155 protein-coding genes and 6 pseudogenes (1 of these 161 cut by a window edge) are annotated in these 230,686 nt (G+C 40.9%); 75 read left to right on the forward strand and 86 right to left on the reverse strand.

The window, feature by feature from the left end; all coding sequences use genetic code 11:
* Positions 1-6: 6 nt before the first annotated feature.
* The 3 genes from ACFG4S_RS07035 (at position 7) to hpnH (ending at position 4,820) form a co-directional block, all read left to right on the forward strand.
* Positions 7-2,745: an efflux RND transporter permease subunit gene (locus ACFG4S_RS07035; protein WP_392534110.1), complete on the forward strand. Its 2,739-nt coding sequence runs from the start codon at positions 7-9 to the stop codon at positions 2,743-2,745.
* Positions 2,745-3,737 carry a hopanoid-associated sugar epimerase gene (hpnA, locus tag ACFG4S_RS07040; RefSeq protein WP_392534111.1) on the forward strand — a complete coding sequence of 331 codons (993 nt, stop codon included), beginning with the start codon at positions 2,745-2,747 and terminating at the stop codon, positions 3,735-3,737. The genes ACFG4S_RS07035 and hpnA overlap by 1 nt, the downstream gene beginning before the upstream one ends.
* Positions 3,738-3,800: 63 nt before the next feature.
* Entirely contained in the window at positions 3,801-4,820 is a 1,020-nt protein-coding gene (gene hpnH / locus ACFG4S_RS07045) for an adenosyl-hopene transferase HpnH (RefSeq protein WP_392534112.1), read from the forward strand.
* Between the two features lie 111 nt (positions 4,821-4,931).
* On the opposite strand, the gene ACFG4S_RS07050 is transcribed toward hpnH, so the two are convergent.
* The 6 genes from ACFG4S_RS07050 to ACFG4S_RS07075 all read right to left on the reverse strand — a co-directional run bounded on the left by ACFG4S_RS07050 (position 4,932) and on the right by ACFG4S_RS07075 (position 12,275).
* Complete coding sequence (locus ACFG4S_RS07050) at positions 4,932-6,029, reverse strand: 2-aminoethylphosphonate aminotransferase (protein ID WP_392534113.1); 1,098 nt, start codon at positions 6,027-6,029, stop codon at positions 4,932-4,934.
* 128 nt (positions 6,030-6,157) lie between these two features.
* Positions 6,158-7,375 (reverse strand): phosphonopyruvate decarboxylase, encoded by a 1,218-nt coding sequence (gene aepY / locus ACFG4S_RS07055; protein ID WP_392534114.1) that lies wholly within the window; start codon positions 7,373-7,375, stop codon positions 6,158-6,160.
* Between the two features lie 560 nt (positions 7,376-7,935).
* Positions 7,936-9,591: a phosphoenolpyruvate mutase gene (gene aepX / locus ACFG4S_RS07060; RefSeq protein ID WP_392534115.1), complete on the reverse strand. Its 1,656-nt coding sequence runs from the start codon at positions 9,589-9,591 to the stop codon at positions 7,936-7,938.
* 122 nt (positions 9,592-9,713) lie between these two features.
* Complete coding sequence (locus tag ACFG4S_RS07065; protein WP_392534116.1) at positions 9,714-10,505, reverse strand: NTP transferase domain-containing protein; 792 nt, start codon at positions 10,503-10,505, stop codon at positions 9,714-9,716.
* Between the two features lie 404 nt (positions 10,506-10,909).
* On the reverse strand, positions 10,910-11,752 hold the full coding sequence (locus ACFG4S_RS07070) for a cyanophycinase (protein WP_392534117.1): 843 nt from the start codon (positions 11,750-11,752) through the stop codon (positions 10,910-10,912).
* Positions 11,753-12,077: 325 nt separating this feature from the next.
* Entirely contained in the window at positions 12,078-12,275 is a 198-nt protein-coding gene (locus ACFG4S_RS07075) for a hypothetical protein (protein WP_392534118.1), read from the reverse strand.
* 510 nt (positions 12,276-12,785) lie between these two features.
* Between ACFG4S_RS07075 and ACFG4S_RS07080 the strand changes: the two genes are divergently transcribed.
* Entirely contained in the window at positions 12,786-14,696 is a 1,911-nt protein-coding gene (locus ACFG4S_RS07080; RefSeq protein ID WP_392534119.1) for an acetate--CoA ligase family protein, read from the forward strand.
* Positions 14,697-14,871: 175 nt separating this feature from the next.
* Here the strand turns inward: ACFG4S_RS07080 and mutL are convergent, their stop codons facing one another.
* Complete coding sequence (gene mutL / locus ACFG4S_RS07085; RefSeq protein ID WP_392534120.1) at positions 14,872-16,569, reverse strand: DNA mismatch repair endonuclease MutL; 1,698 nt, start codon at positions 16,567-16,569, stop codon at positions 14,872-14,874.
* A 101-nt stretch (positions 16,570-16,670) separates the two neighbouring features.
* On the opposite strand from mutL, the gene ACFG4S_RS07090 reads away from it, so the two are divergent.
* The 3 genes from ACFG4S_RS07090 (at position 16,671) to ACFG4S_RS07100 (ending at position 18,236) form a co-directional block, all read left to right on the forward strand.
* Entirely contained in the window at positions 16,671-16,973 is a 303-nt protein-coding gene (locus tag ACFG4S_RS07090) for an acylphosphatase (protein WP_392534121.1), read from the forward strand.
* Positions 16,966-17,124 carry a hypothetical protein gene (locus tag ACFG4S_RS07095; protein ID WP_392536160.1) on the forward strand — a complete coding sequence of 53 codons (159 nt, stop codon included), beginning with the start codon at positions 16,966-16,968 and terminating at the stop codon, positions 17,122-17,124. Before ACFG4S_RS07090 ends, ACFG4S_RS07095 begins: the two co-directional genes overlap by 8 nt.
* Positions 17,125-17,288: 164 nt before the next feature.
* Positions 17,289-18,236: a glycosyltransferase family 2 protein gene (locus tag ACFG4S_RS07100; protein WP_392534122.1), complete on the forward strand. Its 948-nt coding sequence runs from the start codon at positions 17,289-17,291 to the stop codon at positions 18,234-18,236.
* A gap of 186 nt (positions 18,237-18,422) precedes the next feature.
* On the opposite strand, the gene ACFG4S_RS07105 is transcribed toward ACFG4S_RS07100, so the two are convergent.
* The 3 genes and pseudogenes from ACFG4S_RS07105 to ACFG4S_RS07115 form a co-directional block, all read right to left on the reverse strand.
* A complete protein-coding gene (locus ACFG4S_RS07105; protein ID WP_392534123.1) occupies positions 18,423-19,601 on the reverse strand; it encodes a zinc-dependent alcohol dehydrogenase in 1,179 nt (392 codons plus the stop codon).
* Positions 19,602-19,804: 203 nt separating this feature from the next.
* A pseudogene (locus ACFG4S_RS07110) lies at positions 19,805-20,299 on the reverse strand (SRPBCC family protein); the annotation flags it as partial.
* 475 nt (positions 20,300-20,774) lie between these two features.
* Complete coding sequence (locus ACFG4S_RS07115; protein WP_392535928.1) at positions 20,775-26,453, reverse strand: alpha-2-macroglobulin; 5,679 nt, start codon at positions 26,451-26,453, stop codon at positions 20,775-20,777.
* A 482-nt stretch (positions 26,454-26,935) separates the two neighbouring features.
* Between ACFG4S_RS07115 and pbpC the strand changes: the two genes are divergently transcribed.
* Positions 26,936-29,287, forward strand: coding sequence for a penicillin-binding protein 1C (pbpC, locus tag ACFG4S_RS07120; protein ID WP_392534124.1), 2,352 nt, complete (start codon positions 26,936-26,938; stop codon positions 29,285-29,287).
* Between the two features lie 35 nt (positions 29,288-29,322).
* Here pbpC and ACFG4S_RS07125 read toward each other — a convergent pair whose 3' ends face one another.
* Together ACFG4S_RS07125 and ACFG4S_RS07130 are read right to left on the reverse strand one after the other, a co-directional pair.
* Positions 29,323-30,927, reverse strand: a complete 1,605-nt coding sequence (locus ACFG4S_RS07125; RefSeq protein ID WP_392534125.1) for a sensor histidine kinase — start codon at positions 30,925-30,927, stop codon at positions 29,323-29,325.
* 57 nt (positions 30,928-30,984) lie between these two features.
* A complete protein-coding gene (locus tag ACFG4S_RS07130; RefSeq protein ID WP_392534126.1) occupies positions 30,985-31,479 on the reverse strand; it encodes a hypothetical protein in 495 nt (164 codons plus the stop codon).
* Positions 31,480-31,859: 380 nt separating this feature from the next.
* Here ACFG4S_RS07130 and ACFG4S_RS07135 point away from each other — a divergent pair, with 380 nt between their 5' ends.
* Together ACFG4S_RS07135 and ACFG4S_RS07140 are read left to right on the forward strand one after the other, a co-directional pair.
* Positions 31,860-32,891, forward strand: coding sequence for a nitrilase-related carbon-nitrogen hydrolase (locus ACFG4S_RS07135; protein ID WP_392534127.1), 1,032 nt, complete (start codon positions 31,860-31,862; stop codon positions 32,889-32,891).
* Between the two features lie 168 nt (positions 32,892-33,059).
* Positions 33,060-34,481 carry an aldehyde dehydrogenase family protein gene (locus tag ACFG4S_RS07140; RefSeq protein WP_392534128.1) on the forward strand — a complete coding sequence of 474 codons (1,422 nt, stop codon included), beginning with the start codon at positions 33,060-33,062 and terminating at the stop codon, positions 34,479-34,481.
* Positions 34,482-34,904: 423 nt separating this feature from the next.
* On the opposite strand, the gene ACFG4S_RS07145 is transcribed toward ACFG4S_RS07140, so the two are convergent.
* The 3 genes from ACFG4S_RS07145 to ACFG4S_RS07155 all read right to left on the reverse strand — a co-directional run bounded on the left by ACFG4S_RS07145 (position 34,905) and on the right by ACFG4S_RS07155 (position 35,905).
* Positions 34,905-35,264, reverse strand: a complete 360-nt coding sequence (locus ACFG4S_RS07145) for a GAF domain-containing protein (RefSeq protein WP_392534129.1) — start codon at positions 35,262-35,264, stop codon at positions 34,905-34,907.
* Between the two features lie 5 nt (positions 35,265-35,269).
* A complete protein-coding gene (locus ACFG4S_RS07150) occupies positions 35,270-35,491 on the reverse strand; it encodes a glycosyltransferase (RefSeq protein WP_392534130.1) in 222 nt (73 codons plus the stop codon).
* A gap of 111 nt (positions 35,492-35,602) precedes the next feature.
* Complete coding sequence (locus tag ACFG4S_RS07155) at positions 35,603-35,905, reverse strand: hypothetical protein (RefSeq protein ID WP_392534131.1); 303 nt, start codon at positions 35,903-35,905, stop codon at positions 35,603-35,605.
* Positions 35,906-36,882: 977 nt separating this feature from the next.
* On the opposite strand from ACFG4S_RS07155, the gene ACFG4S_RS07160 reads away from it, so the two are divergent.
* Positions 36,883-37,680 carry an SDR family NAD(P)-dependent oxidoreductase gene (locus tag ACFG4S_RS07160; protein ID WP_392534132.1) on the forward strand — a complete coding sequence of 266 codons (798 nt, stop codon included), beginning with the start codon at positions 36,883-36,885 and terminating at the stop codon, positions 37,678-37,680.
* A 175-nt stretch (positions 37,681-37,855) separates the two neighbouring features.
* On the opposite strand, the gene ACFG4S_RS07165 is transcribed toward ACFG4S_RS07160, so the two are convergent.
* From ACFG4S_RS07165 to ACFG4S_RS07185, 5 genes are all read right to left on the reverse strand, one after another.
* Complete coding sequence (locus tag ACFG4S_RS07165; RefSeq protein ID WP_392534133.1) at positions 37,856-38,149, reverse strand: hypothetical protein; 294 nt, start codon at positions 38,147-38,149, stop codon at positions 37,856-37,858.
* 403 nt (positions 38,150-38,552) lie between these two features.
* Entirely contained in the window at positions 38,553-38,972 is a 420-nt protein-coding gene (locus ACFG4S_RS07170; RefSeq protein WP_392534134.1) for a response regulator, read from the reverse strand.
* A 114-nt stretch (positions 38,973-39,086) separates the two neighbouring features.
* Positions 39,087-39,464: a response regulator gene (locus tag ACFG4S_RS07175; protein ID WP_392534135.1), complete on the reverse strand. Its 378-nt coding sequence runs from the start codon at positions 39,462-39,464 to the stop codon at positions 39,087-39,089.
* Between the two features lie 52 nt (positions 39,465-39,516).
* The gene (locus ACFG4S_RS07180) at positions 39,517-42,072 is read right to left on the reverse strand and encodes an ATP-binding protein (RefSeq protein ID WP_392534136.1); all 2,556 of its coding nucleotides are present in this window, start codon (positions 42,070-42,072) and stop codon (positions 39,517-39,519) included.
* Positions 42,069-43,922 (reverse strand): response regulator, encoded by a 1,854-nt coding sequence (locus tag ACFG4S_RS07185; protein WP_392534137.1) that lies wholly within the window; start codon positions 43,920-43,922, stop codon positions 42,069-42,071. The genes ACFG4S_RS07180 and ACFG4S_RS07185 overlap by 4 nt, the downstream gene beginning before the upstream one ends.
* 615 nt (positions 43,923-44,537) lie before the next feature.
* On the opposite strand from ACFG4S_RS07185, the gene ACFG4S_RS07190 reads away from it, so the two are divergent.
* The 17 genes and pseudogenes from ACFG4S_RS07190 to ACFG4S_RS07270 all read left to right on the forward strand — a co-directional run bounded on the left by ACFG4S_RS07190 (position 44,538) and on the right by ACFG4S_RS07270 (position 63,019).
* Positions 44,538-44,924 carry a hypothetical protein gene (locus tag ACFG4S_RS07190; RefSeq protein WP_392534138.1) on the forward strand — a complete coding sequence of 129 codons (387 nt, stop codon included), beginning with the start codon at positions 44,538-44,540 and terminating at the stop codon, positions 44,922-44,924.
* A 25-nt stretch (positions 44,925-44,949) separates the two neighbouring features.
* Positions 44,950-46,143: pseudogene (locus ACFG4S_RS07195) on the forward strand (pyruvate:ferredoxin (flavodoxin) oxidoreductase); the annotation flags it as partial.
* A 79-nt stretch (positions 46,144-46,222) separates the two neighbouring features.
* Entirely contained in the window at positions 46,223-47,503 is a 1,281-nt protein-coding gene (gene aroA / locus ACFG4S_RS07200) for a 3-phosphoshikimate 1-carboxyvinyltransferase (protein WP_392534139.1), read from the forward strand.
* A 13-nt stretch (positions 47,504-47,516) separates the two neighbouring features.
* On the forward strand, positions 47,517-47,963 hold the full coding sequence (locus ACFG4S_RS07205; protein WP_392534140.1) for a DUF3598 family protein: 447 nt from the start codon (positions 47,517-47,519) through the stop codon (positions 47,961-47,963).
* Positions 47,964-48,320: 357 nt separating this feature from the next.
* Positions 48,321-49,709 carry a histidine--tRNA ligase gene (gene hisS / locus ACFG4S_RS07210; RefSeq protein WP_392534141.1) on the forward strand — a complete coding sequence of 463 codons (1,389 nt, stop codon included), beginning with the start codon at positions 48,321-48,323 and terminating at the stop codon, positions 49,707-49,709.
* A gap of 154 nt (positions 49,710-49,863) precedes the next feature.
* Complete coding sequence (locus ACFG4S_RS07215) at positions 49,864-49,992, forward strand: hypothetical protein (RefSeq protein ID WP_392534142.1); 129 nt, start codon at positions 49,864-49,866, stop codon at positions 49,990-49,992.
* A 269-nt stretch (positions 49,993-50,261) separates the two neighbouring features.
* A pseudogene (locus ACFG4S_RS07220) lies at positions 50,262-50,444 on the forward strand (hypothetical protein); the annotation flags it as partial.
* Complete coding sequence (locus tag ACFG4S_RS07225) at positions 50,431-51,261, forward strand: MIP/aquaporin family protein (protein ID WP_392534143.1); 831 nt, start codon at positions 50,431-50,433, stop codon at positions 51,259-51,261. The pseudogene ACFG4S_RS07220 and the gene ACFG4S_RS07225, both read left to right, overlap by 14 nt.
* Positions 51,258-52,823: a GMC oxidoreductase gene (locus tag ACFG4S_RS07230; RefSeq protein WP_392534144.1), complete on the forward strand. Its 1,566-nt coding sequence runs from the start codon at positions 51,258-51,260 to the stop codon at positions 52,821-52,823. Before ACFG4S_RS07225 ends, ACFG4S_RS07230 begins: the two co-directional genes overlap by 4 nt.
* 572 nt (positions 52,824-53,395) lie before the next feature.
* Complete coding sequence (locus ACFG4S_RS07235; RefSeq protein ID WP_392534145.1) at positions 53,396-54,052, forward strand: hypothetical protein; 657 nt, start codon at positions 53,396-53,398, stop codon at positions 54,050-54,052.
* 43 nt (positions 54,053-54,095) lie between these two features.
* Positions 54,096-55,304, forward strand: a complete 1,209-nt coding sequence (locus ACFG4S_RS07240) for a hypothetical protein (protein ID WP_392534146.1) — start codon at positions 54,096-54,098, stop codon at positions 55,302-55,304.
* Between the two features lie 83 nt (positions 55,305-55,387).
* On the forward strand, positions 55,388-57,565 hold the full coding sequence (locus tag ACFG4S_RS07245) for a tetratricopeptide repeat protein (protein ID WP_392534147.1): 2,178 nt from the start codon (positions 55,388-55,390) through the stop codon (positions 57,563-57,565).
* A 121-nt stretch (positions 57,566-57,686) separates the two neighbouring features.
* Positions 57,687-58,634 carry a PP2C family serine/threonine-protein phosphatase gene (locus tag ACFG4S_RS07250; RefSeq protein ID WP_392534148.1) on the forward strand — a complete coding sequence of 316 codons (948 nt, stop codon included), beginning with the start codon at positions 57,687-57,689 and terminating at the stop codon, positions 58,632-58,634.
* A gap of 27 nt (positions 58,635-58,661) precedes the next feature.
* On the forward strand, positions 58,662-59,945 hold the full coding sequence (locus tag ACFG4S_RS07255) for a VWA domain-containing protein (RefSeq protein WP_392534149.1): 1,284 nt from the start codon (positions 58,662-58,664) through the stop codon (positions 59,943-59,945).
* A gap of 56 nt (positions 59,946-60,001) precedes the next feature.
* Positions 60,002-60,718: an FHA domain-containing protein gene (locus ACFG4S_RS07260; RefSeq protein ID WP_392534150.1), complete on the forward strand. Its 717-nt coding sequence runs from the start codon at positions 60,002-60,004 to the stop codon at positions 60,716-60,718.
* Between the two features lie 17 nt (positions 60,719-60,735).
* Complete coding sequence (locus tag ACFG4S_RS07265; protein WP_392534151.1) at positions 60,736-62,115, forward strand: hypothetical protein; 1,380 nt, start codon at positions 60,736-60,738, stop codon at positions 62,113-62,115.
* A gap of 250 nt (positions 62,116-62,365) precedes the next feature.
* A complete protein-coding gene (locus ACFG4S_RS07270; protein WP_392534152.1) occupies positions 62,366-63,019 on the forward strand; it encodes a glutathione S-transferase family protein in 654 nt (217 codons plus the stop codon).
* A gap of 78 nt (positions 63,020-63,097) precedes the next feature.
* On the opposite strand, the gene ACFG4S_RS07275 is transcribed toward ACFG4S_RS07270, so the two are convergent.
* The 6 genes from ACFG4S_RS07275 to ACFG4S_RS07300 form a co-directional block, all read right to left on the reverse strand.
* Positions 63,098-63,685: a pyridoxamine 5'-phosphate oxidase family protein gene (locus ACFG4S_RS07275; RefSeq protein WP_392534153.1), complete on the reverse strand. Its 588-nt coding sequence runs from the start codon at positions 63,683-63,685 to the stop codon at positions 63,098-63,100.
* Positions 63,686-63,809: 124 nt separating this feature from the next.
* Entirely contained in the window at positions 63,810-64,334 is a 525-nt protein-coding gene (locus ACFG4S_RS07280; protein WP_392534154.1) for a DUF937 domain-containing protein, read from the reverse strand.
* A 169-nt stretch (positions 64,335-64,503) separates the two neighbouring features.
* The gene (locus tag ACFG4S_RS07285; protein ID WP_392534155.1) at positions 64,504-66,204 is read right to left on the reverse strand and encodes an ATP-binding protein; all 1,701 of its coding nucleotides are present in this window, start codon (positions 66,202-66,204) and stop codon (positions 64,504-64,506) included.
* 475 nt (positions 66,205-66,679) lie between these two features.
* Positions 66,680-67,033, reverse strand: a complete 354-nt coding sequence (locus ACFG4S_RS07290) for a Spx/MgsR family RNA polymerase-binding regulatory protein (protein WP_392534156.1) — start codon at positions 67,031-67,033, stop codon at positions 66,680-66,682.
* Positions 67,034-67,285: 252 nt separating this feature from the next.
* Complete coding sequence (locus tag ACFG4S_RS07295; RefSeq protein WP_392534157.1) at positions 67,286-68,980, reverse strand: ATP-binding protein; 1,695 nt, start codon at positions 68,978-68,980, stop codon at positions 67,286-67,288.
* A gap of 148 nt (positions 68,981-69,128) precedes the next feature.
* Positions 69,129-69,257, reverse strand: coding sequence for a hypothetical protein (locus ACFG4S_RS07300; protein WP_392535929.1), 129 nt, complete (start codon positions 69,255-69,257; stop codon positions 69,129-69,131).
* 239 nt (positions 69,258-69,496) lie between these two features.
* Between ACFG4S_RS07300 and ACFG4S_RS07305 the strand changes: the two genes are divergently transcribed.
* Complete coding sequence (locus ACFG4S_RS07305; RefSeq protein ID WP_392534158.1) at positions 69,497-69,640, forward strand: hypothetical protein; 144 nt, start codon at positions 69,497-69,499, stop codon at positions 69,638-69,640.
* A 161-nt stretch (positions 69,641-69,801) separates the two neighbouring features.
* Here ACFG4S_RS07305 and ACFG4S_RS07310 read toward each other — a convergent pair whose 3' ends face one another.
* The 9 genes from ACFG4S_RS07310 to ACFG4S_RS07350 all read right to left on the reverse strand — a co-directional run bounded on the left by ACFG4S_RS07310 (position 69,802) and on the right by ACFG4S_RS07350 (position 80,861).
* Entirely contained in the window at positions 69,802-71,304 is a 1,503-nt protein-coding gene (locus ACFG4S_RS07310) for an HlyD family secretion protein (RefSeq protein WP_392534159.1), read from the reverse strand.
* 2 nt (positions 71,305-71,306) lie between these two features.
* Positions 71,307-73,466, reverse strand: coding sequence for a peptidase domain-containing ABC transporter (locus tag ACFG4S_RS07315; RefSeq protein WP_392534160.1), 2,160 nt, complete (start codon positions 73,464-73,466; stop codon positions 71,307-71,309).
* A gap of 25 nt (positions 73,467-73,491) precedes the next feature.
* Entirely contained in the window at positions 73,492-76,743 is a 3,252-nt protein-coding gene (locus ACFG4S_RS07320) for a type 2 lanthipeptide synthetase LanM family protein (RefSeq protein ID WP_392534161.1), read from the reverse strand.
* A gap of 131 nt (positions 76,744-76,874) precedes the next feature.
* Positions 76,875-77,072 carry a mersacidin/lichenicidin family type 2 lantibiotic gene (locus ACFG4S_RS07325; RefSeq protein ID WP_392534162.1) on the reverse strand — a complete coding sequence of 66 codons (198 nt, stop codon included), beginning with the start codon at positions 77,070-77,072 and terminating at the stop codon, positions 76,875-76,877.
* A 61-nt stretch (positions 77,073-77,133) separates the two neighbouring features.
* Positions 77,134-77,316: a mersacidin/lichenicidin family type 2 lantibiotic gene (locus ACFG4S_RS07330; protein WP_392534163.1), complete on the reverse strand. Its 183-nt coding sequence runs from the start codon at positions 77,314-77,316 to the stop codon at positions 77,134-77,136.
* Positions 77,317-77,362: 46 nt separating this feature from the next.
* On the reverse strand, positions 77,363-77,599 hold the full coding sequence (locus ACFG4S_RS07335; RefSeq protein ID WP_392534164.1) for a mersacidin/lichenicidin family type 2 lantibiotic: 237 nt from the start codon (positions 77,597-77,599) through the stop codon (positions 77,363-77,365).
* Between the two features lie 56 nt (positions 77,600-77,655).
* Positions 77,656-77,841 (reverse strand): mersacidin/lichenicidin family type 2 lantibiotic, encoded by a 186-nt coding sequence (locus tag ACFG4S_RS07340; RefSeq protein ID WP_392534165.1) that lies wholly within the window; start codon positions 77,839-77,841, stop codon positions 77,656-77,658.
* 230 nt (positions 77,842-78,071) lie between these two features.
* The gene (locus tag ACFG4S_RS07345) at positions 78,072-78,284 is read right to left on the reverse strand and encodes a mersacidin/lichenicidin family type 2 lantibiotic (protein ID WP_392534166.1); all 213 of its coding nucleotides are present in this window, start codon (positions 78,282-78,284) and stop codon (positions 78,072-78,074) included.
* Positions 78,285-78,563: 279 nt separating this feature from the next.
* Positions 78,564-80,861, reverse strand: coding sequence for a CARDB domain-containing protein (locus ACFG4S_RS07350; protein ID WP_392534167.1), 2,298 nt, complete (start codon positions 80,859-80,861; stop codon positions 78,564-78,566).
* A 440-nt stretch (positions 80,862-81,301) separates the two neighbouring features.
* Here ACFG4S_RS07350 and ACFG4S_RS07355 point away from each other — a divergent pair, with 440 nt between their 5' ends.
* From ACFG4S_RS07355 to hppD, 3 genes are all read left to right on the forward strand, one after another.
* On the forward strand, positions 81,302-82,645 hold the full coding sequence (locus ACFG4S_RS07355) for an AAA-like domain-containing protein (protein WP_392534168.1): 1,344 nt from the start codon (positions 81,302-81,304) through the stop codon (positions 82,643-82,645).
* A complete protein-coding gene (locus ACFG4S_RS07360) occupies positions 82,629-86,438 on the forward strand; it encodes an AAA-like domain-containing protein (protein ID WP_392534169.1) in 3,810 nt (1,269 codons plus the stop codon). The genes ACFG4S_RS07355 and ACFG4S_RS07360 overlap by 17 nt, the downstream gene beginning before the upstream one ends.
* A gap of 481 nt (positions 86,439-86,919) precedes the next feature.
* Positions 86,920-88,050 (forward strand): 4-hydroxyphenylpyruvate dioxygenase, encoded by a 1,131-nt coding sequence (gene hppD / locus ACFG4S_RS07365; protein WP_392534170.1) that lies wholly within the window; start codon positions 86,920-86,922, stop codon positions 88,048-88,050.
* Between the two features lie 441 nt (positions 88,051-88,491).
* On the opposite strand, the gene ACFG4S_RS07370 is transcribed toward hppD, so the two are convergent.
* Positions 88,492-89,130, reverse strand: coding sequence for a TetR/AcrR family transcriptional regulator (locus ACFG4S_RS07370; protein WP_392534171.1), 639 nt, complete (start codon positions 89,128-89,130; stop codon positions 88,492-88,494).
* A 122-nt stretch (positions 89,131-89,252) separates the two neighbouring features.
* Between ACFG4S_RS07370 and ACFG4S_RS07375 the strand changes: the two genes are divergently transcribed.
* From ACFG4S_RS07375 to ACFG4S_RS07400, 6 genes and pseudogenes are all read left to right on the forward strand, one after another.
* Positions 89,253-90,620 (forward strand): HlyD family secretion protein, encoded by a 1,368-nt coding sequence (locus ACFG4S_RS07375; RefSeq protein WP_392534172.1) that lies wholly within the window; start codon positions 89,253-89,255, stop codon positions 90,618-90,620.
* Positions 90,621-90,770: 150 nt separating this feature from the next.
* The gene (locus ACFG4S_RS07380) at positions 90,771-92,762 is read left to right on the forward strand and encodes an ATP-binding cassette domain-containing protein (protein ID WP_392534173.1); all 1,992 of its coding nucleotides are present in this window, start codon (positions 90,771-90,773) and stop codon (positions 92,760-92,762) included.
* Between the two features lie 112 nt (positions 92,763-92,874).
* Positions 92,875-93,981, forward strand: coding sequence for an ABC transporter permease (locus ACFG4S_RS07385; RefSeq protein WP_392534174.1), 1,107 nt, complete (start codon positions 92,875-92,877; stop codon positions 93,979-93,981).
* Positions 93,982-94,020: 39 nt separating this feature from the next.
* Positions 94,021-95,142, forward strand: coding sequence for an ABC transporter permease (locus ACFG4S_RS07390; protein WP_392534175.1), 1,122 nt, complete (start codon positions 94,021-94,023; stop codon positions 95,140-95,142).
* Positions 95,143-95,512: 370 nt separating this feature from the next.
* Positions 95,513-95,563: pseudogene (locus tag ACFG4S_RS07395) on the forward strand (hypothetical protein); the annotation flags it as partial.
* A 123-nt stretch (positions 95,564-95,686) separates the two neighbouring features.
* Positions 95,687-96,052: pseudogene (locus tag ACFG4S_RS07400) on the forward strand (transposase); the annotation flags it as partial.
* A 317-nt stretch (positions 96,053-96,369) separates the two neighbouring features.
* Here the strand turns inward: ACFG4S_RS07400 and ACFG4S_RS07405 are convergent.
* Positions 96,370-98,193, reverse strand: a complete 1,824-nt coding sequence (locus ACFG4S_RS07405) for a hypothetical protein (protein WP_392534176.1) — start codon at positions 98,191-98,193, stop codon at positions 96,370-96,372.
* A 741-nt stretch (positions 98,194-98,934) separates the two neighbouring features.
* Between ACFG4S_RS07405 and ACFG4S_RS07410 the strand changes: the two genes are divergently transcribed.
* Positions 98,935-100,065 (forward strand): hypothetical protein, encoded by a 1,131-nt coding sequence (locus tag ACFG4S_RS07410; RefSeq protein ID WP_392534177.1) that lies wholly within the window; start codon positions 98,935-98,937, stop codon positions 100,063-100,065.
* A gap of 225 nt (positions 100,066-100,290) precedes the next feature.
* On the opposite strand, the gene devC is transcribed toward ACFG4S_RS07410, so the two are convergent.
* Both devC and ACFG4S_RS07420 read right to left on the reverse strand, forming a co-directional pair.
* Positions 100,291-101,457 (reverse strand): ABC transporter permease DevC, encoded by a 1,167-nt coding sequence (devC, locus tag ACFG4S_RS07415; protein ID WP_392534178.1) that lies wholly within the window; start codon positions 101,455-101,457, stop codon positions 100,291-100,293.
* 71 nt (positions 101,458-101,528) lie between these two features.
* Positions 101,529-102,704, reverse strand: a complete 1,176-nt coding sequence (locus ACFG4S_RS07420; RefSeq protein ID WP_392534179.1) for an ABC exporter membrane fusion protein — start codon at positions 102,702-102,704, stop codon at positions 101,529-101,531.
* 478 nt (positions 102,705-103,182) lie between these two features.
* Between ACFG4S_RS07420 and ACFG4S_RS07425 the strand changes: the two genes are divergently transcribed.
* Both ACFG4S_RS07425 and ACFG4S_RS07430 read left to right on the forward strand, forming a co-directional pair.
* Complete coding sequence (locus ACFG4S_RS07425) at positions 103,183-104,253, forward strand: SDR family oxidoreductase (RefSeq protein WP_392534180.1); 1,071 nt, start codon at positions 103,183-103,185, stop codon at positions 104,251-104,253.
* Positions 104,254-104,255: 2 nt separating this feature from the next.
* A complete protein-coding gene (locus tag ACFG4S_RS07430; protein ID WP_392534181.1) occupies positions 104,256-105,452 on the forward strand; it encodes a saccharopine dehydrogenase family protein in 1,197 nt (398 codons plus the stop codon).
* Positions 105,453-105,665: 213 nt separating this feature from the next.
* Here ACFG4S_RS07430 and ACFG4S_RS07435 read toward each other — a convergent pair whose 3' ends face one another.
* The 15 genes from ACFG4S_RS07435 to ACFG4S_RS07505 all read right to left on the reverse strand — a co-directional run bounded on the left by ACFG4S_RS07435 (position 105,666) and on the right by ACFG4S_RS07505 (position 137,095).
* A complete protein-coding gene (locus ACFG4S_RS07435; RefSeq protein ID WP_392534182.1) occupies positions 105,666-108,227 on the reverse strand; it encodes an SBBP repeat-containing protein in 2,562 nt (853 codons plus the stop codon).
* 307 nt (positions 108,228-108,534) lie between these two features.
* Positions 108,535-109,488 carry a class I SAM-dependent methyltransferase gene (locus ACFG4S_RS07440; RefSeq protein WP_392534183.1) on the reverse strand — a complete coding sequence of 318 codons (954 nt, stop codon included), beginning with the start codon at positions 109,486-109,488 and terminating at the stop codon, positions 108,535-108,537.
* A gap of 34 nt (positions 109,489-109,522) precedes the next feature.
* Positions 109,523-110,731 (reverse strand): glycosyltransferase, encoded by a 1,209-nt coding sequence (locus ACFG4S_RS07445; protein WP_392534184.1) that lies wholly within the window; start codon positions 110,729-110,731, stop codon positions 109,523-109,525.
* Positions 110,732-110,773: 42 nt separating this feature from the next.
* Positions 110,774-112,456, reverse strand: coding sequence for a GMC oxidoreductase (locus tag ACFG4S_RS07450; RefSeq protein WP_392534185.1), 1,683 nt, complete (start codon positions 112,454-112,456; stop codon positions 110,774-110,776).
* 1 nt (position 112,457) lies between these two features.
* Positions 112,458-113,798 (reverse strand): NAD-dependent epimerase/dehydratase family protein, encoded by a 1,341-nt coding sequence (locus ACFG4S_RS07455; RefSeq protein ID WP_392534186.1) that lies wholly within the window; start codon positions 113,796-113,798, stop codon positions 112,458-112,460.
* A gap of 31 nt (positions 113,799-113,829) precedes the next feature.
* Entirely contained in the window at positions 113,830-114,618 is a 789-nt protein-coding gene (locus tag ACFG4S_RS07460) for an SDR family NAD(P)-dependent oxidoreductase (protein ID WP_392534187.1), read from the reverse strand.
* Positions 114,615-115,952: a D-arabinono-1,4-lactone oxidase gene (locus ACFG4S_RS07465; RefSeq protein ID WP_392534188.1), complete on the reverse strand. Its 1,338-nt coding sequence runs from the start codon at positions 115,950-115,952 to the stop codon at positions 114,615-114,617. The genes ACFG4S_RS07460 and ACFG4S_RS07465 overlap by 4 nt, the downstream gene beginning before the upstream one ends.
* 105 nt (positions 115,953-116,057) lie before the next feature.
* Positions 116,058-116,915 (reverse strand): SDR family NAD(P)-dependent oxidoreductase, encoded by an 858-nt coding sequence (locus tag ACFG4S_RS07470; RefSeq protein ID WP_392534189.1) that lies wholly within the window; start codon positions 116,913-116,915, stop codon positions 116,058-116,060.
* A 65-nt stretch (positions 116,916-116,980) separates the two neighbouring features.
* On the reverse strand, positions 116,981-118,843 hold the full coding sequence (locus ACFG4S_RS07475) for a hypothetical protein (RefSeq protein ID WP_392534190.1): 1,863 nt from the start codon (positions 118,841-118,843) through the stop codon (positions 116,981-116,983).
* Positions 118,844-118,888: 45 nt separating this feature from the next.
* On the reverse strand, positions 118,889-121,210 hold the full coding sequence (locus ACFG4S_RS07480; protein WP_392534191.1) for a beta-ketoacyl synthase N-terminal-like domain-containing protein: 2,322 nt from the start codon (positions 121,208-121,210) through the stop codon (positions 118,889-118,891).
* Positions 121,211-121,258: 48 nt separating this feature from the next.
* Positions 121,259-127,888: an SDR family NAD(P)-dependent oxidoreductase gene (locus tag ACFG4S_RS07485; RefSeq protein ID WP_392534192.1), complete on the reverse strand. Its 6,630-nt coding sequence runs from the start codon at positions 127,886-127,888 to the stop codon at positions 121,259-121,261.
* Between the two features lie 12 nt (positions 127,889-127,900).
* Positions 127,901-132,664 carry a type I polyketide synthase gene (locus tag ACFG4S_RS07490; RefSeq protein WP_392534193.1) on the reverse strand — a complete coding sequence of 1,588 codons (4,764 nt, stop codon included), beginning with the start codon at positions 132,662-132,664 and terminating at the stop codon, positions 127,901-127,903.
* Between the two features lie 159 nt (positions 132,665-132,823).
* Positions 132,824-134,194, reverse strand: coding sequence for a hypothetical protein (locus ACFG4S_RS07495; RefSeq protein ID WP_392534194.1), 1,371 nt, complete (start codon positions 134,192-134,194; stop codon positions 132,824-132,826).
* Between the two features lie 155 nt (positions 134,195-134,349).
* Positions 134,350-134,667: an acyl carrier protein gene (locus ACFG4S_RS07500; RefSeq protein ID WP_392534195.1), complete on the reverse strand. Its 318-nt coding sequence runs from the start codon at positions 134,665-134,667 to the stop codon at positions 134,350-134,352.
* Positions 134,668-135,256: 589 nt separating this feature from the next.
* Positions 135,257-137,095 carry a fatty acyl-AMP ligase gene (locus ACFG4S_RS07505; protein WP_392534196.1) on the reverse strand — a complete coding sequence of 613 codons (1,839 nt, stop codon included), beginning with the start codon at positions 137,093-137,095 and terminating at the stop codon, positions 135,257-135,259.
* A gap of 604 nt (positions 137,096-137,699) precedes the next feature.
* On the opposite strand from ACFG4S_RS07505, the gene ACFG4S_RS07510 reads away from it, so the two are divergent.
* Together ACFG4S_RS07510 and ACFG4S_RS07515 are read left to right on the forward strand one after the other, a co-directional pair.
* Positions 137,700-138,551 carry a thioesterase II family protein gene (locus ACFG4S_RS07510; RefSeq protein ID WP_392534197.1) on the forward strand — a complete coding sequence of 284 codons (852 nt, stop codon included), beginning with the start codon at positions 137,700-137,702 and terminating at the stop codon, positions 138,549-138,551.
* Between the two features lie 1,310 nt (positions 138,552-139,861).
* Entirely contained in the window at positions 139,862-144,934 is a 5,073-nt protein-coding gene (locus ACFG4S_RS07515) for a beta strand repeat-containing protein (RefSeq protein ID WP_392534198.1), read from the forward strand.
* A gap of 1,241 nt (positions 144,935-146,175) precedes the next feature.
* On the opposite strand, the gene ACFG4S_RS07520 is transcribed toward ACFG4S_RS07515, so the two are convergent.
* Complete coding sequence (locus ACFG4S_RS07520) at positions 146,176-146,721, reverse strand: PEP-CTERM sorting domain-containing protein (RefSeq protein WP_392534199.1); 546 nt, start codon at positions 146,719-146,721, stop codon at positions 146,176-146,178.
* Positions 146,722-147,296: 575 nt separating this feature from the next.
* Between ACFG4S_RS07520 and ACFG4S_RS07525 the strand changes: the two genes are divergently transcribed.
* Positions 147,297-147,983 carry an O-methyltransferase gene (locus ACFG4S_RS07525; protein ID WP_392534200.1) on the forward strand — a complete coding sequence of 229 codons (687 nt, stop codon included), beginning with the start codon at positions 147,297-147,299 and terminating at the stop codon, positions 147,981-147,983.
* A gap of 999 nt (positions 147,984-148,982) precedes the next feature.
* On the opposite strand, the gene ACFG4S_RS07530 is transcribed toward ACFG4S_RS07525, so the two are convergent.
* The 4 genes from ACFG4S_RS07530 to ACFG4S_RS07545 all read right to left on the reverse strand — a co-directional run bounded on the left by ACFG4S_RS07530 (position 148,983) and on the right by ACFG4S_RS07545 (position 157,521).
* Positions 148,983-150,341 (reverse strand): cytochrome P450, encoded by a 1,359-nt coding sequence (locus ACFG4S_RS07530; RefSeq protein ID WP_392534201.1) that lies wholly within the window; start codon positions 150,339-150,341, stop codon positions 148,983-148,985.
* A 698-nt stretch (positions 150,342-151,039) separates the two neighbouring features.
* On the reverse strand, positions 151,040-152,491 hold the full coding sequence (locus ACFG4S_RS07535) for an FAD-dependent oxidoreductase (RefSeq protein ID WP_392534202.1): 1,452 nt from the start codon (positions 152,489-152,491) through the stop codon (positions 151,040-151,042).
* A gap of 52 nt (positions 152,492-152,543) precedes the next feature.
* Positions 152,544-155,912, reverse strand: coding sequence for a beta-ketoacyl synthase N-terminal-like domain-containing protein (locus ACFG4S_RS07540; protein ID WP_392534203.1), 3,369 nt, complete (start codon positions 155,910-155,912; stop codon positions 152,544-152,546).
* 49 nt (positions 155,913-155,961) lie between these two features.
* The gene (locus tag ACFG4S_RS07545; protein WP_392534204.1) at positions 155,962-157,521 is read right to left on the reverse strand and encodes a class I adenylate-forming enzyme family protein; all 1,560 of its coding nucleotides are present in this window, start codon (positions 157,519-157,521) and stop codon (positions 155,962-155,964) included.
* A 1,504-nt stretch (positions 157,522-159,025) separates the two neighbouring features.
* On the opposite strand from ACFG4S_RS07545, the gene ACFG4S_RS07550 reads away from it, so the two are divergent.
* From ACFG4S_RS07550 to ACFG4S_RS07560, 3 genes are all read left to right on the forward strand, one after another.
* A complete protein-coding gene (locus ACFG4S_RS07550; protein WP_392534205.1) occupies positions 159,026-161,047 on the forward strand; it encodes a cytochrome-c peroxidase in 2,022 nt (673 codons plus the stop codon).
* Positions 161,048-161,849: 802 nt separating this feature from the next.
* The gene (locus tag ACFG4S_RS07555) at positions 161,850-162,743 is read left to right on the forward strand and encodes a PEP-CTERM sorting domain-containing protein (protein ID WP_392534206.1); all 894 of its coding nucleotides are present in this window, start codon (positions 161,850-161,852) and stop codon (positions 162,741-162,743) included.
* A 311-nt stretch (positions 162,744-163,054) separates the two neighbouring features.
* Positions 163,055-163,924 (forward strand): PEP-CTERM sorting domain-containing protein, encoded by an 870-nt coding sequence (locus tag ACFG4S_RS07560; protein ID WP_392534207.1) that lies wholly within the window; start codon positions 163,055-163,057, stop codon positions 163,922-163,924.
* A gap of 718 nt (positions 163,925-164,642) precedes the next feature.
* On the opposite strand, the gene ACFG4S_RS07565 is transcribed toward ACFG4S_RS07560, so the two are convergent.
* From ACFG4S_RS07565 to ACFG4S_RS07585, 5 genes are all read right to left on the reverse strand, one after another.
* Positions 164,643-165,581, reverse strand: a complete 939-nt coding sequence (locus tag ACFG4S_RS07565) for an ABC transporter permease (protein ID WP_392534208.1) — start codon at positions 165,579-165,581, stop codon at positions 164,643-164,645.
* 136 nt (positions 165,582-165,717) lie between these two features.
* Positions 165,718-166,776 carry an ABC transporter permease gene (locus ACFG4S_RS07570; protein ID WP_392534209.1) on the reverse strand — a complete coding sequence of 353 codons (1,059 nt, stop codon included), beginning with the start codon at positions 166,774-166,776 and terminating at the stop codon, positions 165,718-165,720.
* Positions 166,773-168,242, reverse strand: coding sequence for an ABC transporter ATP-binding protein (locus ACFG4S_RS07575; RefSeq protein WP_392534210.1), 1,470 nt, complete (start codon positions 168,240-168,242; stop codon positions 166,773-166,775). The genes ACFG4S_RS07570 and ACFG4S_RS07575 overlap by 4 nt, the downstream gene beginning before the upstream one ends.
* 175 nt (positions 168,243-168,417) lie before the next feature.
* Positions 168,418-169,476, reverse strand: a complete 1,059-nt coding sequence (locus tag ACFG4S_RS07580; RefSeq protein ID WP_392534211.1) for a BMP family protein — start codon at positions 169,474-169,476, stop codon at positions 168,418-168,420.
* A gap of 814 nt (positions 169,477-170,290) precedes the next feature.
* Positions 170,291-176,650, reverse strand: coding sequence for an amino acid adenylation domain-containing protein (locus tag ACFG4S_RS07585; protein ID WP_392534212.1), 6,360 nt, complete (start codon positions 176,648-176,650; stop codon positions 170,291-170,293).
* A 1,009-nt stretch (positions 176,651-177,659) separates the two neighbouring features.
* Between ACFG4S_RS07585 and ACFG4S_RS07590 the strand changes: the two genes are divergently transcribed.
* From ACFG4S_RS07590 to ACFG4S_RS07600, 3 genes are read left to right on the forward strand one after another with little or no spacing between them, the layout of a single operon-like run.
* Positions 177,660-178,283, forward strand: a complete 624-nt coding sequence (locus tag ACFG4S_RS07590) for a (2Fe-2S)-binding protein (protein WP_392534213.1) — start codon at positions 177,660-177,662, stop codon at positions 178,281-178,283.
* A complete protein-coding gene (locus ACFG4S_RS07595; RefSeq protein ID WP_392534214.1) occupies positions 178,270-178,743 on the forward strand; it encodes an FAD binding domain-containing protein in 474 nt (157 codons plus the stop codon). Before ACFG4S_RS07590 ends, ACFG4S_RS07595 begins: the two co-directional genes overlap by 14 nt.
* Entirely contained in the window at positions 178,688-180,802 is a 2,115-nt protein-coding gene (locus ACFG4S_RS07600) for a xanthine dehydrogenase family protein molybdopterin-binding subunit (protein WP_392534215.1), read from the forward strand. The genes ACFG4S_RS07595 and ACFG4S_RS07600 overlap by 56 nt, the downstream gene beginning before the upstream one ends.
* Positions 180,803-181,069: 267 nt before the next feature.
* Here the strand turns inward: ACFG4S_RS07600 and ACFG4S_RS07605 are convergent, their stop codons facing one another.
* A complete protein-coding gene (locus ACFG4S_RS07605) occupies positions 181,070-181,240 on the reverse strand; it encodes a hypothetical protein (protein ID WP_392534216.1) in 171 nt (56 codons plus the stop codon).
* A gap of 355 nt (positions 181,241-181,595) precedes the next feature.
* On the opposite strand from ACFG4S_RS07605, the gene ACFG4S_RS07610 reads away from it, so the two are divergent.
* The 3 genes from ACFG4S_RS07610 (at position 181,596) to ACFG4S_RS07620 (ending at position 184,224) form a co-directional block, all read left to right on the forward strand.
* Positions 181,596-182,843 (forward strand): ISL3 family transposase, encoded by a 1,248-nt coding sequence (locus tag ACFG4S_RS07610; protein ID WP_392531164.1) that lies wholly within the window; start codon positions 181,596-181,598, stop codon positions 182,841-182,843.
* Between the two features lie 177 nt (positions 182,844-183,020).
* A complete protein-coding gene (locus ACFG4S_RS07615) occupies positions 183,021-183,188 on the forward strand; it encodes a hypothetical protein (protein ID WP_392534217.1) in 168 nt (55 codons plus the stop codon).
* Positions 183,189-183,786: 598 nt separating this feature from the next.
* On the forward strand, positions 183,787-184,224 hold the full coding sequence (locus tag ACFG4S_RS07620) for a transposase (RefSeq protein ID WP_392534218.1): 438 nt from the start codon (positions 183,787-183,789) through the stop codon (positions 184,222-184,224).
* 28 nt (positions 184,225-184,252) lie between these two features.
* On the opposite strand, the gene ACFG4S_RS07625 is transcribed toward ACFG4S_RS07620, so the two are convergent.
* The 5 genes from ACFG4S_RS07625 to ACFG4S_RS07645 all read right to left on the reverse strand — a co-directional run bounded on the left by ACFG4S_RS07625 (position 184,253) and on the right by ACFG4S_RS07645 (position 187,049).
* Entirely contained in the window at positions 184,253-185,071 is an 819-nt protein-coding gene (locus tag ACFG4S_RS07625) for a hypothetical protein (protein WP_392534219.1), read from the reverse strand.
* 136 nt (positions 185,072-185,207) lie between these two features.
* Positions 185,208-185,585, reverse strand: a complete 378-nt coding sequence (locus ACFG4S_RS07630; protein WP_392534220.1) for a hypothetical protein — start codon at positions 185,583-185,585, stop codon at positions 185,208-185,210.
* A 24-nt stretch (positions 185,586-185,609) separates the two neighbouring features.
* Positions 185,610-185,810: a hypothetical protein gene (locus ACFG4S_RS07635; RefSeq protein WP_392534221.1), complete on the reverse strand. Its 201-nt coding sequence runs from the start codon at positions 185,808-185,810 to the stop codon at positions 185,610-185,612.
* Positions 185,803-186,126 carry a hypothetical protein gene (locus ACFG4S_RS07640; protein WP_392534222.1) on the reverse strand — a complete coding sequence of 108 codons (324 nt, stop codon included), beginning with the start codon at positions 186,124-186,126 and terminating at the stop codon, positions 185,803-185,805. The genes ACFG4S_RS07635 and ACFG4S_RS07640 overlap by 8 nt, the downstream gene beginning before the upstream one ends.
* Before the next feature lie 113 nt (positions 186,127-186,239).
* Entirely contained in the window at positions 186,240-187,049 is an 810-nt protein-coding gene (locus ACFG4S_RS07645; RefSeq protein WP_392534223.1) for a hypothetical protein, read from the reverse strand.
* Positions 187,050-187,241: 192 nt separating this feature from the next.
* Here ACFG4S_RS07645 and ACFG4S_RS07650 point away from each other — a divergent pair, with 192 nt between their 5' ends.
* The 6 genes from ACFG4S_RS07650 to ACFG4S_RS07675 all read left to right on the forward strand — a co-directional run bounded on the left by ACFG4S_RS07650 (position 187,242) and on the right by ACFG4S_RS07675 (position 191,356).
* The gene (locus tag ACFG4S_RS07650) at positions 187,242-187,889 is read left to right on the forward strand and encodes a hypothetical protein (protein ID WP_392534224.1); all 648 of its coding nucleotides are present in this window, start codon (positions 187,242-187,244) and stop codon (positions 187,887-187,889) included.
* A 32-nt stretch (positions 187,890-187,921) separates the two neighbouring features.
* Positions 187,922-188,716 carry a peroxiredoxin-like family protein gene (locus ACFG4S_RS07655; protein ID WP_392534225.1) on the forward strand — a complete coding sequence of 265 codons (795 nt, stop codon included), beginning with the start codon at positions 187,922-187,924 and terminating at the stop codon, positions 188,714-188,716.
* A gap of 28 nt (positions 188,717-188,744) precedes the next feature.
* On the forward strand, positions 188,745-188,990 hold the full coding sequence (locus ACFG4S_RS07660; RefSeq protein ID WP_392534226.1) for a hypothetical protein: 246 nt from the start codon (positions 188,745-188,747) through the stop codon (positions 188,988-188,990).
* A gap of 82 nt (positions 188,991-189,072) precedes the next feature.
* Positions 189,073-189,354: an HNH endonuclease signature motif containing protein gene (locus ACFG4S_RS07665; protein WP_392534227.1), complete on the forward strand. Its 282-nt coding sequence runs from the start codon at positions 189,073-189,075 to the stop codon at positions 189,352-189,354.
* A complete protein-coding gene (locus tag ACFG4S_RS07670) occupies positions 189,336-189,626 on the forward strand; it encodes a hypothetical protein (RefSeq protein WP_392534228.1) in 291 nt (96 codons plus the stop codon). Before ACFG4S_RS07665 ends, ACFG4S_RS07670 begins: the two co-directional genes overlap by 19 nt.
* Before the next feature lie 170 nt (positions 189,627-189,796).
* The gene (locus ACFG4S_RS07675) at positions 189,797-191,356 is read left to right on the forward strand and encodes a class I adenylate-forming enzyme family protein (protein ID WP_392534229.1); all 1,560 of its coding nucleotides are present in this window, start codon (positions 189,797-189,799) and stop codon (positions 191,354-191,356) included.
* Between the two features lie 690 nt (positions 191,357-192,046).
* Here ACFG4S_RS07675 and ACFG4S_RS07680 read toward each other — a convergent pair.
* Complete coding sequence (locus ACFG4S_RS07680) at positions 192,047-193,072, reverse strand: amidohydrolase family protein (RefSeq protein ID WP_392534230.1); 1,026 nt, start codon at positions 193,070-193,072, stop codon at positions 192,047-192,049.
* A 259-nt stretch (positions 193,073-193,331) separates the two neighbouring features.
* Between ACFG4S_RS07680 and ACFG4S_RS07685 the strand changes: the two are divergent.
* The 4 genes and pseudogenes from ACFG4S_RS07685 to ACFG4S_RS07700 all read left to right on the forward strand — a co-directional run.
* Positions 193,332-193,623, forward strand: a pseudogene (locus ACFG4S_RS07685) (transposase); the annotation flags it as partial.
* Between the two features lie 52 nt (positions 193,624-193,675).
* Entirely contained in the window at positions 193,676-194,410 is a 735-nt protein-coding gene (locus tag ACFG4S_RS07690) for a hypothetical protein (RefSeq protein WP_392534231.1), read from the forward strand.
* A 203-nt stretch (positions 194,411-194,613) separates the two neighbouring features.
* Positions 194,614-195,966: a cytochrome P450 gene (locus ACFG4S_RS07695; protein WP_392534232.1), complete on the forward strand. Its 1,353-nt coding sequence runs from the start codon at positions 194,614-194,616 to the stop codon at positions 195,964-195,966.
* Positions 195,967-196,170: 204 nt separating this feature from the next.
* On the forward strand, positions 196,171-199,557 hold the full coding sequence (locus ACFG4S_RS07700; protein ID WP_392534233.1) for a beta-ketoacyl synthase N-terminal-like domain-containing protein: 3,387 nt from the start codon (positions 196,171-196,173) through the stop codon (positions 199,555-199,557).
* A gap of 720 nt (positions 199,558-200,277) precedes the next feature.
* Here the strand turns inward: ACFG4S_RS07700 and cydB are convergent.
* The gene (cydB, locus tag ACFG4S_RS07705) at positions 200,278-201,291 is read right to left on the reverse strand and encodes a cytochrome d ubiquinol oxidase subunit II (RefSeq protein ID WP_392534234.1); all 1,014 of its coding nucleotides are present in this window, start codon (positions 201,289-201,291) and stop codon (positions 200,278-200,280) included.
* A gap of 117 nt (positions 201,292-201,408) precedes the next feature.
* Positions 201,409-202,851, reverse strand: coding sequence for a cytochrome ubiquinol oxidase subunit I (locus ACFG4S_RS07710; protein ID WP_392534235.1), 1,443 nt, complete (start codon positions 202,849-202,851; stop codon positions 201,409-201,411).
* A 114-nt stretch (positions 202,852-202,965) separates the two neighbouring features.
* Between ACFG4S_RS07710 and ACFG4S_RS07715 the strand changes: the two genes are divergently transcribed.
* Both ACFG4S_RS07715 and ACFG4S_RS07720 read left to right on the forward strand, forming a co-directional pair.
* The gene (locus ACFG4S_RS07715; protein WP_392534236.1) at positions 202,966-204,012 is read left to right on the forward strand and encodes a hypothetical protein; all 1,047 of its coding nucleotides are present in this window, start codon (positions 202,966-202,968) and stop codon (positions 204,010-204,012) included.
* Positions 204,013-204,094: 82 nt separating this feature from the next.
* Positions 204,095-204,541: a hypothetical protein gene (locus ACFG4S_RS07720; protein WP_392534237.1), complete on the forward strand. Its 447-nt coding sequence runs from the start codon at positions 204,095-204,097 to the stop codon at positions 204,539-204,541.
* Here the strand turns inward: ACFG4S_RS07720 and ACFG4S_RS07725 are convergent.
* Positions 204,507-204,869 (reverse strand): hypothetical protein, encoded by a 363-nt coding sequence (locus ACFG4S_RS07725; protein WP_392534238.1) that lies wholly within the window; start codon positions 204,867-204,869, stop codon positions 204,507-204,509. The two genes, ACFG4S_RS07720 and ACFG4S_RS07725, sit on opposite strands and share 35 nt — an antisense overlap.
* Positions 204,859-205,002, reverse strand: coding sequence for a hypothetical protein (locus ACFG4S_RS07730; RefSeq protein ID WP_392534239.1), 144 nt, complete (start codon positions 205,000-205,002; stop codon positions 204,859-204,861). The genes ACFG4S_RS07725 and ACFG4S_RS07730 overlap by 11 nt, the downstream gene beginning before the upstream one ends.
* Before the next feature lie 395 nt (positions 205,003-205,397).
* On the opposite strand from ACFG4S_RS07730, the gene purD reads away from it, so the two are divergent.
* The 3 genes from purD (at position 205,398) to nblS (ending at position 209,184) form a co-directional block, all read left to right on the forward strand.
* Positions 205,398-206,684 (forward strand): phosphoribosylamine--glycine ligase, encoded by a 1,287-nt coding sequence (gene purD, locus ACFG4S_RS07735; protein ID WP_392534240.1) that lies wholly within the window; start codon positions 205,398-205,400, stop codon positions 206,682-206,684.
* Between the two features lie 47 nt (positions 206,685-206,731).
* Positions 206,732-207,049, forward strand: coding sequence for an element excision factor XisH family protein (locus ACFG4S_RS07740; protein WP_392534241.1), 318 nt, complete (start codon positions 206,732-206,734; stop codon positions 207,047-207,049).
* 188 nt (positions 207,050-207,237) lie between these two features.
* Complete coding sequence (gene nblS / locus ACFG4S_RS07745; protein ID WP_392534242.1) at positions 207,238-209,184, forward strand: two-component system sensor histidine kinase NblS; 1,947 nt, start codon at positions 207,238-207,240, stop codon at positions 209,182-209,184.
* 81 nt (positions 209,185-209,265) lie between these two features.
* Here nblS and ACFG4S_RS07750 read toward each other — a convergent pair whose 3' ends face one another.
* Positions 209,266-209,637, reverse strand: coding sequence for a hypothetical protein (locus tag ACFG4S_RS07750; RefSeq protein WP_392534243.1), 372 nt, complete (start codon positions 209,635-209,637; stop codon positions 209,266-209,268).
* A 505-nt stretch (positions 209,638-210,142) separates the two neighbouring features.
* Between ACFG4S_RS07750 and ACFG4S_RS07755 the strand changes: the two genes are divergently transcribed.
* From ACFG4S_RS07755 to ACFG4S_RS07770, 4 genes are all read left to right on the forward strand, one after another.
* On the forward strand, positions 210,143-210,592 hold the full coding sequence (locus ACFG4S_RS07755) for a DUF6636 domain-containing protein (protein WP_392534244.1): 450 nt from the start codon (positions 210,143-210,145) through the stop codon (positions 210,590-210,592).
* Between the two features lie 481 nt (positions 210,593-211,073).
* Positions 211,074-211,553 (forward strand): hypothetical protein, encoded by a 480-nt coding sequence (locus tag ACFG4S_RS07760; protein ID WP_392534245.1) that lies wholly within the window; start codon positions 211,074-211,076, stop codon positions 211,551-211,553.
* Between the two features lie 252 nt (positions 211,554-211,805).
* Positions 211,806-213,353, forward strand: a complete 1,548-nt coding sequence (locus tag ACFG4S_RS07765; RefSeq protein ID WP_392535930.1) for an AAA family ATPase — start codon at positions 211,806-211,808, stop codon at positions 213,351-213,353.
* A gap of 68 nt (positions 213,354-213,421) precedes the next feature.
* Entirely contained in the window at positions 213,422-213,796 is a 375-nt protein-coding gene (locus ACFG4S_RS07770; RefSeq protein ID WP_392534246.1) for a DUF1257 domain-containing protein, read from the forward strand.
* Here ACFG4S_RS07770 and ACFG4S_RS07775 read toward each other — a convergent pair.
* The 7 genes from ACFG4S_RS07775 to ACFG4S_RS07805 form a co-directional block, all read right to left on the reverse strand.
* Positions 213,793-215,019: a DUF1501 domain-containing protein gene (locus tag ACFG4S_RS07775; protein WP_392534247.1), complete on the reverse strand. Its 1,227-nt coding sequence runs from the start codon at positions 215,017-215,019 to the stop codon at positions 213,793-213,795. The two genes, ACFG4S_RS07770 and ACFG4S_RS07775, sit on opposite strands and share 4 nt — an antisense overlap.
* Before the next feature lie 47 nt (positions 215,020-215,066).
* Positions 215,067-216,575, reverse strand: a complete 1,509-nt coding sequence (locus ACFG4S_RS07780; protein WP_392534248.1) for a DUF1800 domain-containing protein — start codon at positions 216,573-216,575, stop codon at positions 215,067-215,069.
* Positions 216,576-216,585: 10 nt separating this feature from the next.
* Positions 216,586-217,068 (reverse strand): Spy/CpxP family protein refolding chaperone, encoded by a 483-nt coding sequence (locus tag ACFG4S_RS07785; RefSeq protein ID WP_392534249.1) that lies wholly within the window; start codon positions 217,066-217,068, stop codon positions 216,586-216,588.
* Positions 217,069-217,086: 18 nt separating this feature from the next.
* Positions 217,087-217,431, reverse strand: a complete 345-nt coding sequence (locus tag ACFG4S_RS07790) for a hypothetical protein (protein ID WP_392534250.1) — start codon at positions 217,429-217,431, stop codon at positions 217,087-217,089.
* A complete protein-coding gene (locus ACFG4S_RS07795; RefSeq protein WP_392534251.1) occupies positions 217,428-218,012 on the reverse strand; it encodes a sigma-70 family RNA polymerase sigma factor in 585 nt (194 codons plus the stop codon). Before ACFG4S_RS07795 ends, ACFG4S_RS07790 begins: the two co-directional genes overlap by 4 nt.
* Before the next feature lie 539 nt (positions 218,013-218,551).
* The gene (locus ACFG4S_RS07800) at positions 218,552-220,588 is read right to left on the reverse strand and encodes a LysR family transcriptional regulator (protein ID WP_392534252.1); all 2,037 of its coding nucleotides are present in this window, start codon (positions 220,586-220,588) and stop codon (positions 218,552-218,554) included.
* Between the two features lie 23 nt (positions 220,589-220,611).
* Positions 220,612-221,661: an LLM class flavin-dependent oxidoreductase gene (locus tag ACFG4S_RS07805; protein ID WP_392534253.1), complete on the reverse strand. Its 1,050-nt coding sequence runs from the start codon at positions 221,659-221,661 to the stop codon at positions 220,612-220,614.
* A gap of 733 nt (positions 221,662-222,394) precedes the next feature.
* Between ACFG4S_RS07805 and sfnG the strand changes: the two genes are divergently transcribed.
* Both sfnG and ACFG4S_RS07815 read left to right on the forward strand, forming a co-directional pair.
* Entirely contained in the window at positions 222,395-223,492 is a 1,098-nt protein-coding gene (gene sfnG / locus ACFG4S_RS07810) for a dimethylsulfone monooxygenase SfnG (protein WP_392534254.1), read from the forward strand.
* Positions 223,493-223,852: 360 nt separating this feature from the next.
* Positions 223,853-225,061, forward strand: coding sequence for an SfnB family sulfur acquisition oxidoreductase (locus ACFG4S_RS07815; protein WP_392534255.1), 1,209 nt, complete (start codon positions 223,853-223,855; stop codon positions 225,059-225,061).
* A 390-nt stretch (positions 225,062-225,451) separates the two neighbouring features.
* Here the strand turns inward: ACFG4S_RS07815 and ACFG4S_RS07820 are convergent, their stop codons facing one another.
* Entirely contained in the window at positions 225,452-227,086 is a 1,635-nt protein-coding gene (locus ACFG4S_RS07820) for an iron uptake porin (protein WP_392534256.1), read from the reverse strand.
* A gap of 633 nt (positions 227,087-227,719) precedes the next feature.
* On the opposite strand from ACFG4S_RS07820, the gene ACFG4S_RS07825 reads away from it, so the two are divergent.
* On the forward strand, positions 227,720-228,904 hold the full coding sequence (locus ACFG4S_RS07825; RefSeq protein WP_392534257.1) for an acyl-CoA dehydrogenase family protein: 1,185 nt from the start codon (positions 227,720-227,722) through the stop codon (positions 228,902-228,904).
* A gap of 70 nt (positions 228,905-228,974) precedes the next feature.
* On the opposite strand, the gene ACFG4S_RS07830 is transcribed toward ACFG4S_RS07825, so the two are convergent.
* Both ACFG4S_RS07830 and ACFG4S_RS07835 read right to left on the reverse strand, forming a co-directional pair.
* The gene (locus tag ACFG4S_RS07830; protein ID WP_392534258.1) at positions 228,975-230,087 is read right to left on the reverse strand and encodes a phosphatidylserine/phosphatidylglycerophosphate/cardiolipin synthase family protein; all 1,113 of its coding nucleotides are present in this window, start codon (positions 230,085-230,087) and stop codon (positions 228,975-228,977) included.
* A gap of 190 nt (positions 230,088-230,277) precedes the next feature.
* Positions 230,278-230,686 carry the 3' end of a response regulator gene (locus tag ACFG4S_RS07835; protein WP_392534259.1) on the reverse strand. It continues 1,031 nt past the right edge of the window, so the window shows 409 of its 1,440 coding nt (coding positions 1,032-1,440); the start codon falls outside the window, past its right edge; it ends in the stop codon at positions 230,278-230,280.

The raw sequence follows: 230,686 nt of genomic DNA on the forward strand, positions 1-230,686 counted from the left end.
TCCAAGATGGTAAAGCCTCATAGCTCAAAATCCGCACGAGAACTCTTCAATATTTCTAAATTAGCGATTAAATTTTCGTGGCTGACCGTCAGTTTTTGGATTGCCGTCACGGTAGCTGGTATTCTTGCTCTTAGTTCCCTAAAGTATGCATTGTTTCCCGATATTACCTTTCCAGTGGTAGTAGTAAATGCTACAGCCCCCCTAACAAGCGCACTAGATACAGAGGCCAAGCTCACTCAACCAATAGAAGAGCGCCTCCGTTCTTTAGAAGGACTGGAGAATATCCGCTCGTCCAGCTATCCTGGTCAAACTGCTGTTAGCTTATCTTTTGCTGTTGGTACGAATTTAGAAACATCTACCAAAAAAGTTGAAACTGCCCTCAAGCAATTGACTCTGCCTCAGGGAGCAACTTCTAAAATTATTCCCCTGAACTTGAATGAGTCAGCCGCCATTAGTTATGCCATTGAGAGTCCGACGCAGAATCTCAGAGATTTGACTAAGTTGGCAAAAAACGAGATTGTAAGTGCGATCGCTAAATTACCAGGAATTCTCAAAGTCTCACTTCTCGGCGATGCCACTGCAACTCCTCCTCTCACAAGTGCCGCAGCTCTTCCCCAAGGTGGGGGAACATTAGTCCGGTTTAACGGCCAAGACGCTTTGGCATTTCAGGTAATCAAACGCGGTAACGCCAACACCTTAGAAGTGGTGAGTCGAGTTGAAAAAGAAGTCCAAAGGCTACGCTCTAACCTGAAAGATGTCAAACTCACCCTAGCTGCTACTCAGGCAGAATATATCCACCAAGCCACCCAATCAACCATCGATTCTCTACTGGAAGCAGTATTGTTGTCCATTGTGGTGATCTTTCCATTTTTGTGGAATTGGCGAGCTACCTTGATTTCCGCTTTGGCGATTCCTACGTCTATTTTGGCTACGTTTATCGTTATGGCGATTTACGGCTTCAACCTAGAGACAATTACACTGCTGGCATTAGCTTTGGTAATTGGCAGTATCGTTGATGATGCGATCGTTGATGTAGAAAACATCATGCGACACATCGATGATGGAGAAAATCCTCGCCAAGCCGCGCTTTTAGCAACAAATGAGATTGGATTGACAGTTACAGCAGCCACCTTGACAGCAGTAGCCGTTTTTCTGCCTATAGGTTTAATGGGTGGCGTCATCGGTCAGTTCTTCAAGCCCTTCGGCATCACCGTTTCCGCCGCAATGCTGGCTTCGATGCTAGTTGCGCGGACTTTATCGCCTGTTTTGGCTATCTACTGGCTAAAACCAAAACCCTCTGCTTCCCCTCGTCAGGAAGGAAAAATTTGGGTCGCCTTTGCCCAATCTTACAGAAACTTACTAAGTTGGTCTTTAAATCACCGCAAGATAGTTATCGGATTAGCTGTACTCAGTTTCATTGCAGGTATATTACTGATTCCATTAATTCCCAAAGGATTTATTCCTAAATTAGATCGCGGTGAATTCAATATTGCTTATACCGCGGCTTTGCCGAAGATTCCAGATTTGGCAAGTAGGGGAGCAGGAGGAGTTGGGGAAGCAGGGGAAGCAGGGGGGGAAAATTTAACTCCCTCATTCCAATCCCCAGTTCCCAATCCCCAATCCCCAATTCCCAATCCCTTGAACGATTCTCTCGATGTTGCTAAAAAACTCGAAGAGGTGGTGAGAAAATCGCCAGCAGTGGAAACGGTATTTACCACTGTTGGTTCGCGTGAGGGTGAGCCGAACAAAGGCAACTTATATGTGAGGCTCAAAGAAGACCGCAAAATCACAACTGCCCAATTACAAGACCAGTTACGCTCCTCCTTACCAATTCTCCCTGACGTAACTACCAGTGTTGAAGACATTCAATTTGTGGATACTGGCGGTCAAAAACCTCTTCAGTTGTCATTACAGGGTAATAATCTTGCATCTTTAAGCAAAGCTGTCAAGGCAATTAAAGAACGGATTCAGAGAATACCCGGTTTTGTCGATGTGACAGTTACAGGTGAAACGAATTCCCAGGGGACGGTTTTGCAAATTGAGCGGCTGAATAATCAGCGGGTAGCCTATATCAGTGCTAATCTTGGCAAGAATTTATCCTTGGGTGATGCTACTGATAAAGTGGTGGCTGAAGCCAAAGCGGTCTTACCCTCTGATGTTTCCTTAGATTTAGGAGGAGACTCTGCTAAATTGAACGAAGTTTTTGGCAGTTTCGGCAGTACTCTGGCTCTGTCTGCTTTGTGCATTGTCGTGGTACTAATTTTGCTCTTCAAAAGCTGGGTAGATCCTCTAGTTATTGGTATCTCTTTGCCTTTGGCACTGGTAGGGGCAATGTTAGCGTTACTAATCACCAAGAGCGACTTTGGCATGATCTCACTGATTGGCTTCGTGTTTTTGCTGGGGCTAGCAAATAAAAATGCCATTTTACTGGTAGATTACATCAATCAGCTACGCAGTGCTGGCTTAGACCGCACCGCAGCGATCCTCGATACTGGAGTAGTGCGCCTCAGACCAATTATGATGACCACGGCTTCCACTATTTTAGGGATGTTACCGATCGCCTTAGGTTTAGGTGCTGGTTCGGAATTGCGATCGCCAATGGCTGTAGCGATCGCTGGCGGACTAGTAACTTCAACTATCCTCAGCTTGATTGTTGTGCCGGTAGTCTACACCATTTTGGATGATTGGTTTCCCCGCTTCCAGGAGAGGGAGAAAAAAAAACATGAGGCGATGGGGAAAATTTAATGCAGGTTTTTGTCACGGGGGGTACGGGTTTTATTGGCGCTCACTTGGTACGGTTGTTGCTGCAACAAGGATACACAGTCAAAGCGCTAGTACGCTCTAGCAGCAATCTGCAAAATCTACACGGTTTGGAGGTAGAAATTGTCAAAGGCGATTTGAACGATCCAAATCTTTGGCAACAGATGAGCGGTTGTCAATACCTGTTTCATGTGGCAGCTCATTATTCCCTCTGGCAAGCAGACCGAGAGTTACTCCACCGTCATAATGTTTTAGGTACGCGCAATGTATTAGCAGCAGCCCAAAAAGCGGGGATTGAACGCACCGTTTACACCAGTTCGGTGGCGGCCATTGGGGTAGGCTCATCTGGTGAAGTCGTTGATGAAACACATCAGAGTCCCTTAGAAAAGTTGGTGGGTAACTACAAAAAATCAAAATTTTTGGCTGAACAAGAAGCGATACAAGCCGCTGCTAAAGGTCAGGAAGTAGTGATAGTCAATCCCAGCAGTCCCATTGGCTCGTTAGATATTAAACCCACCCCCACAGGTGATATAATTCTGCGATTCTTGCGGCGAGAAATGCCCTTTTATTTAGATACTGGTTTGAATTTTATCGATGTGCGAGATGTTGCCTGGGGGCATTTACTGGGCTTGCAGCGGGGTAAATCTGGCGATCGCTATATCTTAGGTCACCAAAACCTCAGCCTGAAGCAACTACTAGAACAACTCGCCCAAATCACAGGTTTGAGGACACCAGAACGAAGTATACCTGCTTGGATACCCCTGAGTGTTGCTTGGGTTGATGAAAAAATTCTCGCACCACTGGGAAAATTGCCCTCAGTGCCCATTGATGGCGTTCGGATGGCAAAACAACCTATGTATTACAATGCCACAAAGGCAGTACGAGAATTGGGTCTACCCCAATCTTCGCTCAATGGCGCACTCCAAGATGCTGTAGAGTGGTTTGTTTCTCAGGGTTATGTGAATGAGCGCAAGTAGAGGCGCAAATCTATACACCCCAACAGTGGTGTTTTTATCTTTCAAAGAGGAGCGATCGGAATCATGGCAGTTAATTTACAACAAGCGATCGATATTGGCAAGTATTTGGTTACTCAGCGTTTGTTGGGGCGCAAACGCTTTCCTTTGGTATTAATGTTGGAACCACTTTTTCGGTGTAATCTAGCTTGTACTGGTTGTGGTAAAATTCAACATCCAAAGGAAATATTAAAGCAAAACCTCACCCCAGAACAGTGTTTTACCGCAGTGGAAGAATGCGGCGCACCAGTTGTCTCAATTCCTGGAGGAGAACCTCTGCTACATCCCCAAATTGACGAGATTGTGCGGGGATTAGTTGAGCGCAAGAAGTATATTTACTTGTGTACCAATGGTTTGTTGTTAGAAAAGAACCTGGATAAGTTTCAACCTTCCCCTTACCTGACTTTCAGCGTCCATTTAGATGGGATGCGGGAATTGCACGATCGCTGTGTCGATCGCCAAGGCGTTTTTGATATTGCTGTCAAAGCCATTCGCGCTGCTAAAGCTAAAGGTTTTCGTGTCACCACTAACACGACTATCTTTGAAGGTACCCAACCCAAAGATATGCAAGAGTTCTTTGACTTTCTGGAAACCCTCAATACTGACGGGATGATGATTTCTCCTGGTTACAGCTATGAGTGGGCACCAGATCAAGATCATTTTCTCCACCGCGAACAAACCCGCGCTCTTTTTAGAGAAATTCTTGCTCCCTTCAAAGCTGGTGAAAAAAACTGGAACTTCAATCACAATCCCCTGTTCCTAGATTTTCTCACAGGTGAGAAAGATTACGAATGCACGCCTTGGGGTAGCCCAAGTTATAGCGTTCTTGGTTGGCAAAAACCTTGCTATCTCTTGAATGAAGGTTATTATTCTACTTTCAAAGAATTACTAGGAGAAACTGACTGGAGTCAATACGGCCAGAAGAGTGGTAATCCCAAGTGTGCTGATTGCATGGTTCACTGTGGTTACGAACCTACCGCTGCAATGGATGCAATGCAACCGCAAAATATGGCACGTGCCCTTGGTAGTGTGTTTGGGAGGAATTAAAGAACTTGCAAATCAAAAATACAACTGACTAATCTTGATAGTTTAGAAGTCGCAATTAAAGCATTTAAGCTACAGAGTAGCATCAAGCGGAGGAACTCCTACTCCGCTTTTTTAATGTCTTTTGGAAATAATTTGTTTAACAACAGCAATAAATCGTTCCATATCAGCGTGAGTAATAGCTCCCATTGTCGATACTCTAAAAATAGATTGAGCTAAATTTCCTTGTCCAGAATAAATTACATAATCCTCTACTTTGAGTTGGTCGTGAAATTCCTCATAGCTGAAATTATCTGGTAAATAGTAGGCATTCAAAACTACAGATGAACTTCCTTGAGGAAGTAAAGATTTAATTCCCATTGAGGCTAATCCTTCCCTGACTAAGTTTGCAAGTTGGCTGTAATAGCTGTGTCTAGCACGCCATCCTCCTGCTTCTGCCATTTCTTGCAAAGCTTCTGCTAAAGCATAAAATGTCTGTACTGATTGAGTAAAAGGTGTACCGCCTTTATCCTGTTGTTGGCAATAGGTTGCTAAATCTAAATATAAAGTACGGGGGATTGTGTCTAATGATGGCAGCGCATCCCGTCGCAGGATGACAAAGGAGGTTCCTGGGACGCCATGCAGACATTTATTGGCTGTTGCAGCACAAGCAGTAATTCCCCAATCCTCAAAATTCAGTTCCTCGGCACCAAAGCTGCTAACTGTATCTAGTAATAGTTCGATGCGGCGTTCCTGACAAATTGTAGCCAGTTCCACCAAGTTATTTAGACGACCAGTAGTAGTTTCGTGATGGACAACAGCGAGGTGGGTGATATCAGCGTTTTCATCCAGGAGTTTAACTAAACTTTTGATATCTATTTCAGCATCCCAAGGATGGGAAAGTGTGATGTAATCAATGTCGTGGATTTTGGCAATTTTGGATATTCTTTCGCCATAGACGCCGTTTTCAATAACCAGCAGTTTCCCATTCCTAGGTACTAAAGTGCTGACCATCGCTTCCATCGCGGCTGTACCAGAACCGGTGAGTAAAACTGCTGCCCAGCGATCGCCCCGAAGACCATAAACTTGAAGTAATTGTTCGCGTATTTGGGTTTGAAGTTGAGAAAATTCCACTTCCCGATGACACAAATCAGGACGTAACAGCGCATTTCTCACGCGATCGCTCAAATTAACAGGACCAGGATTTAGTAAAATCATTTTGATATTAGTCATTGGGCAGTTGTACTGAGCGACTCGTGCTGAGTTTCGACTACGCTCAAATCGAGCGACTTGCACTGAGCGGCGTCGAAGTGAGTCGAGATTCAACTACGGCGGAGTCGAAGTAGCCGAAGTATTACGAATTACGAATTACCAATATGTTTCACAAAGCGTTGCAAAACTGCTTCCGGCGTAAGGTTGGGTCGAGGTAGGTTTTCTAAGGTTCCGGGACGAATTTTTAGATGAGCGAATTTCGGTCTAGCGTCGGTATCTGCGGTAAATAAGGCATCTAAAAGGGCGGGGTCGTCTCCGGCTAATGTGACGCCGTAACCGCAAGCTTCGGCAATTTTGGCAAAGGAAATACCCGCAGAAACGGTTGCTTGTCCGCCTGTGGAATCGTGCGCTTCATTGTCTAAGAGAATATGGATTAAATTAGCACCGCCATAAGTGCCAATAGTAGCAAAATTCCCCATTCGCATGAGTGCTGCACCGTCGCCATCAATGACTACCACCTTCAGGTCTGGACGTGCTAAGGATAGCCCCAATGCCATTGAGGAAGCACAGCCCATTGAGCCGACCATATAAAGATGATTGGCGCTGTCTTTACTGGCAAACAGTTCGCGCCCGGTGTATCCTGTAGTGGCAATTATTACAGTGTTTTCGATATCGGTGAATTGTAGAATCCTGGCTAGTGCTTCGCTGCGGGAAACTCGTTGTTCTTTGTTTTCCTGAAAAAAGCTTTGCTGAACATGAGGGCGACTACTATCTTCCCGTTTGAGGATAGAAGAACGGGTGAGTGGATGAGGTGCAATTGCTCCTTTACGCATAATTAGAGCATAAGGACAGCGCTCTTGTTGCATGTAGGCTGTGGCTCTTTGCAGGACGGGTTCTATTTGTGCTGCGTCTGTGGGAAAATATTCCCAAGGTATAGTCATAGTTTGCAGCAATTTATCTGTGATTTGCCCCATTAATTGATGTTGTGGTTCATCTTGCAAACTGCGATCGCCTCGCAATGTACAAATAACTAATAATGGAATCCGAAAAATATAAGTGAGCGACGTTAGCGGGTTAACTGCATTTCCCAAACCGGAGTTTTGCATCATCACCACTGCATGTTTGCCAGCAATTGTAGCTCCCGCAGCAGTGGCTACAGCATCTCCCTCGTTGGCTGAGGAAATATAAGTCAGTTGAGCGTCATTAATGACGTAGTTAATAAAAGGCGTCAGAAAAGAACAAGGTACGCCAGTATAAAAATCAAAACCCAAATTTCGAGCAGCTTCTACAAATTCCTCTGCTTGAATCATAAATAATTTATTTGGAGATGGGCATGGGGCATTGGAAGTTATAACAAATGATGCCACTTGTTACTCTACAAGAAGCGGCGTTGCCTCTACAAGTCGGCAATGTTGCCTGAAATATTAGGGTGGGTTAGGGCGTGTTTTCAAACTGCTCGTTTAGCCTCCTAACTTTTTAGATCCCCCTAAATCCCCCTTAAAAAGGGGGACTTTAAGAGACTCTTCGCCCCCCTATGGCGTACACACAAGTCGAATTACCCCCCTTAATCCCCCCTTATAAAGGGGGGAAATCAAAAATTTGGTTCCCTCCCCTTTATAAGGGGAGGGTTAGGGTGGGGTAAAACCGTGATTTCTCAGCTATTTCTGTGTGTACACCGTAGCTTTTTAAGGGGGTTGGGGGTATCTAAGACTTTGAAAACACGCGCTAGTGCAGGGCAATGCAACAAAGATGCAGGGCAATGCAACAAAGATGCAGGGCAATGCAACAAAGATGCAGGGCAATGCAACAAAGATGCAGGTCAATGCAACAAAGATGCAGGTCAATGCAACAAAGGTGCAAGTCCATGCAACAAAGGTGCAAGTCCATGCAACCAAAAAATTATATTCCATGCCCAATACCCAATACCCTATTGCTTCAATTGAAACGCCAAATCCAGGTCATCTAAGGAATTAACATCTAACCAATTACCGCGAATATAAAGCACCTTAATTGGTTTACCTTGCTCGATTAAATAATTGCATAATTCCGGCAAACCCAAACTGTTAAATTCTGGTCGTGTTTGCAACTCATTAAGTGCTTCACTTATCCACTGTCTACCTTCACTTCGTAAGCGCAGCATTCCAATCCAGCGTCCGCAGGAATTCCCCAATTGAGTTTGCGTTGCTTTGGAGATATGCAAAAGGTTAACATCTTGTCCAAAGATGGAAAGGTCATCGGGAATTGAACAATAAGCATAGTCAGGGGAACCGCTAACTGACTTACTGTTAATTACAGAATCAACCACAGCCACAATTTCTCCAGGACATTCTAATAAATCCCGCAGGATATAGCTTCTAAATAGTAAATCGCCGTAAAGTACCAGCATTTCCTCGCCAAAGCTGTCTTGAGCGCAAGCTAAGGATGCTAATTCTCCAGTTGTTTCATAATCTGGGTTGCGGATAACTTTTGTTCCCGCAACATTAATAGTTTCTGCTTTGTAACCAGCGACAACGGTAATATCGTTGATGGCAAGTTTCTTGAATTTGTCCACCAACAGCCTAAGCAGGGGTTTACCTCCAAGGGGTAACATGACTTTTGGTTTATCTTGCGTCAACCCAGCTAACTCTTGTCCTCTGCTAGCAGCTAAAACGATCGCTTGAGTATGGTGGCGTCCGTTGCTGAAGTAGCGTTTTTCGGCTTCTAGGAGTTCATCGGCTCCCTGTAATCGAAAAATTTCTTTGACTGGCGCAATATCATCTTCAATGTTGATTAAAGTTTCGCTGGCTTGAACTTCTCGGGCGATCGCTTGCATACTGGTAACAGCCGCTCGAATTAGATGGTTTGCCCAGATGACCAAATTAACTTCGGCTTTGCGAAACACATCGGTTGCGGTGCTGTAATATTTGGTCGGTATAATCACTAATGGCGATCGACCCGCCCATTCTTTCGCAAAGGCTAGCACTTGGTCAGGACGCGATGATTTACTATGAATCAAAATCGCGTTTGCACCTGCGGTATGATAAGCTTCAGCTCGCCGCAATGCTTCGGAAAGATCCCAACCGGCAATCAAAGCTTCCAGTCGGGCGACGATACAAAAATCTGCATCTGTTTGGCTATCTTTACCTGCCTTAATTTTGCCGCAGAATTCATCAATATCAGCCAGGGATTGGCGACTACCGTTAATGAAACTATTGGTTTTGGGAAAGAGCTTATCTTCAATACAAACTCCAGCAATACCCCGCTGTTCTAACTTTTTCACCAAGCGACGCATATTATTAAAGTTGCCATAACCTGTATCGCCGTCTAATAAAATGGGGATAGTGGTTACATCAGACATGAACTCTAGCATTTCTACAACTTGAGTCCAACTGGCTTCGTTATTATCTCGAACGCCAAATTGAGCCGAAAGAGCTAATCCACTCGCCCAAATTCCTTTAAATCCAGCTTCTTCCACAATGCGGGCGCTAATTCCATTGTGGGCTTCCATGATGAAGTCAAGTTGCGGCGATTCTAATAATACCCGCAGTTGGGAACACTTACTTAAGTTTGTAGTGGTGGCAACGGGTGCAAATATTTGATCCATCTATTGTGATTTTGTTAAACTATGTGATATTTGAATTTTGGTGTTGCTGAGTGAAAATATAAATTTGTATCACGCAGAGGCGCAGAGACGCAGAGAGTAAGAGTTGATTTTTGGGTTATGATTTATGGTTCCGTCTCAAAAGTATCTTCTTTTAGAGAATTTATATTATCTAATACTTCAATTTTGGGCAAAGTTTCATTTTGAGCGCGTTGAATATCCTGGGGAAAATCGATTTCTAGCCAAGGTAAATCGGTGATGTCTTCGTAACCAAATATCTCTGGAGTTTCTAATAGCAAATCCCGAATTACTTCTTCATAAGGTTGATCGTGGAGTCCTTCCGCAATATATTGTTCTGTGCGGCTGGCGAGACGTTGAGCGATCGCATTTTCAAACCGAAAGAATCCCACGGACTCGCCAGCGAAATCATAAGCCAGGTTCAAAGCCACTTGTTTGCGAAACTCCACTAGATAACCATCTTTGACACAAAGCTTCACGGGTTCATCTCCTGCTTCAAAATTCCGATCCAGCAAGAAGCAGTTAGAGATATTGGTCTTGACTAGTCTTTCGATAATTTGGCGATCGTACAAAACATCTGCATCCATTAACAAAAGGCGATCGCTAGCATTGAGATATTGACGTAAACTCCACAAGCTGATAATGCTACCTTTGGTATAGTCAGGATTGTAAACTGTACTAACCCAATTTTCCGCTCCCAATGCTTTGATTTCATCCTGAATTCTTTGTGCCTGGTAACCTATGACAATTACAACTTCGTCTATCTGGTAATGACGGAGATAGTTCAAATGGCGCTCTAGCAGAGATTTACCGTTAAATCTCAACAAGCATTTGGGTTGGATTTGTCCCTCTTTACCCAAACGTTGTCCAACACCAGCAGCTAATATAAATGCCTTCATCGTCAAGTTCTTAACAAAGCTCAAACACCAAGAAGTCTGGAATTAGTTGAATTTTCCCAGTATTTTATAATGACTGAGTTTTGCTCAATTCAAAGAATATTAAGTAATTCTTAATATTCTTTGAAGATGGAACAAACTAACTCTCTATGATCCACACAGAAACAAATCGACTATTTAGGGATTTCCAAGTAAAAAATATTCCATCGTTGTGTATGCAGAGGAAGCAGAGGAGGCAGAGGAAGCAGAGGAGAATGTATGAAAATGGGATAATTTCTTTAATTGGAAGTCCCTTATAAGGGACTTCCAATTAAAGAAATAGACAAGGGAACAAGGAATAATTTACTTCCTCATCTCCCTCATCCCCTCATCTCTATTCCTAAAACTTAACTGTTTGTTGCTTAAACTCAACTCACTCCTACAGAGACATTTGCTACAGACCCATTATTTAAGATCGGCTGGCGGGTCTTCAGGTCAAATTTGAAGCCGTGCGGCAAAATATGAAGCTTGGCTCCGCAAATCGCCAAGGACTCATCCTTCAAAATTTCACCCATATTGTTATATGTAGCCTCTGATTCATCGACAATTGTGACCGCACCTTCACCAATTACTTCAATTTGGTTATCTGTCACAACCATCGCCGTATTCTCATCAATACCGAATCCCAAAACAGCAGGCTCTAATATCAAAGCTGAAATTAAGCGTCCTAAGCGTCCACGCTGCGAAAAATGCTGGTCAATTACCACACCTGGCAAAAATCCCAAACCAGGACCCATTTCCACAGTTTCAATCCGCGGATGGGTTTGAGAATCACCTTCAACAATCATTTTATCGGGCATTACAGCAGCTCCGGCACTGGTACCTGCAATAACTACACCTTCAGAAAAACGTTTGTGAATCGCCGTATCAATTTCAGTATCCTTGAGGATGCTAGTAATACGAGCTTGGTCTCCTCCAGTAAAAAATACCCCAGTTGCTTTATCAATAGCTTGCAATGCCGTAGATGAAGACGCATCATCACGAGTTTCTGTATCAATTATGCGAACATTCTCAGCTCCCAAACGCTCAAACACTCGAATATAATTTTCCCCCACTTCTCTGGGTAGTTCTGTCGCCGCTGTCATGATCACAATGTATGCTTTTGTACCTCCAGCACGGCGCACAAAGTCTCGTAAAATTTGCGAATCTCCTTCCTTGTCTTCAGCTCCGCCAATAATTACCAATTGTCTTTTAGGATTATTTTCCACCATATTGCCCCCTGATTTGATTTAGATAAATCTCAATAAACCATGACAATTAAAATTATAATATCTTCCATTTGATAGATAACTTGAAAATCGGTAGTATTAAAAGTTGCGAGCGCAGTAAAACTACATCAAAAACCATAATCCTTAAAACTCATTATCCATAAGTAAATAAACCCCTGAGCGGCAACTGCCTCTAGAGATATTTTCTAGAGGCATTGTTGAGTATATTGCTAATTGGCTATTGGAGATTTATCCTACAATCGTCAAGTAAATTATATTAACTTTAGCTGCGATATCTAAAGCCATGTATTGAACTAGAAAGCTCTAATTAATCACGTTTGTAAAGCAAATTAGTTAAGAAAAAACGTGCTTGTTCTAGTGGAAAATGCCTGGGTTTGCCTTGATAGACGATTTGATACTCTTCTTTATCTGCCCCATCTCCATGTCCAGAAATCAGTTTGCAGTGAAAAGCCTCCTCAGCGAGTAGTCTAACTTCATCTCTTAGAGCAGCTTGTGTGCTATTCATAGTTTCCTGTTTCCTTAATGTCTCCTTAATACCCTTTATCATTTATATAATTTATTGGTAAAATATCGCACCTTTCAAAGGTTATATCTTTGATTAATCATCAGGATGAATTGACTCATACAAGAGAATTCAGAAGTCAGTCTAGGCTACGCTCCGCTAAGCTAAGGCTTTATAGATATAGTAGCAATCCTAAATCAGTTGTGAAATTACTCGTTGAGGCAAGGAGGAAGTATTCAAAATGTACTTTATTTTTTTCCCAAATGAAATAGGACTGTCATATAACTACGAAACTTAGGCTGTGTATTTTCTCTGCCTTGAAATGTTCTGTATTTATTTTACTCATGAATCGGCATTTAATTATGCCCTGAGATAGTTAAAAATGCTGAATAATATGGTTAGTCTAGGTTCGGTTCAAGTAAATGGCAAAGCCATAACTCTCCAATCAATAAGTCTGAGTAACCATAACTCAGCATCTCAAGTTCAGGGTGTTTAGCCAAAGGTTCGTAATCAATGGTTCAACAAAAAAGCAGTGATTTAGTCCGCATTAATGCCAGAAGAACAGATGTATTCGATATTTTCAACTTCAAGCATTACATCGGATCTAACCCCTATTTAGATAGAGGTGCATTAGTATTTGATTTTGCTCTAGTTGAATTTAGACAGCCTTTGCCTATTGAGGATTATATTTCGAGAATTGGCGATCGCTATCCCCACCTGGGCAACCAAAGCTACGAATCCTATGCTGATTTATTTGCCCAAGTGGTGTCAGAAGTCGGAAAGCTGGATATGGATTTGCACCTCAACCACTGGAGTGTCAAGTCACATCTAAAATATACGCGAATTAGTGTCGAATCCCTACACGAACGCACAACCAGAGAAGTAGCCTACTTTGTTTGGGATTGGTTTGAAACCATTACTCAAGACGAAGATTTTTACTTTGACGATCAGTTAGTGAGGCTGCAAAATAAATTCCGCGCCTCTGTCTATGGTGGTCCCACCGTCTACGCCTTGTTGCGAACAGCCTACGAAAAAGGTATTCCCGCATTTTATTTGTGGGAAGAAGGATTGATGCAATACGGTTTTGGCAAAAAACATGTCCGGGGGATAGCAACAACATTTAATTGTGATAGCCATCTAGATTCGGAATTTACAACCCGTAAAGATGACTGCAAGGCATTTTTGAAAACTTTGGGTTTCCCAGTCCCCGAAGGCGATATTGTCTTTTCTCCAAAGGAAGCTTTGGCGGCAGCTAGAAAAATTGGCTTCCCAGTCGCAGTTAAACCAGTGGTCGGTCACAAAGGAATTGGCGTCACAGCTGATGTCCAAGACTTAAATGAACTGGAGTCTGCTTATAATCGCGCACTGGCAGCCATTCCCGAAGATCAGCTACCCCGAATAATTGTCGAAAAAAGCATTTCTGGATCGGATTTTCGCTTGTTATGTGTCGATGGCAAATTTGTCGCCGCCACCGAACGCCGTCCAGCATCGGTTGTCGGTGATGGATATTTAACTATCGCCGAATTAATCCGCCAAGAGAACCGCAAACCTGCACGTTTAGACTCACCCACCTCACCCATGAGTAAAATTCTCGTGGATGATGCGATGGAACTCTACCTAGAGGAACAACGCTTGTCATTGGACAGTGTGATCGAGAAAGGGCGCACTGTGTATCTGCGTAAAGTTGCCAATCTTTCCGCTGGGGGTATGAGCATCGATGCAACACGGATAGTTCATGATGACAATATTATCTTGGCGCAAGATATTGCCCAACATTTTCAGTTGACTTGCTTGGGTATTGATGTCATTACCAAAAGTCTTTCTGAATCTTGGAAATCCAGTAACTTTGCCATCTTGGAAATTAATGCTGCACCAGGCATTTTAATGCATCTTAAACCTTCCGAGGGTGAAAGCGTTGATGTGCCTTCTCGGATCTTAGAAACGTTTTTTGAGTCCGGTACAGATGCGAGGATACCGATTATTACCTTTAATAAAATCTCAGTTGAAGAACTGCAAACAACGATTGACCATATTCTTTTGCAACATCCAGACTGGATAATCGGCGCTGTTTGTCGTGACGCAGTTTTTGTGAATCGTTCAAAAAAAGTATTAGGCAAAGATTACAACAGCAACGTCCAAACTTTGCTGCGTCATCCAAAAGTTGATTTGCTAATTGCCGAGTATAGCGAAGATATCCTAGAGCAAGAGGGTATGTTTTATCAGCGTAGTAACTTAGTAGTTTTGGATAATCCCACCGAAACTGAGATGATGTTGTCGCGGGATATTTTTGAGGGTTCTACTGTGGTGATTAAAAAAGACAACAACATTTCTATTCGTCGCAAAGGATTTGTTGAAGACTATAATTTAGGTGAAGATGAACCATTTACACGGGTTTATTTGAAGGAAACTGGAATGATTTTGTAAGTTAAGTCGATTTTATTCTGTAGGAATCATATTTGATTTCTGAAAAAATCCCAGTATTTGTAGGGTGTGTTATGGCTTATGCCTAACACACCAACAGTCAAGATTGTGCATTACTATATGTACTTCTACAAATATTTAAAAAATCAAATACTAGTCCTATAAATCACAAAATAATTCAAATTCCATGACTTTTTCCAATGACCCAATTACGCCGGAAAAAGCGAGCTAAAGACGACTCTTCTAGGGATAAATAAATTGGGCGTCCGTGGGGACAGGTGCGGGGGTTACGGGTGCGTTGCCAATCATCTAAAAGTGTCTGCATTTCTTGCAGATTCATTGGTGTACCGTTACGAATTGCACTACGACAGGCAACAGCTACTTGAGCAGTTTGTAAGTCACCTCCCAAACTCAATTCTAAAATTGCTTCCGCACAATCCTCGCGCTGCTGTAATATTGTGGGTAGGTTACGAACTGCCCAAAGTTGTTCGCCAAAGGGTTCTATATCTAAACCGATGCGTTGCAATTGGGATACTTGTGCTGGTGACAATTGATAGAGAATAATTGAAGGTTCGACAGAAACGAGTTGCCAATTATCACATAATTGCTCATACAAAACTCGCTCATGGGCAATGTGCTGTTCTACTAACCACATCCCACCAGAATGTTCGGCAACAATATAAGTATTACTCACTTGTGCCACAGCTTTTAAAGAAAGCTGAGTATTATCTGGTTCCTTTGAGTTTTTCGGATTGAAATTGTAGCCACCTTTGGCTTCTGCGGCTTTGAGTAATTTACTAACTCGTGTTGTGTGGACAGATTCTTTGAGATTGGCAGAAGAGATGCGGAGTGCTTGGTTAATTGCTTGGGTAATTTGTTCTTGCCAATAAGTGATTTCGTTGAGATAAATTTCTGTTTTTGCGGGATTGCGGTTCCAGTTAATTTGATCTGGGGAAATGGCAAGATGTAGGAAACAAATTGGATAGCGATCGCGTGGTAATGTTCTATGAAATGCTGATAAAATTGTTTGCTCTAATTCTGGTGTCTTTACCATCCGTCCATTGATAGCTACACGTACCCAATCTGGACGATGACGATGGCAGCGATCGGGTAATCCTACCACTAAAGTAAGTGCTGAGTTGGGAGAGACAAGAGAGACGCGATTCATCGCGTCTGTACAAGGGTCGGGTATTTCGAGTTTTATTTCTTGCAAATCACCCTGCCGCACTTGTGGTAAAATCTGCGTTAATAGTTGCCCTGTTGTGGCAGATGGAGAGATGGTGAACCATTGACGGTCATTTTGCCAAAGCTGCCAAGTAACCTGGGGATGACAGAGGGCGATTTGGTGAATGGTTGCTTGCACGGCTTTCATTTGCTGTGCGCCTGTGGGCAATCCTTGACGACGTGATGAACAGTCACCAAAAAGATTTGAAACTGTAACTACTGTACCAGGTGCGATCGCAGTTACTTCAACTTGCACAACTTCCCCAGCATCACCATAGACAACTCGCCATCCTAATCTTTCGTCCACAGGACGACTCAAAATTTCCAAATCTGCCAGAGTCGTTAAACTGTGCAAGGCCTCACCACGAAAACCCAAACTGTTAATTTTCCACAAATCGCCACTAGAGCGAATTTTACTGGTGCTGTGGGCTGTGGCGGCTTGTTGCAAATCATCTAGGTTCATTCCACAACCATTATCTGCCACACGAATCCGCCATTGCTGCGGCCATAGGGAAACAACAATTCGCGTTGCTCCTGCGTCTAGGGAATTTTCTACTAATTCCCGCACCACAGAGGCTAAAGAGTCGATGACCTCTCCTGCTGTAATCAGATATACGACTTCTGTTGGTAGAGCTTGAATAGTAGATGCCATAAATTTTATTTTATAGCTTCTGGAGACAGAGTGAGTCGGAGAGTAAAAATAGCATAAATTTTTATTATATTTTAAAGAAATCGTAAAGAATAGACTATTTTATGCAGAACTACACATCACTACCAAAGATTGTCCGTGCCCATGTATTCATTTCTGGCCGAGTCCAAGGAGTGGGTTATCGCTATTCCACTGTGGATACAGCTAGCCAGCTAGGATTAACTGGTTGGGTGCGGAATCTCCCCGATAGTCGAGTAGAGGCAGTTTTTGAAGGGGCGCGAGAGGTTGTAGATGAAATGGTTCGTTGGTGTCACTCTGGTCCACCGGCTGCTGTGGTGCAAGAGGTTTTAGTTCAGTATGAAGAACCGGAAGGCTTGCAGAGATTTCAAGTTAAGCGAGTTGAGTAGGAAATTAGTCAGTGGGTATGAGGCATTTGGTCAAGATAAAACAGGTAACTGTGCTAATGCAGATCCATTTGTCAAAATTAATAATGTTCTTTACAATCAAGACGGCTTAAAACCACGCGAACGGGTTCCCCAACAGGGTAGGTTTGTGTAGCCGCTATTTATAATCGCCTGGTATATTTGCAAAGGTGAGATGCTCCCTATGGGTTGCTTGTGTTGGGATATAATCCCCAGACGCTCGAAAACTCGCTATCACAAAACGTAATTGCGTTAGCGTAGCGGGGCATAGCTCATTGCTAATTGTTTAAAGTATAGAGTATGCCAAAAATTACTGTTTGTATTCCTACTTTTAATCGTGTCAGTCTCTTACCTTATGCGATTGACAGTGTACTTAATCAGTCTGAGCAAGACTTTGAACTAATTGTTTGCGATGACGGTTCTAGCGATCGCACACCTGAGCTAATGTTAGAGTACGCAGACCATCGGATTAAATACATCCGTCATCATCAAAATATTGGTAAAAGTAATAATATGCGCTCTGGTTTTGATGCTGCCAGTGGTGAATATTTCATGAAATTTGATGATGACGATCGCCTAACACCCGATTTTCTCGCAAGTACGGCAGCTATTCTCGCTCAAGATTCTAGCATTGATTTTGTTGGCACAGACCATTGGATAATTGATATTAACAATCTGCGGGATGAGGTAAAAACTCAAGAAAATTCTCATCGCTGGGGAAGGAAGAATTTATCGGCAGGTGTTGTAGATAATTTACTGGAAGTTGTATTTATTCATCAAAGCTTTCAAGTTGGAGCAACATTATTTCGGCGTCAAACATTGCAAGAATTAGGATTTATGTTGCCCAATATGCAAAATTGTGAGGATAATGATTTATTTGTGCGTCTAGCTTTGGCTGGGAAAAAGGGTTATTATTTACCAAAATTATTGATGGAATATCGCTCTCATGCAGAGCAGCAAGGTATTAATCGAGCTATTCCTTATTTGTTTGATAAAATTCGCTATCTAGAAAGTTATAAGTTTGAGTCGGAAAAACTAGAAAAAGTTAGGCTCAATCGTTTAAGTGAAACGCAATTATTATTAGGTTTGCGTTTAATTGAAAAGGGAGAAACGCAAAAAGGCAGAGAGCTAGTTTTAGCAGGACAATCTTTTTCAAATGCTAAAGCTTGGACTGGTTTAGGATTATCCTTGTTACCTATAGGGTTGCGAGGTAAGGCGTTTGATGCACTGCGACAGGTGCGGCGTTAGAGGGAGTTTGAAAAGCAACCAAGGGTAAAAATTTATGCCAAACGCCGCAGCACGATCCGGATTGTAACAAGATACATAAATGTCTCCGAAGTTTGAGGCAATAGCTCGTAGTCTTTATTCAAACACCGACAACCAGCCCAAGGTTCTTTCTACTTATCGATCGCGGTGTTTGATAGAGCGTGGGTTTCAAGCAGCCTGACCGGGCTTAAGCACGACTTTGATGCAGTTATCTTTCTTCTGGTTGAAGATTTCGTAACCGTGGGGAGCTTGCTCTAGCGGTAGACTGTGGGTGATTACAAATGAGGGATCAATATCGCCGTTTTGAACGCGATCGAGTAGCGTCTGTAAATAACGATGTACGTGGGTCTGTCCTGTTTTCATGGTTAAGCCTTTGTTCATAAAAGCACCCATCGGCATCTTGTCTACAAAGCCTGTGTAAACACCGGGAACCGACACTGTACCGCCTTTACGACAGGCAACGATCGCTTGACGTAAGACATTGGGGCGATCGGTTTCCAGTCGCACCGCTTGCATCGCCTTGTCATAGAAGCCTTCCAAACCCATACCGTGAGCTTCCATCCCCACCGCATCCATGACTGAATCGGGACCCAGACCCCCAGTCATTTCTTTGAGGGCTTCACCTACGTCAATTTTTTCATAGTTCAAAATTTCTGCTCCACCGTCTTTTGCCATCTGGAGCCGTTCGGGAACGCGATCGATGGCGATGACGCGCCCAGCACCGAGCATGAAAGCACTTCTGATGGCAAACTGTCCAACTGGGCCGCAACCCCAAATCGCCACTGTATCCCCTGGTTGGATGTCACAGTTTTCGGCTGCCATATAACCTGTAGGGAAAATATCAGTGAAAAATAGGACTTGTTCATCTGCCAGTCCATCAGGAATCTTGAATAACCCGACATCGGCAAAGGGAACGCGGGCATATTCGGCTTGACCTCCTGCGTAACCCCCAGTTAAATGAGAGTAACCAAAAAGACCCGATGGGGAATGACCCATCATTTTTTCTGCCATCCAAGCGTTAGGGTTGGAGTTATCGCACAGCGACCATAAATCCCGATTGCAGAAGAAACATGAGCCGCAGGAAATTGTAAAGGGGACAACGACGCGATCGCCAACTTTTTTATTCTTAACGCCACTGCCTAGTTCAACAATCTCTCCCATGAATTCATGTCCCAAAATGTCGCCTGCTTTCATTGTGGGGTTGTAGCCGTTATATAGATGTAAATCAGAACCGCAGATCGCTGTTGAGGTGATTTTGACGATCGCATCACGTGGATTAATGATTTTGGGATCGGGTACAGTTTCAACTTCTACCTTGTTCTTACCTTGCCAACAAACTGCTTTCATTGCTTGAGTTTCCTAAAGTTAAGTTGTTCGGGAAATGTGAAATCTATTTACTGAACCAATACTGCTCGGTTAAGCATTTTTAACTCGGAATTGGGTTTGGGGTAAAGGTTAAAGGGTAAAGGTTAAAGGTTTTTTCTTTCCCCTTTCCCTTTCCCCTTTTCCCCTTAACCGACAAGTATTGTTTACTGAACTGGTTTGAATATTTATCCTTTGCCCTTTGGTTGACCTTCTGTTGTCGCAATTTCGCCGGTTTCCATCAGCATTTTAAAGCGGTGCAAATCGTCTCCTAGTTGCTGTTCGGGCGATTCACCAAAGAGTTTGGCAATTGCATCTCCAATCGCTCCACCCGGTGGGTTATATTCTGTGACAACTTTGACCTGGGTGCCGCGATCGTTGAGTGTTGGCTGGAAGTGAACAGAACCGGAGTTGGCAATATCTGCGCCTTCAACTGAAGTCCAACTAATCAATTCGTTTTCGCGATCTTCAATAATGTCTGCATCCCATTCAACACTTGTGCCTAACGGTGCGCTAGTTATCCAGTGGGATCGCTTGTCGTTATATACTTTTACGTTTTTGAGATGCTTTGTAAAACTGGGCAAGTTCTCAAAGTTGTGCCAGAAGCGGTAGAGTTCTTCTGCTGGCTTGTTGATGGTTACAGTTTTTTCAATCTTAATGCGTTGATTCATAACAATTGTCTCATTGGGGTGTTATCTTGCTGGCTCATGCTGTTTACTCTCACTCATACTTAGGTGAGAGAGATCAATAGTCATCTGTAAGGAAACTTCAAGAAATAAAAACAACCGTTTGAAGTTGCTGACTGTTGTACGTTAATATCTTTAATTGCAATAAAGGCAATAGTGTTCAAATAGTTGCTATGACTATCTAGGCAAGCTTGAATAAACTACTGCATCTGTGGATTTGCTTGATGCAGTTAAGCCGTCGGTCATGATATTTATTTCCTAAGGATGCTATTTCATCTTAGGAAGACACTTGATTAATCACCTCTAGCCTAAGGGTATTTGTGGCGATCGCCTATTTATGTTAAACGGGTGATTGCATATTAGCTCTAGTTGTGTACTCACCTTACTAGGAAAGTACAACTAGTGCCAAATTTTCAATTGCTTAGACTTGGAAAGATTTTTAGATTTGTTTTAGCCAAATATGGATAAATAATTACTTTCCATCCTCTAGTATTAATGTAGACTCAGCAGTACGCCCAAATTCTTCTGGTGCATATTGCAGATGAACTTGGGCACCAGGCCAAGAAAATGTTCCAGGTGTCACAGAACGGACTAAGTAATGCAGACTATAAACTCCTGGTTCCAGGTGGTCAGCGTAGGCGATAATACGATCGCGGTAGATATTTCTAAAGCCAAGTTCCCAACTATCGGCTTTTGCTTGTAATGCCGCTGTGGCAGTTTGAAAACTCGCATCTACCGCCTCAAAACCTGCTGGTAGCGGGTCTTTAATGATTATATGATCCACGGGGCGATCGGCGATGATTTCTAAACCAATATCAAATACCTGTCCAGAGGCTAAAGTCAAGGGTTTATCGAAAGCGTAAATACCTGTTTTTTGCAGAACTTTCTCTTCATTTAATTTGCTAATTTCTCGTGTTACTCGTAAACCGTTAAATCTCCCTGGTTGATTTCCTTGCAAGCGATAATTATAAGCAACCAGATAGTGTAAAGTGCCATTCCCAGACTTTTGCAGGGTTAAATCATTACGACCGCGAGGTAATTTATTCATCGGCACATTTAGCTGTAAGCTAGGATTTTGATAGCCATTAAACTGATTTTCTCCTAACTTATTTCCAGCTAATTTCACTGTGGCTACAAAATTAGGTGGTGTGGGTTGCAATTGGCTATAATCTACCAAAGCTGTTAAAGCTTGGGCGTTATTATAGTTACTTTGCCATGTACCATCCCGTCGCAGTGCCAAAAGACTTTGGAATAACTTATCTATAACTTCGGGTTTACTTTGTTTGGCAATAAATAAGCGTAAAGCTTGTGCTTGCGTTGTGGTAGATGAACTCATCCATCCCCAACTAGTTGGTAAACTGACAATTGCTGTGCGACCAGTTTCATAGATATTTTGTTGCAGTTTGTTGACTAATTGTTGAGATTCATCTTGCCATTCTGAGAATTGTGATAAGTATCGCGCTAGTTTAATTTGAGTTACGACATCAAAGTTATTGCGCTGTTCATAAATATCGGCAAGGAAAGTGTTACGTTTTTCACCTATTTCTGATAAGGCGATTAAAGCATGAAGTTGCAGTTGCCTTTTACACAGCACTTGTTTACAAAAATCATATTCTCCGGGATTCGCCAGAACTTTTTGCAAATAAGTTTTCAGGCGAGAAAGCATTCCAGAATCGACTAAATTAGGGAACGCCTGATTGGCTTTAGCTAAAGATTCAGCGGTATATGCAGAAACCCAAGGATCGGATTTTTCTTGTCCTGGGAAAGCAGCCAAACCACCATCGGCTATTTGCAGTTTTTGTAATTGTTCAATTGCTTGATTTGCTTGTTGGCTAGGATTAAATCCGGCAAATGCTTGACCATATTTTTGTCCAATTGTTTGCAGATTGGCAGCAATTATTAATTGACTTGCAGCCGGTTCTGTAAATGGTAAATCATCATCTGATAAAACCTGTTTTGCTGGTGCTTGAATCTCTGGTATCAAAGTACTCGCCAACTGAATATCTAAACCTCCTGCGTCAGGGAAGGTATTTTTATCTACATTCAAGGGAATTTTCACCTCTTTTTCAGTGACACCAGATTCAACGACTTGTTCTGTAATTTCAATTGGCTTAATTTCCAAAGGTACTTCAAAAGCATCTGCGGCTGTACCATTTAGCTGAGTCGTAAAGCGAACTTTACCAGTTCCCACACTATCCGCCAATATGGGAAAGCGATAACCATGAGTTGCGGATTCGGCTTTGGTTTGCAAAGCAGTAGTAGTGGGGTTTTTCTCAGCAAACTTCACATTACCGCTAAGTTCGCCATTAATTGAGAGATTTCCCGTATTTCCGGTGTTGTTAGTGACGGATAAACCAGCGAGAATGCGATCGCCTGGACGGGCAAATTGTGGCAAGATGGCATTAGTTAGTAGTGGTTTGGTGCTGATAAATGTTGCATCGCCGTTACCAAAACGCAGATTTCCATCGGTGGCCACAGCCATCACCCGCCATGTAGTTAAGTCATCGGGGAGTTTAAAGGTTATCTGTGCATTACCATTTGCATCAGTAAGGACAGAACCGTTGTAGTAAGCTAAGGCTTGAAAATCAGTCCGGGTACGAGTATTGGCTGCACCAGTTGAGAACCCACCGCCATAACCCCAACCTTTCGGTTTAGCGACATCTTGTGCTTGTAATATGACATCTGGTCGATTATCGCTAAAGCGGGTAGAAATTGTCTGTTCTGCATAAACGGTATCTACTAAATCTGGCGGACGATAACCAGAAAGTTGTAACACCGCTTCATTTACCACCATGACTGTAAATTGTCCTTTGGTGGGGTTTCCTTGATTGTCCTTCAGTTCTAATTGAACTGTTGACTCTGCACCAGGTTCTAGTGATGCTTGTAGTGGCTTAACTTGCAGTTTTAAATACTTATCTTCTAAATTAACTTTAAAAGGTGTAAAACCAATCTTCACCAAGTTATCTAAACTTCCCGCTTCTACTTGATTTATTGGTTTACCTTGTCTGACTAACACAGCTTCAATGGCTGCATTTGGCAGCATTTCTGGCGTGACTTGAAACTGAATTTGTGGTGCGCCCCCCTGAACTTTAATAATTTGCTGATAAAGAGGTTTGTCTTTAATCACAGCAAAGTACAATTCTGCATCTGGATAGGGAGATTGAATTAATGCAGTAGCAGTTTCACCTGGTTTGAACTCTTTTTTATCTAGCTTAACTTCTAAGACATCTTTTTCTCTGGAACCCCAAAATACCGGATTTTCTCCAGTTGCCCAAATTTGTAAATCTGTGGCACTTAATTCGCTTTTAGCATCGCTAAAATTCATTCTAATCCGATATGAAGCAGATTCCGGCGCTGTCAAACTTACCGATTGCGGATTACTAGCAGATGTAATTTCTGCTTGTCCTACTGTTTTATATTCAATTTGATTTTTTGGCGTCCGGCTACCTTCCACTAATTGCGTGACGCTGCTATATTTTATTTGTTGTAATTCCAATCGCACCCGTTGACCTGTGATTGGTTTTCCTGTAGGGTCAGTAACAATCACTTCAATGGGAAAAGCTTTGCCAGCATCAGCAATGAAATTACTTTTTAACCCGATAAGGCGATTACTTGGTAAGGCTGTAAATGTTTTGGAATTCGCTACAGACAAATTAGAAACATCTGCAACTTGCACATCTACTTGGTAAGTCATCGGATATGGTAAATCATTTGCCACATTCACAGTTTGACTACTTTTACCATTAGTATCTAGTTGTGAATTAGTTTGCAATACATCACTAGATATAGTAGGTGTTTCCTCTGGCCAAAACCATTGTCTACCAAATGTAAATTCCTCCCAACCTTTGGGAACAAAATTTGTCTGCTGACGAGTAATAAAATATTTTGCTTCTCCACCTTCTACAGGCGCACCAAACAAATAATTACTTGTAGCATTAATATTAACTTTCTCGTCAATATATGCAAATTCTTTATCTAAGTTAAGTTCGACTTTAAAGTTGGGTGGCTTAAATTCAGCTACCCGAAACTCTCCAGAAAGTTCTTGTCCATTCTTACCCTTACCCTGGATTGTATAGTAGCCTAAGCGTTGAGTAGTCTTGATTGGTAGTTCCAGAGAAAATGTACCAAATTCGTTTGTGGTTTGTGTACCTAAGCTGGTTTTTTGTCCATCAGGATTTACCAAGGTTAATTGGTAAATAGCATTTTTATCTTGCTGAATTACCCCATTTTGTAAGAAATCAGCAAAACCAGTTAACCAAGCTTTTTCACCTGGTTGATATAACTGTCTATCTGAAAAAATTACCCCCCGTGACTCTGGTTTACTATCTTGCCAACCTGCATCAATACCATAGCCATAAACACCGCTATATTCTTCAGTTCTTGCAAATGCCCAATCTTGATTTTCACGGGCAATTACTAATAATTGTGGTGATTTACTAGAGCTTTCATTTCCAGAATAACATTGCTGTAATCCTTCACGAACAATTCGGAAAATTCCATTTTCATCAGTTTTACCTGTTGCACATGGTACTGGTTCCGGGCGAGATTTTGCTTGTAATTTTGATTGATAAATTTCCACAGTGCCATTTTTCACTGGCGAACCATCTGTAAGATGATTGACGCGAATTAAACCTGACTCAGGAAACCACTGAGTAAATACGCCCAAATTCGTCAATTCAACTAAGCCGTAAGTCGTAGGTTCGCGCCACAGTTCCTTACCATTTTCTTGATATTTATTAGTGCGGGCTTGTACTCCATAAGCTAACATTCCTGTAGGGGAATTTATTTTTTCCCGCAGAGGAACAGCAATATCAACTGATTGATTTTTCTTACCCAATACCTGAAAGCTTTGCCAATCTGAAGGTTTGGGTAATAAATCATTACTATTATTAAAATAAACTAAATCTGTCGGTTTAACTACTTGATAAGCTGCTTTGTATTTAGATTCTGGGAGATTTCCTGTAGTAATATTTAGCTGTAAATTTTTATCTGTGGGAAAAATATTCAAATCCGATGGCACCCAGATATCCCCAGCTAAATCTCCAGTATCATATTGAAGTGTGACGGGTTTACCCAAAGTTTGTCCAAACTTATCTTTGAGATTTGCACCGATAGTAATTGTATAAGTCTTAGCTGGTTCTAGTGCATAAGGATTAATACCAACAATTTTATCTTCATCATTTATTTGTAGAATTCTGGAAATTTCTTTTGGCGCTGGATTAATAGTAATATTTTCTTTAGCTGAATCTGCTAATAAGACGTTATTAAATTCTAGCTGTGGACTGCCTTTGACAAATCTGCCAAAAGTTCCACCTGCATCTGGCTGTCCGTAAAAATTAATTTGCCCAAATGCCAAAGGCGAGTAAGTTGCTAATTTACTAGCAAATTCTTTCTCTGTAGGTAGATTGCCATAAGCAGGACGTATTCCGGGAGAAAATACTAAACGATAATGAGTTGCTTTTTCGAGATTTTCCTGTGGGATGAGGTTATAAATCCAATTGCGTGCTGAAGGATCAAATTTTTCTAAAGGGTCTTCTTCATTCTTTAATGGTTTTTCTTCTTTGTTTAATTCGACTTTGAAGCCGACACCCTTGTTTTTTCCTTCAGGAATTAACTGTAAATGTTCTTGTACAGAAGCTAAATCCAATTCTACATTTGAGGTAAACTGTAACTTTGGTTGTAAATCAATTGGTTCAGCGTCAGCTTTCTCAATGGGATTGACGCCGGGTAAATTAGTTAAGTTGATAGATTCGGTGTTAAATGTCCAAGGTAAATCTTTATCTAGGCGATGATTTTTTAAATCGGCTAAACCTGCTTTGAGAGTGACTTGAAATCTTGTCGCTATTGGTAAGGCTTTGTCAGGTTGAAAACCCACCATGCGCGCTGTTAAAAAGCGAAATTGACCGGGTAAAGATGGCGAAAGTTCAAATTTTTGTAATAATTTCTGTTGTTCTGGATTGTCAAGGCTTTCAACTGGAATTAAAGCTTCTTTAAAACGGATGCGAATTTGGTTGAGGGGTTTTGCATCTCCAAGGGGACTAATTTGTTCAATCCAGTTTGGTAGTTTAGGCGGCGTGAGTGGGGATACTGCTACTAGTTGTTCTTTGGTTGAGTTAATACCAAAAAAATTACACCCTGCCATTCCTAGCATAAATGTAAAGAGAAGAAGATATTGTATTTTTTTCTTCTGGCTGGATGAATGACTAATTTTTTTTAACGAACCGCCAAGGACACCAAGGAAGAGACGGAGAATTTTATGCTGGAAACGGAGTAAAACTCTAATAATCATATTCTTAGTAATTCAAAATTAAAAATTCACAATTTATAGCAAAAAAATTTGCTTTACCTCATTGATTGGGCAATGTCAAGGCTGATAAATAACGCAAGATGACTAGTTATTTCTACCCAAACTTTGGATTTAAGTATGTTTATTTATATAGATAACTAATTCAGTGTGATGTTCCAAAAAATAACTACAATTCTTAACTATTAAGAAGTATTCAATTTCGGAAAATATTAATTTACATCTGCTAAGTTAGCATAAATAAATTATTAAGTCTTTGACATATTTACTGATGTAGATGTAATCGCTGCGTCAAAATTAAGGTAGTTTTTTGGGCAGGGGATTCCCTGATGAAACTAATTTTACGATCGCTACTCAAACTTAAGCGCACTAGTAAAGTTATTCTGGCTGTGCTGTTAATCTGTCTGGTGGTGCGCCTGATACCTTATTTTGCGGCCATTCGTGCCGCAGATATTGCCCAAAATCAACTGGCAATGCAATTTAGCGATCGCAATAATTTACCATTAGGAACACTACTCACCCGCGATCAAGAGCATACATCAGTAGTACCTCTAAATCAGGTTTCGCCCCAGTTTATCCATGCCATTTTAGCCGCCGAAGATGGCAGCTTTTACCATCATGGGGCATTGGATATGAAAGCTGTTATCCGCGCCAGCCAAGAAGCCATCCACGCCAAACGAATTGTTTCCGGCGCTTCCACTATTACTATGCAGTTGGCGCGGATGTTAGATCCAGTGCCTCGCAGCTTCTCTGGTAAAATGCAAGAGATTTGGCTATCTTGGCGGTTGGTAGCAGGGATGAACAAAGATGAAATCCTGGCTGCATATATCAATCGGTTGCCAATGGGAGGGAATATATATGGTGTGGAAGCGGCTGCGCGCACTTATTTTTCCATCCCAGCGAGTGATTTGAATCTTGCTCAAGCTAGTTTGTTGGCTGCTATTCCCAATAATCCCACATACTTTAACCCTTACGAACATTCGGAACGACTGAAGCAGCGACAAAAATACGTCCTGAATCGGATGGTACAGGAAAAGTATATCAGTGGAGCGATCGCCCAACGAACATCAGCCGAAAAAGTTGTGTTCCAATCTCGCCAGCGAGGAATTATCGCCGCACCACACTTTTTATTTTGGTTAGCCAATCAAATCACCCCTAGCCTTCCTCACAATAACAAGAATAAAGCCCTTTTTAAGGGGGGTTGGGGGGATCAATCTGTTATCCGCACAACCATAAATCGCCCCTTACAGCAGTTTGTCGAAGCACAGATACAGCAGGTAATTTCTTCTATCGCCGCCAACAATGTCCATGATGCAGCAGCGTTGGTAATTGACAACCACACTGGTGAAGTATTGACTTATGTGGGTTCGCCTGATTACTTTAATGAAGCCAAATTGGGACGCAATGATGGAGTGCAAGCGCTACGTCAACCAGGATCTACCCTGAAGCCTTTTGTCTATGAGTTAGCTTTAGAAAAAGGTTTAATTCGCCCAAGTACCATTTTGGCAGATGTACCTGCCCATTACGCCATTCCCGGCGCGAAACTTTACAGCCCCACAGATTACACCGAACGTTTTCTTGGCCCAGTGCGGGTAAGAATCGCTTTAGCAAATTCTTTAAATGTACCCGCAGTGCGAGTGTTAGAAAAGGTAGGTGTGGAAACTTTCCTAGAACGTCTGCATCAACTGGGATTTGAACATCTCAATCAAACCCCAGAACATTATGGTTTGGGTTTGACTCTTGGTAGTGGCGAAGTCAGTCTTTGGGAATTAGCCAGAGCTTACGTTACTATGGCACGAGAAGGAGACGCTACTCCTTTAGTAAGCACATTTTCTAATTCCTCAATCTCTACAGACGACATGAATCGCGTCTCTACCAACTACCCACTCCCTAACCGCACAATTTGGCAATTAATCACCAACATACTTAGTGACAGTCATGCTCGTGCCACAGCTTTTGGTGTAGACTCGGTGTTAAATTTACCTTTTCCTACGGCTGTTAAAACTGGCACTTCTTCCAATTTTCGGGATACTTGGACGGTTGGCTTCACCACAGATTACACCGTCGCTACTTGGGTAGGTAACTTCAATGGCGAACCGATGCGTCAGGTTTCAGGTGTCACAGGTGCAGCACCCTTATGGAATCGAATTATGTTACATCTGCACGAACATCAAGAACCAGCGGATTTTCCTTCTCCAGAAGGTTTAGTGCAATTACCTGTTTGTGCAATTTCGGGGTTACGACCAACATCAAATTGTACCTCAGTGGTGCAGGAATATTTCTATCCTGAAGATAAAATTGCCTATGAAGGTGACAATCAATTCAATTTGCCATCAGAATATGATGAATGGTTGGTAAAACAACAACAATCGAGTTTTATTTCTAACAAGTTGAGAATTTTATCTCCGCATCGCGGCGATTTATTCTTGGTTTATCCAGGTGAAGAAGGGAAGCAAAAATTGGAATTCAAATTAACGGGAAATAAATCTGCAACCGTGGAATGGTGGTTAAATGGTGAAAAGTTAGAGACAAACTCAGCTAATTCTTTATTTTGGAATTTGCGTCCTGGTAAGTGGACTTTGGAAGCGAGAAGTGGGGAAATGAGCGACAAGGTAAGTTTTCAAGTGGAGTTGGCAAATATTAAACCTACGCGTCGAGGATTTTCTATTAAAAATTCTTAGGAAAATAGCGTAGACAATTATTTTAATATATTTGCTTAAAGTCTCTGCTTGATGGGAATCTCAATCACAAACTCTGTGCCCTTTCCTGGTTCAGAAATACACTGAATTTTTCCTTTATGTTTATCCACTATAATCTGGTAACTAATAGATAATCCTAAACCAGTCCCTTTACCTACAGGTTTAGTAGTAAAAAAAGGGTCAAATAATCTAGTTTTAACTTCCTCATTCATTCCTGAACCATTATCTTTAATAGTAATAATTATGAAGTCTTCATTCTTAACTTTAGTATGGATAATAATAGAACTAGGCTCTTTTTCAATCTCTCCTTGTAAACATTCTATTTCATATTGATATAAAGCATCGATAGCGTTGCTAATGATATTCATAAATACCTGATTTAATCCTCCTGCATAACATTCAACAAGAGGCAAACTACCATAATCTTTAATAATTGCAATTTCCTGATATTTATGTTTTTCTTTGAGACGATACTGTAAAATTAATAGTGCGCTATTAATTCCTTCATGAATATCAACAAGTTTCATTTCTGCTTCATCAAGACGTGAGAAGTTCCGCAAAGTTAGCACAATTTCACGAATGCGATCGGTACCTAGTGCCATTGAAGATAATATTTTAGGCATATCATTAATAACAAACTCTAAATCCATGCGATCGATAAGACTAGTTATTTCTGGATTGTAGTTACAATATTGTTGCTGATATAGGTTAATTAAAGTGAGTAATTGCTGACTATATTCTCTAACATGCATCAGATTACCATAAATAAAATTAACTGGGTTATTGATTTCATGAGCAACACCGGCAACTAACTGACCTAATGATGACATTTTTTCAGTTTGAATAAGTTGTACTTGAGTGTGTTGCAATTCTTGCAGTGTTTTTCGTAGTTGAATATTTTTATGTTTTAATTTTGCCGTTCTCTTTGCAACTTGCATTTCTAATCTAGAATTAGTTTCTTCTAAAGCAGCTTGAGCAATTTTTTTATCTTTTAAGTATTGCCGCAATAAATGCAATACTAAAAGCCATGCTGGAATCAACATCATTAAACTGATAATAGATTCTAAAACTGCCCAAAATATTCTTTTATAATATTCATCAACTTTCTGTTGTAATTCAAGTGAGATATTATGCTTTCTTTTCGTAACTCCATCAGCATAAATTTGCTTCTGAATTTCATATTCACGGTTAAAAAGTAGTAATTGTGCCGTCTCTTTTTGATTTTTTTTAACTAAATCAAAAGATTTATATTCCATTGTTACCAAGCGCTGATTAGCAGCATCAATTTTTTTAGCATCATCGTTTTTATATGTTTGTGGAGCCAGTTGAATTGATTCTTTAATAGCAATGTCCAGTTTAGGTTCAAATTGGCGATACCGTTCTTCCCAAATAGAGTTACCTGTAGCAGCATTCATCCGGGCTGACATCGTTAGTACTTCATCAAGATAAGTAATTTGATCGCTCAGTATTTGTAGTTTGAATTCATTTTTAGTAATACTATTGAAGTTATAATATGCTTGTAAATTAAGCCAAATTTGAGGAATAAACAATAGTAATGTCAGTAGTACAGTTAGAGTTACTAATTGAGATGAAACAAATTTAAGTTTATAAGGTAGTTGCATTTTAATGCTATATTTTTTTAAATAATTGATTATTAAGTAAATTAAATACAAATACTTTTACATCGCTTTTGTTTCATCCTGATTAATACCAAATATATTCCTTAAATATTCTATACTTTCATCTTGATATATTTCAAAATTAACCTCATTTATTTGTTTATATTTAATCTTTCTGCCATAAATAAATCCTAAGGAAAAAATCTTTAAATCTAAACTTGAAAGTTTATAAGGATATGGATATATAAATCTAGAAAAAACTTTATAAATAAACAAATGTAGTTGATTAGTTTTTAAGTCATTACCCATTGTAAATCCTATTACAAAAGCTTCATCTTCAGGAGAAAGACCTCTACCTAAAAGTATGTGAATATAATCATGATGGATTAAACTTATTTTTCCAGGTAAAGCTAATTGGCTATTAGGGTTCTCTAGTAACCAAATTACAAAAGGAATTTTTATCTCTTCATGTAACTTAAATACTAATGAATGTGCTTTTTTCAAACTTATTTGAGCTATATCTAGTTGAAAAGCTTCATCTAAATCGAAAGCCATATATATTTATAATAATAGAACTAATTTATTAGTATTTGTTTTTCGTTTAATTTGTCTATATTTATCAACAAAATTGTTTTGATTTTTACAATTAAGTATAATAAAAAATATTTTACGTAAAGATCGCGTATTTTTACTGAGATATAGACTAATAGCAAAGAGATTTCAATGAGAAATTCTCAACTCATAAGCTGATGCGCGTCTAAAGTATATAAACACTCTTGATGGTCGTTGACTGTTGACTGTTGACTGTTAACAGTCATCAGGTAAATGTACAAAATAAACTTGTACGATCGCTCTGGGGTGGCGATCGCATTCTCGAAATTTGTCCTTTGTTATGACTCCCATCCCAATGCCCTATGCCCCATACCCAATACCCAATGACTAATCCAGAATCATACCGCGCCTTAGCACTGCAAGTTACCTGTCATGCAGTCAATCAAGCAAGCGATCGCCACGAAGCGCGATCGCTCATGAAAAACTCTATCAACCGTCTAGCGCAACAAATTGCAGCCAGTATCGCTTTCATTGGCTTCGATTGTCGTTTAATTGTCTTGCCAGAATATTTCCTCACGGGTTTTCCGATGGGAGATACTTTAGGAGGATGGGCAGAAAAAGCCTGTATAGAAATGGCTGGTGCGGAGTATGAAGCACTGGGGAAAATTGCCCAAAAGCATCAAATCTTTTTGGCTGGTAACGCCTATGAACTCGATCCCAACTTTCCCGGATTATATTTCCAAACCTGCTTTATTCTGGACCCCTCTGGCTCAATCATTCTGCGCTATCGGCGACTAAATTCCTTATTTGCTCCCACCCCCCATGATGTTTGGGATAAATATCTTGATTGCTATGGTTTAGAGGGAGTTTTCCCCGTAGCTAAAACAGCGATCGGTAATTTAGCAGCTTTAGCATCAGAAGAAATTTTGTATCCAGAAGTGGCGCGGTGTCTAGCAATGCGGGGAGCGGAGATTTTTGTCCATTCCACCTCGGAAGTATACAACAAAAACCTCACACCCAAAGATGCCGCAAAAATCACTCGCGCCGTAGAAAATCTGGCATACGTAGTTTCAGCTAACACTGCGGGCATCGCTAATATTTCTATACCCATTGCTTCGGCTGATGGTGGCTCTAAAATTATCGACCATCGAGGAATAGTCATAGCCCAGACAGATACAGGCGAAAGTATGGCAGCATTTGCAGAGATAGACCTAGCAGCATTGCGCCGCGATCGCCGCCGACCAGGGTTAAATAATTTACTCGCACGTCAACGATTTGAACTATACGCCGAAAGTTATCAACAGTCAGACTTTTACCCCGCTAATACTATGCTGGAAACAGAAGTAGACCGCAAACACTTCCTGCAAACACAGCAAGCCACCATTGAACGCCTAGCCAAACTGGGGATAATTTGAATTTGGGCTGGGGGCAGGGGAGCAGAGGAGGCAGAGGAGCAGGGGAAGCAGGGGAGAATAAGAAATAACTGGGGATAATTTGAATTTCGGTATGGGGCAGGGGAGCAGAGGAGGCAGAGGAGCAGGGGAAGCAGGGGAGAATAAGAAATAACTAATAACCAATGACAAATGACAAAACCAATAGAAGTCCGTAATCCTCGAACTGGAAAATTTGATTACGTAATTATTCCGCCGCCTCCCAGGCTCTTGGTACAGCAATGTAAGCGCACGCGTCGGGCACAAGTTTCTTGGCAACAATTGGGTATAGAGGGCAGAATCGAAGCTTTACAACAATGGAAGAAAGCAATATTATCTGAACGCGATCGCTTAACGGAAGCTTTGCTCAATGATACGGGCAGATTGTCAATCTCAATATTAGAAATAGATTCCTTTCTCTCTAGCATTGACCGCTGGTGTCGGTTAGCACCAGATTTACTACAAGAATCGGCAAAAAACACAGCAATTCCCTTTATCGCCTTACAACAAACATCTGTACCTTATCCCCTAGTTGGCATCATTAGCCCGTGGAATTTTCCGCTATTATTATCTACAATTGATACCATTCCGGCATTGTTAGCGGGTTGTGCTGTCATAGTCAAACCCAGCGAAATTGCTCCTCGCTTCGTAGCACCACTGATTACAGCACTCAACGCCGTTCCTAAATTGCGCGATGTTTTAACCTTTGTGGAAGGAGCGGCAGAAACCGGAGCTGCTTTAATTGAAAATGTAGATTTAGTTTGCTTTACAGGGAGTGTAGCCACAGGGCGAAAAGTAGCCGAGGCTGCTGCTAAACGCTTTATTCCAGCTTTTTTGGAATTGGGAGGAAAAGATCCCGCGATCGTTTTAAAATCAGCAAACTTAGAATTAGCAACTTCAGCAATATTGTGGGGTTCCGTCGTCAACACCGGACAGTCATGCTTATCAATTGAACGAATTTACGTTGCTGAATCCATATTTGAAAAATTTTACCATCAACTAATAGCCAAAGCACATCGCCTTGGGCTAGCTTATCCCACAGTTGAAAGCGGAGAAATTGGCCCCATTATTGCCGAAAGACAAGCAGCAATTATTAGCGACCATCTCCTAGATGCAGTAGAAAAGGGAGCAATAATTCACTGCGGCGGTGTCATTGAAGACTTAGGAGGCGGTTGGTGGTGTCGTCCCACAGTTCTCACCCAGGTTAACCATTCTATGAAAGTGATGACGGAAGAGACTTTCGGTCCTATTATGCCCATCATGCCTTTTGCCACAGTAGAGGAAGCAGTATCTTTGGCAAACGACTCCATCTATGGACTTAGTGCTGCGGTCTTTGCCGAGTCAGAAGCAGAAGCCTTAGAAGTTTCCCAGCACATAGATGCAGGTGCTATCAGTATCAACGATGCTGCACTCACCGCCATCATGCATGAAGGAGAGAAAAACGCCTTTAAATTCTCCGGTTTGGGAGGTTCACGTATGGGTGCGGCAGCGTTGAAGCGGTTTATGCGGAAAAAAGCTTTTTTGATTAAAACTAATGTGAGTAATGACCCTTGGTGGTTTGGGAATGGGGAATAGGGGGTGTAAACATAAATAACTAATGAAGATCGATAACTTCACGAGTTAATTTGTCAGTTAACTAATATAAAAACGTGATTTTGACATTTCAAAATGAGGAAAGTGGCTGTTTAACTAACGATCTGCTTGTTCTAGTCAAATTTAAAATACTTCTATTTGTTTCTGAACTCAAGTTGGGCATCTCTTGCCAGCAGTGGCGGCAGAACCAGTAGGTTTCTTGTAAACGAATGTGACGAAGCATTTGGTTTGAACAGCAAGGACAGTTGGTCATACAATTGTTGTTTTATTAAAAAAGTTAAACACAAATAAGTAGTTCGCTCTTGGTTTTACTACCAACAGTTTTAATTTATAAACAGAAAATAAAGAACTAATAAAGAAATAAAATTAGTTAACAAATTTTAAAAAATCTCAACAAGCACTTAATTAATGTAGGCTAGCAAAAACCGCGTCGCATAAAAGTAGTGAGATAAAACCTTGTTCTCGTAAAAGATATTGCCAGACAGAATTAAGCCTAAGATCAAAACATCGGCGATTGGCGATTTGAGTTAATTCATCTACCATCACCATATTTTCAAGTTGCTGGTTGACATGCTGCAATTGTTGATAAAGTTCTGATTGTTGAATAGCGATCGCCAACTGTGTTGCCAATTGCTGAAGCAGTTCGTTTTCCCAAGGTTGCCAGCCACGAGGGGCGCTACAATGATGAGCAACCAAAAGACCCAAAAGGCGATCGCCTTGTAAAATTGGCACAACTAGCTTGGCTCTGACTTGCAACTGTTCCAATAACTCTATATTTTATCTGACACTTTGTTATACGGTATCGGTTGTGGGCTGACTCCCAACCGAGTTAGCTTTTCTCCCCAAACTGGCTGATCTGCAAAAAAAGGTACAGTAATTGATGGTGTCCCCGCACGTAATACTGCTGCCGTTGTACTAGCTCCTCCGTGATGTACTACTGCTGGCACTTGGGGAAATAACCAATCATGCGGAACTTCCTTGATCGCAAACACTCGTAGCGAATCTTTTATATTTACCGTTCTTCCAACGTCTCCCCAGCCTGATCGAACAATTCGCAATTGCAGACGTAATTAGATAATTGAGCTGTTGGAATACAAGCCCCTTTAATTCATTGATGGAAGATGAAGAAATGCACAGCATAAATCTTCAAACCCCTGCCTGAAGACATGGGGTACTAACTGCGAATTGCGAATTGGCAATTGCTCTGATGGGTTTTCTTTAAGGCTTCCACGATGTAGTGTGTGAGATATTCTGGATTGGGCATCGTCATGCTCCCAAATCCAAAACACAAAGGTAATTGCTTTCGCCCAAGAAAATCCTCTAGTTCCAAAGGTCGGGGTATGAGTAGCATTCGCGCAGAAAACCGAGTTAAGAGATATTACATCGACAATATAAGTATAGTTCACAACTAAAGCCCTTACTTCTTTATACCAATTCACAATTCGCAATGGGCTTCGCCCCGCTACGCTAACACAATTAAAAAACTTAGATGCAGCAAAGTTTTCAGGGTTTACATCTGTATCAGATTTTTCATGAAGTGGTATTATTACTACTGAATTGCAAACTTTAAAGGTTACATCATCTCTTCTTAATATCTATCAAATATCTTAATACAGATGTTCAGACTAAGAAGTAAAAAAAGTGGTCAGTTTGCTTGTAGCCAACGAAAAATTCTCTATTTATTTTCTAGCAATCGATAGAACATTGTGAAACTTGGCATATCCAACGTCTGAATTAAAATCGCAGGGCGGCTGCATAATGTCAATAAGATTAGTATATTCTCAATATTCGGTTCAAAAATAATCTCATTAATCCCTATTTATTGACAAAGATTTTAGCGATCGCTTTAATCCTTGGAAAATAAATCAAGCCAGAAATACTGATTTTTCGTTGGGTCTTAATCTTGATCGTAACCCAAATTAATAACCAATGAAAAGATCAGCCCCACAACTCCTCCAACTGCTTCAATAACTTTTCAAACATCCTCTAAATTTTAATTTAGTCTCAACTCCAGTTCTTAAGTTAGGAAAACCAATCTAAAAATTAAAAATTTAGTATAAGAATCCTTTAATAGCAATATTAAATCAAAGTTTCAGAGTTTCACTCCGATTATCAAGAAAGGCAGAGGGCAGTCCCGATGAAACAAGTTTCATAGTCAAGCATGAAAATGCGATGTGAGACTGATCTATATATATACTCATCGAAGGAGCATTTTCCAGTCAGGAGGGAATACTGCCTCCTGCCCTCTGCCCTCAGCATAGCTGCCTTCTTCAATGTTTTCCGTCAGTGACATAAGAGGGTTAGTCTCTTTTTTCATCTTTAGACTCTTTAGAGTTAGTTTAACTAAAACGTAAAATCTTATACCAGCACTTAGGATTTCTATATGAATCTTAATCTCAAAAATAAACTAGTACTTGTTACAGGCTCTACGGCTGGCATTGGCAAATCTGTTGCTAGAGGGTTTTTAGAAGAAGGAGCAGAAGTAGTTATCAATAGTCGCTCACAAGAACAAGTAGAAGTCACTGTCAACGAATTGAAACCTTTTGGTAAGGTATACGGTGTTGCGGCTGATCTATCTAATCCCAATGCAACGGCGCAATTGATTGCACAAGTGAGTCAGATCGGTCATGTTGATATTCTAATTAATAATGTTGGCTATTTTGAGGCTAAACCATTTGAGCAGGTGACAGACGATGAGTGGTTTTACTTGTTCAATTTGAATGTTATGAGTGGAGTCCGTTTAACTCGTGTCCTGCTGCCTAAGATGTTGGAACAAAATTGGGGACGTGTAATTTTTGTTGCTAGCGAAACAGGGGTAAAACCCATGCCTGATATGATCCATTACTCCGTTACTAAAACAGCCATAATTGGACTTTCTCGTGCTTTAGCAGAATTAACCAAGGGAACTAAAGTAACGGTCAACAGTGTCCTTCCCGCATCAACTTGGACTAAAGGTATGGAGATCTACTTGAATAAAATTGCTCATAATACGGGACTTGAAGTGGAGGAATTAACAACTGCATACTTTTCCCAAGGCGATGGCAAAAATTCGTTGTTGCAACGTTTCCTTACACCACAAGAAGTAACAGACGTAATTTTGTTTCTTTGCTCTGTTAAAGCTTCTGCGATTAATGGTGTCGCTCAACGGGTAGAGGGTGGATTACTGCGATCCATCCTTTAAAAAACTTCCAAACAAACCTCTATCGGGAGCAATGCTCTAACAGTGAGGTGCTAAAATCAAGAACGGAAATAGGGTATTTCGGGATGCGTAGGCGCAATCCGCCGTAGGCATCGCAACGAAATAAACCTAGTTTTATTGAGAATACGACGATGTAGTTGATAATTAAACCCCGATCTCACATTTTCGCATTGCTCCCAATTGGTACTACTAAATTAGCTCGAATCTGCAAGTCTGTTAATAGCTTTTTATAACAAGGATCAATGGTTGTAGTATCAATGTCTTCAATGACACCAATGCATCCATCTCGATATCGCTCTACCCATGTCGCTTTGAAGCTTTTTCTCACTTCCTTGACAATAATCTTGAGGATTTCACTCACTTCAAGCGATTGGTGAATTTTATCAGCCAGTATCCTAATTCGATCGAGGATTTGTTTTAAATCAATTTCAGAATCTGATAGACGATTCAACAGTATGGTAATAGTATAAATTTGTGCGTATATTTACTAGTTTTGTATGTAAAAATTAAATTTAGTATTTGATGCTATTCTAAATTACCCAAAACGTTAAGTGAAATTCAACTTTACATTTAATAGTTTGTAATAACTTTAAAATCAAACTAATTGCTGAAAGGCTAAACTTTAATATTCGTACTGTTCTTTATAGAAATTTGAATCAGATACAGGCTAGGGACGCACAGCTAGGTATAAGTCAATACACACTTCTAGAGACGGCGATTTATCGCGTCTCAAAAACCCAAAATTTTTGCCAGCAGCCCTTAACTAAACCGTATTAAACTATAAGTCTCTACAAATTTTTTGTACTATAAGTAATTGTCAACCATGCTATCTATTGGATGTTTGATCTATTTTTTTAATCTATTAGTGAAGTAAAATCCCAACCCAGCAATTGAGCAACTTGAGCAGGGAGGGTAACTGGATTAAAGGGTTTTGGGATGACACCTGCAACTTGATACTGTCGCAAAATTTGCGAATCCAGCCATCGCGCTTTAGCACTGAGCAGCACTACAGGAATAGCTTGAGTTTCTGGATTATTTCTGAGTTTATTCATCAACTCAAAACTAGCGATGTCACGGATTGAGATATCTAATAAAATCGCATCAGGATTCTGGTTTACTGCATTCTGCAATCCTTCTAATGGAGAATCTGCTGTCACCACATTCCAACCAGCTAAATCTTTGAGGCAAAATTCTACTATCTCACGTACATTGAATTCATCATCAATGAGCAATATCGTTTTGCCGATTATATTTACCTCCTTTACCATATTCATTTCATTTCATATACCTTTTCGGTAAGATAAAAGATTGTTATCTTTAACCAAAAAAGATAAATTACAAAAATAAAAAACTAATAAAGATATAGATTTTGTTACAAATCTTAAAAATTAATCCTCCCACTCCAGAATCTGAGTAACTTCGTTGCAAATAGAGGTGGGTTCAAAGGGTTTAGTAATAATCCCAGCAATTCCCATCTGGGCGAAACGGGCGCGATCGCTTCCTTGGACTTTCGCTGTTAACAAAATCACTGGAATTCCTTGGGTGACGGTATTTGCCTGAAGTTTTTCGTAGACTGCAAAGCCGTCCATATCAGGCATAGAGACATCAAGTAGAATGGCATCAATCAGTTCTGTCTGGGCGATTTTTAATCCTTCTGCCCCTGATGCAGCTGTCAAGGTGTCCCATCCTCCCAAGTCTTCTAAACAAGCTTGCACTAATTCGCGGATTCGTTCTTCATCATCCACAATTAATAATCTTTTAGTCATTTGTCATTTGTCATTTGTCATTGGTCATTAATTATTCTCCCCTGCCCCCTGCCTAATTTTCCGGCATTGGCAGAGTGAAGAAAAACGTGCTGCCAACACCAAGAGTACTTTCAGCCCAGATTTGCCCACCGTGCCGATCGATAATACTACGACAGATTGCCAATCCCAAGCCAGTACCGCCTTTGGTGCGAGAATCAGAGGCATCTACTTGCTGAAATCTTCCAAAGATTGCTTCTAACTTATCTGGTGGAATACCTCGTCCTCGATCCGTTATTTGGAATAGTACGCGGTCTGTTTGCTGTTGGACACTGAGAGTAATAGTAGAATCAGCAGGTGAGAATTTAATCGCATTACCTAACAAATTGGTGAGTGTTTGCACAATAGCATCAGCAGCTGCCCAAACTTGAGCATTGGTAGGGTGAATCTGAAAGGTAATATTTTGCTCATTGGCAATCGCTTGCACTACGGCTACTGCTTGTTGAATTAAATCAGCCGCATTGCAGGTGGTTTTTTCTAAGACAGCTCGATCCGATTCTAAGCGTTCCAAATCGAGAATATCGTTAACAAGACGCACTAAGCGATCGCTATCGATGGCTGCAATCTCAATCATCCGCTTAAATTTGTCTGGTTTTTTGTCATAGATACCAGTTTGCAGTAAGCCTAGTGCTGCCCGAATTGCAGTTAAAGGAGTGCGGAGTTCGTGACTAACGATGCCAATAAACTCACTCTTGATCAAATTAATCTGTTCAAGTTCAGTGATATCTTCGGCAATACCAGCAATCCGAACTAACTCGCCGAGTTCATTTTTGATCGGAAATGCGCGATCGCGAATCCAACGGATTGAACCGTCAGCGCGAATAATGCGATATTTGTTATCATAGTGCCCTGTTCTGAACTTTTCAATGAATTCAATTTCGACGCGCTGACGATCTTCTGGGTGAATTGCATCTAACCAATTTGAATGGTTATGATACAAGTCCTCACAACTTCTTTGCCAGATGGTTTGGTATGCATTGCTTACATATAGAACTTGTTGATTGCGAATATCTTTGATCCAAAATATTGCTTGGATGTTTTCTGCCATCTGACGAAACTTTTCTTGGCTCTCGCGTAAAGCTTCTTCGATGCCTTTGCGCTCAGTGATATCTTGGTGAACCGCAACCAGAACCTCGCCGTAGTCGGGATGCCTGAATACAGAAGCCGTCACACTACACCAAAATGGCGTACCATCTTTTTTAAGATTCTGGGCTTCATAGGTGGCTTCTGTATTTTGTAAAACGGTAGATAGAGTGGCTTGATTTACATTTTCATTAGTTACCGATCTGGTGACATAGTTGATAATTGAAACGTGCTGACCGTTGAGTTCACCAGAGTCATAGCCAAACATCTGCTCAAATTTCGGATTGGCATAGATAATGATTGCATTATCAATTCTCACTAAGCAAATGCCTTCCCCCATATTTCGGGTGATTACAGCCTGAAGCTCCAGCATTTGCGACTGTTCTAAAAGTGTGAGTTGAGTTTGTTGTTGCTCTATCACTGTTTTTCGCAGGCGATCGTTCGTCTCTGTCAGTTGTGCAGTGCGTTCTTGCACCCGTTGCTCAAGTTCGGTATTCAGTTGTTGTAGGTCAATTTCTGCCTGTTTGCGCTCTGTTAGTTCTGTCTGCAACTGTTTGAACAAATCTGCTTGCTGAATAGCAATGCTTACCTGCGCTCCTAACTGCCGCAACAGAGCAATTTCTGAAGATTGCCACTCACGAGGAGCTCTACATTGATGAGCTGCTAATAATCCCCACAATTCATCTCCCAAAGAAACGGGAACGACCAGATTTGCCCTCACCTGGAGACTTTCTAAAAATGCAACGTGACAGGGACTAATTCCAGCAGTATAAATATCAGTTTTGGCAGTGACTAAGCCTTGTTTAAAGGGTTCGACGTTCTCTTCACCAATGCAAGGGTCATGAATTTGGAGTGGTAAAAGAGCCATCCATTCCGGTGCAACAGACTCAATAACAATCGTTCCACCCCAACCTGGATAAAATTGGAAGATAGTGACGCGATCGCACTCCAGAAAATGCCGCACTTCATCAACAGTGGTTTGCAATATATCTTGTAAATTCAGCGATCGCCGGATACGCTGGGTCATCTCCATCACTAAGCGCTGTTGCTCAAATTGTTGTTGCAGCGTTTCTTGTGCTTGTTTACGTTCGTCAAGAGTCATTCGCAATTGCTCGGCATTTTCCTGAGACAATTGTTGGTTGAGTTGTTGAATCTTCTGTCTGCTGTACTGAAGATTGCCTGTTACCAGGTTAATTATCAAGGCAACTACTAGAAAAAGACCTAGCCGGAATATATCTCCTGGTTGAGTAGTCCCCAGATGATATCGAGGGGGAATCAAGAAATAATCAATTGCCAGTGTCGAAAGGACAACTGTAACAATCCCTGGCCGAAAGCCACCATACCAAGTACTGGCAATGATAGCTATGTAGAAAAATGCCCCAATGGTTCGAGAAATAAGTGGTTCTAGCCAGAGTGAAAACAGTGTGGCGATCGCAGTTGAGCCAATAGCAATACCGTAGGTCAATAATCGCTGATAATTTCCGATCATGCTTTACTTCTCCCTGCCTGAGATCGCCAATGCCTTCTTTGAATGCGACTCAGCACCCGTGTCACAAGTTCTGGCCCTAGCACTGGCTTGCTAATAAAATCATCGGCTCCAGCAGCAAAAGCTTGCTGGAGGAATTCTGGTTCAGTATGGGCTGTAACTACTAAAATTGGTAAATCTCCCCACTGGGCATCCTGGCGAACGACTTGGCACAACTCTAGGCCATTCACTATTGGCATTTCTAAATCTAGTACTATTAAGTTTGGAGAAGTGGCAATCAGCACCTTCCAAAATTGCTGTGATTGGGAGAGGGTTGTTACTTCCAGCCCCCAAGGAGTTAGTAAGTCCGATAATCCAGCCAGCATTACCGGGTCATCATCTACGATTAAAACTTTAGCTTCTGAAGTTTGAGGTTGAGGTAAGACACGAGCGATCGCCTGAAAAATCTGCTCGGTTGTCGCCGGTTTATGCAAAAATTGTCTAGCTCCTAAACGCGATACTGCCAGTCTGTCTGCCAGGGTATCTCGTCCTGTAAAAACAATCACTGGAAGATTTGGCGATCGCTCTACTATTTCCCTCAATAATATTAATCCGTCTTCCTCTACTCCTGTAAAACTCAAATCCAATAAAACAGCGTCAGGAGTTTTTAAGGAAAAAAGCGATCGGGCTGTTGCTAAATTTGGCGCAACCTTCATCCTGATTCCCCATGAGTCGGCTTCTGCTTGCAACTTCTCTGTCAGCGTCGTATCATCATCGATAACTAACAGACGATAAGTTTGATTTATCGTAGAATTTTGAGTGGTGGAGGTGACAGCCGGCTTGGTTAACTCTTGCTGTAATGCCGTGACCAGTTGGGAAAAATCAGAGATTTTATCTGGAGATAGTGAGGAATCTTGAAGTAGCAAATGCTCTATTTTCCGCGCCAGTCGGGAACCTTCTGGATAACCGAACGACCCCATTGAACCTGCTAGCTTATGGGCTTCATGCAATGCGTGCTGATGTAAGTCTTCATTGAAATTCCCGGCTAAAAGTGCAACTTTTGCTCGATCCAGCACTACAACCTGTCCGGCAAAGGAATTACGAAATCGCTCTAGCACCCGATTTACAGAAGTCATATCTTTGGGGCTGGGTTTTTTCTTGCTATCTTGATTCGTTTCTCCAACAAAGATGGAGCGATGAGGTGCAGGTTTGAGGCGATAGCCCATACCATATACCGTTTCTATAAATTCTTCTGCTATGCCGACTGGTTTCAGTTTCTTTCGCAAGTCTTTAATATGAGTCGAAACTGCATTTTCAGTCGGTGCATCATCAAATCCCCACAGCCGATCTAGAATCACTGCACGACTAAAGATCCGGTCTGGGTTTTGCAAAAACAATTCCAGAAGTTTGTATTCTGTGGCTGTTAAGGGAATTTCCTGCTCATTATAAGTTACTCTACCGGCACTTTGATCTAAACAGAGATTTCCCCAGGTTAACGTGGATGATGAGATCGCCCCATTTCGTCGTAATAAAGAGCGAATTCTTGCTAGTAATGCTTCTGGGTTGAATGGCTTAATGACATAATCATCTGCTCCGGCATCTAACCCCGCCACAATATCTGCATTAGAATTTTTCCCTGTTAACAACAGAATAGATTTACGGTAGCCTTGCAAGCGCAGTTGCTGACACAAGCTAATGCCATCCAACTTCGGAATTAGCCAATCCAGCAAAATCAACTCATATTCGTTCGATAACGCTAGTTCTAATCCCGCTTGTCCATTGCTTGCAATGTCGATAGTATAACGATTTGCACTCAACAACTCGAAGAGTGTTGTACTTAGTAATACGTCATCCTCTACCAACAAAATTTTCATAAGTTGTATCTATAAAGAAGATGCTTATGACATCTTCGCGATCGCAGGGCATACTGTCTGCGTGGTTAAACTTCTGTGTAATTTTAATATATTGTTACAAACTTTACAAGAAGTTAATTTAAATTTTGTAGTCTGATATATTATTTTACAAATCTTGTTGAAGAAGAATTCAGAATACCCTACGAGAAGCAAGAACCGAGAATTATGAATCAAGACGCTCACGGACTCTTGTAGAGAAGAGACTTCTTGCAGAAGTCGGGATAAGGGAAAGGTGGGGTCCCAAGAAGGGGATAAGGGGCGGGGGGAAAGGGGGAAAGGTTTTGTATTTTCCCCTTTCCCTTTAACCTTTTCCCTTTTCCCACCTCTTGCAAAAAGCACTTTTGCAAGAGGTCTAAGCTATGCCGTTCCGGTTCGTGCAGTAACCATCGTAAAGAATTCATGCTGAATTCTGACTCCTAACTCGTGCATTCTGTTTCGATAAATAAAGCAGTATTTCCCTTTACTTTGATTGTGAAAAATTTATTTAATTATTTTTCTGTCAAAACCTAGAATCCTCATAAAATCTTTAGATTTAGAGATTATTTTGTTGAAAGTCTCAATTGTGCTCTAAAAATTATGCAATACCTCTACAATCTGAGCAATGCTAGTCTGACACTGCGTGTTGTTGAATATTTTAGCAGGAATGACTTTTCTATTGACTATATTACTGTAATTAATCAATTTCATGGTTGGATAATCAATGTCAAAATTAAATCTTTTGTTTCAATACAAAAGGATAAAGATATTAGAGCTTTATTGAATGAATTCGGAATTATTTACTCACCATCCGAGGTCATTAGTAAAGTTCTGAGCAGTTTGGAAAGTGGACAATCAGTAATTAATGTTATGGAACGCTATAAGGTTGCGGTAGTTTCTCATGGTAGACCGCAACCTTATGAGATTGAAGTATTCCGACAAAATTATATTCGCGGATTGGGCTACTGTCCACAAAACTTAGCTTAATTTTCACAGGTGCGACAAGATAAACATGAGCAAGAAAAGCTTTGTAAGCATAGACGGCCATGAGGCTGTTGCCGAAGTCGTCTATCGACTGAATGAGGTCATTGTAGTTTACCCAATTACTCCTTCTTTAAAAATGGCTGAGTGGGCAGATGCTTGGGCTAGTGAACGTAAACGCAATATTTGGGGTGATGTTCCCTCGGTTGTACAAATGCAGAATCAAGAAGGTGTAGCTAGTGCTGTAAATGGTGCTTTGCAAACTGGTTCGCTGACAACGACATTTACAGCATCGCAGGAATTATTGTTGATGATTCCAGATATATACAAAATTGCCGGAGAACTTACATCTACAGTTTTTCATATTGCGGGGCGATCGCAAGCCCTCTCAATTTTTGCCGGTCACAGCGATGTTATGGCAGCGCGTGGTACTGGTTTTGCCCTGTTATGTTCTACATCAGTGCAAGAAGCACAAGACTTTGCTTTGATAGCAACACGGGCAACTTTAGAATCACGAATACCATTTCTGCACTTTTTTGATAGCTTTCGTACCTTCCATAAAATTAAAAAACTTGAACTGTTAGCAGAAGATGACTTAAGAGAATTTATTCCAGACGAATTAGTATTTGCCCATCGTTCAGGCGCTTTTACCCCTGACAAACCTGTTTTGTGCAGTACAACAGAAAACAGGTTTGTCTACTTCCAAGCGAGAGAAACTATCAATCCTTACTATCTAGCTTGTGCAGACATCACTCAGAAAGTCATGAATGAATTTGCTGCGATGACTGGTCGACAATATCAACTATTTGAATACCACGGCGACCCAGCAGCTGAACGAGTTATTGTACTGATGGGTTCTGGTTATGAGGCTGTACGTGAAATAGTAGATTACCTCAATGCTCGTGATGAGAAAGTGGGCGTTTTGAAAGTACGACTATATCGCCCATTTGATACCAAGTGCTTTGTTGCTGCTTTACCAGACACTGTTCGTACCATCGCAGTTTTAGACCGCACCAAAGAACCAGGCGCATCTGGTGAATCATTGTATTTGGATGTAGTCGCTGCTATCCATAAAGCATGGGGAGAGAGGAAGACAGGGAAAGCAGGGGGAGCATTCCTAACTCCTAACTCCTCACTCAACACTCCTCAAATTCTGGGTGGTAACTACGGTTTATCTTCTAAAGAATTTACGCCAGCCATGATTAAAGCTGTCTTTGATAACCTTCTCCATTGCCCATTCCCCATGTATTCAAGATATGCGAACATAATTAAGTTGTAGTTGACTGTCTGCACTGAGGTTTAAAGTGGATACCATTGCAATCCCTGCTCTGAATCGCCTAATAGATGCCACGGTAGAGATTCCTGGTTCTAAAAGCATTACCAATCGGGCATTACTTGTCGCGGCTTTAGCACAAGGCGACTCTATTTTAGAAAATGCCTTATTTAGTGAAGACAGCAATTATTTTGCCAAATGTTTAGAGCAATTAGGCATTCCCATCACCCTAAATCCTAATTTGACTCAGATTCAGATAGCAGGAAAGGGAGGCGAAATTCCAGCTAAGCAAGCAGATTTATTCGTTGGCTTAGCAGGTACAGCCGCAAGGTTTATTTCGGCGCTGGTAGCACTGGGTAACGGCGAATATCATCTAGATGGTGTTCCCCGGATGCGAGAACGACCGATGGGTGACTTGCTAAAAGTGCTGCAAGCCAGCGGAATAACTGTTAACTTTCAGGGGAATTCTGGGTTTATGCCCTACACCATCTACGGTGGACAGTTTTCTGGAGGGCATTTTCGCTTACAAGCTAACCAAACAAGTCAGCAACTTTCGGCATTACTAATGATTGCGCCTTATGCTCAACAAGACACAATTATTGAGGTTGAAGGTACACTGGTTTCCCAATCTTATGTCAAAATGACTTGTGGTCTAATGGCCGATTTTGGCGTCGAGGTGATTCAAATTGGGGAGAATCAATTCCAGATTAAAGCAGGTCAACGTTATCAAGCTCGACATTACACGATAGAACCCGATGCGTCAAATGCTTCTTACTTTTTTGCCGCCGCCGCCGTCACAGGCGGACGAGTCCGGGTTAAGCATTTGACCAAACAATCTTGTCAAGGTGATATTCTTTGGCTGAATGTCTTAGAACAGATGGGTTGCCAAATACGTGAGGGTGATGGTTACACCGAAGTGACCGGCCCAGAGCAATTGCAGGGTATCGATATTGACATGAACGATATATCAGATTTAGTGCAAACTTTAGGAGCGATCGCCCCCTTTGCCACCTCACCTGTTACCATCCGTAATGTAGAACATATTCGCTATAAAGAAACCGACCGCATTCACGCCGTAGTTACGGAATTACGTCGCTTAGGAGTTCAGGTTGAAGAATTTGCCGATAGACTCAAGATTGAGCCTAGCGTAATTACTCCAGCAGCGATCGAAACCTATCACGATCATCGAATGGCAATGGCATTTGCTGTCACTGGCTTAAAAGTTCCCGGCATTGTCATTAAAGACCCAGGTTGTACAGCGAAAACCTTTCCCGATTACTTTACCCGATTTTTCCAAATGTTAGAACAATAAAAGGTGAATTGCAATGTCTAATATACGAGAAGGAATGCCTGTGCTTGCCCGTCATGAAGGAGATTGGGTAGGAACTTATACAGTAATTGATACAGCCGGAAAAATCCTCGACAGCTACGAGTCTCACTTAACTTGTCAATTCCCAGAAAACGGCCTTCATCCCTACTACCAAATCAATCGCTACAGCTGGGCTGATGGTAAAAAAGAAGAGTACGAATTTCCCGGAATATATAAAGATAATAAACTTTGGTTTGACACCGATCGCATTGAAGGAAAAGCTTGGGAAGCAGATGATTCCATTGTGATTTTGTGGTTTGCTTATAAAACAAACCCAGAAATGAACTTATATGAAATGATTTACATTAGTCCTGATAATAACAATCGGGCACGCACTTGGCATTGGTTTAAAAACAACCAGATTTTTCAGCGAACTCTCATTCAAGAAAAAAGACTTGGATAGTCATTTTTCCCTCACCTCTACCCTAGTTTTATCGGGTGTATTATGGCGGAGGCAAACGCACCATCTTAGATTTTATGTGCGTTGATATTCTCCTACATCTACCAGACTAAACCTAGATAACATGGTGCGTTAGAGAAGTTTTAAAAGTCTTTTGATTGGTAGCAAAACGTTTCAGATACCCCTCTAAATCCCCCTTTTTTAAGGGAAATTTTGATTCCGGTTTTCCCCTTTTTTTCAGGAGATTTGCGGGTTCGATAAGTGCCTATTTTTCAAACATCCTCTTAGGCTAAAACCTAACCAACTGTACTTTTTAGTTCTGAATTTTTATCTCAAATCTCAACTTATTAAGGTAAATGCATGGCCAAAAGTGACAAAATAAACTTTTCTACTCCTAGCGGATTCCCAGAATTTCTACCTAGCGAAAAGCGTTTAGAATTATATTTGCTCGATACCATTCGTAGAGTTTTTGAAAGTTATGGATTTACGCCGATAGAAACCCCTGCTGTAGAACGTTTAGAAGTACTACAAGCTAAAGGAAACCAAGGTGACAATATCATTTATGGTATCAATCCCATCCTGCCACCAAATCGCCAAGCCGAGAAAGATAAATCTGGCGAAACTGGTTTAGAAGCAAGGGCATTAAAATTTGACCAAACAGTTCCATTTGCAGCTTATATTGCTCGTCACCTCAATGAATTAACCTTTCCCTTTGCCCGCTACCAAATGGATGTAGTTTTTCGGGGAGAACGAGCAAAAGATGGGCGTTTTCGTCAGTTTCGTCAATGTGATATTGATGTAGTCGCCCGTCGTGAACTTAGTTTACTTTATGATGCTCAAATGCCTGCAATTATCACTGAGATATTTGAAGCAATTAATATTGGTGATTTTGTCATACGCATTAATAACCGCAAAGTTCTTACAGGCTTTTTTAAATCAGTGGGAATTGCTGAAAATCAAATTAAATCATGTATTGGTATTGTTGATACTTTAGAAAAGATTGGTGAAAATAAAGTAAAACAAGATTTAGAAAAAGAAGGTATTTCAGTAGAGCAAGCTGAAAAAATTATTGATTTTATTAAAATAGATGGTTCAGTTGATGAGGTATTAGATAAGCTCAAGCACCTCGCAAACAATTTACCAGGAAGCGAGCAGTTAAGCTTGGGAATTACCGAACTAGAAACGGTAATTGTAGGCGTGCGTAATCTTGGAGTTGCCGAAAATCGTTTTTGTATTGATTTATCCATTGCGCGGGGGCTTGATTACTATACCGGCACAGTTTACGAAACAACTTTATTAGGACATGAAGCTTTAGGTAGTATTTGTTCTGGTGGCAGATATGAAGAATTAGTAGGAGTATTTTTGGGTGAAAAAATGCCTGGTGTCGGCATTTCTATTGGCTTAACTCGCTTAATTAGTAGATTGCTCAAAGCAGGTATTCTCAGTACATTAGCTGCAACGCCAGCCCAAGTGATGGTAGTGAATATGCAAGATGATTTAATGCCCACTTATTTAAAAGTTTCTCAACAACTGCGTCAAGCGGGAATTAATGTTATAACTAACTTTGATAAGCGTCCCTTAGGCAAACAATTTCAGTTAGCAGATAAACAAGGAATTCAATTTTGTGTGATTATTGGTTCTGAAGAAGCAGCAGCACAAAAATCCTCACTTAAGGATTTAAAAACAGGAGAGCAAATAGAAGTTTTACTACAAAATTTGGCAGAGGAAGTTAAAAGCAGACTTGCCTAAAATTTGATTTATAAAGTACTTCCAAAAAAATTATAGTGGTTCACTATCTAGGGAGGTATGTTTCAAAGCTAGTAACATATTCCTTTCTTTCATCGAAAAGCATCATGTGACGGGTTTTTATTGGCTTATTACTCGTCCCACTGGCGAAAAATCCGTGCCATTATTTTTAACGAAAGCTGGTACATTTACTGATTCTACAGATATCCTGCACTATCTTGACGCGATCGCTCCAACTAGTCAGAGACTTTACCCTGCTGATACTGAATTACGCCGCGGGCTGTAGTACATAATGAACTACGGAATACTATTTCTGGGGCATTTGCGTTGCGTTTATTTCGTGAGGAAAGGCGAAATAGTTTTCGCTGAACTAGCTTGGTTCAAGGATGAAGGTGAACATAGATACTGAGACAGATCGGATTCTATAGTGTTGTATCATATCCAGTGAAAGAGTTATTCATATCACAGTGGGCAGGTAGCAAGGGGGAAAAGAATTTTAGATTTTTGTACAGATATATCGAACGATCGTTAATTCACTGGACTTAATGTCATAGAGGGCTTTTAATATTTCAATCCGATCTCCATTGGCACAATTATATTTTGTTCCACGAATACTTTCACAGAGATAACGGGGCGGGTATTGAAGCCAGTCATCAAACAGGCTGGACAGGATTAGTCGCCGCGCTAATTCTCCCAAATGCTGAATACCGAGCGCAAGAGCAGCATGGAAACATTTAGAAAACATTTACCCGAATACTTAATGGAAGCAGCAGAACTGGGATTATTTCTGATTGCTGCGGGAGTATTTACCTGTGTGTTTGAGTATCCTGGTTCCCCAATTCATCAAGCAATTCCCAATGGCGATTTGCGTCGGTTTTTAATTGGTGTGGTCATGGGAATAACGGCAATTACCCTGATTTATTCGCCTTGGGGCAAGCAATCCGGCGCACACATGAATCCTGCTGTCACGCTCACGTTCTATCGTCTGGGAAAAGTCAAACGTCAGGATGCTATTTTTTACATTCTGTTTCAATGTTTGGGCGGTTTGTTTGGGGTTTATTTGGTGGCATTATTGCTAGGTCAGGTGTTCACTAAAGTGCCTGTGAATTATATTGTCACTGTCCCAGGAACATCAGGGTGGGTTATAGCTTTATTGGGCGAGCTAGTCATTGCATTTGTAATGATGATGACCGTTTTACTAAGTAGTAACAACCAGAAACTCAATCGCTTTACAGGTCTATTTGCCGGATTTCTGGTAATGCTTTACGTTTTTTTTGAAGCTCCTCTATCGGGCTTTAGCATGAACCCTGCTCGTAGCCTTGCTTCTGCATTACCTGCCCACATTTGGACAGCATTTTGGTTATATGTAATTGTGCCACCTGCGGGGATGTTTCTGGCATCAGCAGTATATCAATATTTATTTGGCAAACGCGCCGTCAAGTGTGCCAAATTGCATCACGACAATCACAAACGCTGTATTTTTCGCTGTGACTACAATCGTCACGGCAAAATCGATTTGAGTGACTCTCTGCCAATTCCAGGAGAACAATCATGACAACGAACACTCATTATGATGTGATTATCATTGGTACTGGAGCGGGTGGTGGCACTTTGGCCTATCATCTTGCACCCAGTGGCAAAAAAATTTTAATTTTGGAACGAGGTAAATTTTTACCCCGAGAAAAGGAAAACTGGAGTGCGCTAGAAGTTTACCAAAAAGAAAGGTATCACACTCCAGAGCAGTGGTATGACGTAAATCATAAACCCTTCCGTCCAGCAATGAATTACTGGGTTGGTGGTAATACCAAAGTTTACGGTGCAGCGTTGTTGCGATTACGGGAACGCGATTTTGAAGAGGTGGAACACAAGGACGGCATTTCACCAGCATGGCCATTAAAATACCGCGACTTTGAAGCGTACTACACTCAAGCAGAGCAGCTTTATGATGTTCACGGTCAAGGGGGTATCGATCCCACCGAGGCAGCTAGGAGTTTACCTTATCCCTATCCTCCCGTACACCATGAACCCCGAATACAGGAACTTGTTAACGGTCTGAGGGAAGCTGGTTTGCATCCCTTCAATCTGCCGTTGGGATTGAAACTTAATGAAGTAGATAAAAGCCTGGGGAACTGTATTCGTTGCGATACCTGCGATGGCTTTCCTTGTTTGACTCAAGGTAAAGCTGATGCTGAAGTTAATTGTATGCAGCCCATTCGCCATCATGAAAATATTACTTTACTGACTGAAGCCAAAGTCACACGGTTACATACAAGTCCCTCTGGTCGAGAAGTCACCCGCGTAGAAGTTGAGATTAACGGCGAAACTCAGTTCTTTACAGGTGATATTGTTGTAGTTGCTTGCGGCGCGATTAACTCAGCAGCATTGTTATTGCGATCGCACAATGACCAACATCCCAACGGATTAGCAAATAGTTCCGATCGGGTGGGGCGCAACCTGATGAAGCATATTTCTATGGCAATGGTACAACTAAATACAAAACTCAATCCATCTGTTTATCAAAAGACGATCGCCATTAGTGATTTTTATTGGGGCGAGTCTGATTTTCCCTACCCAATGGGCTTGATACAAAATACTGGTAATGTATTGGCAGATATGCTACCCGCCGAAGTTCCCTCACTGCTGGCTCCACTATTAAGGCTGCGACCGGGGGCAGAACTGAAAACAGTTGCCGACCATACAGTTGGTTGGTGGTTGCAAACAGAAGACTTACCCGATCCTGAGAATCGCGTGCAGGTCAAGGAAGAGCGCCTTTACTTAAACTATAAACCCAACAATTTAGAAGCAAGCGATCGCCTAGCTAAACGCTGGGTAGGTGTTCTCAAGCAAGTCGATCGGGCAGAACACTGTATTCCATTTAGCCTCTATCCCCGCAACATGATGCCACTGCAATCAGTTGGTCATCAATGCGGTACTTGTCTTTTTGGAGAAGACCCAACAACCTCCGTACTGGATCTGAATTGCCGTACCCATGACGTGGATAATCTCTATGTTGTCGATGGCAGTTTCTTTCCATCCAGTTCCGCTGTTAATCCCACGCTGACCATTATTGCTAATTCATTGCGAGTTGGCGATCGTTTACTAGAGCGCTTGAAATGATCCACATTCAGGAGGCGACGCGACACTGAGCAGCCCCTTAAAGTAGACATCGCTAGGCGAGGCGTAATCCATCATTCCCCAATCGATTCTCTCTTATTGGAGGACTGGGGAAAGGGGAAAGGGAAAAGGGTAAGAGATTTAAACCCTTTCCCCCTGCCCCTTATCCCCACTTCGTGGGGGCTCCACCTTCCCCCTTCCCCTTTACCTCGCAAAGTTCACTTGGCGAACAACTAGGACTTATGCATTGACCAGAATTTCCCGTCGCGTTGAGTTTCTGTATACGTAAAGGTCGGAGATTTGATAAAAGCTGATATGCTGATAAAGGCTGGATTAAACCAATATACTTGCTTGTTAGTCAAAATTAAAATAGATCGCAAGTCTATTTTTAAGGGATGTAAAAATACAGTTGTGAAATCTTCTTAGGACTGAATTTCGTAGCTGTTGCAATCCAGTGGTTGGTCTTTGGCATTTTGTAACCATCAGTACCTAGATTTTCACAACACAATATTCAAGATTTTGCTGACATCAATCACTGATGTCAGGTTGATTGTAAATCATGAACTTGTAAAACAATGCACAAAACAAAATCTTCAAAGACTAACTCATCTACCTATTCCAATTCCTCAGCACCAAACTCACACCTTCAACTAGCGTATAGACCGTTTACTAGTCAACCCCCAAAAGTATCAGATGCAGCAAAGACATCAACTGATATAGAAGATGTTGCCTTTGCAGAACAACAGATGGAGGCAACTGGACTTGAAATACAAGCTAAGTATGGCTCGATTACGCCCGAAGGACAGGAGCGCCTAACAGTTTTACAAGCCAAGATGGACGGACTATTGAATTCTCGATTGTCACACGCAACCCTATTTGGTCATAATATCGCCAATATTCCACTTCATAGACCAGATAGACCAACACCAATTCAAGCAAAACTGACGATTGGAGAGCCTGGCGATAAGTATGAACAGGAAGCTGACGAAATTGCTCGTCAGGTCGTGCAACGACTTCATCAACCACAGGGCGGAAAACTTCAGCGTGAGTCTTTGCCTGAAGAGGAAGAACTCCAAATGAAGTCGATGGTGCAACGTGCAACAGAAGGGGGAATGGCTGCATCACCTTTGGAAACGTCAATACAACAAGCGCAAGGGAGTGGACAACCACTGGCTGATAGTATCAAGTCCCCGATGGAGCGTCATAACTTGAGCCGAGTAAACCAGGCATAATATCAGGATAATTCGTTTTGGTAAATTGAATTCCTTGATTCTTATGACAACCAAAATTGTCGATCAACTCTTAGCTGACTGGAAAAATAAAATTCAAGTAGTTAGCCAAAACCTATTCGATCTACAAGAACTCCCAGTATATCAACGCCTTTGCGGGAGTCCTGGTTTTGCTAAAGTTCATTTGACAGGCATTACTGCTCTAAAAGTGACTCCAGCGTTGGAGGCAATGAACGATTTATTTCAGTACTTTGACCTATTGGTGCAAACAATAGATCGAGCCAGTAGATTGCGGCAGCAATTACCACGATTTTTGGCAACAGAGGAAAAAATTGATGAAATTAAACAACTATTAACAGGCACTTCGATTCATCTGTCTGTTGTGCAAACGCCATTAGCACAGAGAGAGTTACTGACTGTGACTCAACAAGCAAACGCGATCGCTCCTGCACAATTATTAGAAGTAATGAATCAGGCTTTTTCTGTAGCCAGAGATGCAGTTCTAGCGGTTGATGCCGCTTGGACAAATCTAGAATTTATACTCCAAGATGCAGAATCGCAAATTATCTTAGGGCAAAACTTAGCCGCATCACTCAATCAAGATTCTAGGAATGAACTGGTACAAGCTCATGAAGCGATCGCTTCCCTACGAGAAAGGGTTGAGCAAGATCCTTTGGGAGTGAGTGCAGAGATAGATCGGCAACTCAAACCTTTATTGGCACAAGTTAAATTAGTCTTAGAGCAAGCCCAAAAACAACAGGCTCAGATACAAGAAAAACTAGCGATCGCTCACAATTTATTAGAACAATTAATTAGACTTCACTCACAATCTATTGCCGCTTTTACGGAAAGCCAAGAAAAAGTTTTGTATCTAACAAAGCACACTCCATTAGCGCAAGAGCAGATAGATGCCCTTAGCCAATGGCTCACACGCTTACAAAATAAGCTAGAGGAGGGTTTAGTTAGTCCAGTTATGCTCGGTTTAGATAATTGGATAGCCAAAGCCAAAGAATACATAACTTTAGAGCAACAGACATACACAGCTAATAGTACTTTGTTACAAACTCGTCGGGAGTTACGTGGACGACTGGATGCCCTCAAAGCTAAAGCCTTAGCGCGGGGATTGATTGAAGATATTACCTTGGTTGATTTAGCCCAAAAAGCAACGCAACTCCTCTATATCCGCCCAACTCCATTAGACAAGGCATCGGAATTAGTTTCCCAATATGAAAAACGTTTAAACAGCCAATTTTAGGGGAACAATAAAGCAAATATCTGGTGAAAAAGATCGGGAGAAGAATAACCAATGATTTATGACTATAGATTTAGGAGACTTCAATGAACAGTCTTCGCTGTCTGCGGAATGGATGTACTGGCACTATTGAAGATGACTACTGTAATGTCTGTGGGTTAGCAGCATTAAAATCTCTAGATGTCAGCCAGAAACAAAATGCCTCACAAACACTCAGAAGTTCACCAATTACCACAGCCACAGGCTCGTCTCCATTAACCAATCGTTCCAAGGGTTCGCGGCGTACCAGTAGCACTTCTGCCCGTAGTAGTCGCAGACAACTAGGAGCGGGATTAACTTCTGTACCAGAACTGCCTTCAACGGAACCAGAAAAAGCGATTCTTACTAACCCAATGGTGCCGGAGAATAAACGCTTTTGTAGTAATTGCAATCATTCTTTGCGACGAGAAAACGGATTTTGCAGCAAGTGTGGGCAGAAGTATTCTTTTATTCCGACTCTGAAGCCTGGCGATGTAGTTGTTGGGCAATACGAAGTCAAAGGAGCGATCGCCTATGGTGGTTTAGGATGGATTTATTTAGGCTTCGATAAAACTTTATCTCGCTATGTAGTACTGAAAGGATTGCTCAACAGCGAAGACGCATCTAGTGCAGCCGTCGCCGTGGCAGAAAGACAATTCCTCGCAGTAGTAAAACACTCTAATATCGTGGGAATTTATAATTTCGTTAACCACGGTAATGAAGGTTTTATCATTATGGAGTATGTGGGCGGTAAAACCCTCAAAGAAATCCGCAAAACTCGCGGCGCGTTACCCGTAGCAGAAGCGATCGCATATATTCACCGTATCTTGGGAGCTTTTGCCTATCTACATTCCTTGGGGTTGGTATACTGCGACTTCAAGCCAGATAATATCATGATCGAAGACAACGACGTGAAATTAATCGACTTGGGTGGTGTCCGTCGCGTTGACGATCCCAATGGTGATATTTACGGTACAGTGGGCTATAGCGCTCCTGAAGCCGGCGAAGGCCCAACAATCGTTTCCGATTTATTTACCATTGGCAGAACTTTGGCGGTGCTGCTTACCGAGATTAAAGGTTTTAGTAAGGAACATTTATACACACTTCCCAGCCCCCAAGAAGAACCTTTATTTGCCCAACAAGAATCACTGTATCGCTTTCTGATTAAAGCCACCGCCGAAAATCCTGATGACCGATTTCAGTCAGCCGATGAAATGGCAGATCAGTTATTGGGTGTACTGCGGGAAGTTGTTGCAATTTCTACCAATATTCCCCGTCCCACCACCAGTAACCTGTTTGGCGGCGATATGTTGGCCATTACCCACAGTGGAAGTTTTGAACCAATTAAGCCAGAATATCACCAATTACCGATACCAATATTGGATGCTACCGATCCGGGCTTTAATGCAGTCCTAAATGCCAGCGCGATCGCCGATCCAGTCCAGCGAGCCGTCGGTTTAGATGTTGTTGTCAAGCAATTCCCCAAATCAACTGAAGCATTGTTGCGCTTGGCAAATACCTTAATTGATACTAATGATTACGAAGAAGCAGAACAAGCTATAGCCCAAGTCGTAGCCAAAGATCCTTGGGATTGGCGGAGCTTTTGGTATCGTGGGCGATCGCTGATGGCGCAAAATAAACCCGCAGAGGCGCAGAAAGCATTTGACCAAGTTTATTTTGATTTACCAGGAGAATTAGCTCCGAAACTGGCGCTGGGGTTAGCCGCAGAACTTGCCGAAAATTACCAATTAGCAATTAAGATGTATAGTTTGGTGTCCCGCACCGATCCGAGTTATGTATCAGCAGCTTTTGGGTTAGCACGTTGCTTTTGTGCCACTGGAAATCGCAACGGTGCTGTAGCAGCTTTGGAAAATATACCGCAAACTTCTAATTTATATACACGAGCGCGAGTAGAGATTGCCCGGACTTTAATCAACGGCGATCGCTCGGCTCCAGGTACTCAAGAACTCAAAGCCGCTTCTGTGGCCATTGAAGCACTGACATTAGAAGGTAGCGATCGCTATCGCCTGACTAAACAAGTATTAGAAACTGCTCTCAATTTAATCACCTCCCGCCAACTCCAAGCTGCTGCTGATTTAACAATTTTGGGGCAGCCATTACAAGAAGTGCATCTGAGAAAGGGATTGGAAAAAGCCTTACGCGACATGGCGCACCTCGCAACTAAAGACGAAAAAATCTCTTTAGTCGATGAAGCTAATCGGGTACGTCCTAGAACCCTAATTTAAATAATTCGTAATTCGTAATTAAGTTTTGTGACGGGGATTTAGCTTAGGCATCAAAACGCGCTGTCTGTAGAGACAGGGGACTTAAACCCCCAAAGTTCGTTAAACCTAATGAGGGCAAATTATGCAATGTATATGTGGTGCATCCATCTTAGCTGATGATAAATTTTGTGAAGAATGCGGTACACCTTTAACGGCTAGTAAACCGCCAACTGCGATCGCTAAATGTGAAAAATGTGGTGCAGGAATCGATTCTGAAGGCTACTGTTGCCAATGTGGATTTCGCCAAGAACCACCAGTGCATGATTGGTTAGAAGTAATAATTAATTCACAGCTAGCCGGAGTTAGCGATCGCGGACTCAAACATAGCCGCAATGAAGATTTCCTCGCTTTACAACAACTCAATGACAGTCAGCCAAATATTCTCGTAGTTTGTGATGGAGTTTCTAGTTCCGAAAAACCTGATTTAGCTGCTAAAACTGCTGCTGAAAGTACTTGTCTGGCTCTAGCGAATGCGTGGGAAACAGGGGAAAATTCCGCTTCGGTAATTAAATCAGCTTTTGCTACTGCTTTAGCCAATGTATGTAATATTTCTTATAGAAATAGTGGAGATTTAGAACCACCATCTACAACTATTGTGGCTGCAATTGTTCAAGAAAGTATCGCTACTATTGGCTGGTTAGGTGATAGTCGCGCTTACTGGATTTCTGCTCACAGTCACCAACAATTGACTCAGGATGATTCCTGGTTAACTGAAGTAGTCGCAGCCGGAAAAATCAGCGAAGTAGAAGCTAGACTATCTCCCAAAGCTCATGCAATTACGCGCTGGCTGGGAGCAGATGCCGTTGAGGATGCTGTTCCCTCAATTGTGAAGTTTACTATTCCTGGTTCTGGATATCTGATTTTGTGTAGTGATGGATTGTGGAACTATACCTTAGATGCAGCACATTTAGCTAACTTAGTGCAGCAATCGCCCGTTCAAGATGCGATCGGCATATCTCGCACTCTTGTAGAATTTGCCCGTAATTGTGGTGGACATGACAACATTACTGTTGCTGTTCTCTGTTTATGAATTAAACTCTCAAACAAACAAAACACTATGTCTCATCAATTTAAAGCCGAAGTTTTTCAAAACCAATATCTACCCCAAGGAGCCAGAGAAGTTGATGCCATTATGACCATTACCGTCGAAAAAGGTGATAGTGCGATCGCAACTGGACACAATGGCAGACTTTTTGGCATCATCTGCGACACATCCGGTTCAATGGGAGGTGACAAGATACATGCAGCCAAAGATGCAATGACCAAAATTGTGAAATTGCTCCCAGAGGATGCCCATTTCTTCATCGTCACTGGTGCTGGTAAAGCCACTGTAGTTTTTCCTGTTTCTCCAGCCACAATAGAAAAAAAGCAAGAAGCGATCGCAGCTATTAAGAGTACTCTCGCTAATGGTGGTACTCTCATGTCTACTTGGTTGGCTCAAGCCTTAACACAATTCAAAAAGATGCCTAGCGCAGTTCGTCAAGCACTACTGCTCACCGATGGGCAAAATGATGAATCTGATGAGAAATCCTTGAAGAAAGTTTTACTTGAATGTGAAGGTGTCTTTCAGTGCGACTGTCGTGGTGTCGGAACTGATTGGCGAGTTGCTCAACTTCAAGAAATTGCCAGCAAACTTTTAGGGACAACCGATATTATTCCTAACGCCGCAATGATTGAAAGTGACTTCCGCGCCATTTTGGAAAAAGCTATGAGTAAAAATGTTAGCGATGTCGCTTTACGTTTATGGACACCGCAAGGAGCCAAAGTCTTGTTTTGTAAACAAGTTAGTCCCGATATTGTTGACCTTACCCACCGCCATAAACCTGTCAAGCCTCAGATGGTTGATTACCCCACTGGAGCTTGGGGAAGTAACGAGTCTCGTGATTACCACTTCTGTATTGAAGTTAATCCAGGCAATATCGGTGATGAAATGTTAGCAGGTCGAGCGAGTTTAGTATACACCCTCAACGGCACAGAAACTAAAGTTGCAGAAGCACGTATTTTGGCAACCTGGACTGATGATGAAGCCAAATCGACCAAAATCGATCGGCGAGTTGCCCACTATACTGGACAAGCAGAACTGGCTCAGTCAATTCAAGAAGGATTGGAAGCTCGTGCTAGGAATGATATTGAGCTTGCTACTGCCAAATTAGGCAAGGCAGTAAAACTAGCCCATGAATCAGGGAATGAAGCCACAGCCAAACTACTGAAAACCGTAGTTGAGATAGAGGATGCACCGACAGGAACAGTCCGGTTGAAGCGAGAAGTCGCCAAAGAAGATGCAATGGCATTGGAAACACGTTCCACAAAAACGACTCGAATTGCTAAATCTCCGAATTAATTGTTATTGCTAAATACAAACGGCTTATACCGATTTAAAAAATTACTTCAGTAACTATGTCAATCTATCAATGTCCTAAAGGACATGAATCAACTGAATTAGATTTTTGTTCAGAATGCGGTACTAAAATTCTCGGTGTACCTGAACTTCCATTCGTCCAAAAAACAATTAACTCAACAGTAACACCAACCAAAGCCACAGAAAATTGCCCAGATTGTAGTACCGTCCATGAATCAAATAGTGGCAATTTTTGTGAAATTTGTGGTTACAACTTCGTCACTGGGGCGCATGGTGAAGTACCCATTGCCAAACGCACCCAAGAAGAAGAAATGGGAACAAGTCGACAGACGAATACCAATAATTCTGGGTCTGGATTAATAGATTCTCAATTGTTAGTTATTGGTTGGGATGTAGTTGTCTATATTGACCCATCTTTACGCCATCCCGAAAGTCCAGAACCACCGATAAATCAACTACCAATTACATTTCATCTCGATAAGACAATTAACTTAATTGGTCGCAATAGCGAAGTTAGAGCAATTCACCCAGAAATTGCTTTAGATTTTGATGATGCTGTCTCACACCGCCATGCTTTGCTGACGTTAGAGACAGACAATACATTAACTCTCCGTGATATTGGTTCTGCGAATGGTACACAATTAAAAGCTGTGGAATTGAAGCCGATGGTAGACATAAAACTTCAGGATGGAGACGAATTTACCCTTGGACATTGGACTCGGATCGCGGTGAAAGCTGTTCGGAAATTAGGATAAACCTGCAAATAAAATATATGAGTAAAATCATCGCTCTTTTAAGTCAGAAAAATTATAAATTTACGACTCCAGAACGACTTCAGGTAGGATTATACTTAACCGGAGCAACCAGTTTACTATTACTGATTGCGATTATTAGCGCAGTTCAAGGGCAAAGACACGCGGTCAAAACCGTTGGTGAAGATTCCACACCCAGCATCGTCACTGCTCAACGCCTCAAAGACGCATTTGCCGGTATGGATGCTAATGTCGCTAATGAACTTTTAGTACCAGCAGGACAAAACCAAGATGCAGTCAAAGGTTACGAAGAGAGATACCAAAAAGCTGCTGAAAGATTAGTTGCTGCTGCTGAGAATATCACCTATGCAGATAAAGAGCGAAAACCCATTCAGACGATGCAACTCGGCTTAGGTAACTACATAGCCCAAATTCAGCAAGCACGGGATTTTCACGCACGCGGTGATACTAACGCGATGCTGGTTGCTTACCGTGCAGCTACGGAACTTATGGATAAAACCTTACTGCCAGCAGCCGACGAGTTAGATAAAGTAAATATACAAGTTTTAGAAGAAACTTATACCGAACAAAAGGTTGCCGCTAATAATTCTTTGATCTTACTTTTTGTTTCTGGGGCAGCACTGATAATTGTGCTATTAGGGATTCAGATATTTCTGAGTCAAAGGATGCGCCGCACCCTCAATCCTATGCTGTTGGTTGCCACAGCGATCGCCTTGGCCTTATTAACTTATACCACAGTCACGTTGCTGGCCTCTGCGGAAAATCTGAGGACGGCTAAAGAAGATGCGTTCAATTCTATGCACGCTCTGCGAGAAGCTCGTGCTAATGCCTACATTGCTAATGCTGCCGAAAGCCGCTATTTGCTTGACCCAGCTTTTGCCACCAACTACGAACAAGCTTTTTTCAGCAAAATAGCTCAAATTGCCCAAATTCCTCAAGGCCAAACTGCTCAAACCATAGCATCTGCCTATAATTCTCAGGGTAAAAAGATAGATGGTTTTAAAGGTTACATTGCTGACGAACTGAATAATATCACCTTTCCAGGTGAAAAAGAAGCCACCCTCGCCAGTCTCGTGAGTTTGGGTAAATACCTTGCTATTGACCAACAAATTCGCCAATTAGAGCGCAGTGGCAAGCATCAAGAGGCGATCGCTCTGTGCGTCGGAAATAAGTCTGGACAGTCCAACTGGCTGCTTGAAGAGTTTAAAACAGCTAATCAAAAGACATTTGATATCAACCAAGCAGTCTTCGATCGAGCAATTCACCAAGGTTTCAGCAATCTAGATGCTTTTGAGATTAAAACAGCGATCGCAGCAAGTACAATTGTGCTTCTGAGTTTCTTGGGATTATTACCGCGTCTCAAAGAATACTCCAATTGATGTAACTACTGAGTTATAGCATTTAGATAATGTAAAAAATATTGAGATTAGTTTCGTAGTGTACCCCTCCGAGGCAGCAAGCTACGCGCAGCATCTCGAAGAGAGGACTTTAGTCCTCAAATCAGGGCTGTTCGCCTTGGCGGAGACTCTCTAAGAGTTGCGTTCCCGTAGGGTAACCCTGACTACAAACCTTGCATTATTCACGCTACTCTACTTATGTGGATTGAACAAGTTTACAGGTATTCAAAATATGACGCAACTAACCTTAGTGATTGGCAATAAAAATTATTCATCTTGGTCACTCCGTCCTTGGCTGGCGATGAAGCAATTTGGCTTGGAATTCAAGGAGATTCGGATTCCACTTTATAGTTCAAACTCATCATCAAAAATTCGGCAATACTCGCCATCTGGAAAAGTACCTGTATTATTACACGATAACCAAACTGTATGGGATTCTCTTGCTATTTGTGAATACTTGGCTGAAACTTTTCCGACTTCGCAATGGTGGCCAGAGAATAAAATAGTAAGAGCTTTTGCCCGTTCTATCACTGCCGAAATGCACTCAGGGTTTCAAAATCTGCGTCAAAATATGCCGATGAATTGCCGTACTAAATATCCTGGCAAAGGTTTAGTATCTGGGGTACAACAAGACATTGACAGAGTTACTAGTATCTGGAAAGAATCACGCCAAAATTTTGGGGTTAATGGTAATTTTTTATTTGGTAATTTCACAATTGCTGATGCCTTTTTTGCCCCGGTTGTTTTGCGGTTTGTGGCTTATGATGTGCAGTTAGATACTGTTTCTAAAGATTATGTTGACGCAGTTTTGGCACTGACGGCAATGCAAGAGTGGATAAATGAAGGAAAGAGTGAAACAGAAATTCTTCCTCAATTCGAGTTTTAAGAGAATGGCAAGCACAAATAAAATATTTTAATTCGATAATATTTTATCGTATGGAGTTGCCAAAGTTAATCAAATCTCCTACTCATTAATTATGACTCCTGAATTCTGACTGATGAATTCTTTATTTAGTGGTGTCGCTAAACCATCAATGCTGATAAGATTTTTCTGCTGTTGATATTCTCGAACTGCGTCTTCGCCTTTTTTACTAGCCCAGTTTACTAGAGTTTGACGTTGACCTTGATATTCATAAAGTGGTACGCCAAAACCACAAGATGTCTGTACTTGTTGGATATCAGCGACAATAATTTGACGAGTTCCAGCTATCGGGGTAAACAGAGAGTAGAGAGAATTCCAATCTGGAGAACTCGGTAAAATTGTGTTTCCTTGACCATAAAGACGCAAGATACAGGCGGGTTCTTGAAAGGCACAAAACATAAAGGTTATTCGCCCGTTTTCTTGCAAATGGGCTGAAGTTTCGTTACCACTACCTGTAAGGTCTACATAACCTACTTGGTTAGGAGAGAGGATACGAAAGCAATCTAAACCTTTAGGAGAAAGGTTTATATGACCTGTAGAACTTAAGGGTGCAGAGCCAACGAAAAAAATGTGTTGGGCAGCAATAAAGCCTTGCAGTTCCTCAGTAATACAATCAAAAAGTTTAGCCATAGACTATCTGATTTCTATTTGCAGATTTTCCATCTTTTCAGCCTATGTCTTAGCTAACAATCTAGCAAGACCGAGGGGACAAGGAGATAAACAAAACTCCTCACTCCTGACTCAGCACTGAATATTACTGTCCCATGTACCGACTAGCCATTTGTAGGGCATCAGCGATATCGACATCACCATCGCCGTCAGCATCTAAGAAGGAATTTAGTACGGGATTTCCGCCAGCTTGGGGATTTTGAGCATTAGCGCCTGATTGCAAAAAGTTCAGTACTAAAGGTACTGCTAAAGGCAGTAATTGTTGAATCATACCAGCGTCTAACCCAGTGCGCTGAGCAGCAACTTCAGCTACCTGCTGTTGCATATCAGGAGAAAATAGGGAATCTACTGCTTGGGCGTTGGGAGAAGTCCCAGCATATTGATTTACTAAAGTTTGTGTGGCTTCATTGCCATCTGTGGCTTGCTTTTGCTGTAAAGCAGAACGGACTTGACCACCCACAATTGACAAAACTGATTGGATAGTAGAAGGGTCTGCACCAGTACGATCGCTCAATTGATTTACAGTGTTAATAATGCCGCCCAGTTGACCTAAGCTACCTTGTTGATTGGGATTGGTGACTGCACCAAGAATTTGATCGAAAAGTCCCATAAGTTTATTTTTTCCTTTGTTCTCAAAAAACTGGCTCAAACTAGTTTAACAATTCGTAATTCGTAATGGGCTACGCCCCACTTCGCTAACGTAATTCGTAATTCCCTTTTAGTGAGGGTTTGAGACATTACAAATCGGTGGCTTCTTTATGCAGTGATGTGCTATAAGCTCAAGGGTGAAAAGTTGGTAAAACCAATGCAAACTCTGTACCTTTATCCAGCTCAGACTCGCAAGTAATTTTACCTTGATGCTTTTCTACCACAATTTGATAGGCGATCGCTAGGCCTAAGCCAGTACCAACACCTCGGGGTTTGGTGGTAAAAAATGTTTCAAATATCTTATGGAGATTTTCTGGAGAAATACCAGAACCGTTGTCTGCAATTCGGACTATCACCCAATTATCATAAGATCGTTCTGTGATGATGGTAATTTCAGGTAAAAATTCTGGGTTGTTAACCGCTCTTTCTTCTACAGCATCGATCGCATTGCTGAGAAGATTCATAAATACCTGATAAAGTAAACCTGTGTACCCTGGAACCGCTGGAATATCTCCATATTTACGAACAAGGCTAATACCATTTTTCAGGCGATTGTTCAAAATCAATAGTGTACTATCTAAACAAGCGTGTAGCTCTACTAACTGCGCTTCTCCTTCATCTAAACGAGAGAAATCTTTTAAACTTCGCACAATTTCTCGCGTGCGCTCAGCACCAACTTTCATAGAGTTAAAGAGTTTTGGTAGGTCTTCTAAAAGAAACTCCAAATCAATTTCTTCTGCTAAAGTTTGCAAAGTATCTGAAGGCTGAATAACTTCGGTTTTATATGTTTGCAGAAGTCCTAATAAGTCGTCAGTATAAGTTTTCGCGTGTACGAGGTTGCCAGAAATAAAATTTATCGGATTATTAATTTCATGGGCGACGCCAGCCAACATCCGTCCCAAACTAGACATTTTCTCACTTTGAATTAATCGTGCTTGATTCTCAGATTGTTGTTCTTCTAAAAGGTGCTTCACCTGTTGAATCAGCTGGTTAAGGGAATTAGTTAACGCCCCAACTTCATCTTCGGTAGTGACAGATGCTTGCAAATCAAAATTGGCTTCTTGGGTAACTCTTTGGGCAATATCTGTCACTGCATTAATGGGACGGGCGATGATTAGACTTGTGTAGAAAGCAAGTATGGCAGCCATCGCCACTGACAGCAGCATACTGATAATAATAATCTGAGCTTGTATTAATGCAGCCTGTTTTTGAGCTATATCAGCTTCATCTTCCCGTTTTTGAAGTGTTTTAGCAAAGTCGGTTAAGTCATGGGCAAATTGATAAAACTTTAAAGAATTCTGACTTTGACTGAATTTTGAGATTAATTCCTGCGCTTTTGTTGCTCCCTCTGGCTGTGAACTTAATGGTAAGATTTGCCGGATCAAATACCTAAGTTGTTCAGAATATACCGCTATAGTACTGTCATACTTTTTGAGTAGCGCTTGCAAATCTTCTTGTGAACTAGTTTGACTAAATTCCTGCGCTTGAGAAAGCAACGTTTCGGCCTCTGCCAAATCGGTTTTGAAATTAGAAATTCCCTTTTGCAAGGTTTCTGGCTGCTGTAAAAAAGGCACTATTTCCTGTTGATTGATCTGTATTTCTAACAGTTCTCCTTGCAAATTACTTAACAAGCTTCCTTCTTCATCTACTAAGGCCATTTGTTGTCTAGCTTGGTGGAAATGGCGATCGCCAATTACTAACCCTGCTGTTGTTCCCAAAACTGCAATTCCCAAAGCTAAACCGTACCCATAAAAAATTTTTTCCCGAATACTAAGTCGGTGGAATCCTTGTTTAAACCAGTTAGAGTATCTTAATTCAGGTGTGGCAGTCATGGTATAACTCGCTGTTGAATTTTTGTTGTAGACGGGTTTTTATCAAAAACAACGAATCTAGCCGAGAGGACGCGGAGAATGAAAGTAAATTTGAGACAAAATGCGCTATTAGCTTATCAAAAGTTACTTTTTCTACCCTGGTCAAAAATACTGAAACTATGAAGATAACAAGCTTCTACCTGAATGCCCAGTCATTTCATTAAAAAAAATAAAGGCGATCGCTCTCGTCTAACTAAGCTGTAGTAAAGTTTGATGTCACAGTCGTTAATCTAACGGGTTTGTGAAATTGTCAACAATATTTGTGAGAGCAAATATACCAGGCGATTAGAAATTGCGGCTACACAAACTCTCGTCCGCCTACGCAAACTCAAAAAATTTGAAACCCATCCAGGTGAGTTTTGTCTGTATAGCCAAGCCAGTTGCTCATGGGGGTTTCCCCTATGAGCAACTGGCGCGCGAATTCCGCCAGGGCAAGCTAAAGTCCTAATTTTTCTTGAACTACTGACTCATCTCTAAAGCCGACCAGCACAGCTGTTCCATCTTTGACAAAAAGCGGACGTTTGAGCAGCATTGCATCCTGAGTGAATGCATCAACCCACTCTTGTTCAGTCCAAGTCTTTTTTTCGTCTCCTAAAGCACGGTAGGATTGACCGGAGGTATTTCGCATGAGAGCAAAACCTAAAGACTTTACCCAATTTTGGATTTGCTCGCGGGTTGGTGGAGTCTCTTTGATATTAATGAACTCATAGTCAATGTTGTTGCGTTGGAGCCATATCAAAGCTTTTTTGCAAGTGTTGCAATTAGAAATTCCGTAGACTTGAATAAACATAATACAATTAAGTAACAATCTCCATATATGACATAACTAGTGGTCTGTCACATTAATTTTAATGGGTTTGTAGTGAGCGATTTATCGCTCAATTTTAAGCACTGAAGTGCTTACTACAAACTTTTATAACCCTTCAAAACTTTTGCGATAGAACACTGTAAAATTTTACGATCAATCCTTATATAATTGAATCTTGGCGACATAAATTTGCACATTTGGGATGCTCGCCAAAAATCAAATAGGAGTCCCATATTACTTATTAGGTTGTTTAACTGGAATTTGAATAATAAATTCCGCGCCTTGGTTAGGAGATGAAATACATTGTAACGAACCACCATGTCGCTCGGTAATAATTTGGTAGCTAATCGATAAACCTAAACCAGCCCCTTTACCTACAGTTTTAGTCGTGAAAAAAGGATTAAATAACTTTTGTCTAACTTGTTCTAGAATACCAGGGCCATTATCAATGATGCGGATAATTATTTGTTGAGCAGTTATGTGTTGAGTATAAATCCGAATTTGTGGCTTGTTAATTGTAATTTTTCCTTGGATTAATGAATCTTCTAACGCATCAAGCGCATTTGTCAGAATATTCATAAATACTTGATTTAGTTGTCCTGCATAACACTCAACTAAAGGTAAATTGCCATAATCTTTAATAACTTGAATTTTTGGATAATTACCTTTTGTTGTCAAACGATGTTCTAAAATCATCAAAGTACTGTCAATACCTTCATGGATATCTGTTACTTTTAACTCAGCTTCATCAAGCCGTGAAAAGGTACGAAGAGAAGCCACAATTTGACCGATACGTTCTGCTCCGACTTTCATAGAAGAAAGCAGTTTTTGTAAGTCATCTCTTAAAAAATCGAGGTCAATAGCTTCAATTTCTTCTTGAATTTCAAGTACAGGATTTGGGTAATTTATCCCGTAAAGGTGAAGTAGTTTGATTAGTTGTTGAATATAATTATTAGCATGAATCAGATTGCTATAAATAAAAGTTACTGGATTATTGATTTCGTGGGCAACTCCAGCTACTAATTGACCGAGAGAAGACATTTTTTCATTGTGGATGAGTTGGGATTGAGTACTTTGCAATTCTTGGAGAGTTTGCTCTAGTTCTATTGCTTGCTGTTTGAGTTGAGCTTCTGCTTGTTTACGCTCGGTAATATCTGTGTGGATGCCAACTAAAGCAATAATATTGCCAGTTAAGTCTTTGATAGCATCTGCCCTTAAATCAATTTGCATAGTATGACCAGTAGCACTTTGCATGGTGACTTCACCACGCCATGACTGACCGCTATTGATAGTAGTTAAGACGCTTTCTAGTTCTAGTGGATTTGAGTAAATTGCTTTTGGTCCACCAGTAGCGTTAAGTTCATCAACTGTGTAACCAAACAAATGTATAAAAGCAGGATTTTGATAATTTGATTGGCCTTTAACATCAGCTATAGCAATAGCATCACTGACACTTTCCACAGCCTTACTAATACGTAGTAAGGCTTCTTCTGTTTTTTTGCGCTCGATAATTTCACTTGAAAGCGCTTTATTAATAGCTTCTAATTGGGTAGGACTAGTTAATTTTAGAGCTTGAGGTATGAGATAAATTAATGTAAATGCTGTATAAATAGAAATAATTGCAGTTAAAGCTTTTAAAATACCTGCAATCCAGTAATCGGGATGCCAAAGCGTCCAAATTTCCATCAAGTGTCCAGTACCGCAAGCAAGGATAAAAGCACCAAATAAGAAAAACACTCCATTGAAAGGAATATCTTTGCGTTTGTAAATAAAGTAAATCAGTAATAGAGGAATAGAATAATAGGCAAAGGCAATCGTTGCATCAGAAATGATGTGGAGCCAGACTAGTCTTGTTTTCCAGAGATAACAATGTCCATGAGGAATAAAACTGTTTGAATAAAAGGGATAGTTGAAAAATGCTAACATCATGCCAGAAGTTGCTGTAATTTTTGTGTATTGTGCAACTCTAGTATTCCCAAATCCTTACTAAAGCTAAACTATGGTTTGCTAAAGTATTTGTTCAACGTTGTTGATGTTATCTATAATACGGTACTGTTTGGACTTGCCTTACAGTTACTTACGACCGAATAATTTTGACGATCGCACCAGTGTGATAAATTACATAAACTTGGTTGGCAAGATGCTGAAATTCCTCTTCTGTTAGTTCCAAGAACAGTTTAGAGAACTTTCTCAGACCTGGAATGATTTGAGAGTCATAATGAGGATTCCAGAAACCTGAATGCTGTAAATTCTCTTAAATTTTTGGCACTCACCAAGCAGTAGATTTCTACTTTGAAGGCGGAAACTGTTACAGACTGCGCGAAACACTCAAACGTCAAAGCGGAAGCTCTTACAGACTGCGCGAAACACTCAAACGTGAAGACGGAAGCTCTTACAGACTGCGCGAAACACTCAAATGTCAAAGCGGAAGCTCTTACAGACTGCGTGAAACACTTAAACGTCAAAGCGGAAGCTCTTACAGACTGCGCGAAACACTCAAACGTGAAGATGGAAGCTGCTACACAGAAAGCGGAAGTTCCTACAGGGAAGTTGAGCTTTGTTCTGATAGCGATCGCCTACGTTCTTTAACTTTCTTTACCCATCTCATAATACTACCTCTGAACCCAACTTAGTATAAGTAGGGAATCAATTACCTCCGACTTCCGAAGAAGTTGCAGAAGTCCCAACAATTCTGGAAATTTCGTTGAAAGAGTTTCAAGCTTTTTAATTTTCAATAGGAGTTTTGTTCGCTAAAAATTAGATTTTAGCCTTACACTTCTCAGCAAAAATTGCACAAATGATTCTTCACGAGAAATAATATCAACACGACCTTGCATTCCTGAACGAAGAGTACATTTATATTCAGCTTTATCTAAAACAAAAGTATTTGGTTTAATCGTCACTTCATAGAAGGTAGACATCTTGTTATGATTGGTTATACTATTCGGAATAGGAGTATTATTTTCTGTTAGCTCAACAGTGTCTAATGAAACTTGGCTAACTAGACCCTTAAGAGTACCATAATCGGGATAAGGACAGGCAGATACTTGCATTTGTGCTTGCTGACCAACTCTCAATTTGCTAATATGTTGAGGTGACACAATAGCTTTAATTATAAGTGGTGCATTGCTAGGAATAATTTGAGCAATTTCTTCCCCAAAACTTACTGTTTGACCAGGATTACGTAGATTTAATTTCATAATAGCTCCATCGACGCTGGCTTTAATTGTATTTTGATCGATATCGATTTTTAATTGCTGAAGTTCGTGAATATTTTGAAATAACTGCTTTTGAATTTCACTACGTTGTTGAATAAGCGATTTTTTATCTTTGTCCAAAGTCACAAGTGTTGCTTGAGCGGACGCTTTTTCTTGAGCAATGTGTTCAGAAGCAATTGTCATCGTTGCTGAAACTGGATTTATAGTCGCTTCTACCTGGTGTAACTTTGCTTTCGCTGCCGAAATCGCGTGTTTTCGCTCAATTATAATTTGTTTTTGTGCTTCAATAGTTGTTTGTTGTGCTGCAACTGCTTGTTCTTGTTGGTCAACGGCTAATCGTACTTCTTCCAATTGATCGTGAGAAATAGCACCTGCTGTAGCTGCTGTCTGGTATCGCTCCAATTTAGTACGAGCAGCCAAAAGAGAGGCTTTAGCTGACCTAAAATTTGCTTCGGCTGTTTTTAATTCATATAGAGATTTTTGCGATTCGTTTTCAGATGAATTTAAATTAGCTTCAGCTTCTTGAACTTCCGTTAAGGCAGTAATTTTTTGCTGGCGATAATCTTTTTGAGAACCATCTAATTCAGCTAAAGCAGATGCGATCGCATGTTGTGAGCGATCGCGTTCTGCAACAATTTGAGAATCAAGATCGCCGATCTGTCCATTAAGTTGAGTTAGTTGTAAAGTAGTTTGCTGAATTTGGTTTTGCAACTGGCTTTTCTTGATTTGCAGGTGTAAATCATCTAGAGTTGCAATCACATCGCCTTTTTTCACTAATTGATTTTCTTGAACTAAAATGTGCATAACTGTGCCATCTGTAGCCGCTTGAACTAGTTGTAGTTCACCAGTAGGACGAACTGTTGCTTGAGCTTTGACTGTAATTTTATAGTGAGTAACAGAGGCCACAATAATAGCTACCCCCACAGATACCACTATGAATAATCCCCCAAAACTAGCCCAACGACTAACTGGTGGTATAAATTCATTAGCTTCAATTTCAGGTAAAAAATCCTGGCTAGATAGATTCACCATCATATTTAAGGTCTTAAAAAATTTAAATGTTCTCCTTGTATACGTCGTATATTCTCAAGAGAACCTTGGAGCTTGAGTTTTCCTTGCTCTAACATGACAATCCAATCAGCTCGTTGGATAACTTGGGGACGATGGCTAATCAAGATAGTAGTTTTATTTACTCGTTGATCTAATAAATTATTTAATACTTCTGTTTCGCTAACTGGATCGAGAGCAGCTGTAGATTCGTCTAAAATTAGTATTGGTGGATTGTTGACTATGGCTCTCGCGATCGCTAATCTCTGTCGTTGTCCACCTGAAAGATTAGCGCCAAATTCGCCTAAAACCGCTTGATATTTGTCGGGTAGTTGGCTGATAAATTCATCTGCCCCAGTAATTCTGCAAGCTTCGACAATCTCCGCAAAGGTGACGTATGGTGAGCCTAAGCGGAAGTTTTCCATAATTGAGCGACTCCAAAAGTGAGCATCTTGAGGTACTAATACTACTTGTTGTCGCAAACAGTCTAGAGACAAATCTTGCTGATTATAAATACCAAACCGAATATTACCAGATTGTGGTGAATATAATGCAGCAATCAGTTTTGCGAGAGTACTTTTACCACAGCCTGATTTACCAATTAGCGCAATTACTTGACCACCAGGGAGAATTAGAGAAAAGTCTTGTAAAAGTTCGACTCTACCAGGATGATGAAAGTTAAGATATGTACAAATAATGTCTGCATTACCAGTAATATCAACAACAGATTTTTGATTATTTTCTTGAAATTCTGGCGCAATATCGATTACTTCAGTTAATCTTTGGGTAGCTGTTTGGACACGTATAAATTCATTCACAAAACCTACTACTGTTTTGGCAAAGTTGGTAAAATTACCACTCATGCTGTTGAATGCGAGAAGCATCCCAATTGTCAATTCTTCATTAATTACTAGGTTGCTACCAACCCAAAGTAATGTAATGCTGCCAATATTAGCAACTAAACTAGACGAAGTGTTGTTAACAATGCCAATTTGAATTGTACTTAAATAAAGGTTAGCAACCCGACTAAAACGACTTTGCATTTCATCCCAAAACTGGGGTGTGGCAGTAGTTGTTTTCATAGCAATCGCACCTTTAAAAGTTTCTACTAAGATTCCTTGATTTTCGGCAGATAATACTAAAACATGACGGAACTTTTGCTGTAAACTTGGCAAAAAAACTACAGTTGAAATAGTCATTACTAAAGTAATTATAACAGCAATAATACTTAGTTTTGTACTGTAAAATAGCATGAATCCTAAAGAAACCAGAGCGATAAAAAACTGGCTGGGTAAACTAATGACAACTTGGGAGATTAATTGATTAATTTGTTGAATATCTTCCAGACGGCTAACAACTTCCCCACTACGGCGGGTTTCATAATAAGGCAAAGGTAAACGTAAGATTTGACGAGCGAATTCTAGAGTTAATCCCAGTTCTAAACGTTGAGCAAAATGAGCTATTAAATTAGATTGAGCAAGTTGCAAACTGCTACTAATAATGTGCATTACACAAACAACAAGCGCAATGCTAGTAAGTAATTGGCTATCTCCTCTAACTATCACGTCATCTGTAAGAATTTGCAGAACGTAAGGGGAGGCTAAAGAAAGTAATCCCAAAACCAAGTTGAGTAGTAAAACTTCCGCAAGTAAAGCGCGATAGGGTAAAACTCGCCTGAGGAAGCGACCAAAACCACCTATTTTGTGACTTTCATCTTCATGAGTAAAAAAGCGCACAGGGTCAGGTTCAAGAAGTAGCATGACTCCATCTGTCCATGCTTCTAATAACCATTTTTTCTCTACATAACGAATCCCAACACCAGGGTCGGCAATAATGTATTTTTTACCTTTTTTTCCGTACAAAACTACCCAGTGATAGCCTTTCCAGTGAATAATAGCTGGTAGAGGTACTGTCTGCCGATTAATAATGTCTAATGAGGCTTTGACACCTCTGGCATTGAAACCTAATGATTCTGCACCTTGCTTTAAACCGAGTAATGTAGTTCCTTGTTGTCGTGTACCTACAGTTTCTCGTAAGCGGTTAATGGTAAAGGTACGACCATAATATTTGGCAATAGAAGCCAAGCTTGCAGCACCACAATCTTCTTCACTGTGCTGTTGCACAACTGGGTGACGATAACGAGAACACATAACGCTAAATTCTATAAAGGAAAATTTATACTGGGTGAATAGGAGGCTCTAGTATTAATACAGAAGGAACAAGTTCTGGATGTGCTAATCGCAGTAATCCATAGCCAATTCCTGCTAATCCTGTCATCAGTCCTGGTGTCTCAACCTGCAAAGGTACGCCGCAAAGCCAGCCATGTTTTTCGATACTTGCAAGGATGTTGAGAGTTAGGCAGTGTAGATAAGTTTGATATTGAGAATCTTGGAAACTAGCTTGCAAAATTAACTCTAGGTTTCCCAAGTCTCCATGACACAGAGAATGATTGAAACCAAATCCTTGCTTTAATGTTGTAGCGATCGCAGTGTTAATTTCTGCACGAATGGCAATATCATCAATATAAGGCAGACAACGCAACCTAGCTAACCCAATTCCTGGCGCACCATGACACCAAGCAGTCATACAATTATGTTGGTCTGGTGCATTTTTGTTTTGTAATTCTCGTAAGTCAAGCCAATTTCCTAATTCTGGATAGAAAAGGCTACGTTCATAGGTAATAGCTGCAATTGCTGTCTCATAAAAACGTTTCTCTCCTGTCAAAGCTGAAAGTTGCAATAGCCCCCAAGCAATACCCGCAGCACCATGAGAAAATCCACTTAAAGGCTCGCTTCCCACGTTCTTGAGTTTCCAACCTACACCGTGCTGCATCGGTTGCGCTTGGGAAAGTAAGCGATCGCCACATTGCATTGCTACATTTAAAATTTTCTGGGAAGGTTTGCAGACATAAAGACTAATTAAGCTACCAATGCACCCAGCAGCACCTGCAATAACATCTAACTGTTCATCTTCAGCAATCAAATTTGGAAGAAGTTCGACTAATGCTTCTGCTTGTGACAATAACTCACAGTTATTCCACAACGCACCCAAATGACTTAAGGTATATATAATTCCCCCAAACCCACTAAAGCCACCAATAGAACGTATGAAATCTGGATGCTCGATTTGACGTAGTACTGGTTTAAATGCGGCTTCTGCTAATAATTGGTAGGGATGTTCTTTAGTGATTTTTGCTAAATAAGCTAAAAATAATGTTACACCTGAAAGACCATCATAAAGGTCAGTTCCTAAAGGAAGTACAGACCATTGTTTGTCGCTGACAAGGTTTAAACCGAGCCAAGTTGCATCATCTTCGCCTCTGATTGCTAATGTTGCCAGATGATCTGCGATCGCGCCAGCATTTTCTATTAATTTCTCACTTAACGATTGATGAGAATCTAAAATCAAAGAGTCAGAGTCCACGATTCGCTTAACAAATTTATCCTGACTCCTATCTCCCATTATTAAAGTTGCTAAAGAAGCACGGATAAACCAAATTTGCCTTTGTAAATCTTGTACATCTAATTTTTGTAGCCTTTGTTGAACAAGCTCAATTCCTGATTGAGTAAAAAAGTTAGGAATTAACTGATTGTTACTTGTCCATAAATCACAATAACTAGGACGAGTTGTGAATATTGGAATATCATTATCCCATAAGTCTTGCAATTCAGCTAAAATTACTTTTTCTAATTCTGGTCGATATTTAACTTCCATCCACAAACGCGCAAAAAATCTTTCTCTATCCAAAGCATCCCTTAATAAATTAGGATGAAAACTTTCCCATAGCATTCTGGCATAGGTTTCTGTAGGACGCAAAACAACGCGCACTTCATCATCTGCAAACTTATTCAAAGGACTATCAACACATAAAAGCTCATCTCTATGCTTCAACAATAATTGATAAATTTTAGTAAACCCAGTAATAATAGATTCAGCGTAATCCAAAACATTAACTTCATTACCATTTAAACTAGGACGGTTCTGACTGACAGGAATTTCCATTCGCTTACGTATCAGCCGCATTTCATCCGTACCTTTCCGTTCCCATGTTGGAACGCCTTTAGGTGTCATTTGTCCAGGAAATCCACCTAAACCACTGATATCTACACCTTCAGATTCATCGTTAGCCCAGACTTTTTGCGGTAGCAAACCAACTCGTAAAACAGAGTAAGCCATTTGACTACCCGCTACCATTTCCAACTCTTTATCCTCTGTATGACTAACATAAGGATGAAACAAAGCTTCTAAATCAATCATCATTGGATACTCACCCGAAGCAATCAAATTCTCACTATGAAAATCTGTTGCTTCCAGGGCATAGAATAGAGCTAGATAACCACCTTGTCTTTGATAAAATTGCTCTATTTCTACTGATGTAATACAACCTTTTGCATCTATAAACTCTACCCAGCTATGAGTATGAAAATTTAGAACTTTAAAAGTTTTAAATTGCAAATTATCAATTCGTTCGTTTATCCAGTTTATCAGTTGCTGAAAATGTAAATCAACACTCAGGCTTTTAGGTTTATATACTAGTTTTAAACCAGATTCAAACTGAGCAATAATCACCGAGCGTCCTTGACGATGACTGTCACCTACTCCTATTTGTAAATCAACCAGCAATCCTGGATTAATGTCTGGACTGAATGTATTACAAAGTGCGTTCCAATCATCACATAAATGCTCAATAAATTCAAGACTAAATTGCAACCAATAATCTATACAAATAGTAATTTGACGAGCTAATACTGGATATTCTTGAAATAAAGCTAGACGAACATCAGGCTGTTTCAGCCTTTCAATAAAACTTTTAAATCTTTTCTCTGGCGATTCATCTTGTAATAAACCCTGTAAACGAGCAACATTGAGTTCTAACACCATTGTGCGACTCAACATTTTTAATAATCGCCCTGATAAACTAGTAAAAAATATCGATTCAAGCTTTTTATGTTCAAAAGGTATATGTGGGTGAATATTGATGATTGATTGTATACCTAAATTTAATTTTTCTAAAGCTTTATTAAGTTGTAGTTCAATAGCATATAAAAACCCTATTGTTACTGATTCTAATTCAGAGGTGGCTATTAAATCTGTCAAACTGTTATTGAGTGCAGGTGAATAAAACGACTTTTCAAATGCACTTAACCAACTAGGCTGTTCAGAAAAACGAGTCTTAACAGATTCAACTGACTCGCTTATAAGATACAAAAAATCAGTTTCAGTTATGCCATTTGTTGCCAGCATTTTAGCAAAAAATGAATCTTCATCAAAAGGAGATTGTAGCCACCATTTTTGTAGTTTAGCTTGAGCTGCATCAGTATTAAACTCATTTTTTTCATTTCGAGGTAATAATGAAATTATCCTTTCTTTTAAAGGAACTCCACGATACCAGTCATATTCAATACGTTGAGAGTATATTTGATTCATAGTAATTCAACAATCCTATAAATTAGGTAAAAACTTTTGAGATGACACAATTTTTTTGTAGAAAGAGGAATTATTTTAATTCCTCTTTGTAAAAATTTAAATTTTAGGTGTGTATCAGACTAACTCCAGTCTCAAATACAGCCACAAGCACCAGTGTTGTACCAGCGAATAGTTGGATTCATCTTACCACCTTTAACAGCGTCCATCTCTTCATTAGAAAGTTCAATGATTCCGGCGGGATTTTCAGGTAGTTGAGAACATTGTTTTTTAGTTAAACTGTTGGAATATTCTTCATCTTTCCAAGCACGGATGATGTCATTATTTGACATGGTTTTTCTCCTACATTAACTAATTGTTAAATCAACCAGAACTATTTCAATCAAGTCAGCATTAACACCAATTGCATAAAGTAATAGTAACTGGTGGCCGACCTCCAGGAATCATTTCCATTTCATTATCTGAAAGTTCAATGATTCCAGCAGGGTTTTCAGGTAATTGAGAACGTTGCTGTTCAGTTAAGCTGTTGAAATATTCTTCATCTTTCCAAGAACAGATTATGTCATTATTTGACATAATTTCTCTCCTTATTCAAGTAGTTCAATTGATATTGATGCGTCAATTAGAGGTATTGTCTTTTACAAATTGTAGCTGGAGTATTTGTGTATTGAGTGCAACCGACTTCATGCGTGTAACACCAGTAAGTCTCAGGACGACCACCAGCAATACTTTCCATTTGTGCATCAGATAGTTCAACAATACCTGCTGGATTTTCTGGTAGTTGAGAACGCTGTTGTTCACTCAAATTCTTGCGATATTCTTCATCTTTCCAAGCGCGAATGATGTCATTATTTGACATGATTTTTCTCCTGTTTTTAGCATTACATAGCGTTACATAATGATGAATAACGCTATTTAGCACTGATCGGTGGTCGGTGTTAGAATAAAATGAGGACGACCGCCTGCAATACTTTCCATTTGTGCATCAGAAAGTTCAACAAAACCTGCTGGATTTTCTGGTAGTTGAAAACGCTGCTGTTCACTCAAATTCTTGCGATATTCTTCATCTTTCCAAGCGCGAATGATATCATTATTGGACATTGTTTTTCTCCTGTTTCGGGATAAAAGTAAGAAAAGTTTTTTACTAAACACATCTTATCAGGCTTTTAAATAGCTGAATAATACAATTTTATTGGCTTAAAATATAACTAAAATAAGTAACAGATTTAAATTAATAAATATTTGAATTACTAGGCGATAAACAAGATACCCGACCTCTTGAAGAAGTCGGGTATCTGAAATTTTTATAATATTAAGAAAAAAGTTAAGATTTAAACATAACTTTCTAGCAGCATCGCACAGGTACTACTTATCCTAGCTTGTGTATTAGAATTACATGACACATCTTTAATGTTAGTCATTTTAATATCACATAATTCAATTAATCCTGCTGGATTCTCAGGTACTTGAGAAATCTGCTCTTCATTTAAGCTATCACGATAAGCTTCATCTTTCCATGCTCGAATAATATCAGTAGTTAACATAGTTTTTGTTTTATTATATTATTTGTATTAATTAATTTATCATGCTATTAAATACTTGGAAAATATAATTATTTTAATTCTAAATAAAAATAGATACAATCTAAATACAACTAAATATAATTACATTTATTTGATTAAAATGTTAAAATTTCATTATTAAAAAAGAGGGATAACTTTAATCCCTCTTTGCTTCTCATTATTCAAGTTGAAATTGAAATCATGATATCAATATTCAACATTATTTACTCCTTGTTACTTTTTTAGTTTTGTCTTTTCGTATTAGATTCCACGAACTTGAAATTTAACTATGTAGTCACCGTCATCGTGTCGGAAGTGGAGAGCAAAAGTACCTGTTGTGTTATCTAGTGTCTGATCAAAGGTAGTGTAGTAAAGAGGTCTTAAATCAGTGACTTGGACTTTACCGCCATAGTTGTTAAGTTGCAAAGCAAAAGCTCCTAAAGAATCATCACCGTTACTTGGGATAAAAGAGGATATAAGTTTTCCTACAGCTGACCCTACAGTTCCTATGATTGGATTTCCTGCCAAAGATGATGCACCACTAACTAAAGTATTGATGAGAGTAGCAGCTGCATTGCTGTTATCACTTTCAGCAAAACCAAAGCCAAGGGTAGCAGTTTGTCCAGATATTAAAGGTTGATCATAAATAACTGTATTGAGATTTTTATGCCACCCTTCATTGAAATCCCATGCTGTATAGTTATTCCCTGATACAATATCTGCATCAGCACCTTCTAAATTGTTAGGGCCTCGCTTGGCTACAGGTGTTCCATTACCATTTACTCCTTCAATAAAGTAATAGACCTCATCATGATTATCAGTAAATAAAAAGTCTGTATCAGTACAGCTTTGGCAAGAAATACTGCTAATTAATACCTGAACACGGAGGTCTGGCCCAACAATCTTAATCGGCTGATAAGCTAGGTTGTTGTTTTCATTGCTTTCAACTATCTCCTCATCTCCATCGCTACGATAAATTAGATAGTAATCGCCGCGAATTAAGTTAGTTGCTAAGGAGATGGAAGCTGATTCGGCACGGGATGCACCAGCAGCTAGTGGGTTAACCAAGTAGTCAGAACCCAGGAAAATATCATCATTACTAAAGGCAGTATCTTTAGAGAGATAGAAATTAGTAGAGCTGGAATCAACTGTTAGATTGCCTTGATTCTTGATGGTGTAGGTGAGGTTAATCGTATCACCTCTAACAGCCCTAGTGGGGGCAGTAGCATTATTGATAGTCAAGTCACCTCCAAGAACTTTAATGGAACGGTAAGCTAGGTTGTTGGTTTCATTTTTTTCAGGGACTGCATTTTTGGCATCGGCTTTATAGAGTAGGTAATAGTCGCCGACAGGCAAATTAGCTCTCCAAGAGATAGATGCTGATTCGGAACGAGATGCACCAGCACCTAGAGATTGAACTGTGTCCGAACCCAGAAAGATGTCATCTTTAGAGAGGATAGTGTCTTTGGAGAGATAGAAGTTGGTAGCAAAAACAGGTCTAGGGAGTGGCTTAGGTGGTTTACCAGGAATGGTAGGTTCGATGTATTCAGGGGGAGGGACTTCGGCGATCGCCTTACCCTGGTTAGTCAGTGTATAAGTAATGGTAGTGGTAGTTCCCAGTGTCACTTTGTTAGGAGCCAAAGGATTTTGAATAATCAAATCGGGCAAGGCTGGGGTAATATTAATAGCGCGATAAGCTAAGTTATTGCTTTCGTGACTTTCAGCAATTGCACTACTTCCATCAGCTTGATAGAAGAGGTAATAAGTACCGGGAGCTAGACTCGAACTCAAAGAGATGGTAGCTGATTCGGAACTGGATGCACCAGCTGCCAGAGAATTAACTGCGTCTGAACCGAGAAAGATATCACTGTTATTTAAGTTTGTGTCTTGAGAGAGATAAAATTTAGTTGTGCTAGGGGTTGCTATGAGATTTCCCTGATTTTGGATCGTATAGGTGAGAGCGATATCATCACCCGCAGCCGCACTCGTGGGAGCAACAGGATTTGCGATCGCCAAGTCTGGTTGATTATTGGTAATTGCGATCGCCTGATATGCTAAATTATTGTTTTCATTTGTTTCAAACACTGTATCTTCTGCATCAGCTTGATAGAGCAAGTAGTAATTACCAGCTAGGTTAGTTCCTAAATTGAGAGAAGCTGATTGTAAACTAGATGCACCACCTACGAGTGGCCCAACCGACTGTGAACCTAAGAGAATGTCATCGCCGCTAAAGGTAGTGTCATTGGAGAGATAAAAATTAGTAGAGCTAGCAGCTGCTCTAAACCGACCTTGGTTTTTGAGAGTATAGGTGATATCTATATTGTTGCCCGCGATCGCTGCACTAGGAGCTAGAGGATTTTCAATTATCAAGTCGCTCAAAACACGAGGAATAGGATCGGGATCGGGAGGATCGATCGGTCGCAGCATTGCTATTGCAGATAGCTGTTGAGAAGTCGTCGCGCTTGAAAAAGGATCAAAGTTTGATAAAGAATTAGGGATAAGAAGGTTCTTATCAGTAGCAACGTTAAGTGAATTCAATTCTGACGAACGATCGAACATAACGATCAACCTCTATAACTTACACATTGAAAAACAACATTCAAGAAAAGGCACTGAAGGTAAGCACCGTCAGCTTTTAATATACTTACGTACAAAATTATCACCACTTTTTTGGCGGGTAATTCTAGTTGCTATTTATTTCTCTTTGCTCTGAATTTATATCTATTCTCTTCACTGAAATTGTGATTTTTTGTTAATATAAAGTGATTAACTTACGAAAACAATGTATATGTTTTGCTCAATAGCTGTCAACTATTAGAGCGATACAGTATTAATCAATTTCAAATACAAATCAAATATAAAGTTTATGAATAAAATACATTTTTCAGGGATATTAATTTTTGTTAAAACTTATAGCATTTAATAGAAATTTAGTGTAAAGCTACTAAAAGCTTAACAAACTTATGATTTATACCTAAAAATGCGATATGGACTCAACTATGGCTGAGTTTTTGAGAGATATAGCCGCAAAATATCGCTTTGAGGATATAAGAAGAGATGTCTTTGTGACTCGATTTCATCCTCAAAATAAGCGGCGTAGGAATCAGGTTTTGGCAGAAGAAGTATATAGAAATGGAGAGGTTGTAGATAGAGGACAGAGTTTCCAATATCAGTTAAGTGAAATATGTAGAACCTTACAAGACAATGGCTGTCCCATTATTTCTACTACGCGAGGTCAACGTCCTGAAGGGCAAAGAAGCCCTTGGGAACAAGCTTTTGATTGGTTATGGGAAGAAAAATATCATAATTGGTTGTCTGAAAGAAGAATGATTATTCCAGAAGTCAGACGTGTTTTGGAAGAAAGGGAGTGTTATCAAGCTCTTTTGCAACCTGGTGCTTTAGTTCGGATTCAAGCACCTGAAAATATGGGTAAAACACGGTTGTTAAAGAAAGTTATTGAACAAATCACAGAACAAGGATATCGACATTTAATTTTTGACTTTAAATTACTGGAGTATAGTGTTTTCAGTGATATTTCTAAATTTTCGCAATGTTTTTGTGCTGGTGTTGCTCATAAGCTAGATTTATCTAACCAGTTAGATGAGTATTGGGATGATTATTTAGCTTGCAACTTAAATAGTACAATGTACTTTCAAAATTACTTATTAACGCAAGATACTAATCCTTTAGTATTGATGTTAAAGAACGTTGATAAAGTTTTTGAACACCCAGAGATTGCTGCTGATTTTTGTGGACTTTTACGAGGTTGGCACGATCAAGCAAGAAGCGGCGATCGCAGTAGCGAAATTTGGCAAAGGCTACGTATAGTCATCTCACACTCTACGGATCTTTATAGCTGTTTAAATATTCGTAGTTCGCCTTTAAGTAATGTAGGCGTATTTATAGAGTTGCACGATTTTACACTAGAACAAGTTCAAGATTTAGCACAACAATGTGGATTAACTTGGGATGCTAACCAAGTAAGACAATTAATGGATATGGTAGCGGGTCGTCCTAAATTGATAGATGATGCACTTAAAAATATTGCTCAAGGGAAAATTACTCTAGAGGAATTTGTGCAAACAGTAGCAACAGAAAGAGGTATTTACAGCCATTACCTACGTGATTTGTTAGGACGTGTTCAAAGAAATCAAGATTTAGTTTCAGCTTTAAGAGAAGTTGTGATTTCCTCAAAACCAATACAATTAGAGCCAATTCAAGCATCTAAGTTATATAGCATGGGACTGGTAAAGCGAGAAAGCAATTTTTACGTTATTCCTAGCTGCGAGTTATATCGTCAGTATTTTTCTCATGTCTTAAATTTATATGCTTGCATCAACTAACTCGACATATCAATATCAAGTAGGTGCTAGTTTACCGCCAAATGCACCTAGCTATGTTGTGCGACAAGCCGATCAAGATTTTTATGAAGGACTAAAAGCTAGAGAGTTTTGTTATGTCCTCAATTCCAGGCAAATGGGTAAGTCTAGTTTGCGTGTACAAACAATGCAAAAGCTGTTAGCGGAAAATATTGCTTGTGCAACTATTGATATTACCTTAATTGGCTCCGATGTATCACAAGACCAATGGTATTATACTCTAGCTAAAAGTTTATTAAACAACTTTCGTATCCAATTTAAATTATCAACTTGGTGGCGAGAGCATGAATTGTTGTCTCCCTTAGGACGATTTAGTGAGTTTATTGAACAAGTACTGCTGACAGCAATTACTGAAAGTATTGTGATTTTCATTGATGAAATTGATAGTGTTCTTAGTTTGCCCTTTCCTTGTGATGATTTTTTTGCTTTTATTAGAGCTTGCTATAATCAACGGGTTGATAAACCAGAATACTATCGTCTTACTTGGGCGTTGTTAGGAGTCGCTACCCCCTCAGATTTGATTGAAGATAGACGACGTACTCCTTTTAATATTGGTCAAGCTATTGAGTTAAATGGCTTTCAAGAGCATGAAATCCAACCCTTAGTTAAAGGCTTGGTACAAAGAGTGAACAATCCTGATGCGGTATTGAAAGAAATATTAGCCTGGACTGGAGGACAACCTTTTCTTACGCAAAAGCTTTGTAAATTAATTCTTACCTCTTCATTTCCCATTGAGATAAGCTTTGAATCTGAATTTGTACAAAACTTTATCTGCTCTCAAGTAATTGAAAATTGGGAAGCTTTTGATCATCCAGAACATTTAAAGACAATCCGCGATCGCATTTTGCGACAGGATAAAAATACAGATAGACTGCTAGGACTGTATCAGCAAATTTTACGTTATACAGAAGTGATTGCTGACACCAGTTCTGAGCAGCTAGAATTGAGACTTTCGGGACTAGTAGTTAAGCAAGACAACAAGTTAAAAGTTTATAACCAAATATATAAAGCTATTTTTAACGAAAAATGGGTAACAGAATCATTAGCAAATTTGCGTCCATATAAGGAAGAAATTGCTGTTTGGATAGAGTCTAATTATCAAGATGAATCTTGCCTATTAAGTGGACAAACCCTACATGATGCTGAAGAATGGGCAAGCAACAGAAGATTGAGTGATGATGATTACAAGTTCTTACATACGAGTCGCAAAGCTGAAAGAAAAGCTAGTAAGTTATTGGCTGAAGCAGCACATCAAGCTAGGAAAAGAATTCGTATAAGTAGAAATTTATTTTATGGTAGTTCATTAGTTGCTACTTTAGCAATCTTCATGGGTCTATACTTTAAAATTGAGGGATTTAATGCAGGTAGAGAAATTGTAAAATTAGACTCGCAAGCACTTAGTATTTATAATAATACAGTTAGTGCAGAATCATCACAATTAGAATCTTTAGTTTCAGCTATAGAAGTTGGTAAAAAAACAAAGTTACTAATTAAGCAAAATTATTTTTCTCAATTTAATCAAAATGTTTCTTCTCTATTACTTTTACAAGCAATTATCAGCAATGTTCAAGAACAGAATCGACTTGATTTTAATAAAAACCAGCATGAAGTTTTAAGTATCAGTTTCAATTCTGATGGTTTATTAATTGCTACTAAGCCAAAAGATATTAACATTCATGAAATACAAGAAAAAGAAAATGTTCAGTTATGGATGTATGGTCAAAAAATTGCTATATTACCAAGTAAAAGTAGAGTTAAAAAACTTAGTTTTAGTCCAAATGAGCAAAAATTAGCTACATTTGCAACTGATGGAACTATAAGGCTTTGGAACTTGTCAGGTAAGCTGCTTACAAAATGGAATATTTCAGATAAGTCCATTTCCGTCCTGAAATTTAGCCCGGATGGTCAATATCTTTGTGTTATTAGTAAGGATGGTATTGCAAAAATGTGGAATATCGCTAGTCAAGAAATTACCCAATTACCAACCCATCAAGGTAAAATTGAGAGTATAAGTTTTAGTCCAGATAGACAGTATATTGCTACAGCAGGAGAACCTAATAAAATTAGGCTTTGGAACTACTCTGGTAAGCAGTTATTTCAATGGAATATAGATAAAACTTCAGTCAGTATTATCAATTTTAGTCCTAATGGAAAACTAATTGCTATTGGCGCACGTGACGGCAAAATTAAAATCCTGAATTTGTTAGGACAAATAACAGAACAATGGAAGAGTGAACAAAGCAGAATATCAAATATAACTTTTAGTAGTGATGGACAAAGTATAGTTACAGTCGGCTCAGATGGTACTGTTAAAGTGTGGTCTTTATTATCTAGAAAGCTAATTAATCAACTCAAAGCTAGTGAAATTAATTTTACAGGTATCGCTTTAAGTCATAATTTACAACAAATTGCTACTGTAGACGAAGCTAATACAGTTCAAGTGTGGCAATTAAATAATTCTTTACAGAATCTATTAGAACAATTGCCAATTAAGCAAGATTCAGGTTTAGATTCATTAGATTTTAGTTCAGATGGACAAAGTATTATTTCAACGGAAGACCAAAATAATCTAAAAATTTGGAATCTCACAGGTAATGAGATTTCTCTTGGTGGAAATAAAGGTAATATCTTAGGAATCACTTTTAGTTCTTATAACAACCTAATTGCTGCAATAGGACACGATAGTAAAGTTAATATTTGGGATCGCTCAGGAAAACATTTAGTAGTTAATAAACAAACAATTAATAATGAGAAAATAACAACTAAAATATCTGGAATTGGTGTTGTATTTGGGTGGGATAGAGTAACAAGAAAGTTAATTGTCACCCAGTTAATAGCAGGTTCGCCATCTGAGGAAATATTACAAGTAGGCGATCGCATTTTATCTGCTGATGGTAATTCTACAGTCAATACCAGCCGAGACAATGCACTCGCCTATATACGCGGTGAAGAAGGTACAATCGTTACACTACAAATTTATCGTCCTAGAAAAGGATATTTGACTCGGAAAATTAAACGTGAAAGCTTTCCAATACCTCAACACATCCTCAAATGGCCAACGTTTCCGAACATTCTCAGTTTTAGTCCTGATGAGAAGACTTTAGCTATAGGTACTGATGAAGGTATAGTTCAACTCTGGGATGTTTCTAAGAATGATTTGAAGTTAAATAATAAAAAATTAGATAATAATCAGCCAAATCCTGTTACAAGTGTAAATTTTAGCCCTGATGGAAAATACCTGGCAGTTGCAAAAGATAACAGCACAATTCAACTGTGGAATGTATCTGACAAAACAATACTTGATCAATGGAACAGTTATCAAGGTCTAGTCACAAATGTTAAATTTAGTCCAGATAGTCAGTCTCTTGGAACTATAGGTGGTAGTAGAGTAAAGATTTGGAATCTATCAAGACAGAAAATAACTCAATTAATTGGTCATCAAGGTGATGTTTTGAGCTTGAGTTTTAGTCCTAGTAGTAAAATCATTGCCACAGCAGGCGCCGACAATACAGTACGCCTGTGGAATTTCTCAGGGCAACAGATAGGTCAATTTTATAGTAATGTTGGTTTTAGGGATGTCAGTTTCAGTCGCAATGAAAAAAGTATTACCACTATAGAATTAGACGGTACAGTAAAACAGTGGCGGATTGGCCAGGGATTGGATGAACTACTTTCAAGAGGTTGTGATTGGCTTAAAGATTATTTAGCAACTCATCCTGAAGAACGAGAAGCACGTAAAGTATGCAGCGATCGCTAGTTTTTAATCAGTAACCTCATATTCTCGCTCTATCAAACTCAACAATTTCTCCTCGACCTTCGTTTGGGTGGATATTGCTATTTTCACTGAAAGATTTTTTACCAGAGCGGGAAGGGATACTGTTCATCAAGGCAGACAACAAAGCATCACTTCAGGCACATAAAAAGATGGGTATGTGCAAGATGGCAGAGTTCATCTATGAAGGCACTGAGTTTTTGGTATTCGCGTATAATGGTTAACTACTTGATGGGTTTGGATAATTCGAGCGAGGCGCTCGCTTTCTTTTAAGAGCGAGGGGCGTAATCCCAAAACCCAGGAGATACACCGCTTCCGGCTATTATGCAATACAGTTTTTGTTCTTGCTCTCTCCTATCAAAGCTTTCAGATTTGAGGTACCTTTAACCCAATAATAAATATAACTTAAAATAAGGAGTTTAAAGTAACAGTACTCAATATGTCTGCACCTACGTAAGTCATCTTAATGAATACCTCTGCAAACTATCCAAGTTTTCTCGGCTTCGACTATGTTGAACTGTGGGTTGGCAATGCGAAGCAAGCTGCAAGCTTCTACAAGACTCGGCTGGGTTTTTCGGTATTTGCCTACCAAGGTCTGGAAACGGGCAGCCGGACGTGGACTTCCTATGCGCTTCGGCAAGGAGATGTGACACTAGTTCTTTCATCGGCGCTGCCACCAGGTAACAAAGAATTCAACGAACATCTCGCTCGCCACGGCGATGCCGTTAAAGACATCGCCTTCCGTGTAACCTCATGCGAATTGACCTATGAACAAGCGATCGCAGCAGGGGCAGTGTCAATTCAATCACCGCAAAAGTACACGGACGATCATGGGCAGATCGTCCTCGCTACTATCAAGACGGTAGGAGATACCACCCATACCTTTGTCGAGAGAAGTGGTAACAGTAAGACTTTTCTGCCGGGTTTTGTAGCTATTAATGATCCCGATCCGCTTGAACAGGTACTGGCAAGTGTTGGTGGGCGCTCACTCGATCACATTGGACTGAATATCTCTGAAGGAGAGATGGAACCGCTTGTCGAGTGGTATGAGCGCGTACTTGGTTTCCATCGTTTTTTCTCTATTGACGACTCCATTGTTCATACAAAATTCTCAGGGCTGAAGTCGATTGTAATGGCCGACTCCAGCGAACGGATTAAGATTCCATTGATTGAGCCAGCTTCCGGTATTCGCAAAGGTCAAGTTGAAGAGTTTCTTGAATATCACGGAGGAGCAGGAGCACAGCACTTTGCTATACGCACAGACGACATCCTGGCTTCCTCGCAAGCTCTGCATGAGCGTGGTGTTGAGACTCTCAAAGTGCCATCAGCATACTACCCACGGCTGCGCGAGTTTCTCCAGGTAGCTAATATCGAACTCCCGGAAGATATTGATGTGTTTGCTCAGTATGATATAATGATGGATTTTGACGAAAATGGCTATCTACTCCAAACGTTCACCAAGCCGATGAGCGATCGTCCAACGGCCTTTTTCGAGTTCCTGCAAAGACGGACGTTCAACGGGTTTGGAGCAAACAATTTCCGTGCAATTTTTGAGGCAATTGAGCAGGAACAGGAGCGGCGTGGCAATCTGCGATGAAACATAAGCTTTTATGGTCTTAAAGTGATCGCCCATCATAATCTCAATATTTCTCGGTTAAGAATTAAGCAGTATTGAGAATCAAAAAGTGAGTGGTTGACGTTTAGTTGGATGCCTGGTCAATTAGTTTCTCAATCTTCATCTGTTTTAGCCACTCCACTATTACGGGAATATCATCAATTCGCTCTGAGGTAATCTCTACTTGCTCACTGGTCATCGGCACACCCATCTGCTGAATATGTCCTCTAGACTACCGAGCATTCCTGTACAAATGTGGGATTCTTTTACTACAATTTCTCTATTTCTTGCTCTTCATCACATTAATTCCCTTCATCATCTCAAAATGAGCGAACCGACAGCAATGACTGATTACTGTTAACAGTCAACGGCCATCAAAAGAGTTTATATACTTTAGACGCATATCAGCTGACTAAAAATCTACTAACTTTCAGTTAAGGTAGGAGACTGGCTTATAACCACGTTTATTAAGCTGTCTAACAAGCGATCGCGTGATAAAAATGTCAGTTCTTTGCCATGCAATATTTCTTGTACAATCACATAGGATACCAAGGAACCAAAAAAAATGTGAGCCATTGCTTCTGGGTCAATAATTCCTAATTCTGCATGAGATGCAAAATACTGACTGAGTATTTGCTGACCGCGTAGCACAACGGTTCGGGTATAAACTTTTGCTAGTTCTGGAAAATTTTGTGACTCGGTAATAATCAAACGCAACAATGCTAAATAATCAGGATTATCAGCAACTTCGGTTAAATAAATTTCCCCAATTTGACGCAAAAAAATTTCTGGTTTGTTAGGCAAATTTTCTGTGGAAAAAATGCTGTGAAAACAAGTTAGCGTCAACCGTTCTATCAATGCTTTAAACAGTCCTTCTTTATCTTGAAAGTGACTGTATATCGTTTGTTTTGATACTCCTGCTGAGGCACTAACACGATCCATACTTGTTCTAGCGTAACCTTCCTTCAGAAATACCCGTATAGCTCCTTGCAAAATTTGCTCCTGCTTTGGAACGATCGCAGGGAGAGGATTTTCTAAGTTAGAAGTAGGGTTTTTGGACATGAACAGTAAATTTTTTGACGCATCTCTTGTATTATCATACTAGACAGTCTAGTATTAATGACGAAGAATTCAGAATACTTGATGTTCGTCTAGAAAATATTTTTGCTATCCAGGGTGCTACCATGACTCAAACTATCACGACATCCCCGGAAAATCTTAAAAATGCCCCAGTATCAAAGCAGCAGCGCTCCAAGAAATCAATTCTGTTAGCGATTGGGGTTTTGCTGGTGGCAGGTGGCATTGGCTACGCAGTATGGCGCAGTCAACCGCAAGTATCAGCTAATATACTGCAAGTTAGTGGACGGATTGAGGGTTATGAAACTGAGATTGGAATCAAGCGTTCTGGAAGAATTGAGTCAATTGCCGTGCGGGAAGGAGCAGCGGTTAAAAAAGGGCAAGAGTTAATTAAGTTAGATAATACAGACGATCAATTACTGCAAGATCAACTACGTGGCACACAAGCGAGAGTGACATCTGCTAAGTATGATGAACAACAGGCAATTGCTGATGTTGAACAAGTAACCAGAGAAATTCAGGAAATTAACAGCCAAATTAACGAAGCCAAACTGAATTTACGGCAGTCTCAAGGAGATACCGAAGGCAGAATTGAGCAAGCGCAAGCAAATGTAGCAGCAGCCAGAGCGACATTAGTGCAAGCACAAGCGCAAGTTAAACAGGCAACCGCAGAAGTTAATTTAGCAAAAATCAACCGCGATCGCTATGCTCAATTGGTAGAAGAAGGAGCGATTAATCAACAACAATTTGACCAAGCACAAACTACTCTAGATACGGCAATAGCAACCTTAGAAGCACGAGAGGCAGCAGTTAATGCTGAACTTCAACAGTTAAGTGCTGTGTCAGGAGCATTAACTCAAGCCAAAACTACAGGTTTCAATCCTGATATTCGCAACGCTCAATTAACAGCATTATTCAGAAAGCAGCAGCAAAGTGAGGCTCAACTTAAATCTGCACAAGCAAAAGTCTACTCTGCTCGTGCCAAAGTCAAAGATGCCCAAGCATCAAATCAGCAAATTCTTACCCAGATTGCAGACTCCAAGAAAGATTTAAATGTAGTTAGTCCTTTAGATGGAGTAGTGACAGCCCGGAGTGTCGAACCAGGTGCAATAGTTAGCAGTCAGACTAATATTTTGACAATTGTTGACCCTAAGACCGTGTATTTTAGAGGTTTTATTCCCGAAGGTGATATTGGTAGAGTGCGTCTAGGACAAACAACAAAAATCTTAATTGATTCTGCCCCAAATAAACCGCTAGAAGGTAAAGTAATTGCCGTCGATCCGCAAGCTTCATTTACACCAGAGAATATTTATTTTCAAAAAGATCGAGTCCGACAAGTAGTAGGAATTCGGATCAAAATTCAAAATCCTGACAGTTGCTTTAATCCTGATAATCCTTATATTCGATCGGATTTACCTTGCGCCAAAATGGGGATGCCAGCAGATGTCCAAATTAATTTGGAAGCAGGAAGGTGAAAAATGTTGGATTTTAGATTTTGGATTTTGGATTGAATAATCTGAGATTTGGGCGTTGCTGAATTTAGGTATAAAACAGAGAAATTTTTGATAACTCTGACTGCGTGAGAAATAAAATTCTGATTCTCAAATATTCGTGCTATGACCCTCATGAAACAGCAATTCGCAACTTTACCGCCAAATTTACCACCATTATCTAGTCCGCCAACCACAGCAATTGAAGTTCGCGGTTTGCACAAGCACTATGGAAATTTAGTTGCTGTGCGGGGAATTGATCTCAGTGTCAAAAAAGGTGAACTATTTGGATTAATTGGCCCTGATGGTGCAGGAAAAACTAGTACTTTTCACATTTTGGCTGGTGTGATGGAAGCAACGGCTGGGGAGGTACAAATATTTAATCAACCTGCACGAGATGCCCGATTAATGACAGGTTATCTTACTCAACAGTTTTCGCTGTATTTGGATTTGAGTATTGATGAAAACTTGCGTTATGCAGCAGGATTAAGGCAAGTCGCAGATGATTTGTTACAGAAACGCCGCAGTAAATATTTAAAATTAATGAATTTAGAGCGATTTGGCGATCGCTTAGTGGGACAACTTTCTGGTGGAATGAAACAAAAGCTGGCGCTGTGTTGTGCTTTAGTTTCGCAACCAGAAGTATTATTACTAGATGAACCTACCACTGGTGTCGATCCAGTTTCTCGGCGGGAGTTTTGGGATGTGTTAGGGGAATTGTCAGCCGAGGGAATGACAATTGTAGTTGCAACACCATATCTAGATGAAGCTGAACGCTGTCACCGTGTGGCTTTGATGTACAGTGGGCAAATTCATGAAATTGGCACACCCGCAGACTTACGGGCTAACTTAGGCTTGCATCGTTTAGAAGTGCGAACAGCCAACCTGGAAGCCACAGAAGAAATACTTTCCCAGGCTAGCGAAACAAATATAGTAGATGTGCAGACTTTTGGCGATCGCTTGGATGTCCTCGTTGAAGATATAAATTCTGGTGAAAGCCAAGTCCGCGAACTACTGAAACAACATCAATTACCTTCTCCCACTATCGAGTATGGCGAACCCACATTAGAAAACGTCTTTGTCACGCGCTTGCGACAACAAGGTTCCGCGCCGCAGTTTTTGCCGTTTCCTCGTTCTCGGAAGAGGGGAGTAGGGGAGCAGGGGAGCAGGGGAGCAGAGGGAGTATTTAATACTCAGGACTCAGCGCTAGCGATATATGCTCGCAATCTCAGTCGTGTTTTTGGCAAGTTCCAAGCCGTTAAAGATGTCAACGTCGAAGTGCGATATGGGGAAATCTTTGGGCTGTTAGGTGCTAATGGTGCTGGAAAAACCACCACCATTAAAATGCTATGTGGATTATTAGAAGCAAGTGGCGGTGAAATTTCCTTGGGTGGTGAAACCGGAAATCTGCGGAGTGCAGACTTACGGCGACGCATTGGTTACATGAGTCAAAAATTCACCCTTTACGACGATCTTACTATTCTGCAAAATCTCGAATTTTATAGCGGAGTTTACGGCGTACCTCGTAAACTCCGACGGGAAAAAATTGATTGGGTAATTGCTACCTGTGGCTTAGAAGGACAAGCAAATATGATTACAGGACAGCTACCTGGAGGTTGGAAACAGCGAGTTGCTTTTGGTGCTTGCGTGATGCACGAACCAGATATTTTATTTTTAGACGAACCAACATCGGGGGTAGATCCGTTGGCGCGCCGCCAGTTTTGGAAGCTGATTAATGACTTCGCCCGCAATGGTACAGCTATTTTAGTAACGACGCACTATTTAGAAGAAGCTGAACAGTGCAACCGTATGAGTTTTATGGTTGCAGGAAAAACCGTCGCCGAAGGTTCACCCAGTTCTGTCAAAGCCTCGCAACCAGGACAATTAATAGAGATTATTGTCAATCAAAACCAAGTAGCTTCTAAGATACTCAAACAATACTTTGAGTCGTGGCGTGTTTCGATTTTTGCTAATAGTTTACATATTGTCCTTGATAATCCCGAACAGGAAATAAATCAACTAACTCAACTTTTAGAAGCTAATCAAATTACCATCAATTCTTTACGTCCCATTCCTTTTTCTTTAGAAGATGCCTTTATTGGGATAGTAGAGCGATCGCAAGGATAGGACGCGGGTGGAGATAGGAATTTTAGATTTTGGATTTTAGATTGAATTCCAATAAAATTTTTAATTTCTCAATTCCTACTCACCATTACCCAATACCCAGTACCAAATATATATGAAACGAATTATTGCTCAATGTGTGAAAGAAATAGCCCAATTTCGCCGCGATCGCCTGACGTTGGCACTAGCATTTTTATTGCCATTCATCACCTTAGTAATTTTTGGCTTTGCCATTAGATTAGAGAGTAAAGATATTCCCTTAATTGTCCAAGATTTAAACCGCACAAACCTAAGTACCAGCTATATTGAAAGACTATATGCCACCAATCAATTTGTACCTAAACAGTGGTCTGGTGGCAATCCTACACGGGATGCTATAGATAGAGGAATCGCCAAAGCCGCAGTCATTATTCCGCCAGAATTTAGCCGTGATATTCAAGCAGGTAGAAGTACAAAACTGCAAGTATTAATCGATGCCACTGATGTTAACAATGCTCGTGTAATTAGAAATAGTATTCAGAGAGTCACAAACTTTTTTATGCAAGAGCATAGATTGATACCTGCTACTAGTAGCATTACAGCAAATATCCGTCTATGGTTTAATCCTGGTAGACTAGAATCGCTATATATTGTCCCAGGAGTGTACGGAGTTATACTATGGATTTTTCCTTCATTGCTCTCAGCGATCGCAATGGTGCGGGAAAAAGAAAAAGGTACAATCTTACAAGTTTATGCTTCTAGTATTAGTGCCACCGAACTATTATGTGGTAAAGGATTAGCATACTTATTAATTGCGATCGCTGAAACATTAGTAGTTATGGTATTAGGCTCAATTATTTTCCAAGTTGGTATAGTTGGCAACCCCATAACATTACTACTTGGCACTTTATTATTTCTGACAGATAGCGTTCTTTTCGGGTTACTTTTAGGAGTACGTAGTAGTAACCAAAATGCTGCTGTACAAGGCGTTTCCCTCGTAGGATTTATCACATCATTGTTACTCTCAGGTTTTATTTATCCCCTCAACAATATTCCTTTCCCCTTATCACTAGCACCTAATATAATTCCGGCACGTTATTACATTGATATCACTCGTGATGCCTTCGTCCGTGGTACAGGATTTGCTGGAGTTTGGTTTGATTTACTCATGCTTGCAGCTTTAGGATTAATATTTTTCAACGTATCACGCCGAGTTTTAAGCCGAATGCAATTACCAAATTAATCTCTCTGTATTCTCTTGGCTTCACTAAAAAAGGATTTTATGAAATTTATCCAGCGATTATTTGATAGTCCATTTTGGGCATTGGTGCGGAAAGAAATTAATCAAATTATCCCCAATAAACAATTAATTATTTTATTAATTGTTCCGCCAACAGTCCAATTATTGCTGTATGGCTTTATCCTCAATCCTGATGTTCATAACTTACGATTAGGTGTCATTGACTATGCCAACGTCAGCGCCAGTCGAGAGTTAGTTTCAGCTATGACATCAAATCAAATTTTCACTTTAGAATCTTTACCAAACAGTGAGAAAGAATTGAGTCGTCAGGTAGAAGAAGGAAAGTTAGATGCTGGGGTAATAATTCCTCCCGATTTCCCGCGTCAACTGGCACAAAAATCAGCAGAAATTCAAGTATTTATTGATGCAGTAAATGCTAACACAGCAGGGATTGCCGGAAATTATATGAATCAAATTATCCAGCAATATAATCTGCAATTAACCCCAGGTAAAGCAAGTCTTCCAGTGTCCACTGAAGTTGTATTTCTTTACAATCCTGGACTAACGAGTAGTTGGTTTTTTGTTCCAGGAGTTATGGGTTTAGTTTTAACATTAATTGGGACAATAGTATCAGCAATTACAGTTGTCCGGGAAAAAGATACCGGAACTTTAGAACAATTATTAATGAGTCCGGCTGCTAACTGGCAAATATTACTATCGAAAATTGTCCCTTTAGCATTTTTATTACTGGGAGATGTTTTATTAGCTATTACTTTAGCGACAGTAATATTTCATGTACCATTTCGAGGTAATTTTCTGCTATTTTTGGCCTTATCAAGTATGTATTTATTTGTCGGCATTAGCTTGGGTATTATGTTGGCGACTGTGAGTAGTTCCCAGCAACAGGTAGTTCTGATATCTTTCTTTATTAATTTACCAATGGTACAAACTTCTGGAGCGATCGCCCCCATTGAAGCCATGCCCCCTTTCTTTCAAGTGCTGTCCCTACTCAATCCCCTCCGCCATTACATTGCGATCGTTCGAGGTATTTTGCTCAAAGGTGTTGGCTTAGATGTACTGTGGATAAATGTTTTGGCTTTAGTCGCATTTTCTGTTGTGTTATTAACTATTAGTATTAGTAAGTTTCGCAGTCAGTTAAGCTGAAAGATATTGAAATTAGAAATAAACCGAACGCCTATCTAGTAGTTCGCCAACCCAAAATTGCGCTTGTGGAGGTCGGCAAGGGAGCAGGGGAGCAGAGGAGAGGCAAATACCAAGTTCTTTCCCCTCTGCCCCTCTGCCCCTCTGCTAACCACCATGCAAAGTTTCCTTGGCAGACTACTAGTAGTCTGTCAAGCCAACTTTGCTTGGTTTGACAGGTTTTGGTAAGCTAATTGAAGTATTAGCTACGGTTAGCATTATGGCAAAGAAGTATACAATAAATTTGAGTAATGGAGAAGTAGCCTATCTGCGATCGCTAATCAAAACAGGTAAGAGTAAAGCAAGAACTATTGCTCGTGCCCACATTCTTCTGATGACTTCTGAGGGGGAAACCGATGCCACGAGCGCAGATAGGCTACGAGTTAGCGTCTCGAGAGTTGAGCGCACCCGCGCCAAGTTCATCAAAAATGGGATTGAGGGCACGCTTAATGACCGTCCTCATCCACCCAAACCACGGAAGCTAGATGGTTTTAATATTTATCACCGCGATGCTGATGTTATTCGTCTAGTAGTTGATAACCTGAACACAGATAATCCAGCATCTTTGTATGAAGTTTTTGAGCCACAAGAAGCTCGTCGGATTGTCCAAAAATTAGAGTTTCACTACACACCAAAACATGCCAGTTGGTTAAATCAAGTTGAGATTGAATTCTCTGTTTTATCCCGACAGTGTTTAGAGCGACGCATAAAAGATGTACAAACATTATCGAATGAAATCGCCACTTGGGAACAACAACGGAATAATGTATCTGCCAGTGTCAATTGGCGCTTCAAAACCACTGATGCACGGACAAAGATGGAGCGGTTATACCCCACGTTCTCACCCTGCAAAGTTGCCTTGACAGACTACTAGTTCCATAAAATCAATTTTATCAATCTCAAATGAAAGCTGGGGGAAGGCTTGCGTTTACAATCTGCTATCAACCAAGCACAAGCTAAGTTGCAATTAACTGTACGCGATGCAATTGAAACCGTTCTCAAACAAGCAGCGTCCTAACAAACATGGCTACGGCTATACCACAAAACACTTTTGCAAGAGTTCTAACCGAGATCGCCAAAAGTTGCCAAGAACCATTTTATGCTTAAATCACTAAAACCCAGATTTTGAAAGTGATTCAATAATCTGAGTTTAGTGACCATAAGTACACTTATCTGATTGATTGCTAGTCGTTAATCCTGCCAGACGGGAATTTTATCTGGCTTGAGGGAATTTCCCAACTTCTCAAAGCGGGCTTTAGTCATATAGTGTACTTCAGGTAAATATTCACCTAAAACACCATTGTGAGAGTTTTGTCCAATTATGGATGGGTCATATCGTTTGCTTGCCCAATCACTAGCCCATCCTATTTTGCGATCGTCTGGAGTTAAACCAAAGTCCCAATTGGGATAAACACTCATCCAACGCAGAGTCCAGCTGACGTTTGTCGTTGGTCCCCAGTTGACCCAGGTGATACCATTGCTGGCCGTTGCGTTTTTCGGACGGTCTTCCGCTCGAGATAAAACGATCGCATATCGCTGCTGAGCATCTGTGATAATTTCATCATCCATGACTGAATGTAAGACTGCACCAACAAAGCCATCAGGTTCGGGCAATGCTGTATCAGTAGCAGTGATTGACCAGTAACGAGCCTGGGCTTTTTTCATCACGGCTTCACCATTGCGTGTACGTGGAGTTGTCGGCAATTTACCAGTTAATACGGCAACCTTATCTCGTCCCAGAGACATGCCTCGTAACAAATAATTAATGTAATTACATTCCGTTGCCGCCACTGAAAAGTTACCAGGTGGTGGCATGTCTTCTCCACGACCTGCGACACCAAGATCTAGATCCCGTACATACTCCTTGTCTAGGTTCAACCAGGGAACTTCCAAAGCCATTCCCTCAACAATTGCTCGAAAAATCCCAAATTTCTTGAACCATCCCGTTTTTGCACCTTTATGTTTAGTTGGATCTTCAGGAGCTGTCCACTTAGCAGCAATGCGCCGATTAGATCGATTCTCCCAACCTTCAAAATCAGCTTGGATATAGTATTTTCTACCATCAGGCAACTGATAATAGACTTTAGGAAGTGGCACACCCCCTAAGGAACCCTTAGCTTTATCTGGTGCATAATAGCGAATCCATATCTGACCCATATCCCATATACCCAGTCCATGCCCCCAAGGTTTAGTCTCTCCCCAAGGTCCTTGATAGAGGATTGATCCACCCACGCGATTGTTGCCAGGTGCGCGATAATGAGGAGGACGAAATGCCGGATTCAAATCAACAGGATTGCCGATCGCCATATCGAACGTCACTCGATATTTACGCTTGGCCGCATTGCGGTTCGCATCTACTCGGAATGGATTGACATTTCCTGGCAGTGGATCGATATCAACATCTACAATCGGCACTTCGCCAACACCAAAGCCCCGATATCGGTAGGCTTCAGGATGAAACGAAGGTGTAATTTGAATATCAAAGAACCGCGCATGAGGAAATTCTCCTTCAACGATTACTTTACTGCCAAAGGGGGCAAGCAGATTAGGTAATACTAAGTAGGTTGCATTGGGGTCTGGGAAAAACCCACGAGTTGCTTTGAGATTAATTTTCTCAGCCGGTCGGACTACCCATTGTTGCTGAGGTGTAATCTGCTCAGGCTTTACTAAGCGAAAATTACGGAATTCTTTGGTATCCACCCCCTTAGGAATCAATTTATCGGGAATCCCCGGAGAAGCCTTACCCGCAAACCATGCTTTAATGTGGCCTTCAAGACCATCCGAAATTTCTTGTGCCTTAGCAATCACTACTTTTCTATCTTGGAAATAAGGGAACTTAGGTGGAGACGGTGCCAGCCAAGAAGGACGAGGATTTGCTTCTGCGATTACTTGAGATTGAGAATAGGCTTCTACAACATTGCCACGATGGTTAAAATTGGCTACAACTAGGTACAATCCTAGAGAAAGCACGGCAGTCAGAGCAATCTTAACAAACCGATTACGGAGACAATTCATAGCTCTAATAGATCCGATTAGTTGACAAAATTTAGCTATTTACTCAGTAAATTAAGCATTGAACCTGGAAAAGGTTTTTGTAAAAAAGTATTAAGCTTCCTCAATATTTAGATGAATTATCACCACATATACCATCCCTGCATGATTTTCGGGTAGACATTTATAATTTAGGGTAAAGCCTTGCTAAGCTGATGCGCGTCTAAAGTATATAAACACTCTTGATGGTCGTTAACTGTTGACTGTTGAAGGGTTTTCAGTCATCATTCATCTGGTAAATGTACAAATTAAATGCGTAACAACTTAGTTGTATAGCGATCGCTAATTCAGTGATTTGATAGTTTGTGGAGGTTCGTTAAAGTTTAAGGTCTGATACCAGTCAATAAGCAATAGTACTTAGGGCTTGCTGAAATTGCAGTCTCAAACAGAATTTTTCAGTAGGCGATCGCCGTTGATAGGCATCATTCATTCTTGCCCCATAAGTTCAATACAAAATTTCACTTCATATCTCTGTTTTTTCTAAATGTTAAGCATAATTACTAGTTGACAAAAATCATGTGGTTTGAACCTTTGACGGATGACAAAGAGCTGCTGACGGCTGCTATAGTTAAGCTGAAAGGAAATATGCTTTGCAAAAAGCACAATTGGTTTCTGGTATCCCAATCGAGTTGATAAAAGCCAACTTAAAGTTATACAAATCAGCAAAAATCAGCAACTTTTGATAAATAGTAATCCATATTAAAAATGTCTATTGAGATCATACAAGTTAATAATCTACGCAAAAAAGGACAGTTTTTTCAGTACAACTATCAACTCTACAAAGACGATCCATATTGGGTTTCCTGGCCTGTTGCCAATCTTGTCAAGATGTTCGATCCTGGAGAATGTGGATTCCACCAGCACGGGATTCTAGAAGCATGGCTGGCTTACCAGAATGGAAAAATAGTTGGTCGGATTGCAGGTTCCATCGATTGCACTTATAACCAAACCTACGGTACACAAACCGCTTTTTTTGGATTCTATGAATGCATTGATGACCTAGATGTATCAAAGAGATTATTTGAGCAGGTTGAGAATTGGGCTAAGTCTCATGGGATGACACAACTATTAGGGCCTTTTGCTCTCTCTCCAATTTATGGTGCTGGAATGCTAATTGCCGGATTCGATGATAGCCCATACGTGGCCATGCCATACAACCTATCATACTATCCAAACCAATTAGAATCCTTAGGCTTCAAAAAAGCTAAGGACTATAAAGCGTTCAGAATTAAAGGAGAATTGACTATCCCTGAGTTCTTGACAAAAAATGCCCAAAGGTGGCGCAATAAACGAATCACCTATCGTCAGTTGAATCCAGATAAGCTTGCCCAAGAATCTGACCTTGTTTGCGATCTCTACAATGATGGGTTTGCGGGTCAATGGGGGTATACCTACATTGAACGGTCGGAATTTTACCAATTGGCGCTGGATTGGATTCAGGTGATTGACCCTCGGCTGTTTCTGTTTGTCCTTATGGAAGATAATCCTGTTGGGTTTGGTATGCTTGTACCCGATGTTTTTCAAATTCTGCACCAGACCAAAACCTTACCGGGATTACTACGGTATTTAGGCCGACGTATCTTCACCTTTGGTCGTGAGAATGGAATTACGCGTTACCGTTTAGATAGCTTGTGTATCCGCAAAAAATATCAATCTTTGGGTTTAGGAGTGCTTCTCTGGTGCGAGATAATGCAACAATATTTAAATTCTAATTATACTGAAATTGAGTTTTCACCAATGTTAGAAGATAACGCAATGGTTCAAACACTATTACTTAAACTTGGGGCTGAACGTTCCAAAGTCTATCGAGTTTTTGAGAAATCTTGGTGTAATTAATTAACTAAATTTCGGCTCATCTTGATACGTATCATATAATTGATGAAAAGTTTTGCGATTTCAGATAAGAATGTCTGCATATCCAGAATCCGTTGCTCCAAACATTGACGAATTGACACTCTGCGATCTCAAGGTGCCGAGGTTCTTAAGACTTTACAAATTCAACAAGGATCAAACCCTTTTTCCTCTGCCCGATCCCAACGATAATTATTTACATGAACCTACTTAAAATATATCCGCAGGGTCAGCTTGGTGTAACTTATTGATCGCAATACCTCCAGAAATAAAACACATGACAATGGTCAACAACAGCACAAAAATAGCCCGACTAGCTGTCATCATAATTGGCAATCGAGTAGATATTTGGGCAGCATGATATACTCCCAAAGATAGAACACAACCTGGAATGAAGCCTATTAAGGCCAAAATCAATGATTCTTGAAAAATGACAATTATTAAGTAGCGATTGCTATATCCCATAGCCTTCAATGTCGCGTATTCTGGTAAATGGTCAGAGACATCTGCATAAATAATCTGGTAAACAATCACTGTACCAACAATGAAAGCCACTACTGAACCTAATCCAAATATAAATCCAATGGGAGTAGAATTCGCCCAATATTCTTTCTCCCTTGTAGCTAATTCTGCTTGTGTTAACACTTGAATATCTGCTGGTAAAATAGTCTGTATATCTGCTTGTAACCGTTGAATATCTGCATTGGATTTCAGTTGAATTATACCTATATCAATCTGGTCTGTCCGACGGTTGGGAAATAACTTCATAAAAGTTGATTCACTAGTAATGGCGTTACCATCAGCGGCAAAAGATGCTCCCAAATTAAATATTCCTGCTACTCGGATCAAAACATTATTAACTTCTGTTTGTAATAAATCAGACTGTTGTACAAGAGCAGAGATAGGGCCATATTCTGACCGTCCCATTTGGTCAAACAGCACGCTATCGAGCATTTTTAAGTCATCCAAATGTTGATTGACCTCTGGTAATTTAAAAGCAGAATTGGCTGGATCTATACCAAAAATTAGAATCCGGCGGTCTTTGTGGGTAATAGGATTGCGCCACTGTCCAGAATCAATGTAGAGGTAACTAACCGATGTCACACCCTCAAATCCCGCAGCTTGATATAACCGTTGTCTGGGAAAACTCTTGACAGAGAACACAGTTTCAAACTGAGGATTAATTAAGAAAAGATCCCCTTGTAGAGAATATTGAGGTCTCACAGCAGCATTGTAGAGCGCACTCTTAAACCCCAATTGTACAAACATCAAAATATCTGCAAAAGCAATTCCCACAATTGCAACTGCTAAGCGAGTTTTTTCCCTGGACATTTGCAACCAGGCTAAGGGGATTCTATAAAATAGTTTACGAAGCATAAATTGAATTTTTGAAGAAAAATTAAAGGATGTCTAATGAATTCTCACAGGTAGCCTATATTATTTTGACTTCAGATTTCTATAGCTACTTGTACTTGTAAGTTAGTCAAACGGGATACGCGTTCGCTGTCTTTAGGTTGCAAACGCACTTTGACTTCTACAACTCGGCGGTCGAGGTTTTCTCCTGGTTGGTTACTAAACACATTTTGGCGAATAACTTCTAGTCCGAGTTCGTAAACAGTGCCTTTGACTTGTCCAGTAAATGCTTGACTGGTAATCAGGGCTTTTTGTCCTACCCGGATTTTAGCAATATCGGTTTGATAGACTTCGGCGATCGCTACCATGTCATTTGTTTGCGCTAGGTCGGCAATACCTTGATCGGTTAGCTTTTCCCCTGGTCGGGCATGAATTTTAATAATTTGTCCGGCAATTGGTGCCTTGATATCAGCCTGATTTAAGTCGTTTTGGGCGCGTTTTACGGCAGCATTGGCTCTGTCTATCTCGGTTTTTGCAGCTTGTAGATCGACAGGACGTACTTCAGCTATCCGGTTAAGTACTTCTTTGGCTTCGGTGATTTGGGCTTCAAGTGTGGCTACAGTGCCATTTTGCTGGGCAGATGCTTGGGCTAATTGAGCTTGAGCCGTTTCTAGGGCTAAACCCTTGCGATCGAAATCAGAAACGGCGATCGCCCCTTGTTGGTACAGGGATTGAAACCGATTATATTCTGCCTGAGCATTGGTAACTTCCGATTGCCAACGAGCAATATTAGCTTTTTGGGTGGCTATTTCTCCTTGTAATTCGGCTTGCAATTTAGTAATTGTAGCCTTTTGCGCTTGAATATCTCCCGCTTTTGCACCTGCTTTGATTTGGTCATACCGAGATTGGGCAACTCTGACTTGCTCTTGTGCCTCTTTTAAGGCTAATTGTAGGCTTTGTTTAGAGTCTAACGTGGCGATTATTTGTCCTTTTTTCAACTTATCACCTTCTTTGACAAACAATTGAGCGACGCGATCGCTCCCTAAGGTCTGAGGTGCTGACAAGCGAATAACTTCTGTTAATGGTTGCAATCTCCCTAAAGCCGTTATCTTTCTAGTTAGTAGTTTCTTTATCGTTGGAGCTGATGTATTGCTTTCTCCCACTCCTTGCCTAAAGAAAGATAATCCGTAAAAGGTTGTAGTACTCGCTACTAGACCAGCTAAAACAAACAGTCCAATTAACCAAAGATTTAAAGACTTTTTTTTGAACATCTGCTTCATTATGTCCTCTTTTTAGAACGTCAATCAAAATTGCTACCATAAATTTATTAGTATCTACTAGATTTCCATGTAAATATGCCAATTCTGCATCTCTGTTGTTGATAAACAGTATAAATTCTTATGCTCACAGTGAGATTTTACGTATGCTGGTCAGTCATGAAATCTACTTGTCTAGCAGTGGATATGAGCAGCACAGGAAACTCAGCAACTACCGCAGAAATTAGATTTAACTTTTATAAAATTTACTGAATCGGTGAGATATAAATGAGATAATTTGCATAACTCAGTAAAAACTCGCTATAAAAATTTTACCTATCGTTGCACAGTTATATCTTTTTTGATTGACGAAAATAAAATTATTTTTGTGAATCTTTTATGAAGTCACCAAGGAATTATCTCAAAGCTGAGTGAGAGACTCTACTGAACAGACATCTTTTCTTTATTGAGAGTTTATTTTTTTTAAGTTCTTATGCAACATATTCTGGTTACTGGAACTACAGGATTGATTGGTGGTATTGTCGCAGCTCAATTGCTCACACGGAAAGATACATTTCTAATTTTGCCAGTACGGGCTAGAAGTGAAACTGAAGCCTACGTAAGATTAGCTCGTTCTCTAAAACGTTTTACTGATGTTCCCCTGTGTGAGGAACGGGTCAAAATTATTGCGGGTGACTTGGCTGCTGTGGCTGATTCATCCGATCGTATCCTCAAGGATGTCACCCATGTGGTTCACGCTGCGGCTGATACGTCATTTTTAGGGCGCCGTAATGTTTGGCAAGTGAATTATGACGATACCTGTCGCTTCGCAGAGCGAATGCGCCGTTGTCCTCAACTGGAACGTTTTTTGTACATTGGTACAGCCTGGATCTGTGGTAATAATCCACCAGCGATCGTTAAAGAAGATTTATACCCAATGGCCGGAATCGATCACCACGTAGAATATTCTCGTTCTAAAGCTGCTACAGAACAACACTTGGCCGGGATGAGTGATTTTCCCTTATTGATTGTTCGTCCATCTGTTGTTGTCGGACATACCACTCTCGGCTGTAAACCAACAGCTAGCCTATTCTGGGTTTTTTTCACATTTGATCGAATGCGTCAGATTACCTGGTCACAGAGCAACTATATTGATGTTGTCCCAGCAGACTATGTTGGTTTAGCCCTACAAACCTTGCTATTTTTGCCTGAGCCTGACTACCGTTGCTATCACATTTCATCGGGATTTGCTTCGTCATGTAATTGGCAGCAAATAGCTGATGCTTTTGGGCTTGTGGCTGGTGAATCAGCAAAACCCAACCCATATAACCAGGTCAATTGCTTCTCAGACGAAGCCCTTGAGCAACTCTATCCAACCTCAGTCCGTCGTCTGCGGCGAGCTATAGAATTGTATGCGCGTTTTGCCAGCCATAATACAGTCTTTGATAATACACGTCTTTTAGAAGTGGGCTGTCCCCCTCCTCCTCGCTTTATAGATTGGATTCCCCAGTGTCTGGAAACCATCGCGGGACGCACAATCGATGATTTGATGGGGGATGACTAAAGATGCAACAACATACTTTCAAAAAACCGATGCGTGTAGTTCAACTCGGATGTGGAGTTACTGGGTTAGTGTGTGCCGAATTCCTAGTTCATCATCCCCAAGTAACAAGCTTAATTCTAGCTGACCTCCATCCGACTGCCGCTGTCGCTATGAAGGCGCGGGTAAACCATCCTAAATTGGAGATCCAACAGGTGGATGCTAGAGTACCACAAGCACTCCAGACTCTATTTGAACAGGCAGATTTAGTGATCAATGCCTTACCCTGGCACATGAATTTAGGGACGACGGTGTTGACAATTGCCGCGCAGATGGGAATTTGGTATCTGGACTTTGCGATCGTTGCCGATTCCATAGCCGAGTTTGAGCGCCTCTCTCGGCTTTGTGCTGACTCTGGGATCACAGCTGTAACTGCTACAGGGCAAGATCCTGGGATGTCCGATATCTTTGCTTGCTATGCGGCTAATCAACTTGATAGTGTCAGAACCATTCGAGTCATTGACGGTGACAACGGTCAAGTTCCGGGACAACTCCTAGTACCTGCTTGGTCGCCTGTGGATTTTTTGTGGGAAACCTCTACACCTGCCGCCATTTTCCGTCATGGTAGTATTCACTATCTGCCTCCTTTGCATAAACGTCAAATTTATCAGTTTCCCGACCCACTGGGATCGCTACCGATTTATCACACACTACACGAAGAGACGTTTTTGCTCCCCCAGTTTATCAGGGGTGTGAAATATGTTGATTTCCGTCTGAGTTTAAGTGATGACCTTGTTGCTAGTCTGCGACTGCTGCGCAAGCTGGGATTACATCGCAGCGAACCGATAACTGTTGGCGATCTACAAGTCCGTCCACTTGATGTAGTTTGTGCTTTACTACCTCGTCCAGAAGAACTCATCGGAAAAATTGCGGGACATGCTTGTTTGGTGGTGGAAGTAACTGGTAAACAGCAAGAAAATCACAAGAAAATCACTGTTTGGACTCTTGCTTCCCATCAAGAGGCTTATCATGCTCACCGTAGTAATGCGATCGGTTATCTAGTGGGATTGGGAGGCGCAGTGGCGGCGGAAATGCTGATAGAGGGAGATATTTGTGGTCCAGGACTATTTGTACCCGAACAGATTGAGCCTAAGAGTTTCATTAAACGTTTGCAAGCTAAGGGTTTGGAGGTTTACGAGAAAATTTCCCCAGCGATCGCTTAAATCACTAAAACCCAGATTTTGAGAGTGATTCAAGAATCTGAGTTTAGTGGTCACAAGTACACTTATGTGATTGCTATTCGTTATTCTGCTAGATGAGAATTTTATCTAGTCTGAGTCAATTTCCCAACTTCTCAAAGCGGGCTTTGGTCATATAGTGTACTCTAGGTAAATATTCACCTAAAACACCACTTTCACTGAAGTAAAAGTTAACTACTATACGATACGAAAATCACTCGCACTAAGACTGGGATGATTAACCAAGTTAGCAAAGAGAGCGCCACTGCCAAATCCAGAGCTAGAGCCATTTTGATTGTAGTATAAATCACCATGAACTGAATCGTACACAATAAAGGCTTGGCTACTTCTAGCTGCCGTACCATTAGTAACTACAGCAAAATCTTTCAAATTGTTAAAGCCCTCTCCTAGTGAACTTTTCAAAGTGGTGAAAGTACTTTTACTCAGCACAATCTTATCACCAAGTTCAAAGTCAGTAATTCGATCTAGACCAAGGTCTCTGCTGGCAAAGAATTTGCCTGTGTCAAAGATAAAATTATCTTTACCAGAACCACCAGTCAGGATATCATTTCCAGGACCGCCAACCAGTTTGTCGTTTCCTGCGCCGCCAATGAGTGTATCATTACCGACATCACCATACAGCACATCATTACCTCCCTTACCATCTATGGTGTCATTGCCTCCTTGACCATGAATTTCATCGTTCCCATTAGCTGGATTTGAAGTTGCAGAGGTTTTTGAGTTCAATGATTTCAAATTGCTAGAGGTTGGTTCAGTACCGATAAGGCTATCTTTACTATTAGTACCAGCTATTTTATTGAGTATTGGAGTTGAAGATGGATTAAATGTTTCCAAAGTCCCTGTTGCAGAACTCAGCTTGGCGACCCAACTATCTACAGAGCCAGCATTAGAAGCACCCAATGAACCCTCTGTAAATCCCGTAACGTAGACATTACCCAAGTTATCAACATTGAGATTTGTCGCCTTATCGAGTTCAGCACTGCCAAACTGTTGAATCCAAAGTTGGTTGCCATTGGTATCAAAGCTGGCAACAAAGGGATCGTAAGACCCTGCATTGGAACCACCAAAGCTACCATCAGTATAACCAGCAACATATAATTGATCTTTTGAATCAATCTTGAGTCCATCTAAGAAGGCTGCATCATCACCGCTAGTACCAAACTGACGTACCCAATCTTGGGTGCCATCAGAAGAATACTTAACTAGCCAAATGTCATCTTGTCCAAAACTTTTACCACCAAAGTCACCCCCAGTCCATCCGTAGGCATAGACGTTACCTTGGCTGTCGGTGACAACACTCCAAGAAAAGTCATTGTCTGCACTACCAAACTGTCTAATCCATTGCACTTGTCCATCGTTGTTATATTTGGTGATCCAAGAATCGTAGAATCCCAGTTGGGGATTGTCTCTAGCTAGACCCCCATAAGTCCATCCTGTAGAATATACAGATCCATCCTTAGCAAGTGCTACACCGTAAGCTTCATCCCAAATCGCTGGATAAGATGGATCTGTCCCAACTTTGGTAAACCACTGTTGGTTGCCATTAGAATCGTACTTTGTTACCCAAAAGTCATCTTGAGCATCAATAATGGCAACTGGCCTTTGATCTGGGGTAACTGTCAGTCCAGATACATAGATATTGCCCTTGTCATCAACAGTAACATCAGAACCACCAGTAACTACTGAATCTCCTAGTTGACGAATCCATAATCGATTACCATCATTGTCATATTTAGCTAGCCAAGCATCTTGTTGCTCTGCTTGCGTAGGTTGTCCTGCCAAGTCACCTTGGGTACTTCCCACCAGATAAAAGTTACCCAACTTATCTGTTGTAATGGCAACAGCTAAATCAAATTTGGAACTACCGAACTGTTGATTCCATAACTGGTTACCATCACTATCATATTTAGTGAGCCAGATATCATAAGAACCAGCATTATTACCTTTGAAGGCACCAGAAGTTACACCTACTACATAGACATTTCCCGAAATATCTGTAGCAACAGCAGTAGCCAGATCAAAACCAACAGTACCTAAATGCTTAATTTGGGTTGGTCCTGATACTGGCGGTGGGGTAGAGCCTACATAGCGGAAATAAGAAGCATTCGGATCTAAATTAGAGGCCGCAAATACAACTCCGATTAACTCTCCATCCCAAAAGAACGGGCTATCCTTTGACTTCTGAAATATAGCTGTTCCGAGAAAAGGAACATTAATAAAATCATAATCTTCTGCACTCCCATGTAGCTGAATGACATCTTGATTACGGTTGAAATCAACAATGTATGCAAAGTCGTTATAACCATTATTTGTGTAAAAGGACTTTCGCCAGTCACCAAGTACAAATCTATCCTTCCCAATAGAAGGAGGATTGCCACCTAATGTATTCAAAATATCTGAATATGCAAATAGAGCAACTGGTTCAGAATCACCAAACATGACATCAATATCAAGTGATGATTTTTTATTACTTAAACTTTGATCTAAACCATAAAGTACATCGTTACCTCTACGTCCAAATAAGAGTTGATATTCGCCAAACCCTCCAAAAACTACGTCACTTGCAGGTGTGAGTGTTACAAATAAAAAGTCATTTGGATTAGTAGCATCCACATTGCTTATACCGGCAAGTGAATCTACTAATTGAGTTATCTTACTAGGAGCTTCATTATTTGCACCTGGAAGCGAATCGACTAAAGTATACTTTGGCTTTTTAGTAGACTTTTGGCTTGTTTTCATTGTTTTTTTATGACTCTAATACGAACGCTTAAATGCTGTCTCAAGCTTGCCTAGAGATCGGGTAAATCATACATACAGTTAGATGTATGTTCTTCAATCAAGACTAGTCAAAAAAGTAAATACCCTGACAAAAAGGGTAAAAAATATTGTTAGTTTTGATTATATTCCGTAGATGTACACACCTACTATAAAAAGAGAAACTTCATTAATTCTATATTTTTAAGCAGTTTTACTTAAATTAATGATGAAGATTCAAAAGCTTTTTATCTGAATAAGCTATATAATTGCTTGATGTATTGAGTTTGATCTATTGCGATAATTTAATGTGTATTTTTTTACGAAACATAATAGTCATGTCAGTACGGAGACTAAGCCAGTAACCAAAAAATGCATAGAAGAGAAATCTATATGATTTTAAAGCTTGCAAAATGTTAATTGGCTCAAAAATGACATCGAACGTGCCATCTGAGAGACGTTGGTACTCATTCCATGTCCGAGTGTTGAGTCCAAACCAACGTGTATCGTCATAGCCGCGATCAAAAAACTTCACAACTTCCCATCCCTGTTGCTTACCTAAAGACTCTACAACTTCACGAGTATAAATATGAATGTGATAGGGTACATGCACCGCATTGTAGTAGTTAGATAATTCCGGACGATTAATGTCAATATTGGCTGCGTTAGGTGTGCCTAAAAGTAGATAACCACCTGGTGCTAATAAACTATCTAATTTACTTAACAAAGCATAAGGATCTTCTACATGTTCGATAATATCTTGCAGCAAAATATAATCGAATGGGGCTTTTTGCAGGACTGTAGCATCACCAAAGGTTTCTTTGGGTGCATAAGGATCGTAACCGTAGGCGTTTATATAGCCATTTTCTTGCAGATATTGTACAACTAACCCATTACCACAGCCATAATCAAGAAATGAGTGAGTTTTAGACAAACCATACTTGGTCATTTTTTGGCGCAGGTTTTGATAACCCAATCGGAAGGGTAATGTCAGTTTCGCTTCTGCAAAAGGGTATTTAGCGTAATATGGGTCAATATCTACGACATCAAGACAATGAATGGTTTGGCATGTGGGACAGCGCCAAATCGGAAACTTTTCATCTCTAAATGCTCTGACGTTACAAAAGAACGTAGAAAATGCTGATTTATCATTTAAATCGACACGATAATTGCAAATCAAACATTCGAGACGTTGCTTGTAGTTGCGATCGCCGTTAGAAGTAAATTCTGGTGAGAGTGAATCCATGTTTAAAATTTTTATTAATTAAACTTTATCAGTTTTAATGTAGAATCTCTTGGTAATAATTATGAAGATTTTCACAGGCTTGTTCTAGAGAAAATTGTTTAGCATCTTCGTAAGCACGTTGTATTATGTTTATATTTTCATTTGTTAAAGTCTTGATAATTGCATGAGTTAACGCTTCCACATCATTTGGTTCGACAAGATAGCCATTGATTCCATCTAATATATAGTCAGAAACTCCACCACTATTGACAGTAATTGCTGGCGTACCAGAAGCCATTGCTTCTACAAGTGTGCGACCAAACGTTTCGTAGGGTGCCGGACTACAGTACACATCACATGCAGCTAAGAGGTTGGCTTTTTTTTCTCCATGCACAAAACCAATGAAGTGAATATGTGGAATAGATTTAGCTAGATTTTTTAATTTTTGAACGACTTCTACAGGTCCATCTCCAGCAATAATTAAAGAACTATTTTGTTGTTGAGTTTGTAATCTAGAAAATGCTTTGATGAGTAGATCAATTCTTTTTTCTAAGGCAATTCTCCCCAAAAACAAGATAACTTTATTATCTCTTTCTTTAGGAGTTAACCAAGCTTCTAAAAATTTCCGGTTGCGTCGGTTAGGAGTATATGCAGATAAATCTAAACCATACATGGGTATGGTTATAGCATTTGAAATACCCATTTTTTGCAAAATTTTACTTGCTGTGGGACTGATGGCTACAGTGATATCACATTTATTGTACAAATATTTGGTTATTGGTTTCCATAATATTTCTCGCAACAAATTACCAGCGGGATAGGTACTGACATGATTACAATAATCTGTATGATATTCAGTGATATAAAGAATTTTGTTGTCTTTGGCATAGCGTCTACCCGGTAAATGCCAAGTGCTAAACAAGAATAATCGTTCTACATCTACGACATTGATTAAATCTGGTTGGTAATGAGCTATCCTTTGGTTAATATAATGAGCCGCAGCAAACTTAGGGACATGCAGCAATGGGTAAAGCAACCAAGGCTGAGAAGGATAAGTTTCTAGAATTAAATTTTCTGTTAAATCTGGTGGTACAACAGGCAATTTTGATCGATCCTGCCAATCTGGTGCTAAAACAATTACACGGTAAATTCCTTGCTTGGCAAACCATTGGACTCGTTCCCAATTAAAAATAGCTGAACCTGTGACTTCTGGAAGAAAAGTTGTGAACAAAAAAAGTAGGGTGTGGGTTGGATGAGAAGACATTTATATTACGCTGATGAAGACTACATATTTATTTTTTAGCAATTAAACTCTCAGATGTTGATATTTTGTTGACAAATATGATGCCAAGCGATTTGCTAAAGCCATAATCGTCAAAGAGTAGTTTTTTTCTGATATTTCAGGTATCACACTCCCATCACACAGATAAAGATTTTCATGGTCAAATGTCTTTAAATTCCTGTCTACAATTCCTTCTTGACTATTTTGCGCCATGCGACAAGTACCAGCATAATGAATCGAGTTACCAGGTTTGGATGTGTAAGTAAAAACCACAAGTCCTGAACATTTGCGTAAAATTCTTTGACCATACTGAGCCATGCTTTGCTGCATTTGCTGGTCATTTTCTGTTAATTCATAATGCACATCCACCTTGGGAATACCGTAAATATCGCGTTCTTGACTAGGGATAATGCAGTTTGACTTTTTTACTTCTGGTTTGCCTTGAAAATGTAGTACAGCATAAGTCTTAAACAGGGACTTTGCTAACCACTTTTTAGTCCAGTCGGGAAAGATTTCTAACCCATCAATATAGTTAGGACGCTTTGGATAGGAGTTATAATAAAGAGCCATGTATCCACCGCGAAATTCTTTATTGTCGAATAAAAACCGTGGTATTAAGATATTATCTCCAAAACCGACATCATATTTTTCTTGTGTAGCAAATAGCTTCACCAAAGAAGTGCCAACGTTAATTAAGATATTATCTTGGAGGTAACAGCCTAAAGTTCCGGAACTGTTGGCAAATCCCTGGGGATAAGTTTCGTCTTGGGAATTAAACAGGATGCGTGGTGTTTCTAGCGCCCCAGCAGCCAGAATGAATACTTTCGCTTCGACTCGGAATCTTTGGTTAGTTGCAGTATCTAGACATTCAGCAGCATAAATTCTGTGGGAATCTTGATGTCTGAGTAAACGTATAACTTTACTCTGATAAAGTATTTGGTAATTACTCCGGTTAACAATGCGTGGTAGTAAATGACTGGAAAATTTATAAATGCTGCCAGAACTACAGCCATAAGCACACATACCGCAACTTTGGCAATTATTGGCAACTTCCGAACGGGTTTCGATTGCTTTGCGACTAGGAATAGCTTGGATATTGATATCACGAAATTTCTTGACAGCATTGATTAAAAGTTTATCGGCAGGTCGCAGGGGTTTTGGAGGAATAAACTCACCATCAGGTAGATTATCAATTCCTTCTTTCGTGCCACAAACACCTATCAGACGTTCAATGTCTGTGTAATGAGATTCTAAATCTTCATAGCCAATTGGCCAATTGAAGTCTGAATCTCCATAATCTTTGCTATGAAAATCTCTGGGTGAATATCGTAAACAAACACCGCCCCACAAATTTTGTTTACCGTTGAGTCGAAAAATCTGTCGGTTATCAAAAATTGCTTCAGATTGTGATGAAATTGATGATGTCTCTTGTTTGGCGTAGAGTTGACTAGCTTGAAAGTTGTCATAGTAAAAAGATGCAGCTGGGTTCAGAGGCCAAGACATATCAGGGGCAATGCCAAAATTTTCTTCTTGTTCGGGCATCAGTTGGTTGGAGAAATAGCTATTATCAATTTTTTCTCCTTGTTCTAAAGAAAGCACCGAAAAGTTATTCATCGCCAGTTGATAGGCGAGAATTCCTCCCGCCGCACCTGTACCGATTATACAAATATCGCATTTTTCTACCCAATCGTAACTATTTACACTCATATCAACTCCCACCTGACATTACTTCTGAAAGAAAATCATTGGATGCAAAATAGAGATATTCAAACAGTTGATTGATACTTTTTAATTCTTCTTGACATTTTGTTTTATCTGGGTTAAATTTACCAGTTTTGTGATTAAATTTGCTATATTTAAGCAAGTTATCTAAAGCGTTATTCAAAGATAAATTTGATTGAAAAATTTCGTAAATTTGGGATATTTTAGACAGTGCAAATTGAGAAAATATATGCTGAGAAGCTAATTGTCGCAGATAAATTAAGGACTGGATATTAGTAGGAGTCATTAACGCAAAAAAATTAAGTTCCTCTGAGAGGAGTCCGCGTTGACCAAAATATTTGATTGTATCTATGAGAGTGGTTTCGATGGGAGTAACATTGTATCCCAGTTCATTAATTGCTTTTTGAGAATTGGCATAATAATGCAGATTAAAAGATTTGACAAAATCTGGATGATAAGGATTTTTAAATAATCTGAAGCTGAATAAAGATAAAGTTTCTAGTAGTAACGATAAAAAATATACACCGCTAGCGGGTAACTCTTGAGGCATCTTAAAGCCTGTCATTTTCACTAGCCAACTAGAGATACTTGCCATATTTAAATTGTGTCCAGCCACAATGTAGCGATCGCCACTGCGTCCACGGGTTAGGGCTGCGACATGAGCCTTGGCAACGTCTCGGACATCGCAATAGGAGTGTCCTCCGTTAATGTAGAATGGGAATTGCTTTTGACAAAACCAAAGGACAAGAATTGATGTCGTAATTTTGGAATGCTGAAAAACCCCTGGTCCCAACATATTGCCAGGATTTAGTACCACAAGATTGTTACCTCTTTGGGCGTAGTCGAGTGCTATCTGTTCGCATTCGATTTTGGCTAAATCGTAAGGACTTAATTGATTTTGGCTGACTTGAGAGCGATCGCTATCCTCAAAGAAGATATAATCAGATTTACTGCCGGCGATGACAGACATAGAGGATGTGTAGACAATCCGAACATTCGGGCGATCGCCAAGAGCAGTGAAAAAATTCTTGGTAATTTGAACATTGCGTCGATAGTATTCCGAAATCTCCAAATCACTCTTCCAAGTACATCCGGCAGAAAATATAATGGCATCCATCCCGGCGATGGCATCCTGGATATAGTTTTGGTCTTCTAAGTCTCCCTCATAGTAGGTTACTTGAGTTTGGTTAAAGCGATCGGTAGAAGACTCGGGTTTAGTTCTCACAGCAGCATAGACATCCCAATTTGCACTGATTAAGGATTTGATAATATGCTCGCCGAGAAAACCACTTGCGCCAAAAACAATAACTTTTGGTAAATTGTTCATTTGCTTAATAAAATAATGTTGCGAAATTCATTTAAGTAAACATCTTGCTCAAGATAAATTCCATGAATCTATCTGGGAGCAAGTAATTAGCATTGATGATTAGTTTTTCCATAAAAGAAGCAACTATGATTGAGCGTTGTTTGCCCAAAACATCAAGAGATTTTTTTGATACTTCTGAGGGATTTTGCGGCTGGAATAAAGCCGGAATAGAATCAAAATCAATTGTCCAGTTGGCAGCTTTATATGCTCCTGTTTTAGTGAATCCAGGTATTACAGTTAATACGTCAATACCTGTATCTTTCAGTTCCCAATTTAGAGATTTGCTAAACTTCCAATCGAATTCTTTTGTAGCAGCATAGGTTGTTAATAAGGGTTGAAAATGATAAGCTGACACTGAAGAAATATTAATAATAGCCCCTTGATTTCTTTTGAGCATCTGAGCTAAATAATGGTGTGTTAGTGCTACAGGAACAGTACAATGTAGCGTTACCATATCTAGTTGTCTTTGCAGTTCAATTTCAGCAAATAAACCCCTAGCAACAATACCTACATTATTAACTAAAATGCCAACTTCTCTATCGCCAATTAAAGAGATCAGCTTATGTATCCCATTAGGCTGGGCTAAATCAACTGGACACAAGTAAGTTTTTGTTTGCCCGGTACTACATTCTGCGGCTACTTCTTCTAATCTTTCAAGCTGGCGGGCTACGAGAATCAGATTCATTCCTCTTTTAGCCAAATCATGAGCAAATGCTCTACCAATTCCAGAAGAAGCACCTGTGACAATCGCCCATTCTCCATATCTTTCTTGCCATTTCATGCAGTTCTCCTGACATCATCAAATATTTTATTTAAGTAACTATTACTAAAACATTGCTGAGGATCAGCTTGCTGTTTTATCTGTAAAAACTCTTGCCAACGAGGATATGTTGCTCGTAAATCATCATTTGTATACAAATGATCTTTTGCCCAATGTGGTCTACCAGCTAAATTTTTGATAATATTTTCGACTTGAATAAAAGCATCTTCTTGGTCTTGCTTAGAAGTGAAATTCTTTTTTTCAAACAGGATTTGAATATAACAAGTAGGTCGTTGATAAGCAGTACTAAGCCACACATCCTCTGCTGCTCCAAAGCGGACTTCAAATCTTAAATGCCCTTTAATTATTCCTCGATCTACAAGAGATAAAATTTTATTCATGGCCACCTTCCCCATCTCTTCAGGGATGCCATATTCTGAGATCAAGACATCTTGACAATATTTTGTCATCCGAAAAGAGAATTTATATAGTTTGAGAAAAAATCTCGGATAGCATAAAATATGTTGGGATTGATCTTTTCTAGTAAAAGACTCGGAATCATGTTCAGCCGGATTATCATGGCGAGAAATCCACAAAAACCAGAGGATTTGAGTGATGATGCGTTTAATAAAATGAATAAATCCTGTCTTTTCTGGAGTTTTGGCATCAGAAAAAGTTTGGACTATGGCATCTTTATTGCTTGTGGTATACCAAAAACGACAATAATCATTTTTTTTGAGAGTGTCTAAATTTTCTAAAACATCTTTAATATTCAAACATTCTAATTTTTCAGTTAACCAAAATTGATTGCAGCATTTAATTTTGACTTGAGTGATGATACCAATAGCACCAAGTCCAATTAAGGCGGCTGAAAATAAATCTGGGTTTTCTGATTTAGAACACTTAATAACTTGTCCAATTCCGTTAACTAGTTCTAATTCTAAAATGGATGATGCTAGTCCTCCTTGGTGTAAAGAATTGCCGTGTGTTCCAGTAGAAATAGCTCCGGCTATGCTTTGCTCACAAATTGAACCTAGTGAAGATAAAGCTAAACCATGTTTGGCTAAAATATCAATTAATTGGTAGATACGTATACCAGATTTTACTGTTACGGTTTTCTCTTCTACATCTATAGCTAAAACCTGATTGAATTTGTCTAAGGATATCATGTATCCATCGGTGCAAGGTATATTTGACCAGGAACGACCACTACCAATTACTTTTATTTGTTTTTGTTCGAGGTTTGCAGATTTAATAATTTCAACTAGTTCATCTATATTTTCTGGTTGATAGTAGTGTTCTGGTGTGCAGGTGTGATTCTCCCACCAGTTTTTCCAAACTTGTTGATTTACCATGTTTTTTTAAATGAGTAATTAAGTTATCAGCTATTTAATTTTTCATTTGTAAGGGTTTTAGGTGAATTGACGTTTTGTAATATAGGTTGGTTTATTCTTGCAGACTTACTTATGTAATAGGTTAATTTTAGGAGAATAATTTTTAGTTTCTCGACGTTTTTTATTAAGTTCTATGACACCAATGAAGCGATAAATGGCATCTCCAAATTTTGGAAAAAATTGCCAAATAGCAAATAGTAGTTTGGTCACAAATACTGTGATAAAATCTTTATTAACTATGACTTCAGCTTGATTTTTCTTGATGGATTGAATCACTGCTTTAGCTACTGCTTCCGGTTGAGATGTGCCGGATAAACTGGGTGCAGGAATACCAGTATCAGCTAGCATTCCTTGGTCGGCAATATATCCTGGACAAATGGTTGATATTTGTACGCCAGTATCAGCTAATTCTTGTCTAACAGCATCACTCCACATTAATAAACCTGCTTTACTAGCAGAATAAATGCTGTCGTAAGGGTGTCCTTTTTTGGCAGCTAGGGAGGCAATGTTGACAATATGACCACTGTTTTGAGCTAACATCTTTGGCAGTAGTAGTCGGGATAGTTCCATTGCTGCTAGTAAGTTAGTCGAGATGACTGATTGCATCTCAGCCAGGGAATAATCTGGAAATGAGCGATAAATTTCGATGCCGGCGTTATTAATTAAGATGTTAACTTCACCAACGGTTTGATTAATTTTATTTAATAAATTTGGTAGTTCTGATAAATTACTGATGTCGCAGGTAAAGGGAATGAAATTACATCCCAAAGCTTTGAGTTCAGTAGTAAGATTCTCAAGTTGTTGAGGCGATCGCCCAACTCCGATAATAGTTGTTTGTTCCTTTGCTAAAGCACGAGCAATGAAAACGCCGATGCCGCGAGAAGCTCCTGTTAAAAGTACTGTTTTACCCGCTATGCTGGTCATAATGCTTGGTTAAATGTTAATTTTTATGCCTACAGGTTGACTATTGATAATCAACCTGAGTTGATTTAATTCAAGTTTTGTTTTAAAGAAGGGAAATATTTTCCTCCTAGTTCAATTTCTCCTAGTTCAATTCCATTTTTGATTCTCGAAAGTAGATATTCCAGATCCCGACCGATGATATTTGTACCGTGATCTGGTTCAATCAAGCTGGCTAAGGCAATATCGCTACCATGTTGGTTGACTAAATCGTATATCCCCAGGAAGTTAAAGACTCCTGATTCATAAGTTCCACAGGGAACTGAGGGATTGTGGACACCTGTGTAATATTCTTTGTCGGATTTAAACCAATTAAGAGACGGGTATCCGTGGAAATGAACCATTGGCGCACCATTTTCAATGAGTTCTGGTGCATATAGGGAAGCAGAGAGGGCGATCGCCACCATCACGTACAAGTCGTATGATGGTTTAATATCCCCGGCGCTGGGGTTAATTGCTTGCGGTAATTGCAACAACAGCCTATCTTGCAAGCCAATCCTGAGAATATCGGTTTCCAAATTTAGGTCAGTTTTTTTGGAACCTGAACGAGAACTGACAACCCAAATATCTGGGATTTGTTTGTATCGATATTCATTACCAATTTTGGTTTTTAAATATCTCCTACCAATTTGATTTAGTCGCAGTTCATCACTGCTAAATCCAGGGATGGGTGATAGGTTCTCCCATTCACTAGCTGAGATTTCTCCAGCCCCGACATATTGCGGAGGTTCTGCATACGCGACAAAACCATAAGATACACCTGTTCTCCCATTGGCCATCCAGTCTACAATATCTCGATGGGATTTTCTGGTAATTACATCGTCAATTTTGAATCCAGAAGGCAGCAATTCGGTTGCTGCTAATTCTTGACCAAATTTTACCAGTTGGGCTGCATAGGGGGATTGATTTGGGTCATATTGACTGAGGGTAAATCTGCTCAGCGGCAATGGTAAAATTGGTACGTATATTTTCGGTGTTAAAGATTTCAAAACAAAATCATCAATTGATTCCACAGGAAATGTAGAATCGGAAAGATTCATATTTAATATAGAAATCTGATCGGCAGACACACCAATGACAATCTCAGAAAATGTTCTGACTAGAGTATTTACACCAATGGGAATTTTTTGTTGATAGGGAAGATTAGAGCTAACAAATTCCTCATCCAAGTCTGTCAATACAATAATTTGGGTATTGGTAGGGTCTTCTACTGGTTGAATATTCTCTTCAGCCCAACTGATAAATTGAGCAATTTTAGAGACAGACTGTTTTTGATCTTTCCAAATAAATTTAGAATAGAAATTATAGAGATTTTCGGCAATACAAATCTTCAGCTTACTGAGTAAATTCGGTTTTCTTTCAACATCGATAATGGCGCTGACATCGGCTTTCACCACCCTAGTTTTGATTGTCTTCCGCAGATTAGTTAGGGGAATGGTGATTTCATAGTTCATTTCTTTGGTGGCTGATTCCCAATCTACAATCTGCACGCCACAATCTTGGAGTTTTTGCGCTAATTGTTCTCGAAATTTGATAATTGCTGCTTCTTGATATCCCTTTGGCAAGGGTCGAAAAGTAATTTTCAGCTTTTGCGCCATAACTTCGGGGTTGGTAACAGGCGGTTTAAAATCTGTATCGGTTTTTTGGGAAAATCCGCCAATTAAACGTCCGATAGTTTGTAAGCTGAGAGATTGACCATTATCTGTAGGACATTGAGAATCGTTATTTTTTCTTTGCAGTAAACTGAGAATTTCGGCTTTGCATTTTGCCAGTTCGTTTTGAATTTCTGGTGTTAATATCCCTTTGGGGGAATGAATGCGGAGTTTATCATTATCAACCCATAATTTCACACCTTTTTGAGTTAAGTTATCTACAAGTTCAGTGACATTCATGATTGCTAAAATCCTTAATTATCTAATTTTTTAAAATATAACTAATCAAATTTCAAAAGCTTCTGTTTCAGATGCCGCTAATTCTGTAGCTAGGTGCTGCGAAAGTACGGCAATTGTTGGATAATGTACTAACATCAATGGAGAAACCTGGATTCCTAAATATTTTTGTCCGGCATTGGCAATACTAATTGCTAACATGGAATCCAATCCGTAACTATCAAAAGGTGCTTGAATCTCTATATCATCTGGTTTGACTCCCATTTCTTTGGCTATTTGCGAGACTAGCCAGTTTTGAATATCTGTGACTGTCAGCGATTGGCGTTGCAATTGCTGTGTAGATGGCGATGGATCTGTTAATTTTGTTAGCAGTTGCGACAATAATTCCCATTCATCGGCAGATAGGTTTTCTGCTGCTGGCAACTGTTGAGTTAGCTGATGCACATTTCTCTGCTTGATCGAGTCAATAATAGACAAGTCTGCATTGATCTGTGTTCCAGACTCAATCCAATAGCGTTGGCGTTGCCAAGGATAATTTGGTAATTGGAGGCGATCGCACAAATCATCTGGATACAAAGCCGCCCAGTCTATTGTCACACCTTTGATATATGATTGAGCAACGTTTTCCAAAATGCTTTGCCAATTTATTGATTCGGACTTGAGATCGGGTATTTGCAGTTCTTCTGGGAAGTTAGTAGTCGCTTTACCTTGACTTAACCCTTCTACTGGTTTCCCGTCTCTAAAAGCCCCTAGTTTTCCCGCCAGTTCCAAGGTGGATGCAGCAGTTACAGCTAGGCGGTAGGGAAAATGCGATCGCCTAGTATTAGCTGTAAAACAAATATCTGCCAAATTCAACTCCGGATTGCCAATTAAGTAGTTTTCATATGCTGCTGTTAACTGCACTAATGACTCTTGTGTTTTGGCGGAGAGGGCTAATATATGCAGAGGACGTGATAACCCTTGGGGATTTTCCACATTTGTGTATTCTTCCAACACTATATGAGCATTAGTCCCACTAAAGCTAAAAGCACTGACTCCAGCCAAGCGTTGCCGATCTCCTTTGCCCCAAGGGATATTCTGTGTCGGTACTTTGACTGGTAATTTCTCCCAGTCAATATAAGGATTGGGCTGATGCAGGTGCAGGTGGGGTGGTATTTCGCCATGTTGCATGGCAAGTACTATTTTCATTAAACTTGCAATGCCGGAAGCTGCTTCTAGATGACCAATATTAGTTTTCACCGACCCAATCAGTAAGGGATTGTCTAGGGGACGATCTTTGCCATATACTGCTGCCAAGGCTTCCACTTCTATTGGTTGGCCTACGGATGTGCTGGTACCTTGCACTTCGATGTAATTCACAGCAGTGGGTGCAACACCAGCATTTTCCAAGGCTTGGCGAATCAAAGCTTGCTGAGACGGTCCGTTAGGGGCAATTAAACTACTACTGCGGCCATTGTGGTTGACTGCGGAACCACGAATGACGGCGAGAATTTTGTCTTTGTCAGCAACAGCATCAGACAGGCGTTTGAGGACGATGACGCCACAACCTTCACCACGAACGTAGCCATTAGCGTCAGCATCAAAGGTTTTACAATAACCATCTGCATCTAACATTTTGGTTCTGGCAAAAGCCACACTGGTTTCTGGTGATAGCAGTAAGTGGACTCCACCCACCAGTGCCAGATGACACTCTCGATTTCGCAGGTGTTGACAGGCTAAATGTAGCGCCACTAATGAGGAAGAACAAGCGGTATCAACGGCTAAACTCGGCCCTTTTAACCCCAAAAAATAAGATAAGCGTCCAGCCGCTACACTTAAAGCATTGCCTGTGGCACAAAAAGCATCTACTTGAGTAGCGCCACCAGTCTGCCAAATCATGTTGTTATAGTCATTGCTACAGATGCCTAAAAATACACCTGTGAGGCTGTTAAACAACTGTTCTGGTGATTGATTGGCATTTTCTAGGGCTTCCCACGCGACTTCTAGTAACAAGCGTTGTTGGGGATCGAGGCTTTTGGCTTCTGTGGTAGAAATCCCGAAAAAGTGGGGGTCAAAGCTATCAAGCTGTTCAGTTAAACAGCCTCCTTTACGGGTGTAAATTTTTCCTGGTGTATCTGGATTGGGGTCGTAGTAAGCTGCTGTATCCCAGCGTTCAGGAGGAATATCAATAATTGCATCAACACCATCACGCAACAACTGCCAAAATGCCTCCGGGTTATCAGCACCACCAGGGAATCGGCAACCCATACCCACGATCGCGATCGGTTCTTTTTTGGCATATTCTACAGCATCAAGCTGGGCCTGCATCTTCTCTAGCGCCATCAGCGCCCGTTTGATAGGAGATAGGGAATTAGCTTGTTCTGAACTCATGGTTGTTTTTGGTGATTGAGTGTGATTTTGTCGGGGTGTAATTGGCAGTTAATATTTCAAGTTGTCTAACTTACTCAGCAGCAATGCTTCGGCTTCGCTATCCGATAATTCCTCCAGTTCTGACTCAGCCATTCCCTGTGCTGGCGGGGGAGAATTTTCTGTTAATGGTTCAGGCGATCGATCTGTCCATAATTCCTGTATGAGATAACTTACCAGAGCATCCACTGTGGGATAATCAAAAATCAACGATGCTGGGACAGAACAGCCTAAACTACTTTGTAGACGGTTTCTTAATTCCACCGCCATCAGCGAGTCCATACCCAATTGCAGAAAACCTTCTTTGGGATCGATTTCCTCTGTTGATGTTAAATTCAGCACTTTGGCAATTTGCGATCGCACATAATTCATTAATAAAATTGGGCGTTGTTTTGGCGCAGCTGCTTCTAGTTGTTGCCGGAGTTCGGCTACCTGCGGTGTAACTTTTGATATTGCGTTAGTAAATTCTGCTAAGAACGGTAGTTCGACATCGCTGGGGAACTGGGCTGTAAATTTAGACCAGTCTACTGGTAACACCCCGACTTGAGCCAGATTTTGCTGAACCACTTTTGCTAATATCTGCAACCCTGGCTCTAAAGGAATTGGCTGTACACCTTGTGCCGCCCAACGAGCCTGTTCGCGACTGCTTAAAGCGGCTGCCATACCTGCATCTGCCCAAGGTCCCCAGTTGATACTTGACCCTGGCAACCCTAATGCTTGACGATGATGCGCCAGTGCATCCATGAAGGCATTAGCCGCTGCATAGTTACCTTGTCCAGGGGAACCCAATAAAGCCGAGACGGAGGAGAAACAAACAAAGAAGTCTAGGTTTAGTTCCTTAGTTAAAGTATGCAAATTCCACGCACCTGCAACTTTCGGAGCCATGACTAGTTCAAAATTTTCCCAAGTCTGCCTAAGTAACATCCCATCTGCCAACAAGCCAGCTGCATGGATGATGCCACGCAAGGGAGGCATGGATGCGTTCAAAGTAGCTAACATCTGGCTCACGTCTTCTTGCTGAGACACATCTGCGGTGACAACTAACACCCGCGCTCCCGCTTGTTCTAACTGCTCAATTGCTGGTTGGTTCTCTGGGGATACGCCACGTCTTCCCATCAACACGAGGTTTTGTGCGCCTTGCTCAACCAACCATTGAGCTACTTGTAAACCCAACGCCCCCAAACCGCCAGTAATCAGGTAGCTGCTATCAGCCTGAATCGTTGTTTCCTTGGGCATCTGAGGTTGGGGAATGCTGACCACTACCTTACCAATGTGTTTGGATTGTGCCATATAGCGGAAAGCATTGGCGACATCTTGAATTGAGAAGACATTTACTGGCAGGGGTTTGAGGGAACCCTGTTGAAATTCTGCCATCAGTTCCCCTAACATTTCCCCAATTAAACTGGGATTTTCTAGGGAAATATCCAGCAAATCAAAGGGGATATAGGCTACATCCGGTCTACTATCTTTGACTTGCTCGGCATCCCAGATACCGATTTTACCAATTTCAATAAACCGACCGCGATCGCTCAACACTTCTAGACTCTTGGGAATATACTCCCCATTCAGGCTATTGAGTACCACATCAATTCCTTGTCCAGAGGTGATTTCTGGGATTTGGTCAGCAAATTCTAAGCTGCGGGAGTTCATCAGCTGTTTTACCCCTGTAGCTCGCAGATGCTCCCACTTGCTAGGGCTAGCTGTGGCTAGTACCTCTGCTCCCACCCGTTGGGCTAACTGCACAGCCGCTTGTCCTACACCCCCAGCCGCCGCATGAATTAATATCCGCTCTCCTGATTTGAGCTGGGCTTGCTGGTATAAGCCGTAGTAGGCGGTTAAGAACGCGGTGGGAATTGTCGCTGCTTCCTCAAAAGTGAGATTTTCTGGTTTGCGGACTACAAATTCTGACCTGACAATGACAAAGCTAGCAAAACTGCCTATGGTTTGAGCCGCAATCACGGCATCACCCACTTGTACGTGTGAGACATTCTCGCCAACCGCCACGACTATACCAGAACATTCGCCACCAAAGGGTAGTTCTTTCGCATCCGTAATCCCCATTTGCTCAGTATATTCCCTGAGCATACCCAAAGCATTCAGGACATCGCGGAAGTTTAAGCCCACAGCCCGGACAGCAATTTCTACTTCTCCTGGTCCTGGTTGACGGCGTTGCATCGCTGCCAAGGTTAAATTCTCAAAAACTCCGTACTCAGAAATTTGCAGTTGGAAAGCCTGATTGGCGACATCTGCTTCCCTAGCAGCGTCAGACCGTACCAACCTAGCGACGTAACGTAGTCCTTGGCGGTAGGCAATCTGGTCTTCTCGGCTTGGGACTAACAATTCCTGGGCAAGCGATGGAATATGATCTTCTGGAGCATCAGGATTTATGTCTAGGCGGACGCAGTGCAATTCTGGGTGTTCTAAGGCAATTACCCGTCCCAATCCCCACAAGGTTGCTTGCTGGACTTGTAGTGGAGTTGCTTGTTCTCCTACGGACTGTGTACCTTTAGTCACTAAATATAAACTGGGCAACGCTGGCAATTTGGCATTGTAAATTGCCTGTAGTAAAAATAACACACTGCCACAACTCACTAGTTGTGGCTCACTGGTGGCATCGCAACTCCATAAATGGACAATTCCCTGACAAGGGTTGTCTTGGATGAGGCGTTGAAAATCTTCAGGACGAGTAAGATTAATTTGATAGTGGTCAGCTTGTAATTGTTGGTAAACTGCTCCTGCAGAAACCATGATGCAGCGATCGCCTGTTGCTATCAACAACTGGGCTAGTTTCTGCCCCAAACCACCTTGGTCAGCAAATATCAGCCAACTGCTAGGCTGTTTGTTACTAGATGCTGGCTCCAAGTTTTGTCTTTGCCAAGCGATTTGATACAACCAGTTGTCTGTAGTTTGTTGTGCTGGTAATACTTTTGCTAATAAGCGTTGAAAGGCTTTCTGGGTGATGCGACGAAAAGATAAGCCTGTGATTTTGGCGACTAGCTCACCAGCATCATTCACCAGAGACAAATCAGCTTGCAGATGTTGTTTTACATCTTGAAATTCTATCTTTTCTACCCGACTCCACAGAGAACTACCCGCACGTTGGTAGACTTGCAATTGTTCTACGCCTACGGGTAAGTAGACATCTTGCTGCCCGTTATCGGGAAAGTTTGTACCTAGTATTTGAAAGCAAGCATCTAATAATACTGGATGTAGCAAGTATTTACTAGCGTCTGCTGTCAGGGGTAAGGGTAGCCGAACTGAGCCCACAGCTTGGGTTTCTCTTTGCCAGAGGCGGGCGATCGCTTGGAATTGATCGCCATAATTAAACCCGCGATCGTGTAAACTTTGGTAATATTCTTTCACAGATATCTCTGTAGAATCCTCACCCACCAACCCAGTTACATCTACTGGGGCAGAATGAGTTTCTGCATTTCCTAGCCGTACCTTGCCAGATGCGTGGAGTGTCCAGTTATCGAGATTACTCTCATCCTCTAAGTAGCTCAACACCTGCCAAGAATATACTGTGGTGTTTTCGGGAGTCAGCACCACTTGCAGAGTTTTCGGTTCGTCTCCAGAAAATACCAAAGCTTGCTGGATGGATACTGCTTCTAACTGCACGCAATCTGTTTTGAAGACAATTGCCCCTGCGGACAAAGCCATTTCCATGTATGCAGTAGCAGGTAAGATAGTGGCATCATAGATGCAATGGTCTTGGATAAAAGTCGGCGACGCCGTACTAATTTGAGACTCAAAATGAATTGATTGGCTGGTTGCTAGGGGCAAACGTTGTCCTAACAGAGGATGGAGAATTTTTCTAGCTTTACCATTCCTGGATATGAGCGCAGGTTGATCTCGCTGCACATCAACCGTTTCTATCCAAAAACGCTGACGTTGGAAAGGATAAGTAGGCAAATGCAAACGCACACGGGAATAATCAGCATCAAAACTCTGCCAATCCACAGCCACACCATGACAATGCAACTGTGCCAAGGATAATAACATCACCTGCCAATCATCTTGTCCTGGTCGCAAAGAAGGTAACCACAATCCCTCAACTGTGGGGCTGCACTGACGCCCCATCCCCAACAATATGGGTTTAGGACCGATTTCTAGACATATTGCTACTTTCTGCGATCGTAATGTCGCTATACTTGCGGTAAATTCTACAGGATTAAGAATATGACGACACCAATATTCGGCTGTGGCGATTTCTGCTGTGACTAGTTGTCCAGTGACATTCGAAATCAGCTTCATCTGCGGTGAGGAAAACTTAATTTCGCTGGCGACTTGCAGAAAATCTGCCAACATCGGTTGCATCAGGGGGGAGTGGAAGGCGTGGGATACTTGCAGTTGTTTGGTTTTGAACCCTGCGGTTTCTAGTTGGTTTGAGATGGCACTAATGGCTGATTTCTCTCCAGAGATTACCAAACTCTGGGGTCCGTTGACGGCGGCGATCGCAACTTTTTCTTTGTATACTCCTAGCAGTGGCTGTAGTTGCTCAACTGTTGCCATAACTGCGACCATTGCCCCATTTTCTGGTAGGGCTTGCATTAATTTTCCCCGGGCAGCAATTAATTTCAACCCGTCTTCCAGGCTAAATACTCCTGCAACGCAGGCAGCAACGTATTCTCCGACGCTATGCCCCATGACGACATCTGGTTTAATTCCCCAGGATTGCCATAGTTGGTAGAGGGCATATTCGAGAGCAAATAGGGCTGGCTGGGTATATGCGGTGTTGTCGATGGGGCTATTTGTGCCTGGTTGGGGATATAAAACTTCTAGTAATGGTTTGTCTAAATATGGTTGCAGAATTTGGTCACATTGGTCGATGATTTGCCGGAATTTTGCTTGGGTTTGATACAGTTTTTGTCCCATCCCGGCGTACTGTGATCCTTGTCCTGTAAATAGGAAGGCGATTTTGTGAGTAGTTGACTCTGCCTCGCCTAAAACCACTCCCGGAACATCCTGCCCCAATGCCCAGCTAGTTAACTGCGCCAATGCTGACATTGTAGAGTCAGCCAAGATGCCGAGACGATATTTCCAATGCGATCGCCCAGTATTAGCAGTAAAGCAAATATCTGCTAAAGATGTTTCGGGGTGAGACTGTAAATAATTAATATAACGTTGCACCAATTCCCGCAAAGCCTTCTCAGTTTTCGCTGAGAGATTCAGCAAATGTTGAGGGCGCTCAATAAATTTGGCATCTTGCGGTTGGGATGGGACATTATTAGTTGGTGCTTCTGCCAAAATTATATGAGCATTAGTACCACTGGCGCCAAAGGAACTAACTCCAGCCAGGCGTTGTTTGTCTCCCACTGGCCAGGGTGTAGCTTGGGTGGTGACTGATACAGGTAATTCTTCCCAGTTAATGTGGGTGTTAAGTTGCTTTAAATGCAAATGGGGCGGAATTTGCTGATGTTGCAAGGAAAGTATGACCTTAATTATTCCGGCAATCCCAGCGGCTGATTCTAAATGCCCAATATTTGTTTTCACCGCCCCGATTTTCAGAGGATTTTCTGCTGTGCGTCCAGCACCTAAAACAGCAGCTAAAGCCCTGACTTCAATGGGATCGCCCAGGGAAGTACCGGTGCCGTGAGCTTCTACATAATCTACCTCTTCTGGTTTGACATTAGCCCTGGTTAAAGTCTGGCGAATCAAGTTTTCTTGGGCGCTGCGGTTGGGTACAGTAAAACCACTACTAGCACCATCTTGATTGACTGCCGAACCACGAATTAAGGCTAAGATGCGATCGCCATCAGCAAGAGCATCTGAGAGGCGTTTGAGTACCAAAACGCCACAACCTTCTCCTCTGGTAATGCCATCAGCTTGGCTGTCAAAGGTTTTGCAGCGTCCATCAGCAGACAAGACTTTGGCTTTTGACAAGCCGATATTATTTTCTGGAGATAAAATTAAGTTCACACCACCAGCTAAAGCGCGATCGCACTCTTGGTTCCGTAAGCTTTGACAAGCCAGATGCACGGCTACTAAGGAGGATGAGCAAGCTGTATCTACAGCCATACAGGGGCCATGCAATCCCAGAGTATAAGACAAGCGACCCGCTACGGCATTCAGGGGATTACCTGTGAGATAATAGGGATCGATTTGGCTCAAGTCACCACCGGGAGTAATGAGTCTGGCGTAGTCGTTGGTCGTAATGCCAATAAACACGCCTGTTTGCCCATTTACTTGTTCTTGAGGAATTATCCCAGCATTTTCTAAGGCTTCCCAAGTTACCTCTAACAATAAGCGTTGCTGCGGATCTAACTTGATGGCTTCTCGTGGGGAAATACCAAAAAATTGAGCATCGAATTGGTCTATCTGCTGCAAAAATCCCCCGTAGCGGGAATACATTTTCCCTGGTTTATCTGGATCTGGGTGATAGTAATCTTCCAGATTCCACCTTTGACTAGGAATTTCTGTAATTGCGTCCACACCATCGATCAGCAGCTGCCAGAATTCTTCTGGATTTGTGACACCACCAGGAAAGCGACAACTCAAACCCACAATAGCGATCGCTTCTGTTTTGGCACGCTCGACAGCTTTTAATTTTTTGACAGCTTCATCTAAAGCTAAGAGGATGCGTTGTGATGAATTGAGCTGCTCTAATTTATCTTTATCTACTTTTTTTGATATATTATTCATTCTATATATTCTTTACCCAATTAAGCTTTCTAATTCCGCCAACTTATCAGCAATTGACGCTTCCACCTCCTCCTCAGATAGTTGTGTGATTTCTAATAAATCTGTATTTAAATCTGTATTCGGCTCGGTTGCTACTTGTTGTGGTTCGTCTTGCCAATGTAAGACTTCCTTACCGAGATATGTCGCTAAGTCTTGAATATTGGGTACTTCAAACAGCAGAGTTCCAGGTAAAGAACAGTTGAGATTGGTTTCTAGGCGGTTTTTTAAATCTACGGCCATTAAAGAATCTATACCCATCTCAAAGAAACCTCGGTGTATATCTGCTAGTTGAGCCGCTCCTAACACTTTAGAGATTTCTGCTTGCAGGTAAGCAATTAAAATCGGTTGACGTTCAGTTGGTGTTGCTACTGTTAAGTTTTGTAATATTTCTGACTTTTCATCTAGAGATTTTTCTGTGTTTTCCGGTAGTGTTCCTAACTTCTCCAGCAGCAGACGTTGCCCTCTGGCTTCATAAATACCTTTAAACACAGTCCAATTAATATTAGCGATCGTTACTTGGGCGGCATCTCCTCTCAAAGCCACTCCCAAAGCAGCCAGTGCTTGCTGTGGTGGCAAAGCCTCGACTCCCATCCGGGCTAAAAACTGTTGGGCTTCTCCTACAGCCATGCCTACTTCTGCCCAAGGTCCCCAATTGATACTTAATCCAGGTAATCCTCTGCTGCGTCGGTAATTTGCTAAGGTATCGAGGAAATGGTTGGCGGCTGCGTAATGGGCTTGTCCTTTTGATCCCCACACAGAGGCGATGGAGGAAAAACTGACAAACAACTCTAATTGCATATCCTGGGTGAGTTCATGCAGAATCCATCCTCCCAGTACCTTTGGACGCAGAATAGATTCCCAGGTAGTCAATTCCATTTCGGTGATGGTATCATAACCAACTGCACCCGCTGCATGGATCGCACCTTTGAGGGGCGGCATTGATGCTGCCACTGCTTCTAGCACCTGCAACATATCTGCTCTATTGCATACATCTGCTTGTGCTACCAAAATTTTGATTCCAGCAGTCTGCATCTTGGTAATATTTGCCTGTGCCTCTGGTGAAGCACCACTTCGTCCCAGCAACACTAAGGATTTTACGCCTTGGGTAACAAGCCACTGGGCTAGTTTGAGTCCCAATGCACCAAGCCCACCAGTAATTAGATAAGTGCCGTTCCTGTTGAAATCCTTCTTTGATGATGCTGTTGGCTGCATCGGTACTAACCGCGCTACATAACGCTGTCCAGAACGAAAAGCTAAATGGTCTTCTTTTTGAGCATCGCTAATTTCTGCCAACAGTGTGAAAACTTCATCGGCTGTGGGTTGGGGGTCTAAATCTACCATCCCTCCCCATAACTCTGGGTATTCTAGTGCTACTACTTTACCTAGACCCCATACAGGTGATTGCTGTACGGCTGGTAGTGAGGAATTAACAGAGATTGCTCCCCGCGTCACTAACCAGAAAGTCGGATTTATGGGTTGTGGATTTTGGGCGATCGCCTGGAGCAGATGTAATACACTGATAGATCCCCAGGTTTGTGCTTGTGCTAACTCGGCAAGGGAGAAATCTTTTGTTTGAGTTGTTTCTAAACTCCACAGATGTATGACTCCACGCCAAGCTAATTCACCAGATGGCAAGGCTTCTCGCAATAAACGCTGAAAATCTTCCCCCCTAGCTGGGTTCACCAGCCAAGTGGCAGCAGCAAGCAACTGATAGTCATCACCAGGGTAGACAAGGACACAACTATGACCTTGGTTTTGGAGTAATTGGGCTATGGCTTGTCCCAAACCAGTGCGATCGCCTAATATTAGCCAACTACCAACTTTTTTAGCCGCTCCATTTTCTTGTGCCTCTGGCTGGCGACGGGGTTGGGGTTGCCATTCGATTTGATAAAACCAATCGGGAATCCCTGGGGAATTGATTTCCATCTGATGCTGCTTCACCAGCACTTCCAGAAGTTTTGGCAAATATGTCTGCTCATCTGCTGATAGTTGACTGGCTAACTGCTGGGTTAATTGTTCTACATTTCCTTGATGTAGCAGCTTCACAATCGAGCTGTGAACTAAGTCATCGGTTTTTTGGTCAGTTTTACTCTCTATCCAAAAACGCTGACGTTGGAAAGGATAAGTAGGCAAATGCAAACGCACACGGGAATAATCAGCATCAAAACTCTGCCAATCCACAGCCACACCATGACAATGCAACTGTGCCAAGGATAATAACATCACCTGCCAATCATCTTGTCCTGGTCGCAAAGAAGGTAACCACAATCCCTCAACTGTGGGGCTGCACTGACGCCCCATCCCCAACAATATGGGTTTAGGACCGATTTCTAGACATATTGCTACTTTCTGCGATCGTAATGTCGCTATACTTGCGGTAAATTCTACAGGATTAAGAATATGACGACACCAATATTCGGCTGTGGCGATTTCTGCTGTGACTAGTTGTCCAGTGACATTCGAAATCAGCTTCATCTGCGGTGAGGAAAACTTAATTTCGCTGGCGACTTGCAGAAAATCTGCCAACATCGGTTGCATCAGGGGGGAGTGGAAGGCGTGGGATACTTGCAGTTGTTTGGTTTTGAACCCTGCGGTTTCTAGTTGGTTTGAGATGGCACTAATGGCTGATTTCTCTCCAGAGATTACCAAACTCTGGGGTCCGTTGACGGCGGCGATCGCAACTTTTTCTTTGTATACTCCTAGCAGTGGCTGTAGTTGCTCAACTGTTGCCATAACTGCGACCATTGCCCCATTTTCTGGTAGGGCTTGCATTAATTTTCCCCGGGCAGCAATTAATTTCAACCCGTCTTCCAGGCTAAATACTCCTGCAACGCAGGCAGCAACGTATTCTCCGACGCTATGCCCCATGACGACATCTGGTTTAATTCCCCAGGATTGCCATAGTTGGTAGAGGGCATATTCGAGAGCAAATAGGGCTGGCTGGGTATATGCGGTGTTGTCGATGGGGCTATTTGTGCCTGGTTGGGGATATAAAACTTCTAGTAATGGTTTGTCTAAATATGGTTGCAGAATTTGGTCACATTGGTCGATGATTTGCCGGAATTTTGCTTGGGTTTGATACAGTTGCTGCCCCATTCCGGCGTACTGTGATCCTTGTCCTGTAAATAGGAAGGCGATTTTGCGGCGCTTGTTGCCTTGTACCTGACCTGTGACTATTGTAGTTGTTTCTGTTCCAGCAGTGAAAAGTTGTAGTTGCTGCCTTAACTGGGAAGTAGAGTCTGCTACAACTGCCAAACGGTGTTCAAAATGCGATCGCTTTCTATTAGCTGTGTAGCAAATATCTGCCAAAGCTAATTCTGGATTTTCATCCAAAAAGTTCGCATAACGTTGTGCTAATTCAGACAAAGCCGGAGGAGTTTTTGCAGAGATAGTGAGTAAATGTAGAGGACGTTCCAGGATATCTATTCTCTGGCTCTGATTTCCTCGTTGCTGTCCTCTGCCTTCTTCTAAAATGACATGGGCATTAGTACCGCCAAAACCAAAGGAACTGATACCTGCAAAGCGAGGCTCTGTCTTCACCTGCCAAGGTTGCAGCTCACAAGGAATAGCAAAGGGAATGCCGTCAAAGGAAATTAAGGGGTTTAGCTCTTGAAGATTTAAATGAGGCGGAATTTGCTGATGCTTCAGCGCCAAAACTACCTTCAGTAACCCAGCCATTCCCGCAGCTGCTTCCAAATGACCAATATTGGTTTTCACTGAACCGATCCAGCATGGTTGCTCTAAACTGCGCCCTTGCATAAGAACGGTTTTCAAAGCCCTGATTTCAATGGGATCTCCCAGTGATGTGCCAGTGCCATGAGCCTCAATATAGCTAATTTGGGCAGGTTCAACCCCAGCATTTTGCAGCGCTTGGCGAATTACAGCTTGTTGAGCAACGCTGTTAGGTGCTGTCATCCCATTGCTCAGACCATCTTGGTTAACTGCTGAACCTCTGATAATTGCCTGAATATTATCTCCATCCCCGATCGCATCTGCTAGACGCTTGAGTACTATAACCCCACATCCTTCACCACGGACATAACCATCTGCTTTAGCATCAAAGGTTTTGCAACGCCCATCTCCTGCCATCATGTGAGCATTAGAGTAGGTGATGGTCTGTTGCGGAGACAACATCAAGCTCACCGCTCCGACTACGAATAAATCGGTTTCTTGATTTCGCAAACTTTGACAGGCTAAGTGCAGCGCAACTAGGGAGGACGAGCAAGCCGTTTCAATACTAAAACTCGGACCTCTGAGATTCAATAGATACGATAGGCGAGTAGCAGCAATACTAATAGTATTGCCAGTACCATCATAGGCACTGATTCGGTCTAAGTCTTTGGATGACAAGATGCCGTAGTCATAGTTACCTATGCCAACTACAACCCCCGTTTGGCTACCAGATATCTCAGCAGGTACAATCGCGGCATTTTCCAAGGCTTCCCAAGCAACTTCTAAAACCAGGCGTTGTTGTGGGTCCATTGATTTCGCTTCTCGGGGAGAAATACCAAACAAGTCTGGATCAAACTGATCTACTTGTTCAATAAATCCACCGTAACGAGTGTTCATTTTTCCTAGTGTCCCAGGTTGGGGATGGTAAAATTTTTCAATGTCCCATCGTTCCACAGGCACTTCTGATATGGCATCAATCCCATTACGTAAAAGATGCCAAAAAGCCTCTGGGTTGTTAGCACCAGGAAAACGACAGCCAATGCCAATAATTGCTACGGGTTCCACGACAAAGACCTCAAATCCTTAGTATTGCTACTGACACATCAAACAATTGATGTTGATACTCACCATCATTTTCACTTCAGTATCGCTGATTTGCTCATGATGTCGCTATTTCCTTGGCAAATGCGTTGGAAGAATCATCACTTTTCAGCCACACCTAGACTAAACAACAGCACCAGCAAACTTGACAAATGCAGATTTGTTTCGTTGGATAGCTTGTTCAATTGAACCACCAGCAGCCATTAAGCGCATTTCACGGTTTACAGGCCACAGATAATCAAGGCGACCAAAGAATTTCCGCATATCGAATAACAGATCTTGGTGATACTTCAGATTCAAATGGAATCCTTCATGCTCTTGACATAAGCATTTCTCTAGCCAGTAAATAGCATCAGTACTAGACATACCAAACAAGGGAGAAGTCAGCAATCGATAATAAGAGGTCATAAAAGAGGTATCATCTCGGAAGGTGACAGGCAACCCTCCTGACAATCCGTTTAACAAACCACTTTGCAAGCGATAGATAATAATATTCGACAGCAGTTTTTCATAGGCTGTGGGTTTGGGGAAATCTTTATAAACCTCTTGAGAAATCACATGAGACATTGTTGTATGAAAAGCTTCATCCAACAAGTGATAGTAGGAGACTTGCAAAGGTGCAGGAATGAAATCGTTTTTTCTTTCGAGTTCTTTAAACTGTCTGAAGAAGCGATGTTCATAAGCCTTGAGGGACATATTAGCAATCATCCGAGCCGAGTAATACTGGGCTGCCATGAAAGGTGAACTACCCCAGTTCAAAGTCAAGAATTTAAAAGCAGATAGAGAAGCTGTCACTCCTGCTAACCCATCAGTTGTAGTGGGGATCTTCTCAACACCGCGTTCTTCTAAAAACCGGGAATAGTAATCTGCATTCTGGCGATGCATCAGCTTAGTAATCGCTCTAAATGTAGATTCTTGAAAAGATGACCAAGATTCCTTGCTTTGCGGCAACTTTAACTTATCTAACAGACTAGTGTTGGGTTTAGCTAACTTTTTATGAAGACTATTACCTAAGGATTGTTTACCCAGCAAAGCTACCTTAGTTTTATACCCAATTCTTTGAAATGTACCAATGTGAAATCGTTCTTGATGTGTTTCAAAATCTAGCTCTTGACAAAGGGTTTCATAGCCACCAAGTTTTGTAAATACACCTGATGTTACTTGGTTGTAAAGCATGGTGTTGGATTCGGCAGCTGCTGTGTGTTGATACTGTCCAACCCAATATAAATGATTCAGAGCTAGTTTTTGAGAAGTTGAAGCCTCTTCATAAAGGGGCGTGCCATATAAAGTTGAAAGTTCAGGCTCACCCCAGTAAGAACTGCTGTTACTGCTATAGTCAAAGTTTTTGCCTAGTGCTTCTATTTTTTCAGTGTAGTCAGACTCAGCGTTGTTGTTGTATGTTTTCTCAATTAGTTTAAAATGCTTTTTTTGCTTTGTCTTTGATGTATCTAATGATAGTTCTTCGTTGGCTACTGTTTTGGATGTTGTTAGCACTATTTGTCCCCTCAATGACGAATGCAAAAAGATAGAAAGAAGAAGATGAGTTTTTAACAATGACATCAAAAATTGGCTTTTCTGTTTAAACAAGCCAGTTTTTGATCCCTGACAAACTAGAGAAACTCAGCTACTACAATCTTGAGTTTTAGTTTCTAATGCAATTCAGAACTCAAATGCTGCACAAGACTTTCAATAGTAGGGTAGTCATAGAGCAGTGTAGGGTCTAAGTCCAATCCTAGCCAATCTGCTAAATCACCAGTCAAACCAACTGCTACAGAAGAATCTAATCCATATGTACTAAAGGGTAAAGTAATATCAATTTCTTCTGTTTCTACTTCCAGCAAATTAGCTATGTATACGAGAATCCAATCTTGAACCTCTTCAAGAGATGGAAATTTCTTTAATTCATGGTCTTTGGTATCTTTCTCGATTTGAGAAACTTGCATTACATCAAGATTGTGAGTTTTCATTGTTGCTATTTAATTAGATTATTTAGAAACTTTTCAAGTTCACCGGGGAAAGAATGACCAAAAGAAGACTCCCTAGAAGGAATAAGAAAAATAGGCGATATATTCGTCATGTTATTACATTGACTATGCGATATATCTTCTGTAATTCCTCTAAATAATACTATTACAGAAATGATTTTTTTGAAAGTAGGTGTAAGAATACTTTATCAATATATAATATTAAATTCCATTTTCTAATGTCTTGACAGAAGATAGTTATTGACTACACAGCCTAGGAACCAGAGGTTGGGTAGTAATGGCGCTTGAATAAATACTTCAAAAGTTAAGCCATCTGTTGCTCAGACAATGGCACAATCGAAGTTACAACACTACATAATGCATACAATTGCACCATTTCGGCTGACATTGACATTTTGATCTCGTTGTTGAGGACGAGTCCCATAAGCTCTTTGTGCTGATAGCACCTATCCGAATTGGCGAGCCATTCCTAAGTTCAGTCCCACTTCATCTACGAAGACTAAATCCTCCGCAGGTAACATAATCATTTCTTGTTGATAATTAGCTGCGTAAGCTTTTATCACTCTCAGTTCTATCCTTGTTTTTTAATTTGAAATTTATGCAAAATAGTTTCAATTTCTGCCTGTAAATTGATATATTTTTTAGTACTTTCTGGACTTTCACTCCAGTCTTGGACAACATCCAAGCTGCCTGACAAAAATGCGGTTCGACAGGCGTAACGGCGAACCTTACCACTAGAAGTTTTGGGAATACTTCCAGTCTTCACTAATACCACAGCAAATACATCTAGCCCATGTTCTGCTATTACTGTTTGTCTAATTTTATTGACGACTTCTTGAACGTTTAATTTCTTTAAGTAAGTTCTTTCGACTTCAGCAACAACAACCAGTCTTTCAGAAGCTTTGTATTCTACCGCGAAGGCAGCTAAACAACCTACTCTCAAAGCAGGATTACTCTTCTCTACAGTGAGTTCAATATCTTGAGGATAATGGTTTTGCCCACGAATAATGATGATATCTTTAATCCGACCTGTAACAAACAGTTCATCATCTTGTAAAAATCCCAAATCTCCTGTACGCAGAAATGGACCTTCTCCCGTATCTGCATAAGCATAGAAGTTTTTCTCTGTGAGTTCAGCTTGATTCCAGTAGCCTTGAGTCACACTTGAACCTGATACCCAGATTTCCCCGATTTGCTTCTCAGAACAAACAGTTAAAGATTCGGGATTGACAATGAGAATCTTCATATCTTGACAGCTTCGCCCACACCCGACTAAGGTTCTAGCATCAATCTGTTCATCTGTAACGTTGACTACTCGATTTTGTTCTAGTTCTGCAGGATCAACTTTACAAAGGATTGGTAATTCTGTTTTTGCTCCTCCAGAAACAATCAGAGTTGTTTCCGCCATACCATAGCATGGATAGAATGCTTTTTGATGAAAACCGCAGGGTGCAAAAGTCTTAGTGAATTGCTCCAACGTTTGAGCGCGAATGGGTTCGGCACCCGTAAAAGCAAGATCCCAACTACTTAAGTCTAGACTTTCTAAGTGTTCGGGTGTGGCCTTACGCAGACATAGCTCATATGCAAAGTTCGGACCACCACTAGTAGTAGCTTTGTAGCGAGAAATTGCTTGTAACCAACGCATGGGTTTTTGCAAAAAGTCCACAGGTGACATCAATACCACGGGAAACCCAGCGTAAAGGGGTTGTAAAATACCACCAATCAATCCCATATCATGGTAAGGAGGTAACCAAATCAAACCTTTGCTGTTGGATGAATGACCAAAACATTGGGCGATCGCGCGAGAATTATGTAAAAGGTTGCCATGATTGACCATTACACCTTTGGGATTCCCAGTAGAACCAGAAGTGTACTGTAAAAAAGCTAAGGAATTCTCTTCAAGTTCTAGTTGCTGCCATGATTGTGTGAGTTCGTTAGTCAATGCATCGGTTGTTAACCATTGCAATTGACCTAGTTCTAACTCCTGTTCAGCAAAAAGCTCGCGGTTATTCAGTAATGTGGTTGTAGTGAGTACTATTTGAGCTTGGGCATCAGATGTAATTGACTGTAGTCTACTGAGATTTTGATTTTTTCTTGGTGGGTAGGCGGGAACGGCTACTACTCCAGCATATAAACATCCAAAGAAGGCAGCAATAAAATCTAATCCAGGCTGATAAAGGAGTAGAGCCCGTTCTCCAACAAGATTAAGAGCTTGCAAAGAACAAGCGATCGCTCTAGACCGCAGATGAAGTTCTTGATAAGTCAAGCTATCTGCTTCTTGTTCTCCATTTTTTAAAAATGTATAAGCTTTTTGTTCTGGCTGGTGCTTTGCTCGATAAATGAGTATATCAACTAACGTTGAGACGCTATATTCACTATCTATTGAATAGCTTAAACAACTCAGAGTCATTCTATAAACACCTTATTTTAAATAATTATGCTCTCTCTAAACATGGTTTTTGTAAAATCAGAATGTAGCGCCAATCACAAATCTTCCGGTGATGGAAGATTATTCAGTATATCGGCTCGAACATTTATTGCTGAGACAGGGTATAAGCTCTGTGAGAAGGGAATTACAAGCTAATTTTATTTACATAGTTTTGTTTCTCCAAGCCGTGTTACTTAAATAAATTTAATTGCTAAGTAACAATTTTAAGATTTAAACCGTGTTGATTTTACATATATTCTTTCTTGAATTTGTAAAAAAAGATATATGACCCTTCTACAAATATATACGCATATTTTTAGATTTAAATCAATGTGTTAAAAGAATCCTTTACATAATCTTTATATATTCCTCACTGAATTCACTCATAACGTCACTCATGCTCATTTAAAACAGGTTAAAAGTAAGTAAATTTTATCGATAAATATTTGAGTATAAATAAACCTGTATATTAATTTTAATCGACGTTTATATTCAACATGATTATCATTATCAATAATTCTCTGAAGAATATTTTCATTGAGAAAACATGGTCTTTAACTCAGTCCAGACAGATGTTTGAATATTTGTGCCCAACCAAGAGCGTTTGCCCCTTCTCTGCAAGACGCTACGCGAACGGGGAAGTCAAAAGTCACGCATTCAAAAGTCAAAATTTAAAGACTACAATTCAGTTCTGTTTGTGATGATAAATCCTTGGATCGTATATCCTAAACCGAATCCTCAAGCCAATTTACGCCTATTTTGCTTTCCTTTTGCTGGTGCAGGTGCTTCTTTTTTTAAACCTTGGGCGGACCAATTACTTCCACAAATAGAAGTCTGTGCAGTACAACTCCCTGGACGAGAAAACAGAATTAAGGAGCCTCTGTTTAGCCAACTCACCCCTTTACTTCAGGAGATGATACCTGCCCTCCTACCCGAATTTGACCGTCCTTTTGCCTTCTTTGGTCACAGTTTGGGAGCCTTGATTTGCTTTGAGTCAGCACGCCAGTTGCGTCGATTAAAACATCGCCAACCATTTCACCTTTTTATTTCTGCTCGTCAAGCCCCTAATACTCCCGACTTACACCCACCAATTCACCAACTACCTGAAGCCGAGTTTTTTGAACAAGTATGTCGTTTCAACGGTACCCCAAGTGTTGTCTTGCAAAACCCTCAATTAATGAAATTGTTTGTGCGTATCTTGCGAGCAGACTTAGCAATAGCTGAAACCTATTCATATATAGAAGAAGCTCCACTTGATTGTCCTATCTCTGCCTTTAGCGGTCTACAAGATGAGGTCGTTCTGACTGTTTCTCTCAACGCTTGGTGTGAACAAACTCATAGCAAATTTCAACTCCATACATTTCCCGGCAACCATTTCTTTATCAAAAACAAGCAGAAAGAAATATCGCAAGTTATTTCTCAAACCCTATTAGGGTAATTGGTAATTCGTAATTCGTGACGATGCTCCGCCCCGGTACACTGTTTTCATGCCCAAAGGGCTGTACGTAATTAAGTTTTGCAGTAGCGAGTCTTCTCACAAGGGGAGACCGCCAAAGGCGATAGCGTAGCGTTAGCGAGTCTTGCCTACGTAACGCTGTTCGCGTTCGAGCGTCTGGGGATTTTAACCCCACTGCACTGTACTATCCTGTATCCCCATTTGTTAATCGATCTATTAAGAATTATTTCTTTAAGTCTAAAACTTCATTTTTGTATCGATTTAAATAAAAAATTTTATTATTGCTTAATACTTTAGAGAAACTTTAATTAAAGTACTATTGATTGAAAAGAACATATAAATTTTTGGTAAAGACAACCTCATAATTATTGATTTTCAATGAAATCCGTGATTTTATTGACTATAAGTTTAGTGTCAAGGAAAATCAAATTAGCGGGACTTAAATATTTTTGAGCGCGAAAGAAGCCTGAAACCCATGCTGGGTAAGGGAAATAGAATAAATACTCAAAAAATGCTTAAACCTAGATTTATGTAAAAAACCAAGCAAAACAATGTCTAAGTCTTTATATATATAGGTTTGATACTTTATTTGTGTATTTTTTTGTCTAAGTCCCATTAGTCTTTTTCCGTAAAGTTACTAAGAGATTCTAGATAAGATTTGTTAACAATATTTAAAATATTCAAATTTTATTTGTATGCTCTTTAGTAATTAATTTAAAGAACCGCACAATTCTTACTAGTGGTCTGTTCAAGTTTAAATTGATGGGTAAGGAAGTTAGTAGTAAGGACTTGAGTCCTTATTTCCTAAGCACTAAAGTGCTTACTACAAACCTTCAAAACTAGCTTGACTAAAGTAATAGTGCGGCTTGACAAAAGTTGCAAAATGCTCTTGATATTAATTCTGGGGTAGACTTTTGTCATAATTAATTATTTTTCAGGGAATGTACTAACGTTGAAAAGTTATTGGGAACTTGTACGATTTCTTCATACATAACTTGACTTTGGGATAAGCTGAAACCTTGATTCTGTTTTTAGTTTTGACAGTGTGAAACCCTTATTATTGCCTCGAAGTTTTCAAAATAGAGTCCTTAACCCGAACCAACGTTAAATAACAACATTTACAAAATTGTAGATGGCTGTCTTTTCCATCAGAAAAGATTTGTTTTCTGTATCTAGATATTATGGCATTCCACCTGATTGCCATACTTTTAATACTTTTGGAATGATTAACCAATAAAAACAATTGGTTAATTACGTTGCCTAATGTAGTTAGATTTTTAGGAGTTTTACTCATGTCTCTAGCTTCCTTGCTCAAAAGTCAACCCACTCTATCGATTGACGTTAATATTAAAGTCTTTACTCTTCTTCCACCCTTCGTTTTCAGTTCAGATTCTACGCCAACAGTAACTCTTCCGATCAGCATAAGTAGTCTGCCGGATTTATTTTTGGGTGATAGTGGCAATAACATCATTTCTGCCAATACCGCTCCAGGGGTTATCAACATACCTGACCTTAAAAGCAATGTCTCTATACCACTGAGTGGTTCAAAAGAAGTAACAATCATCCCTGCCCAACCTCCTATTACTATTCCCAACACTCCCAACTTTAGTTTTCTCGCAGGATTTGGTGGCAGTGATGTCCTGAATGGGCTGGATGGATTCGACCTGATTTTAGGTGATGCCCTAGCCCCCAATGATGGGGGTGATCAGGATGGCAACGATACCCTCAATGGTTTTGGCGGCACTGATATCCTGATTGGCGGTGGGGCTGATGATCGGCTCTTCGGTGGCGATGGCGATGATATTCTTCTTGGTGACTATATTCCTGGTATACCAACAACCATAAATATTACTGGCAATACTCTTATTCCCCCAGGTTCAGTTCAGCCACCGATAATTTTTAATGCTTCAGATTTCAGTTTTACAGATCCTCGTTCTTATAGTTCTGGAGCAATCCCATTTTTTTCATTAATCCCTGGCATTGGATCGGGTTCAGCCAGTAATATCAAAGTGGCTTTGGGTGCTATTAACATCCCCATTGGCTCAGGTAATGAAGGGAATGATTTTCTTTCGGGTGGTAACGGTAATGATATTGCTTTTGGCGATCGCGGTAACGATACTATTAACGGTGATGCAGGAAGTGATGTCCTCATTGGTGGCGCAGGAAGCGATCTAATCAATGGTGGCACTGAGAACGATGTCCTGATCGGAGATTATGTGATTACCCAGAGCCAGTTTGACCTCGGACCAGTAGGCAACGACACAATATTTGGAGGTGCTGGGAATGATATCATCCTTGGCGATGGCGGTAACGATAGCCTAGATGGTGGAGATGGTACTGACAACATCCTGGGTGGAGCCAACGACGACACCATCAGTGGTGGAGCAGATAATGATATTATTTTCGGTGACTATTTTCTCCCACAAGGATTTGATGTTGTTAACAATGGCGTAACTACTGCCATTGATTTAGGACCAGAAGGGAATGACTCTATTTCTGGCGGCACTGGTAATGACTTCATTAGTGGTGATGGTGGTAACGACATCATCAATGGAGACGAAGGAGAAGACATTCTCATTGGTGGCGCGGGTAGAGATAACATCAGTGGTGGCAGTGAAAATGATGTGATCTTGGGTGACTTTTTAGAACTACCCAACGCTTTGAAAAAGCTGTTAACACCAGCGCAATTAGCACAACTGCAAGCACAAATCCCTGGTCTCAATAAGTTTGCAGGTTCAGGTGGTGACACAATATCTGGAGGTACTGGTAACGACATCATCAGTGGCGATGGTGGTAACGACATCATCAATGGTGATGAAGGAAATGACACCATTTTGGGTGGCGCCGACAGTGACAACATCAATGGCGGCATTGGTAATGACATCATTTTTGGTGACTACTTCCTGCCACAGGGATTTAATACTGTTAGTAATGGTGTAAGTACTGCCATTGATTTCGGACCAGAAGGAAATGACACTATATTTGGTGGTGTAGGCAATGACATTATCTCCGGTGATGGTGGTAATGATAACATCGATGGCGGCGATGGTACTGATATTATTTTGGGTGGTGCTGGCAGCGATGTCCTCAATGGTAGTGCAGGTGATGACATTATTATTGGCGACTATTTAGTATCCCTGAATCAAGATGATTTATCGAAATTTTTAACACCACAGCAATTAGCTCAGTTTGCAGATTTGCTAACAACAGTCCCTGGTGTTGGCAAATTTGACAACCCAGGAAACGACTTGATACTTGGTGGTACTGGTGTTGATATCATATCGGGTGATGCTGGTAATGACACGATAGATGGCGGTGAAGAGAGAGATCAGAGCGCAGATTTTGATACAGTCCTCTATGTCACTTCGCCTAGTGGAGTCACAGTTAATATCGATGAGCAAAGCGGCTACACCAACCCTGGTGGCTCTGTTCACATCGATTGCATCAGCGAACGAACGATATTAACAGACTTAGAACCACAATTTGGCATCAATGCAGGTACAGCCTACGATGGATATGGAAATGTCGATACCCTGAGAAACCTAGAAAATATCGTCGGTTCAACCTTTGATGATATTTTAATTGGCAACTCCGAAACCAACATCATTGAAGGCTTAAGCGGTAATGACCTGCTAGTTGGTAACGCTGGCTACGATGTACTGGATGGTAATGACGGCATTGATACAGTTAGCTATCGGGGTGACCCCAAGGGAGTCACAGTTACTTTAGGATTCCTCTCGGTCCCAGGATTGGGTATCGCCTTTGATGGATTTGGTGGCATTGATGCCCTCAATAGCATAGAAAATATCATCGGTTCTAACTTTAACGATCAACTCACAGGTGACATCAACAAGAACGCCATTTACGCAGGGGGAGGTAACGATACAGTATCTGGAGGTGGTGGAGATGACATCCTCTTTGGTGAAGATGGGAACGACATTATCAGAGGCGATGACGGTGATGACTTCTTAGTTGGCGGTAAAGGTGCTGATACACTGGATGGTGGTTTCTTCGGCACAACGATACTCGGATTTATTGGCGTTGATACAGCTTCCTATTTCAATTCAGGAAGTGGAGTTGCAGTCAGCCTGACCACAGGAACAGGCTCGGCTGGAGATGCCAAGGGAGATGTGTTGACAGGTATTGAAAACCTAGAAGGTTCAGAATACGACGACTATCTCCAAGGCGATGCCGGCAATAACCATATCTGTGGATTGGGTGGCAATGACTTAATCTACGGTGAAGCCGGGAATGATACTCTAAATGGTAATGAAGGTAACGATCGCCTTTATGGTGGCAATGGCATCGACATCATCTCTGGAGAGAATGGCAACGACCAACTCTATGGTGAAAATGACAATGACCAGCTATTCGGAGGTAACGGTGACGATCTGCTAGATGGTGGTCAAGGAGTGGACATTCTCTATGGTGGAGATGGTGATGACCAACTCTATGGTCAAGCTGGCGACGATCAACTCTATGGCGAATCTGGCAACGACCTGCTAGATGGTGGTGACGGTAATGACCTGTTATTTGGTAATGATGGTAGCGATCGCCTTTTTGGTCAAGCAGGTACAGATAGCTTGTATGGTGGTTCAGGTGATGATTATCTAGATGGTGGCGACGGTAATGACTCCCTCTATGGTGATACCAATAATGATATTCTCTACGGTCAAAATGGAGATGACTATTTAGAAGGCGGCGATGGTAACGATGGACTATTCGGCGGTGCAGGTCAAGATACGCTATTTGGTCAAGCCGGCGATGACAAACTCGATGGTGGCGATGGCAATGACGAACTCAACGGTGGCGATGGCAACGATGTTCTCTATGGCCAAGCAGGTGATGACCATCTAACCGGTCAAGCCGGAGATGACTTTTTAGATGGTGGCCAAGGTAACGACTTGCTGTATGGCAACGATGGCAATGACCAACTTTATGGTCAGCAAGGAAATGATTTCATTTATGGCGGTGCAGGTAGTGACTTCTTAGACGGTGGTGAAGGTGACGACTTCCTTTATGGTCAAGGCAGTGATGACCGCCTCTACGGACAAGCCGGACGGGACTTACTTGATGGTGATATCGGCAATGATGTCCTGAATGGTGGCACTGGCGATGACCAACTCTATGGTCGCGATGGTATGGACTCCCTGGATGGTGGTGCAGACAATGACCTGTTAGTAGGTGGACTCGGCAGTGATTACCTGTTGGGTGGTGAGGGCAATGATTTCCTTTATGGCGATGATGAGACTCATACCTACGGCAATGGCTATGGTGACAGCTTGTCCGGCAATAATGATACCTTAGATGGCGGTATTGGCAATGACAACCTTTATGGTGGCTTCGGTAATGACTCACTCATCGGTGGTGACGGTAGCGATCTCCTAATTGGCGATGACCAATTAATTACTGGTGAGGGCAATACCTACAACAGCGACACTTCTACTTTATACAGTGGTAACGATACCTTGATTGCTGGTGCTGGTGATGATTATCTAGAGGGTAGTCTGGGTAGAGACTCTCTGTTAGGTGGCGAAGGAAATGATTTCCTCTTTGGCGATTTTCCATTTTTTGCAGGTCAAAGCAATAAAACCGTGGGTCAGTTCGATGAGAGTCATGGCTATAATAACGATACGCTAGATGGCGGTAGTGGTCATGACTATTTAGAGGGCGGCTTCGGTAATGACTTGCTCTTTGGTGGAGAAGGCGATGATTTCCTCTATGGTGATTTCGGTAATGGCTACGGCTATAACGACAATCAATTTAATACTGTTGATAATGGTTATGACTTATACGGCAGTGGCAACGACTACCTTGATGGTGGTGCTGGCAATGACTATCTCAATGGTAATGATGGCAATGATACCCTAATCGGTGGCCAGGGCGATGACTACCTAGTAGGCGGTAACGGTAATGACCAACTCTACGGCGAAAATATTCCAGGGGATAATCAAACAACTCCTAAAGATTCTCTGGTAAAGATTTCTGTAGATGATAATGGCAAACCCCAGTTCCAGGATATCGCTTACAGAGATATTCTCTTAGGTGGCAACGGTGCTGACCTATTGGTTGCGGGTAGCGGAAACTCAGTCCTAGATGGTGGATTTGGTAATGATACCCTGTATGGTAGTGCGGGAATCGATCAATTCGTACTTTATCCTGGTGCTGGCAGTGACATTATTTACAATTTTGTCAAGGGTCAGGACTTCATCGGATTACGCAACGGTCTTACCTTTGGACAACTGAGCATTACCCAAAATTCTAAGGATACTTTGATCAGCATTAATGACACTAAAGAGCTATTGGCTACATTGATTAATGTTCAATCCAGCACCCTGAATGTCTGGGATTTCTCTGCTGCCTAGTAGTTCGCCAAAGAAACTTCGCAGGGTAAAGGGTAAGGGGAAAAGGGAAAAGGTTTTAATTCCTTCCCCCAACCCCAGTCCCCTTTTCCCAGTCCAAACCTAGCAATTTTGGGTTGGCAGGCTATTCGCCAAGGAAACTTGGCGGGGTAAAGGGTAAGGGGAAAAGGCAAAAGGTTTTAATTCCTTCCCCCAACCCCAGTCCCCTTTTCCCAGTCCAAACCTAGCAATTTTGGGTTGGCAGGGGCTATTCGCCAAAGAAACTTCGCAGGGTAAAGGGTAAGGGGAAAAGGCAAAAGGTTTTAATTCCTTCCCCCAACCCCAGCCCCCTTTTCCCAGTCCAAACCTAGCAATTTTGGGTTGACAGACTGCTAGAACAGACAATCAGCTCAATTTAGCTCGGATTTCTTGAAAGAAACACATGACGTAAGTCATATTTAGCAAGGCTTTAAGAGGATGGATGATTTTGCATAGCTGGAGAAATTGGCACAACTTCAATACCAAGAATATAAGCTTTGTTCCTGAGATTTTTTAGGACTTTGTAAACAGACCCTGAAAACTTTTGGGTCTGCTTACAACCAACATTTGGGAGCGCTTAGAGGCTAAAATCGGTAGATATAGCATAAACACTAGCTTGAAAAAGAGCTTTGGGCGGAGGTAGGTAGCAGAAATTTGTTGCTGTAGTTGGAAAAATTCGTTTGACAGCAGGTAATTAACTTGACGCGGTGGTTTAGGTTAATTATGATGCAATGGCAATCTCAGGAATGGCACTAAGAAAAGCCGGAACCCTTGCGGTTTAAGCAGTTTGTAATTGTTTACGTAATTCATGCTGGGGCTTGGTCATCAAGGGGTAAATTTTGGGGCGGCGTTTACGAACTCGTGGTTCACTACGGCCTCATACTAAGAAAAACTAAGGAAGATTTAAAAATGACATAGATAATTGTAAAAATTTACACAGATTAGTTCTACTAAAGTCCAACATTTTCAGTTAATTAAATGTTAAGAGTTGGTAAACAAAAAGTTAAATTGAACTTTTCAAGTTAGTAGTTAACATCCTCAAACCTTAGTAAGTCTCTAGCCTCTTTAACAAGTAGTTAACCTCTACATTTGCATAACTGCAAAATCTTCTGTTCTTTGGTTTGCTGTACAGTCTACCTAATTATGGGATTCTGATTGAGAAAGCTTATGCAATAGGATTTGCCTCCTTTTTCTGCACCCTCTAGGTTTTGATGTATACGTGTTATTTAAGCTGTGACTTTTATTGCTTTTTTCTTACGTTGGACCCACAATCCTATCATACTAGCGATCGCAGTACCACTAGCATCTGACGGTTCTGGTACTTGAGTGTAGCTTACAGTACCTACTTCTATCGCATTTATTGATTGCTCAATCACATAAAATCTGTCTCCTCCTATATCTAGAGAATCTACATCACTATCGATCGCAAATTGGTTTGCGACAAAATAGCTAAGTCCCAAAAATTGACCATCATTGAAGCTGACTATGGGAAAACTGTCGAAATCAGCATCATCTGCCTCTGTATAATTAGTACCCAAGTAGTTGAATTGAACTTTTAAACCATTATCAACTCTCAATATCTCAAAACCTACATTAGCTAAGTCAGAGTTGTCGTATTGAAAAGAACCAAAATACTTACCTGGTTTGCTTCCAGAGGTAGCATTGACTGTGAAATTGTAATTTAATAAGGCAGCTTGTGCTGGTTTAGTACGAGTAGCAGCAACAAAAATAGCAGCAACGGCAATCGTACTCAAAAATTTAGCTAATTTCATCGGGAAATACTCCAAAACCAGAAAGTCAGTAGTTACGTAAACTCACTTAAATTTAATAAGCTCTCAATCAACTACAAGAGGTTAAGGTATATAAAACAAAAGGTTAATATTTTTGAGCTTCAGATTTTAACAAATAATAATCACCTCTTAATGTTTGTACATTAAGCTCTTGTTTTGGTTGGACAAAAGCTAATTTAACTCTTAAATCAAAGTTAAATTGCAATAGTATAAGACTCCAATTTAATTTTTGAGAACATACTGAGGCTGAAAAACCCAATTTATCAAAGTTTTATTAGCTCTTTTGGTTATCGGGTTGAGCATATTGCTTATCAAGACTGGCAAATGCAACTAAGTAATGTTGTACGTTCCAGAGAAAACTTTTCATATTTCATTCGTAGTGGTTGGTTTGATGTAGCTTAAAAGTAGCAGAAAAAAAGTAATGTAGAGGCTTGCCCTTAGCAAATACCTTAATCAATCTTTTGTAGTTAAGCTATCGTTTTCTCAGCTAAAAGCTTTACTACATCTGACCTCTGTGTTTAGATCCATACTCTTTTTTTGGTAAAGGTCTTGTTTTTATGAAAGAATCACGCATAGTTAATGTTCTATCTGAATTTGATGCTCTTTTAGAGGCAGAACAAAATCAACTCAAAGTACTCAGCCCTCAAGAAATAAGAAAACATCGAGATGAAATGATGCTGGCAGTTGGTTCACAAACTGGACAGTTTTTGAATATGCTTCTGAAAACGCAAAGTGGTAAACGCATTCTCGAAATTGGTACTAGCGTCGGCTATTCAACAATCTGGTTAGCAGAAGCAGCGCGGGTAAATGGTGGTCATCTGACTACTTTGGAATGTGTTGTTACCAAGCAGGCGCAAGCAGTGAAAAATATCCGTAGGGCTGGTTTAGAGGATTTTGTAGACTTTCAACTTGGCGATGCTATCCAGTTAATTGAAAATTTACCAGGAGCATGGGATTTTATCTTGCTTGATATCTGGAAAGATGCTTACATTCCCTGCTTCGATCGTTTTTATGAAAAGCTTGCTCCTGGGGCGATTGTTGTTGCAGATAACATTACTTCTCCTCCTGATTTTCGCGCAATCATGAAGGATTATCAAGAATATGTCCGCAGTAAACCAGACTTAGAATCAATTCAAATCGATATTGGTCAAGGTCTGGAGTTAACGCGAAAAGCAATTTATCGAGAAGACCGTGAATTGTGGCAGCGAGTTGATCAAGCTAGTGAAGAAAGAGCTAATCAATAGGGACTTTAAAAGCATCGAGGAATAAGCGATCGCCCCTGGTACATTCTCCCAGCACTTAAAAGCATCGAGGAATAAGCGATCGCCCCTGGTTCATTCTCCCAGCACTGCCTGACTGTGTGCTGAATCTAGAACCCGCATTCGGCAGATATTAACACGGATTGAATAAATATGAATTTGGATAATATTAAGCCTGGTACTTTACCTGTTTTAGGGGTTGTATAACTAAAGAAATCTCATCTTTAACATTTATTCAGATAGTTAGCGATCGCACTTTGCCATTTTTCCACATCTTCGTCTGATGCCAAATGATGATGCTGATGTCGAGAGGTTGTCCTCAAAATGCTGAATCACTGGGCGTTATTGCACAAATACAGGCAGATATTTGCTACCCTATACTGATACGATTTCTGCCCCATCATATAGTGAACATCAACACTCCTCTCCACAAGAAAGTTCCCCTTCTATAGTGCTTCACTTACCAATGCCAGAAGCGCTTCTAAGAGATTAGTTTCGACTTTACCGAGTCTAAACTAAGTTCAACAACACAAATGATGCGTTCGCCCTCGAGATAATACGGAGTTGGGTAAACCAGACAGCTACAAGAGAGAACACTAATCACCATCCTCATTTAATTAGGATTTCGTTAAGGGACTTCCAAGAAATAAATTATCCAAATAAACGTAGACGTAAAGCAACTACTCTACGAGAACGCCAAAGGCGAAGCCGCAGGTTACCACAGAGAGGGGAGGAATAAAGAGAGTTTTGGCGTCAGTTTTGGAACATTTTTTTATTTTTATTTGGAAGTCCGTAAATCCCACTCTGATTCAGACTCGTCAATATTAGATGCGTTTGCCCTGAAGACTTACTCCTGTCATCCGCTTAAATTTCTTTGAAGTAAGCTGTTTAGCTTTTCCTATTTTCACTGTTAATCAAAGTCATGCTTGCAATTAGTCAAACTCCTGACATAACACAAAACACTTTTGCAAAAGTTCTATTTTGTTAGAATTTATTTCGTTTTTTCAGTATAACTGGAACTCCTTCTTTTGAGCGTAACGTCAGTGTTGACCACAGAATAAGTTGGAAGTTAGGTATTAGTTTTAATTCATACTCTTGTATTATTGTTGATATAATCAATACTATTAACATTTGTGCAAAATATTTGCCAAGACAAATTCGAGAACCTTCTCCAAATGGAAAGTATGTTCCTTTTGGAAGCTGTTTTTCTAAGCTATCGCTCCAACGCTCAGGATTGAATGTGTCTGGTTCCTTAAAGTATTGTGGATGTCGATGCATCGTCCATGCACTTATTATAAATGGATAATTAGCAGGTACTTTGTAACCACCAATTTCATAGTCTTCGTTGGTTGAAATAATCATTATTGGGATAGGTGGATACAGTCGCATTGACTCCTTTATCACCCAATCAGTGTAAGACAATCTTGGTAAATCGGCAATTGAAGGGGAATGATTTTCAAGTACTTCATTCAATTCTGCAAGCAATCTTGTTTGTGATTGTGGATGCAGTGACAGCAGAATAAAAGTCCAAGATAGGGCTACAGCTACAGCTTCTTGTCCCGCCAAAATTAAATTTACTACTTCGTCTCGCACTTGCTTGTCACTCATTTGGCTACCATCTTCATAAGAGGCTTGGATTAGCATAGATACTAGATCATCTGAGTACTCTGTATTTTGTCGCCGTTGTTTGATATGAGAGTAGATATATCCATCCATCTGCTTGAGAATACTTTCATAATGTAGATCTTCTGGTATTGATGCTGGCTCCCGATTATTAAATTTCTCGCTATCCTTATTCTCCAAAAATCCAGTAGTCTTAGCTAACACATATTCTATGTCTTGAGCCTCTTCATTAGTTAGATACTGATTAAAAATTATCTTCCATATAATTTTCAAGGTAAGGCGTAACATGTCTGGCTGAATATCACGGATTTCGTCATGTTGCCAAGTATCAAGCATACATTTGACGCATTCCACTACAGTGTCAGCATAATTAATTATTTGCTTTTGTTGAAAGATTGGTTGATTCATACGTCTTTGACGAAGCCATAAATCTCCTTCCTTCAGCAATATTCCCTCTCCGAGTAATCTTTGCAAGTGAACACGAACATCCGGACTCATCGTAAAGATTTTTCTATCTTTGAATATTTGCTCGATATAATTAGGGCAGTTCAGTAATATAGCCTGAATTTGACCGATTTGTAATGGTATTAGCTCGTGATATTCACGAGAACAATTTTTTAAAAATTCCAATTTATATTCATTCAAATTATCCAGACTATCAAATAAAGAATCTCTTACAGGTTCAGGCAACTTAGAAGATATATCCTGGTTATAATTCATAAATCAAATCCACAACAGTACAGTGTAGTTATAGAGCCTATTAAACGCGATCGTGCGGGACGGAAAATTTCTTCAAAGAAGTTAGTCTATCATTAGGTAATTGTAGCCTTGATTGTTTGGTAAACAATTAAAGGTACTTCTGCTGATAATGGTTGACTATTAAACGAGCGCCCATATATAAGTGAGCTTAGTAGATATATTCTACATATTTAATTATCCTAACATTGTTTGGTTTTTTTTATGCCGACTTACTTATTAATATTTTGGTTAAATTGTTCAACGTGAGTCGTAAATTGATCGACAATTGAGTTTCCATAGAAGCGCAACAGAGGCACAAAATTTTGGAGTAAAGTAAAGAGTTTGTTAGATATCTTGTAAAAAGAATTTTCCACTTTTTTCTTGTATTATTTTGGTCATGACTAATTACATTCCATTTATAAAGTGAACTAATGGCAGTTAGATGAAAATTCGCGTTAGCAGATGGTAATTTTGATGAAGTCTTGCTGTTTTACTATCTAGTAGTACTAAGTTAGTCTGTATCTTGTTCGAGTTTCTCATTCTTGAAAAAAGGAATAAGTAATTTTTATCGTCTTAGTTACTTGTTGTATAGCGGTTATCGTCTGAGTGAAGTACTTTTGCAAAGCTACTAAGGCTAGAACACCGATTCAGTAATCAGATAGAAAGAAGCAAAGGTAGACTCAGTAATGAGATTTTGAAAGTTCTTTATCATGTACTACCATATCTACGTCAACACGATCTGTCGCAATGTCATATCGCGCACAGGTATATTGATTGCTCATGATAGAGTTAGTGCAGGGGAAGTCCGCACGGAAAAAGTACCCACGGCTCTCGGTGCGAACAAGGGCACTCTGAGTGTAGGCTTCTGCAAGAATGAGAAGGTCAAAGTCCTCATCATCTTGTTGACCATCACAGTGCATTTGTTTGCGAACCTCTCGACACCAAGCAATGAACTGTAGCGCTCCCTTTTCCGAGAAACGCTGATCTTGAAAATTAGCCAAATGCCGTCGAACCTCACTCAGTAAACTAACATTGAGCGCACGGGGAACTGGCTTCAGAGGAAAATCTTGAAGGCAGTCTGTGCGAGATCTTTGACTCAATACATCACAGAGCATACCGCCGCTAGCAAGGTAGCAAGCCCAAGGAAGCGAGGTAGTGTAATCGACTGCGAGATCGTGTCTCGCTTCGCCTGTGGCGAAGACATTGCTGAGATTGCTGACACCTTGATGGTGTGCAATGCCACCCATCGAAAATCCACGAATGGGACCTAGAGATACAGAGCCACTTGCTAGTTCAGCAGTGTGTGGCACACCGAAGTTGCGGCTCCAATATGTCTGGAAAACTTCTAGGTCGAACTTCTCTGGCGGATAACATGTCTGTGCATTATAAAGCCAAGTTGCGCGTTCCCCATCTCGATATAGGTGTGCTTCTTCCAAATCTTGTGGATAAAGGAGGCGCCGACGGGTAAGATCTCCAAAAGCGAACCGTTTAAAAAATTCAAGATTCGCTAGCGTACCACCACATCGGGCAAAAGTACCCAGCAGGGAGCCAGTATTGTTAGTCATAGAGTCGGCAAATAAACCAGAGAAACCGCCAGAAGCCAAAACCAAAGCTTCGCACAGTAACTTGTGCGGCTCACCGTTTCGTTCAAACTGCAAACCCCTACACACTCCATCGGCGACATTTAGATGGGTGACGCGCCCCTCAATTATCTTTCCTCCAAGAGAGATAAATTTGTCTAGGACTGCGGTAACTACCTCATTCCCCGCACCAAGTCTAGGGACAGGAACTGCGTGTCGTGGAATCAGGGCGAAGTGGAAGGGCATGAAATCTACAATTTGTGAGAGTTCGGCGAATTCCGGACGAAAGTAGCGCCGAACCAGAGGCTGGAGTTCCGGATGTTGTGTTGTTGAAGCATCTTCAAAGAGGTCGGCAGTTGAGTCCGGGTCATCTTGCACAAGCCGTCTGTTAATCACTGATGCAGCCCATTGTCGTGAGACTGCTGGAGTGTTCTCCACTGGTTCAGAACTGATGACAACGGTTTCGATACCACGCTGAGCCAATCTGTATGCCAGCCATGCGCCCGCGATTCCAGTGCCAACGATAACAACAGATGTACTTGTGATAGTCATAGATGTGGATGTACCTCTTAGCTTCGACTCTATTCACAGTTGGGTTAATTAATTACGTCGCTCTACTAACTTCTGCTGGCTGACTAATAAGGTTAGCTAACTGAATAATACTAAGCTCAAAAATGTCAACCGCAGAAGGTATTTTGACAGCTAACCGTCGTTCTACCCGATCTTTCAATTCTAAAGTGGCTATCGACTCCATTCCCAATTGAGTCAGTGTTTTATCTACTAACACTTGCGCTGGATTAATGCCAATTAATTTCGCAATTTCACTTTGCAAGTAGTTCGTTAAGAGATAAACAGAATTACCATTAGCTGCCTTTATCTGCTCTATCAAATCAGATGGTGAAGAGATTATAGGCACATCACTACTAGATGCTGTCGTCAGAGGTAAAAGTGGATTTGAAATTGACTTGAGCGGCTCTGTCCCTTTAACCTCTGGCTGCTTGTTTAAATTCTCAGATGAGGATAATCCAAGCTCTTGTTGCCCTAAAATCCAATCGAAAAGTTGTTGGCGCTGCTGTTCTACGAGGGTAAAAAGCTCTACTCGCTGTTGCTGTGATATCTGAATTAACTGGGATATTTGTGATGAAGAAGTTGGTGACTTTTGACCAATATGTTCCAGCACTTCTCCTTTTTCCTGAGTGGAAAAAGGAGGTTGGATGTCAGATGGTTGAGAAGTCGCCTGAAGCTTGTGAGATATAGCCTTCGAGGAATCACCCTTTCCTGTTTCCAGCCAATAGCGCTGGCGTTGAAAAGGATAAGTTGGCAGGACTAAACGGCGACGCTGATAGTCTTGCTCAAAACCTGCCCAATCTATCTTCACCCCCTGTACATATAACTGACTCAAACTATCGAGCAGTTGCTCCCAGTCAGATTGTTTTGAATACAAGCTAGGCAGCCAGACACCAAACCCTTCACTGAGGCAGTTACGACCCATTCCTAAAAGAACAGGCTTCGGGCCACATTCAAGAAACACTTGATATCCCAAATTATGCAATGTTTCTATTCCTGTAGCAAAGTCAACAGGGGAGAGGATATGTTCGCACCAATATTCAGGAGTAGCAATTTCGGCTCCTACTATCCTTCCTGTAATATTAGAAATTAGCTCGATTTGGGGGAGCGAGTAGCTGACTTGACGCGCTACTTGCTCGAATTTGGATAACATTGGCTCCATTAAAGGTGAGTGAAAAGCATGTGAAACCTTTAACCGGGTTGTCTTTACGCCTTTGGCTTCTAAGAAGCTAGCGACTGCTAAAACCGCTTTTTCTTGCCCAGAAATGACGATACTTTGAGGACCATTGAGAGCTGAGATTGTTACATCTTTTTGGCTAGAACACTCTGAAATGGCAGATTCAACTTGTTCTTGCCCAGCCATTAAAGAAACCATCGCACCACCAGAAGGCAACTGTTGCATTAATCTGCCACGAGCAGCCAGCAGCTTTAAGCTATCTTCGAGGGAGAAAACCCCCGCGGCCCAGGCAGCTACGTATTCCCCAACGCTGTGACCCATTACCACACCAGGTTTGATTCCCCAAGATTGCCATAGGCAGTAGAGTGCATACTCAATTGCGAATAAAGCTGGTTGAGTGTAAGCTGTTTGATGCAGCAAGCTCTCTCTACCTTCTTGGTTTTCTAGTTGGTTGTCCTTTGATTGAGGATACAGAACCTCTAACAAAGGCACATCTAGTTCCGATCGCAAAATTTCATCGCATTGTTGCAGTGCTTTGCGGAAAATCGGCTCTGAGGAGTAGAGTTCGTATCCCATACCCACTGATTGAGAACCCTGACCAGTGAATAGAAAAGCAATTTTTGGAGGTTCTTTAGTCACCTGACTGCTAAAGACCCCGGTCGATTCTTGCTTATTTAAGAAAGCAACTAGCTTTGTTTCAATTTCCTGGATCGATTTTCCTGTAACCGCAAGACGATGCTTGAATTGCGATCGGATGTTAGCACTAAAGCAGATATTACCTAAATCTTGCTGACGATTTGCTCTGAGATATCGACGATACCTCTGTGAAAGTTGTTCGAGTGCTGTGGGTGTTTTTGCTGAGAGCGTCAATATGTGCTGTGGGCGTTCTTCTTTCTCCACTAATACTGGTTCGATCTCTGGTGCTTGTTCTACTACCAGGCATGCGAGGGTACCATGGATGCCAAAGTTATACATTGCGGCAATTTTGCCTTGCTTCTGGTTCCAGGGCACGACTTCAGTTGGAACTTCAATTTGAGCTTTTTGCCAATCGATGCAGGGATTGAGTTGCTCAATATTGATCTGAGGAGGAATTTCGCCGTGCTGGAGAATACAGACCAACTTAATCAAGGCGATAATACCGCTACTGGCTTCGTTGTGTGCAGTGTAAGCTTTGAATGAACCAATCTGAAGCGGTAACTGGCGATCGCCATCTTCTCCAAAGACTTTAGCAAGCGCAGTTAATTCTGTAGCATCTCCTACTGCTGTTCCAGTACCGTGAGCCTCAAAATATCCTACTTCTCGAGGCTCAACCTGGGATTGCTTCAATACTCGTTGCAGTACAGATATTTGAGCTTCTTTATCGGGAGTTCCATAACTAGAATTGCGGCCGCTCTGGATGAGGCTACTGCCTCGAATAACAGCTAAGACATTATCCCGGTCTGCCAAAGCATCAGACAAGCGCTTCAGCAGAACTACTCCACAACCTTCTCCTCTGACATAACCATCAGCGGAGGCATCGAAAGCTCTAATGACTTTACTGCTTGGGGATAAAAACTTATTTTTAGTATCTGATTGTTTATTCTCCGGTGCAAGCATCAGATGAACTGCCCCAGCCAAGGCCATTTCGCATTCTCCCTGATGCAAACTGGTACAGGCTTGGTGAATGGCAACGGTAGAAGATGAACAAGCCGAACTGATACCAAAGGCAGGACCGGTCAAACCAAAGGCATGAGAAACTCGCCCGGAAAGCGAAAATGATCTCGGACCGACAGCATAGAACATTAGAGCGTCTTCATTTTCTTCCTGATGTTGACGCAACAGTTCGTAATAATCTTGTTCGAGAAAACCGGCAAAGACTCCAATGGAATTTTCCGCTTCGGCGTTAGGAGCGTGTCCTGCTCTTTCAAGAGCTTCCCAGCATACTTCCATAAACAACCGATGCTGAGGGTCAATTGTTATAGCTTCTCGTGGAGAGATGTTAAAAAAGTCTGCATCAAATTGTTCAATATGGTTTATGTAGCGGATGTTGTCTGCATGGGTTTTTCCTGGAGCATAATTTGGATTGTATGAAGTAATCAGTTCATACCGCTCTTTTGGAATTTCAATGTCAACGCCAACTTTCGACTTTAGCATCTGCCAAAAAGCTTCAGGAGTGTCAACTCCACCCGGAAGCCGACAACTCATACTAATTATGGCAATTGGCTCATTTTTCTGATACCAATCTTTCATACAACTTTACCTCTTAGTTTATGTTCAGTAACTCGGTGGCGAATCGAGCTTATACCATTTGGGATTTTGGACTTCGGCTACGCTCAGTCGAACGATTTGAGATTTTGGACTGTGAAGAGGACTCTTGTTCTGGCAGTAATCGTTTGAGTACTTTACCCATAGAGTTTTTAGGAAGAGATTCTACAAACTCAATCTCGCGTGGTACTTTGTAGGATGCCATTTTCTCCAAACAAAAGGCAGTCATTTCTTCTGTTGAAGTTGTATAACCCGATCTCAAGACAATCTGAACTCGGACGCTTTCACCTGTAGTCGGATCGGGAACAGCATAAACCGCACTTTCTACTACACCTGGATATTGAGCTATCACTTTTTCAACTTCTGCTGGGTATACCTTAAGTCCATCGACGTTAATCGTCTCTTTCAAGCGACCGGTCAAGTAAATATAACCGTCTTCATCCCTGCATCCCAGGTCTGTGGTGTGATACCAACCATCTTGAAGCACCTGCGCTGTTTGAACCGAGCGATTCCAGTAACCGAGCATAACCATCGGACTACGCACGACAATCTCGCCGACTTCACCGGGTTCTAGCTCCTCTCCTTCTAAACTAATGATTTTAGTCTCGACATTCTTAACGGGAGTTCCCACTGAGCCGGGTTTAAAAAGTGAACCATTATTTGAACTGGCTATAGTTAAGGTTTCCGTTGAACCATACTCTGAGTAAATGACACGACCATATCTTTGCTGCCACTCCTGAACTACTTCTATTGGTATGGGAGCGCCGCCACTAAAGTAGCGTATACCAACCATCTCGTTTTGGGGAGGATTGAGTTCCAGTAATTGGCAGTAAACAGTTGGGGCACCAAAAAAAATCGTGATGTTATGAGTTGCAATCGCTTTGAGGATGCGTTCGGGATCGAAACGGCGTTGCAGAACCAGGGTTGCTCCAGCCGCGAAACATCCGTTGAGAATCACGCATTGGGCAAAGCAATGAGATAATGGAAGATAAAGTAAGAGGCGATCGCTCCCTCTAATTGGACGATAAGTACTCGAAGTATAGGCTTCAGCAATTAAATTGGCATGAGATAAAGTCACCCCTTTGGGTGTGCCAGTTGTTCCCGAAGTAAAAAGTATAGCTGCTGGTGCATCTGCTGACATTATTACTGCATCTGCTTGGGCAGAAACACCAGAAATTAATTGAGTTAAACTTTCTTGAATATTGACTTCATCTCCGACAATGAGAATATGTTCCAAAGCAGGTAGTTCTTCATCGGGCACTTGCTCTTGAAGTTCTGTGGTTGCAATCAGAGCTTTGGCCGTACACTCGTTGAGCAAGCATTTGACTTCATTGCGCTTCAACTTGGCATCAATAGATACTACCACTGCTCCCATTTTGAGGATTCCGAGGTAGGAGATGATCCATTCTGGGATGTTGGGTAAAAACAAAGCTACGCGATCGCCTGGTTTAATACCCAATTGACGTAGCCCTTTCGATACTTGGTTAGCTAGTTCATCAAGTTGTTTATAGCTCAATAAGCAGTTCTCACAAATCAAAGCAGTCTGATCTGGAAAATAACGATGACCTTTCTCTACATTTTCCGAGACATTCATATCTTTTCTAAATCCCATAAACTATTAGGAATTCGATTTTTCATCTCGTCTAACTTCCTTATACAAGTTAATGATTTGTGTTCAAGAATGAGAGAGGCTTGTCCACAAACGAAATCATAAATCATATAATTTAGCAATCATAATCCAGAATGTTTATGATGAATATAATTCATCACATAGACATTTTTTTTCACTACTCCAACACCTACATTGTCAATACAGAAAGTCTTGTTAATTCTGAATTATCTCTTCTCTATTTTTCTGCATCTGTCCAATAGAAGATCTGTGAGAGGTTAAAATAATTTTAATTTTATCAATTAGAAATTATGCTTAAATTTTCAGTAAAACCTAACTATTTTACTGGACTTGTGAGGCAAGGATGAATCATACATATCAATATTACACGTAGGCGTAGCACAACCTAGGCATCATCTGGTTAAAAATTGAGTTTCCCGTACCAATTTATCAATATAAGTATTATTACTTATTGATAAATGCTATCTATTTGTAAGTATTCAAAGAAAATTCTCCATCTTTTACGACAAACCTATGTAAAGCTTAAATATTTTTTACATGAGAATACTTATTTATTTTTTTAAGATCCAGATTACTTTATATAGCAAAGGTTAAGTAATTAGATGTACTTGGTTTAAGAATTAGTAAATCCTCGTTTGAATGATTTATTTATGCCCGTACATATAAGGTTATAAATAGCAAGAAAAAGCCCTCAAGCAAAAGCAACACCCTCGCTCAGTACTACAATGCGTGCAAAAGAATTGTCATAGTTACAGCAAACCAATATGGAATGAGTATAACAATCTTCGACGTGTGAGAATGCTCAAAGGAGTGGTACAAGTGATCTTAAAAAGGGAGCAACGCGATTTTGTGAGGTGGGGTGAAAAAGATGCGATGCCAACGGCGGGCTACGCCTACGCTAGAAACTAGCTTCAGTACATTAAAAATATTTAATACAGCTAATTAATACAGCTAAATCAATATTAACACTGCTGAAGTCTTGATTTTTATTCTTGCATACAAAGACTCGTTTTTTAGTAACCGTTCACAGGATTGTTTTGGTTACGATAGAAAATAGGTACACATCGATAGTAGATTAAAGCTCACTTAAATTTAATAAGCTCTCAATCAACTACAAAAGGTTAATATTTCTGAGCTTCAGATTTTAACAAATAATAATCACCTCTTAACTTTTGTATATTAAGCTCTTGTCTTGGTTGGACAAAAGCTAATTTAACTCTTGAATCAAAGTTAAGTTGCATATAGTATAAGACTCTAATTTGATTTTTGAAAATATGCTGAGGCTGAAAAGCCCAATTTATCAAAGTTTTATCTGAAATGTTGTTCAGTATCTGGTTTGTAACTCATCGAGAACTGCTCTAGGAACAGATATTTTTAGACCTAAGTGTATTTGAACATGAAGAAAATAAAAAATAGCGCCATTTTTATAGTTGCTGTACTCACCAAGGTTAGTAATCTAGTCTCAAATTTGTCAAAGAAAATAAAAAACAGTATCGCAATTACTGTGATAGTTGCGATCGCAGTACTAGCTGGACATAGTGTATCGGCACAAGTAACGCCGATCCCCGTGAATTTTTTCCCATTAACTCCACTTAGCGACGTGAAGGTTCCAGAGCCTGATAATCTCTACGACTACGTTAAAGATAAGAAAAAAGCAATTGTTTTGGGAAAAGCCCTGTTCTGGGATATGCAGATTAGCAGCGATGGCACCACATCCTGTGCTACTTGCCACTTCCATGCCGGAACAGACAACAGGATTAAAAACCAGATCAATCCAGGGGTCTTGGGTGGAGATACTACTTTCACATCCCCCTTTAAGCCGAACTACACACTTAAAGAAAGAGATTACCCATTTCACAAACTGGCAGATGCCAACGACCGTTTATCAACTGTTGTTTTTGACACCAATGATGTCACCTCCTCCCAAGGAATTTTCAAGTCAAAATTTGTTGATGTTGTTCCCGGTAGTAGTCAAGACATACTGAGTCCAGAGAAAGACAAAGTTTTTAATGTCAAAGGCATTAAAACCCGTCAAGTATCACCACGCAACGCACCGAGCGTGATCAATGCGGTATTCAATTTCCGCAACTTTTGGGACGGACGAGCACAAAACATCTTCAACGGCGTAGATCAATTTGGCACAAGAAACCCTAATGCTCAACTTTATAAGTCAACAACCCCATCTGACCTAAAACCAGTCAGTGTTCAACTAAAAAATTCATCTCTAGCTTCACAAGCAGTAGCGCCACCAGTCAGCTCCGTCGAGATGTCCGGAAACGGCCGCACATTTGAGGAGATTGGTGACAAATTTGGGTCTGGACGGGTCAATTTATTAAAACGCGTTGTCTCTGAGGACGGACTAATAACAACCAATATTTCTAAAAGGTTACGTGGAATAAGACCACTTGCCAAGCAAACCGTAGATCCGACTGACAGCGTTTTAGGTAATTACAGCAGAGCATCTCAAAACCAAAAGGGACTAACAATCACCAGCTATGAAGAGATGATCAAAGCAGCCTTCAAGCCTGAGTGGTGGCAATCTTCTAAATATATTCAGGTTGATACAGCAAACAATAATATCCGAAAAGTTGTCCTCGCTCCGGATTCGTCCGATACTACCAAAGAGTACACACAATTGGAATACAACTTGTCACTCTTCTTTGGGCTAGCAATTCAACTGTACGAATCTACACTAATATCTGACAATGCACCCATTGACCAGTTCTTAAAAGGAAAAACTAGCGCTCTAACTGCTGATGCACAGGCAGGTCGAACTATTTTTGAGGAAACTGGTTGCATCATTTGCCACGGCGGAGCAGAATTTACCGCGGCTTCGGTCAGGCAAGTAAAGACTTACGGACGACTTAGCCGTTCGCTAGCACCAGGCGCACCGATTGAAGATACTGGTTTTTTCACTATTGGAGTCAGACCAGCACTTAACGATTTAGGTGTAGGTGCTAACGACGGTTTAAAACCGGAGTCGCGATCGCTTTCGGAGGCGCGGCTAGCTCAATTAGGAAAGTTTCAAGAAGTTTTTGGTGAAGTGCCAAACATCATACCTAGTTCTGGTCTTCATGATGTAGCAGATCAAGGATCGTTTAAATCTCCAGGACTTCGCAATGTCGAGTTGACCGCTCCTTATATGCACAATGGTGGAATGTTAACTCTCGAACAAGTGGTCGATTTCTACAATCGGGGTGCGGCTGATGATAATGCCAGTATACCTAAATTGCCTCTGCTTGGATTGACAGACAAGCAAAAACAACAATTGGTAGCCTTTTTAAAGGCACTGACTGATGAGCGAGTCCGTTACGAAAGAGCGCCTTTTGATCATCCACAACTGTTTATTCCCAATGGACATCCAGGAGACGAAAACTCCGTCACCGATGACGGCACAGGGAAAGCCACTGATGCCTTTATAGAGATCCCATCTGTCGGCAGTAATGGGCGTAGCAAACCTAATCCTAACTTTCTTGAAAAGACTTTCTAAAAAGTAGGGGAAACTTCCATTTGTGAACTATTCAGGTTTCAGCCGAATGCTGAAACCTGAGCTTCTATAACCTAGATTGATTCCGCAGGTTAGTTAATAAAGTGTACTCAAATCTGGTGTTAACTCTGCAAAATATTAAAGTAATTTTTTGCTTCAAAAATTTAATATGCCTGTACAAGATAGAAATTTATATATAAAAATAAGAGTTTATAAAAATAAGAGTTAAATAAGTTTTTGTGGAACCAAGACAAAATATGAGGTGAAATTTAAGAAAGTTAAAATTTAATTATCTTTTATTAAAATAAAAACTATCAAAAATATAAATTACGTTTAAATTTTATTTCCACAATTTATTTAATAGGATTAGTATAAGTTAAAAATATATATAGAAAACACAATAAATAATGTCGCACTAAGCTTGTATTTTTAAATTAGTTTTGATATGCTTATGGCAATCACACCGTTAGTAAATGTTTCTTCTTATTTGACGAATTTACGCACTGCATAAACGAATCATCTTGTGTATTAACAATAAATAGGTTGTTTCAGGTTTTTACAAGCTATCCTTTGTTATTTGTAATCACAAAAAGGTAGTTGAAAAATCATTATCATCAAGGTGAACTGGCATCTCATCTCATGAGTAAATTTTTTAGGCTTTATAACTAAAATCCTCGTCTGAAACCTTAAAGTTACGTTCGAAAATTCAGAATTGTCTCAACTATTTCCCTAAAAATTAAATACCTACCCTTGAAATATTATTCTCATTGTAAAAAACCATATTCCAAAAAAAGGGATTGAATTTATGAAACTGTACAAAAGCTTAACTGTAGCCACTATAGGAGCAATTGTTGCTGGTTACGAGATATTAGGCTCTGCACTTCCCGGACAAGCTGTAATAATTTCTACTGGAGTCGTTCCTTCACCTTTGGTAATTACTCCTGGGTTAGGACAAGTTGGAAATGTTGATGTTTCAACAGGCGTATTTACTCCTTTTATTACCAATGGTGAAAATTTTAGTGAGTTAGCCTTTAATGATTTTGGGAAACTTTTCGGCATTACCACTTCTGGGGAACTATACAGTATTAGTCAGAGCCAAGGTTCATATACTTTGATTGGTAAAGGCGAATATAATGACGTAACGCTTGGATTGGGTTTTGACAAAAATAATCGACTTTATGCCACAGGGCTTGGATTAAGCTCGATCCCTCCAATAACTGCAACTCCAGACGGTAACTTTTACTCTGTTAATCAGTCTACAGGTTCTGCCAGTTTAATAGCTAAAGTCCCTAACTTACCCAGTATCTCTGATATCATATTCAATCCGAAAAATAATCAATTTTTAGCTATTTCCTCAATTGTAGGAGGAGGTGATAGTACTTTATTCTCTCTTGACTTAAATGGTGCAGCTACCGAAATTGGCAAGATTGGTTTTAGTGATGTTTATGGAATGGCTTTTGAGAATGGAACTTTGTATGCTTATACAAATGATGGCAGACAGTTGATTATTAATCAAACAACAGGAGCAGGGGTTTTTGATAAAAAGGTTACAGGACTTACTGGTGAAATCTTTGCGGCTGCAAGTTCTATTAGTGAGACAAAATCTGTTCCTGAACCAACCAGTCTTGTTGGTACAATAGTGGCTATTTTTATAGGTTGGTTGATGAAGCATAAGCAAAAAGATTCTCAATCTGCCTAGCGATACTGTTAACCCTCTCCTAAGAAAACAGAATGGTTTCTTTCATCCATAGTGGGCGATCGCTCATGAACAGCTTTTGTCACTCTGAGAAAATAAAAATAAGAGCCAAATTTTCAACTGTAGATATAACGAGCATTTGAGCGTTTATTTTCTCACACAATGCCTGAAATCAAGGTTTTTGGTAAAAGTCTTATGCTGTAAGCATTCAAGATTATTCTCTCCCGAAAGTGATAAAAGAGGGTTAAATACTTCTCCCCTCTGATCCGGCAAGTATCTTTACTAATTTTTTCCCAAAAAAAGGAATTCAATTCATGAAACTCTGTAAAGGCTTAACTGTAGCCAGTATAGGAGCAGTTATCACTGCTTGCCAGATATTAGGCTCTGCACTTCCCGGACAAGCTGTAATACTTTCTACTGGAATCGTTGAGGCTCCTGGAGTTGTTGATGTTAACTCAGGACAAGTTGGAAATCTTGATGTTTCAACAGGCATATTTACTCCTTTTATTAAAGGCGGTTTACCTTTCACCGATTTAGCCCTCAATGATACAGGAGAGCTTTTCGCTATTACTTATAATCGGCAACTATATAGTATTAATCCAAGCTCAGGCTCATCTACTTTTATTGGTGGAGGAGATAATACAACAGTTTATTTTGGATTAGGTTTTGACAAAAATAACGGGCTTTATACTACAGATCTAAATGGGAACTTCTACTCTGTTAATGAATCTACAGGTTCTGCGAGTTTAATAGCTAATACTGGCTTGTCATTCATCTCTGATATCGTATTCGATCCTAGAATTAATCGATTTTTCGGTCTATCATCGATTGTCGGAGGAAGTGATAGTACTTTATTCTCTGTTGACTTAAATGGTGCAGCTACCCCAATTGGCAATGTTGGTTCTGCTGATGTTTTGGGACTGGCTTATGATAATGGAACCTTATACGCTTATACAAATGATCGCAGGCAGCTGATTATTAATGAAACAACAGGAGCCGGGGTTTTCGATAAAAACATTACAGGAATTACTGGTGAAATCTTTGGGGCTGCCAGTTCTATTAGTGAGGCAAAATCTGTTCCTGAACCAACTACTCTTGCTGGTACAATATCCGCTATATTTGCAAGTTCGTTAATGAAGCTTAAAAGAACTTCCAAACACAAACATAAGTTATCTCACAAATAAGAATCACTATCAGCGAGGTGAAGTGGTATCTCATGGGTAGGTTTTTCAAGTTTAAACAGTTTTTTAAGGCTTTAGAACCAAAATTATCGTCTGAAACCTTAAAGTTAGGTGAAATAATTGAGCATTGCCTCAAGTGTTTTCCGAAAACTTAAATACCTATCCTTGAAATACTATTCTCATAGTAAAAAACCACATTCGCTAAAAAAGAAATTAAATTTATGGAACTGTACAAAGGTTAAAGTAGAGTTAGTATCACGGCAGTGATTTCTGCTTTCGGCATATTAGGCTCTGTGCTTCCTGGACAAGCTGTAACACTTTCTCTTGGAAGCTCCTTTGCGCTCACATCAGTAGGTTACGGAAAAATGAAAGCTTGGAAGATGCCCCAAGTGCTATGTTGAAGTACCTGGGGGAGTTGAAGCGACCGTATTTGACTCTTGTGGAGGAGAAGCTGTTGGGTTTGATTGAGAAAGAATATGGGATTAGCCTTCTTCTGTAATCTTTGGGAGAGGCCAATCACTGAAAGCTTTTGGAGTTTTAATTTCCAGGTTTAGCAGTGGCGATCAACGCCTTACGGCATCAAAGGTTTGGGCAGCAGAGGAAATTATACCAGGTATAGCAGCGATCGCAGTGATTAACGCCTTATGGTATCAAAGGTTTGGGCAGATAAGGATTCAATTTTATCTAGTGCTGTTTTTGAGTTCGTCGAAGGAACGTTTTTTTAGTCTGACTGGCGATTTTCTCCAAAGTAGGGAGTACCTAAAGCTTTTGGGGGTGTAGATTTTCCCGCTAATCCCACTAATGCCAATAAAGCGATCGCATAAGGTAGCATGACTAAAAATTGGTAAGGAATATTTACCCCTAATGCCTGAATTCGTAGTTGTAAAGCTTCTGTAGCCCCAAATAGCAAACAAGCCAAAGCACTACCTATAGGATGCCATCTACCAAAAATTAATGCTGCGATCGCAATAAATCCTTTACCAGCACTCATCCCTTCAGCAAAAAATCTTACTTGTACCAGGGTTAAATAAGCACCTCCTAAACTCGCAAGACAGCCACTAATTATCACAGCGATATAACGAACAAATGGTACTGAAATTCCAGCCGTGTCAGCAGCTTTTGGAGATTCTCCCACTGCCCGCAATGTCAGCCCAAAGCTAGTTTTAAATAAAATGTATGTAGTTAAAATAACTAAGATAAATAATAAATATACTAAAAAATCTGACTGAAATAGTAGTGGCCCAATCAGGGGAATATTGGCTAAACCAGGAATAGTAATTGTCCCAATTCCAGGTAACTGCTGTGTACTACTGCCACTAAACACTAATCGAGCTAAAAACGATGTTAATCCAGCTGCGACAAGATTAATTGCTAGCCCAGATACCAATTGATCGACACGCAAAGTTACACATAAAAAAGCATGGAGTAGTCCGACTAATCCCCCCCCAATCAAAGATACCAGGATACCAAGCCAGGGATTGCCTGTGTAGAAAGTAGCCGCAGCACTAGTAAAAGCACCTGTAAGCAACATTCCTTCTAAGGCGATATTTAAGACGCCCGCTCGTTCCGAGTACAATCCTCCAAGGGCTGCAAATGCTAGGGGGACGGCTAGGCGTAAGGTAGCGATTAAGTAATCGGAGAAGAAGTTGAGATTATTCATAGAGTTATACCATTGTAGAGACGCGATTCATCGCGTCTTTACCCAAGGATATGTTGCAATCATTAATTAAATTGGTATTATTTTTTAACGCAGAGGTTCGCAGAGGGAAGCGCAAAGTATCGCAGAGTTTTCTGGGTTAAACCTTTGCGCCTCTCTGCGTTTTGACTTTTATCTCTCTTTCGACTGCGAGACTGATAGCAATAAATAACACCATAAATCCTTGAATTGCGTAAACTACTGTTACCGGCACACCTGCACTACGCTGCATCACATTTGCACCACTGCGAAGCGCTGCGAAAAACAAAGAAGTCAAGACTACACCGATAACACTACCACGACTTAAAAAAGCGATCGCAATGGCATCAAATCCATAACCGGGGGAAACTTGTTCAAATAGCCGATATTTCAACCCCATCACCTCACAACTCCCAGCCAACCCAGCTAAACCACCTGAAAAAGCCATCACCAGCATAATGGTACGTTCAACAGATATGTGGGCATAACGGGCGGCAATGGGGTTAAATCCTACTGCTGTAATTTGATAACCTAGAGGCGATCGCACTAACAATACCCATAAAATACCTGCGGCAATTAAACCGAATAAAATCCCAGCATGGGCAAGGCTTTGGGGTAATATAATCGGCAATTGTGCTGTTTTAGCAATTAATGGCGAATAAGGACTAGGCGCACCTATTGCCATTAATGGATTTTGGACGAGGTAGCTAACTAAATTCACGGCGATATAGTTGAGCAATAATGTAGTAATTACCTCATTTACTCCGCGCATGGCTTTGAGATAACCAGGAATCCAACCCCAAACAGCACCAAAGAAAAATCCTGCCAAAAGTGCTAAGGGGATATGAATCACCGCAGGTAATCCTTGCACGTATAACCCAATTAAAGTACTTCCCAACGCACCCAGATAAATTTGTCCTTCTCCACCGATATTAAATTGTCCAGCCCGCAATGCTACTAACACGCCCAAACTAGCGAACAATAGCGGTGTCATTTTGGTGAGGGTGTTACCAAATCCAAAGTAGGTAGAGATAGATTCTTGAAATAAGATGCTATATGCGGTGATGGGATTTGCCCCAGCAATTAGCATGAGGATAGCACCGACGATGAGGGCACAGGCGATGGCAATGAGCGGTGATAGGATTGGTAACAAGAATTTCATGGGATTAGTTGCGATCATTCATTAACCCCACCAGCCATCAACAAACCAATTTCTTCCACCTTCGCCGTAGCTGCATCCAAAATAGCCACAAACTCACCTCTGTAGATTACGGCAATGCGATCGCTCATTGCCATCACTTCTTCTAACTCAGTAGAAATATATAAAATTGCCGCACCGCGATCGCGTTCTGTTAAAATTCGAGACTGGACGGCTACTGTCGCCCCGACATCTAACCCTCTTGTGGGTTGCATAGCGATAATTAAAGCTGGTGTTTGCGCCAGTTCTCGCGCTAACACCACTTTTTGTTGATTTCCTCCCGAAAGCTGACTTACCTTGATATCAATCCCATTCGCCCGAATGTCAAACTCTTGCATTGCAGCTTGGGCACGATTAGCGATCGCTTCTGGTTGTAACAAAAAACGACGACAAAATGGCAGATATTTAAAAGCTTTTAAAATCAAGTTTTGGGCAATGCTAAATTGCAACACCAATCCCATTGTCTGCCTATCTTCTGGGATGTAGCCCACTGAGGAATGCTTGGGCGTAAACTCAATTTTACCCTGCTTAATAGTCCGCACAAGAGCGATGGCATCAGCTAATTCTCGCTGTCCATTGCCATCGACACCAGCAATTCCTAAAATTTCTCCCGCCCGCAGTTCAAAAGATACATTATTTACAGCAGGAATATTTCTTTCATCAGCAACTTGCAAATTTTGTACCGATAGGATGATTTCTCCTGGTAATGTAGGACTTTTATTTAACTGTAAACTTACTTCCCGTCCTACCATTAATGTTGCTAACTGCTGAGGTGTAGCTGCTGAAGTTGATATTGTTGCTACTACCTTTCCCTGGCGCAAAACTGTTACTGAATCACAGAGATTCATTACCTCTTCTAATTTATGACTGATAAAAATGATTGTGTTACCTGCGGCTGCAAATTTTCGCAAGATAGCAATTAATGATTCTACTTCTGGCGGTGTCAAAACTGCTGTAGGTTCATCAAGAATCAACAACTTTGCTCGACGGTAGAGAACTTTGAGAATTTCTACCCGTTGTTGTGCCCCAACAGATAAATTTTCAACTTTGGCAGTGGGGTCAATTTCTAATCCATAAGCTTGGGATAATGCGGCGATTTCTTGCTGTTTATCTTCTAGATTTAGCCGCCAAGTTTTCTCCATCCCTAAGATGATATTTTCTGTGACAGTCAATTTCGGTATAAGCATGAAGTGTTGGTAAATCATGCCAATACCTAATTTAATTGCCTCATTTGGTGAAGTAATTTTTATTGGTTGTTCTTGGAGATAAATCTCACCAGCATCAGGTTGATAGAGTCCACTAATAATATTCATTAAAGTACTCTTACCTGCACCATTTTCGCCTAGTATTGCATGAATGGTTCCAGATGCAACAGAGAGGTTGATATTGTCGTTAGCAATAAAAGACCCAAAGCGTTTGGTAATATTGTTTAAGCGTAAATAGTTCATATTTACAAAACTGATAGCTCGTAGTGAAGATTCGCGTCAGTTTTACCCCACCCTAACCCTCCCCTTGTGAAGGGCAGGGAACAAGATTCAATATTTCTTATTTCCCACCTTTATAAGGGGGGATTAAGGGGGGTAATTTGACTACGAAAGTTTTTAAGATATCTGTATGTTAAACCTACGTGATTGCTTTCTTCACGCAGCGCGTATCTTTCCCAGCCTCTTTACAGTCTTCAAAAACGATTTTTTTATTAACAATATCTTGCTTTGCATTCAATACCTTTTGCTTTACTAGTTCTGGTACAATTCCTCCGAATTTTCCTAAAAATAAGATATCTGTTCTTTCTAACCCAATTGTATATATTTGTCCTTTGATTTGTTTTTGTTTAGCTAATTCTGCTATGTAAGCGATGGCTAAATCTAAGCGTTTTACAGCGCTGGTTAAAACAGCTTTTGGTGCAACATCTAATTGATCCTTGGTGTTGCCAAAAGCATATACTCCTTTTTCACTTGCTGTTTGTAAGACTACGGCTGAGGCATTATCTAACCATTGATAGATGACATCAGCACCAGAAGAAATTAGTGCGAGCGTCGCTTCCTTGGCTTTGGCAACATCATTCCAATCACCTGTAAAAGTAGAGGTAATTTGGATATTTGGTTTAACAGACTTTGCTCCTAATTCAAATCCCCGGAGTTCTCCCTCGGTAGCGGGAAACTTCTCTCCAGCAATATAAGATAATTTATTAGATTTAGTGATAGAAGCACCGATAATGCCACACAAATAACTAGCTTGTAGGTGATCTATTCGTAAAGAAGCAATATTCTCAGCCTTAAGATTACCATTCACACCCACAAAAAATGTGTTGGGGAACTGTGACGCGACTTGTTCAATTGCGGCATCAAATTGTCCGCCATGTGCGAAGATGAGATTGTACCCTTTACGAGCAAAATCTGTTAATACTTCTGTTTGATCTGCTTGTGCTACTTTTTCTACATAGGCGGTTTCTGTACGTAGCTTTTGTTTTGCTAGATTAATTCCTTCATAACCAGATTGATTCCAGCCTTTGTCAGTAATTATTCCAGGGAGAGCGATCGCTATTTTAAACCCTTCAGTACCACCCGTTGTTGTCGCTGTTGGTGTCGTCGGCTTATTACTGCAAGCTTGCACCACTAAGCTAGTAGCAAACGCTGCTGAACCAAATAAGATAAATTCACGCCGACTAAAGCTTGTTGTCATACCTCGCCTTCAGATAGATAGTTATTTCAAAACTCTAAAGTCGTAGGTGGTCTTTTGGAAACAATTTCTCCCGGATTTCTCAATCAAGACACAAAAACGTCTCTCCTCGGACAAGTTATCCTGACAATGACAATAAAACTAAACTGTTCAGTCTAGTTACTTATTGCTTTGATAATGAGTATGAACAGTACTCTATTGTAAGTTAATTAAGCAATACTTTAGCAAGCGATCGCTACACATAATGAAAAAACAAGTTATGTATTATTGACTAAGTTATTTAAAGCAGATTTAGCTACTGATTCTGCCCGTGAAGATGTAATTTTTTGGTAGAGTAAGGTAGAAGCATACAGATGACACCACAAGACGCACGACAATATGCACGTAAAGGAAACTATTTGAAGGAGCGACAATCACCTCCAAACCCAGCCAGCTAAAGGTGTGAGGGAAACAGACCCCTTGAAAAATTTGGGTGCTTATTGAGAATAAACTGTACAGTTATTAAGCAGCTATCTGTAGGGTACAATCGACATTTTCAAACTGGGTCACAATTAATCATTGCTATGGATAGAACGAGCGTGGAAAGAAAATAATGAATGTAAAAAAGGGGTGTCTGATTGAATACAGTCCCCATGAAAGCAGAAAGTGAGAAAAGAACTACCATTACTCACCTGCCAACATGAAAAATGCCAGACTTGAAGAGTTTCGTCAAGTAGCCTACAAATATTTAGGTAGAGCCAAAGACGCGACCTTTGAATTAACAGATGCTATATTACTGACCCGTAATGTTTATTCCTTAGCAGAAATCCGGGTTGAGTCATGTTTGCTCTGGTGTATTCAAAAACCCTATACTTAGGAAGTATGAAAAATATATATCGAGTAGCTCTGCATTTATCTGTGGACAAGAAATTCCAGTTCCAGACAATGCTTTAACCGTATTTTGGTAGTCAAATTTAATTTCTAATTTTTTAAAATCAGATTCTGCGGGAAACATAGGTAATAGAGAATGTAGAGCATTGTCGGGGAAATAATTAATATGATGAATCAGTTCTTTACGCCACTTTACAAATGAAATTTGTTTAACTGGATAACCAAATTTCTCTATCCAATTACTTAGATATTTACCAGATATCTGATCGGGATTGGTGATATGAAAAGCCTTTCCCAAAGATGATTTTGCTTGTGATATAGCAATAATTGCTTTGCTCACATAGTCTACAGGAATCATTTCTATCATCCTTTCTAATTCTGGGAACATTCTGAGTTGGATACAACCTTTAATCATTATAGAAAGCCAATCACTTGTATTTCCTATACCAGTTTTGCTGTGTCCAGCTACATGACCTAGCCTATAAATACACACAGGAAGTCCCCTTTCACGAGCAATCATAATTAATTTTTCCGCTACCCATTTGCTTTGAGCATAACCACCAATTAAACCTTGACTATCGTTAAGAGGATCTGATTCGGAAATTACTTGAAGCTGAGAAGATTTAGACAAATCAAAAACAGAAAGAGTAGAAATAAAATGAACAGGCTTGACTTTGATTTGGCTAGCTAACCTCAGAACTTCTTCAGTTCCCGTAACATTAGCTGCCTTCAATGTTGAATAGGGATAAATAAAATTAACTAATGCACCATTATGATATATAACATCAATACATTTGGCTAAGTTTTCAAACTCTGCTGCTGTAACACCTAAATATGGTTGAGATAAATCTCCAAGTACAGAAATAATTCTACAACTAAAGTCCTCTTCCCAAAGTAAATAAGCTTCTAGTTGAGTTTGCAATCTCTTTTTACCTTCATCAGGATTAGCAGCACGAACCAAACAATAAATATCAGCATTAGTACGTTGAAGCAATTCGTATAGTAGATAAGTACCGACAAATCCTGTTGCTCCAGTTAAGAAGATACACTTCGGCTCACTGACATCATCAAAAGCTAGTGATTGAGGTTGAATTTCCGAATCAAGAACGGCTTCAGCACTTAAATCTAAAATATTGTCGGTAATATTATTCGATGTTCCTACTTGACGAATCTTTTCAACAACTGGGGCAATATCAGCCACAGTAGGAAATTCAAACAAGCAATACACTGGCAAATCTACGCCACAGATTTGTTGTAATTTAGACAGAAATTTTACAATTAATAAAGAATTACCACCAAGTTCAAAGAAGTTGTCTCGAACTCCTACTGGAGTGATATTCAAAATAGATGACAAAATTTGAGTCAGTTGAATTTCTATAACTGTACTTGGTGGGATGTATTCATGTTTGCGGCTGATTTCTCTATCTGGTGTTGGTAGTGCTTTGCGATCGATTTTGCCGTTGGGTGTGAATGGTAGGGTGTCTAAGGTGACAAAGACACTAGGCAGCATATATTCTGGTAGCTTGTTCTTGAGAAATTCCCGGAGTTGCTTGGTGATAGGTGTTTCATCACTAGTCACTACATAGGCAATTAAGCGTTTGTCATCTGGAATATCTTCTCTGACAATGACTACGGCTTGTTGGATTTGGGGATGGGTGTTGAGGACTGTTTCAATTTCTCCGAGTTCGATGCGGAAGCCGCGAATCTTTATTTGATTATCGATGCGACCAATGTATTCGATGTTGCTATCGCTGTTGTAGCGGGCGAGGTCGCCTGTTTTGTAGAGGCGTTCTGATTTACCATCATAGAAGGGGTTGGGGATGAATTTTTCTTGAGTTAGTTTTGGTTGGTTGAGGTAACCTCGCGCTAAACCTACGCCTCCGATGTGTAATTCTCCCGGTACGCCTATGGGTACTGGTTGCAGATGGCTGTCTAAGATGTAGATTTGGGTGTTGGCAATAGGACGACCGATGGAAATTAAGCCAGACTGAGACTCAACCTGAGAAATTAGTGACCAGATGGTAGTTTCTGTCGGCCCGTAAAGGTTCCACAAGGAAGTACTCCTTACTTGTAATTCATTGGCTAACTCCCAAGGTAAAACCTCACCCCCGCAAAGTATTTTTAATTGATGGGAATTTTGCCATCCAGTCTCTAACAGTAATCGCCAAGTTACTGGAGTAGCTTGCATAATTGTTACCCCAAAGTTGACCAGCAACTCTAGCAACCGTTGTCCATCAAGGGTGACTTCACGCTTTGCTACCACTAAGCAAGCACCCACAATTATTGGCAGAAAAATTTCTAAAGCAGCAATATCAAAGTTAAAAGTTGTCACTCCAACAAGTATGTCATCTGCTGTGATTCCTGGCTGCTGGCGCATAGTACATAAGAAATTGACCACAGCACTATGTAAAATTTGCACACCTTTGGGCTTACCTGTAGACCCAGAAGTGTAGATAGTGTAAGCCAGGTTGTTAGATATAACGTCGGTGATTGGGTTTTTATCGCAATGCTGGGCTATCTGATCCCATTCGGTGTCTAGACAAACTACAACAGCTTCATGCTGGGGTAAACTTTGCACAAGTTGTTGTTGCGTCAATAACACCTCAACACCCGAATCTGCCAAGATATAACTCAACCTTTCTTGAGGATAGGTGGGGTCAAGTGGCACATAAGCACCACCAGCCTTGAGTATCCCCAACAGTCCCACCACCATCTCAACAGAACGTTCTACACAAATACCTACCAACATCTCTGGTCTCACACCGAGGCTTTGCAAATGATGTGCTAGTTGGTTAGCTCTTTGATTTAATTGTTGGTAGGATAATTGCTGGTTCTCAAACACCACGGCAATAGTCTGGGGTGTTTTATCTACCTGTTCTTCAAACAACTGATGAATACATTTATTTAAGGGATATTCACACTCAGTATCATTCCACTCCACTAACAATTGATGACGTTCTGCTGCACTTAACAAGGGTAATTCATTCACCGCTTGTTGTGGATTTTCTACAATTGCTGATAACAAGTTCTGGAAATGAGCCGCCATCCGCGCAATAGTTGACCCATCAAACAAATCAGTATTGTACTCCCATGACCCCACCAATTGCTGGTCGGTTTCGGACATCGACAGTGTTAAATCAAACTTAGCAATTGTACTTTTTGTATCTAGCTGACAGCAAGTACAACCAGGGATTTCTACTTCCCCCATTGGTGCATTTTGCCATATAAACATCACCTGAAATAAAGGTGAATAACTCAAAGAGCGTTGTGGTTGCAATTTTTCTACTACTTGTTCAAAAGGTACATCCTGATGTTCATAGGCTTGGAGTGTAGTTTCCCTGACTTGTAAAAGTAAGGTTTCAAAACTGAGATTCTCTTCAAACGTGGTTCTCAATACTAAAGTATTCACAAAAAAGCCAATCAGCGGTTCAATTTCACTGCGGTTGCGATTGGCTATCGGTAAACCAATTAAAATATCTGATTGACCACTATAACGATATAGGAAAGTCGCAAACGCCGCGTGGAGGGTCATAAACAAAGTAGTACCCGATTCACGAGACAAGGTTTGCAACTTCTGGGTGATATCAGTATTCAAGGTGAAGCTTTGTGTAGCACCCTGGTAAGTTTGCACACTGGGGCGAGTCCGGTCAGTTGGTAATTGTAATAATTCTGGTACACCATGCAATTGAGAAAGCCAATAATTGAGTTGAGTTTCAAGGTAGTACCCACTCAAGCATTGTCTCTGCCAAACTGTAAAGTCTGCATATTGGATAGGTAATTCTGATAAGGAGGAAGGAACTCCCGCACAGAAAGCTTGATATAAAGCAGATAGTTCGGCGATGAATACTCCCATTGACCAACCATCAGAAACTATGTGATGTGTCGTCATTAATAACACATATTCTCTGGGTGACAACTGCAAGAAATTACACCTGATTAATGGTGCGATTTTTAAGTCAAAGGGGGTAATTGCTTCAAGTTGTACTTGTTGTCGTAGGAGGGTTTCACACTCTGTATCTGCTACTTGTTGTAAGTCCACCAGGTTGATATTTATGGTGGCTGATGGGTGAATTACTTGTATTGGTGTGCCATTGACAGTTTGAAAACTGGTGCGTAGTACTTCGTGGCGACGGACTATTTCTGATAAAGCTTGTTGCAGGGCATTAATATCTAAGTCACCATTGATGCGGACTACTGTTGGTATGTTATAAGTTGCACTTGGTCCTGAGAGTTGGTCTAAGAACCACAGTCGCTCTTGTGCATAAGATAGGGGTAATTGTTCTCTGTCTGGTTCTCTTGGTTGAATGGGGGGAAGAGTTAATCCGTTATTAGTAGTGCGTAACTGGGTTATGGTTTGCTCTAATTGAGTAATTGTTGGAGATTCAAAAACTGCTCTGAGGGGGATTTCTATGCCAAAAGTTTGTCGGAGTCGAGAAATTACTTGAGTTGCTAATAGGGAATGTCCGCCTAAAGTAAAGATATTGTCGTGGATACTGACCCTTTCTACATTTAAAACTGATATGAAGATGTTGGAGATGATTTCTTGGGTTGCTGTACTTGGTGCTGCATATTCTTTCGGATGATTTTCAATACTTTTGTGCCACTGCCCTACTACACTTAAACTATCTTTTAAAAATTCCACTTTACAAACACGACGTTGAATTTTTCCACTAGATGTTTTAGGGATACTTCCAGTTTTCAACAACATAACATGACAAACTTCTAATTCATGTTTTGTTGCTACTGCAATTTGAATTTCTTTAACTATCTCCAAAGTGTTCAGATTTCGTAGTTGAGTTCTTTCTATCTCGCAAACAACCACCAAACATTCCTCTTTTTCCATCTCAACAGAAAATGCTGCACTACAATTCTTTCGTAGAGAAGGATGGCTGTTTTCAACGGTTAATTCAATGTCTTGGGGATAATGATTTCGTCCTCGAATGATAATTACATCTTTGAGTCTTCCTGTGACAAATAATTCTTCATTACGGATAAATCCCAAATCTCCTGTACGAAGAAATGGTCCAGAACCAGTGTCTGCTAGGTATGCTTGAAATGTTTCTTTTGTCTGCTCTGGTTTTCCCCAATAGCCCTGAACTACACTAGAACCACTAACCCAAATCTCTCCGACTTGGTTATCAGAACAAGCAGTATATGAACATGGTTCGACTATAACCACTTTCTGATCTAACCAAGTTTTTCCACTGCTTACTAAAATGCGAGTATCTGGAGCTTCTGGAGCTTTTGCAACTATGAGATTTTGTTCGAGTGCTGTCTTCGAGACACGACAAAAAACAGGTTTAGCTCCTTTTGGACTTCCTGTAACTGCGGCAGTTGACTCAGCAAGACCATAGCAAGGTGAAAATGCTTCTAGCTCAAAACCACAGTTAGAAAAAGTCTTTTGAAACAGTTCTAAAGTTTCTGCCTGAATTGGCTCTGCGCCATTAAACGCTACCTTCCAACTGCTCAGGTTAAGAGTTTCGCGCTCTTCCAAAGATACCTTGTCAACACACAGTTCATAAGCAAAATTCGGTCCGCCACTGGTATGGGCTTGGTACTGAGAAATAGCTTGGAGCCAGCGCACGGGACGTTGCAAGAAGGCTACAGGTGGCATAAGGATACACTTTGCACCGATAAACAGAGCTTGAATTGCATTTCCCAATCCCAAATCGTGGTAAAGAGGTAACCAGCTTACGTAAGTTGATTCTTCTGTATGTTTGCTTACAGCCTGGATCATCTGTTGATTGTGCAGTAAATTCCCATGAGTCACCATCACTCCTTTTGGTGTTCCTGTAGACCCGGAAGTATATTGCAAAAATGCCAAACTCTCCAGTGTCACTGATTTAGGTACAAACTTTTGAGGATTAGCTTCAATGATATCTGTAGCTAGCAACTTTAACTGGGCTAACTCTGGTTCCTCTTCCCATCCTTTCTCAATGTCAGTTAGTATTGATGTGGTTGTCAGTGCTATTTTCGCTTCGGCATCATTAACGATAGAAAGCAACCGAGACAACTTATGATTGCGTCTGGGAGGATAAACTGGAACTGCTACTACCCCAGCATACAAACAGCCAAAGAAAGCTGTAATAAACTCTAATCCAGAAGGGTATAACAGTAAAGCCCGTTCTCCTTGCATTGATTGGAGATGGACTGCGATCGCTCTAGCTTGTTTATCTAATTCTCCATAAGTAAGGCTCCCTGACTCAGTTTCTCCATTTTGGAGAAATAAATAAGCTTGCCGATCAGCCTGATATTCCCCTCTAGAGGTGAGAATGTCTAATAATGTTTTAGTTATTATTTGATACATTTATTATATTATTTATGCTTTTTTGGCTGGAGACTAATAAAGCGATTTTGTTAATACCAAAGTCAACCAAATTTATCAAGAAAGGCAGAGGGCAGAAGACAGAAGGGATTTATCCCAACTCTTCTTGCCCGATAGCGCCGGCGGCAAGCGACGCAGGAGCGTCACCGTCTGCGCGACCGGAGCGAGCAAGGGTTTAAGACCCCCACCAAATTGAAAATTTGGTGGCTCTCGAACAGAAAAGGGTTTGAATCCCCATCTGAACGAAACCTTCTGACTTGAAAATGCTCCTTCGATGAGTATCTATATAGATAGATCAGTCTCACATCGCATTTTCATGCTTGACTATGAAACTTGTTTCATCGGGACTGCCTTCTTCAATTGGACAGGATATGATTGTTCCTCTTATTCCCTTATCCATAACAAACAATCTTGCTTAGTTGTGTAAGCATATAATAGGCAATATATTTTTTCATCAATTATTTAGAATTGCCATAAACCATGAATCTATTAGATCATCAAAACAAATATGAATAGATTATTAAAATGTTAAATGTAAGTTAAAATTTAGACTTTTTTCGGAAACGCTGTTTTTATTTAGCTATAGCAAATAGTGCGCTCGCTCAATACTTATGGCATAAATCTTCTGATAGAGACACCATAACAAGATGAAATTGTATTCTATTAACAATGTCATTTTAAGGAAAATGCCTGTAAAAAAAGTGGTTTTCTATAAAAAATTGAAATGGTGATTGGGCATTGGGGAATAGGGATTGGTGAGTGGGAAGATTTGGATGCAGATTCAGACTCGAACCAAAACAATCAAGAAATTTATTGCTCAGTACTGAGATACCAATTCTCAGTCCGAGATCGTCTAGTATTCCTTAATTTCTCTACGAGACGCATTTATGAACAGGGCAGAAATTTGGGCAATTGTGGGCGCGACCTGTTGAATTCTAGAGAATTACTCAATATTAATTATTACTCAACAAAAACAGAATGGAGTAAACAGATGAGGTTTGTCCTAAGACACCGCAAGTTAGGTCAATTGATGATTATCAGCACAGTAGCAGCGACGATCAGTAATTTTGTAGGGAAAACCATAGCACAAACTCAAGCCAAAAAAACTATTCCCATGTTGAAAACTTCGACACCTGAGACGATGCAGGTGAAGTTGCAAGTGAACGGAACAGCACATAGTTTGCAGATTGAACCGCATGTTACTTTACTTGATGCGCTTCGGGAATACATAGGACTAATTGGGACTAAAAAAGGTTGCGATCATGGACAATGCGGTGCTTGCACGGTGCTGATTGATGGAAAACGGATTAATTCATGCCTGACATTTGCAATTATGCACACCGACGCAAAAATCACAACTATTGAAGGGTTGGAACAAGGAAACAATCTGCACCCGATGCAAGCGGCGTTTCTGTCCCGCGATGCGTTTCAGTGTGGCTACTGCACGCCAGGACAGATTTGCTCGGCGGTGGGTTTGGTGAACGAGGGACACGCTAAATCAGATGCCGACATTCGGGAACTGATGAGCGGCAATATCTGCCGTTGCGGTGCTTATCCAAATATCGTAGCTGCTGTCCGCGATGTCTTAGAGGGAAAAAAAGATGCAGCCGTTTAGCTATAAGAAAGCAGGACAAGCAGAAAATGCTGTGGCTTTGGTTACTCCAGATGCCCAAGCTTCGTATATCGCTGGTGGTACTAGCCTCATCGATTTGATGAAGCTGAATGTCCAAACCCCAAGAGAGTTGGTTGACATTAACCCACTCCCACTGAGCAAGATAGAAGTGCAGGGTAACGGTGTGCGGATTGGAGCAACGGCAAGCAATAGCGATGTTGCATATAGTCCGATCATTCAAGAGCGTTATCCTGTGCTATCAGAGGCGTTGCTGTCTGGGGCATCACCGCAACTGCGAAACATGGCGACAGTCGGCGGAAATTTGCTGCAACGTACCCGCTGTTACTACTTCCGCGATACTTCGATGCCCTGTAATAAGCGCGTTCCCGGTTCAGGTTGTGCGGCAATTGAGGGCTACAACCGCATTCACGCGATTCTTGGTGGTAGCGATCGCCAAAGGTAAAATTGCCCAAATCGATACAAAGGCGGCGGAGCGAGTACCAGGTGTGTTAGCAGTTATTACCCACCTCAATGCGCCCAAAGCGTCTGGAGAAAAGGGTGGCGGTCGCAAGCTGCAAGTGCTGCAAGATAACGTTGTCTTGTATAGCGGTCAGCATATTGGAGTGGTCGTTGCCGATACTTTTGAACGAGCGATGTATGCTGCCTCTCTGGTGCAAGTTAGTTATGACGAAGAGAAACCAACCATTAATATGAGGGACAACCTCGCTAAGGCATACTTACCTAAAGGTAAAATCCCTAGAGAAGAACCGCCTGACTCCGCGCACGGCAATGTCAGCCAGGGACTGGCGGCGGCGGCTGTCCGCGTCGAGCAAACTTATACGACACCGATCGAAAATCACAATCCGATGGAGCCTCATGCCACAACAGCAGTTTGGCAAGGCGATCAACTGCTGCTGTATGACGCAACTCAAGGAATCTTTCAGGTTCAACAAAAAGTTGCAGGGGCATTGGGAATCGATCCAAAGAATGTCCGTATTATGTCTTACTTTGTGGGCGGTGGCTTCGGTTGTAAAGGATCGGCTTGGTCGCACGTGCCATTAGCAGCGATCGCAGCACGGCAGGTTAATCGCCCAGTAAAATTAGTTTTGGGACGCATACAGATGTATGGGCCTGTCGGCTTTCGACCGGAGACAATTCAACAGGTGGCTCTCGGTGCAACCCGCGATGGCAAATTAACTGCTTTGCAACACGCTGGCACTTCCCAGACTTCAACTTTCGATGAATTTATTGAACCTGTTGGTAAAAGCGCCCGAATGCTTTACGCTAGCCCGAATATCGAAACTAGTCATCGTCTGGTTCAACTCGATCAAGGAACACCAACCTATATGCGGGCCCCAGGCGAAGCTTCTGGGTCGTTTGCTCTAGAATCGGCAATGGACGAACTGGCTTATGCACTCAACATTGATCCGGTGGAATTGCGCCTGCGTAACTATGCTGAAGTCGATCCCACTAAAAAACTGCCTTGGTCGAGCAAGTCACTCAGAGAATGTTACAAATTAGGGGCAGAAAAGTTTGGCTGGCAAAAGCGCAATCCTCAGCCCCGTTCAATGCGAGACGGTAATTATTTAATTGGTTGGGGTATGGCGACAGCTACTTATCCTACCAACCGTTCTCCAGCATCAGCGATCGCTAAAATTATGGCGGACGGTACAGCCGTGGTACAGAGCGGCTCCCAAGATATTGGCACGGGAACTTATACTGTGATGACTCAAGTTGCAGCTGAGGCACTTGGTCTACCAGTTAACAAAGTCCACTTTGAACTAGGCGATACAAAGATGCCAGAAACCCCTATTTCTGGTGGTTCCCAAACCGCCGCCAGTGTCAGTTCGGCTGTGCATTTAGCAGGAAATCAAGCTCGCAGTCAGCTTTTGCAACTAGCACTCGCCGATCAAAAATCGCCGCTTTATAGTTCAAATGCTGAGGATGTGATTGCCGAAAATGGCAGCTTTTTCTTAAAAAATAAATCGTCTGCAAGCGAAACATATCAGGCAATCTTGGCACGACATGGGATGAAAATGATCGAAGCGCGTGCAGATGCCAAGCTGGGAGACGAACAGAAGAAGTTCTCAATGCACGCATTTGGAGCGCAGTTTGCCGAAGTTCGCGTTGAGCCTGATTTGGGTGAAGTGCGAGTATCGCGTTGGGTGGGAACTTTTGGTGTTGGACGCATCCTCAATGCTAAAACAGCCAACAGTCAACTGATTGGTGGGATTATTTATGGTATTGGCATGGCGCTAATGGAACACACGATAATAGACCCCAACCGAGGACGCGTTGTCAACCATGATTTAGCTGAGTATCACGTACCAGTCAACGCAGACGTTCCTGATATTGAGGTGTTGTTTGTCGATGAACACAATCCACATATCAACCCGCTTGGTGTCAAAGGAATTGGTGAAATTGGCATTACTGGTACTGCAGCAGCGATCGCTAACGCTGTCTATCATGCTACTGGTAAGCGCGTCCGTGATTTGCCAATTACATTAGACAAGCTGCTGTAGTCATAGTAATTGGTGAAGTACTGTGTTTTGCAAGTAGTGCGGTTACGAGATGGTGGGATTCGCTGGGGCATCTTTCATGAACCTATCCCACTATTTCAAAAAGTCCTACTTAGTTTCGTAAAATGTGCTTGAAAACCTTAATTTTTCGTTTTCAGTTCTCAATAAGCTTAACCTTTGTAGCACAAATATTATTAGTGGGATAAGTTCATGTAAACATTTTTTCTCAACATTCCTGCTTTGAGTAAACTAGAAGTAACTAAGTAGAAACTAATCGGGTAATTTTTGGCTCCGTACTCCTGCCTTCTTCAGCTTTAACTGTGCCAAATCCTTGCCTGATAATTGAACGTTGAAATTGTCATATAGTGGCAGCGTTGGAAATTCTCGGTTAGCTATGGGGCGGCAAGTTTGGTCATTATGAGCAAAATGATGCTCTTTCACCTTGCTTTTTTAGCAGTTAGCTCACCATAACAGTAAGGACACTTAGTGAAGTCTTACCTCTTGCGATATCTTCAATACATATCAAGATACCTTCTTCATTTACACCATATTTTAGCCACATTGCCACACCATTATTGAATAGTTAAAGTTGCTCTTATAAGTGTGCTTCAACTTTTCAAAAATGTATCTATCTGGTTCTTCAGCACTTGTTATGCTAAATTGTTAGCCAAAAAGCTTAATAAATAAAAATAATCGTATCAGCTATTGAGAAAAAACTTTGACCTAATTGACTTATAAAGCATATTTGTTGTTAGCTGTAATTACAAGAGAAATATTTTTTGGTGTATTTACAGTCATGAATAGGAAACAAAATATTAAAATCCTAACAGCGCTTCTTGATTTAAAAGATGTGAAAGTTATATCTCATCGGATTCATGAGGGGATAGGAATGATTTTACAAACTGAATCAACAAAATCATACAGTAATTGTCCTCGCTGTGGTACAAAAAGCCATAGATTACATCAAAATCATCGATACGTTGTTAAAGACTTACCTTTTGGAGAAAAGCCAGTATTTTTAGAAATAAATAGGAGACAATTCAAATGTGAAAAATGTGAAAAACCGTTTAGTGAAAAGCTAGATTTTGTAAGTAAGAAAAGAACTTATACAAAACGGCTAGCAGACAAGATAATACAAGATGTTGTAGAAAATGATATCCATAGTGTAGCAAATAAAGGGATAGTGACAACAGAAGAAATAGAAAGAATGTTAAAAGATGCCTCAGAAAAATTATCTGATAACAAACCTGATTTTATAAAAAGGCTTGGAATTGATGAAATAGCTCTAGTTAAAGGCAAGGGTAATTACTGTGCAGTATTAATAGATTTAGATACATCTAAATTAATAACTTTGTTAAGTGGGCGCACACAAGAGGTAGTAAAGAAAACCCTTATAGAGTGGGGAACTGAGGTTTTAGCACGAATTGAGGAAGTGAGTATAGATTTGTGGGTAGGTTACAAAAATGTAGTAACAGAATTAATGCCCAATGCCCAAGTAGTAGCAGATAGATTTCATGTGATGACACAAATCAATAAAGAACTAGATACACAAAGAAAACAAGAGAAGCGGAATCTAGAAGAATTAGTTAAAAAAGCGCAATCATTATCAAAAAAATCTAAGTACGAAAAAGTATTGTCGGGACTAAAAAATAGTAAATACGTTTTATTGAAAAATGAGTCAGACTTAAATGAAGAGCAGATAAACAAACTTTATGAAGTGAAAAATTTATCTCCTATTCTCAAAGAAATGCATGAATTAAAAGAAAAAATTAGAAAGATTTTCAATAAGACAGATAACTGGTATCCGGGAGTTTTTAAACTCGGGATGTGGTTAGCAAAAGCTAAAAAATATTTTCCCAAGAGTAACAATACTATTATCCGTTGGTTTGATGAGATTATTGCTTACTTTGATAATGGGACAACTAGTGGTGTTGTGGAAGGCATTAATAACAAACTTAAGCTAATTAAACGTTCCGGCTATGGATTTAGAAACTTTGATAATTTCCGAGTTAGATGCTTGTTAAATTGGCATTTAACCTATTAGTTAAGCATATTATGTACTGAAGAACCATCTATCTTTTGAGCCAGGTAATGTTGATTTGAAGAATATAAGTGCAATGGAGTGAAGCGACACCAAGAGTGAGTCTAAAGCCAACAAAATGGGTTAACGAATCATCAACCGTTCGGTTCTAGGCAAAAGGCATTAATCATCAGTTGTGGCTTGGGAGACGATGCACAAGCTTTAGCTAGTCTGGGGTTTGAAGTAACCGCCTTTGATATTTCTCCTACGGCAATGTCTGACGACAAGCTGCTTCTCTTGGAGACGCTACGCGAACGCATCTGCGTTTGGAGGCAATATATTCAAACCCCAAATCCAGATATAGTCTAGCTTTCTTAACTACGAATTACAAATTGGTATAATTCCCAGCGATCGCCAAAGGAAAACAACCGCGCCGATTGTACAAATATGGTTATCCACTAGAAAAGCAAGAAATACTTTCATCTGGTCTATCTGAATATCTTTTTTTTCTGATTTCAGATATACTCTCCAATTTTCTCTCGTCACTTTTGAAGGTTCATACAAAATATCCTACAGCCTAGAAACTTTCTTTGACAAAATTCCCCACCCCTACCATCTCCGATGGTGGCCCCATCCGTGGAACCCTCTTCCAAATCCGAAGTTGATGCCATAAGTAGGATAGGGCGACACATAGATGGGATAAAGGTTGTAGATGTAAGTAGGAGAAGGTGCTACGGTGTAATAACCATCTTCATTACAAACAGTAGTAGTCTGTTGCACAATTGTTCTAGTAGTCTGTCAAGTCAACTTTGCGGGGTAAAGGGTAAGGGGGAAGGTGGGGCCCCCACGAAGTGGGGATAAGGGGCAGGGGGAAAGGGTTTAAATCTCTTACCCTTTTCCCTTTCCCCTTTCCCCAGTCCTCACAAGCGCATTTTTGGGTTGGTAGACTACTAGAGGAGTTAAACCTGTGGGTTTAAGCCAATGGCAACGTGAAAATTTTTATTTATACGGAGTCGTAGAACCCCTAAGTGGATACAGCTTTTTCTATGAGTTCCCCTACCTGAATGGTAGTTGTTTTCAACACTTTTTGGATTTGCTGTCTGCTGATCTGGGTGATGATATCGCGGTTATCCAGTTCGACCAAGGATCTTTTTACAAAGCCAAAGCTCTCGATTTTCCAGATAATATTATCCCGATTTTTCAACCTCCCCACTCTCCTGAACTTAACCCCATTGAGCGCTTTTGGGAATTTCTCAAATCTAAACTCCAATGGGAAAATTGTAAAACTCTCACACAACTAAAGCACAATTTAACTGATGTTCTCAAAGAAATTACACCTGAAATGATTGCCTCTCTCACTTCTTACGACTTTATCCTTGAAGCCTTATTTAGCGCAGCTTCATAAAGAATTGGTATGACTTCTGGCTTCTGATTTACACTGCCCCAGTCTTTGCTGTTTCCAACTGTTGCATCCATGCGTTGATTGCCGTTAATTCATCAGCACCATTACCAACAGCATCAACAACCTGCTTTTGATACAAAGACTCAGCATGATTGGGATATTCACACTTGTCTGCTACCCAAGCCAAACACATGGTTTTTACCAGTTCATTAATCTTGCTAATATGAAGTAGACTTGGGCGGTCAACATCCTGAAATTGCAACCACTCTCTGACCAAATCAAGTGGATAATCAAGCAAGGTGCGAATATTTTTAACTCGCAAGTCTTGAGAGTGTACTGGTTGAGGGACTACGCTAAGTTTTGGTGTAGATGAAGTCCCACCTAAGCGAAATTGGATGTCACGAATGATAGTTGCCCAATCAGCATTTTTGTTCCATTCTCTTTCAATTTTGCTTTTACTTGCGGCATCATAAAGATTACAGAAAACTGTATTCTCGTCACCAGCATTCGCAACGATAATCAGTGGTTTGGAAAAATCTTGGATTAAAGAGGCAGCTAAAAGAAAGCTTTTGGTGAAATTGGTTTCAACACCAGTTCTGATAACATAAAGTTCATCGGCACTGACAACAATATCCAGCTTCAAGTTGTCCTTGCCTTTAAACTCTTTAGTCGTTAGACGGAGTTCAGACAAATATCCAGTTAATGCTCTCTGGGCAACAGAGATTTTCTTCTCCTGGCTGATATTGAACTTGTACCAAACGAAAGATTCTCCATCTACTTCACCCTGATTGACATATAAATAGATGGGTTCAGGAGGGTTGCATAAACCTAGTTTGATTTCAGTAACCATGTTCACCTCGGTTAAGTTTCATTGATTAGTGTTTCGTGTGCAATAATGGGAATTCTGTAGCGGGAGAAAAACTTCCGTGCGTTCATCTGAATAAGCGGCACTTATTCAGGTGAACGCTTTTGTATTAATCAGATGGTTATCGATTTCGCTCTAACTCCCATTGGAGATAAGTCAACGCAGTTTGAGCATCGGCAATGTTTAAATCTGGCTGATACCCTTCTTCCAAGAGTTGTTTGTAGTCTGGGTGCGTAGCAATATCGGCTATCAGGGTTTGGGCTTGTTCAACTAACTGCTGGAGATGCGGATTAGACATTTCTATGCCGAGCCTTGAACATAAATCTTCTGCTTTAACACCGAATGTTCCTGGTTCAATCTCGGTTTCTAACTCTTCAAGCAAAGATTGAAAATTCGGGTGTTCATCGTTAATTTCAATCTCAATCAAATCTGCATTTTGTTTAACGACGCTTGCCCAATCTGGCAGAGTAGCTGAAATGGTTTTCGCGTAAATTTTCATAATTTATTCCTCTTCGATTAAGAGCTAAAAATCCTCGGCAATCTCCAACAAAAAGCCGCGTCCCGTGTTCTGTATTTGCACCAGTTCTTTATCCAGCAGAGTTTGAATAACTGAATCCGAGAATTGGAACTGAAGCCGATGCAGAGGCACACAACCACCACAAAGTTGAAGTAAACGCAGCAGATAATTAGCCCTACGGTCAAAACTATTTGTAGAATTAGCCATTGTTTGCACCCTTAGTTAATACAGTTAACTGTCGGTTGAGAATGCTTATCTGTTGTTGATAAAAGTCAATCTCTGCGGTAATTTGCTGGAATAATTCTTCTGGCGTGAGCGGTTGGATTTGATCCTCTTTCAAGTACGATATTTCATCAGAATTCTTGTTAGGCATCAGTACATAGCGCCAACCATCATCAAATTGTTCAGCCAGTTCTGTACCAGAGGGATAGTAATAAAGTCCCAAGATGATGCCTTGTTCTGTGCGCTGCTCCAAAGCAAAGCGAGGGTAGTCCCAGTGTTGGGGGATTGAGATGGGTTGCATTGATTTAATGGGGATTGGTGAATGAAGGGAAATAATCAGTGAGCAGTTACCAGTTATCAGTTAACAGTGTCGAATCTTGATAACTGTTAACTGTTTACTGATAACTGATTGAATTACGCTGTGACTAACTCCGTTCTCTCCAGCAGGCGTTGCAATTTATCGCCAGTTAGCTGTTCTAACGGCTGATCTAAAAAATATTCATCAAAAATGGATTTATCATCAGTAGATACGTCCACTATCGACAATGAGCGCACAGCATCATAGACCGAGTTAGAATACTGCTGCTGGACTGAATAACGCCTCTTCACCCACCAGTTACCGTCAGTGCATCCAACTTCACCCAATTTGCGTAGTTTGCCGTCTTCAGTATCGTGGGTATAAATGCCATCATCGAGAATTTCAAAGCCGTAATTCTGGCACTCGTTGAAGATATGCGCCATGATTTGGTTTTTAGTCGTGGTGGGTGTTGTTTCTTTCTCCTGCACAGGTAATGAGCCATCTTTGTAGTGAGTGCAAATGAAGCGATCGCAACGCATTGGAGTATTGGCACGAAATACTTCTTTATCGTTGACCATAACTACCCAGCGTTGCGTTAAGTGGTTGTCGTCATAGCTGATGCTGGCTACTAGTTTGTCATCAGCGTAATATTCGTGATGGTCAAAAGAGATTTCGACTATTGTGAGGGGTTCGGGGGCTATGGTTTGGGCTTGGTCGGCTATGAAGTGGTCGAGTTCGGCTTGGGCGAGGGCTTGGTTATCAACTTTCTGAAGCTGGGTGGATTGGTGGACTATGATTGCGTTTACCCAGGTTTGGGTCGCTCTTTTGTCCCCGATGGGTGTAACGCCGAGTTCAGTGGCAATTCTTTTGAGGCAGGGAAGGTTATAGCGGCAAAGGGCTTGCTGTGTGTAGGTTGGATGGGACATAATGAAGATTCCTTGAATATAAGGTCAAAGAGCGATTCCCAAATAGATCACTTAATTGCGAGGTTGATTACAAAAGGCGATCACTTCTCTTCAAGACGCTACGCGAACGCCCCAACGCAACTACTCATAGCAGTCAAAATCTATCTGCAATCGAGTTTGAGCAAATGCCACTGAGCTAAAAGAGGTGGAATAATGACTAAACCATCCTCTAAGCGCAAAAAAGCGACCTCTGCCACATCCAGGGACAGCACACCACCAGATGACCAAGACCTTGAGGATATCTCCCTTCAAGAAAATCCCGGTTCAGCCACAATTACGGTTAGCGCTGTTGAGGTTGAAGAGTTAAGCGACGAAGAACAGCGCGATCGCCTTCACCTAGAGCGGCGTGTGGAGAGAGCAGTTTTTGAGGCGGGTAAGGCACTGGCAGAATTAAGGGATAGAAGGCTGTATCGTTCCATGCACAGCACTTTTCAGGAGTATTGCAAGGACAGGTTTGGGTTTGAGCGCCGTCATCCTTATAGATTAATCGAAGCTTGGGCTGTGTTTGATAACCTAATGAAAATGTGTCCAAATTGGACGCAAAATGAAGATGATCCTGATATAGTCAACTCCGAGCAGCGACAAATCTTGCCTACCAGCGAAGGACAAGTCCGATCCATGACAAAGCTTGAACCTCGGGAACAGCAAGAAGTATGCATTCAAGTTCAACTGGCACGATGGAGATTAACTTTTAATAGTATTTTGTCTGATGATAGTAAACAGAGGGAAATGTCAGAACAATGTAATATTTGGTCAGGACGAGTATTAGATATGTCAGGGTTGCTGTCCGAATCCATCTAAAATTTTATTTAAAGACTGTTGCCTTCACGTACATGAATACTGAAACACCCACCAATTCTCCAGATATTTACTCAATTTTGAGTCAAACTCAACGCTTGCGAGTTAGTGATGGAGAGATTAAACCCGTTTTAGATGGTTGCTCAAATACTTCAAAGTTGCTCGTACTTATTTGGTCGCAGTTGGGAGATTTTGATAATTTAGAATACGCTTGGTGGCTGCGAAGAGAATTTGAAGAGATTGAAGCCAGAGGAATCACAATTCGTGCTATTGGAATTGGAAACCGCAATTCTGGGATCAAGTTTTGCGAATATACTGGCTTTCCTCAAGAATGGTTATTTGTGGATGCAAAGGCTGAAGTTCACGAGCTTTTACGACTTTATCGCGGCTTATCTATACAATTTCCTTTGCTATCAAGTTCACAAAAAGCTTGGCTTAATTTAATCTTAATGTGTGCAGGAATTCGTAGCCCTGGAACTCTCAAGGAAGTTTTTCGGGGTTACAAAGGTGATAAAAAAGCACCTCAATTAATTGCTGATGAGGAAGTTATCAAGGGTACACCAATACCCGCAATAAAAGGTTCGTTTTTCAAAGCGGCTGGAGGAAAAGGTTTTCAGCGCCCATTTGAATTAGCAACCCTGCGCCTGCGAAACATGACTGAAGTTTTGAGAAACTGGAATATTTATGTACCAGATTCATCTTATTTGACACAACGGGGAGGCACTTTTCTATTTGATTCCCAAGGTCAGTTAATTTACGAACATCGCGATCGCGGGATTCTTGGTTTTGCTGAAAATATGAGCAATCCCTTATCTTTTTTGTATAAGTAATTAATCGGCAAGGGTGGCTGTTAGAGAATTGTCAGGTTTTTCTGAACTGACTGAAATTTTGGAGTTTTTAGCTCATTTGCCATCTCCTCAAGAAATTTTAGCTCTCCGTCTTTCGCCTACGGTTCAAGCTGAAATTGATTCTCTCTTAGACAAAAATCGTACTCAAGGTTTAGATGAAAGTGATCGCTGTCTGTGGCAACATTATGAGTTTATTGAGCATTTAGTACGTCTTGCTAAAGCTCAAACTCTGCTCAAGTTACAACAAAGTGCATGAGTAAAACTTATATTCCTAGCAATTTACGGCAAATTGTGTTGAACGCGCTCAGGGATGTTGTGAGTATTGTCTAATTCCAGAAATGTTGGTTTTAGCCACTGATCAGATTGATCATGTTATTGCTGAAAAACATAATGGTGCAACGGTGTTAGAAAATTTAGCCCTGTCGTGTTCATTCTGTAATCAGGCTAAAGGTAGTGATATTGCTTCAATTGACCCAGAATCAGGTGATATGGTGAGACTTTATAATCCAAGAATTGATGATTGGGCTGATCATTTTTTGTTTGAGGTAGAAGGTGGTGTGATTAAACCTCTAACAGCAATTGGGCGTGTAACTGTCAAATTATGTTTCAACAATATTTAGCATTGGCGCTGATATTTGGAGTTCAAGCTGTCGATTTGAGAACTTATGCTATTGCAGGTCATTACAATGCTACTGAGTGTTTATCACCTGCAACTCAAGAATTGTATATGGCTGTGCGAAATGTGGTTGGAAAACCGCCTTCACCCAATCATCCCTACATTTGGAATGATGACGACCAATTCCTTGACCAGCACATTGCTCTGATTGCTCATGATATTTCGGTGGGTGGTCAGATTGTGCAAGCCGTTGACAAAATTAGAGCGAGCTTTTAGTCAGGTTTCAGCGAAAGTGCTGCTTAAACCTGTTTTGTCAAAGGAGTTCAGGTCTTAGATACGTTTGTCCTGACTCCTCTCACTCTTGAAGGCAAATCATTCACTGATATAAACAAATTAGACGAGATGAAAAATCGAATTCCTAATAGTTTATGGGATTTAGAAAAGATATGAATGTCTCGGAAAATGTAGAGAAAGGTCATCGTTATTTTCCAGATCAGACTGCTTTGATTTGTGAGAACTGCTTATTGAGCTATAAACAACTTGATGAACTAGCTAACCAAGTATCGAAAGGGCTACGTCAATTGGGTATTAAACCAGGCGATCGCGTAGCTTTGTTTTTACCCAACATCCCAGAATGGATCATCTCCTACCTCGGAATCCTCAAAATGGGAGCAGTGGTAGTATCGATTGATGCCAAGTTGAAGCGCAATGAAATCAAATGCTTGCTCAACGAGTGTACGGCCAAAGCTCTGATTGCAACCACAGAACTTCAAGAGCAAGTGCCCGATGAAGAACTACCTGCTTTGGAACATATTCTCATTGTCGGAGATGAAGTCAATATTCAAGAAAGTTTAACTCAATTAATTTCTGGTGTTTCTGCCCAAGCAGATGCAGTAATAATGTCAGCAGATGCACCAGCAGCTATACTTTTTACTTCGGGAACAACTGGCACACCCAAAGGGGTGACTTTATCTCATGCCAATTTAATTGCTGAAGCCTATACTTCGAGTACTTATCGTCCAATTAGAGGGAGCGATCGCCTCTTACTTTATCTTCCATTATCTCATTGCTTTGCCCAATGCGTGATTCTCAACGGATGTTTCGCGGCTGGAGCAACCCTGGTTCTGCAACGCCGTTTCGATCCCGAACGCATCCTCAAAGCGATTGCAACTCACAACATCACGATTTTTTTTGGTGCCCCAACTGTTTACTGCCAATTACTGGAACTCAATCCTCCCCAAAACGAGATGGTTGGGATACGCTACTTTAGTGGCGGCGCTCCCATACCAATAGAAGTAGTTCAGGAGTGGCAGCAAAGATATGGTCGTGTCATTTACTCAGAGTATGGTTCAACGGAAACCTTAACTATAGCCAGTTCAAATAATGGTTCACTTTTTAAACCCGGCTCAGTGGGAACTCCGGTCAAGAATGTCGAGACTAAAATCATTAGTTTAGAAGGAGAGGAGCTAGAACCCGGTGAAGTCGGCGAGATTGTCGTGCGTAGTCCGATGGTTATGCTCGGTTACTGGAATCGCTCGGTTCAAACAGCGCAGGTGCTTCAAGATGGTTGGTATCACACCACAGACCTGGGATGCAGGGATGAAGACGGTTATATTTACTTGACCGGTCGGTTGAAAGAGACGATTAACGTCGATGGACTTAAGGTATACCCAGCAGAAGTTGAAAAAGTGATAGCTCAATATCCAGGTGTAGTAGAAAGTGCGGTTTATGCTGTTCCCGATCCGACTACAGGTGAAAGCGTCCGAGTTCAGATTGTCTTGAGATCGGGTTATGCAACTTCAACAGAAGAAATGACTGCCTTTTGTTTGGAGAAGATGGCATCCTACAAAGTACCACGCGAGATTGAGTTTGTAGAATCTCTTCCTAAAAACTCTATGGGTAAAGTACTCAAACGATTACTGCCAGAACAAGAGTCCTCTTCACAGTCCAAAATCTCAAATCGTTCGACTGAGCGTAGCCGAAGTCCAAAATCCCAAATGGTATAACCGCGATTCACCATCTAGTTACTAAACATAAACTAAGAGGAAAGTTGTATGAAAGATTGGTATCAGAAAAATGAGCCAATTTGTGATTTGAAACAAAAAATGAGATTTTAACTCATGATATGGGTTCTTGTCAGATTTTGGTGATGATGAAAGGTTACGCGCTTTAAGGCAGAAGGCAGGAGGCAAAAGGCAGGAGGCAGAAGGTTTTAAAACGTTTTCTTATCCGGGCGTGGGATTTGTGACTTCACTCTTGCGATTGCAAGAAGGCTTTCAAGTGATGCAGATGTTCTATAATCCAAGCAGAGCTTCAATTGTAGGAATTTTTCCTTCCTCTTCCTTCTGACATGAAAATGCTCCTTTGATGAGTATCTATATAGATTAGTCTCACATCGCATTTTCATGCTTGACTATGAAACTTGTTTCATTGGGACTGCCCTCTGCCTTCCCCAACCAAGATCACCAAAAGTTGCCAAGAACCTAAAAAAATTAACCCTCCTACCATGTGTATACATAGAAATATGGATCAGTACTCTGGAACTAGACAGAAATCGGCGTGGTTCAAAAACTGGGCTTTTTGGGTAACACAAGCAGGTCAAATTCAGCCATTGTCTGTCAATGGCTTATAAAACAAAAGTATAAGAATTCAAGCCAGTTTCTCAGGATGTTTTTTGTCAATGGGTAAGTCCTAACTCATCCATGCTGGGGACGGGGAATAGAAACACTCAGTCGTTGAGAAAACAAGCTGTAGGCGTTAGCAGTCATCGCGGCTTCCCGGAGTTCACTACTTAAAAGTGGTGTTTCGTTCAGTTGTTTAAGCAGTTGTTCGCACTCTTGAAGCGGCGTAAAAGGATAGTCACTTCCGTAGTGCAGCTTTTTAGGATCGGCAATTTGCAGCAGAACACTTAACGCTTCGGGGACAGGCACACCCGCGAGATCGTAATGCAATGCTCGAAGTGCCACGCGAATATCCTGTGGGGCATCTTTACCTACAGGCGCACCTGCCTTTATGATGCGTTCGATGCGACCCGCCAGCACAGGGAGCGCAGCACCAGCATGAGGGACGATAACACGAAGATTAGGATAGCGTGCTAATGTCCCCGAAAGCATCATATGCGTAATCGTGCGTGTGGTCTCGAAGATAAATTCAATCAGCGGCACTGGATAGCCGAGAGCTATATCGCGTGGATGCTCTCCGGTACTGGTTGAAGCTGAACACTGGCAGTTTGATCCAGTCGGGTGCAGAAAGATAACAGCACGACGCTTGTTCAATTCTTCGTAAATTGGAATCAGCAGATCGTCTCCAAGATAAGTACCCCTGAAGTTAGATTGAAACACAACGCCATCAGCCTCTAGCATATCGAATGCGTATCGAATTTCTTCGAGTGCGCCTTCAACGTCGGGTAAGGGCGTGATGGCAAAGAATCCGAACCGTCCCGGATGGGCTTTGGTAAGACGAGCGGCTTCCTGGTTCGTCCGCCGCGCTAAGCTTCTAGCTGCATCGTCATCGCCGAAGTGAACACCCGGAGAGGAGATCGATAAAAAAGCCGTTCCGATCCCTAGCTGATCGAGCATGGCAAGGACTTTAGTTTCGCTCCACTCTGGGATAAAACTCATCCCGTCTGGCGGTGATAGCCCCACCTGCTTCAAAGCCTCCACATAAAACTTTGGTAGGAAGTGATGATGCACGTCGATCCGTCCACTGGTTTGGTTTGACATTCGCTGGTTTCTCCAAGTGACAATTCAAGCCTTTTGAGTCGAAAACCCTACAACAATTTGTCGGGTGTCAGTGGCAAATCTAGAAGCCCAATGTCAGGATATGGTATCGGCTTAAGCAAGAAAGTTAAGAAGTAATTATTAATTATTAAATATCAGTTATCAAAAATATAAATCTAGTTTAAATTCAGTAAAAATACAATAAATTATGAAAGTAAGCTTGTATTTTCAAATTAATGATGCTAATAAAATTAGTAAGACTATTCGACAGCATTGTGTAATAGAAAATTCTGTTCATTAGATGGACATTAGATGTTATTTTTAATGAGGATGAATGTCGGATTCGTTATTTGCACAGCCCCCAGAATTTTGCTTTGTTACGTAGCATTGCCCTCAATGTCTTAGAGCTATAATCATCTTTCCACCGCAGTATTCGCCAAAAGTCTTGGCGAGCCGCAATGAATGATCGGTATATGATTTCTGTGTTGGCAGAGGCTCTCCGAAACTCAGCACTGTCCTCAAATCCATCTGCAATAGTGTTTGAGACGCGCTAACCCTGATTAGAATTGACAATATTTATTTTATATTTATTTAAAGGATAAAATTATGACTTTGAACACCAAAAGTGATGGAATTCTAGCTGTTTGGCTCAAACCCCCTATTGAAATCGATGAGGAATTTAACGAGTGGTATAATACTGAACATCTTCAACAAATTACGAGTCAAAGTGGTTTTATTAATGGTCATCGTTATAAATCTATTGGTACTGACACATGGTATTTAGCATTATACGATCTGGAAACACTAGATGCGTTTTTTGATAAAAATTTTCAAAATATTCTTGCCAACCCAACGCCTTGGTCAAGACGCATAAAGAGAAAATTTAATGAATCGGAAAACTCGGATGGAATACGTAATGTATACCGAAAAACTCTATCGCTGGGAGACGAACCACAAAAACTAATCCGGTTTATTTTGATGACGAAAATGGATATTGCCAGGGAAGGTGAAGATGAGTTTAATGACTGGTACAACAACAAACATGCTTTATCGCTTGTACAAGTACCGGGTTGTTTACGTATACGCAGGTTTGAAGCTGAAGCTATTGTTGGAGAAACACCAAAATTTTTAGCCATTTTTGATCTGTCCTCATACGAAGTCCTGAAATCAGAAGCTTGGATCAAAGCACAAGCATTTGGACAAACAGAAAAAATGCGTTCATACATAACAAACTTTAACAAGGATTGTTATCAATTTATATTTGGAATTGATGCGAACGGATTTAGCAACGATCAAATACAACCCCTAGTATTGGCATCAGTCACGACACCAGTTAATTAGCCTGTGACTCAATTGGCTACTAGTGGAACACTTATGGTCATATACTCTATGATGCAACAAACTAGATTCTGCTGTTATGTGATGGAAGCAGCAGCAATAGCTCTCGCTATTACATTTACTTGCATTGGCACATTGGCACTTTATGAGCCGATCGCATAAAGGCTCTTAATAATTATCAAAAATGTTTAAATAATACAAAGAGCATGAATCAAGATGTATTTACATTAACTGGTCCAAGAGGAACATCTGTAGTTGATACCTTAGCTAATTTGAACGAAGAGAAATTAGATTTTTTAGCCAAATGCTCTCTTGAATATGGAGATATTGTGCCGCTACAAATCGGTACAAATCCATCTTTATTACTCAATTGCCCCGCCTATATCGACCAAGTATCAAAGGATCGGACTTTGTTTATTAGAAGTCCGCATGTGCGTACTGCCTTACAAGGTCTACTTGGTGAAGGGATATTTATCAAGGAAGGAGAATCCTGGTTTCATCAACGACGCATTACTCAACCAGTTCTCTATCATAAGCGTATTACCAACTTTGGCGACACTATAGTAACCTATACTGAACGCTTGCTTGATACTTGGCAAGATGGCGAAATTCGCAATCTTCAGCCAGACATGATACACCTTACTTTGGACATTATCTGGAAAGTAATCTTCAATCAGGAGCTAAGTGAGCAAGAAGCTCAAGACATAGCTTACATTTTAGGTGTATCTACAAGATTGTTCGAGAACCCACCCCAAGAAGGAATTAATGACCTAGAAAAGCAGTCAACAACGAATAACTTACGTTACGAGCGTATTCTTCAAGAGATGGATCGATATATTTATTCCCTGATTGAACGGCGCAGGGAAAGTGGTGAATATCCAGGCGATCTACTCTCGATGCTGATGCACGTTCGTGATGAAGATGATAATAGTCAAATGAATGATAAGCAACTTCGAGATGAAGTTGTGTCTTTACTCTTTGCAGGACAAGAAGCGGTAGCTGTGGTTTTATCTTGGGCTTTTCTGCTGATATCGCTACATCCAGAAGTACAAAGCAAGTTACTGACGGAGTTAAACGAGGTATTGGGTGGCCGATGTCCTTCAGTTATAGATTTACCCCATTTATGTTACACCGATTCGATAATTAAGGAGGCAATGCGTCTTTATCCACCGATCGCAGTTATGCCTCTTATAGCTACTCAAGATTACGAAATTGACGGTTACAAAGTACCGACAGGATGCACAGTTGTAATGAGTCCTTGGATAATGCATCGACATCCACGTTACTTTGAAGAGCCAGATATGTTTAATCCCCATCGCTGGGCTAATGGTTTGGAAAAGCGGTTGCCGACAGGAGTCTATTTTCCATTTGGTAATGGCTCACGTATTTGTATCGCTAAGAGTTTGGCAAAAATAGAAATGGTGTTGATCGTTGCAACTATTGCTCAAAAATACCATCTGAAACTAGTATCAGATTTTAATCTCATACTGTGGGCAACTCTTACACTGCGCTCAAAACAAGGCGTTCCAGTTCAGTTACATTTACATGAAAGTATTTAAGTACCACGCGAGATTCAGTTTGTAGAATCTCTTCCTAAAAACTCTATGGGTAAGGTACTCAAACGAGTACTGCTAGAACAAGAGTCCTATTCACAATCTCAAATCTCAAATCGTTCGACTGAGCGTAGCCGAAGTCCAAAATCCCAAATGGTATAACCGCGATTCGCCACCGAGTTACTGAACATAAACTAAGAGGAAAATTGTATGAATGATTGCTACAAGGAAAATGAGCCAATTGCCATTATTGGTATGAGTTGTCGGCTTCCGGGTGGAGTTGACAGCCCTGAAGCTTTTTGGCAATTACTGAATTCAAAAGTTGCTGTTGACATCGAAATTCCAAAAGAGCGGTATGAACTGATTACTTCATACAATCCAAATTATGTTCCAGGAAAAACCTATAGAGACAACATCCGCTACCTGAACCATATTGAACAATTTGATGCAGAGTTTTTTAACATCTCTCCACGCGAAGCAATAACAATTGACCCTCAGCATCGGTTGTTTATGGAAGTATGCTGGGAAGCTCTTGAAAGAGCAGGACACGCTCCTAACGCCCAAGCGGAAAATCCAATTGGAGTCTTTGTTGGTTTTCTCGAACAAGATTATTACGAACTATTGCGTCAACATCAGGAAGAAAATGAAGACTCTCTAATGTTCTATGCTGTCGGTCCGAGGTCATTTTCGCTTTCTGGGCGAGTTTCTCATGCCTTTGGTTTGACAGGTCCTGCCTTCGCTATCAGTGCGGCTTGTTCATCTTCTGCCATTGCCATTCACCAAGCCTGTACCAGTTTGCGTCAGGGAGAATGCGAAATGGCCTTGGCTGGGGCAGTCCATCTACTCCTTTCACCAGAGAACAAAAAGTTAGATGCTAAGAATAAGTTTTTAACCCCAACCAGCAAAGTCATGAGACCTTTTGATGCCTCCGTTGATGGTTATATCAGAGGAGAAGGTTGTGGAGTAGTTCTGCTGAAGCGCTTGTCTGATGCTCTGGCAGACGGGGATAATGTCTTGGCTGTTATCCGAGGCAGTAGCCTCATCCAGAGCGGGCGCAACACCAGTTATGCAACTCCGGATAGAAAAGGTCAAGTCACTGTACTGCGCCGAGTATTGGCTCAATCTGGGATTAAGCCTCGAGAGGTAGGATATTTTGAGGCTCATGGTAGTGGAACAGCAGCGGGAGATGTTGCGGAATTAACCGCACTTGCTGAAGTTTTTGGCGAAGATGGCGATCGTGAGTTACCGCTTCCGATTGGTGCATTCAAAGCTTATACTGCACACGACGAAGCTTGTAGCGGTATTATTGCCCTGATTAAGTTAGTTTTAGTTCTCCAGCACGGCGAAATTCCCCCTCAGATCAATATTGAGCAACTCAATCCCTGCATCGATTGGCAAAAAGCTCAAATTGAAGTTCCAACTGAAGTCGTGCCCTGGAAGCAGAAACAAGGCAAAATTGCCGCAATGTATAACTTTGGCATCCACGGTACCCTCGCATGCCTGGTAGTAGAACAAGCACCAGAGATCGAACCAGTATTAGTGGAGAAAGAAGAACGCCCACAGCATATATTGACGCTCTCAGCAAAAACACCCACAGCACTCGAACAACTTTCACAGAGGTATCGTCGATATCTCAGAGCAAATCGTCAGCAAGATTTAGGTAATATCTGCTTTAGTGCTAACATCCGATCGCAATTCAAGCATCGTCTTGCGGTTACAGGAAAATCCATCCAGGAAATTGAAACAAAGCTAGTTGCTTTCTTAAATAAACAAGAATCGACCGGGGTCTTTAGCGGTCAGGTGACTAAAGAACCTCCAAAAATTGCTTTTCTATTCACTGGTCAGGGTTCTCAATCAGTGGGTATGGGATACGAACTCTACTCCTCAGAGCCGATTTTCCGCAAAGCACTGCAACAATGCGATGAAATTTTGCGATCGGAACTAGATGTGCCTTTGTTAGAGGTTCTGTATCCTCAATCAAAGGACAACCAACTAGAAAACCAAGAAGGTAGAGAGAGCTTGCTGCATCAAACAGCTTACACTCAACCAGCTTTATTCTCAATTGAGTATGCACTCTACTGCCTATGGCAATCTTGGGGAATCAAACCTGGTGTGGTAATGGGTCACAGCGTTGGGGAATACGTAGCTGCCTGGGCCGCGGGGGTTTTCTCCCTCGAAGATAGCTTAAAGCTGCTGGCTGCTCGTGGCAGATTAATGCAACAGTTGCCTTCTGGTGGTGCGATGGTTTCTTTAATGGCTGGGCAAGAACAAGTTGAATCTGCCATTTCAGAGTGTTCTAGCCAAAAAGATGTAACAATCTCAGCTCTCAATGGTCCTCAAAGTATCGTCATTTCTGGGCAAGAAAAAGCGGTTTTAGCAGTCGCTAGCTTCTTAGAAGCCAAAGGCGTAAAGACAACCCGGTTAAAGGTTTCACATGCTTTTCACTCACCTTTAATGGAGCCAATGTTATCCAAATTCGAGCAAGTAGCGCGTCAAGTCAGCTACTCGCTCCCCCAAATCGAGCTAATTTCTAATATTACAGGAAGGATAGTAGGAGCCGAAATTGCTACTCCTGAATATTGGTGCGAACATATCCTCTCCCCTGTTGACTTTGCTACAGGAATAGAAACATTGCATAATTTGGGATATCAAGTGTTTCTTGAATGTGGCCCGAAGCCTGTTCTTTTAGGAATGGGTCGTAACTGCCTCAGTGAAGGGTTTGGTGTCTGGCTGCCTAGCTTGTATTCAAAACAATCTGACTGGGAGCAACTGCTCGATAGTTTGAGTCAGTTATATGTACAGGGGGTGAAGATAGATTGGGCAGGTTTTGAGCAAGACTATCAGCGTCGCCGTTTAGTCCTGCCAACTTATCCTTTTCAACGCCAGCGCTATTGGCTGGAAACAGGAAAGGGTGATTCCTCGAAGGCTATATCTCACAAGCTTCAGGCGACTTCTCAACCATCTGACATCCAACCTCCTTTTTCCACTCAGGAAAAAGGAGAAGTGCTGGAACATATTGGTCAAAAGTCACCAACTTCTTCATCACAAATATCCCAGTTAATTCAGATATCACAGCAACAGCGAGTAGAGCTTTTTACCCTCGTAGAACAGCAGCGCCAACAACTTTTCGATTGGATTTTAGGGCAACAAGAGCTTGGATTATCCTCATCTGAGAATTTAAACAAGCAGCCAGAGGTTAAAGGGACAGAGCCAATCGTCGAGTCAGTTGCTCCCACAGTTCAAAATTTTGTTTTACCTCAAAGTGCAGCATCAACCAGTGATGTACCTATACTATCTTCATCATCTGACTTGATGCAGCAGATTAAGGTAGCTAACGGTGACTCTGCTTATCTCTTGAGGGACTACCTGCAAGGTGAAATTGCGAAGTTACTTGGTATTAATCCAGCACAAGTGCTAGTAGATAAAACACTGACTCAACTGGGAATGGAGTCTATAGCTACTCTCGAATTAAAAGACCGAGTAGAACGACGCCTAGGTATTAAAATACCTGCTGCGGTTGATATCTTTGACCTTAATATTATTCAGTTAGCTAACCTCATCAGTAAGTCAACAGAATTAATAGATCGACGTCATTAAGGGTTAAACAAATCAAGTACCCAATGCATAAGGTACTTGAAAAGCATAAAATGTTCAGCCCTGTCAAAATATTGTGCATCGATGCTATGCTTTGTACCTTTTCATAGAAAGGCTTATGTATGCTTATTTTTGCCAGTTTTGCCAAAAATTATCAAGGCTCTTATTTTGGCTAAGGTATTGAGTTATTGGTCTGATTGTTTCATTGCTAAGAGGTTGAAGGTTTATCTCGAATCAATAGCTTAAATGATATTCTCAGAGAATTAATCAGAACCTTGACGGACAAATAAATTTATATCCCCCGCATAAATGACGGGGGCTTTACGCATCACGACTCGTAAGCAATGGTGTGAATATCAAGCGGCAGTGCAAAGATGCTGTGCAATCTTCCATCAACCACCAGAACGTGTTCAACTGAGTGGCGTTTATCAAAAGTTGAGAATACATAGTAGTGAAGTAATGAGGTATAAAGTTTTTAATTAATTGGCAATCTAGCGATGCGGCACTCAAGCAGCAAGACAGTAGTAGCTTCTGGGTGAGTGAGGAGGGTGACTTCCTCGCTTAGGCATCCACTTACAGCTTATTGTACTTGTTTATACTTTAAATAGATGAGTAAAATGTAGAGAAGTAACACTGCTACGTCTCTACAAAAGTTCTGGACAACGCATATTTAATTTCACCAGATGTCTTTTTTGCTCAATCAACAGAGAAACACCAACTCACCTATTGTCCATAATGTGTACCTGCCACTTTCCCTCGAAACACAATGTAATTGTAGATGTTGTAAAACAACATAATGGGAATAAGAAATCCAATGAAGATAATCATGAAGACTAATGCGCTAGGTGCTGCGGCTGCCTGATAAATGGTGATGCCTGGGGGGATAATATAGGGAAAGACAACTAATCCTAAGCCCACAAAGGTAAGTAGAAAAAGTAGCACTGTCCAAACTAGAGGACTAGTTTCTGCTTTGCGGTTCAGGCTTCTAATCAATAACCCAATCAGCAGCACACCTAGCACTGGAATGAGTGAGAATAGATACACTTCTGGCTGGTGAAATAACTTTGCCCTGGCATTTTCATATACAACAGGGGTGGCAATCGTGATTAAGATTGCACCCAACAGCGTTGTCCAAGCAGCGAGTTTTGCTGTGCGGTAATGGGACGTTTGTAGTTCTCCCTCAGTTTTTAAGATAAGATAGGTAGAGCCAATCAGAACATAGCCTTGGATGAGGGTTATGGCGACCAGAAGCGATCGCCAATCAAGCCAATCCCACATACTGCCGATAAAGTGACCCGCTTCATCCACCTTAATGCCTTCCAAAATGCTGCCCAAGGCGAATCCTTGAAATAGCGCCGCCATGAAACTACCAACTCCAAACGCCACATTCCAAAACACTTTGTTGGTAGAATGCTCTCGAAACTCAAAGGCCACAGCCCGAAAAATCAAGCCAAAGATCATGCCAAAAATGGGAATGTAGAGTGCATTCAAAATGGTGCTGTATGCGAGAGGAAATGCCCCAAACAATGCACCCCCCATCAACACCAACCAGGTTTCATTTGCATCCCAAACATTACCCAAACTTGTCATTAAAATGTCGCGTCGGTCATCATTGGAACTGGTTAGCGATAGGATGCCTACGCCTAGATCAAACCCGTCTAACATTACGTAGAGAAATAAAAACAGAGCCAAGATAACAAACCAAACTTGTGCTAGAAAGTGTTCTAGATTCTCCATACAATTACCTATTGATTTACCATACTCAACACGCACCTCTCACTACTCAGCACGGGCTAAACCTTAGCTATCCGCTAACAGCACTCTTCATTGCGAATTGCGAATTGCGAATTGGTTTCATTGCTCTGCTTCAACAGGACGTTGATCTGGAACAAATTCAGCCGGAGTAGTTTGTACGGCAGGTTGGGTGTTAATGCCTGGAACCGGAAGCTCTAGGTTGGGGCCTTGACGAATGATCCGACTACCAAAGAACAAGGCACAAATAAACAGGGCTGTATAAATTCCAGCAAAAATTAGCAGGGATGTTAAAACCTCACTAGCAGGTAGGTGGGAGGCTCCGTCTGCCGTGCGAATTTGCCCGTAAACGATCCAGGGTTGCCGCCCAACACAGCGCACAATCCAGCCTGATTCGACGGCGATGTAGCCCAGTGGAGCCGCCAAAATCCAGATTCGCAGTAGCCATTTCTGCCCGGCGATCGCTTCTGGTGAGAGTTTGCCCCGCAACCATTGAATCACACTGAGTCCCATCAATCCAGCTAAGAAGAAGCCAATACCACTCATGATGCGGAAGGCGTAAAAAATCAAACCTACCATCCGGGGGCGATCTTCAGGCTTCCAATGTTTCAGTCCAAGAACGGGTTTAGAGAGGTTCTGTTTAAATTCCAGAATGTAGCCTAAGCCGTTGGGAATTGAGATTTCCCAGTCATTTTGCTCAGTCTTATTATTGGGCAATGCCACGACACTCCAGGGAGCAGGAAGACCTGCGGGACTAGTTTCCCACTTAGCTTCCATTGCTGCGAGTTTGGTGGGCTGATAGTGAGCTACCTGCTCGGCGCTGAGGTGTCCAATATAGATTTGCAATGGGGTGACAGCGATCGCAGTTGCTAAGACAATTTTGAGCGATCGCGCAAAGAAAGCCTGATGAAGGTTGTTGAGAATATACCAAGCACTAATTCCCCCAATCACAAACAGAGAAGTTTCTAGCGTCGCTAAAAACATGTGCGAGACGCTGTTGAGCATGAAGGGATTTAAGATTGCCTGAAAGTAATCATCGACAACAAACTTCCCGTTCACCATTTCCCCACCTGCCGGGGTTTGCAACCAAGAGTTTGCCGCTAAAATCCAGAAGGTAGATAGGTTTGCGCCAAAGGCAACCATAATGGTGGCAAAATAGTGAATTGCTGGATTTACTCGTTCCCAGCCAAACAGCATAATACCCAGAAATCCTGCTTCTAGCATGAATGCCATCGAAGCCTCAAAGCCTAAAATGCTGCCAAAAAAGTCGCCTACCGCTTCAGAAAAAGGTGCCCAGTTCGTGCCAAATTGAAACTCCATCGGTAAGCCAGATGCTACACCAATACCGAAGTTCAGCACATATAGCTTTGCCCAGAAACGAGCATGGTGATAGTAATCGGGATTGCGTGTTTTTAGCCACATTCCTTCGACGATGACTAGATAAATTCCCATCCCAGTGGTGAGAACAGGCCATAGCATGTGAAAGATCGCCGTCAGTGCAAACTGCATCCGCGATAGGGCAACGGTGTCCGATAGAAAATCCATGAACTAACCTCTGAATTTGTTTAAATCTTAACCACTAGTAAACTAGGGTGTTGACTCTGAGGGTTTTAAAGTGGTAAATTTTCATGCAAGAAGTACGTAGCTGCATAGAAGTTAATGCAAGAGTTTAAAAGCCCAACCAGCCGATTAGCAAGATTGTTTCGCAATGGTCGAGACAATTGGAAAGAGAGAGCTTTGGAAAAACAGAAAAAACTCAGAGCATTAGAAATAAAAGTCAGAGATTTATCAACCTCACGAGACTATTGGAAAAGCAGAGCAAAAATTGCTGAATCAAAGCTACTCAAACAGAACATCGAGACGAGCGAGGGAAAAAAAAGAGTTGAGTTAATTTCAAACACTCTAACTAAGTTGCAAACAAGTGGACAGGCTCTTAACAAGGTAGCGAAGGGACATCATTATTCAGTCGAAACAATTCAAATATCATTAGAACAAGTTATCAAGTGCGGTAGTAGTTTGCGAGGAGTCGAAAAGACTTTTGAATTGTACGCTGATTTTTGTAACCAGGGTACTCCAAGCTTTAGTAGTATTAGAAAATGGTTAGGGCGAATTGGTCTGTACGAACTCAATAGAGAAAAAGAATATCGAAGTGATTGGATCTTTATTGTAGATTTGACTGTAGAACTAGGGGCAGAAAAAGCTCTGGTAATTTTGGGGGTTCCACAACAACTACTTGAATCAGAAATTTTTCCTTTAAAACGAGGATTAGGACATCAAGATATAGAACTTCTTGCATTGGAAATTATGTACTCCACTAAGGGAGAATACATATCGCAGAAGCTCTCTGAGCTAACTTCAAAAGTTGGTCGTCCATTACAAATAATAGCTGATCGCGGCAGTGATATCCAAAAAGGTATCAAGCTGTACCAAGAGAATTATCCAGAAGTGATTTACACGTATGATGTGACTCATGCAATGGCTTTACTGCTCAAGCATGAGCTAGTAGCCGATGAAAAATATCAGTCTTTCATCGAGCAATGTACACGATGCCGACAACAACTACAACAAACAGAGCTATCTTTTTTATCTCCACCATCTCAACGTTCTCAATGTCGTTATTTCAATATCGAAAGGCTAATTAATTGGGCTATTAAACTTTTAGATTCTCCAATAGACATACAGGGTAGAACTGTTACCAAATATTGAACCTGCCATTTTGAGGCAAAAATTAAAATCCAAATTAGGATGGTTAATCAATTATCAAGAGCCGCTTAGTATTTGGAGCCAAATGGTTCAAATGACTCGAACTGTAGAGACTCACCTTAAAACTTGTGGGCTGAATCAAAAATTAAGCAGCGTCTTGAAGTTACAGCAATTAACTATAGGAGCCAATTCTCTAGTTAATTTCCAACTAAAAATTATAGATTATTTGACAATTGAAAGTTCTAAAATTCATTCAGAACAGACAATCCTTGCTACTTCTGATGTAATTGAATCGCTTTTTGGCAAATATAAACAGTTTTCTTCTCGATGTCCTCTTAAACAGATAGGTCAGATGATTTTGAGCATTTCTTTATCTACTATGAAGTTGACAGGATCTGTTGTAAAAATTGCCTTAGAAACAGTTCGGTATATTGATCTTGAAGCCTGGTCCGCTCAAGTTTTCGGTCAATCTATGCTTTCAAAGAGAAGAACCGTGTTTACTGCCTCAAATAACGACACGGAAATTGCATGAAAAATTCTGGCTTAATTTCCCACAAAGTCAACACCCTACCTTCGGGCCCTAATCCCGGTAGGACATCCAGCGCCAGTTCTGGCCCTGTGGCAATAACGGCATAATCATAGTCCAGTGTTTGTTCGCTCATCTTTATCTGACGAGACTTCGGATCAATGGCGGTGACAGCAGCATGAATAAACTCAATACCATGCTGAGGAACAATTTTGGCTAAATCTAATTGAATGCGATCGAGGGACTTTAACCCCAATCCAACCCAAGGTAACGAAGGAACAAATGTAAACTTTGGTTGATTAGAAATGAGTGTAATCTGATGTTTACACGGCAATACTATGCCTCAGTTCATAAGCCGTAGGCAATCCTCCCAGTCCAGCACCAATGACAATAACACGAGCCATAATAACGACTCCTAAAGGTAATTTCTTAAGTTGAGTTTTTAACCAATGCTTTCTGAACCCCATCTTTATGCAAAAGAGTTTTAGACGGGGCTTGAATTTAAAGTAACACAATTATATTACTATATAGTAATATTGTTTAAAAATTTAAACGTTTTCCAATATACCAGGCGATGTAGCCATACTAGAGGTATTGCTGATTTGTGTGACTAAATTATGCAGTAGATAGAGTTTGCATAATATACAGAGTTTGCAAGTAAATGAGGTACAAAATGCAGGACTTCAAATCAGATGTAAACAGTTTCTGCCTCCTACCTCCAAACCTGTAGCTTTGTGCTTCAAAAGAAACCTGCTGTATTGAGCGATCGGGGGGCTTGCACAAATGTGAGAATTAATGAAAAAATTGATCCGTGAGAGTTCCTTAGGAATTCTCGTTTCGCAAGGGACGCACGAGGAAATAAGTGAAAGTTTTAGTTGTCGGTAATGGAGGGCGCGAACACGCTCTAGCTTGGAAACTGTTGCAATCTAAGCAAATTGAGCAAGTTGTCTGTGTACCAGGGAATGGGGGCACGGCAAGTATGGAACGTTGCCAAAACTTGCCCTTAGCAGTAGACGATTTTGAGGGGATGAGCCGATATGCTCTAGAACATGGCATAACTCTAGTGATAGTTGGGCCAGAAGTCCCCCTCTCTAAGGGAATCACAGATTACCTCCAAGATAAAGGATTGATGGTATTTGGCCCAGTCAGAGCCGGAGCGCAAATTGAGGCGAGTAAAGCTTGGGCAAAAGCCTTAATGCAAGAATCAGGGATTCCGACGGCACGGGCTGCGGTATTTACGGAGGCTGCGGCAGCAAAATCTTACGTAAAATCTCAGGGAGCGCCCATTGTTGTTAAAGCTGATGGCTTGGCGGCTGGTAAGGGTGTAACGGTAGCTGAAACAGTTACACAGGCAGAAAGTGCCATTGATGCAATTTTTCAAGGACAATTTGGCAGTGCTGGTGAATTTGTCGTCATTGAAGAATGTTTGATTGGACAAGAGGTATCAGTTTTAGCTTTAACCGATGGGTTAACAATTAGACCTTTGTTACCAGCTCAAGATCATAAGCGGATTGGTGAAGGTGATAGCGGGGAAAATACTGGGGGAATGGGAGCCTATGCGCCAACCCCTATTGCGACACCAGAGTTAATGGCACGTATTCAAACAGAAGTTTTAGAAAGAGCGATCGCCACCTTAAGATCCAAAGGCATTGACTACCGTGGTGTACTATATGCTGGGTTAATGATTACACCCGATGGCGACTTCAAGGTTTTAGAATTTAACTGCCGCTTTGGCGATCCAGAAACTCAGGTGATTTTGCCACTGCTAGACACACCCCTAGAAGAGTTGCTTTTAGCCTGTGTACAGCAGCGATTAGGCGAATTACCGCCCATCGCTTGGAAAGCCGGAGCATCTGCCACAGTCGTTGCTGCTTCCGGTGGCTATCCAGGAGAATATAATAAAAACCAGGTGATTACCGGCATTAAGGAAGCAGAAAAAGCCGGAGCAACTGTATTTCATGCCGGCACCAAATTGAACCAGCAACAACAAGTACTGACAGATGGAGGACGAGTATTAAATGTAACTGGCATTGGCGAAAACTTTGAGCAAGCGATCGCCCAAGCCTACGCAGGAATCAAATATATTCAATTTGAAGGAATATATTACCGTAGAGATATCGGCCATCGAGTGATAAGTCGGAAATCCTGAAGGAAACTGATTTCCGTTAGCCAGCAAGGGTGACTTATACTTAAGCTATGCCCAAGTTAGACATTATCCATAATGCTGTAAAAAATGCACTGATAAAGGACGGCTGGGCGATTACAGACGATCCCTACATAATTCAGTATCGAAGAACAACGTTATACGCCGATCTCGATGCTGAACGTCCCATTGCGGCCGAACGAGACGGGCAAAAACTTGTTGTTGAAGTCAAAAGCTTTGTTGGCGCATCAAAGATACAAGATTTGAAAGAAGCTCTCGGTCAGTATGACATCTACCGTTATCTTTTAGAGGAAACAGCGCCAGACCGTAAACTTTACCTTGCTGTTGGTGCGATCGCTTATAAAAAGTAGAAATATTTTGCGACTCAGTTCAACCTGACTAGAGATGGCTGAAATGAGTTAAATTCGTTAAGACTACCTTAACAAGGATAGTTCTTTAATTCCGCTATTCTCCATGCCCATAACATATTTGTCAAATTAACTGTTAATTTTTTAGTTGTTGGGCTTTATAACAAGGACTACTAACAACTTTATTTAAGATGCTAGCTCTGTTAAAAACAATTCGAGATGCGATCGCTAGTTGGTGGTCAGAGTTCACTCTCCAGACCAAGCTTTTGGCTGTGGCTACAATGGTAGTCTCATTAGTGATGAGTGGTTTGACCTTCTGGGCTGTGAACACAATTCAGCAGGATGCGCGGATGAATGACACCCGCTTCGGGCGTGACTTAGGGCTGCTGCTTGCTGCCAATGTTGCCCCCCTAGTGGCTGACAATAATCTCACCGAGGTTGCCCAATTTTCTCAACGCTTCTACAGCAGCACCTCTAGCGTGCGTTATATGCTGTACGCCGATGAAAGCGGGGAAATATTTTTTGGCATTCCTTTTTGGGAAGCCGAGGTAGAAAACTCGCTCACCATTAAACGGCGCATACAACTGCCAGAAGATTATCCTGGTGATGGGGAAAAGCCGATGGTAAGGCAACATACAACCCCAGATGGCATAGTCACCGATGTATTTATTCCGCTGATCGTCAATAAAAAATATTTAGGTGTATTAGCGATCGGGATTAATCCCAATCAGACTGCTGTTATCTCTACCAATTTTACCCGTGATGTCACCATTGCCGTATTTATCACGATTTGGGTAATGGTGATTTTAGCAGGAGTCATTAACGCTTTGACCATCACTAAGCCAATTAAGGAACTCCTAGTGGGAGTAAAACAAATTTCCACCGGCAATTTCAAGCAGCGCATTGATTTACCTTTAGGCGGTGAACTAGGAGAGTTAATTTTAAGCTTTAATGAGATGGGAGAGCGATTAGAACGCTATGAAGAACAAAATATAGAAGAACTGACCGCAGAAAAAGCCAAACTAGAAACTTTAGTTTCCACCATCGCTGATGGTGCTGTGTTGATAGATAACAATATGCAGGTGATTTTAGTCAACCCCACAGCACAGCGAATTTTTGGCTGGGAAGCTGCTGAAGTGGTAGGCCGTAATGTATTGCATCACTTACCCCCAGCAGTACAAATGGAAATCACTCGCCCATTGTACGAAATGGCCGCAGGTGAATGCGAAAGTGCCGAATTCCGAATTTTTATCAACCAACCCACCCACAGAACAGTCCGCATTCTCTTGACTACAGTACTCAACCTGCAACGGGAAAGCATCAAAGGTATTGCGATTACCATCCAAGATATCACCCGCGAGGTGGAATTAAACGAAGCCAAAAGCCAATTTATCAGCAACGTTTCTCACGAACTGCGAACGCCTTTATTTAACATCAAAACTTATATTGAAACCTTGCATGACTACGGTGAAGACTTGGGTGTAAACGAACGCAAAGAGTTTCTGCAAACCGTGAACCATGAAACCGATCGCCTGACTCGCTTAGTTAACGATGTTTTAGATTTGTCAAAACTCGAATCTGGTCGTAACTACAGCTTTGATGGAGTAGATTTAGCCCAAGCGATCGAGCAAACACTGCGTACTTACCAACTTAATGCTAAAGATAAATGTGTTGAACTCATTCAAGAAGTTGCTCCTAATTTGCCCCTAGTACTAGGTAATTATGATTTATTGGTACAAGTGTTTGGTAATCTAATTGGTAATGCCCTCAAATTCACAAAAGCTGGCGGTAAAGTAGTAATCCGCGCCTATCAACTAGATTTCAAGCCCAATCACACCCAATCTTGTCCAGTGCGAATTGAAATTTCTGATACTGGAATTGGTATCGCCACAGAAGACCAGCACTCAATTTTTGAACGCTTCTTCCGCGTAGAAAACCGAGTTCACACCCTAGAAGGCACGGGTTTGGGTTTATCAATTGTCAGAAACATCATTGACAGACATCGTAGTAAAGTCCATCTGGTGAGCGAAGTCGGCATTGGTACTACCTTTTGGTTCGACTTAGGGGTATTTGAAGAAGAACCGCAACCGATACAGCTTGAGCCGATCGCCGAAACCCCCAAAATTACCACACTCTGAAGGATTGGGCATGGGGCATTGCACATTAGTCTAGTCGCTAGTCTCTAATCCCCCTACTGCCCATTCCCTAAAAAACATAAATCAAGATGTTGCTATAACAAATAGCAAACAGACCAATAATAAACCTAATAGCAACAGCCAAGTCTGATTGCGTTTTACCCAAGTTTTCACATTTACCGCAAAACCATTGGAATGATGCTGCTGTTCCAAATCTAACTTTGTCTCTTCAATATTTTGGTAGAGGGTACAGTCTTTAGCGTAGGGACGCTGGGGAAAATTGCAGGTATCATCAACCTGATAAGTGCAGGTCTCGCACAGATACCCGTCCCCAGTGGCGCGGTGCAATGGAATACCGGGATGACCGTAAGCTTTGAGTGTCGTCCGACAATAAGGACAACTAATAGCTTGATTATCAACGAGTTGATGACAGCGGGGACAAGATACAGTAGCCAAAACCTTCAGGGCAAATTTGGTTAAGTAGACACTTTGATTCTATCCATTTACCGAGATAATAGGGAAATACTAACTTAGCCCGTTAATTTTAAATATGGCTACAGAAGATTTGTTCGATATCAAGGCAAGATACAATGCTAGATTAAGCCTTGACCCTCATTTCTCTGAGATATTTTTAGTCTCGGCGTTTTTTCCTGCTTTTTTTGCTCATTCTTCAGTCAATCTTAGCGTAGAAGTAGCCCAACCCAGGAATACAGGGATGCCTGTTGAGTTTCTCACGCTTCATATCTAGCAAGCTTTTTGCCTTTTTCTAACCGTAGAACTCAGGTTTAATTAAAATTAGAAATCGCTCTTTTTGTCTATAATTCTTCATGTTTTGAATCTCACTTACTTGAGAACTGCTGTATTTATGAAAAAATGATTGATAAAAGCTGGAAACTAGGTATTTACTTTAATGCACAATCGGTAAATTTGTACATCTTGAATAAATAAAACAGATATTTTTATGTGGTTAAAAATTTTAGAAGGACAGAAAATTTTGGTGTCGTCAGTTTTCGTGATAATGGGAATAACCTCTGTAAGTTCTGCTCAAACAGTTCCTGAGAGCTTTGTGACTCCTAGCGGTAATATCCAGTGCATAGTTGTTGGAGAAAATAATAATGCACTGCGCTGTGACATTGGCAGTGGACTAAATCCTATACCCCCTCAACCTTATCCAAATTATTGTAAATATGATTGGGGTGGAGGATTTTTATTATCTGAGTACGGCAAACCAGAAATTCTTTGTATTAGTGACAGCTTTGAGGCTAATTACAAGCTAGCCTACAACAGTACTTGGCAGAAAGGAGGTTTCATATGTATATCGCAACGAACTGGACTGACATGTACTAATACTAGTGGTGATGGTTTCTTTCTCAGTCGTGAAGGCTGGAAGATATTAAGTGGCGATCGATAAAAAACAATTTATAAGTCAGAATGGGCTACGCCGCGCTGCGCCAACAGGAGTCAGAATTAAGACCACGAAATTTTCAATTTGCTGGGGTCTTAAACCCAATGATTCAGATGCTCGTTCGCTTTTGGCGTCTCCCCTTGGGAGAAGACTCGCTAACGCTACGCTATTCGTCAATCGTACAGAATTCGTTCTAAATTCTAGCTCATAACTCCTGAATTCTGTTTGATAAACGATGTAAGCAAGTTAATTTTTATTCTCTACTAAAAGTTTTATTTATCATGCTCAAGTAACTTTATCATGATAGACAAAGCTGGTAATTATTTCATATTAACTTGACGCAGTTATGACAAATATATAACAAAATTATGACCTGATATTTTTACGAAGATACTGGTTAAAATTAGGAAATAAAGGAAACTTATCCAGATTCATCTGGGTCATTATTTTTTGACAATCAATACTCATAAATGAGGAGATTTATTATATGAATCGGCTTTTTTCTAAGAGCTTACTGGGGTTAGCAGGTATATCATTTATGCTTTCTACATCTCCATCAGCAATAGGGCTTGTACCCAATAACGTCGCTGTTATCGTTAATAGTGGCTCTACAAATACGATTGGTTATCGCATTTACGTATCACCATCTGGAGAAGTCAATTATGTTGATGGCAAAGGGTCTAATCAAGGTAAATTGTCTAAAAAGTTGACGAAAAAGTTTTTCCGCGACGTGAAATTTGCAGAACCTTTATCTAATTTGGCAGTCAGACAAGATTGTGCCAAATCTGTTTCTTTTGGTACAAGTACTACCATCAATTTAGGTGGTCAGCAGTCGCCAGACATTAGCTGTCCTGGCGATGCTAAAGCTCAACGTTTAGATAATGACGTTATTGCAATTGCTAAAGCTTTAAACGTAGTTAATGTTCCTAAGAGCCAAGGTCAACCACTGCCACCCCAGAACTTTTAGGCAGTTTTAGGGACAATGGAGCCAGGATATTTGGTTTGATTTACTGATTTAAGTTTTGCGATCTGGGGTTAGAGTCTGTATAAAATAATGCTGCTCTGGGACAAATCCAGAGCAGTGCTAAAAACTCTTTCTCCTAGACCTTTACACCCATTTTCAAGATAAATGAGCAATTTTGATCCACATAGAAAAGGATATGCGACTCATAGCAGCGAGAATCAGCAATATGCCTCCTTAGTAGAGCAACTTGATTTGATGATTCGAGCAAGGTATCCCTTACTGTATGTGATTACTATTGAAGAAGAACCTGTGGAAGAAGTGTTGCAGCAAGTTGCATTGCTTTCTGTGCCCAAACGACAGCTTTTATTTTGGGATATTGTGCGGGGTTGGAGTGATAATGGTGCAGATAAAGGTTCGGTGATGGCTGCATTAGGGCGAATTGGCAAAGCTGATGGCCAAACACCTGCAATGTTTGTGCTGCGGGATTTGCATCCGTTTGTGAAAAATCCGACTACGGAGAAGAATGCCCCAATTGTGCGGGAGTTGCGAAACTTGACGCAGGAGTTAAAGCGATCGCGTAAAATTATCATCACCACCAGCCATACTTTAGAACTTCCTGACGAGTTACTGCAAGAAGTGACAGTAGTGGATTTTCCCTTACCTAGCGTTGGCGAAATAGATAATTTAATCCAACAGTCAGTAGTACCAGATAAATTAAATGTTTCGGGCTTGGCACGGGAACAGTTAGTTAAAGCCTGTCAAGGTTTAAGTCGCACCCGAATTTCGAGAGTGTTGGCAAAAGCTTTAGCCGCTAAACAGCAAGTAAATGAGTCTGACATTGACGGCGTATTGGAAGAGAAAAAGCAAGCAATCCGTCAAACTGGGATTTTAGAATTTTTCACACCCCAAGAATCACTCAAACGAGTTGGTGGATTAGATCAACTCAAACAATGGGTACTCATGCGCCAAGATGCTTTTACCGAAGAAGCCAGACGCTACGGTATTCCTAACCCCAAAGGGATGTTACTTGTGGGTATTCAGGGAACAGGTAAATCCCTCTCAGCCAAGACAATTGCCCATGAATGGCGCTTACCTTTATTAAGATTAGATTCTGGGCGTTTATTTGGTGGGATTGTCGGCGAAAGTGAAAGCCGGGTGCGCCAAATGATTCAGTTAACTGAAGCAATGGCACCGTGCGTTTTGTGGATTGATGAAATTGACAAAGCCTTTGGCAATATTACCAGTAGCATTGATGGGGATTCGGGGACATCGCGCCGCGTGTTTGGCAGTTTGATTACCTGGATGCAGGAGAAAACCGCCAGTGTGTTTATTGTCGCCACAGCAAATAATGTCAAAATATTACCAGCCGAATTGTTGCGGAAAGGAAGATTTGATGAAATTTTCTTTTTGAATCTACCTACAGAAGCCGAACGCCAAGAGATTTTTAAAGTCCATTTGCAACGGTTACGCCCGAATCGGCTGCGAGAATTTAACTTAGCTTTGTTAGCCAAACAGAGTCTCAACTTTAGCGGTGCGGAAATTGAGCAGGTAATAGTTGATGCTATGCACCAAGCATTTTCCACAAGAGTCGAGGGACAGCGCCGAGACTTTAATACAGAGGATATTTTACAGGCTGTAGCGCAGACAGTGCCATTAGCGGCGATCGCATATGAACAAATTGAAGCATTAAAGCAATGGGCAGCACAAGCCGGTGCAAGAACCGCCTCTAATGATGTGGTGTTGATAGAAGAATTAAAACAATACTCAAGTGAACAAGGAATAGGTCCTTTAGAAGTCGATTAAAATAGAAAAACTATGTATTTCCTGCGCCTCGTTTTTTAATCCAAAATCTAAAATCCAAAATTGGTATTATGTCTCATTTCACAACTATAAAAGTCCAAATCAAACGCGGTGAAATTCTGCATCAAGTGTTGCAAGAATTAAACTATCAAGTTGAATGCAACACGAATGTACGCGGATATCAAGGCGATACGACTCAAGCCGAGTATGTGATTCGTCAGAAGAATGGTTATGATTTAGGTTTTCGCCGCAGCGGTGAAAATTACGAAATAGTTGCAGACTTTTGGGGAGCAAAAATTAATCAACAGCAGTTTGTTAACTCCATCAGCCAAAAATATGCTCATAAAACCTTGATAGCAACAGTGCAAGAACAAGGCTTTAATGTTGAGGACGAAGAAGTTTTAGAAGATGGAACTGTGCGGGTAGTTGTAGGGCGTTGGTGTTAAATTAAGGCAATTTTCTGAGTTGGGGTATAACTTGGCAAAACATGACTTAGTGTTTTTTGGTCAACCTGCAAGTGACGTTCTAACACGGCAGAAATCACATCTCGAAAATCGGTAGCGATCGCTAAGTCTCTATTTTGGTAAAGTTGGGCTGTTGCTAATCCCGGCCATTCTCCATAAACTTTACCACCTCGTACTTTACCACCCAATACCCACATCACATTCCCATGTCCGTGATCTGTGCCACCGTTACCATTTTCTTGTACTGTGCGACCAAACTCAGACATCACCACAATTGCTGTATTTTGGTAAATTGGTCCTAAAGTTTGTACCATCGCAGCCAAACCTTCTGCTAATTTTTTTAGCCTCTGGGCTAACTGTCCTTGACTACCACCTTGATTAACGTGGGTATCCCAACCACCCACAGCCATAAACCCTAACTCAACTTTAGGGTCTTTAACCATCAGTCGGGCTAGCCGTTGGGCGTCTCTGGCAAAAGCATCGGGTAATGGCGCACCATTATTTGCCATCTTCATTTCATTATCCAAATCTTTCATGATGGCTTGACGCGCCATTCGTCCTTCTTGATAGGTTTGACTTAAGCTATCATTGCCACTATAAAGTCGGTCAAATGCTGCGCCTACTTGTGGACGATCCAGTGACAGAGAATTATTACCTCTTTGCCCTGATGGTAAGCTGGCTACAGACATCCGACCATGTAAAATCTGTGGTATTGTCTCTCCCACGCTTACTGCTTGGATGGGTGTTTTGTTGGAGATAGTACCTAATAAACGATTCATCCAACCATCCCCAGTTTTTTTTGTACCAGGAATACCGCTTTCCATATAGTATTGAGCATCAAAGTGGGAGCGAGTGGGATCGGGAGAACCACAAGCATGGACAAATGCTAGATTACTCTGTTGCCACAAGGGCATCAAGGAATTTAACGCTGGATGCAAGCCAAAGCGACCATCTAAATCTAGAACTCCCCCTTCCTTCCCTGGTTGGGGAATTGCAATTTTCGGTCTTGCTTGGTAATAAGCCGTCTCCGAATAGGGAACCACTACGTTTAAGCCATCAACTGCACCACGCAGAAAAATCACAATTAAGCGTTTTTGATTGCTATTGTCGCTAGCCGATCTAGCAACAATAGCGTTCGTTCCGATCGCGGCTATGGCTGAGGTGGAAAATATTCCTGCTTGGAGAAGAAAGTTACGTCTTTTCATATCACTTTAGTTTTGAGGCTGGAATTTCGAGTTTTGAGATTTTGCTGCTAACGATGCATAAATTCTGGACTACCTAAGATTAAAGCTGCCTGGAGTTGGGGCGGACTAGATGCGATCGCACTTTGGGTTTTACTAGATAAAGAGTTACCTAATGTATTAGTGAGTTGTAAGCTATCTACAGGAGATGGTTTTACTTTCACGGGTGGCAGAGTTACGCCAGCTACATTGTTAGCTGCACTTAATAGTGGTAATCTGCCGCTAGCGATCGCAGTAGCAAAGTTAAGCCGACGAGTCATAGCATCAGGGTTTAACCATGCCTCTTCTGTGTTTTTGTAGCCATCTGGAGTTGGACAACCATAAATGGGCATCCCTAACTGTTGGAGTAAATTAAATATTGGTCTGGTGTTATTGACTTCAACACCTGTAGCTCGCACCGCAGAGATAGCATATTGATAGGGTGTTTTAAACTTGGTATTAAAGTTTTTTGTCTCCCAAAATTCGGAACTGTGGAATAAAGTATCGAGGACATCTCGAATATTCCCATCGGTGGCGAGATAGCGCTGTGTTAGACGATTGACTAAAGTTGTGGGTGGGCGATCGCTGACGAAATACTGAGCTAGTTCGTAGCTAATATGACGGGCTGTAGCGGGGCTACGCGCTAAAATATCTAAGGCTTGTTCGCCCTCAGTCTCCCCACTGCCTTTAATAGTGGTTTTGAGAAAAACTTTGTCGCTAGGATCGTGGCGCTTGGGATCAAAGTAAAATCCGTTACTATTAATATTGGGCTGATTGGGACGAGCAATTCCCCAACCAGTTAAAATCTTTGCTAGAGCGATGACATCTTGCTGAGTATAGCCGCCATCTACGCCGAGAGTGTGTAATTCCATTAACTCACGGGCATAGTTCTCATTTAACCCCTGAAATCTACCACGCGCGCCAGGGCTACCAGGAGCAGTATTTTGCCAATTGTCTAAATAAAATAGCATAGCAGGATGGTGAGCCGTTGCACCTAAAAGGTCACGAAAACGCCCTAGAGTAAAGGGTCTGATGGCTTGTTGTTCATAGGCTCCGACTAAAAGGCGATCGCGTCCCTTAGCTGCATCCACATTAAAATGGTTATACCAAAAGTCCACCATGACTTCCTGGAGTTGCTTCGGACTGTTGGTAGCCTGTAATAATCGTGCTTGAATTGCTGCTTGAAGCACCCCTCTAGCTTTTTGCTGGGCGGCTTTCTTGGCTTCGGGGCTGAGTTTTTGCCCGGTTGTCCCATAAGCTAACAGTTGCATCGGATTCAGGCTGAGAGTTTCTAGCTGCGCCAGTTGACTTTTAAGGCTTGCTGATTCCGGGATCGTGTCAGGTGAAAGTTGCTCTTTAATGTAGCGGTCTACACCAATAGACTCGACTCGTTGCACATCTCCAGGGCGAGGTCCAAAACTCAGGCGGTTAACTATATGTAAAACTTTCGGATCGATAGATTGAGGCGCTGCATTACTGGGCGTAATCCCTAAGAAGAAAATTAACAGCGACATCACCAAGAATTTCGGCTTCGCAGTCATAGAGTTATTTTTACTTAATTGGACGATTGGAAGAATTGCGTTGCGGCTTGTACAAATGGTCAGCAAACTTTTGCCGTTGCTCTAAACTCAAAATTTCCCGAATCGCCAGGGTATTTTCAAATTGAGTATCAGCAAGCTGCTGCCTAAGAATTTTAAGTTGGTTGTATTTTGTTTGTACCTGTTCTTTAGAGTTTTTTCCTGCTAATAAATCGTGTAATTCTTGCTGTGCTTGCTGCACTGCCTGTCTTTTGGGTTTTATTTGATTTTGGGATTGACTGCGAATCGTTTTAATCTGTTGGATCTGTTGAGATGTCAAATTCAATTCCTGAAGCCAACCTGATTGCGGACGACGCTGAGGCGGTAAATTTGTAGAATTTTGTGCCAATTTGCTCGGTAAAAATGAACCGCTAGCTTGAGCAAAAGCACTAGCACCACCAATAGCAATGACGATCGCTGCTACCAGACACCAAGGACGTAAAATCATTAAATTCATCTCCTATAATTCAGCAAATTAATCAGCACTATCATCGGTAAAATGCCATACATAACTTTCTGTATGTTCGCTGACAGTCCCTTGCCAATTACTGTCAATGAAAGCTTCCAAATTGGCTAGTTCAGCTGCACTGGGTTTGGCTGGTACTAAAACACGGTAGCTAAATACAGAAGCCAGTAAGGAAGCAGCCATAACAGGTGGAACTAACCACAGCCGTGCAAGACGGCGTTGAGGTTTAACTATTGAAGTTTGCACCTGTTGTAAAATCTGTTGCTCTAAATCTGGGGAAGCTGGGGGGACTGGCGGACGATGCTTGCAAAGAAAATTAACCAGATTTTTATCATCATTGGGAAACTGACTCATAGTTGCACTCCTTGTTGTTGGAGAAATTGACGCATACCAGCACGAGCATGAAATAGACGAGATTTGACTGTTCCTAGAGGAATATCGAGAATTTCTGCTATCTCTTTTTGCGGTACTTCTTCCAAGTCATGCAAAACTAGTATCGTGCGATGATCGAAGCTTAAGTTGCTCAACCCCTGCTGCACCAAGTCTTGATAATGTAGAGCCATCAAATCTGGGGCTTCTTGTTGGGTAGGAGTATTTGCTGTGAGAGCCTTTAATTGAGTCCGCCGCTGAATTTCTGCTTGTCGCTGGTCGCAAGCTAAATTCCAAGCAATTCGATACAGCCAGGTCGAGAATTTTGCTGTTTGTCGAAACTTGGGTAATCCTTTCCAAGCCTTGACAAATACTTCTTGCACCAAATCATCAAGGCTGGATGGTTCGCATTGATATAAAATCGATCTCACCCGTTGCTGATGGCGACGATAAAGCAGCCCGTAACTTTGGATGTCACCTTGCAAGCACTGCTGTATCAGATAACTATCAGATTCGCTTGCGGATTTGCTGGATAATTGCCTATTCTTTGAAAGCTTTATTGGCACAACTAACACCTGAGGCACTCTCCTCCATCCGTTTGTAGCTTGTATTTATTAGACCGGATGGCAAAAGAAAAGGTTCAACAAGTCGCTGAATTTTGTCTATGGGGGTTGGGCATGGGGTATTAGGGACTTGCAAAAAAATATCTCACTGTTCACAATCAACACTTTGGCTCATTTCGGCTCATTTCGGCTCATTTCGACTCATTTCGACTACGCTCAATGACCAACGCTCAAATCGAGCGACTTGCACTGAGCGGCGTCGAAGTGAGTCGAGATTCAGTGGCCACAGTCAGCAACTTCAAGCGGTTGTTTTTATTTCTTAGAGTTTCCTTACTATATAGCAAGACAGTTCAGTGAAAGATTTCTTCCATCTCTGCGAGACGCTACGTGAATGCGGTTCCTTAAAAAATAACTTTGACAAAAAGTTTTAACCTTAACTGAACCTTATTGACTTAATATAGGAATCGTACTTGAATATTGCTAAGTATACTGAGAAACAACCTTTGTATGGCAAGCTTTTAGGCAATTTAGTTTTTCAGAACTCAAATATGAGTCCTATAGAGAACTTTCATGTGTCTACTAAACTGCTCTTCGACAAAATAGCTGCTAGAAAATTCACTTGCAAAAGAAACTTGATGAAAGTGATAATCTAAATTCAGCAAATTGTAGACAAGTCTTAAAAAATAATCATCTATCCAGAAATCTACATCAAATAGTGAAATACCATATTTTCCTTCCAACCTGCGATTTAAAGTTTTCAGTAGCCAAGACCATTGAGGTTTGAGTGTCGGATCGATGCGGTTTCCAAATACAGGATTAAAAAACTGATTCACTTGAGTTTTTCTGACATCAATCACTTTGGTTAATAAATCTGCCGCATTGATTGGAGATAAATTAAACCAATAATTAGCAACTACTAAATCATGTAAGTAAGCAACGACGATTTTCGGGTTTTCTTTAATAAACTGCGAGCGACATACAATTCCTCTAATTGATGGAATTCTTAAACTATTTGTTTGAGGAGATAAAGGTAGCTTTCTGACAAAAGTATATCCTTCTAAAATTGAGGCAAAGGTGTGACAACACACGTAAGCATCTATAGTTTTATTTGCCAAACTCTTACTTGCTTTACAAGGCTCCTCATTAACTAATCTACAATCTTTACTGATATCCAGATCGTAGATGTCAAAGAGAGTAATGATAAACCTATGAGCATTTGAACCAAATAAGGTAGAAATTCGTTTACCTTTAAGATCCTGAATAGTGTTTATCGAAGAATCTTTATGCAGAACAATATTTATATCTTGACCCAAAAGATTATATGAAGCAATCCCAATTAATTTAGAACCAAAACTTAAATCATCAAAGAATTGGCTACCATTATTCAAGAGAGAAATATCATCTAAAATACAAATATCTAATTCTCCCCGTTTCATTTGTTGATTCATTTGTTCTCCAGAAGCAAATTGCAGAATCTGTAACTCGAAATTTCGATTAATTTCAATATTTTTGAAAATAGTATTTTCGAGTGATGATGCTCTCTGTAAATCATAGATATACTTAGTCCCATACCCAGCAATAAACTGTCCGATAGAATTCCTCTGAATACCAATCCTTAAAATATTTTCTTCTTGGAGAGAAGAGCTACCTAAAATTATGTTTATATTAGGCAAACTTTTCAAATTTTCTTCATCAAGTCTAAAACTTCTCACCAAACCCTCTGCGGATATTAACAACTCACTAAAGCGAGGAACGTGCAGATAAATCCCATATTCATTAATATCTTGAATCGGCAGAGTTAAGACTTGGTATTGAGATATTATTTCAGCTTGACAAAAGTCAGGTAAGATAGTTAGCTTTTGATTTTTGGAAGCATAGTTGAGAACATCTTGATAACTGTTTAGCACTTGGACGCCACTTAATCTATTCATCAAAAATCCATTTTTAGATAGTTCTTGATGAATTTCATCTAAAAGCACAACATCAGCCAGGTCGATATCATTTATTTTAACTAAGCTATGCTCATTGAGATATTTAGTTGCACCGAAGGATACCAATAGCATTTTATGAGTTTTTAATCTAGTGCAGTGATGTTCTTCCTTATATCCAGCACAACTATTGAGTAATATATCTATTTTTAGGAGTTGAGAATTAGAAAAAAATCTAGTATTTTTAACCGTAATCTCTTTGATATTTCTACCTGGAAAACAAAGCTGAAATCGCTGCAAATATTGTTTCAGCCAGACTTCTAAAATTAAACTATTAGCCCCCAATATCAAATCTTCGCCTTCAGCGCTAAATGTTGCCTGAAATTCTTCTTGCAGATTTTCTATAGTTTCTACTACATGAAATGTCTGGGAAATCAATTTCTTGCCTTTACTAGTCAAGCATATAGAGCCAGGAGAGCGATTTAGCAGAATTACTCCAAAATAATCCTCGATTTGTTTGACTTTTTTACTAATTAATGCTTGGCTATACCCTAGTTTTTGTGCTGCTTTAGAGAAGCTACCACAGTCATCTACTGCTTTTAAAATTTTGATGTGGTTTAGGGTAATATCTTCGAGTTTAATCTTATTCATGCTAAGTAAGGCAAGATTTTTAATTACAACGGAATGAAGCTATTCTGCTGTTTATATTCGGAAATAATGAGTTTGTGGAAGCGAATAGTGTCTTCCAGCATCGATTCAAATTTAAGTATTATTAAGTCAACGCCAACAGCTTCGTATTTTTTCAGGCGGTTGCTAATAGTATAGCGATCGCCAACCAGTTGAGCAGATAAACCGAGATTGGCTTCAATGGTTTGACTGATGTCTAATTTGTTATGGGCAACTACATTCGGATCGATTTGCTCTTGAAAGTACTCGATCTGCTGCCAATCGGCAGAACGATAAATTGCTTCTAATCTGGCTTCGGCTTCGGCAGTATGTTCGCCAACGATGGCAAAGGCACTCATTGCGACTTTAATCTGACGCCCGTAGCGATCGCTAGCCAATTTTTTCACTTTCTGTACCAATGCTGCCGTTTTCTCTGGTTCATCAGCGTTGATAAATAGATAATCTCCCAGACGAGCCGCTAAGTTAATCGCCCTGTCTGATTCCCCAGCAATGAAAATGGGTGGTATTGGTGTCGGCCGATCTGCAAGAATACCACCCTTAATAGTGTAGTATCTGCCAACATAATTAAAGCCTTCAACTGTCCACAGACCTTTGATGACATCAATGTACTCTTCTAATCGGGCGTAGCGATCGCTATGAGGTAGCCAGATATCTCCATAGCTTTCTACTTCTAATTTCCACCAACCTGCAATACCACTCAGAGCAAATCTGCCATTACTAAGTTGATTTTGAATGTTTGCACTCAAGTTAGCCACCACCGCAGGTAGTTTAAAACCGGGTTGTACAGCCCCAACAATCTTGATATTCTTGGTATTTAAACTTGCCAAAGCTGCTGTAATCCAAGCATCAGCAACATTATAGTTAGGTCCATGAACTGCATTTAAGTAATGTTCAGGAATGTAATAGAAGTCATAACCTAACTCGTCTGCTTGAACTGCCAGTTTTAGCAAATCTTGGGTAGATAAATTAGGCTCATGGTTGACAACCCGCAACCATCCACCACAGACCGGCGACCAAATTCCAAACTGAAGTGCCATAAAACTTTTTCTTGTGCCTTTTTTTACGAGATACTTAAAAGTACTGTATCTATATCTGGTTACCGTGATTTAGTAGTTCACACTACCATATTTATTTCTGCTGTGTATAGTTGCAGATGACAAGCATTTATCACGATATGGAATAGTATCGATACTTTGTCGATTCCCGATTTATCATTGCTCTGACTGAATCAGGATAATAGCTAGCAAGTATAAAAAATAATTAAATACTCAGAAAAATTGGGCAGTATTCCAAAATGGAATATGGAAATGGAATTTCAGTATATAGAGTCACGACATCAGAAAAATCGTTGTGATAAAGTCTGATTCATTAAAAACTACGGTAGCAAGGTCGAGTTATGGTATATTACGACCATAAGAACCTGAAATTGTCTACTCTTAAACTCAGAGTAGTCTACAGCCGCTCTCAAGCTTTCGATTTTGACTAAGATTTTGCTCTATCAAGTTTTAGCTGATTTGTTACTGATGACAAATTCGGCTTTGTTCCTGCACGCGCAAACTTAGTTGAAGAAGGTAGGAGGCATGAAGCAGCAGTAACCCACCTTTGAAAGCGTGGGATTTAAGCAAGGATATTTTGTATCTCACGCTCAAGTCTAGTACCAGTGTCTTCTTTTTAAACTGGGTTTTTGACCCAGAAATAAAGTTTTCATTCATACTTCTTTCCTCCTACCTTCTGCTATAACCAAACAATTTCAATTACAAATGCACAATTATGGTAGATATTAAGTTCGCATACTGGATTCCTAACGTCAGCGGTGGGTTAGTTGTTAGCAAAATTCCCCAACGCACAGATTGGACTTACGAATATAATGCTCAACTAGCTCAGACAGCTGAAGAAGTTGGATTTGAGTATGCTCTAGCACAAGCCAGATTTATCGCTAGCTATGGCGCTGAGTACCAGCTAGAGGCACTTACAACTGTATCAGCTCTGGCTCCTGTCACCAAGAAATTGAAATTGATTGCAGCAGTTCACCCTGGATTATGGCATCCGGGAGTAGTTGCCAAAATTGGTGCTAGCATTGATTTTCTCTCTAACGGTCGGTTTGCTTTGAATGTCGTTAGCGGTTGGTTCAAAGATGAATTCACTATATATGGTGAACATTGGTTAGACCATGACGAACGTTATCGTCGTTCAGAAGAATTTATCCGCGTTCTCAAAGGTTTGTGGACTGAGGATGAGTTTCACTTTAAGGGCGACTTTTACCGCATTAACGGCGGTTGGGTGAAGCCTAGACCAGTTAATCAAAATCCACACCCAGAGATATTCCAAGGTGGTAACTCTAAAGCAGCTAGGCGAATGGCTGGCCGCGTCTCCGATTGGTATTTCATGAATGGGAACACCATAGAAGGTGTGAAAGAGCAGATTGCAGAGGTATCTGAATTAGCGAGTCTTGAAGGACGCACAATTAAGTTTGGTCTGAATTCCTTTATTATCGTGCGAGATACGGAAGCAGAAGCGCATGAAGTATTGCGCGATATTATTGCTCAAGCTGATGTGGAAGCTGTCAAAGGATTTGGCGAAGCAGTAAAACAGGCGGGATCTTCTACTCGTGAAGGTCAGGGAATGTGGGCGAATTCCAATTTTGAAGACTTGGTGCAGTATAACGATGGCTTCCGGTCAGGCTTGATTGGCACTGCTGAGCAAGTAGCTGAAAAGATTCGCCAGTTCCATGCAGTGGGAGTCGATCTAATTCTTGGCGGCTTCTTACACTACACAGATGATTTGCCAGCATTTGGTAAAACGGTAATACCAATTGTGCGCGAACTTAAAGCTAATCGTCGGACAGCTGATGAGTTGGTTAGGGTATAAACAGGAGGCAGAAGGCAGATTTAAAAACTGTTTATATCTGATTTGGAGTCTAGCATTCTGTACATGATTTACTTGCAAACTGCTATACTTTGTGGGTTTTGTGGATTGAAGCTGTTATCTAAAACAGCTACATCCACTCCTACAGCAAATACCAACGCTTAATACACGTTCAAACGCGAAAAAGAGTTTGATGTAATATTCCACTATTTTGAGCGATCGCTTTTGCCCATCAACAACAAATATTAGATGGGCTAGATATCCATCCCTCAAATAGGATGTACCGATCGAATACAGATATTTTGCTTTGTCTCATAGTCATGACGATTATGAGTCACTCAATCACAATCAAGGGGTTTTACCATGACATCAATAATCAACACAGAACAGAAGGCGCATATTATTCAGAATGACCAAGAAGCGATCGCGATCGCTCACGAATTAGCAGCTGAGTTTGCCAAGGGAGACTCAGAACGCGATCAAAATCGGCGTTTACCTGCTGAGGAAGTAGAAAAGTTTTCGCAAAGTGGATTGTGGGGAATTACGGTTCCTAAAGAATATGGTGGAGCTTTTGTATCAAATGCAACCCTAGCAGAAGTAATTAAAATCATCTCCGAAGCCGATTCTAGCCTCGGTCAAATTCCCCAAAACCATCTTTACATGGTGGAAGCAGTCCGGTTGGATGGCACTGATGAACAGAAAAAGTTCTTCTTTGATTTAGTTCTACAAGGTAAGCGCTTTGGTAATGCCTTCTCGGAAATTGGCACTAAGTCTGTGACTGATGTCCAAACAAAATTAACACCAGATGGATCTAACTTCGTACTCAACGGACGCAAATACTACTCTGCTGGGGCATTACTAGCACATTGGGTTCCTGTCATTGCCAGTAATCCAGATGGTAAGACAGTGGTGGCATTTGTAGAGCGGGATGCCGAAGGATTGACCCTACTTGATGATTGGACGAGTTTTGGACAGCGTACCACCGCTAGCGGCACTACCATTATTGAAAATGTGAAAGTTAAAGCAGAACACGTGATTCCGCACTACTTAGCTTTTGAGCGGGCAACACCAATGGGTGCGATCGCGCAAATTATCCAAGCCGCCGTAGATGTGGGAATTGCCAAAGCCGCAGTCCGTGACACCATCTACTTTGTCCGCAACCATACTCGCCCTTGGGTTGACAGCAATTTAGAAAAAGGTTACGAAGACCCCCTGACACTGTACAACTTAGGCAATGTCCAAATTCAGGTTCACGCTTCTGAAGCATTGCTGCGTCGTGCAGGCGAATTTCTGGACATCGCCAACGAGTCAGGTTTAGAAGAACCCAAGGTAGTTGAAGCATCGATCGCAGTTGCTGAAGCCAAAGCCTTAGCCACCGAAGCAGCATTACTAGCTACCAACAAATTGTTTGAACTAGCAGGTACTAAGTCCACATTGGAGGAATTCAACTACAATCGCCACTGGCGCAATGCCCGCGCTCACACACTCCACGATCCCGTGCGTTGGAAGTACTACGCTGTTGGTAACTACTTCCTCAATGGTGTCTATCCCCCGCGCCATCCTTGGTTGTAATTGCCGCATTCTCTACTGGGGTGAAGCTTTGAGAATTAACATTTACCAGTTCAAAGCCTCTCTCCGCTTGCCTAACGGCAGGCTAACGCCAACGGGGAGAGGTTTGGAGAGGGGTCAAAATCTATGGTTATACATGAGAAATCAATACTTATGTATTTTTCTTTTTTTGTATGAAACCACTCTGCTTTCCGTTTCAGGGAGGGAGAGGTTTATGGAACTCACGTTAATTTAGCTTTCATATCTGCATTTGTTATCTCACACAAAGGCGGAGAAAAGAATATAGAAGTGCGATCTAAATAAATGAAAACATTCTCAAATCTTACTCTCTGCATCAAGCAAATTCACATTCTCAATCAGCAACGCCAAAATTTGTAACGTTGCTGAGATGATTCAAAAGGTGAAGGTTGTTCTGACAGTGCCAATTACCGCATCTTTATTGTCATTGTTTTGAGCAGGAGCCGTGATCCAAATTACGCCAGGGGTGATGGCAATATTATCTGTAAGCTGATACTTATAAAAGCCTTCAATGTGTAAGGATAAATCGTTTGCAGGTGCTGGATTACCACCCCGATAAGGTTCTGCACCCACAAGAACACCACCAAGGTTGCCTTGTTTACCTAAATCTGGGAATGCCAATCCCAAAGCATAGTACCAAATATCTGCACTACCACTACCTGCCAGATTCTTGGCGTTAGTGTAGCCAAAGAACCCATTGACTGCAAATCGAGGACTAAATTTATAGAAAGCTTCGACTCCATAAGAGTTGGTAATGGTTCGCTCAAATGGAGTATTGGCTTGTTGTGTTCCGACAAGTGTAAAACCACTTCCCAGGTCAAATATTGCTCCCCGATTTTGGTAGGCATTTACATAAGTCAAACCAATGCCAGAGTTTTTGTTTGGGTTCCATGCTATTTGTCCAAATGCACTATATTGACCATTAAAAAAACCACTGTCTGGCTGAGGACTGGCATGATCTCCTGCTAAGTAAGCCAAGCTCAATACCAATTCGTCACTTAATCGATAATTGAATCCCCCACCAGCACCACCACCAATTCGGTAGATAGGACTAGACGAAGCAAATTCTGTCAAAGCGCGATCGCCGCCTGTGGCACTATCGAGATAGGGACTCAGAGTCGGAACAAAGTCAAAAAATACTCCGTTTACAGCTCCTATATAAGCATCGATTTTGCTACCAACTGGGAAATAGTAAGAGAGCCAATCTACAGATAGGCTGTTGTTACTAGGAGCAAGATTGAAGGTTTGCAAACCTTCGGCTGAACCACCAGGAAGCTGCAAAATAGTAGTGTTTCCAGTACTTAGACGAGTATTTAAAGTGTCTTTACCTGTAAAGCTAGTTTTGAAAACGAGGCGAACTCTATCTTGAAAAACTGTGTTATCACCATTAACTGAACCTTGAAAGGCATTCGTAATCACAAAGATGGCTTCTGCAGAAAGCTTTGTAGTTGTGGAAAACTGATTGGCTTCTAGTTCCGCAGTACGAGATTCTAAACTATCAACACGACCTCGTAGAGTTGCTAGTTCAGCAGTAAATTCTTCTTGCAGCCTTTGTACAGTAGTTAAGTCTTCTTTGGTAACTAAGTCAGATGTAGCTGTTGCAATTAGCTCGTTGATTCGAGATAAACAAGCATTTAAACCTGCTGCAAATTCATAGCGAGTGATGGCGCGGTTTCCTCGATAAGTGCTATTTGGATACCCCGCAATACATCCATAACGCTCAACTAAAGACTGGAGTGCTTGAAAAGCCCAATCAGTTGGTTGCACATCTGAAAACTGAGATACAGATGTTACCTGAGACATACTGTTTATCTGTTGGATATTTGCATCACTATTGATTACAGGAATTTTAGGAGTTTGGGCGATGGTTGTTACCGAGGAATTATCCCCAAAATTGGTAGTCTCAGCCACTAAATTCCTGTCTTCAGCATGGGCTGATGTGCTGGCTAGCAAAGTAGCCCCCATAATCACCGATTCCATAAATAAATTATGAAATGAACGATTGAACATTTCTCTCACTCCTCACATTTTTGGTTTGAAAAATTTAGTGCAAGTCATCAGACATTTCAGTGACTTGCCAAGCTATAAGATTATGGCTGTCCTTGAAAAATGTTGATTTATTCTAACAATCGAAAATTTTGACTAATATCGTTATAATCCCAGATATATCAGTGAATATCTGATATTTGAATCTGCATATTTTAGTGGAGAAAAGATTTGTTTTTACAAAACTATAATCCTTAGACAAGCTGACCTATTTGCTAAGGAAATATCTATCTGTAAAAATATTTTAGTTTTAGACAAAAATTAGACTCTTTTGCCCATTAGTGACTATCTACTGTTTACCTATACAGTTTAAGCAGATTATTGGATTCGATTTATTAATATTGCATATATGCTCTTGAAAAACAAGTAGATTAGAATATTTTTTATTTTTTACTCTTAACCAAGTATTTTTTCATATTGTGCTAACATCCTCTCGATCGAGCAAAGTTAATTTAATTTAAACTTGCCTTATTAGTTAAAATATGCAATTATATTTCTATTAGTACGGTAGTTATATCAAAATACTGTAAATTAAAATTTTTCCAGCCAAATTTATAGTTGCTCCTCACAGAAGGTTACCAGGAGAAGTTGCAAGATATGCAATTAATCGAAACGAAAGAGTCTCAAAATTATCTCAATTTAGCTAAGTCTTTAGCAAAGGAATTTGACCAGACTGCTGTCGAGCGGGATGCCAAAGGGGGAACACCAAAACATGAACGCGATCGCTTGCGCCAAAGCAACTTGCTGAAACTGATTGTACCCACAGAGTACGGTGGTTTAGGGCAAAGCTGGATTACTGTTTTGCAAATTACCCGCGAGTTTGCCAAAGTTGATAGTTCCATTGCTCACGTCTTTTCTTACCACCATCTAGGTGTAGTTATTCCTCATATCTTTGGTTCAGCGGAGCAAAAACAGCGGTATTACTCAGAAACTATTCACAATAATTGGTTTTGGTGCAATGCCCTTAACCCTTTAGATAAAAGAACTACTCTGACACCAGAAAATAATTATTTCCGTCTCAACGGTATTAAAAGCTTTTGCTCTGGCTCTCAAGACTCGGATATATTGCCGATCGCTGCAACTCATCAAGAAACTGGTGAATTGAGTATTCTAGTAATTCCCACCCAACGGCAAGGCGTTACTGTTAATCATGATTGGAATAATATTGGGCAACGACAAACAGACAGTGGTAGTGTCACTTTTGAAAATGTGTTGGTGTACCCTAACGAAATTCTTGGTAGTAGAGACAAACCCAGTCAACCCTTCAACACTATTCGCGCTTGCTTAACTCAATTGAATCTTGCTAATATCTACCTGGGAATTGCCCAAGGAGCATTTGAAGCAGCTAAAACATATACTTCCACTAATACAAAACCTTGGCTGACATCAAGTGTAGAGAGTGCAACCAAAGATCCTTACATCCTCCAGCACTATGGCAAAATTTGGGTTGAACTCCAAGCGGCTAAGAGCTTGACTGAGCAAGCAGGAGAACTACTACAAGCAGCTTGGGAAAAAGAATGGTCACTTACCGCAGAACAACGGGGAGAATGTGCGTTGAGTGTAGCTACTGCCAAAGTTGCAGCGACTAGAGTCGGTTTAGATATTACTAATCGCATCTTTGAAGTTATGGGCGCACGTGCTACTAATGCAAAATATGGCTTTGACCGCTATTGGCGTAATCTCCGCACGTTCACTCTTCACGATCCAGTAGATTACAAAATCCAAGACATAGGAAACTGGGCGTTAAATGATGAACTGCCAAAACCAAACTTTTATTCATAGTTTTTTCCTTGTAGGATGACAAAACACTCTATAAAGAGTAAAGGATAAAGATTTTAGCAATTTGTAGTAACTATGTTTTGCTGTACTGTACCCGCAGTTGATCAATGTAATCGCTATACTGCTCTGCTAGACTTTGATCGTGTAACACGACGATATTTTCTGCATTCTGTGTAGCACTGCGAGAAAAGTTAAAACTGCCACTCACCACAATGTTGTCACAGACCACAACCTTATTGTGCATAAAGTTATGCTTGCTATCTGGTTTATAAGGCTCGGAGTGCTTACCAACTAGATGGGATGACACCTCTTTAAAAGTTTCAGCAACACCTACACTTGCTTCTGTTTTCTCCCAAAGTTTTACCACATGAGACATTTGTGTTGCATCATACACTCCAGTTATATCTTTCACCTGTTTGTGTCTCAGGGCATCATCGAGGGCAGCTAGAATTGTATGAGAAGTAATCATCATAGAAGCAATTTTGATTCGCTTTTTTGCTGAACCAATCAAACTAGAAATGATATGGTCAATCGTCTGACCTTCCCCTGGCGAAAAAGCGAAATCAACTTCAATTGAACCAATATAAACTTTACCAATATCTCCAACACCTGTGGTCTTAATATTCCCACTCACCCACAATTCCTGAAAATCGGTTTCATAGTATGAGCAAAGCTGCGGCGAAGAAATTTGTAATATATTGTTATCTTGGTAAGTCCAAGCATCGTCTGTGAAATTGGCTGAACCAGTCCATAAAGTTGCTTGGGGGGTATTCACATCTCGGATTACATATTTATTATGCATCAGCTTTGAACCAGCAATGCTCTTGATTTCAACTTGAGTTCCCTCAAATACACTTTCTAGGAATGCTTTAGTTCCTTTCGGTGCTGGATCGCTACCACTAGCGATGAAAGCCTCAACTGTTTTAGTTTCAGGTTTTCCATGATCAAAGGCAATCCTCACTTTGACACCCGCTTGGGCTTTGTTCTTAAGTGCTGTAATTACAGGCTCTGCAAGGGTTGATTCCGTTAAACGAAAATCATAGATTGCAATGTGCAGATTGGACTTTGCTCCATCAATAAACTCGGCTAATTGCTGTGCAATCTTTTGTGGTTGCCCTTTCTTTCCACCATGATTTACATCTGTTAAGAAAGTTGGATTAATTGCTGAACTCACTTTTTTGGACATAAGTCACTTATTTTTTATTATTTGCTTTTACTTTACTTCAAATTTGTGAACCAGTTTGGCAAATAAATGAAGCCAGAATATTAAATAAATCTGAAGTTTATCGAAAAATCATAGAGATTAATATTTGGCGTTCCTGAGTTTAACCTTAGTATTAGTAGGAGATTGTACCATTTTGTAACTGCGTACTTATTTAGGCTTTTTGACTTAGTAAAGGAATTTCAATAGAAAATTCTGTGCCTTGCCCCAGCTCAGATACAAAAGAGAGAGTCCCACCATGTTTTTCCTCAATAATTTGCCGACTTATAGATAAACCCAAGCCTGTACCCTTTCCTACAGGTTTGGTAGTAAACATTGGTTCAGATAACCGTTCTTTGACTTCTTTTGTCATACCGATGCCATTATCGGCAATTTTAATTACTACAATTGAGCCTTGCTCATGTAGAGCAGTGCGAATTGTGATTTGTCCTTTTTCTTCTACCGATAACAAATGAACGCCACTTGCTGCAATTTTGGAAAAGTTTGCAACATAGTTGTTCTTAGTTACCAATGACTCCTCTATAGCATCTATTGCATTCGCCAGGAGATTCATAAAAACTTGA

Origin of the sequence: Nostoc sp. C117, from assembly GCF_043099735.1 — a bacterium.
In the GTDB taxonomy this organism is placed as follows: Bacteria; Cyanobacteriota; Cyanobacteriia; order Cyanobacteriales; family Nostocaceae; genus Nostoc.

Coding starts and splice junctions, on each gene's coding strand:
- ACFG4S_RS07160 (WP_392534132.1), top strand. CDS start 36,883: ATGAATCTTAATCTCAAAAATAAACTAGTACTTGTTACAGGCTCTACG.
- ACFG4S_RS07700 (WP_392534233.1), top strand. CDS start 196,171: ATGAATGATTGCTACAAGGAAAATGAGCCAATTGCCATTATTGGTATG.
- ACFG4S_RS07275 (WP_392534153.1), bottom strand. CDS start 63,685: ATGGCTAAACTTTTTGATTGTATTACTGAGGAACTGCAAGGCTTTATT.
- ACFG4S_RS07190 (WP_392534138.1), top strand. CDS start 44,538: ATGCAATACCTCTACAATCTGAGCAATGCTAGTCTGACACTGCGTGTT.
- ACFG4S_RS07675 (WP_392534229.1), top strand. CDS start 189,797: ATGAATGTCTCGGAAAATGTAGAGAAAGGTCATCGTTATTTTCCAGAT.
- ACFG4S_RS07730 (WP_392534239.1), bottom strand. CDS start 205,002: ATGGGGTTCAGAAAGCATTGGTTAAAAACTCAACTTAAGAAATTACCT.
- ACFG4S_RS07170 (WP_392534134.1), bottom strand. CDS start 38,972: ATGAATATGGTAAAGGAGGTAAATATAATCGGCAAAACGATATTGCTC.
- ACFG4S_RS07530 (WP_392534201.1), bottom strand. CDS start 150,341: ATGAATTATAACCAGGATATATCTTCTAAGTTGCCTGAACCTGTAAGA.
- ACFG4S_RS07325 (WP_392534162.1), bottom strand. CDS start 77,072: ATGTCAAATAATGACATCATCCGTGCTTGGAAAGATGAAGAATATTCC.
- ACFG4S_RS07285 (WP_392534155.1), bottom strand. CDS start 66,204: ATGACTGCCACACCTGAATTAAGATACTCTAACTGGTTTAAACAAGGA.
- ACFG4S_RS07565 (WP_392534208.1), bottom strand. CDS start 165,581: ATGAATAATCTCAACTTCTTCTCCGATTACTTAATCGCTACCTTACGC.
- ACFG4S_RS07080 (WP_392534119.1), top strand. CDS start 12,786: ATGGTTCAACAAAAAAGCAGTGATTTAGTCCGCATTAATGCCAGAAGA.
- ACFG4S_RS07240 (WP_392534146.1), top strand. CDS start 54,096: ATGACAACCAAAATTGTCGATCAACTCTTAGCTGACTGGAAAAATAAA.
- ACFG4S_RS07360 (WP_392534169.1), top strand. CDS start 82,629: ATGCTTGCATCAACTAACTCGACATATCAATATCAAGTAGGTGCTAGT.
- ACFG4S_RS07280 (WP_392534154.1), bottom strand. CDS start 64,334: ATGGGACTTTTCGATCAAATTCTTGGTGCAGTCACCAATCCCAATCAA.
- ACFG4S_RS07420 (WP_392534179.1), bottom strand. CDS start 102,704: ATGTTCAAAAAAAAGTCTTTAAATCTTTGGTTAATTGGACTGTTTGTT.
- ACFG4S_RS07380 (WP_392534173.1), top strand. CDS start 90,771: ATGAAACAGCAATTCGCAACTTTACCGCCAAATTTACCACCATTATCT.
- ACFG4S_RS07475 (WP_392534190.1), bottom strand. CDS start 118,843: ATGAATGTCACTGAACTTGTAGATAACTTAACTCAAAAAGGTGTGAAA.
- ACFG4S_RS07645 (WP_392534223.1), bottom strand. CDS start 187,049: ATGTCCCATCCAACCTACACACAGCAAGCCCTTTGCCGCTATAACCTT.
- ACFG4S_RS07265 (WP_392534151.1), top strand. CDS start 60,736: ATGAGTAAAATCATCGCTCTTTTAAGTCAGAAAAATTATAAATTTACG.
- ACFG4S_RS07100 (WP_392534122.1), top strand. CDS start 17,289: ATGCCAAAAATTACTGTTTGTATTCCTACTTTTAATCGTGTCAGTCTC.
- ACFG4S_RS07435 (WP_392534182.1), bottom strand. CDS start 108,227: ATGAAAACAAGCCAAAAGTCTACTAAAAAGCCAAAGTATACTTTAGTC.
- ACFG4S_RS07450 (WP_392534185.1), bottom strand. CDS start 112,456: ATGAGTGTAAATAGTTACGATTGGGTAGAAAAATGCGATATTTGTATA.
- ACFG4S_RS07595 (WP_392534214.1), top strand. CDS start 178,270: ATGCAGCCGTTTAGCTATAAGAAAGCAGGACAAGCAGAAAATGCTGTG.
- ACFG4S_RS07255 (WP_392534149.1), top strand. CDS start 58,662: ATGTCTCATCAATTTAAAGCCGAAGTTTTTCAAAACCAATATCTACCC.
- ACFG4S_RS07135 (WP_392534127.1), top strand. CDS start 31,860: ATGACTAATCCAGAATCATACCGCGCCTTAGCACTGCAAGTTACCTGT.
- ACFG4S_RS07790 (WP_392534250.1), bottom strand. CDS start 217,431: ATGAGTCAGTTTCCCAATGATGATAAAAATCTGGTTAATTTTCTTTGC.
- ACFG4S_RS07775 (WP_392534247.1), bottom strand. CDS start 215,019: ATGAAAAGACGTAACTTTCTTCTCCAAGCAGGAATATTTTCCACCTCA.
- ACFG4S_RS07465 (WP_392534188.1), bottom strand. CDS start 115,952: ATGGTAAATCAACAAGTTTGGAAAAACTGGTGGGAGAATCACACCTGC.
- ACFG4S_RS07585 (WP_392534212.1), bottom strand. CDS start 176,650: ATGTATCAAATAATAACTAAAACATTATTAGACATTCTCACCTCTAGA.
- ACFG4S_RS07485 (WP_392534192.1), bottom strand. CDS start 127,888: ATGAATAATATATCAAAAAAAGTAGATAAAGATAAATTAGAGCAGCTC.
- ACFG4S_RS07765 (WP_392535930.1), top strand. CDS start 211,806: ATGATTCGAGCAAGGTATCCCTTACTGTATGTGATTACTATTGAAGAA.
- ACFG4S_RS07290 (WP_392534156.1), bottom strand. CDS start 67,033: ATGTTTATTCAAGTCTACGGAATTTCTAATTGCAACACTTGCAAAAAA.
- ACFG4S_RS07075 (WP_392534118.1), bottom strand. CDS start 12,275: ATGAATAGCACACAAGCTGCTCTAAGAGATGAAGTTAGACTACTCGCT.
- sfnG (WP_392534254.1), top strand. CDS start 222,395: ATGGTAGATATTAAGTTCGCATACTGGATTCCTAACGTCAGCGGTGGG.
- hpnH (WP_392534112.1), top strand. CDS start 3,801: ATGGCAGTTAATTTACAACAAGCGATCGATATTGGCAAGTATTTGGTT.
- ACFG4S_RS07125 (WP_392534125.1), bottom strand. CDS start 30,927: ATGCAACTACCTTATAAACTTAAATTTGTTTCATCTCAATTAGTAACT.
- ACFG4S_RS07320 (WP_392534161.1), bottom strand. CDS start 76,743: ATGAATCAAATATACTCTCAACGTATTGAATATGACTGGTATCGTGGA.
- ACFG4S_RS07370 (WP_392534171.1), bottom strand. CDS start 89,130: ATGTCCAAAAACCCTACTTCTAACTTAGAAAATCCTCTCCCTGCGATC.
- ACFG4S_RS07500 (WP_392534195.1), bottom strand. CDS start 134,667: ATGAAAACTCACAATCTTGATGTAATGCAAGTTTCTCAAATCGAGAAA.
- ACFG4S_RS07480 (WP_392534191.1), bottom strand. CDS start 121,210: ATGAGTTCAGAACAAGCTAATTCCCTATCTCCTATCAAACGGGCGCTG.
- ACFG4S_RS07315 (WP_392534160.1), bottom strand. CDS start 73,466: ATGTGTTCTCGTTATCGTCACCCAGTTGTGCAACAGCACAGTGAAGAA.
- ACFG4S_RS07650 (WP_392534224.1), top strand. CDS start 187,242: ATGACTAAACCATCCTCTAAGCGCAAAAAAGCGACCTCTGCCACATCC.
- ACFG4S_RS07310 (WP_392534159.1), bottom strand. CDS start 71,304: ATGATGGTGAATCTATCTAGCCAGGATTTTTTACCTGAAATTGAAGCT.
- ACFG4S_RS07820 (WP_392534256.1), bottom strand. CDS start 227,086: ATGTTCAATCGTTCATTTCATAATTTATTTATGGAATCGGTGATTATG.
- ACFG4S_RS07545 (WP_392534204.1), bottom strand. CDS start 157,521: ATGAATGTCTCGGAAAATGTAGAGAAAGGTCATCGTTATTTTCCAGAT.
- ACFG4S_RS07770 (WP_392534246.1), top strand. CDS start 213,422: ATGTCTCATTTCACAACTATAAAAGTCCAAATCAAACGCGGTGAAATT.
- ACFG4S_RS07185 (WP_392534137.1), bottom strand. CDS start 43,922: ATGAAAATTTTGTTGGTAGAGGATGACGTATTACTAAGTACAACACTC.
- ACFG4S_RS07625 (WP_392534219.1), bottom strand. CDS start 185,071: ATGGTTACTGAAATCAAACTAGGTTTATGCAACCCTCCTGAACCCATC.
- ACFG4S_RS07270 (WP_392534152.1), top strand. CDS start 62,366: ATGACGCAACTAACCTTAGTGATTGGCAATAAAAATTATTCATCTTGG.
- ACFG4S_RS07065 (WP_392534116.1), bottom strand. CDS start 10,505: ATGAAGGCATTTATATTAGCTGCTGGTGTTGGACAACGTTTGGGTAAA.
- ACFG4S_RS07390 (WP_392534175.1), top strand. CDS start 94,021: ATGAAATTTATCCAGCGATTATTTGATAGTCCATTTTGGGCATTGGTG.
- ACFG4S_RS07205 (WP_392534140.1), top strand. CDS start 47,517: ATGTCTAATATACGAGAAGGAATGCCTGTGCTTGCCCGTCATGAAGGA.
- ACFG4S_RS07655 (WP_392534225.1), top strand. CDS start 187,922: ATGAATACTGAAACACCCACCAATTCTCCAGATATTTACTCAATTTTG.
- ACFG4S_RS07335 (WP_392534164.1), bottom strand. CDS start 77,599: ATGTCAAATAATGACATCATTCGCGCTTGGAAAGATGAAGAATATCGC.
- ACFG4S_RS07560 (WP_392534207.1), top strand. CDS start 163,055: ATGAAACTCTGTAAAGGCTTAACTGTAGCCAGTATAGGAGCAGTTATC.
- ACFG4S_RS07635 (WP_392534221.1), bottom strand. CDS start 185,810: ATGGCTAATTCTACAAATAGTTTTGACCGTAGGGCTAATTATCTGCTG.
- ACFG4S_RS07715 (WP_392534236.1), top strand. CDS start 202,966: ATGCAAGAGTTTAAAAGCCCAACCAGCCGATTAGCAAGATTGTTTCGC.
- aepX (WP_392534115.1), bottom strand. CDS start 9,591: ATGGATCAAATATTTGCACCCGTTGCCACCACTACAAACTTAAGTAAG.
- ACFG4S_RS07580 (WP_392534211.1), bottom strand. CDS start 169,476: ATGACAACAAGCTTTAGTCGGCGTGAATTTATCTTATTTGGTTCAGCA.
- hpnA (WP_392534111.1), top strand. CDS start 2,745: ATGCAGGTTTTTGTCACGGGGGGTACGGGTTTTATTGGCGCTCACTTG.
- ACFG4S_RS07410 (WP_392534177.1), top strand. CDS start 98,935: ATGTCTATTGAGATCATACAAGTTAATAATCTACGCAAAAAAGGACAG.
- ACFG4S_RS07780 (WP_392534248.1), bottom strand. CDS start 216,575: ATGACTGCGAAGCCGAAATTCTTGGTGATGTCGCTGTTAATTTTCTTC.
- ACFG4S_RS07525 (WP_392534200.1), top strand. CDS start 147,297: ATGAAAGAATCACGCATAGTTAATGTTCTATCTGAATTTGATGCTCTT.
- ACFG4S_RS07355 (WP_392534168.1), top strand. CDS start 81,302: ATGGCTGAGTTTTTGAGAGATATAGCCGCAAAATATCGCTTTGAGGAT.
- ACFG4S_RS07470 (WP_392534189.1), bottom strand. CDS start 116,915: ATGACCAGCATAGCGGGTAAAACAGTACTTTTAACAGGAGCTTCTCGC.
- ACFG4S_RS07630 (WP_392534220.1), bottom strand. CDS start 185,585: ATGAAAATTTACGCGAAAACCATTTCAGCTACTCTGCCAGATTGGGCA.
- hppD (WP_392534170.1), top strand. CDS start 86,920: ATGAATACCTCTGCAAACTATCCAAGTTTTCTCGGCTTCGACTATGTT.
- ACFG4S_RS07340 (WP_392534165.1), bottom strand. CDS start 77,841: ATGTCCAATAATGATATCATTCGCGCTTGGAAAGATGAAGAATATCGC.
- ACFG4S_RS07405 (WP_392534176.1), bottom strand. CDS start 98,193: ATGAATTGTCTCCGTAATCGGTTTGTTAAGATTGCTCTGACTGCCGTG.
- ACFG4S_RS07445 (WP_392534184.1), bottom strand. CDS start 110,731: ATGTCTTCTCATCCAACCCACACCCTACTTTTTTTGTTCACAACTTTT.
- ACFG4S_RS07670 (WP_392534228.1), top strand. CDS start 189,336: ATGTTTCAACAATATTTAGCATTGGCGCTGATATTTGGAGTTCAAGCT.
- ACFG4S_RS07455 (WP_392534186.1), bottom strand. CDS start 113,798: ATGAACAATTTACCAAAAGTTATTGTTTTTGGCGCAAGTGGTTTTCTC.
- ACFG4S_RS07345 (WP_392534166.1), bottom strand. CDS start 78,284: ATGTTAACTACTGATATTATTCGAGCATGGAAAGATGAAGCTTATCGT.
- ACFG4S_RS07710 (WP_392534235.1), bottom strand. CDS start 202,851: ATGGATTTTCTATCGGACACCGTTGCCCTATCGCGGATGCAGTTTGCA.
- ACFG4S_RS07090 (WP_392534121.1), top strand. CDS start 16,671: ATGCAGAACTACACATCACTACCAAAGATTGTCCGTGCCCATGTATTC.
- ACFG4S_RS07805 (WP_392534253.1), bottom strand. CDS start 221,661: ATGGCACTTCAGTTTGGAATTTGGTCGCCGGTCTGTGGTGGATGGTTG.
- ACFG4S_RS07590 (WP_392534213.1), top strand. CDS start 177,660: ATGAGGTTTGTCCTAAGACACCGCAAGTTAGGTCAATTGATGATTATC.
- ACFG4S_RS07800 (WP_392534252.1), bottom strand. CDS start 220,588: ATGAATAAGATTAAACTCGAAGATATTACCCTAAACCACATCAAAATT.
- ACFG4S_RS07830 (WP_392534258.1), bottom strand. CDS start 230,087: ATGTCCAAAAAAGTGAGTTCAGCAATTAATCCAACTTTCTTAACAGAT.
- cydB (WP_392534234.1), bottom strand. CDS start 201,291: ATGGAGAATCTAGAACACTTTCTAGCACAAGTTTGGTTTGTTATCTTG.
- ACFG4S_RS07695 (WP_392534232.1), top strand. CDS start 194,614: ATGAATCAAGATGTATTTACATTAACTGGTCCAAGAGGAACATCTGTA.
- mutL (WP_392534120.1), bottom strand. CDS start 16,569: ATGGCATCTACTATTCAAGCTCTACCAACAGAAGTCGTATATCTGATT.
- ACFG4S_RS07760 (WP_392534245.1), top strand. CDS start 211,074: ATGAATCGGCTTTTTTCTAAGAGCTTACTGGGGTTAGCAGGTATATCA.
- ACFG4S_RS07235 (WP_392534145.1), top strand. CDS start 53,396: ATGCACAAAACAAAATCTTCAAAGACTAACTCATCTACCTATTCCAAT.
- ACFG4S_RS07610 (WP_392531164.1), top strand. CDS start 181,596: ATGAATAGGAAACAAAATATTAAAATCCTAACAGCGCTTCTTGATTTA.
- ACFG4S_RS07050 (WP_392534113.1), bottom strand. CDS start 6,029: ATGACTAATATCAAAATGATTTTACTAAATCCTGGTCCTGTTAATTTG.
- ACFG4S_RS07035 (WP_392534110.1), top strand. CDS start 7: ATGGTAAAGCCTCATAGCTCAAAATCCGCACGAGAACTCTTCAATATT.
- ACFG4S_RS07535 (WP_392534202.1), bottom strand. CDS start 152,491: ATGACTATCACAAGTACATCTGTTGTTATCGTTGGCACTGGAATCGCG.
- hisS (WP_392534141.1), top strand. CDS start 48,321: ATGGCCAAAAGTGACAAAATAAACTTTTCTACTCCTAGCGGATTCCCA.
- ACFG4S_RS07575 (WP_392534210.1), bottom strand. CDS start 168,242: ATGAACTATTTACGCTTAAACAATATTACCAAACGCTTTGGGTCTTTT.
- ACFG4S_RS07385 (WP_392534174.1), top strand. CDS start 92,875: ATGAAACGAATTATTGCTCAATGTGTGAAAGAAATAGCCCAATTTCGC.
- ACFG4S_RS07815 (WP_392534255.1), top strand. CDS start 223,853: ATGACATCAATAATCAACACAGAACAGAAGGCGCATATTATTCAGAAT.
- ACFG4S_RS07070 (WP_392534117.1), bottom strand. CDS start 11,752: ATGGTGGAAAATAATCCTAAAAGACAATTGGTAATTATTGGCGGAGCT.
- ACFG4S_RS07515 (WP_392534198.1), top strand. CDS start 139,862: ATGTCTCTAGCTTCCTTGCTCAAAAGTCAACCCACTCTATCGATTGAC.
- ACFG4S_RS07540 (WP_392534203.1), bottom strand. CDS start 155,912: ATGAAAGATTGGTATCAGAAAAATGAGCCAATTGCCATAATTAGTATG.
- ACFG4S_RS07640 (WP_392534222.1), bottom strand. CDS start 186,126: ATGCAACCCATCTCAATCCCCCAACACTGGGACTACCCTCGCTTTGCT.
- ACFG4S_RS07570 (WP_392534209.1), bottom strand. CDS start 166,776: ATGATCGCAACTAATCCCATGAAATTCTTGTTACCAATCCTATCACCG.
- devC (WP_392534178.1), bottom strand. CDS start 101,457: ATGCTTCGTAAACTATTTTATAGAATCCCCTTAGCCTGGTTGCAAATG.
- ACFG4S_RS07295 (WP_392534157.1), bottom strand. CDS start 68,980: ATGATGTTAGCATTTTTCAACTATCCCTTTTATTCAAACAGTTTTATT.
- ACFG4S_RS07430 (WP_392534181.1), top strand. CDS start 104,256: ATGCAACAACATACTTTCAAAAAACCGATGCGTGTAGTTCAACTCGGA.
- ACFG4S_RS07425 (WP_392534180.1), top strand. CDS start 103,183: ATGCAACATATTCTGGTTACTGGAACTACAGGATTGATTGGTGGTATT.
- ACFG4S_RS07350 (WP_392534167.1), bottom strand. CDS start 80,861: ATGTTCGATCGTTCGTCAGAATTGAATTCACTTAACGTTGCTACTGAT.
- ACFG4S_RS07175 (WP_392534135.1), bottom strand. CDS start 39,464: ATGACTAAAAGATTATTAATTGTGGATGATGAAGAACGAATCCGCGAA.
- ACFG4S_RS07375 (WP_392534172.1), top strand. CDS start 89,253: ATGACTCAAACTATCACGACATCCCCGGAAAATCTTAAAAATGCCCCA.
- ACFG4S_RS07140 (WP_392534128.1), top strand. CDS start 33,060: ATGACAAAACCAATAGAAGTCCGTAATCCTCGAACTGGAAAATTTGAT.
- nblS (WP_392534242.1), top strand. CDS start 207,238: ATGCTAGCTCTGTTAAAAACAATTCGAGATGCGATCGCTAGTTGGTGG.
- ACFG4S_RS07720 (WP_392534237.1), top strand. CDS start 204,095: ATGGTTCAAATGACTCGAACTGTAGAGACTCACCTTAAAACTTGTGGG.
- ACFG4S_RS07250 (WP_392534148.1), top strand. CDS start 57,687: ATGCAATGTATATGTGGTGCATCCATCTTAGCTGATGATAAATTTTGT.
- ACFG4S_RS07520 (WP_392534199.1), bottom strand. CDS start 146,721: ATGAAATTAGCTAAATTTTTGAGTACGATTGCCGTTGCTGCTATTTTT.
- ACFG4S_RS07330 (WP_392534163.1), bottom strand. CDS start 77,316: ATGTCAAATAATGACATAATCTGTTCTTGGAAAGATGAAGAATATTTC.
- ACFG4S_RS07230 (WP_392534144.1), top strand. CDS start 51,258: ATGACAACGAACACTCATTATGATGTGATTATCATTGGTACTGGAGCG.
- ACFG4S_RS07245 (WP_392534147.1), top strand. CDS start 55,388: ATGAACAGTCTTCGCTGTCTGCGGAATGGATGTACTGGCACTATTGAA.
- ACFG4S_RS07460 (WP_392534187.1), bottom strand. CDS start 114,618: ATGAAATGGCAAGAAAGATATGGAGAATGGGCGATTGTCACAGGTGCT.
- ACFG4S_RS07225 (WP_392534143.1), top strand. CDS start 50,431: ATGGAAACATTTAGAAAACATTTACCCGAATACTTAATGGAAGCAGCA.
- ACFG4S_RS07825 (WP_392534257.1), top strand. CDS start 227,720: ATGCAATTAATCGAAACGAAAGAGTCTCAAAATTATCTCAATTTAGCT.
- ACFG4S_RS07690 (WP_392534231.1), top strand. CDS start 193,676: ATGACTTTGAACACCAAAAGTGATGGAATTCTAGCTGTTTGGCTCAAA.
- ACFG4S_RS07180 (WP_392534136.1), bottom strand. CDS start 42,072: ATGATCGGAAATTATCAGCGATTATTGACCTACGGTATTGCTATTGGC.
- ACFG4S_RS07440 (WP_392534183.1), bottom strand. CDS start 109,488: ATGGATTCACTCTCACCAGAATTTACTTCTAACGGCGATCGCAACTAC.
- pbpC (WP_392534124.1), top strand. CDS start 26,936: ATGAAACTAATTTTACGATCGCTACTCAAACTTAAGCGCACTAGTAAA.
- ACFG4S_RS07740 (WP_392534241.1), top strand. CDS start 206,732: ATGCCCAAGTTAGACATTATCCATAATGCTGTAAAAAATGCACTGATA.
- ACFG4S_RS07755 (WP_392534244.1), top strand. CDS start 210,143: ATGTGGTTAAAAATTTTAGAAGGACAGAAAATTTTGGTGTCGTCAGTT.
- ACFG4S_RS07665 (WP_392534227.1), top strand. CDS start 189,073: ATGTTGGTTTTAGCCACTGATCAGATTGATCATGTTATTGCTGAAAAA.
- ACFG4S_RS07105 (WP_392534123.1), bottom strand. CDS start 19,601: ATGAAAGCAGTTTGTTGGCAAGGTAAGAACAAGGTAGAAGTTGAAACT.
- ACFG4S_RS07115 (WP_392535928.1), bottom strand. CDS start 26,453: ATGCTAGGAATGGCAGGGTGTAATTTTTTTGGTATTAACTCAACCAAA.
- ACFG4S_RS07680 (WP_392534230.1), bottom strand. CDS start 193,072: ATGTCAAACCAAACCAGTGGACGGATCGACGTGCATCATCACTTCCTA.
- ACFG4S_RS07555 (WP_392534206.1), top strand. CDS start 161,850: ATGAAACTGTACAAAAGCTTAACTGTAGCCACTATAGGAGCAATTGTT.
- ACFG4S_RS07785 (WP_392534249.1), bottom strand. CDS start 217,068: ATGAATTTAATGATTTTACGTCCTTGGTGTCTGGTAGCAGCGATCGTC.
- ACFG4S_RS07130 (WP_392534126.1), bottom strand. CDS start 31,479: ATGGCTTTCGATTTAGATGAAGCTTTTCAACTAGATATAGCTCAAATA.
- ACFG4S_RS07505 (WP_392534196.1), bottom strand. CDS start 137,095: ATGACTCTGAGTTGTTTAAGCTATTCAATAGATAGTGAATATAGCGTC.
- ACFG4S_RS07260 (WP_392534150.1), top strand. CDS start 60,002: ATGTCAATCTATCAATGTCCTAAAGGACATGAATCAACTGAATTAGAT.